This window comes from Haemophilus parainfluenzae, from assembly GCF_003252795.1.
Lineage (GTDB): Bacteria > Pseudomonadota > Gammaproteobacteria > Enterobacterales > Pasteurellaceae > Haemophilus_D > Haemophilus_D parainfluenzae_K.
Window position 1 is genome coordinate 1 of record NZ_QEPQ01000002.1, and the last position, 230686, is coordinate 230686.

227 protein-coding genes, 11 tRNA genes and 1 rRNA gene (1 of these 239 cut by a window edge) are annotated in these 230686 nt (G+C 39.8%); 124 read left to right on the forward strand and 115 right to left on the reverse strand.

The window, feature by feature from the left end; genetic code table 11:
• Positions 1 to 2 precede the first annotated feature (2 nt).
• From rrf to hemN, 4 genes are all read left to right on the forward strand, one after another.
• Positions 3 to 118 (forward strand): 5S ribosomal RNA (gene rrf / locus DPV81_RS02430).
• Positions 119 to 296: 178 nt separating this feature from the next.
• Positions 297 to 854: a Der GTPase-activating protein YihI gene (gene yihI, locus DPV81_RS02435; RefSeq protein ID WP_070775900.1), complete on the forward strand. Its 558-nt coding sequence runs from the start codon at positions 297 to 299 to the stop codon at positions 852 to 854.
• 5 nt (positions 855 to 859) lie between these two features.
• Entirely contained in the window at positions 860 to 1303 is a 444-nt protein-coding gene (locus tag DPV81_RS02440) for a DUF2489 domain-containing protein (protein WP_111386605.1), read from the forward strand.
• Positions 1303 to 2670: an oxygen-independent coproporphyrinogen III oxidase gene (hemN, locus tag DPV81_RS02445; RefSeq protein WP_111386607.1), complete on the forward strand. Its 1368-nt coding sequence runs from the start codon at positions 1303 to 1305 to the stop codon at positions 2668 to 2670. The genes DPV81_RS02440 and hemN overlap by 1 nt, the downstream gene beginning before the upstream one ends.
• A 43-nt stretch (positions 2671 to 2713) precedes the next feature.
• Here the strand turns inward: hemN and lysA are convergent, their stop codons facing one another.
• Together lysA and lptM are read right to left on the reverse strand one after the other, a co-directional pair.
• The gene (lysA, locus tag DPV81_RS02450) at positions 2714 to 3964 is read right to left on the reverse strand and encodes a diaminopimelate decarboxylase (protein ID WP_111386608.1); all 1251 of its coding nucleotides are present in this window, start codon (positions 3962 to 3964) and stop codon (positions 2714 to 2716) included.
• 27 nt (positions 3965 to 3991) lie between these two features.
• Complete coding sequence (gene lptM, locus DPV81_RS09470; protein WP_005697346.1) at positions 3992 to 4117, reverse strand: LPS translocon maturation chaperone LptM; 126 nt, start codon at positions 4115 to 4117, stop codon at positions 3992 to 3994.
• A gap of 95 nt (positions 4118 to 4212) precedes the next feature.
• Between lptM and cyaY the strand changes: the two genes are divergently transcribed.
• Together cyaY and recQ are read left to right on the forward strand one after the other, a co-directional pair.
• On the forward strand, positions 4213 to 4518 hold the full coding sequence (cyaY, locus tag DPV81_RS02460; protein ID WP_070868500.1) for an iron donor protein CyaY: 306 nt from the start codon (positions 4213 to 4215) through the stop codon (positions 4516 to 4518).
• Positions 4518 to 6383 carry a DNA helicase RecQ gene (recQ, locus tag DPV81_RS02465; protein ID WP_111386610.1) on the forward strand — a complete coding sequence of 622 codons (1866 nt, stop codon included), beginning with the start codon at positions 4518 to 4520 and terminating at the stop codon, positions 6381 to 6383. The genes cyaY and recQ overlap by 1 nt, the downstream gene beginning before the upstream one ends.
• A 41-nt stretch (positions 6384 to 6424) precedes the next feature.
• Here recQ and DPV81_RS02470 read toward each other — a convergent pair whose 3' ends face one another.
• The gene (locus DPV81_RS02470) at positions 6425 to 7966 is read right to left on the reverse strand and encodes a YjjI family glycine radical enzyme (protein ID WP_111386612.1); all 1542 of its coding nucleotides are present in this window, start codon (positions 7964 to 7966) and stop codon (positions 6425 to 6427) included.
• A 190-nt stretch (positions 7967 to 8156) separates the two neighbouring features.
• Here DPV81_RS02470 and yczE point away from each other — a divergent pair, with 190 nt between their 5' ends.
• Positions 8157 to 8822 carry a membrane protein YczE gene (gene yczE, locus DPV81_RS02475; protein ID WP_111386613.1) on the forward strand — a complete coding sequence of 222 codons (666 nt, stop codon included), beginning with the start codon at positions 8157 to 8159 and terminating at the stop codon, positions 8820 to 8822.
• On the opposite strand, the gene DPV81_RS02480 is transcribed toward yczE, so the two are convergent.
• The 5 genes from DPV81_RS02480 to DPV81_RS02500 form a co-directional block, all read right to left on the reverse strand.
• Positions 8772 to 9803 carry a glycosyltransferase family 9 protein gene (locus DPV81_RS02480; protein WP_111386615.1) on the reverse strand — a complete coding sequence of 344 codons (1032 nt, stop codon included), beginning with the start codon at positions 9801 to 9803 and terminating at the stop codon, positions 8772 to 8774. The two genes, yczE and DPV81_RS02480, sit on opposite strands and share 51 nt — an antisense overlap.
• A complete protein-coding gene (locus DPV81_RS02485; protein WP_111386616.1) occupies positions 9800 to 11044 on the reverse strand; it encodes an O-antigen ligase family protein in 1245 nt (414 codons plus the stop codon). The genes DPV81_RS02480 and DPV81_RS02485 overlap by 4 nt, the downstream gene beginning before the upstream one ends.
• Positions 11045 to 11125: 81 nt before the next feature.
• Positions 11126 to 12205: a class II fructose-bisphosphate aldolase gene (gene fbaA / locus DPV81_RS02490; protein ID WP_111386618.1), complete on the reverse strand. Its 1080-nt coding sequence runs from the start codon at positions 12203 to 12205 to the stop codon at positions 11126 to 11128.
• Between the two features lie 91 nt (positions 12206 to 12296).
• Positions 12297 to 13457: a phosphoglycerate kinase gene (gene pgk, locus DPV81_RS02495; protein WP_111386620.1), complete on the reverse strand. Its 1161-nt coding sequence runs from the start codon at positions 13455 to 13457 to the stop codon at positions 12297 to 12299.
• Between the two features lie 98 nt (positions 13458 to 13555).
• Complete coding sequence (locus tag DPV81_RS02500) at positions 13556 to 14269, reverse strand: ribonuclease T2 family protein (protein ID WP_111386621.1); 714 nt, start codon at positions 14267 to 14269, stop codon at positions 13556 to 13558.
• Positions 14270 to 14344: 75 nt separating this feature from the next.
• On the opposite strand from DPV81_RS02500, the gene DPV81_RS02505 reads away from it, so the two are divergent.
• The 7 genes from DPV81_RS02505 (at position 14345) to rpoH (ending at position 20341) form a co-directional block, all read left to right on the forward strand.
• Complete coding sequence (locus tag DPV81_RS02505) at positions 14345 to 14605, forward strand: YfhL family 4Fe-4S dicluster ferredoxin (protein ID WP_014064693.1); 261 nt, start codon at positions 14345 to 14347, stop codon at positions 14603 to 14605.
• Between the two features lie 35 nt (positions 14606 to 14640).
• A complete protein-coding gene (locus DPV81_RS02510; RefSeq protein WP_005696968.1) occupies positions 14641 to 14793 on the forward strand; it encodes a DUF1232 domain-containing protein in 153 nt (50 codons plus the stop codon).
• 142 nt (positions 14794 to 14935) lie between these two features.
• A complete protein-coding gene (locus tag DPV81_RS02515) occupies positions 14936 to 16150 on the forward strand; it encodes an MFS transporter (protein ID WP_111386623.1) in 1215 nt (404 codons plus the stop codon).
• Between the two features lie 133 nt (positions 16151 to 16283).
• Positions 16284 to 17987, forward strand: a complete 1704-nt coding sequence (gene narQ / locus DPV81_RS02520) for a nitrate/nitrite two-component system sensor histidine kinase NarQ (protein ID WP_111386624.1) — start codon at positions 16284 to 16286, stop codon at positions 17985 to 17987.
• Between the two features lie 9 nt (positions 17988 to 17996).
• Positions 17997 to 19022: a UDP-N-acetylmuramate dehydrogenase gene (murB, locus tag DPV81_RS02525; protein ID WP_111386626.1), complete on the forward strand. Its 1026-nt coding sequence runs from the start codon at positions 17997 to 17999 to the stop codon at positions 19020 to 19022.
• A 19-nt stretch (positions 19023 to 19041) separates the two neighbouring features.
• The gene (locus DPV81_RS02530; RefSeq protein ID WP_111386627.1) at positions 19042 to 19353 is read left to right on the forward strand and encodes a DUF2322 family protein; all 312 of its coding nucleotides are present in this window, start codon (positions 19042 to 19044) and stop codon (positions 19351 to 19353) included.
• A 145-nt stretch (positions 19354 to 19498) separates the two neighbouring features.
• Complete coding sequence (gene rpoH, locus DPV81_RS02535) at positions 19499 to 20341, forward strand: RNA polymerase sigma factor RpoH (RefSeq protein ID WP_111386629.1); 843 nt, start codon at positions 19499 to 19501, stop codon at positions 20339 to 20341.
• Positions 20342 to 20390: 49 nt separating this feature from the next.
• On the opposite strand, the gene plsY is transcribed toward rpoH, so the two are convergent.
• Entirely contained in the window at positions 20391 to 20990 is a 600-nt protein-coding gene (gene plsY, locus DPV81_RS02540; protein WP_014064698.1) for a glycerol-3-phosphate 1-O-acyltransferase PlsY, read from the reverse strand.
• Between the two features lie 97 nt (positions 20991 to 21087).
• On the opposite strand from plsY, the gene folB reads away from it, so the two are divergent.
• On the forward strand, positions 21088 to 21444 hold the full coding sequence (folB, locus tag DPV81_RS02545; protein ID WP_111386630.1) for a dihydroneopterin aldolase: 357 nt from the start codon (positions 21088 to 21090) through the stop codon (positions 21442 to 21444).
• A 54-nt stretch (positions 21445 to 21498) separates the two neighbouring features.
• On the opposite strand, the gene DPV81_RS02550 is transcribed toward folB, so the two are convergent.
• The gene (locus DPV81_RS02550) at positions 21499 to 22116 is read right to left on the reverse strand and encodes a cation diffusion facilitator family transporter (RefSeq protein ID WP_111386632.1); all 618 of its coding nucleotides are present in this window, start codon (positions 22114 to 22116) and stop codon (positions 21499 to 21501) included.
• Between the two features lie 85 nt (positions 22117 to 22201).
• Between DPV81_RS02550 and DPV81_RS02555 the strand changes: the two genes are divergently transcribed.
• Entirely contained in the window at positions 22202 to 22585 is a 384-nt protein-coding gene (locus DPV81_RS02555) for a MerR family transcriptional regulator (RefSeq protein WP_049356170.1), read from the forward strand.
• Positions 22586 to 22636: 51 nt separating this feature from the next.
• Here DPV81_RS02555 and DPV81_RS02560 read toward each other — a convergent pair whose 3' ends face one another.
• The 8 genes from DPV81_RS02560 to DPV81_RS02595 form a co-directional block, all read right to left on the reverse strand.
• Positions 22637 to 23734, reverse strand: coding sequence for an NnrS family protein (locus DPV81_RS02560; RefSeq protein ID WP_111386634.1), 1098 nt, complete (start codon positions 23732 to 23734; stop codon positions 22637 to 22639).
• Positions 23727 to 24419: an ATP-binding cassette domain-containing protein gene (locus DPV81_RS02565; protein WP_207930103.1), complete on the reverse strand. Its 693-nt coding sequence runs from the start codon at positions 24417 to 24419 to the stop codon at positions 23727 to 23729. Before DPV81_RS02565 ends, DPV81_RS02560 begins: the two co-directional genes overlap by 8 nt.
• The gene (locus tag DPV81_RS02570; protein WP_111386635.1) at positions 24419 to 25216 is read right to left on the reverse strand and encodes an ABC transporter permease; all 798 of its coding nucleotides are present in this window, start codon (positions 25214 to 25216) and stop codon (positions 24419 to 24421) included. The genes DPV81_RS02565 and DPV81_RS02570 overlap by 1 nt, the downstream gene beginning before the upstream one ends.
• Positions 25217 to 25237: 21 nt before the next feature.
• Positions 25238 to 26215 (reverse strand): ABC transporter substrate-binding protein, encoded by a 978-nt coding sequence (locus DPV81_RS02575; RefSeq protein WP_111386637.1) that lies wholly within the window; start codon positions 26213 to 26215, stop codon positions 25238 to 25240.
• 134 nt (positions 26216 to 26349) lie between these two features.
• Complete coding sequence (locus DPV81_RS02580; RefSeq protein WP_111386638.1) at positions 26350 to 26709, reverse strand: MmcQ/YjbR family DNA-binding protein; 360 nt, start codon at positions 26707 to 26709, stop codon at positions 26350 to 26352.
• Positions 26710 to 26856: 147 nt separating this feature from the next.
• Positions 26857 to 27342: a PM0630 family protein gene (locus DPV81_RS02585; protein WP_111386640.1), complete on the reverse strand. Its 486-nt coding sequence runs from the start codon at positions 27340 to 27342 to the stop codon at positions 26857 to 26859.
• Between the two features lie 26 nt (positions 27343 to 27368).
• Positions 27369 to 28778, reverse strand: coding sequence for a multicopper oxidase domain-containing protein (locus DPV81_RS02590; RefSeq protein WP_111386642.1), 1410 nt, complete (start codon positions 28776 to 28778; stop codon positions 27369 to 27371).
• 1 nt (position 28779) lies between these two features.
• The gene (locus tag DPV81_RS02595; RefSeq protein ID WP_049373535.1) at positions 28780 to 29502 is read right to left on the reverse strand and encodes a 1-acylglycerol-3-phosphate O-acyltransferase; all 723 of its coding nucleotides are present in this window, start codon (positions 29500 to 29502) and stop codon (positions 28780 to 28782) included.
• 87 nt (positions 29503 to 29589) lie between these two features.
• Here DPV81_RS02595 and lpxH point away from each other — a divergent pair, with 87 nt between their 5' ends.
• On the forward strand, positions 29590 to 30294 hold the full coding sequence (gene lpxH / locus DPV81_RS02600; protein WP_111386643.1) for a UDP-2,3-diacylglucosamine diphosphatase: 705 nt from the start codon (positions 29590 to 29592) through the stop codon (positions 30292 to 30294).
• 64 nt (positions 30295 to 30358) lie between these two features.
• On the opposite strand, the gene glmS is transcribed toward lpxH, so the two are convergent.
• The 6 genes from glmS to nudC form a co-directional block, all read right to left on the reverse strand.
• Positions 30359 to 32191: a glutamine--fructose-6-phosphate transaminase (isomerizing) gene (gene glmS / locus DPV81_RS02605; protein WP_014064713.1), complete on the reverse strand. Its 1833-nt coding sequence runs from the start codon at positions 32189 to 32191 to the stop codon at positions 30359 to 30361.
• Positions 32192 to 32241: 50 nt separating this feature from the next.
• The gene (locus DPV81_RS02610; protein WP_111386645.1) at positions 32242 to 33024 is read right to left on the reverse strand and encodes a DeoR/GlpR family DNA-binding transcription regulator; all 783 of its coding nucleotides are present in this window, start codon (positions 33022 to 33024) and stop codon (positions 32242 to 32244) included.
• A 126-nt stretch (positions 33025 to 33150) separates the two neighbouring features.
• A complete protein-coding gene (locus DPV81_RS02615) occupies positions 33151 to 33423 on the reverse strand; it encodes an HU family DNA-binding protein (protein ID WP_005696943.1) in 273 nt (90 codons plus the stop codon).
• Positions 33424 to 33560: 137 nt separating this feature from the next.
• The gene (locus DPV81_RS02620) at positions 33561 to 34151 is read right to left on the reverse strand and encodes a YjaG family protein (RefSeq protein WP_111386647.1); all 591 of its coding nucleotides are present in this window, start codon (positions 34149 to 34151) and stop codon (positions 33561 to 33563) included.
• An 11-nt stretch (positions 34152 to 34162) separates the two neighbouring features.
• On the reverse strand, positions 34163 to 35227 hold the full coding sequence (gene hemE / locus DPV81_RS02625) for a uroporphyrinogen decarboxylase (RefSeq protein WP_070868564.1): 1065 nt from the start codon (positions 35225 to 35227) through the stop codon (positions 34163 to 34165).
• 10 nt (positions 35228 to 35237) lie between these two features.
• Positions 35238 to 36032 (reverse strand): NAD(+) diphosphatase, encoded by a 795-nt coding sequence (gene nudC / locus DPV81_RS02630; protein ID WP_111386648.1) that lies wholly within the window; start codon positions 36030 to 36032, stop codon positions 35238 to 35240.
• A 147-nt stretch (positions 36033 to 36179) separates the two neighbouring features.
• On the opposite strand from nudC, the gene DPV81_RS02635 reads away from it, so the two are divergent.
• Positions 36180 to 36635, forward strand: a complete 456-nt coding sequence (locus tag DPV81_RS02635) for a DUF3290 family protein (protein WP_049380160.1) — start codon at positions 36180 to 36182, stop codon at positions 36633 to 36635.
• Positions 36635 to 37270, forward strand: a complete 636-nt coding sequence (locus tag DPV81_RS02640; RefSeq protein ID WP_111386650.1) for a DUF421 domain-containing protein — start codon at positions 36635 to 36637, stop codon at positions 37268 to 37270. Before DPV81_RS02635 ends, DPV81_RS02640 begins: the two co-directional genes overlap by 1 nt.
• A gap of 42 nt (positions 37271 to 37312) precedes the next feature.
• On the opposite strand, the gene DPV81_RS02645 is transcribed toward DPV81_RS02640, so the two are convergent.
• Positions 37313 to 38527, reverse strand: coding sequence for an aromatic amino acid transporter (locus tag DPV81_RS02645; protein ID WP_111386651.1), 1215 nt, complete (start codon positions 38525 to 38527; stop codon positions 37313 to 37315).
• Positions 38528 to 38703: 176 nt separating this feature from the next.
• On the opposite strand from DPV81_RS02645, the gene DPV81_RS02650 reads away from it, so the two are divergent.
• The 4 genes from DPV81_RS02650 to murQ all read left to right on the forward strand — a co-directional run bounded on the left by DPV81_RS02650 (position 38704) and on the right by murQ (position 42572).
• Positions 38704 to 39567, forward strand: coding sequence for a YicC/YloC family endoribonuclease (locus tag DPV81_RS02650; protein WP_049356105.1), 864 nt, complete (start codon positions 38704 to 38706; stop codon positions 39565 to 39567).
• Positions 39568 to 39575: 8 nt separating this feature from the next.
• Positions 39576 to 40415: a CAF17-like 4Fe-4S cluster assembly/insertion protein YgfZ gene (gene ygfZ, locus DPV81_RS02655; protein WP_111386653.1), complete on the forward strand. Its 840-nt coding sequence runs from the start codon at positions 39576 to 39578 to the stop codon at positions 40413 to 40415.
• A gap of 126 nt (positions 40416 to 40541) precedes the next feature.
• Positions 40542 to 41660, forward strand: a complete 1119-nt coding sequence (locus DPV81_RS02660; RefSeq protein ID WP_111386654.1) for an anhydro-N-acetylmuramic acid kinase — start codon at positions 40542 to 40544, stop codon at positions 41658 to 41660.
• A gap of 3 nt (positions 41661 to 41663) precedes the next feature.
• Positions 41664 to 42572 (forward strand): N-acetylmuramic acid 6-phosphate etherase, encoded by a 909-nt coding sequence (murQ, locus tag DPV81_RS02665; protein WP_111386656.1) that lies wholly within the window; start codon positions 41664 to 41666, stop codon positions 42570 to 42572.
• Between the two features lie 61 nt (positions 42573 to 42633).
• On the opposite strand, the gene DPV81_RS02670 is transcribed toward murQ, so the two are convergent.
• The gene (locus tag DPV81_RS02670; RefSeq protein ID WP_111386657.1) at positions 42634 to 44292 is read right to left on the reverse strand and encodes a phosphoglucomutase; all 1659 of its coding nucleotides are present in this window, start codon (positions 44290 to 44292) and stop codon (positions 42634 to 42636) included.
• A 188-nt stretch (positions 44293 to 44480) separates the two neighbouring features.
• Positions 44481 to 45050: a DUF5358 domain-containing protein gene (locus tag DPV81_RS02675; protein ID WP_080970247.1), complete on the reverse strand. Its 570-nt coding sequence runs from the start codon at positions 45048 to 45050 to the stop codon at positions 44481 to 44483.
• A gap of 144 nt (positions 45051 to 45194) precedes the next feature.
• Here DPV81_RS02675 and menB point away from each other — a divergent pair, with 144 nt between their 5' ends.
• The 14 genes from menB to fis all read left to right on the forward strand — a co-directional run bounded on the left by menB (position 45195) and on the right by fis (position 58392).
• Entirely contained in the window at positions 45195 to 46052 is an 858-nt protein-coding gene (gene menB, locus DPV81_RS02680; protein ID WP_111386659.1) for a 1,4-dihydroxy-2-naphthoyl-CoA synthase, read from the forward strand.
• A gap of 69 nt (positions 46053 to 46121) precedes the next feature.
• A complete protein-coding gene (gene menC, locus DPV81_RS02685; protein ID WP_111386660.1) occupies positions 46122 to 47111 on the forward strand; it encodes an o-succinylbenzoate synthase in 990 nt (329 codons plus the stop codon).
• A 60-nt stretch (positions 47112 to 47171) separates the two neighbouring features.
• Entirely contained in the window at positions 47172 to 47624 is a 453-nt protein-coding gene (gene aroQ / locus DPV81_RS02690) for a type II 3-dehydroquinate dehydratase (RefSeq protein ID WP_049380155.1), read from the forward strand.
• Between the two features lie 159 nt (positions 47625 to 47783).
• Entirely contained in the window at positions 47784 to 48248 is a 465-nt protein-coding gene (accB, locus tag DPV81_RS02695) for an acetyl-CoA carboxylase biotin carboxyl carrier protein (protein WP_005698314.1), read from the forward strand.
• A 60-nt stretch (positions 48249 to 48308) separates the two neighbouring features.
• Entirely contained in the window at positions 48309 to 49655 is a 1347-nt protein-coding gene (gene accC, locus DPV81_RS02700; RefSeq protein WP_049368242.1) for an acetyl-CoA carboxylase biotin carboxylase subunit, read from the forward strand.
• Positions 49656 to 49815: 160 nt separating this feature from the next.
• Entirely contained in the window at positions 49816 to 50658 is an 843-nt protein-coding gene (locus tag DPV81_RS02705) for a Slam-dependent surface lipoprotein (RefSeq protein ID WP_070583504.1), read from the forward strand.
• Between the two features lie 252 nt (positions 50659 to 50910).
• Positions 50911 to 51975, forward strand: a complete 1065-nt coding sequence (locus tag DPV81_RS09510; protein ID WP_111386662.1) for a transferrin-binding protein-like solute binding protein — start codon at positions 50911 to 50913, stop codon at positions 51973 to 51975.
• 64 nt (positions 51976 to 52039) lie between these two features.
• Positions 52040 to 53488: a surface lipoprotein assembly modifier gene (locus DPV81_RS02715; protein ID WP_111386663.1), complete on the forward strand. Its 1449-nt coding sequence runs from the start codon at positions 52040 to 52042 to the stop codon at positions 53486 to 53488.
• A 12-nt stretch (positions 53489 to 53500) separates the two neighbouring features.
• Complete coding sequence (locus tag DPV81_RS02720) at positions 53501 to 53755, forward strand: YhdT family protein (protein WP_111386665.1); 255 nt, start codon at positions 53501 to 53503, stop codon at positions 53753 to 53755.
• Positions 53755 to 55179: a sodium/pantothenate symporter gene (panF, locus tag DPV81_RS02725; RefSeq protein WP_111386667.1), complete on the forward strand. Its 1425-nt coding sequence runs from the start codon at positions 53755 to 53757 to the stop codon at positions 55177 to 55179. Before DPV81_RS02720 ends, panF begins: the two co-directional genes overlap by 1 nt.
• Positions 55180 to 55195: 16 nt before the next feature.
• Entirely contained in the window at positions 55196 to 56071 is an 876-nt protein-coding gene (locus tag DPV81_RS02730; RefSeq protein WP_111386668.1) for a DMT family transporter, read from the forward strand.
• A gap of 12 nt (positions 56072 to 56083) precedes the next feature.
• Positions 56084 to 56971, forward strand: coding sequence for a 50S ribosomal protein L11 methyltransferase (gene prmA / locus DPV81_RS02735; protein ID WP_111326351.1), 888 nt, complete (start codon positions 56084 to 56086; stop codon positions 56969 to 56971).
• A gap of 147 nt (positions 56972 to 57118) precedes the next feature.
• Positions 57119 to 58099, forward strand: coding sequence for a tRNA dihydrouridine synthase DusB (dusB, locus tag DPV81_RS02740; RefSeq protein ID WP_111386670.1), 981 nt, complete (start codon positions 57119 to 57121; stop codon positions 58097 to 58099).
• The gene (gene fis, locus DPV81_RS02745; RefSeq protein WP_005696908.1) at positions 58093 to 58392 is read left to right on the forward strand and encodes a DNA-binding transcriptional regulator Fis; all 300 of its coding nucleotides are present in this window, start codon (positions 58093 to 58095) and stop codon (positions 58390 to 58392) included. Before dusB ends, fis begins: the two co-directional genes overlap by 7 nt.
• A gap of 50 nt (positions 58393 to 58442) precedes the next feature.
• Here the strand turns inward: fis and DPV81_RS02750 are convergent, their stop codons facing one another.
• The 4 genes from DPV81_RS02750 to bcp form a co-directional block, all read right to left on the reverse strand.
• A complete protein-coding gene (locus tag DPV81_RS02750; protein ID WP_111386671.1) occupies positions 58443 to 59243 on the reverse strand; it encodes an energy transducer TonB in 801 nt (266 codons plus the stop codon).
• Positions 59240 to 59677 (reverse strand): TonB system transport protein ExbD, encoded by a 438-nt coding sequence (exbD, locus tag DPV81_RS02755; RefSeq protein WP_111386673.1) that lies wholly within the window; start codon positions 59675 to 59677, stop codon positions 59240 to 59242. Before exbD ends, DPV81_RS02750 begins: the two co-directional genes overlap by 4 nt.
• Before the next feature lie 2 nt (positions 59678 to 59679).
• On the reverse strand, positions 59680 to 60132 hold the full coding sequence (gene exbB / locus DPV81_RS02760; protein ID WP_049365293.1) for a TonB-system energizer ExbB: 453 nt from the start codon (positions 60130 to 60132) through the stop codon (positions 59680 to 59682).
• Between the two features lie 176 nt (positions 60133 to 60308).
• Positions 60309 to 60776, reverse strand: a complete 468-nt coding sequence (bcp, locus tag DPV81_RS02765; protein WP_111386674.1) for a thioredoxin-dependent thiol peroxidase — start codon at positions 60774 to 60776, stop codon at positions 60309 to 60311.
• A 117-nt stretch (positions 60777 to 60893) separates the two neighbouring features.
• Here bcp and dapA point away from each other — a divergent pair, with 117 nt between their 5' ends.
• Both dapA and bamC read left to right on the forward strand, forming a co-directional pair.
• Positions 60894 to 61790, forward strand: coding sequence for a 4-hydroxy-tetrahydrodipicolinate synthase (dapA, locus tag DPV81_RS02770; RefSeq protein ID WP_111386676.1), 897 nt, complete (start codon positions 60894 to 60896; stop codon positions 61788 to 61790).
• A gap of 100 nt (positions 61791 to 61890) precedes the next feature.
• Positions 61891 to 62892: an NlpB/DapX family lipoprotein gene (gene bamC, locus DPV81_RS02775; protein ID WP_049373582.1), complete on the forward strand. Its 1002-nt coding sequence runs from the start codon at positions 61891 to 61893 to the stop codon at positions 62890 to 62892.
• 62 nt (positions 62893 to 62954) lie between these two features.
• Here bamC and DPV81_RS02780 read toward each other — a convergent pair whose 3' ends face one another.
• The 3 genes from DPV81_RS02780 to arsC form a co-directional block, all read right to left on the reverse strand.
• Positions 62955 to 63251, reverse strand: a complete 297-nt coding sequence (locus tag DPV81_RS02780; protein ID WP_111386678.1) for a DUF5377 family protein — start codon at positions 63249 to 63251, stop codon at positions 62955 to 62957.
• Between the two features lie 25 nt (positions 63252 to 63276).
• The gene (locus tag DPV81_RS02785; RefSeq protein ID WP_014064744.1) at positions 63277 to 63531 is read right to left on the reverse strand and encodes an alternative ribosome-rescue factor A; all 255 of its coding nucleotides are present in this window, start codon (positions 63529 to 63531) and stop codon (positions 63277 to 63279) included.
• A gap of 65 nt (positions 63532 to 63596) precedes the next feature.
• On the reverse strand, positions 63597 to 63947 hold the full coding sequence (gene arsC, locus DPV81_RS02790; RefSeq protein ID WP_049371485.1) for an arsenate reductase (glutaredoxin): 351 nt from the start codon (positions 63945 to 63947) through the stop codon (positions 63597 to 63599).
• Between the two features lie 94 nt (positions 63948 to 64041).
• On the opposite strand from arsC, the gene DPV81_RS02795 reads away from it, so the two are divergent.
• Positions 64042 to 65088 (forward strand): AI-2E family transporter, encoded by a 1047-nt coding sequence (locus tag DPV81_RS02795; RefSeq protein ID WP_049373586.1) that lies wholly within the window; start codon positions 64042 to 64044, stop codon positions 65086 to 65088.
• A 35-nt stretch (positions 65089 to 65123) separates the two neighbouring features.
• Here the strand turns inward: DPV81_RS02795 and tsaA are convergent, their stop codons facing one another.
• Positions 65124 to 65861 carry a tRNA (N6-threonylcarbamoyladenosine(37)-N6)-methyltransferase TrmO gene (gene tsaA / locus DPV81_RS02800; RefSeq protein WP_070868607.1) on the reverse strand — a complete coding sequence of 246 codons (738 nt, stop codon included), beginning with the start codon at positions 65859 to 65861 and terminating at the stop codon, positions 65124 to 65126.
• Positions 65862 to 65922: 61 nt separating this feature from the next.
• Between tsaA and DPV81_RS02805 the strand changes: the two genes are divergently transcribed.
• The 3 genes from DPV81_RS02805 to DPV81_RS02815 all read left to right on the forward strand — a co-directional run bounded on the left by DPV81_RS02805 (position 65923) and on the right by DPV81_RS02815 (position 68929).
• Positions 65923 to 66834 (forward strand): 1,4-dihydroxy-2-naphthoate polyprenyltransferase, encoded by a 912-nt coding sequence (locus DPV81_RS02805; protein WP_049373590.1) that lies wholly within the window; start codon positions 65923 to 65925, stop codon positions 66832 to 66834.
• Between the two features lie 45 nt (positions 66835 to 66879).
• The gene (rraA, locus tag DPV81_RS02810; RefSeq protein ID WP_049368652.1) at positions 66880 to 67380 is read left to right on the forward strand and encodes a ribonuclease E activity regulator RraA; all 501 of its coding nucleotides are present in this window, start codon (positions 66880 to 66882) and stop codon (positions 67378 to 67380) included.
• A 163-nt stretch (positions 67381 to 67543) separates the two neighbouring features.
• The gene (locus DPV81_RS02815; RefSeq protein WP_049373592.1) at positions 67544 to 68929 is read left to right on the forward strand and encodes a DASS family sodium-coupled anion symporter; all 1386 of its coding nucleotides are present in this window, start codon (positions 67544 to 67546) and stop codon (positions 68927 to 68929) included.
• 60 nt (positions 68930 to 68989) lie between these two features.
• Here DPV81_RS02815 and plsB read toward each other — a convergent pair whose 3' ends face one another.
• A complete protein-coding gene (plsB, locus tag DPV81_RS02820) occupies positions 68990 to 71446 on the reverse strand; it encodes a glycerol-3-phosphate 1-O-acyltransferase PlsB (RefSeq protein WP_111386679.1) in 2457 nt (818 codons plus the stop codon).
• A gap of 216 nt (positions 71447 to 71662) precedes the next feature.
• On the opposite strand from plsB, the gene lexA reads away from it, so the two are divergent.
• Positions 71663 to 72289: a transcriptional repressor LexA gene (lexA, locus tag DPV81_RS02825; RefSeq protein WP_005698192.1), complete on the forward strand. Its 627-nt coding sequence runs from the start codon at positions 71663 to 71665 to the stop codon at positions 72287 to 72289.
• Positions 72290 to 72410: 121 nt separating this feature from the next.
• Entirely contained in the window at positions 72411 to 73235 is an 825-nt protein-coding gene (dapF, locus tag DPV81_RS02830) for a diaminopimelate epimerase (RefSeq protein WP_111386681.1), read from the forward strand.
• A 51-nt stretch (positions 73236 to 73286) separates the two neighbouring features.
• Here dapF and DPV81_RS02835 read toward each other — a convergent pair whose 3' ends face one another.
• From DPV81_RS02835 to dauA, 6 genes are all read right to left on the reverse strand, one after another.
• The gene (locus DPV81_RS02835) at positions 73287 to 74039 is read right to left on the reverse strand and encodes a carbonic anhydrase (RefSeq protein WP_111386683.1); all 753 of its coding nucleotides are present in this window, start codon (positions 74037 to 74039) and stop codon (positions 73287 to 73289) included.
• Between the two features lie 153 nt (positions 74040 to 74192).
• Positions 74193 to 75125 (reverse strand): tRNA dihydrouridine(16) synthase DusC, encoded by a 933-nt coding sequence (gene dusC / locus DPV81_RS02840; protein ID WP_111386684.1) that lies wholly within the window; start codon positions 75123 to 75125, stop codon positions 74193 to 74195.
• A complete protein-coding gene (gene djlA / locus DPV81_RS02845; protein ID WP_005698193.1) occupies positions 75125 to 75991 on the reverse strand; it encodes a co-chaperone DjlA in 867 nt (288 codons plus the stop codon). The genes dusC and djlA overlap by 1 nt, the downstream gene beginning before the upstream one ends.
• A 106-nt stretch (positions 75992 to 76097) precedes the next feature.
• Positions 76098 to 76739, reverse strand: a complete 642-nt coding sequence (pyrE, locus tag DPV81_RS02850; RefSeq protein ID WP_111386686.1) for an orotate phosphoribosyltransferase — start codon at positions 76737 to 76739, stop codon at positions 76098 to 76100.
• 9 nt (positions 76740 to 76748) lie between these two features.
• A complete protein-coding gene (gene rph, locus DPV81_RS02855; protein WP_111386687.1) occupies positions 76749 to 77465 on the reverse strand; it encodes a ribonuclease PH in 717 nt (238 codons plus the stop codon).
• Positions 77466 to 77528: 63 nt separating this feature from the next.
• On the reverse strand, positions 77529 to 79271 hold the full coding sequence (dauA, locus tag DPV81_RS02860; protein WP_111386689.1) for a C4-dicarboxylic acid transporter DauA: 1743 nt from the start codon (positions 79269 to 79271) through the stop codon (positions 77529 to 77531).
• A gap of 125 nt (positions 79272 to 79396) precedes the next feature.
• Here dauA and DPV81_RS02865 point away from each other — a divergent pair.
• Positions 79397 to 79486: transfer RNA gene (locus DPV81_RS02865), tRNA-Ser, on the forward strand.
• Positions 79487 to 79644: 158 nt separating this feature from the next.
• Here the strand turns inward: DPV81_RS02865 and DPV81_RS02870 are convergent.
• A tRNA-Arg gene (locus DPV81_RS02870) sits at positions 79645 to 79721 on the reverse strand.
• A 52-nt stretch (positions 79722 to 79773) separates the two neighbouring features.
• A tRNA-Pro gene (locus DPV81_RS02875) sits at positions 79774 to 79850 on the reverse strand.
• Between the two features lie 178 nt (positions 79851 to 80028).
• On the opposite strand from DPV81_RS02875, the gene folD reads away from it, so the two are divergent.
• Complete coding sequence (gene folD / locus DPV81_RS02880) at positions 80029 to 80886, forward strand: bifunctional methylenetetrahydrofolate dehydrogenase/methenyltetrahydrofolate cyclohydrolase FolD (protein ID WP_111386690.1); 858 nt, start codon at positions 80029 to 80031, stop codon at positions 80884 to 80886.
• A 41-nt stretch (positions 80887 to 80927) separates the two neighbouring features.
• Here folD and DPV81_RS02885 read toward each other — a convergent pair whose 3' ends face one another.
• From DPV81_RS02885 to rsmA, 4 genes are all read right to left on the reverse strand, one after another.
• Positions 80928 to 82262 (reverse strand): NAD(P)/FAD-dependent oxidoreductase, encoded by a 1335-nt coding sequence (locus DPV81_RS02885; RefSeq protein WP_005698634.1) that lies wholly within the window; start codon positions 82260 to 82262, stop codon positions 80928 to 80930.
• Between the two features lie 101 nt (positions 82263 to 82363).
• Positions 82364 to 82987 carry a glucose-6-phosphate 1-dehydrogenase family protein gene (locus DPV81_RS02890; protein WP_111386692.1) on the reverse strand — a complete coding sequence of 208 codons (624 nt, stop codon included), beginning with the start codon at positions 82985 to 82987 and terminating at the stop codon, positions 82364 to 82366.
• A gap of 9 nt (positions 82988 to 82996) precedes the next feature.
• Complete coding sequence (gene apaH / locus DPV81_RS02895; protein WP_111386694.1) at positions 82997 to 83824, reverse strand: bis(5'-nucleosyl)-tetraphosphatase (symmetrical) ApaH; 828 nt, start codon at positions 83822 to 83824, stop codon at positions 82997 to 82999.
• A gap of 13 nt (positions 83825 to 83837) precedes the next feature.
• Positions 83838 to 84701, reverse strand: coding sequence for a 16S rRNA (adenine(1518)-N(6)/adenine(1519)-N(6))-dimethyltransferase RsmA (gene rsmA, locus DPV81_RS02900; RefSeq protein WP_111386696.1), 864 nt, complete (start codon positions 84699 to 84701; stop codon positions 83838 to 83840).
• A gap of 226 nt (positions 84702 to 84927) precedes the next feature.
• Between rsmA and infA the strand changes: the two genes are divergently transcribed.
• The 5 genes from infA (at position 84928) to rplI (ending at position 86732) form a co-directional block, all read left to right on the forward strand.
• Complete coding sequence (infA, locus tag DPV81_RS02905) at positions 84928 to 85146, forward strand: translation initiation factor IF-1 (RefSeq protein WP_005627617.1); 219 nt, start codon at positions 84928 to 84930, stop codon at positions 85144 to 85146.
• A gap of 189 nt (positions 85147 to 85335) precedes the next feature.
• Positions 85336 to 85713: a 30S ribosomal protein S6 gene (gene rpsF, locus DPV81_RS02910; RefSeq protein ID WP_005627620.1), complete on the forward strand. Its 378-nt coding sequence runs from the start codon at positions 85336 to 85338 to the stop codon at positions 85711 to 85713.
• Positions 85700 to 86026: a primosomal replication protein N gene (gene priB / locus DPV81_RS02915; protein WP_005627623.1), complete on the forward strand. Its 327-nt coding sequence runs from the start codon at positions 85700 to 85702 to the stop codon at positions 86024 to 86026. Before rpsF ends, priB begins: the two co-directional genes overlap by 14 nt.
• Positions 86027 to 86037: 11 nt before the next feature.
• The gene (gene rpsR, locus DPV81_RS02920; protein WP_005696867.1) at positions 86038 to 86268 is read left to right on the forward strand and encodes a 30S ribosomal protein S18; all 231 of its coding nucleotides are present in this window, start codon (positions 86038 to 86040) and stop codon (positions 86266 to 86268) included.
• 14 nt (positions 86269 to 86282) lie between these two features.
• Positions 86283 to 86732 carry a 50S ribosomal protein L9 gene (rplI, locus tag DPV81_RS02925; protein ID WP_005698599.1) on the forward strand — a complete coding sequence of 150 codons (450 nt, stop codon included), beginning with the start codon at positions 86283 to 86285 and terminating at the stop codon, positions 86730 to 86732.
• Between the two features lie 148 nt (positions 86733 to 86880).
• Here the strand turns inward: rplI and frdD are convergent, their stop codons facing one another.
• The 4 genes from frdD to frdA are packed head-to-tail and all read right to left on the reverse strand — an operon-like array spanning position 86881 to position 90220.
• Complete coding sequence (frdD, locus tag DPV81_RS02930) at positions 86881 to 87225, reverse strand: fumarate reductase subunit FrdD (RefSeq protein WP_075916852.1); 345 nt, start codon at positions 87223 to 87225, stop codon at positions 86881 to 86883.
• An 11-nt stretch (positions 87226 to 87236) separates the two neighbouring features.
• Positions 87237 to 87647: a fumarate reductase subunit FrdC gene (gene frdC, locus DPV81_RS02935; protein ID WP_005696862.1), complete on the reverse strand. Its 411-nt coding sequence runs from the start codon at positions 87645 to 87647 to the stop codon at positions 87237 to 87239.
• Between the two features lie 10 nt (positions 87648 to 87657).
• Positions 87658 to 88428, reverse strand: a complete 771-nt coding sequence (locus DPV81_RS02940) for a succinate dehydrogenase/fumarate reductase iron-sulfur subunit (RefSeq protein WP_005696861.1) — start codon at positions 88426 to 88428, stop codon at positions 87658 to 87660.
• Entirely contained in the window at positions 88421 to 90220 is a 1800-nt protein-coding gene (frdA, locus tag DPV81_RS02945) for a fumarate reductase (quinol) flavoprotein subunit (protein ID WP_111386697.1), read from the reverse strand. Before frdA ends, DPV81_RS02940 begins: the two co-directional genes overlap by 8 nt.
• Positions 90221 to 90500: 280 nt before the next feature.
• Between frdA and epmA the strand changes: the two genes are divergently transcribed.
• Positions 90501 to 91484, forward strand: coding sequence for an elongation factor P--(R)-beta-lysine ligase (gene epmA, locus DPV81_RS02950; RefSeq protein ID WP_111386699.1), 984 nt, complete (start codon positions 90501 to 90503; stop codon positions 91482 to 91484).
• A 312-nt stretch (positions 91485 to 91796) separates the two neighbouring features.
• Positions 91797 to 92840 (forward strand): porin, encoded by a 1044-nt coding sequence (locus DPV81_RS02955; RefSeq protein WP_111386700.1) that lies wholly within the window; start codon positions 91797 to 91799, stop codon positions 92838 to 92840.
• A gap of 399 nt (positions 92841 to 93239) precedes the next feature.
• Here the strand turns inward: DPV81_RS02955 and hemH are convergent, their stop codons facing one another.
• Positions 93240 to 94211 (reverse strand): ferrochelatase, encoded by a 972-nt coding sequence (gene hemH, locus DPV81_RS02960; RefSeq protein ID WP_111386702.1) that lies wholly within the window; start codon positions 94209 to 94211, stop codon positions 93240 to 93242.
• Complete coding sequence (locus tag DPV81_RS02965) at positions 94208 to 94627, reverse strand: hotdog fold thioesterase (RefSeq protein ID WP_111386703.1); 420 nt, start codon at positions 94625 to 94627, stop codon at positions 94208 to 94210. The genes hemH and DPV81_RS02965 overlap by 4 nt, the downstream gene beginning before the upstream one ends.
• Before the next feature lie 401 nt (positions 94628 to 95028).
• Here DPV81_RS02965 and DPV81_RS02970 point away from each other — a divergent pair, with 401 nt between their 5' ends.
• The 3 genes from DPV81_RS02970 to gorA all read left to right on the forward strand — a co-directional run bounded on the left by DPV81_RS02970 (position 95029) and on the right by gorA (position 103118).
• The gene (locus DPV81_RS02970) at positions 95029 to 100599 is read left to right on the forward strand and encodes a YadA-like family protein (protein ID WP_111386705.1); all 5571 of its coding nucleotides are present in this window, start codon (positions 95029 to 95031) and stop codon (positions 100597 to 100599) included.
• 226 nt (positions 100600 to 100825) lie between these two features.
• Complete coding sequence (locus tag DPV81_RS02975; RefSeq protein ID WP_111386706.1) at positions 100826 to 101686, forward strand: glycosyltransferase family 8 protein; 861 nt, start codon at positions 100826 to 100828, stop codon at positions 101684 to 101686.
• A gap of 61 nt (positions 101687 to 101747) precedes the next feature.
• Entirely contained in the window at positions 101748 to 103118 is a 1371-nt protein-coding gene (gorA, locus tag DPV81_RS02980) for a glutathione-disulfide reductase (protein ID WP_111386708.1), read from the forward strand.
• Between the two features lie 68 nt (positions 103119 to 103186).
• Here the strand turns inward: gorA and DPV81_RS02985 are convergent, their stop codons facing one another.
• The 3 genes from DPV81_RS02985 to DPV81_RS02995 all read right to left on the reverse strand — a co-directional run bounded on the left by DPV81_RS02985 (position 103187) and on the right by DPV81_RS02995 (position 106273).
• Positions 103187 to 104014 (reverse strand): class II glutamine amidotransferase, encoded by an 828-nt coding sequence (locus tag DPV81_RS02985; RefSeq protein ID WP_049375427.1) that lies wholly within the window; start codon positions 104012 to 104014, stop codon positions 103187 to 103189.
• Between the two features lie 220 nt (positions 104015 to 104234).
• A complete protein-coding gene (locus DPV81_RS02990) occupies positions 104235 to 105551 on the reverse strand; it encodes an MFS transporter (protein WP_111386709.1) in 1317 nt (438 codons plus the stop codon).
• A gap of 14 nt (positions 105552 to 105565) precedes the next feature.
• Positions 105566 to 106273 (reverse strand): 7-cyano-7-deazaguanine/7-aminomethyl-7-deazaguanine transporter, encoded by a 708-nt coding sequence (locus tag DPV81_RS02995; RefSeq protein WP_111386711.1) that lies wholly within the window; start codon positions 106271 to 106273, stop codon positions 105566 to 105568.
• 241 nt (positions 106274 to 106514) lie between these two features.
• On the opposite strand from DPV81_RS02995, the gene DPV81_RS03000 reads away from it, so the two are divergent.
• The gene (locus tag DPV81_RS03000; protein ID WP_111386712.1) at positions 106515 to 108770 is read left to right on the forward strand and encodes a FepA family TonB-dependent siderophore receptor; all 2256 of its coding nucleotides are present in this window, start codon (positions 106515 to 106517) and stop codon (positions 108768 to 108770) included.
• 132 nt (positions 108771 to 108902) lie between these two features.
• Here DPV81_RS03000 and rpmE read toward each other — a convergent pair whose 3' ends face one another.
• Complete coding sequence (gene rpmE, locus DPV81_RS03005; protein WP_005696847.1) at positions 108903 to 109115, reverse strand: 50S ribosomal protein L31; 213 nt, start codon at positions 109113 to 109115, stop codon at positions 108903 to 108905.
• Between the two features lie 193 nt (positions 109116 to 109308).
• Between rpmE and mutY the strand changes: the two genes are divergently transcribed.
• The 7 genes from mutY (at position 109309) to DPV81_RS03040 (ending at position 115094) form a co-directional block, all read left to right on the forward strand.
• Positions 109309 to 110427 (forward strand): A/G-specific adenine glycosylase, encoded by a 1119-nt coding sequence (gene mutY / locus DPV81_RS03010; protein WP_111386714.1) that lies wholly within the window; start codon positions 109309 to 109311, stop codon positions 110425 to 110427.
• On the forward strand, positions 110420 to 110692 hold the full coding sequence (locus DPV81_RS03015; RefSeq protein WP_049365232.1) for an oxidative damage protection protein: 273 nt from the start codon (positions 110420 to 110422) through the stop codon (positions 110690 to 110692). The genes mutY and DPV81_RS03015 overlap by 8 nt, the downstream gene beginning before the upstream one ends.
• Positions 110693 to 110701: 9 nt before the next feature.
• Positions 110702 to 111781: a membrane-bound lytic murein transglycosylase MltC gene (gene mltC, locus DPV81_RS03020; protein ID WP_005696844.1), complete on the forward strand. Its 1080-nt coding sequence runs from the start codon at positions 110702 to 110704 to the stop codon at positions 111779 to 111781.
• A 228-nt stretch (positions 111782 to 112009) separates the two neighbouring features.
• Positions 112010 to 112085, forward strand: a tRNA-Phe gene (locus DPV81_RS03025).
• Between the two features lie 2 nt (positions 112086 to 112087).
• Positions 112088 to 112163 (forward strand) — tRNA-Asn (locus tag DPV81_RS03030).
• A 286-nt stretch (positions 112164 to 112449) separates the two neighbouring features.
• Entirely contained in the window at positions 112450 to 113688 is a 1239-nt protein-coding gene (locus DPV81_RS03035) for an HAAAP family serine/threonine permease (protein WP_070582983.1), read from the forward strand.
• A gap of 35 nt (positions 113689 to 113723) precedes the next feature.
• Positions 113724 to 115094: an L-serine ammonia-lyase gene (locus tag DPV81_RS03040; protein WP_049373211.1), complete on the forward strand. Its 1371-nt coding sequence runs from the start codon at positions 113724 to 113726 to the stop codon at positions 115092 to 115094.
• Between the two features lie 45 nt (positions 115095 to 115139).
• Here the strand turns inward: DPV81_RS03040 and DPV81_RS03045 are convergent, their stop codons facing one another.
• Positions 115140 to 116231 (reverse strand): metallophosphoesterase, encoded by a 1092-nt coding sequence (locus DPV81_RS03045; protein ID WP_111386715.1) that lies wholly within the window; start codon positions 116229 to 116231, stop codon positions 115140 to 115142.
• Positions 116232 to 116366: 135 nt separating this feature from the next.
• On the opposite strand from DPV81_RS03045, the gene DPV81_RS03050 reads away from it, so the two are divergent.
• The 6 genes from DPV81_RS03050 (at position 116367) to DPV81_RS03075 (ending at position 121427) form a co-directional block, all read left to right on the forward strand.
• A complete protein-coding gene (locus DPV81_RS03050) occupies positions 116367 to 116696 on the forward strand; it encodes a YbaB/EbfC family nucleoid-associated protein (RefSeq protein ID WP_005696839.1) in 330 nt (109 codons plus the stop codon).
• 61 nt (positions 116697 to 116757) lie between these two features.
• Complete coding sequence (gene recR, locus DPV81_RS03055; protein WP_005696838.1) at positions 116758 to 117360, forward strand: recombination mediator RecR; 603 nt, start codon at positions 116758 to 116760, stop codon at positions 117358 to 117360.
• Between the two features lie 4 nt (positions 117361 to 117364).
• Positions 117365 to 119308 (forward strand): DNA topoisomerase III, encoded by a 1944-nt coding sequence (locus DPV81_RS03060; RefSeq protein WP_111386717.1) that lies wholly within the window; start codon positions 117365 to 117367, stop codon positions 119306 to 119308.
• Positions 119309 to 119424: 116 nt separating this feature from the next.
• Complete coding sequence (gene secG, locus DPV81_RS03065) at positions 119425 to 119772, forward strand: preprotein translocase subunit SecG (protein ID WP_005696834.1); 348 nt, start codon at positions 119425 to 119427, stop codon at positions 119770 to 119772.
• Positions 119773 to 119792: 20 nt separating this feature from the next.
• A tRNA-Leu gene (locus tag DPV81_RS03070) sits at positions 119793 to 119878 on the forward strand.
• A 127-nt stretch (positions 119879 to 120005) separates the two neighbouring features.
• Positions 120006 to 121427 (forward strand): sucrose-specific PTS transporter subunit IIBC, encoded by a 1422-nt coding sequence (locus DPV81_RS03075; protein WP_005698676.1) that lies wholly within the window; start codon positions 120006 to 120008, stop codon positions 121425 to 121427.
• Positions 121428 to 121517: 90 nt separating this feature from the next.
• On the opposite strand, the gene DPV81_RS03080 is transcribed toward DPV81_RS03075, so the two are convergent.
• Entirely contained in the window at positions 121518 to 121985 is a 468-nt protein-coding gene (locus DPV81_RS03080; RefSeq protein ID WP_049368884.1) for a hypothetical protein, read from the reverse strand.
• Between the two features lie 212 nt (positions 121986 to 122197).
• Here DPV81_RS03080 and DPV81_RS03085 point away from each other — a divergent pair, with 212 nt between their 5' ends.
• Positions 122198 to 123868 (forward strand): ATP-dependent nuclease, encoded by a 1671-nt coding sequence (locus tag DPV81_RS03085; RefSeq protein ID WP_111386719.1) that lies wholly within the window; start codon positions 122198 to 122200, stop codon positions 123866 to 123868.
• A gap of 65 nt (positions 123869 to 123933) precedes the next feature.
• Here DPV81_RS03085 and metH read toward each other — a convergent pair whose 3' ends face one another.
• From metH to leuA, 6 genes are all read right to left on the reverse strand, one after another.
• Entirely contained in the window at positions 123934 to 127626 is a 3693-nt protein-coding gene (gene metH / locus DPV81_RS03090) for a methionine synthase (RefSeq protein ID WP_111386720.1), read from the reverse strand.
• Between the two features lie 175 nt (positions 127627 to 127801).
• Complete coding sequence (gene leuD, locus DPV81_RS03095; RefSeq protein WP_111386722.1) at positions 127802 to 128404, reverse strand: 3-isopropylmalate dehydratase small subunit; 603 nt, start codon at positions 128402 to 128404, stop codon at positions 127802 to 127804.
• 10 nt (positions 128405 to 128414) lie between these two features.
• Positions 128415 to 129824 (reverse strand): 3-isopropylmalate dehydratase large subunit, encoded by a 1410-nt coding sequence (gene leuC / locus DPV81_RS03100; protein ID WP_049365624.1) that lies wholly within the window; start codon positions 129822 to 129824, stop codon positions 128415 to 128417.
• Positions 129825 to 129867: 43 nt separating this feature from the next.
• The gene (locus DPV81_RS03105) at positions 129868 to 130161 is read right to left on the reverse strand and encodes a YciI family protein (RefSeq protein WP_049373133.1); all 294 of its coding nucleotides are present in this window, start codon (positions 130159 to 130161) and stop codon (positions 129868 to 129870) included.
• A 78-nt stretch (positions 130162 to 130239) separates the two neighbouring features.
• A complete protein-coding gene (gene leuB, locus DPV81_RS03110) occupies positions 130240 to 131316 on the reverse strand; it encodes a 3-isopropylmalate dehydrogenase (RefSeq protein ID WP_111386724.1) in 1077 nt (358 codons plus the stop codon).
• 164 nt (positions 131317 to 131480) lie between these two features.
• Complete coding sequence (gene leuA / locus DPV81_RS03115) at positions 131481 to 133028, reverse strand: 2-isopropylmalate synthase (RefSeq protein ID WP_005696823.1); 1548 nt, start codon at positions 133026 to 133028, stop codon at positions 131481 to 131483.
• A 521-nt stretch (positions 133029 to 133549) separates the two neighbouring features.
• On the opposite strand from leuA, the gene dprA reads away from it, so the two are divergent.
• From dprA to pfkA, 4 genes are all read left to right on the forward strand, one after another.
• A complete protein-coding gene (gene dprA / locus DPV81_RS03120) occupies positions 133550 to 134668 on the forward strand; it encodes a DNA-processing protein DprA (RefSeq protein WP_111386726.1) in 1119 nt (372 codons plus the stop codon).
• A 63-nt stretch (positions 134669 to 134731) separates the two neighbouring features.
• On the forward strand, positions 134732 to 135508 hold the full coding sequence (gene yaaA, locus DPV81_RS03125) for a peroxide stress protein YaaA (RefSeq protein WP_111386728.1): 777 nt from the start codon (positions 134732 to 134734) through the stop codon (positions 135506 to 135508).
• Positions 135501 to 136094, forward strand: a complete 594-nt coding sequence (locus tag DPV81_RS03130) for an HI_0983 family protein (protein ID WP_070868666.1) — start codon at positions 135501 to 135503, stop codon at positions 136092 to 136094. Before yaaA ends, DPV81_RS03130 begins: the two co-directional genes overlap by 8 nt.
• 110 nt (positions 136095 to 136204) lie before the next feature.
• Positions 136205 to 137170: a 6-phosphofructokinase gene (pfkA, locus tag DPV81_RS03135; RefSeq protein ID WP_049373141.1), complete on the forward strand. Its 966-nt coding sequence runs from the start codon at positions 136205 to 136207 to the stop codon at positions 137168 to 137170.
• A gap of 77 nt (positions 137171 to 137247) precedes the next feature.
• Here pfkA and uhpC read toward each other — a convergent pair whose 3' ends face one another.
• Positions 137248 to 138573 carry an MFS transporter family glucose-6-phosphate receptor UhpC gene (uhpC, locus tag DPV81_RS03140; RefSeq protein ID WP_070775635.1) on the reverse strand — a complete coding sequence of 442 codons (1326 nt, stop codon included), beginning with the start codon at positions 138571 to 138573 and terminating at the stop codon, positions 137248 to 137250.
• Between the two features lie 197 nt (positions 138574 to 138770).
• Complete coding sequence (gene folA / locus DPV81_RS03145) at positions 138771 to 139256, reverse strand: type 3 dihydrofolate reductase (RefSeq protein ID WP_111386729.1); 486 nt, start codon at positions 139254 to 139256, stop codon at positions 138771 to 138773.
• A gap of 140 nt (positions 139257 to 139396) precedes the next feature.
• On the opposite strand from folA, the gene proB reads away from it, so the two are divergent.
• Together proB and DPV81_RS03155 are read left to right on the forward strand one after the other, a co-directional pair.
• Complete coding sequence (gene proB, locus DPV81_RS03150; RefSeq protein WP_111386731.1) at positions 139397 to 140506, forward strand: glutamate 5-kinase; 1110 nt, start codon at positions 139397 to 139399, stop codon at positions 140504 to 140506.
• Between the two features lie 112 nt (positions 140507 to 140618).
• Positions 140619 to 140999, forward strand: coding sequence for a hypothetical protein (locus DPV81_RS03155; RefSeq protein WP_111386732.1), 381 nt, complete (start codon positions 140619 to 140621; stop codon positions 140997 to 140999).
• A gap of 35 nt (positions 141000 to 141034) precedes the next feature.
• Here DPV81_RS03155 and DPV81_RS03160 read toward each other — a convergent pair whose 3' ends face one another.
• The 3 genes from DPV81_RS03160 to pssA all read right to left on the reverse strand — a co-directional run bounded on the left by DPV81_RS03160 (position 141035) and on the right by pssA (position 144051).
• Positions 141035 to 141667 carry an FKBP-type peptidyl-prolyl cis-trans isomerase gene (locus DPV81_RS03160; protein ID WP_111386734.1) on the reverse strand — a complete coding sequence of 211 codons (633 nt, stop codon included), beginning with the start codon at positions 141665 to 141667 and terminating at the stop codon, positions 141035 to 141037.
• Positions 141668 to 141688: 21 nt separating this feature from the next.
• On the reverse strand, positions 141689 to 142558 hold the full coding sequence (gene asd / locus DPV81_RS03165; RefSeq protein WP_111386736.1) for an archaetidylserine decarboxylase: 870 nt from the start codon (positions 142556 to 142558) through the stop codon (positions 141689 to 141691).
• A 125-nt stretch (positions 142559 to 142683) separates the two neighbouring features.
• Entirely contained in the window at positions 142684 to 144051 is a 1368-nt protein-coding gene (gene pssA / locus DPV81_RS03170; RefSeq protein ID WP_111386737.1) for a CDP-diacylglycerol--serine O-phosphatidyltransferase, read from the reverse strand.
• A 149-nt stretch (positions 144052 to 144200) separates the two neighbouring features.
• Between pssA and DPV81_RS03175 the strand changes: the two genes are divergently transcribed.
• Positions 144201 to 145274, forward strand: a complete 1074-nt coding sequence (locus DPV81_RS03175) for a tRNA/rRNA methyltransferase (RefSeq protein WP_111386739.1) — start codon at positions 144201 to 144203, stop codon at positions 145272 to 145274.
• Between the two features lie 169 nt (positions 145275 to 145443).
• Positions 145444 to 147333 carry a bifunctional glutathionylspermidine amidase/synthase gene (gene gss, locus DPV81_RS03180; protein ID WP_111386740.1) on the forward strand — a complete coding sequence of 630 codons (1890 nt, stop codon included), beginning with the start codon at positions 145444 to 145446 and terminating at the stop codon, positions 147331 to 147333.
• Between the two features lie 52 nt (positions 147334 to 147385).
• Here gss and DPV81_RS03185 read toward each other — a convergent pair whose 3' ends face one another.
• The 9 genes from DPV81_RS03185 to trmB form a co-directional block, all read right to left on the reverse strand.
• The gene (locus tag DPV81_RS03185; protein WP_111386742.1) at positions 147386 to 148024 is read right to left on the reverse strand and encodes a NapC/NirT family cytochrome c; all 639 of its coding nucleotides are present in this window, start codon (positions 148022 to 148024) and stop codon (positions 147386 to 147388) included.
• A gap of 11 nt (positions 148025 to 148035) precedes the next feature.
• The gene (locus DPV81_RS03190; RefSeq protein ID WP_049373152.1) at positions 148036 to 148464 is read right to left on the reverse strand and encodes a nitrate reductase cytochrome c-type subunit; all 429 of its coding nucleotides are present in this window, start codon (positions 148462 to 148464) and stop codon (positions 148036 to 148038) included.
• Between the two features lie 21 nt (positions 148465 to 148485).
• Complete coding sequence (gene napH / locus DPV81_RS03195) at positions 148486 to 149376, reverse strand: quinol dehydrogenase ferredoxin subunit NapH (RefSeq protein WP_049365640.1); 891 nt, start codon at positions 149374 to 149376, stop codon at positions 148486 to 148488.
• Positions 149376 to 150281: a ferredoxin-type protein NapG gene (gene napG / locus DPV81_RS03200; protein WP_049365641.1), complete on the reverse strand. Its 906-nt coding sequence runs from the start codon at positions 150279 to 150281 to the stop codon at positions 149376 to 149378. The genes napH and napG overlap by 1 nt, the downstream gene beginning before the upstream one ends.
• Positions 150282 to 150397: 116 nt before the next feature.
• A complete protein-coding gene (gene napA / locus DPV81_RS03205) occupies positions 150398 to 152884 on the reverse strand; it encodes a nitrate reductase catalytic subunit NapA (RefSeq protein ID WP_049365642.1) in 2487 nt (828 codons plus the stop codon).
• Positions 152885 to 152947: 63 nt separating this feature from the next.
• On the reverse strand, positions 152948 to 153211 hold the full coding sequence (locus tag DPV81_RS03210) for a chaperone NapD (RefSeq protein ID WP_049365643.1): 264 nt from the start codon (positions 153209 to 153211) through the stop codon (positions 152948 to 152950).
• Entirely contained in the window at positions 153198 to 153740 is a 543-nt protein-coding gene (gene napF, locus DPV81_RS03215) for a ferredoxin-type protein NapF (RefSeq protein ID WP_049365644.1), read from the reverse strand. Before napF ends, DPV81_RS03210 begins: the two co-directional genes overlap by 14 nt.
• A 222-nt stretch (positions 153741 to 153962) precedes the next feature.
• Entirely contained in the window at positions 153963 to 154304 is a 342-nt protein-coding gene (locus DPV81_RS03220) for a YggL family protein (RefSeq protein WP_049365645.1), read from the reverse strand.
• Positions 154305 to 154354: 50 nt separating this feature from the next.
• Entirely contained in the window at positions 154355 to 155101 is a 747-nt protein-coding gene (gene trmB, locus DPV81_RS03225) for a tRNA (guanosine(46)-N7)-methyltransferase TrmB (RefSeq protein ID WP_049365646.1), read from the reverse strand.
• A 113-nt stretch (positions 155102 to 155214) separates the two neighbouring features.
• Between trmB and priA the strand changes: the two genes are divergently transcribed.
• From priA to acrB, 5 genes are all read left to right on the forward strand, one after another.
• The gene (gene priA, locus DPV81_RS03230) at positions 155215 to 157404 is read left to right on the forward strand and encodes a primosomal protein N' (protein ID WP_049365647.1); all 2190 of its coding nucleotides are present in this window, start codon (positions 155215 to 155217) and stop codon (positions 157402 to 157404) included.
• Positions 157405 to 157497: 93 nt separating this feature from the next.
• The gene (gene ftsN, locus DPV81_RS03235) at positions 157498 to 158364 is read left to right on the forward strand and encodes a cell division protein FtsN (RefSeq protein WP_049367900.1); all 867 of its coding nucleotides are present in this window, start codon (positions 157498 to 157500) and stop codon (positions 158362 to 158364) included.
• Between the two features lie 157 nt (positions 158365 to 158521).
• The gene (locus DPV81_RS03240) at positions 158522 to 159100 is read left to right on the forward strand and encodes a TetR/AcrR family transcriptional regulator (RefSeq protein WP_111386743.1); all 579 of its coding nucleotides are present in this window, start codon (positions 158522 to 158524) and stop codon (positions 159098 to 159100) included.
• 30 nt (positions 159101 to 159130) lie between these two features.
• Positions 159131 to 160327 (forward strand): multidrug efflux RND transporter periplasmic adaptor subunit AcrA, encoded by a 1197-nt coding sequence (gene acrA / locus DPV81_RS03245; protein ID WP_049381741.1) that lies wholly within the window; start codon positions 159131 to 159133, stop codon positions 160325 to 160327.
• A gap of 13 nt (positions 160328 to 160340) precedes the next feature.
• Positions 160341 to 163445: a multidrug efflux RND transporter permease subunit AcrB gene (gene acrB, locus DPV81_RS03250; RefSeq protein ID WP_111386745.1), complete on the forward strand. Its 3105-nt coding sequence runs from the start codon at positions 160341 to 160343 to the stop codon at positions 163443 to 163445.
• A 129-nt stretch (positions 163446 to 163574) separates the two neighbouring features.
• On the opposite strand, the gene DPV81_RS03255 is transcribed toward acrB, so the two are convergent.
• The gene (locus DPV81_RS03255) at positions 163575 to 164354 is read right to left on the reverse strand and encodes a M48 family metallopeptidase (protein ID WP_005699798.1); all 780 of its coding nucleotides are present in this window, start codon (positions 164352 to 164354) and stop codon (positions 163575 to 163577) included.
• Between the two features lie 121 nt (positions 164355 to 164475).
• Between DPV81_RS03255 and mtr the strand changes: the two genes are divergently transcribed.
• From mtr to tsf, 4 genes are all read left to right on the forward strand, one after another.
• Positions 164476 to 165732, forward strand: coding sequence for a tryptophan permease (mtr, locus tag DPV81_RS03260; protein ID WP_111386747.1), 1257 nt, complete (start codon positions 164476 to 164478; stop codon positions 165730 to 165732).
• 65 nt (positions 165733 to 165797) lie between these two features.
• Positions 165798 to 166571, forward strand: a complete 774-nt coding sequence (locus tag DPV81_RS03265) for a class I SAM-dependent methyltransferase (RefSeq protein WP_111386748.1) — start codon at positions 165798 to 165800, stop codon at positions 166569 to 166571.
• A gap of 169 nt (positions 166572 to 166740) precedes the next feature.
• Positions 166741 to 167463, forward strand: a complete 723-nt coding sequence (rpsB, locus tag DPV81_RS03270) for a 30S ribosomal protein S2 (protein ID WP_005698638.1) — start codon at positions 166741 to 166743, stop codon at positions 167461 to 167463.
• 132 nt (positions 167464 to 167595) lie between these two features.
• Positions 167596 to 168447 carry a translation elongation factor Ts gene (tsf, locus tag DPV81_RS03275; RefSeq protein WP_111386750.1) on the forward strand — a complete coding sequence of 284 codons (852 nt, stop codon included), beginning with the start codon at positions 167596 to 167598 and terminating at the stop codon, positions 168445 to 168447.
• A 72-nt stretch (positions 168448 to 168519) separates the two neighbouring features.
• Here tsf and DPV81_RS03280 read toward each other — a convergent pair whose 3' ends face one another.
• A complete protein-coding gene (locus tag DPV81_RS03280) occupies positions 168520 to 170079 on the reverse strand; it encodes a phosphoethanolamine transferase (protein ID WP_111386752.1) in 1560 nt (519 codons plus the stop codon).
• A gap of 125 nt (positions 170080 to 170204) precedes the next feature.
• On the opposite strand from DPV81_RS03280, the gene pyrH reads away from it, so the two are divergent.
• The 14 genes from pyrH to DPV81_RS03350 all read left to right on the forward strand — a co-directional run bounded on the left by pyrH (position 170205) and on the right by DPV81_RS03350 (position 183874).
• On the forward strand, positions 170205 to 170918 hold the full coding sequence (gene pyrH, locus DPV81_RS03285; RefSeq protein WP_005698626.1) for a UMP kinase: 714 nt from the start codon (positions 170205 to 170207) through the stop codon (positions 170916 to 170918).
• 124 nt (positions 170919 to 171042) lie between these two features.
• On the forward strand, positions 171043 to 171600 hold the full coding sequence (gene frr / locus DPV81_RS03290) for a ribosome recycling factor (RefSeq protein ID WP_111386753.1): 558 nt from the start codon (positions 171043 to 171045) through the stop codon (positions 171598 to 171600).
• A gap of 89 nt (positions 171601 to 171689) precedes the next feature.
• Complete coding sequence (gene ispC, locus DPV81_RS03295) at positions 171690 to 172889, forward strand: 1-deoxy-D-xylulose-5-phosphate reductoisomerase (protein WP_111386755.1); 1200 nt, start codon at positions 171690 to 171692, stop codon at positions 172887 to 172889.
• A 40-nt stretch (positions 172890 to 172929) separates the two neighbouring features.
• Entirely contained in the window at positions 172930 to 173649 is a 720-nt protein-coding gene (gene uppS / locus DPV81_RS03300; RefSeq protein WP_111386756.1) for a polyprenyl diphosphate synthase, read from the forward strand.
• Positions 173650 to 173660: 11 nt separating this feature from the next.
• Positions 173661 to 174527, forward strand: a complete 867-nt coding sequence (locus DPV81_RS03305; RefSeq protein WP_049375726.1) for a phosphatidate cytidylyltransferase — start codon at positions 173661 to 173663, stop codon at positions 174525 to 174527.
• An 8-nt stretch (positions 174528 to 174535) separates the two neighbouring features.
• Entirely contained in the window at positions 174536 to 175867 is a 1332-nt protein-coding gene (rseP, locus tag DPV81_RS03310) for a sigma E protease regulator RseP (protein ID WP_111386758.1), read from the forward strand.
• Between the two features lie 26 nt (positions 175868 to 175893).
• Positions 175894 to 178272, forward strand: a complete 2379-nt coding sequence (bamA, locus tag DPV81_RS03315; RefSeq protein ID WP_111386759.1) for an outer membrane protein assembly factor BamA — start codon at positions 175894 to 175896, stop codon at positions 178270 to 178272.
• Positions 178273 to 178375: 103 nt separating this feature from the next.
• Positions 178376 to 178984: an OmpH/Skp family outer membrane protein gene (locus tag DPV81_RS03320; RefSeq protein WP_049373177.1), complete on the forward strand. Its 609-nt coding sequence runs from the start codon at positions 178376 to 178378 to the stop codon at positions 178982 to 178984.
• 12 nt (positions 178985 to 178996) lie between these two features.
• Entirely contained in the window at positions 178997 to 180022 is a 1026-nt protein-coding gene (gene lpxD / locus DPV81_RS03325) for a UDP-3-O-(3-hydroxymyristoyl)glucosamine N-acyltransferase (protein ID WP_111386761.1), read from the forward strand.
• A 95-nt stretch (positions 180023 to 180117) separates the two neighbouring features.
• Positions 180118 to 180567, forward strand: coding sequence for a 3-hydroxyacyl-ACP dehydratase FabZ (gene fabZ, locus DPV81_RS03330; protein ID WP_075875086.1), 450 nt, complete (start codon positions 180118 to 180120; stop codon positions 180565 to 180567).
• 23 nt (positions 180568 to 180590) lie between these two features.
• Positions 180591 to 181379: an acyl-ACP--UDP-N-acetylglucosamine O-acyltransferase gene (lpxA, locus tag DPV81_RS03335; protein WP_111386762.1), complete on the forward strand. Its 789-nt coding sequence runs from the start codon at positions 180591 to 180593 to the stop codon at positions 181377 to 181379.
• 95 nt (positions 181380 to 181474) lie between these two features.
• On the forward strand, positions 181475 to 182644 hold the full coding sequence (gene lpxB, locus DPV81_RS03340; RefSeq protein WP_111386764.1) for a lipid-A-disaccharide synthase: 1170 nt from the start codon (positions 181475 to 181477) through the stop codon (positions 182642 to 182644).
• Complete coding sequence (gene rnhB, locus DPV81_RS03345) at positions 182637 to 183239, forward strand: ribonuclease HII (protein WP_111386766.1); 603 nt, start codon at positions 182637 to 182639, stop codon at positions 183237 to 183239. The genes lpxB and rnhB overlap by 8 nt, the downstream gene beginning before the upstream one ends.
• A gap of 35 nt (positions 183240 to 183274) precedes the next feature.
• Positions 183275 to 183874, forward strand: a complete 600-nt coding sequence (locus DPV81_RS03350) for a DJ-1/PfpI family protein (RefSeq protein ID WP_111386768.1) — start codon at positions 183275 to 183277, stop codon at positions 183872 to 183874.
• 67 nt (positions 183875 to 183941) lie between these two features.
• Here DPV81_RS03350 and aspA read toward each other — a convergent pair whose 3' ends face one another.
• From aspA to ureA, 8 genes are all read right to left on the reverse strand, one after another.
• Entirely contained in the window at positions 183942 to 185360 is a 1419-nt protein-coding gene (gene aspA / locus DPV81_RS03355; RefSeq protein WP_005696766.1) for an aspartate ammonia-lyase, read from the reverse strand.
• Positions 185361 to 185521: 161 nt separating this feature from the next.
• Positions 185522 to 186334 carry an urease accessory protein UreD gene (locus DPV81_RS03360; protein ID WP_111386769.1) on the reverse strand — a complete coding sequence of 271 codons (813 nt, stop codon included), beginning with the start codon at positions 186332 to 186334 and terminating at the stop codon, positions 185522 to 185524.
• A gap of 50 nt (positions 186335 to 186384) precedes the next feature.
• On the reverse strand, positions 186385 to 187020 hold the full coding sequence (gene ureG / locus DPV81_RS03365; RefSeq protein WP_005629507.1) for an urease accessory protein UreG: 636 nt from the start codon (positions 187018 to 187020) through the stop codon (positions 186385 to 186387).
• A gap of 83 nt (positions 187021 to 187103) precedes the next feature.
• Entirely contained in the window at positions 187104 to 187811 is a 708-nt protein-coding gene (locus DPV81_RS03370; RefSeq protein WP_111386771.1) for an urease accessory protein UreF, read from the reverse strand.
• Positions 187796 to 188353, reverse strand: coding sequence for an urease accessory protein UreE (gene ureE, locus DPV81_RS03375; protein WP_111387017.1), 558 nt, complete (start codon positions 188351 to 188353; stop codon positions 187796 to 187798). The genes DPV81_RS03370 and ureE overlap by 16 nt, the downstream gene beginning before the upstream one ends.
• Before the next feature lie 71 nt (positions 188354 to 188424).
• Positions 188425 to 190143 carry an urease subunit alpha gene (gene ureC, locus DPV81_RS03380; protein WP_111386772.1) on the reverse strand — a complete coding sequence of 573 codons (1719 nt, stop codon included), beginning with the start codon at positions 190141 to 190143 and terminating at the stop codon, positions 188425 to 188427.
• 11 nt (positions 190144 to 190154) lie between these two features.
• Entirely contained in the window at positions 190155 to 190460 is a 306-nt protein-coding gene (gene ureB / locus DPV81_RS03385) for an urease subunit beta (protein ID WP_005629499.1), read from the reverse strand.
• A gap of 70 nt (positions 190461 to 190530) precedes the next feature.
• Positions 190531 to 190833 carry an urease subunit gamma gene (ureA, locus tag DPV81_RS03390; RefSeq protein ID WP_049356356.1) on the reverse strand — a complete coding sequence of 101 codons (303 nt, stop codon included), beginning with the start codon at positions 190831 to 190833 and terminating at the stop codon, positions 190531 to 190533.
• Positions 190834 to 191002: 169 nt separating this feature from the next.
• Here ureA and DPV81_RS03395 point away from each other — a divergent pair, with 169 nt between their 5' ends.
• The 8 genes from DPV81_RS03395 to galU all read left to right on the forward strand — a co-directional run bounded on the left by DPV81_RS03395 (position 191003) and on the right by galU (position 199647).
• Positions 191003 to 191293, forward strand: a complete 291-nt coding sequence (locus tag DPV81_RS03395; protein ID WP_005629492.1) for a co-chaperone GroES — start codon at positions 191003 to 191005, stop codon at positions 191291 to 191293.
• Between the two features lie 22 nt (positions 191294 to 191315).
• Entirely contained in the window at positions 191316 to 192962 is a 1647-nt protein-coding gene (groL, locus tag DPV81_RS03400) for a chaperonin GroEL (protein ID WP_005696764.1), read from the forward strand.
• Between the two features lie 111 nt (positions 192963 to 193073).
• Positions 193074 to 193622 carry a YecA/YgfB family protein gene (locus tag DPV81_RS03405; protein WP_005698612.1) on the forward strand — a complete coding sequence of 183 codons (549 nt, stop codon included), beginning with the start codon at positions 193074 to 193076 and terminating at the stop codon, positions 193620 to 193622.
• A 12-nt stretch (positions 193623 to 193634) separates the two neighbouring features.
• Positions 193635 to 194927: a Xaa-Pro aminopeptidase gene (pepP, locus tag DPV81_RS03410; protein ID WP_111386774.1), complete on the forward strand. Its 1293-nt coding sequence runs from the start codon at positions 193635 to 193637 to the stop codon at positions 194925 to 194927.
• Between the two features lie 103 nt (positions 194928 to 195030).
• Complete coding sequence (gene uspA / locus DPV81_RS03415) at positions 195031 to 195456, forward strand: universal stress protein UspA (RefSeq protein WP_005698692.1); 426 nt, start codon at positions 195031 to 195033, stop codon at positions 195454 to 195456.
• Positions 195457 to 195643: 187 nt separating this feature from the next.
• Positions 195644 to 198268 (forward strand): alanine--tRNA ligase, encoded by a 2625-nt coding sequence (gene alaS, locus DPV81_RS03420; protein ID WP_111386776.1) that lies wholly within the window; start codon positions 195644 to 195646, stop codon positions 198266 to 198268.
• A 78-nt stretch (positions 198269 to 198346) separates the two neighbouring features.
• Positions 198347 to 198538, forward strand: a complete 192-nt coding sequence (gene csrA / locus DPV81_RS03425) for a carbon storage regulator CsrA (RefSeq protein ID WP_014064854.1) — start codon at positions 198347 to 198349, stop codon at positions 198536 to 198538.
• A gap of 221 nt (positions 198539 to 198759) precedes the next feature.
• Positions 198760 to 199647 (forward strand): UTP--glucose-1-phosphate uridylyltransferase GalU, encoded by an 888-nt coding sequence (gene galU, locus DPV81_RS03430; protein ID WP_111386777.1) that lies wholly within the window; start codon positions 198760 to 198762, stop codon positions 199645 to 199647.
• Positions 199648 to 199756: 109 nt separating this feature from the next.
• Here the strand turns inward: galU and aqpZ are convergent, their stop codons facing one another.
• On the reverse strand, positions 199757 to 200446 hold the full coding sequence (gene aqpZ / locus DPV81_RS03435) for an aquaporin Z (RefSeq protein WP_049373191.1): 690 nt from the start codon (positions 200444 to 200446) through the stop codon (positions 199757 to 199759).
• Positions 200447 to 200673: 227 nt separating this feature from the next.
• Between aqpZ and metJ the strand changes: the two genes are divergently transcribed.
• A complete protein-coding gene (gene metJ / locus DPV81_RS03440) occupies positions 200674 to 200991 on the forward strand; it encodes a met regulon transcriptional regulator MetJ (protein WP_005696757.1) in 318 nt (105 codons plus the stop codon).
• Between the two features lie 2 nt (positions 200992 to 200993).
• On the opposite strand, the gene cueR is transcribed toward metJ, so the two are convergent.
• Entirely contained in the window at positions 200994 to 201380 is a 387-nt protein-coding gene (cueR, locus tag DPV81_RS03445) for a Cu(I)-responsive transcriptional regulator (protein WP_005699815.1), read from the reverse strand.
• A gap of 80 nt (positions 201381 to 201460) precedes the next feature.
• On the opposite strand from cueR, the gene DPV81_RS03450 reads away from it, so the two are divergent.
• Both DPV81_RS03450 and DPV81_RS03455 read left to right on the forward strand, forming a co-directional pair.
• A complete protein-coding gene (locus DPV81_RS03450) occupies positions 201461 to 201670 on the forward strand; it encodes a heavy-metal-associated domain-containing protein (RefSeq protein WP_049356372.1) in 210 nt (69 codons plus the stop codon).
• A complete protein-coding gene (locus DPV81_RS03455) occupies positions 201657 to 203825 on the forward strand; it encodes a heavy metal translocating P-type ATPase (protein ID WP_049373194.1) in 2169 nt (722 codons plus the stop codon). Before DPV81_RS03450 ends, DPV81_RS03455 begins: the two co-directional genes overlap by 14 nt.
• Positions 203826 to 203864: 39 nt before the next feature.
• Here the strand turns inward: DPV81_RS03455 and cpxA are convergent, their stop codons facing one another.
• The 4 genes from cpxA to yejK all read right to left on the reverse strand — a co-directional run bounded on the left by cpxA (position 203865) and on the right by yejK (position 207534).
• A complete protein-coding gene (gene cpxA, locus DPV81_RS03460) occupies positions 203865 to 205268 on the reverse strand; it encodes an envelope stress sensor histidine kinase CpxA (RefSeq protein ID WP_111386779.1) in 1404 nt (467 codons plus the stop codon).
• A complete protein-coding gene (locus DPV81_RS03465) occupies positions 205268 to 205978 on the reverse strand; it encodes a response regulator (protein WP_049365682.1) in 711 nt (236 codons plus the stop codon). The genes cpxA and DPV81_RS03465 overlap by 1 nt, the downstream gene beginning before the upstream one ends.
• A gap of 63 nt (positions 205979 to 206041) precedes the next feature.
• Positions 206042 to 206455 carry an outer membrane protein assembly factor BamE gene (gene bamE, locus DPV81_RS03470; protein WP_049365683.1) on the reverse strand — a complete coding sequence of 138 codons (414 nt, stop codon included), beginning with the start codon at positions 206453 to 206455 and terminating at the stop codon, positions 206042 to 206044.
• A gap of 62 nt (positions 206456 to 206517) precedes the next feature.
• Positions 206518 to 207534 carry a nucleoid-associated protein YejK gene (gene yejK / locus DPV81_RS03475; RefSeq protein WP_111386780.1) on the reverse strand — a complete coding sequence of 339 codons (1017 nt, stop codon included), beginning with the start codon at positions 207532 to 207534 and terminating at the stop codon, positions 206518 to 206520.
• Between the two features lie 139 nt (positions 207535 to 207673).
• On the opposite strand from yejK, the gene DPV81_RS03480 reads away from it, so the two are divergent.
• The 3 genes from DPV81_RS03480 (at position 207674) to DPV81_RS03490 (ending at position 210818) form a co-directional block, all read left to right on the forward strand.
• Positions 207674 to 207892 (forward strand): YejL family protein, encoded by a 219-nt coding sequence (locus tag DPV81_RS03480; RefSeq protein ID WP_111386781.1) that lies wholly within the window; start codon positions 207674 to 207676, stop codon positions 207890 to 207892.
• A gap of 1 nt (position 207893) precedes the next feature.
• Complete coding sequence (locus DPV81_RS03485; protein ID WP_111386783.1) at positions 207894 to 209636, forward strand: DUF3413 domain-containing protein; 1743 nt, start codon at positions 207894 to 207896, stop codon at positions 209634 to 209636.
• Positions 209637 to 209825: 189 nt separating this feature from the next.
• Complete coding sequence (locus tag DPV81_RS03490) at positions 209826 to 210818, forward strand: amidohydrolase family protein (protein WP_111386784.1); 993 nt, start codon at positions 209826 to 209828, stop codon at positions 210816 to 210818.
• Between the two features lie 119 nt (positions 210819 to 210937).
• Here the strand turns inward: DPV81_RS03490 and DPV81_RS03495 are convergent.
• The 4 genes from DPV81_RS03495 to DPV81_RS03510 all read right to left on the reverse strand — a co-directional run bounded on the left by DPV81_RS03495 (position 210938) and on the right by DPV81_RS03510 (position 211391).
• Positions 210938 to 211013 (reverse strand) — tRNA-Val (locus DPV81_RS03495).
• A gap of 47 nt (positions 211014 to 211060) precedes the next feature.
• Positions 211061 to 211136: transfer RNA gene (locus DPV81_RS03500), tRNA-Val, on the reverse strand.
• Between the two features lie 59 nt (positions 211137 to 211195).
• Positions 211196 to 211271 (reverse strand) — tRNA-Val (locus tag DPV81_RS03505).
• 44 nt (positions 211272 to 211315) lie between these two features.
• Positions 211316 to 211391 (reverse strand) — tRNA-Val (locus DPV81_RS03510).
• A gap of 172 nt (positions 211392 to 211563) precedes the next feature.
• Between DPV81_RS03510 and gltX the strand changes: the two genes are divergently transcribed.
• Together gltX and DPV81_RS03520 are read left to right on the forward strand one after the other, a co-directional pair.
• Positions 211564 to 213006, forward strand: coding sequence for a glutamate--tRNA ligase (gene gltX / locus DPV81_RS03515; protein ID WP_111386786.1), 1443 nt, complete (start codon positions 211564 to 211566; stop codon positions 213004 to 213006).
• Positions 213007 to 213086: 80 nt separating this feature from the next.
• A tRNA-Ala gene (locus DPV81_RS03520) sits at positions 213087 to 213162 on the forward strand.
• Positions 213163 to 213218: 56 nt separating this feature from the next.
• Here the strand turns inward: DPV81_RS03520 and mtgA are convergent.
• The 10 genes from mtgA to DPV81_RS03570 form a co-directional block, all read right to left on the reverse strand.
• Positions 213219 to 213965, reverse strand: coding sequence for a monofunctional biosynthetic peptidoglycan transglycosylase (mtgA, locus tag DPV81_RS03525; protein WP_165818955.1), 747 nt, complete (start codon positions 213963 to 213965; stop codon positions 213219 to 213221).
• Complete coding sequence (trpR, locus tag DPV81_RS03530) at positions 213943 to 214251, reverse strand: trp operon repressor (RefSeq protein WP_111386787.1); 309 nt, start codon at positions 214249 to 214251, stop codon at positions 213943 to 213945. The genes mtgA and trpR overlap by 23 nt, the downstream gene beginning before the upstream one ends.
• Before the next feature lie 32 nt (positions 214252 to 214283).
• The gene (locus DPV81_RS03535; RefSeq protein ID WP_111386789.1) at positions 214284 to 216521 is read right to left on the reverse strand and encodes a transglycosylase SLT domain-containing protein; all 2238 of its coding nucleotides are present in this window, start codon (positions 216519 to 216521) and stop codon (positions 214284 to 214286) included.
• Positions 216522 to 216587: 66 nt separating this feature from the next.
• Positions 216588 to 216884 carry a YciI family protein gene (locus tag DPV81_RS03540; RefSeq protein WP_111386791.1) on the reverse strand — a complete coding sequence of 99 codons (297 nt, stop codon included), beginning with the start codon at positions 216882 to 216884 and terminating at the stop codon, positions 216588 to 216590.
• An 11-nt stretch (positions 216885 to 216895) separates the two neighbouring features.
• Entirely contained in the window at positions 216896 to 217360 is a 465-nt protein-coding gene (yciA, locus tag DPV81_RS03545) for an acyl-CoA thioester hydrolase YciA (RefSeq protein ID WP_049372961.1), read from the reverse strand.
• A complete protein-coding gene (locus tag DPV81_RS03550; protein WP_111386792.1) occupies positions 217360 to 217914 on the reverse strand; it encodes a septation protein A in 555 nt (184 codons plus the stop codon). The genes yciA and DPV81_RS03550 overlap by 1 nt, the downstream gene beginning before the upstream one ends.
• A gap of 1 nt (position 217915) precedes the next feature.
• Complete coding sequence (locus tag DPV81_RS03555) at positions 217916 to 218626, reverse strand: beta-methylgalactoside transporter (protein ID WP_243583367.1); 711 nt, start codon at positions 218624 to 218626, stop codon at positions 217916 to 217918.
• Between the two features lie 156 nt (positions 218627 to 218782).
• On the reverse strand, positions 218783 to 219421 hold the full coding sequence (purN, locus tag DPV81_RS03560; protein WP_111386796.1) for a phosphoribosylglycinamide formyltransferase: 639 nt from the start codon (positions 219419 to 219421) through the stop codon (positions 218783 to 218785).
• 68 nt (positions 219422 to 219489) lie between these two features.
• Positions 219490 to 220527 carry a phosphoribosylformylglycinamidine cyclo-ligase gene (gene purM / locus DPV81_RS03565; protein ID WP_111386797.1) on the reverse strand — a complete coding sequence of 346 codons (1038 nt, stop codon included), beginning with the start codon at positions 220525 to 220527 and terminating at the stop codon, positions 219490 to 219492.
• Between the two features lie 152 nt (positions 220528 to 220679).
• Positions 220680 to 220967, reverse strand: a complete 288-nt coding sequence (locus DPV81_RS03570) for a YfcZ/YiiS family protein (protein WP_111386799.1) — start codon at positions 220965 to 220967, stop codon at positions 220680 to 220682.
• A 208-nt stretch (positions 220968 to 221175) separates the two neighbouring features.
• Between DPV81_RS03570 and DPV81_RS03575 the strand changes: the two genes are divergently transcribed.
• The 3 genes from DPV81_RS03575 (at position 221176) to mutH (ending at position 223845) form a co-directional block, all read left to right on the forward strand.
• Positions 221176 to 222546, forward strand: coding sequence for an outer membrane protein transport protein (locus tag DPV81_RS03575; RefSeq protein WP_111386800.1), 1371 nt, complete (start codon positions 221176 to 221178; stop codon positions 222544 to 222546).
• A gap of 91 nt (positions 222547 to 222637) precedes the next feature.
• Positions 222638 to 223177 (forward strand): methylated-DNA--[protein]-cysteine S-methyltransferase, encoded by a 540-nt coding sequence (locus DPV81_RS03580; protein ID WP_111386802.1) that lies wholly within the window; start codon positions 222638 to 222640, stop codon positions 223175 to 223177.
• A complete protein-coding gene (mutH, locus tag DPV81_RS03585; protein WP_111386803.1) occupies positions 223174 to 223845 on the forward strand; it encodes a DNA mismatch repair endonuclease MutH in 672 nt (223 codons plus the stop codon). Before DPV81_RS03580 ends, mutH begins: the two co-directional genes overlap by 4 nt.
• A gap of 15 nt (positions 223846 to 223860) precedes the next feature.
• On the opposite strand, the gene tilS is transcribed toward mutH, so the two are convergent.
• From tilS to znuC, 5 genes are all read right to left on the reverse strand, one after another.
• The gene (gene tilS, locus DPV81_RS03590) at positions 223861 to 225153 is read right to left on the reverse strand and encodes a tRNA lysidine(34) synthetase TilS (protein WP_111386805.1); all 1293 of its coding nucleotides are present in this window, start codon (positions 225151 to 225153) and stop codon (positions 223861 to 223863) included.
• Positions 225153 to 226019 (reverse strand): pyridoxal kinase, encoded by an 867-nt coding sequence (gene pdxY, locus DPV81_RS03595; RefSeq protein ID WP_111386806.1) that lies wholly within the window; start codon positions 226017 to 226019, stop codon positions 225153 to 225155. The genes tilS and pdxY overlap by 1 nt, the downstream gene beginning before the upstream one ends.
• 118 nt (positions 226020 to 226137) lie before the next feature.
• Complete coding sequence (gene accA, locus DPV81_RS03600; RefSeq protein WP_111386808.1) at positions 226138 to 227085, reverse strand: acetyl-CoA carboxylase carboxyl transferase subunit alpha; 948 nt, start codon at positions 227083 to 227085, stop codon at positions 226138 to 226140.
• A gap of 88 nt (positions 227086 to 227173) precedes the next feature.
• Entirely contained in the window at positions 227174 to 227959 is a 786-nt protein-coding gene (znuB, locus tag DPV81_RS03605) for a zinc ABC transporter permease subunit ZnuB (RefSeq protein ID WP_005699689.1), read from the reverse strand.
• A 9-nt stretch (positions 227960 to 227968) separates the two neighbouring features.
• Entirely contained in the window at positions 227969 to 228763 is a 795-nt protein-coding gene (znuC, locus tag DPV81_RS03610; RefSeq protein WP_049356420.1) for a zinc ABC transporter ATP-binding protein ZnuC, read from the reverse strand.
• A 178-nt stretch (positions 228764 to 228941) separates the two neighbouring features.
• Here znuC and mepM point away from each other — a divergent pair, with 178 nt between their 5' ends.
• A complete protein-coding gene (mepM, locus tag DPV81_RS03615) occupies positions 228942 to 230417 on the forward strand; it encodes a murein DD-endopeptidase MepM (RefSeq protein ID WP_111386810.1) in 1476 nt (491 codons plus the stop codon).
• 133 nt (positions 230418 to 230550) lie between these two features.
• Positions 230551 to 230686, forward strand: the 5' end (the start) of a protein-coding gene (locus tag DPV81_RS03620) for an ABC transporter permease (RefSeq protein WP_111386811.1). It continues 818 nt past the right edge of the window; 136 of the gene's 954 nt are visible here — the first part of the coding sequence; it begins with the start codon at positions 230551 to 230553; its stop codon lies beyond the right edge, outside the window.

Here is a 230686-nt window from a genome sequence, read left to right on the forward strand (position 1 = left end):
ATCCTGGCGGCGATAGAGCGGTGGTCCCACCTGACCCCATACCGAACTCAGAAGTGAAACGCCGATGCGCCGATGGTAGTGTGGGGCTTCCCCATGTGAGAGTAGGACACCGCCAGGTACTGAATGTGAACCCCGAGCTGAATGGCTTGGGGTTTTTGTTTTTAGATTTGATTTAAATGAAGTAAAAGTGCGGTCAAAATCAGAATAGTTTTATTAAAGATGTTTAAATCTTTTAATGAGAAAATATAGGTGGAATGGTACAATCATCAAAATTTTTTATAGGATAAATAACAAAAATGGCTCGTAAAAAGAAAAGTCGTAAAATTAGCGATATTATGCCAATTCGTAAATCGGATAAGAAACCTGAAGCACCGAAGCTATCAGGTAAGAAATTAACACGTTATGAATTAGACGCTAAAGCAAGAGAAGATAAGAAAAAACGTAAACATAAAGGTTTAGCATCCGGTTCTCGTCATAGTAACGCTGAACAAAATAAAAATAACCAAATCATTGAACAAAAAGATCCGCGTATTGGTAGCCGTAAAAAGGTTCCACTGATTGTTGAATTTGTGAATAAGCCTGAGAAAGGGATGACAATTCCAGCTGTCAAAGAACCGAAAAAACTTGCGCCTGAAGTGGAGTTAGAACGTTTAGAAAATAATGAAATTCTAAATGAATTGTTGGATGCTTTAGATGAAGGCAAAACGATTAGTAAAGCTGATCAACAATTTGTGGATGAATGCTTAGATCGTATTGCTCAGTTAATGGAAGAATTAGGTATTCAAGATGAAGAAGAGACAGAGGATGACCTCTATCGAACCTTCGAGAAGATTGATATCAACCAATTCAGATAATTGTCATGTGGCCGATTATTTTAAGTATTATTGCTTTGGGAATTATTGCTGGCGTATCATTTTATGCCTTTAAATTACTTAGGAAGTTACGCCATCAAAACACTCTCATTAAACAGGCTAAGATAGCACGTACAAAACGCCTAAAAGAGAGTATGGTAATTATCGCTAAAGCGATGCAAAATGGAGATTGCAACCATTCAGAAGGGGTGATTCGTTTATCAATGCTTTTACTCCCTTTTGGACAATCTTTGCAGCCATATCAAGCGATGTATGCACTTTATAACATTGTGCAAGAAATGCCTACGCATGAAGCTCGGAACGCATTGTTAAAAAAAGAAAGAATGAAACTCGATCTTGAGCGAGAAAGTGCGGAAGCAAAATTTGAAAAAGAAATTATGTTGGAGTTACGTCAGTTTTTAAATGACGTAGATAAATTTGGGGAAGCTTAATGTCTGAAATTATTTGGGATCTTGCGTTAATTCAAAAATATAACCAATCAGGACCTCGTTATACATCTTATCCAACTGCATTAGAATTTAATGAAAGTTACACAAACGAAGATTTTATTGCAGCGGCTAATCGTTATCCGGAAAGACCACTTTCCCTTTACGTACACATTCCGTTTTGTCACAAACTTTGCTACTTTTGTGGCTGTAATAAGGTAATTACTCGTCATCAACATAAGGCGGATATTTATCTTGATTACCTTGAAAAAGAAATCAAAGCGCGTTCAGAATTATTCAAAAATCGTGTTGCGACTCAAGTGCATTGGGGCGGCGGTACACCGACTTATTTGACAGAAGAGCAGTCTGCTCGTTTGATGAAGATGCTTAAAGATCATTTTACGATTGCGGATAATGCAGAAGTCAGCATTGAGATGGACCCACGCGAGATTGAACTCGATATGCTTGATCATTTACGCAATATTGGTTTTAACCGAATCAGTATGGGCGTACAAGATTTTAATAAGGCTGTTCAAAAAGCGGTAAACCGTGAACAAGATGAAGAATTTGTAAATGCTTTGCTTGTTCGTGCTCGTGAGTTAGGTTTCCAATCGACGAACCTTGATTTAATTTATGGATTGCCACTTCAAAATGTGGAAAGTTTTATGTTCACATTACATAAAGTGATTGAATTAAATCCAGATCGTTTAAGTATCTTTAACTATGCTCATTTACCAAGTCGATTTGCGGGGCAGGCAAAAATTAAAGAAGATCAATTACCGCCACCGGAAACTAAGTTAGAAATCTTACAGAAAACGATCGAAACCTTAGGTAATGCGGGTTATAAGTTTATCGGTATGGATCACTTTGCTAAACCCGATGATGAATTAGCGATTGCTCAAGAGAAAGGTGTATTACACCGAAATTTCCAAGGCTATACTACTCAGGAAGAATGTGATTTGCTCGGTTTAGGTGTATCAGCCATTAGTTTATTAGGTGATACATATGCTCAAAACCAAAAAGAATTAAAACATTATTATCATGATGTGGAACATTCAGGAATCGCATTACATAAAGGTTTAGCGATGACAGAAGAGGATTGCTTACGCCGTGATGTGATTAAGCAATTGATTTGTAACTTTAAGCTTGATTTTGCACCAATTGAAAAACAATATAATATTGATTTCAAAAAGCACTTTGCCGAAGATTTACAGTTATTACAACCATTACTTGAAGATGGATTAATTTCTGAAACGGAAACAGGCTTACAAGTTTCGCCTAAAGGTCGATTATTAATTCGTAATATTTGCTTATGCTTTGATACCTATTCAAGAGCTGCAGCAAAACGACAACAATTCTCTCGAATTATTTAGTTATATAAAAAACGGTCAAGATATAAGTCTTGACCGTTTTTATTTATTTAGCGATGCTTTCTAGTGCCCATAATTCGCTGAGATTTTCTCTGCGACGAATTAAGTGAGCTTTGTTTCCATCCACTAACACTTCAGCCGTGCGTGGGCGAGAATTGTAGTTTGAGGACATGCTTGCACCATAAGCTCCTGCAGAACGTTGAGCAATATAATCCCCTTCAGCAATAGCTAGCTCACGCTGTTTACCTAGGAAGTCAGAGGTTTCGCATACCGGGCCAACAACATCATAAATGGCTTTTTTACGCCCTAAAGTGCGGTCAATTTCAATGATGTTCATATAAGCTTCATAGAGTGCTGGACGAATCATATCGTTCATCCCAGTATCGGTAATCGCGAAGTTTCGGCTTTCATTACTTTTTAAGTATTGAACTTTCGCCACTAAAATCCCCGCATTCGCCGCGATCGCTCGACCTGGTTCTAGAATAATTTCGAGATCTTCATAATTTTTTAATTTATTTAGCAACGCAGTTGCATAGTCACTAGGGTGAGGTGGCGTTTCATCAGTATAAGTTACGCCTAAACCACCACCGAGATCTAAGTGTTTTAATGTGATGCCATCTTCTTTTAATTGTTCCATTAAACGAATGAGGCGATCAGTTGCATCTAAGAAGGGCTGTAATTCAGTAAGCTGAGAGCCAATATGGCAATCCATACCCGTAATTTTTACATGAGGTAAGGTTGCAGCTAATTTATAGACTTCACGTGCTTCATCTACGCTCACACCAAATTTATTTTCCTTTAATCCTGTGGAAATGTAAGGATGTGTATGGGCATCGACATCTGGGTTTACGCGTAAAGAAATAGGGGCTACTTTGCCCATTTCACCCGCAATCTGATTGATGTGATGTAGTTCCGCAATAGACTCCACATTAAAACAACGAATACCTACTTCTAATGCTCGCATAATTTCTGCGCGAGATTTTGCCACGCCAGAAAAGACAACTTTTGATGCTTCTCCGTCTGCTGCTAATACGCGTTCTAATTCGCCTTGCGAAACGATATCAAAACCAGAGCCTAATTTTGCCATGACATTCAATATTCCAATATTAGAATTGGCTTTAACGGCATAACAAATTAAGTGTGGATGCTTTCCTAAAGCGGAATCAAAGGCATGCCAATGGCGTTCAAGTGTGGCACGAGAATAAATATAAAGTGGTGTGCCGAATTCTTCAGCGAGTTGTTTGACGGGCAAATCTTCAACATAAAGTTGCTCGTTTTTATATTGGAAAAAATCCATGACGAATCCTTTGAGTGCGGTCAGTTTTTATTGTGTTTTTTGTGTGTTTTGAGGTTGTTCTTTTTCAGGGAAATATAATGGCCCTTTTACACCGCAACCTGTCGCTAAAGTACAGAATGCACTGAGTAATAAAATAGAAAGTAATTTTTTCATTTTTCAATCTCTCTAATAAGTAAAATCTGCCTTTGCCAACGAGGCTAAAGGCTTTATAATTCACGGCATTCTATCAGATTTAATCGGAAAATTTTATGAATGTTGCAGAATTTCACCAAAATATTGAACAGGTTTGGCAAAAAATTGAAGAAACGTTAGAGAATCAAGATTGTGATGTGGATTGCGAAACGCAAGGGTCAGTATTTACAATCACATTTGATGATCGCTCACAAATCGTCATTAATAAGCAAGAACCGCTTCTTGAGCTTTGGCTTGCGAGTCGCCTGGGTGGATTTCATTTTGCCTATAAAAACAATGATTGGGTGGCAAATGATGGTAAACGCTTTTGGGATTCTTTAACTGAGGCAGTTGCTGCTCACGGAGAAACGGTAACATTCTAATGGCCGAACTCGCGGAACATGCCCCGCAAAAAACAGACTTAAAAACGACTGCACTTAATACGTTGCGGTCTGTTTTTGGTTACCAATCTTTCCGCAAAGGGCAGGAAGAAGTGATTCATGCTGCATTAAGCGGTCAAGATGCCTTAGTGGTGATGGCCACAGGAAATGGCAAATCCTTGTGTTATCAAATTCCAGCACTTTGTTTTACTGGTCTCACATTAGTGATTTCGCCTTTGATTTCTTTAATGAAAGATCAGGTGGATCAACTCCGAGCAAACGGTATTGAAGCCGATTTTCTAAACTCTAGTCAGACGCCAGAACAACAACAGCAAGTTGAAAATAAGCTGATTTCAGGACAATTAAAATTATTATATGTTTCGCCTGAAAAAGTGATGACAAACAGCTTTTTTCAGCTGATTTCTTATGCTCAAATTTCCTTTATCGCCATTGATGAAGCCCATTGTATTTCACAATGGGGACATGATTTCCGCCCTGAATATACCCAACTTGGCGGGTTAAAAGCGGCGTTTCCAAATGCGCCGATTATGGCATTAACGGCTACAGCGGATTACGCGACAAGACAGGATATTCTCACTCATCTTAAATTAGACCATCCTCACAAATACATTGGCAGTTTTGACCGCCCAAATATTTGTTATACGTTAGAAGAAAAATTTAAGCCAATGGAGCAGCTTACGCGTTTTGTCTTAGCTCAGAAAGGCAAAAGTGGCATTGTGTATTGTAATAGTCGTTCGAAAGTAGAACGTATAGCTGAAACTTTGCGAAATAAAGGGGTGTCGGCTGCGGCATATCATGCGGGAATGGGAACTGCACTGCGTGAACGCGTCCAGCAAGATTTTCAACGAGATAATGTTCAAGTTGTGGTTGCGACGATTGCGTTTGGCATGGGTATTAATAAATCCAATGTGCGTTTTGTCGCCCATTTTGATTTGCCGAGAAGTATTGAATCATATTATCAAGAAACCGGTCGTGCGGGACGAGATGATTTACCTGCGGAAGCGGTGCTTTTCTACGAGCCGGCTGATTATGCTTGGTTACAGAAAATTCTGCTAGAGAAACCAGAGACGCCACAACGTCAAATTGAGCAACATAAATTGGAAGCCATTGGTGAATTTGCCGAAAGTCAGACTTGTCGTCGTTTAGTGTTACTCAATTATTTTGGCGAACATCGTCAAACACCTTGTCAAAACTGCGATATTTGTCTTGACCCGCCAAAGAAATATGACGGTTTAATTGATGCACAAAAAGTGATGTCGACGATTTATCGTGTGGGGCAGTGTTTCGGTGTGCAATATGTGATTGCGGTATTGCGAGGGATGCATAATCAAAAAATTGTAGAACGCCAACATGATAAGTTAAGTGTTTATGGCATTGGTAAAGATAAAAGCAAAGAACATTGGCAATCCGTGATTCGCCAGCTTATCCACCTTGGTTTTATTCAACAAGTGATCGGTGAGTTTAATAGTGCAACGCTTCAGCTCACAGAAAGTGCACGCCCTGTTTTAAAAGGCGAAGTGCCGCTTGAATTAGCGATGCCGCGTATTTCATCCATTAATAAAATTGTGCATACATCTCATAAAAATACGGTGGCAAATTACGATAAAGATCTGTTTGCTCGCTTGCGTTTCCTACGGAAGCAGCTAGCGGATAAGGAAAATATTCCACCGTATATTGTCTTTAACGATGCGACGTTGCAAGAAATGGCGCAATATATGCCAACAAGTAATATTGAAATGTTACAAATTAATGGAGTCGGGGCGATCAAATTAGAACGCTTTGGGCAGCCGTTTATGGCATTGATTCGAGAACACAAAGCGATTTTAGAAAAGGCAGAAAAAGAATAAGTGCGGTCAAAAAACAAAGAATTTTTCGACCGCACTTTTTTCTAGCTGGCACTTACATCTTGTTCATCGCGTAATTGACGATCAAAGACTTGTGCGCAATCATCGGTGCCTGAGCCATACCAAGTGGTATCACGCAATGCTACTTCACCTTTACGGTATTTTTCCACTTCGCTTTTCTTCACCAAATAACCCGTTACCCGAATCAAATCGGTGTTTTTAAGATAAGTGGTGATATAACGGTAACCTTGCGCAAATGAACCATCGATAATATCAACTACGGCATCTAAATGATCCACATAGGTTTGGTCAAAGGCAAACAAATCTCCCGTACCTGATGGGAAGTATTTATGGAATGGCGCCGATTGTTTTAAATGAGCCAATAACGTTGGTTCTTCACCTACACGAATACGATGTGCTGGCGCATTACGTTTATCTTCTTCATGATTGCTTGCACCCACTTGCGCATGTAATAAATAACGGTTACCCGTGCGTTCAGCATACACGCCTTCATGGTTATCCGTGACTTCTTTTAATTTATCCATAATCAAGGTTGCAATTTTATCACCGCGTTGGCTTTTACCAAAGGTTTCGTTTAAGCCTTCTTGTTGCAATAAATGATTTGCTGCATCAGCGAGACCAACAATGGCAAACATCCCTGTAAAATTAGTACGTTTGATAAACCCTTCTTTTTCGAGGAATGAGGTATTGAAGAAGTTGCTTTCTTCCACTACAAATTTATGGCGTTTATCCATTGTGGAAAGTGCACATTTTGCTACGCGAGGTAAAAGCTCATTGACCATTTCATCCACAGTTTTACAGGCGCGAGCGATAGTCCCTAAGCGCAAGCGAGTGAGGGTATAAGCCCCGCCGCATTCGGGCAGTGCGTTATAGCAACTTGCAATACCATATTGTTCGCCTAAGTCAGAAATGTAGTAAGCATCATTGGCAAAAGACGGTTTAGAAACTAATAAGCACGCTTTTGCCGCTAATTCTGCAAATTCACGACTTGTTTTACTTTTATCGTAACGAATGGTCATATTGGGTGTTGGTGCTTCTAGCTCAATCACCGCTTTTAAAATCAAACGCCCTGCTTTGGTGTCATAAGGGCCAATATTGGCATGACAGAATGAATCTGGCACAGTTTTATCCACATGATTTAAGAAACGTTTAATTTTGATGTAGTCTTGTTCTTCATCGGTAATAAACGGATCAAGTAGCATGTCTAAACGCCCAATATAAACTGGAAATGTGGTAATTGATGGCACGTGGGAATATAAAATCAATAAGCCATCTAATACTTCATCAAGATTTTTTGGTGCTGGCAATTCAAGGAATTCACAGCCTTTTTTAATATACACATTGTAATCCGGCAAAATGTAGCGGGGGCGATAAATCGCATAGCCTTCGTTTAAATCACAGATCATTTGATTTTGAAGGAATTGCCATTCTTCATCTGTGTAGCCTAATAATTCACGAGGATCAAATAATCGCTCGGCGATATTGCCTAAACACATGAGTTTTTGTTGATAGGTGAGTGTGTTGGATTTTACGGTATCCAAAATATCTTGAAGAGATGCAAGCATAATCATGTCCTAATTTAAAAGGGTAGCCTATTTTAAGTCAGTGACTGGATGATGACAATTTTGACAATGTGATCTACATCACATTTATGATATTTATCAGTCAATTCGGTTATATCATATGACGTTAAAATGTTTTGGTTTTATGGGGTTTCCCATTATGATGTAAGCGTTAAATATAAATGGGAATAATATGAAAAAAGCACGGGTGATTCCTCACACCAGTTGGACCGCAAAATCGCTATGGTCAGTCGAAGGTAAAACGATGTCGATGCTCTTATTTGCATTGGCAATACTGGGCATTGGAGATGGCTTAATTGTGCTTGCGAATTTAGGCTCTTCACCTTGGACAGTGCTTTCTCAAGGTGTGGCATTACAAGCTGATATCAGTATTGGTTGGGCATCATTTGGGATTAGCTGTTTGGTGATGTTAGCTTGGATTCCCCTTAAGTTAAGATTTGGGCTTGGCACCATTCTGAATATTATCGTGATTGCTTTTTTCCTGGGTTTAACCGTGAAAATGATGCCTGAACCAACCGCACTTTTGAGCCGAATCTTATTCGGTGGAATTGGGCTTTTGCTTTATGGGTTAGGAACGGCATTGTATTTAACCTGTCATCAGGGGGCGGGGCCTAGAGATGGTTTAATGGTAGGACTTTGTCAACGCTTTCATTTAAAAGTAGGGATTGTAAGAACAAGCCTTGAAGTGTCGGTTTGTGTGTTGGGTTATATTCTCGGCGGCACAGTCGGAATAGGTACCGTTGTTTTTGCCGCCGCCATAGGTTGGATTGTACAGTTATGCTTAAACTCAATTGCCCGTTTGCCACATCTTCCGCACGAAGGGGATAATTTCCACTAAGGCATCATCAATCGAAATTAAGCCTAAATTCATTTCGTCTTTCCCTTTTGGCGGGCAGAAAGCAAGGTGTTTATCTGCATCATTAATCGGTTTCCAACGACGAGGCTGAGATGAGCGACTGTTTGGATAGAATCCGATCGTTGGGATATTGAATGCACTGCTTAGATGCAATGGTCCAGTAGAGCCCGCAATGAATAAATCCGCACAAGCCAGTGAGTGAGCAAAATCCACTAATCCTTTATTCTTATCGTACACAACCACATTTGGGTGATCGATTTTTGCCGCTAACTCATGGGCTTTTTCACTTTCACCTGGTCCTGCCGTTAAGATAATCTGACAGTTAAATTCGTTTAATAAACCTTGTATCAATTGAGCATACTGTGTCAGAGAAAGGCTTGTTGCTGAACCACCGGTTCCGCTATGCACAAACACCCATTTTTTATCTCCCGATAAGCCTAATTGTTCTTGAAGAAAAACACGTTGATTTTTAACCGTACTTTCAGGAAGTGAAAGGTAAGGTGGTTTGGGTTCCACAATCGGTATGTTATGTTTCTTTAAGAACGCCCGAGCGAGATCTTGATTGTATTCTGCTTCAGATTTTTCTGAGCGTGAACGGCGTTGTGTTAAACGATGGTTATAAAGGATTTGCACCCATTTTGTTGCGGGGGCAAGACGATAAGGAATCCCACTTTTCCACGCTAATTTACCGTTATGAGTATTGGAAAAGAAGCTAATCATGCTATCAAATTGTTGCTCTTTGATTTCTTTAATAAGACGATTGAAATCGGCTTTATCGTTCTTTACACTGTCAATAATGACATCATCTAAATAGGGGCAGATTTGAGCAAGAGGCGCGGTATAAGCTGGCACAAGTGCGGTCAGTTTTAGCGCAGGATTTGAGGCTTTCAACATCGCAAAAGCAGGGAATGCTTGAACAAAGTCGCCCAGTTTATCGTTACGAATGACTAAAATTTTCATTATTCCGCCTTCTGATGTGTTCGTATTGCAGCATAAAACACAATCGTTAAGAAAAAGTAAAAAATAGTTCCTGAATTATGAACTAAGAAACCTTGGCTTAAGCCATAAATCATCACAGATAAAATATGGGCAACACCTAAAGTGGCTATCAGCTTAACCTCATCGTTCGTGGTGTTTAGCTTTTTCATAAAGGCACGTAGAGGAATAAATAAAACAGCAAGCAAGGCGAGTAATCCGACAATTCCTCGTTTTGAGAGGTCATCTAAATATTGGTTATGGGCATGCGTAAATTGTCCAATGTTACCTGTAGCAATTTTTTCTTCCGTTTCTTGCTTACGTTTTTCTGTTGCACCTTGAATACCCCAACCAAATAAAGGTTTTTCTTTTGCCATTTCAAGTGCACTTTTCCACATTTCAAAACGAGCCCCAAGAGAAGTATTTCCATCATGGTTATCCAAGTAAAGTTGAATATCTTTTTGAGCAACATCAAGGCGTTCCATAATGCGGTTATTTGGCATTTGACTAATACCGATGCTCGCGACCACAATAATTCCAAAGAAAGTCAGGAGAAAACGTTTTGAAAGAGAATGGCGATAAATATAAAGGATAACAATAAGTAAGACGGGTAAGGCAACCCATCCACCTCGAGCGGTGGAAAGCAAACTTCCTACGATGCCACATAAACCACCAATAACACTCAGAGTGGTTAACTTTATGTCTTTTTTCTGATGGGCATAGAGGGCAATTATTAGGCTAAAAATACCTAATGACATAGAAATATCACCACCTTGAATATGCATAATTCGAGGGTTCTGATCCGGATTAAGATTTAAGATAAATTTATCATAAAGTGCTATACATACGGCAATAACACCACCAAGCGGGATAGAATAACTCAAAACACAGGTTTTGATTGGGCATTTTAATAATAGGAGAAAAACGGGAATTAAGAAAATAACACGACTTGCCGTGTCGAGATCACGCATTTTCCCCCCATTAATACTGAGAGAAAGTACAAATGTAAGAAAATAAAAAAGGTAGCTATAAATTAAGTATTTATCAACTTTTGATAAGTTTAAAAGCGGTTTCTTGATTAAAGCATAAATGCTATAACCTAAACCGATTAACATCAGTAGAGCTGGTGCAGCATTATATCCCCCTTTGACAATAAATATCGAAAGGAAGAAAAGCGTTACCGCGAAGTTTATTAGGGTGACGAACCAATTTTGTTTTGTTATTTGCATAGATTATGCTCGATATTTAGGTTATGTAAAATAAAAAACCGCACTAGAAAGTGCGGTCTTATTTTAGTCTATTTTTATGGATTATAAAACATCAACGCAGTTTAAGTCTTCGAAAGATTGCTCTAAGCGTTTAGACATTGATTCTTCCATTTTACGTAACCAAACACGTGGGTCGTAGTATTTTTTGTTTGGTGCATCGGGACCTTCAGGGTTACCTAATTGACCTTGAAGATAAGCTTCATTTGTTTTATAGAAGTTTAAGATACCATTCCATGCAGCCCATTGTGTATCAGTATCGATATTCATTTTGATTGCACCATAGCTAATTGCTTCACGGATTTCTTCGCGGCTAGAACCTGAACCACCGTGGAATACGAAATTGATTGGTTTAGCAGGAAGATTGCGTTCTTTTGCAACGAACTCTTGTGACGCACCTAAAATAGATGGTTTTAATTTTACGTTACCTGGTTTGTAAACACCGTGTACGTTACCGAATGCTGCTGCAACGGTAAAGTTAGGGCTTACAGGGTTTAATTGGTCGTAAACATAAAGCACATCAGATGGTTGAGTATATAAACGAGATTCATCTACATCTGAGTTATCCACGCCATCTTCTTCACCACCGGTGATACCTATTTCGATTTCAAGGGTCATGCCTAATTTATCCATACGAGCAAGGTATTCACGGCAGATTGCCATGTTTTCTTCCATCGGCTCTTCAGATAAGTCAAGCATGTGAGAAGAGAATAATGGACGACCAGTTTCTGCAAAGTGTTTTTCACCCGCTTCAAGTAAGCCATCGATCCATGGAAGTAATTTTTTCGCTGCGTGGTCAGTATGAAGAATAACTGGCACACCGTATTCTTTGGCTAAAGTATGAACGTGTTTCGCACCTGCGATCGCACCTAAAACGTCTGGACGTGCACCGCTTGTTGGTTTGATACCTTTACCTGCGTAGAAAGCTGCACCACCGTTTGAGAATTGGATAATTACTGGTGCTTTCACACGAGCAGCGGTTTCCAATACAGCGTTTACGGAGTCTGAACCCACGCAGTTCACTGCAGGGATCGCGAAGTTGTTTGCTTTGGCATAAGCAAAGATTTTTTGTACATCTTCACCTGTTACTACGCCTGGTTTTACGATATCTAATAATTTAGCCATAGTTGTGTTTCCTTTTGTTTTGGAGGGTTTATCCTCCGTTTGAAGAATCAATATTTATCCCCTCTGTGCAGAGGGGATAGAAAGCATTTAATTAACCGTTCGCACGTTTTTCAAGAATTTCTACTGCTGGTAATACTTTACCTTCAACGAATTCTAAGAATGCGCCACCACCAGTAGAGATGTAAGAGATTTTATCTGCAATACCGAATAAATCGATAGCTGCTAAAGTATCACCACCCCCTGCGATAGAGAATGCATCGCTGTTTGCAATCGCGTGAGAAATGATTTCAGTACCTTTACGGAAGTTAGGGAACTCAAACACGCCAACTGGACCATTCCATAAAACGGTTTTTGCATTTTTGATGATTTCAGCTAATTGTTCTGCAGATTTATCACCGATATCGAAGATAGATTCATCATCTTTCACTTCGGTTACTAATTTTTCTATTGCAGGAGCAGTTTCAGAGAATTCAGTACCAACACGCACATCAACTGGAACTGGAATATCCGTGCTTGCTGCTAATTCTTTTGCTACAGGGATTAAATCTGCTTCATATAATGATTTACCCACATTGTGGCCAGCTGCCGCGATAAAAGTATTTGCAATACCACCACCCACGATAATTTGGTCAGCAATTTTTGAAAGAGAGTTTAATACTTCTAATTTAGTGGAAACTTTAGAACCGCCTACGATCGCAACCATCGGACGAGCAGGTTCTTTTAATGCTTTACCTAATGCATCTAATTCTGCTGCAAGTAATGGACCTGCACAAGCAACTGGTGCAAATTCCGCTACGCCGTAAGTTGATGCTTGTGCACGGTGAGCTGTACCGAATGCATCCATCACGAATACATCGCAAAGTGCGGCATATTTTTTACCTAATTCAGGATCGTTTTTCTTCTCACCTTTGTTTACACGTACGTTTTCTAAAACAACGATTTCGCCTTCTTTAACATCCACACCGTTTAAGTAGTCTTGTACTAAACGCACATTGAAACCTGCGTCTTTTAAGTAATCAACAACCGGTTGTAAAGAGTCTTCAGGTTTGAATTCACCTTCAGTTGGACGACCTAAGTGAGAGGTAACCATCACTTTTGCACCTTTCTCTAAAGCCAGTTTTAACGTCGGGATAGTCGCACGAATACGCGCATCAGATGTCACTTTGCCATCTTTTACCGGTACGTTTAAGTCTGCGCGAATAAATACACGTTTACCTTTTAAATCTAAGTCGGTCATTTTGATTACTGACATAAGCTTTCCTCTTGGGTTAGTTAAAATTAAACGGGGATATTATACCTAGATCTTACTAGGTTGTAACGATGTAGATCAAATAAAAAAGCGAATTATGCTTATTTAGGGCAATCGATTACTTCCCACTGGCGATTGTAACAAATGAATAGTTCATTATGGCTCGCCCCTAAATAAGCGCCTTTTAATTGCGGATTATGTTGCTTCATCCATTGAAATAATTCTTTACGGCTTAATTGTTCGTTTGGCAAGGAAAGCGATTCAAATAATGCTTTTTCTTGTTTGAAATAAGCTTCTGCTGAATCAAAAGCGCAGCTACCGTGTTTTTCCCATTCACCTTGCAATAATTTTGCGCCTGGTGAGATTGAAAGGTAAGGCTCGAGCGTTTCAATTGGAAGCGGCGCTAAATCACCCTTACAAAAACGTGGATGATCCGTAACAGAACGTGCATTCGCATTTTGAGGCCATAAGCCGTGCACTACCCAGCCAAATTGATTTTTTGTACTACATTGATATTGCGCTGAATCAGGTAAATTATTGCCATATTGCGCACGTTGTTTTTCACAGAATGCAGGCGACCAAGATAAGGCCAACATATAGTAATCAACAGGGGCATTTTTATTTTGTCCAATGGCATCATCACGCATGATGACATCATAATTCCCAAAATCTTTGGTGTTTTTGACCGCACTTTGACTTTGTTGTTGTGTGGTTGTTGGGACGGGTTTTGTGTCTTTTTTGTGTTCAGTGAAATATTGCCAAATACTAAATGCGGCAAGGGCAATAAGGGAAAGAGTGGAAACCTGTTTTTTCATAAAAATCCTGTTTAAATTTTGTCAATTTTGCTTTTGTCGGCTATAATTCGCCGCTTTCTCATATAAAGGAATAGTATGGCGTTACTGATCACAAACAAATGCACAAACTGCGATATGTGTCTCCCCGAATGTCCGAATGAAGCAATTTCAATCGGCGAGGAGATCTATGTGATCGATCCTGTACTTTGTACGGAATGTGTTGGTCATTATGACACGCCAACTTGCCAAAAAGTTTGCCCGATTACAAACTGCATCAAGCCAGATCCTGAGCATCAAGAAAGCGAAGAGCAGCTTTGGGAACGTTTTGTGATGATTCACCATTCGGATAAGTTGTAGAATTTACCTGATCTTTTTCTTTTCGTCCAATGACTATGAATAAAACGAAGTTAATTAAAATCGCCATCATTCTGATTTATCTGTTCAGTCCGATTGATATTTTGCCTGAAGCGGTGCTTGGCCCATTAGGTTTGGTGGATGATGCGGCAGCCATTGCCTTATTGATTCGAATTTTATTGAAAAAATAAAAACTTGAATAAAATCAACCGCACTTTGCTTTTCTCATTCTTGCAAAATCCCGTCAATTTCTCTAAACTACGCGTCGGAAAATTTCTTTCCTCATCATTTCACTTTAAACGCTACCCGTGAGTAGCAAAAGGGACCTCAATCATGACAAACGTTAATCAATATGGCTGGAAAGCCTTGATTGGATCTACTGTCGGCTATGCGATGGATGGATTCGATCTTCTTATTCTTGGATTTATGCTTAGTGCCATTTCGGCCGATCTTAATTTAACTCCCGCACAATCTGGCTCATTAGTCACCTGGACACTTATTGGTGCCGTGGTGGGCGGTATTGTATTTGGTGCATTAAGCGATCGTTATGGGCGTGTACGCGTGCTGACTTGGACAATCGTCCTCTTCGCTGTATTTACCGGTTTATGTGCAATCGCACAAGGCTATTGGGATTTATTAATTTATCGCACCATCGCGGGTATCGGTTTGGGCGGTGAATTTGGTATCGGTATGGCATTAGCCATTGAAGCGTGGCCAGCAAAACACCGTGCAAAAGCTGCGTCTTATGTGGCGTTAGGTTGGCAAGTTGGTGTGTTAGCGGCTGCATTACTTACCCCTGTATTGCTTCCACATATCGGCTGGCGCGGCATGTTCGTTGTTGGTATCTTCCCAGCGTTTGTGGCCTGGTATTTACGTACCCGTTTACACGAACCTGAAATTTTCTCACAAAAACAGACCGAACTTTCAACCCAAAAAATATCGAAACTGGAATCTTTCCAACTCTTAGTAAAAGATAAATCAACTACAAAAGTAAGCCTTGGTATAGTGGTTTTAACGTCTGTACAAAACTTCGGTTACTACGGCATTATGATTTGGATGCCAAATTTCTTATCTAAACAACTTGGCTTTAGTTTAACGAAATCAGGTTTATGGACGGCGGTGACCGTATGCGGCATGATGGCAGGGATTTGGATTTTTGGTCGCTTAGCCGATAGAATCGGACGTAAACCAAGTTTCTTATTATTCCAACTTGGTGCTGTGATCAGTATCATCACTTACTCTCAATTAACTGACCCAACCGCGATGTTGGTGGCTGGTGCCTTCTTGGGGATGTTCGTCAACGGCATGATGGGCGGTTATGGTGCATTAATGGCTGAAGCCTATCCGACAGAAGCACGAGCAACGGCACAAAATGTGTTGTTTAACTTAGGTCGTGCTGTTGGTGGTTTTGGACCAGTTGTTGTCGGAGCGATTGTCTCTGCGTACTCATTCAGTATTGCAATTGCTTTCTTGGCGGTGATTTATGTCATCGACATGGTGGCGACGGTCTTCTTAGTGCCAGAATTAAAAGGCAAAGAATTGAGCTAAGTGCGGTCAAAAAATTCAACTTTTTGAAAACATCGGGGTTAAAACCGATGTTTTTTATTTGTGAAAAATCAGCCAATTTCAACCGCACTTTGTGCTAAACTATGGTCACTTTTTCCAATTTTGAAGAATTATCGTGTACGCTAAACGTTCAGTTTCTACTCGTATTGCTAAATATTTATTTGTGGTCATTATTTTCATGGGCATTATTAGTTCATTGAGTTTGATCGTGATGGCCAGTAATAAATCGGATGCGGAAGCCATTAATATTTCCGGTTCTTTGCGTATGCAAAGTTATCGGCTATTAACGGAAATGGAACGTTCGCTGGATACGGTCGAACAGAATTTAGTACGTTATCAACGTAGTCTCAATGCTGATGCTTTGCTGACGGTACAAAATCAGCTTTTTGCACCTTCAGGGGTGAGAGAGTCTTATCAAGAAATCCTAAAACGCTGGGCGGTGATGTCCGATTTCGCGCGTAGCCATCAAATTGAAAAATATCACGCCGAACTAAAAAGTTATGTACAAGATGTCGATGATTTCGTGTTGGAATTACAACGCTTTGCTGAACTAAAATGGATTATTGCGGTTTCGGTATTGTGTGTTTCTATGCTATTGATTCTTGCGATGGTGTCTTATGTGATTTGGTATATGAAGCGCGAAGTAGTGAAACCATTAGAGCTTATGACCAAAGCCAGCATGCAAGTACAAATGGGGCAGTTTAACCATATCCAGCTTGATACAGAAAGCAATAATGAACTGGGTATTTTAGCGAAAGTGTTTACTCAAATGTCATCAGAGTTAGGGCGACTTTATTCGCGTTTAGAAGATGCGGTAAATGAGCAAACGCAAAAGTTGCGTCAAACCAACCGCTCTTTAACAACACTTTATCAAAGCTCTCAGTTACTTACGCCAACAAAGATTAATGATAAAATCTTAAGCCAAGTGCTCAATCATATTCGTGTCAGCGAACATTTACGCTACATTGAGTTAGAAATTTTCGGATCAGAACATTGGGAAATTTCTTTTGGTCAAAAAGATCCTAAACAATCACTTCAAGTCGAAGAACTTTCCATTGAAAATGAAAACTTAGCAGTGCTCTCATGGCAAGCCGGTTTACCTTGTCCCGATCCGCGAATGATGAAAAACCTAGGACAAATGGTGGCAAAAGCGTTGTATTCACACAAAACGCAACGCCAGCAAGAGCAACTCTTATTAATGGAAGAGCGGTCAATTATTGCCAGGGAATTACATGACTCGTTGGCACAAGTACTATCTTTCTTACAAATTCAATTAACGTTGTTAAAGCATAATTTGAAGAAAGAAGATGAAGAATCAAAAGAGAAAAGCATTGCGATCATTGGCGAATTTGAACAAGCTTTATCAGATGGTTATTCTCAATTGCGAGAATTATTGGCGACTTTCCGTTTAACGGTACAAGAAGCCAATCTACAGGTTGCCTTGGAGCAAGTTATCGAAAGTTTACGTTCGCAAACGAAGATGCAAATGACTGTGGACTGCAGTTTGCCATCACAAAGTTTAAATCCACAAGAATTAGTGCATGTTCTGCAAATTGTACGTGAAGCAACGCTGAATGCGATTAAACACTCAAAAGGCACGCTAATTGAAGTGAAAGCCCATATTAATGCCGAGGGAGAATATGAAATCCTTGTGCAAGATAATGGCGTAGGGATTCCGACGTTAGACGAGCCAGAAGGGCATTATGGTTTAAATATCATGACTGAACGCAGTCGCCAATTAAATGCTCAGCTTACAATTTCAAAAGGGGAGCAAGGTGGTACGATGGTGAAAATCACGCTCCCTCACACGTTTTTTTAAGGAAAGTTAATGCAAAGTTTACAACCGTTTCACACCTTCAATATTCCGGCAAATGCACGTGAAATCATTGAAGCCACATCGATTGAACACATCCAACAAGCTTGGCAAAAAGCGCAAGCTGAAAAGTTACCTGTCTTATTTTTAGGTCAGGGCAGCAATATGCTGTTTTTAGAAGATTTCCAAGGAATAGTGATTGTTAACCGTTTATCGGGTATTCAACATACAGAAGATAGCGATTACCATTATTTACATGTCAATGGTGGCGAAAATTGGCATCAGTTGGTGGAATGGTCTCTTTCACAAGGAATTAATGGTTTAGAAAACCTTGCACTCATTCCAGGCTGCGCCGGCTCCGCACCAATTCAAAATATCGGTGCGTATGGCGTAGAGTTTAAAGATGTATGCGATTACGTGGATGTGTTGAATCTCAACTCAGGCGAACAATTCCGCTTACGGGCGAGCGAATGTGAATTTGGTTATCGCGAAAGTATTTTTAAACATCGCTATGCACAAGGCTATGTGATTACGGCGGTTGGATTGAAATTAGCCAAAAATTGGCAACCGATTTTAAAATATGGCTCATTGGTGAATTTTGATCCTCAAACGGTAACGGCAAAACAAGTGTTTGATGAAGTGTGCCATATTCGCCGCAGCAAATTGCCAGATCCAAAAGAATTTGGCAATGCAGGCAGTTTCTTCAAAAATCCTGTGGTGAGTGTAGAGCAATTTGCGAAAATCCAAAAACAGGTCGAAAATCTACCGCACTTTCCACAACCGGATGGCTCTGTGAAACTTGCAGCAGGATGGTTAATTGACCAATGCCATTTAAAAGGTTTTCAAATCGGTGGTGCGGCTGTTCATCAACAACAAGCGTTAGTACTGATTAATAAAGGTAATGCCACAGGTCAGGATGTTGTGAAGCTTGCACATCATATCCGTCAAACTGTGGCAGATAAATTTGGTGTGTATTTACAGCCTGAAGTGCGTTTTATGGGCGCAAATGGCGAAGTGAATTCAGAGCAAGCCATTAGTTAATTTATAGAGGAAAGCAATTATGAATTTTAAAGACATTTTAGAGACTTTACCCACCATTGTTCATCTAACAGGTTTAGACGTGTTAAACGGTGAAACTGTGATTCATCATATTCCGGCTGCGCCAGGTAAGCTTGGCTCGCTCCGTCTTTATAATGCCTTAGCAGAAAAATTTAACGGGAAATTAGACCACACTTCTGCACAACAAGGCATTGAATGGTTTGCTGAACACGTTGAAGATGCGAAACAAAATCCTGGAAAACACCCGAATATTGATTTATTGTTTAAAGTGGTGGCAGAGAATGTGGTTTATTCGCTTGTGCCATTAAAATAATTTGAAAATTTTCAGTGATTAATTTGAACTTTTAATCGTTAAAAACTGTCAAATAAAACAAATTGAGGTATAATGACAACAGTTGTTATACAATAACAAATAAGTAATAAGTCGGGGCGTAGCTCCGAATGCTGTGAGGAGAAGAATGAATAAAGAAACTCAAATGATGTTAGTACCTCAAGGTAGCATCGAAGGTTATATTCGAGCAGCAAACGAATATCCGATGCTGACCGCAGAGGAAGAAAAAAGCTTAGCAGAACGTTTGTATTATGAAGGTGATATTGAAGCAGCGAAAAAGTTAGTTTTATCACACTTACGTTTTGTTATTCATGTTGCGCGTGGTTATTCAGGTTATGGATTACCGCAAGCAGATTTAATTCAAGAAGGTAATATCGGATTAATGAAAGCGGTAAAACGTTTTAATCCGGAAGTGGGTGTTCGCCTTGTGTCTTTTGCGGTGCATTGGATCAAAGCTGAAATCCATGAATATGTCCTTCGCAACTGGCGTATTGTGAAAGTCGCTACCACGAAAGCACAACGTAAATTGTTCTTTAACCTACGTAAAACTAAACAACGTTTAGGTTGGTTCAATGAAAACGAAGTGGATATGGTGGCGAATGAGCTTGGTGTGTCAAAAGAAGATGTCATCGAAATGGAATCCCGTATGACAGGGGCTGATGTAGGCTTTGATTTGCCAACAGACGATGATGACGAAGCTTATGCACCTTCTTTATATTTAGAAGATAAAAGCTCAAACTTTGCGGCAGAACTTGAAAGCGAAAACTTTGAAGAACAAGCAACAGAAAAGTTAGGTACAGCCTTAGCAAATCTTGACGAACGTAGCCAAGATATTATCAAAGCGCGTTGGTTAGATGATGATAAAGTCACCCTTCATGATCTTGCAGCAAAATATAATGTGTCTGCAGAACGTATTCGTCAGCTTGAAGCAAATGCACTGAAAAAACTTAAAAGTGCGGTTGATTTCTAAGCCGTTTTGATAAAAAGAAAACCTGTCGATTATCGACAGGTTTTTTTATTTATTTCTTTTTTGATTTTCCCCACATTTTATCTTCTTGGCCTCGCCATAATCGCTGAATATTGTCGTGGTGACGATAAATCAGCAAACAGCAAACTAAGGCAACGGGGAAGGTAAATTCCGGTTTAAGCCACCACACATAAAATGGCACGAGAAGTGCTGTAATGACCGCACTTAATGAAGAATAACGGCTAATTAAGAAGACTAACAACCACGTACCTAGCGTTGAGCCAGCGACGCCCCAAGAGATGGGCGCAATGGCACCGAATGCAGTCGCGACACCTTTCCCGCCTTTAAACTGAAAGAAAATAGGGAAGATGTGCCCCAAGCAAGCCCCTAATGCAACCATGCCTAATTCAAATTGCGTGAGCCCTAAATAATACCCCGCCCAAACCGGTAACATCCCTTTCAAAATATCGCAAATTAATACCGCGAGCGCCGCCCAACGTCCGCCAATACGCAATACATTGGTCGCACCAGGATTATGAGATCCGTTTTTTCGTGGGTCAGGCAATCCAGCTACCTTACAAATCAAAATTGCACTGGAAATCGAACCCAGTAAATAAGCAAAAATCATATAAAAAAGGGCAAATAGGCTCATTTCGTGCTCCATAATCTTGATTGTATTTGAAAAACTTGTTCGTTATTTTAACCAAACTTGATAGCATAAGCCCACTATATTTTTACAGGAATGAGAGATGGATCGTATTTTTATTGAAGAATTAGTCGTCTTCGCACAAATTGGCGTGTATGACTGGGAGCAACAAATTAAACAAAAGCTCGTTTTTGATTTGGAAATGGCATGGGATTGTCAAAAAGCCGCAGAAACGGATGATGTGCAATACTGCCTTAATTATGCAGAAGTGAGCCAATTTATTTTAGATTATGTCCAAGCTAAGCCATTTTTATTGATTGAGCGAGTGGCTTATGAAGTAGCAGACCGATTACAACAACGTTTTGGAATTTCATGGTTACGTCTCAAATTAAGTAAACCAAAAGCGGTTGCCCAAGCAAATAATGTCGGAATTATTGTAGAACGTGGCGAGTTGAAATAATCGCTGAAAATTAACCGCACTTTGGAAATATCAAACCAAAGTGCGGTTAATTTTTTAAGTGTTTTTTAATGCCAAGCGAAATGCTCCAATTCCGCTTTTTAGCACAAGAATACTCAATATCATACTTGCCAATGGGTCAACCCATAACCATCCCAGAAAATAGGTACTGAGACCCGAAAGTATAGCAATAATGGAACCAAATAAATCGGTGAGTACATGTAGATACGCTGCTTTAATATTGAGATTATCATGATCGCTGTTCAACATTATCTTTGCAACGAAAAGATTCACCAATAATCCTAGAGATGCCACGCCAAGCATTGGTAATGCCATCATCTCGATGGGGTTTTGCCAGCGTTGAATTGCTTCAAACAAAATCATCAATGCCACAACAATCAATGAGCCACTATTGAGTATGGCGATATAGCGTTGTTTTTGAGCGGATAAAAAAAGTGCCAACAACGCTAAAAATAATGACAGGCTATCATTTGCCATATGCCCTGCATCAGCCATTAATGCCAAGCTGTTAAACCAATACCCCCCAAGAAATTCAATGATCATAAAGCCTGTAATGACGATAAAACTGAATGCCAAAATTTTTTTATTTTGTGGAATATGGTCGTGATGCTCATGAGCGTGCTCGTGGTGTTCATGAGAATGATGGTGAGACATATTGTTCCTTATTGTGTGTTGGATTAACTTGGGATAAAGTATAAAGTCCGTAGTAACTACAAGGTCAAGGCTTGATTTTAAAAAAATGAAGATTCACGAACTCAGCAAACAAAGTGGTATTCATTTAGAAACCATTCGTTATTATGAAAAAATGGGCTTAATGCCGGAGCCTAAACGGCTGGCAAATGGTTATCGAGATTATGATGAAGCCAGTTTAAAGCAATTAAAATTTATTAAAACCTGCCGAGCGTTAGATTTTAGCTTAGCCGAAATTAAATTTTTTAATGAGATGAAAACGCAGCAATCTCAACATTGTGAAGTGGATAGCATGTTGGCGAAGCATTTGGTTTCAGTTGAAGAAAAAATTGCCGAACTGACTGAAATTAAACATTTCCTACAGAGTTTAATTACCGAAGATGATCATCAGGCCGCAGATTGTAAAGCCATGGCACAATTAAAAGCCTATTAAGTGCGGTCTAAAAAATATCAAAAATCCGCACATTGATGTGCGGATTGGTCATTATTCCGGATCATCCGTAAACGCGTTGTTTCGGAATATCGGCACAAAGGTGGCCAAATACAGTATAAACACAATGGCAATTAAAATAGCCGGAATCGTGATAAAAAACAGTTCGTCCACATACATTAAACAAGCTCGGGAAAGTGCCGCCGTGAAAAGACAAAGCACGGCAAGGCGGCAGAGTTTTGGATAATCCAGTTTCGTAAAGCCACTATGCCATAATCCCGCAGTGAGCCAAATCATCATCATACTGCCGAGAATCCCGCCGAGTGTCACCATGTGTAACGGATCGGCAGTAGGTTCATCAATTAATTTATTTATGCCAATCCACAAATAGCCAATTGCGGCGAACAGTTGAAGAAAATAATAAGTGCGCACGTAATGTTTGCGTAGCAGTTCGTGATGATGTAATTCGCGTAACTTGGCAAGCAAAATAAAGCCAACGGCAAAGGCTGTAAAAGCGGCTGTTTGCGCAGGCAACCAAAGCTCTGCTGCGGTATGAAGTAATAAAAATGTAATTGCGATATTTTTATACACGACATTCGGGATAAATACGGGATCTTTCAATATACTTTCTTTCAGTGCCTCTGCGCCTAATAGAATGCTGACTCGAATTGATACAAACATCACAGCCGCCATATTCAAATGCACCTGTGCCCGCAATAATTTCAGACTATCAGTCATGGCGTAAGCCGTCTGACAAACCGTAAATGCAGCAAGTAACATCAGTAAAGTAAAATTGTCGGTATTGCGATCCAACCAAAATAGCCAAGCACAAAAGAGTAACAACGCGAGCCAATAAGCCGCCACTAAAAACGAGGCGGTTTGCGGGGAAAATGGCAATAACATCAATCCTGCAAGCAAGAGCACGGCTAATATTGTCGCAATAGGTTTTAAATTGCCTTTGTAATTTGTCCATTCGAGCATAGAAGCCGTCAGAAAGCCGCCGTATGCGGCTGGCAGCATAAATTCTAAGAAAATTTTGCGGTGTAGGATGAGATCATCGGGGCTGATGAAAAAGCTCAAGGCACCAACAATCGCAAGAATGGCTGCACCAACAAAGAAGGGTCGCATCGGATGGGTAAAGAAATTATTCATAGTAATGGATTCCTTGAAATTCGCGTGCGACTACGGTTTCTTCAAAGGCTGAATTACGTTCGGATAATGGCGTTGGCAAGGTAATCACATTTTGCACATCCATACCTTTTGGAGAAAGCTGCATAATCTCTCGGCTTAATCGAGCGGCTTCAAAACGATCGTGCGTCACTAAAATGCAAGCCATGCCTTGCTGCTCAATTTTTTCCACTAACATAGTGGCTAAAATATCCCGTAAATCGCGATCCAAACCGACAAAAGGTTCATCCAATAATGCTAAATCACAGCCACATAGCAATAGACGTAAAAATGCCACGCGTTTTGCCATTCCGCCCGATAATTCGGTTGGGTATTTATTCAAATCACCCGAAGAAAGCCCAATCTTTTCTGCCAGCGCAATGATTTCATTTTCATTAGGATTATCCATAAAAATGGCGATATTCTGCATAGCAGTGAGATTTTCTAATAGACGATTTTCTTGAAACAGAAAGCCTGTTTTACGAAATGTATTCTTGATTTCGCCCAATTTTGGCGTTTCCAAACCTGAAATTAAACGCAGCACAGTCGTTTTGCCACAGCCACTAGGACCGAATAAAGTTTTCACTTCGCCCGGTTGTAAATCCATGCTGAAATCGCGCACGATAGGATCGCGGAGAATTTCAAAACGCACATTTTTTAAACTCAGCATTATCTTCTCCACGGCATAAACAGGATTTCCAATGGCTTGGTAATCAAATATTCAAAGAGGGAAACAAACACAATCACCAACAACACATAAGCCATGACCGTTGACGTATCTAACATGGCTCTGGCATCGGCAATCTGTGCTCCCACACCCTCATTGGCACCTAAAAGCTCTGCCATAATTACCACTTTTACGCCCATCGCAACTGCGACGCCAATGCTGGAAATCACATAGCCAGTGAGATGGGGAACGTACAAATAGCGGATTTTCTTCCACAATCCGAGTTTGTACGCATCAAACAATTCTTCATGTTGTTTGTTTACACTTGCCATGCCCATAGCGGCACTGGCAAAGGTCAGCGGGGCGACTAATACGATAATGGTAAATAGCACACTTGGGTTGCCAAAGCCAAACCAAAATAATGCCATCACGACCCAAATGATTGGCGGCATGGCTAACAAAATCGTAATGACGGGTTTAAGCAATGCCATAGCCGTTTTAAAGCTGCCCGCAATCAACCCTGCGGCTAAGCCTGCGACTAATGCAATGGCAATACCCACTACAGAACGCCATAATGAAATACCGATTTCGTTTTGTTGGAAATGATCGAGCAAATCAAGGGCTTTTTGAAAAACATCCGCGGGAGCAGGCAGCATAAATTCACCAAATATCGCACTGCCCCAAGCCCACAAGGCAACCAACATCATCGCCACACTCAAGCCGGTAAAGCCGCTCCAGAGATAGTCGATGATGTAAAACAGGACTGGTTGTGGTTTACGGATTTTGTCAGTTTTAATCATGTTATGTGATTCAGTTTCAAATTAAGCCAAGAAGAATTTATCATCTGGTAATTTACCACCTAAGAGTTTTGGATTGAACTCCATTAAGGTTTCATAGAATTGCATGATTTCATTTTTCAGTTCACTGGCTTTGGTTACCGTTAAGCGCGCACCGTCTAAGCCCATTTCAATAGCGGCTTCTGGAGCAGGAAGATAATTAGCGCCAATTTCAGCCGCACTTTTTCGGTTAGCCATAATCCAGTTTAACGCATCACTTAAATCTTGGTGAAGTAGATCAAACTCTGCCTTGTGTGCGTGGAAGTATTCTTCGTTAGCAATAATGCCCGCCATTGGAATAAGCGGTTTGGTGTTAAACGCTTGACCCCATTCTTTCACTAAATCAAAGCCGCGTACAATCTCCGTACCAACAATTTTAGCTTTCTGCACAACGGCGCTCGCCATTGGTTCTGGCAGAATGGCAGCATGGAAATCTTTCAATAAGAACAAGCCAATTGCTTCGGTTGGGGTTGCCGCATAGGTGATCTCTACTTTATTGATATCAATATTCAGTTTTTTCAGTAGAGCTTGCAATACGATGTCAGGCATATCGTTTTTAAATGGCACAAGGATTTTTTTACCCACCAATTCTTGCGGTGAAGTAATGGCACCACCTTTACACATCAACTGCGTAATCCCTTTGGTGAGAATATTTACCATGCCAACTTGTTGCCCCTGATTACGTAAATTCACGCCCACATTACTCGGGCTCATCATGACTTTAAATTGCCCACTTGCCACGCCTGCACGCAACTGATCAGGCGAACGCCAAATTTCTAATGCTACATCCGCTTGTTTGGCTAATTTACCTTGTGCTGCCGCCACTGCAATGGTCACACTTGGCATCGCGGGTGCGCCATAAATGGTAAATTGCTCTTTTGTTGCTGCAAAGAGAGAAGGCGACATGCCTGCTGCCGTAAGTGCTGCGCTCATTCTTAAAAAATCACGTCTATTCATTGTCATGGTTATCTCCTTAATAATAAAACAGACCCAATGTCTGTATTTTGATAATGGTTTTTATTCATTATCTTACTCGCCGTGACTAAAGTAAAGAAAGACAAAAGTGCGGTCAGATTTTTTGGTGTTTTTAAATTCTTCTACTTTGTTAAGTCGTAGCTCCAATCCAATAACTTGAAGATTTCCTCGATTTCTACGCCATGATCTAACACGATCGTTAGCCAATGGGTTCTGTTCATATGGTAGGCAGGTAAGAAATTAGGTGATTGTCTCAAAATACTCACCATATCGGGTGGACATTTGAGATTGATAAAATCAGTCTCTCCTTCTTCTTGTAAACCAAGCTTCATTTTTCTGATTTTGCCAATAAGTGCATACCATTTCCCTTTGGCATTACCATGGCGCAAGATGGCATATTCGGGATATTTTTCCCAAAGATATTCTGGCTGCGTCGTATATTGATTGGCTGCATAATCAATGATTTGTTGTGCTTGGCGCATGGGTTACTCCTTGAATGATGAATGGGTTTATTATCAGCCGTAAAGCAGAGAAAAGAAAGACCGTCTGAAAATTGAATTCTAGACGGTCTTTTGCTTTAGTTTTAAAACATCGCATATATAAGTGCGGTCGTTTTTTGAGTATTTCTCTTACTCAGTCACGTAGAAAACTTGTTTTTCAAATTCGTGTTTACCAATTTTGATAGTCAGTACATATTTGCCAATTGGATCTCTGCGGTCGAATGTCCAGCAGTTCATCATGTATTTACCATTTTCTAATGTTGGTCTGGTATAAGTGATGGTATGGAGTTTTTTATTTGGTGAAGACACTACTTTCGCATTTTCAATCGAACTGGCGAATTCACTTTGGGCTTGAGCTTTAAAGGTTTCACTTACTGTTGCTTTTTTACCAAAATCACCGGTTGCGAGCCAACATACTTTCTCGGTTTTATTGGAACGAGAGGTTTCTTTTTTATTTAAATCAGGTGATGGCTCTTGAGTTCTATCAAACACAGAGAGGTAAATAGTGGGCTCATTTGCCGTATCTTTAGCTGTGTCTTTTGATTCTGGTGATGCAGCAAATGTGGCTGTTGAAAATAGGGTCGCAATTAAAGCGAATGTTGAGATTTTTTTCATGTTAGATTCCTTTTTATATCATTATTTTATTGAACGATCATTATACCAAGGCATCCCATATCTGCCAGCATTAAATTGGATGAGCCAAATAAGAATGGATGAGTATTTGACGAAGGTTGTTCAAATTTTACTAAAATTTGTACTTTCTTTTTCACCCAAACCGTGTCTTTCCAGGCTAGTTCCGACAAATCGACGTTGACGTCATCTTGGCTTTCAATCACAAATTTAGCGCCTTGAATGGTGAAACCCACAGGCAGTGAGCTGTTGATGATCCAACGTTCGACGGTGCCGACTTTAGCCGAAACATCAATACGACGCGGGTCAAAGCGTTGTTTATTGATTAAGCCATTTGTGACATCCAATTCAAAGGTACGTTCTTGGGCTATTTTACTTTCGAGCATCTCGGAAGCATCAGTATTGAATGATTCATTCATCTTTTTACTGAATGCGGAGATCTCACCTTGTGGGCGAAGTTCTAAAACGGTGTTATCGGCAAAATCATTACCTGAACTGAACACATTTTTGATTTTGTCGAAGAAGCCACGTTTGGCGCCAGAGATGAGTGATACGCCTTCTCCTTCACTTAAATTAACGAGCACTTCAGCACGCTCACCTGGTGCAAGAATAAGAGAATTGATCGCTTTACCTTGTGGTAAAAAGCCTAGATCTCTCGCAACGAGTAACATCTCTTGTTCGTTATCTAAACGTAGATCATAGGCTCTTGCCAATGAGGCATTGAGTAAGCGTAAACGTATCCAACCGCGAGGGACGTCAAGATAAGGCGCTTCTTGTCCATTCACAAGAAGACGATTACCGACAAAGTGCGGTTGATTTTGCTTAAATAATTGTAATCCGTCACCGTTAAATTCCATGTCTTGTAAGATTAATGGAATATCGTCTACGCCATATTTATGAGGAAGTTGTGATTTTAGGCTTTGCTCATCTTCAATCAACCACATTCCCACGATGCCGCGATAGGTTTGATAAGCCGAGTTCGCCAGGGTGGCAGAGCGATACCAACAAGTCGCGGCAGGTTGCTCTATCGGGATAATCGGAGCCCAAGATTCTCCTTTCTTTAAGACTTTTGCGGCACCACCAAATAATTCGCCACTGGCTTGTAATCCTTGAATGGAGAGGGCAATGCTTTGTGGCAAATTATTGTGATAATTGAGTTTTGCAAAGGAACCCGATTTGATGCGAATAGTGGGTCCAAGGTAATTGCCGTTAAAGCCCCACACACTGACACTATGGGAGCCATCTAACTTGTAGCCGGTTTCTTCCATATTAAGAATAATGGGGCGACCACGTTTTGCTTCCATCAACGGCGGAATAGTTAATTTTTCGCGGGATGCCGCTAATACTGATTGAGGAGTGGCAGCAAGTGCAGTTGAAATTGCGGTAGTTTTTAATAATTGGCGACGAGAAAGACGCAACATATTATTTTCCTTGTGCAATTTCAGCATCGAGTTCAGCGATGCGTTTTTCCATCAAATCGTGACAGTAAGTAGCAAGTTCGCGAACATTGTCTTTTGTGTATGATGACACATCAATTGGATCCATCATTTCACAAATCACCTTACCATTATCCCAACGATTTAAATCAATTTTGTTGTGAGTCGTCGAACATACTACTGGCACGATTGGTACGCCAGCCGCAATTGCAGCATGGAATGCACCGGTTTTGAATGGCAATAAACCACGACCACGGCTGCGTGTGCCTTCAGGGAACATCCAAATTGACAGGTTGTCTTTATTGATACGGCGAGCAAGTTCAGTCATGGTGCTGTGTGCTTTAGAACGATTTTCACGATCCAAGAAAATATTGCCGGTTACCCAATATAAAATACCGAAGAAAGGAATCCAAATTAGGCTTTTTTTACCCACACTCACCGTGCGAGGGAGTACCATGTAAGAGATGGTTACCATATCGAAATTATTTTGGTGGTTACCGATGTAAATACAACGCGGCATATTCTCTTTATTTTGTGGAAAACGGTGTTCTACTTTTAAGCCAAATAAAGGGTATAAACGACCAAACCAGCGAGCCATAACGCCCACATTGCTTGGGTTTTTGAAACGAATAAAGGAATAGATCGTACCGAGCACACAAATTAAAATACAACAAAGTGCAACGATGAGAATTCTGGCGATTTTTAACATAGAAAATACCTAATTAAAATTTTTGGAAAGTATAGCAAATTACACAAAAATGTGTGCTAATCTAATGAAAAAAATGACGGAATAGTTATGAAACCCATTTATTTTATTGCAGATCTTCATTTAAGCGAAACCCATCCGGAATTAACCGCACTTTTTAACGATTTTATGCAAAACCAAGCACAAGAAGCACAAGTGGTTTATATTTTGGGGGATCTTTTTGATTTTTGGATTGGTGACGATGAAACTTCACCTTTAATCTCACAAGTAAAACAGTTGATTAAAAACCTGACAGAAAAGGGCATCGCTTGTTATTTCATTCATGGTAATCGAGATTTTCTGCTAGGGAAAAAATTTGCACAAGATTGTGGTTTAACGTTATTGCCTGACTATCATTGTGTTGATCTTTATGGTGTGAAAACCTTAATTTGTCATGGTGATACCTTATGTATTGATGATGTGAAATATCAACAATTTCGCCGAAAAGTGCATCAAAAATGGCGACAAAGATTGTTTTTATGCTTGCCATTAAGAGTGCGGTTAAAAATTGCAGAGAAAATTCGCGCGAAGAGTAAACAAGATAAGCAATATAAGTCACTGGATATCATGGATGTGAATTTAGCGTTTACGGCACAAACCGTAAAAGAATTTGGCGTAAATCGATTAATTCACGGTCATACGCATCGAGAAGCCATCCATCAGGAAAAAGGGTACACTCGAATTGTGTTAGGCGATTGGCGAAAGGATTATGCCTCAATTCTGGAAGTAACAGAAAACGGTTATCGGTTTATTTAAACAAAAAGCACGGGATTAAACCTGTGCTTTTTTGAATTAAAACGTGCTGATTTTCAACCGCACTTTATTCTACGGTTACCGATTTCGCTAAGTTACGAGGTTGATCCACGTCGGTTCCTTTAATTAATGCCACATGGTATGACAATAATTGCATAGGAACAGTGTAGAAAATTGGCGCAATAATTTCATTCACTTTTGGCATAGTGATAATTTTCATGCCTTCGCTAGGTGTGAAGCCTGCTTCTTTATCAGCGAACACATAAAGCTGACCACCACGCGCACGCACTTCTTCAATGTTTGATTTCACTTTTTCAAGTAATTCATTGTTTGGTGCGACCACGATAACCGGCATATCTGCATCGATTAAGGCGAGTGGACCGTGTTTTAATTCACCTGCCGCATAAGCTTCAGCATGGATATAAGAAATTTCTTTTAATTTCAATGAAGCTTCCATTGCGATAGGGTAGAACTCACCACGACCTAAGAAAAGCGCATGATTTTTCTCTGCGAAGTCTTCTGCTAATGCTTCGATGTCTTTATCAAACGCAAGGGCTTTTTCAACTTCAGCCGGAAGTGATTGTAACGCTTTTACAATTTCCACTTCTTGTTCATTTGAGATATTGCCTTTTACTTTACCAATTGCAGTTACTAACATTAATAATGCGGCCAACTGAGTGGTAAACGCTTTGGTTGATGCCACACCGACTTCAACGCCAGCACGTGTCATGAATGCAAGATCTGATTCGCGTACTAAAGATGAACTTGATACGTTACAGATCGTTAAGGCTGCCATGTAACCTTTTTCTTTTGCAAGACGAAGTGCTGCAAGAGTATCCGCTGTTTCACCTGATTGAGAGATAGTCACTAACAAGCTATTCGGACGAGTCACGAATTTGCGATAGCGGAATTCAGATGCGATTTCAACATCACAGCTTACGCCAGCAAGTGCTTCAAACCAGTAACGAGCAGTCATCCCTGCATTATAAGAGGTACCACAAGCCACAATTTGAATATGTTCAACTTTTTCTAAGATTTCTGCTGCGCCATTACCAATAGCATCCACAATCACGTTGTTATGAAGGATACGTCCTTCCATGGTGTTGATTAATGCATTTGGTTGCTCATAGATTTCTTTTTGCATGAAATGGCGGAATTTGCCTTTTTCTGCTGCATCATTTTCAAGGTTAGACTCGTGCACTTCACGTTCTACTTTTTGACCATTCGCATCGTAAATATCTACGGTACGACGTGTGATTTCTGCGATATCGCCTTCCTCTAAATAGATGAAACGACGAGTTACGCTTAAGAGCGCAAGTTGGTCAGATGCCAGGAAGTTTTCACCAATTCCTAAACCAATCACTAATGGGCTGCCTGAACGAGCTGCCACTAAATGTTCTGGATGCTCACGATCTAGTACAACCATACCATATGCACCAGTAAGTTGTTTTACGGTTTTTTGTACTGCTTCAAGAAGATTTGAGGCTGTACGCATTTCCCAATTAACAAGGTGTGCAATTACTTCGGTATCGGTTTGAGAATTAAACACGTAGCCACGTGATTTAAGTAATTCACGTAATTCTTCGTGATTTTCGATGATACCGTTATGGACGACAGCAAAGTTACCTGAAGTATGCGGATGAGCATTAGCTTCGGACGGTTCACCATGAGTTGCCCAACGGGTGTGAGCGATCCCTGTACCACCGATTAATGGTTTTACTGCAACGGCTTCATCAAGGGCTTTTACTTTACCCAAGCAGCGTACGCGGTGTAATTCATGGTTTGGATCCACAACAGCAACACCCGCAGAGTCATAACCACGATACTCTAAGCGGTGTAAACCATTAATTAAAATTTCTGCTACATCACGTTGTGCTACCGCACCAACAATACCACACATAGTTTTTCCTTATTTAATAAAATTAAAAGTCTTGTTTTTCTGACCGCACTTTATGTCACATCCACACAAATTACTTCCACGCCTTGCACCGCTATGGCTTCTTTGTCAGCCTGAGATAATTTGTTATCGGTAATCAGTACATCAATTTGCTGCCAGGTTAATTCCACATTTGGCATTTTTCTACCAATTTTTTGTGATTCCACCATCACAATCACTTCACGAGATACTTCAGCCATCACTTGGCTTAAGCGAACCAACTCATTAAATGTTGTTGTACCACGTTCTAAATCAATGCCATCAGCACCAATAAATAATTGGTCAAAATCATAAGAACGTAGCACTTGTTCGGCAATATTGCCTTGGAAGGATTCGGAACGCGTGTCCCAAGTGCCTCCCGTCATTAAGAGCGTCGGTTCATTTTCGAGTGAACGTAATGCGGTGGCCACCGAAAGCGAATTCGTCATCACAACCAAGCCTTGCTTGCGATTAAGCTGTTTAATCAAGGCGGCGGTTGTGCTGCCACTATCTACAATAATGCGATTGTGATCACGAATACGTTCTGCAGCTGCCTTTGCTAAGACTAACTTTCGTTGCGAAAGTTCATCATCTTGTTCTTCTTCGATGATTTCTTGTGGCATTAAAATGGCTCCACCATATTTACGAAGAAGGAAACCATTACTTTCCAATGCAGTGAGATCTTTTCGAATCGTCACTTCAGATGTGTCAAATAACTGTACGAGTTGTTCTACACTGACTTCACCTTGTTCTTGCAGAAGTTGCATGATGGCATGTCTGCGTTGTTGGGTATTTCGGTGTTGAATATTTCGTTTCATTATTTATATCCCGTAATAAGTTTCGGTTCGGAATTATATCGACAAAATAATGATTGTAAAGTTAAAATTTAGGCAACAAAAAACCCTGACAAAGCAGGGTTCAATTAAAATTCGTTTTAAGACTAATTATTTGATTGCGTCTTTTAATGCTTTACCAGATACGAATGCTGGAACTTTAGATGCTGCGATTTTGATTTCTGCACCAGTTTGTGGGTTACGGCCAGTACGTGCAGCACGTTTGTTTACTTTGAATGTACCGAAACCGATTAATTGAACAGGTTCACCTTTTTTAAGGCTACCAGTGATAGCTGCTAAAGTAGCTTCTAATGCAGCTTTAGCTTGTTTTTTGTTTAATTCAGCTGCACTTGCAATTGCATCGATTAAATCTGTTTTGTTCATAAATTTGTACCTTCTGTTAAATTAAAATTGACTCTATTCAAATAAGCGTAGCTTTTAACTGCTACGGCTTGGGCAAGTCTAATCGAACTTAGGGGGAAATAAAAGCCCGATTTGCAAAAATTGTGACAAATCTCACGTTATTGCTCAATTTTTATACCAATATTGGAGATTCCCTCCTGCTTTATCTCGTTGCGAAGGGATAAAATCAAGTCTACATCGCGTTTTTCGCAGTCTTTAAGTAAGCGATAGATTTGCCATTGAAGGTCTAATTCTTCTTCAATTTCTTCACGGCTTTTCAGTTCAGTTTCAGAAAGATCACGATTTTCTTGTGTCTCTAACAAAGAACAAATTGTACCTAACGAAATTTGGCTGATTTGAATCGCTTTTTCTAATGTTTCGCCTGCAATAATAGCATGCAATAATTCACCTAGCGCTTCACAAGCATCAAGAGCAGGTACCACACCAAAGAAGTCATAATCATTCACATCAGGAATAATCTCTTCGAGCTTCTCTAATTGGTTTTCGAAATTGATTTTTGCTCCTTTGACCGTTAGAAATTCCCACACTAAATTTAAAATGTTGTGATAGATCTTTTCAGCTTGCTCCTGTTCGGTCATTTGACAAAACAGGGCAAAGTTCGGTGCCATGCGTTCGCATAAGCAAGCCATAAAGGTCAGATGTTGCCAGCTTTCAACATTTTCGAGGCGCTTGTGAATTGGATTTCGCATTTTTTTCTCGCTTATTTATGATAGGCTTTTGAGAATTCATGAATGGCATCCACGAAGATTTTTGGTGCACTTTCTGGCACATCTTGGTGGATTCCATGACCTAAGTTAAATACATGGCCGCTGCCTTGTCCAAAATCAGCTAAAATTGACTGCACTTCTTGCTCAATACGCTCTGCTGGTGCATATAACACGCTTGGATCCATATTGCCTTGTAGCGCCACTTTATGACCCACGCGTGCTTTCGCATCTGCCAAATTAACTGTCCAGTCTAATCCGAGTGCATCACAGCCTGTATTAGCCATGGCTTCTAACCATAACCCGCCGCCTTTAGTAAATAAGGTTACCGGTACTTTACGACCATCGTGTTCACGAATTAAACCATCAACGATTTTATGCATATATTGCAGAGAGAAGTCTAAATATTCACGATGACCTAACACACCGCCCCAAGTATCAAATACCATGACGGCTTGTGCACCTGCTTTGATTTGAGCGTTTAAGTATAAAATCACGGAATCCGCTACTTTATCTAATAAAAGATGCAAAGTTTGCGGTTCGGCATACATCATTTTTTTGATTTTATTGAAGGTTTTGCTGCTACCACCTTCAACCATATAAGTTGCCAGTGTCCAAGGGCTACCAGAGAAACCAATCAGTGGCACTTCGCCTTTTAGTTCGCGACGAATTGTACGCACAGCATTCATCACATATTGAAGTTCGCCTTCAGGGTCAGGAATCGGTAAATTTTCGACCGCGCTTTTATTTTCAATTGGATGAGCAAATTTGGGGCCTTCACCAGCACCGAAACTTAAGCCTAATCCCATCGCATCAGGAATAGTCAGAATATCAGAGAACAAAATAGCCGCATCTAAAGCATATCGACGAAGTGGCTGTAAGGTAACTTCACAAGCTAAATCCGCATTGCGGCAAAGAGACATAAAATCGCCCGCTTCTGCACGTGTTGCTTTATATTCAGGCAAATAGCGTCCTGCTTGGCGCATCATCCATACGGGGGTCATATCCACTGGTTCACGTAATAAGGCTTTTAAATAACGATCATTTTTTAATTCAGACATGGACTTTCCTTTATTTATTTTGTTCCGCTTTGCAAAGCTCAAGCGTAGCATTAATTAATTTGAGTGCGATAGTACCTGTTGGCGGTAATTCTGGCAAGGGGGCAGCGCTAGAAAACCATTGTGCATCATGCAGTTCTGTTTCTTGTAGTTGAATTTCTCCGCTGTCGTAATCAGCGAGAAAACCCACCATTTGTGAATTCGGGAATGCCCAAGGTTGGCTACCGAAATAGCGAATATTCTTCACGCGAATACCAGTTTCTTCAAAGACTTCGCGACGAACGGCATCTTCGAAGGTTTCACCCACTTCTACAAAACCGGCTAGCGTGGTGTAAATACCTGCTTTGCCTGGCGTGTAATGGCGTTTATGGTTGGCTAATAAAATCTCTGTGCCACGGCGAACGGCGACAATAATCGAAGGGCAAATAACTGGGTAAGTACGATAGCCACAACTTGTGCATTGAACCGCTAGCTCATCGTGAGTTTGTTCCGCTTTTTGACCGCACTTTCCGCAGAATTGGTGGGTTTTCAAAAAATGATTGATTTCCACGCCTCGGCTTAATAAATGAAAATCTTCAGTCGGTAATGACAACAAACTCCGTAAGGAAAGGTATTCTCGTTCATCTTGATCATTTTCTGCCACAAGCCATAAAGGTTGTGATTTCCATTTCCCGAGCAACATTGCTTTTTGCGTTGTGAGGCCGAGTTCCTTTGCTGTTCCGAAAGGCAGATCATTTTCCTGCCAATAAAGTGTCGATCCTTTGGTGAGCAGCCAATATCCCTGATCTTCGGGCTGAATTGCATTCATATTTTTCTCTTTTTGTTTCAAAAGTGTGGTCATTATAAAAGGGATTTTTCGGAAAAACGAATTTAATTTCTGTGATAAAAATAGCTAGTCAGTTTTCGTTGTGCTACAGTAGCAACCTGTTTTTCTCTTTAAAATTAGGAATGACAAATGACTTTTTTCTCTTTTGCTTTTTTAGAAAATGCGATGTCTTTTGAAGGTTATTTTAAATATATCACCATTTTTGTCTCGTTAGGTGCATTGCTTGTGGTGACAAGCTTATATTTACGTCATCGGTTACAAACCAAATATCGCGATCTCAGTATTATCTTTCTTTTATTAATTATTTTCTTGCTCGGTGTGCAATATAAGCAATATGAGCGAAATGAAGTCTATGCAGCTGATATCTCTAGCCTGGTGACATTTTTAAATTCGGTGAAAGATAGTCAAAATTTACAGAAAGAAGATATTCGTACCAATAGCCGTACATTAACGAACGGCATGATTTTAAATATTCGGGATCAGTATTTCGAAGTCCATTTTAATAATGATTTTTCAGCGTATACGTTATCCCCAATTAACTTAGTAAACCCTAATGTTACTGTGATTGATAAGGAGGATAAATAATGGATGGCTACACATTATTAGGCTTGAAATTGGCCATGGGTATTATTGGACTGGTACTCCAAATTAACTTAATGGGAAAAGGTAACCTTGCACCGACTTCCGCGATGGATCAGGTACAAAACTATGTGCTAGGTGGCATTATTGGTGGTGTGATTTATAGCGATAGTATTGGGGTATTCCAGTTCTCTCTCGTGCTCGTGCTTTGGACATTATTGGTTTTTACCCTCCGTTTTATCAAAAATCATAACAAATTAGTTAAATCGTTGATTGATGGTAAACCAGTTCAGGTGATTTCAAACGGCAAGGTAAAAACTGCTGAATGTATGAAAAACAGTATTACTGCTAATGACCTCATGTTTAAGTTACGTGCTGCCGGTATTTATGAAATCAAAACGGTTAAACGTGCGGTATTTGAACAAAATGGACAACTTTCGATTATTCGATACGGTGATGATGATTTACGTTATCCATTAATTATTGATGGACAATTAGATGATGATGTTTTAGAAATTATTGATCGTGATGAAGAATGGGTTAAAGCTGAGTTAGAAAAACAGAACATGACGATTGAGCAAGTGTATATTGGCGAATACTTGAATGGTCAGTTAGTGGCACATGTATATGAAAACAAATAAAAGAGACCGCACCTTAAAAGTGCGGTCTTTTTTTCGCTCATTTTAACCGACAACAAAAGGTAAATAACCCGCTCGGATGGCAAAAGGAATTGAAGTAATAATCACCCCAAGCACCAATACAAGTACTAACAATGCTTTACCGCCCCATACTCTGTATGGCAAGTTAGGATGAATCGCACGTGCTTTCCAAACTAATGCTACCGGTAAAACCACTGCGTAGAACGCGAACATTTGACCAGCATAACCCAGAGCGAGAATAAAACCTTCCGGATAGAAAAGGGAGAAAAGCACTGGGGGAATAAAGGTCATTAAACCTAATGAAATACGCCCTGCATGAATATCAAAAGATTGTTTGAGTAAGTCTTCGATACATTCTAATAAACCTAATGCCACCCCTAAGAATGAAGTGACCAATGCTAAAGTGGAGAAGGTTTTTACCGCATTCGCAATAATTGGGCTTTGGGTGATTTCTAAGGTTGCTTTCACCAAGCCATTTAACGTGGCGTCTTCACGTAAAATTTGTAAAAACTCATTTTGGCTGAGTAAGCCGTGCGTAGAAAGCTGCCATAAAAAGTAAGCAAATAACGTGATGCCAGAACCCACTAAAATTGCAATGCGTAAGGATTTCACATTACCGTCTAAGTATTTATTTAAACTTGGAATGGAACCATGGAAACCAAATGCGGTGAAAAATACAGGGCTTGCAGAAATAATTAAAGCGTTATCAATTGGCATCGCCATTAAGTTATCAAATTTGATGTTCGGTAGCATTAACGCGAGCACTAAGATAAAAGCTGCAATCATCACAAAGAATAACACGCGATTGATTTTGTCCACACTGTGTGTGCCGATGACAATAAAACTGCCGAAGAAAATCGTGAATACAAGCACCGCGATTTTATTCATGGTGTCTTTATCGCCCATGGCTGGGAGTAAATCCATTAATAAGGAACCACCACCACTCACATAAGCAGCAATTAAGGCATATAAGAAGACAATTAAAACTGCGGTGGAAATAATTCGTCCTGCTTTACCAAAATATTGTGCAGCAAGTGTGCCGATCCCTGCATCGCTGTCAGCGGTTTGATACAGTTCCACAAATAAAAGTGCGGTGAAAGTAAGCACTGCCCACAAACCAAGTAATAAGAAAACAGTCGCAGTTAAGCCAATCCCTGCAGAGGTGAGTGGCATTGCCAACATCCCCGCCCCAATCATGGTTCCTGCAACAAGTAAGGTACTTCCCACTGTCTTGTTCATTTTATCTTCCTTAGGTTGTAATAATAAATTTACGTTGATTGTATTTTAATCTTTACAGTGTGTAAAGTAGGGAAAACAAAATTCTTCTACAAAATGTACGGTAGAAATGACCGCACTTTCCCGATAAAATAGCCGGCAAATCAATTAAGACAAGAGACAATAGTAGGAGAGCGCTTATGATTTATAGTATGACAGCCTTTGCACGCCTTGAAATCAAGAAGGATTGGGGCGATGCAGTTTGGGAAATTCGTTCGGTTAACCAACGTTATTTGGAAAACTTTTTCCGCTTGCCAGAGCAATTCCGTGGCTTGGAAAATGCTTTGCGTGAGAAACTTCGTCAAAATCTTACTCGCGGTAAAATTGAATGTTCATTGCGTATTGATAGCAAGAAGCAAGCGGCGGCTGAGCTCAATTTAAATAAAGAATTAGCGAATCAAGTTATTCAATCTTTACAATGGATTAAGGCACAAGCTGGTGAGGGCGAAATCAATTTAACGGACGTATTGCGTTATCCCGGCGTGGTGGAAGCGGCTGAACAAGATTTAGATGCCATCAGTCAAGATTTGTTGACAGCTTTTGATGAATTGTTGGTGGAATTTATTGCAATGCGTGGACGTGAAGGCGAAAAATTGCAAGCCATTATTCAACAACGTCTTGATGGTATTACGGTAGAAGCTGAAAAAGTGCGGTCACAAATGCCGGCGGTTTTACAATGGCAGCGTGAGCGTTTATTGCAACGTTTTGAAGAAGCGAAGATTCAACTTGATCCACAACGAGTCGAACAAGAAATGATTTTACTGGCGCAACGTGTGGACGTGGCGGAAGAATTAGATCGTCTGCAAATGCACGTGAAAGAAACCAATAATATCTTGAAAAAAGGTGGGGCAGTAGGCCGTAAACTGGACTTTATGATGCAAGAGCTCAATCGTGAATCTAACACGTTAGCATCAAAATCCATTAATGCTGATATCACCGCTTCTGCCGTGGAATTAAAAGTATTAATCGAACAAATGCGTGAGCAAATTCAAAACCTTGAATAGGAAAAATCATGGCAACATTTATTTCATTAAACCAATATGATTTGGTGGAAGTGACGGGCGTAGATGCGGAGAAATATCTGCAAGGCCAATTAACGTGTGATGTGGTGCATTTAGCAGTTGACGCTTCAACGCTTACAGCGCATTGTGATCCTAAAGGCAAAATGAACTCGTTGTTTCGCTTAATTAAGCTTTCATCTGAGCAGTTTTTGATTTTAATGCCGAAAAATTTATTTACTCCACTTGAGCATTTAAAAAAATACGCCGTGTTTTCAAAAGTGACTTTTCAAGTGTTAGATTGGCAAATTGTCGGCTTGATTGGTGAAAAGTGCGGTCGAGTTCACGCGCAGATTGAATTAGATATTGATGAAAATCGTGCAATTTTGATCAATCCTACACCGTTAGATGTCACCTTTAATGGCGATGAAAAACAATGGCTTTGTGCGGATATTCAAGCGGGCTTACCAAGCTTGAGCGCGGAAACACAAAATGAATTTATCCCGCAGGCATTAAATCTACAAGCGATTGAACAATCGATTTCTTTTACGAAAGGCTGTTATATCGGGCAAGAAACTGTCGCACGAGCCAAATATCGTGGCGCCAATAAACGTGCGATGTATGTGCTTTCGGGGGAAACCACGGTTACACCGAAAATCGGCAGCGAAATTGAAATGCAGTTAGAAACAGCTTGGCGTAAAACCGGTACGATCGTAAGTGCGGTCAATTTTGACGGCGTTTTATGGTTACAAGTGGTGATGAATAACGATTTAGAAGAAGGGACGCATTTCCGTTTACCTGAAGATGGAACCGTTCTGAAAATTGAACCGTTACCTTATTCCATCAATAGCTAAAAAACGATTTAGTCATTGATGACTTATAAGCATCATTAATGATGAAAAGAGAGAACCGTAATGTTCTCTCTTTTTTTATTTTTTTAAAATCCGCTATAATTCTGAAAAACTCACGAATTGAACACTATGACTTATTATCTTGGTATTATGTCTGGCACCAGCCTTGACGGGGTGGATATTGCCCTTACTGACATCCAATCGAATCAAACCAAATTAATTGCAGCAGATTTTATGCCGATGCCGGCAAATTTACGCGAAAAAGTGACCGCACTTATTCAATCGGGCGAAACGTCGTTACAAGCATTGGGTGAACTCGATCATCAATTTGGTTTACTTTATGCCGATTGCGTAAATGCCTTTTTACGTAAACACCAGTTAAAACCAGAACAGATCGAAGCCATTGGCTGCCATGGCCAAACAGTGTGGCATTCCCCAAAAGGTCAATTTCCGTTTACCATGCAAATCGGTGATATGAATTTATTAGTCGCTAAAACAGGCATTACGGTTGTTGGTGATTTGCGCCGTAAAGATATGGCGTTTGGTGGACAAGGCGCACCTTTGGTACCCGCTTTTCACCAAGCGGTATTTTTTGATCCTCATTGGGCAACAGTGGTGCTTAATATTGGCGGTATTAGTAATGTATCCTTATTGATACCCGAACAGCCTGTTATTGGCTTTGATACAGGAACGGGTAATACCTTGCTCGACCAATGGATCGAAAAACATCAAGGTAAAGCTTACGACAAAAATGGTGAATGGGCGGCTTCAGGTCAAGTAAATTCAGATTTGTTAGCAGCATTATTAGATGAAGATTTCTTTCAACTACCCCCACCGAAAAGCACGGGGCGTGAATTATTTAATTTAGCTTGGTTAGAGAATAAAATTCAAAAAATAGCAGGCAAAACGACCGCACTTTTACCACAAGATGTGCAAGCCACCTTGTCTGAATTTACCGTACAAAGTATTGTTTTAGCCCTTAACAATATTCAGACGACATTACCATGCCGATTACTTGTTTGTGGCGGCGGTGCTAAAAATCAGGCGATCATGAATGGCTTAAAACAAGCATTACCGAATTGGCGTATTCAACTGACAACTGAATTAGAACTTGATATCGATTATGTGGAAGCGGCAGCTTTTGCTTGGTTGGCTTATCGTCGTATGCATAATTTGCCCGCTAATTTACCGAGTGTAACAGGTGCCACAAGTGCGGTCAGTTTAGGGGCAATTTTTCCAAAGGAATAAACCATGGCAGAGAATTTATTACAAACCCTTTCAACTTTAATTACTGAACAACGGAATCCCAATTCCATGAATGTAGATAGCTTGTCTGCATTGGAAATTGTGCAGTTAATGAATGAGGAAGATAAACAAGTGCCTTTGGCAATTGAAAAATGTTTACCTCAAATTGCCCAAGCAGTCGAATGTATTGTTACTGCATTTCAACAAGGTGGTCGATTAGTCTATATTGGTGCGGGAACCAGTGGTCGATTAGGTGTACTTGATGCCTCTGAATGCCCGCCAACATTTGGTGTGTCACCTGAAATGGTGAAAGGTATTATTGCCGGCGGCGAGCGCGCATTACGTCATCCAATTGAAGGGGCGGAAGACAGTAAAGCACAAGCCGAGGTTGATTTACAAACCATTCAATTTTCCTCAAAAGATGTCTTGGTGGGTATTGCTGCGAGTGGCCGAACACCTTATGTGATCGGTGCATTAGAATATGCGAAAAGTTTAGGTTCAGTGACGGTTTCGATTGCGAGTAACCCGAATTCAGCGATGGCAAATATTGTGGATATTGCTATTGATACGGTAGTGGGACCAGAAGTGCTAACGGGGTCAAGTCGTTTAAAATCAGGTACGGCACAAAAATTAGTACTGAATATGCTTACTACGGCTTCTATGATCTTAATGGGTAAATGTTATCAAAACTTAATGGTGGATGTGCAGGCAAGTAATAAAAAACTGAAAGCTCGTGCCATTCGTATCGTCATGCAAGCCACGGATTGCGATAAGGCACTCGCAGAAGAGACATTAAAGCAGGCTGATCAAAATGCAAAATTAGCGATTATGATGATTTTGAGTGGACTAGATCGTGCTCAAGCAGAGGCTTTATTAGAAAAACATCACGGCAAGTTACAACTTGCATTGAAATAAGTAAAAATAAAAACGCTAGGTATCAAACCTAGCGTTTTTTATCATGTAATAGTCTGCTCAATTAGCAATCTTGTTTGCCGTAAGCATCTTGACGAAGGATTTGACGAACGCCTTCATCAAATTGTGCTAAAACGTGATCCGCGTCTTTTGGATCTTTACCGCGAGCATCAAGATAGAACTTGATTTTTGGTTCAGTACCAGATGGACGAACGATTAAGCGGCTACCGTTTTCTAATACGAATACAAGGATGTCGCTTTGACGATCTGTTTTAGTGTGGTCGATAAATTGTGCCACTTTAACACCACCTACTTCAGCTGGAGGTGTGTTACGAAGTGCGGCCATTAATTTACCAATTTCAGATAAATCGCTTACACGAATAGAAATTTGACCACTTACATAAGCACCGAATTCTTGTGTGAAGTCATTGGCGTAATCCGCTAAGGTTTTGCCTTGAGCTTTCAAGTGACGCACTAAATCTAAGAATACGATAGCTGCAGAAATACCGTCTTTATCGCGTACTTTATCTGGATCAACTAAGTAACCAAGTGCTTCTTCGAAACCGAATAATAAGCCTTGAACTTTACCGATGTATTTGAAACCGGTTAAGGTTTCTTCTGATTGGAAGCCGTATTTTTTCGCAATTTCAGCAAGTGCAGGAGAAGACACTAAAGAACACGCTAATACGCCTTTCTCACCTTTTGCATGATATTGTTTTGTTAAATACCAACCTAAGAAACAACCTACTACGTTACCGTGTAAAGGTTTCCAGTTACCTTGTGCATCTGGAACAGCCACCGCTAAACGGTCTGCATCAGGGTCATTAGCAATAATGAATTCCGCATTGTGTTCTTTTGCTACTTTAATCGCTAAATCTAAGGCACCTTTTTCTTCTGGGTTAGGGAAGTTTACTGTTGGGAATGTGCCGTCTGGCCACACTTGTTCAGCCACAATATGAGGTTGTGGAAGACCGGCTTTGGTTAAGGTTTTGCTTAGTACTTCATAGCCTACACCGTGCATTGCAGTATAAACATAGTTAATGTCTGCTTCAGGTTCTTTAGCAAGAGATGCTGTTTTTTCAATATAAGCATTAACCACTTCATCATCTAACACCACATAATCTTGGCTACGTGGTAAATCTTTTATATTGCCTGCGGCCACTTTGTCGATTAATGCGGCGATATCTTTATCTGCAGGAGAAACGATTTGGCCACCGCCATTCGCTTTACCCAAATACACTTTATAACCGTTATCTTCAGGTGGGTTGTGGCTTGCTGTCACCATCACACCTGCTGTAGTATCAAAATATTGGATTGCATAAGCTAATACAGGAGTTGGTAATTTACGTGGAAGTAAATAAGCTTTCACGCCTGCGCCTGCCATGATTTCAGCGGTATCACGTGCGAAAACATCAGAGTTTTTACGACCATCGTAACCAATCACGATAGATGGTTGCTTGTCGTAATCTTTTAAATAATCCGCTAAACCGCCCGCAGCTTGTGCTACTAAAACACGGTTCATCCCCATAGGGCCAGCTTGTAATGGTCCACGAAGCCCTGCCGTACCAAATTGTAAACGGCCACTAAAGCGAGCTTGTAATTCTGATTGTGCTTTTTCATCACCATTTTTCGCCGCGGTTAAAAGTGCGGTTAATTCTGCATGAGTTTCTGCATCAGGATCTTGGTTTAACCAGTTTTGTGCAATATCAAAAAGCGTTGTCATGATGTTTTCTCCTTGTAAAAACTAATTCTTGTTAGACTAGCTGAAAATGACTTTAATTTAAATGACTATTTTGCTTTTTTACTGAAAATTTAAGCTTTTTTTGATCGCAACCGTTTTCTCAGATATAAAAACGGCGTAAAAATATTTACGCCGTGAGAGTGATATAAATTTATATAAAATAATAAAAATTAGAGAAGAAGGGCAGAACCCCATTTAATAATATCAAAGAAGAATTTGTTTTGATTGGTGGCAATACCATCACCCGTTTTCTTCAATGTACCATCGTCATTTTTTGTTTCATCTACCATGCCATTTACATATTGGCCTTTCACGACATCTAGGTCTTCTTTTGCCTGAGTACGTAAAATTTGGCAAGCTTTTGGCTCTAATGCGTCGACATCACCAAGTTCTGCGCGGAATTTCTTAAATTGATAGGTCGCATAATTCATCGATTTTTCATCTTTTTGAATCATTTTGACATAGTCTTCACCGATGATTTTTTCTAACGGATAGAAAAAGACATATTGGGAATGAATATAGCTATCTTCTTTTGCAAAATGTTGTTGCTGAATACGAGTTAAATTTGGATAGATACATTGTTCAGCTTGTTTACTTGCTACAGCCCATGTTTTTGCATTGGCATCAGACAGGAGATAGTCTGCTTGTGCGAATTCAGCAGGAATAGTTGATTGTGATGAACCAAATAAACTACAAGCATTCAATAACATGATGCTGCTTAAAAAAATAATTTTTTTCACTTAAATTTCCTTACTAAAGTTGGAATGGCGGAATTTTAACAATAACGACATAATTGTAAAGTCTTCAATAATTGATTTTCTTTCCCGAACTAAAAAACTTCCGCTATAATGACCGCACTTTTTACACTTATAAAGGAAAGAACAATGCAAAATCCAAAAGATGATGTTTTATATGCACCAGTTGAGTGGGGTGATCACAGCGAAGGTTATACTGATATCCGTTTCCACAAATCGACTGATGGTATTGCAAAAATCACCATTAACCGTCCGGAAGTGCGTAATGCATTTCGTCCGCAAACAGTCAAAGAAATGATCCATGCGTTTTCTAACGCGCGTTTCGATGAAAAAATTGGCGTGATTGTGTTAACCGGTGAAGGCGAAAAAGCATTCTGTTCCGGTGGTGACCAAAAAATTCGTGGTGACTACGGCGGTTATAAAGATGAAAGCGGTGTGCATCATTTAAATGTATTGGATTTCCAACGTGATATTCGTACTTGTCCAAAACCAGTTGTAGCAATGGTGGCTGGATATGCAATTGGTGGTGGTCACGTACTTCATATGTTATGTGATTTAACCATTGCGGCAGACAATGCAATCTTCGGTCAAACTGGTCCTAAAGTAGGTTCATTTGACGGTGGCTGGGGCGCAAGCTATATGGCACGTTTAGTGGGGCAGAAAAAAGCGCGCGAAATTTGGTTCTTATGCCGTCAATATAATGCGCAAGAAGCATTAGATATGGGCTTAGTGAATACTGTCGTGCCTTATGCTGATTTAGAAAAAGAAACCGTGCGTTGGTGTCGTGAAATGTTACGTAACAGCCCAATTGCATTACGTTGCTTGAAAGCCGCATTAAATGCAGACTGTGATGGTCAATCAGGTTTACAAGAGCTCGCAGGTAACGCAACCATGTTGTTCTATATGACTGAAGAAGGTCAAGAAGGTCGTAACGCATTTAACGAAAAACGCGCACCAGACTTCAGCAAATTCAGACGTAATCCTTAATTTGAACATAAAAGTGCGGTTAAAAATCTATGTGTTTTTAACCGCACTTTTGTCATCAAGGAGAATAAGATGGAAACCAAATCATTTAATCTTTATCGTTATTCTATTCCCGTCGATAGTCAGTTGATTTTACGTGGACGTTTTTTAAAACGTCGTGAAGGCTTGATTGTGCGTGTTGCTTGCAGCCGTGATGGCTGGGGGGAAATTGCACCTTTACCTGGGTTTAGCGAAGAAACTATCGAACAAGCGCAAGAGCAAGCCATTGAATGGCTGACGAATTGGTGTCATGCAAGCTGCGAAGCACCAAGAGTCCCCCTTGATGGTTGTTATCCTTCTGTTGCTTTCGGTATTAGCACAGCAATGGATGAGATGAAACGTTATTTAAATGAGGAAGGTAACTATCACACCGCCCCTTTGTGCTATGGTGATCCTGATGAGTTATATGCAGAACTGAATCAAATGCCAGGTGATAAAGTCGCTAAAATCAAAGTCGGTATGTATGAAGCGAATCGTGATGGTTTGATTACGGATATGTTTCTTGAAGCCATTCCTGATTTGCAATTACGTCTAGATGCGAATCGTCAATGGACATTAGAAAAAGCATTAAAATTTGCGGAGAAAGTAAAACCGCAACATCGATCTCGCATTCAATTTCTGGAGGAACCTTGTAAAACACGTAAAGAGAGCCGCCAATTCGCTACTCAAACAGGCATAAATATTGCTTGGGATGAAAGTGTGCGTGAGCCTGACTTCCTTTTAGAAAAAGAACCGCACTTAAGCGCCATTGTGATTAAACCAACACTGGTTGGTTCGCTACAAGATTGTCAAAAGTTGATTGCTCAAGCGCATAGTTTAGGCATAAAAGCGGTGATTAGTTCGAGTATTGAAAGTAGTCTTGGATTGACACAACTTGCTCGTATTGCGGCACAATATACACCCAACGTGACACCTGGGTTGGATACGTTGAATTTAATGCAACATCAGGTATTACGTGCGTGGCCAGGTTCAGATTTGCCGTTAATTGATTTAAATTCAGAATTTATTACCAAAATCGTCTAGAGATACGACCACCATTACACAAAAAATCGCTATAATTCGCACAAGTTAAAGGATGTGAAAATGTCAAAAAAATTCAATATTTTGCTGTTAAATGGCCCGAACTTGAATATGTTGGGCGCAAGGGAACCAAAACATTATGGTTCACTTTCATTATCTGCCATTGAAGAAAATGTGGGCAAACTTGCGGCGCAGCATGATGTGAATTTGGAGTGCTTTCAAGCAAATAGCGAAGAAAAGTTAATTGATAAGATTCATCAAAGTTTTCAGAAAGTGGATTTTATTTTAATTAACCCAGCAGCTTATACGCATACCAGTGTTGCATTGCGTGATGCGTTGCTAGCGGTGTCAATTCCGTTTGTTGAAATTCATTTGTCTAATGTACATAAACGCGAGCCATTCCGTCATCATTCTTACTTTAGTGATGTGGCTGAAGGCGTGATTTGTGGCTTAGGTGCAAAAGGCTATGAGTTTGCGCTTCAATTTGCGTTAGATTTTTTAAATAAAAAAGCATAAAATTTCACAAAATTTACAGATTTTCGCAGAAATTTATCGCAAAGTTCGTGATTTTGCGGTAATCTTGCCGACACAAAAACAGGTTTCAAAATGACCGCACTTTGGGAATCCATTCTGAAAGTGCGGTTAACAATTCATTATTATTTTTAGGAAGAACGTATGGACATTCGTAAAATCAAAAAACTGATTGAATTAGTAGAAGAATCGGGCATCACTGAATTAGAAGTGCAAGAAGAAGAAGGTACAGTACGTATTAGTCGTGCGGCACCAGCTGTCGCACCTGCTGCAATTCAATATGCAGCAGCGCCTGTCGCACCTGTTGCGGCTCCGGCAGCTGCGCCAGCACCTGCAGCGGCTGCACCTGCGGAAGCTCCAGCAGCTGAAGTATCAGGACACCAAGTGCGTTCACCAATGGTAGGTACATTCTATCGTAGCCCAAGCCCTGAAGCGAAAGCTTTCGTGGAAGTGGGACAAACTGTCAAAGTAGGTGATGCACTTTGTATCGTTGAAGCAATGAAAATGATGAACCGTATTGAAGCTGATAAAGCTGGTGTGGTTAAAGCAATCTTAGTAAATGATGGCGAAGCGGTTGAGTTTGACCAACCATTAATCGTTATCGAATAATCCCTATCAATCTGAAATGGCGAGCTTTCTCGCCATTTTTTCACCCAAGTGGAAATTGTTATGTTAGAAAAAGTTGTGATTGCTAACCGTGGTGAAATTGCACTGCGTATTTTGCGTGCCTGTAAAGAATTAGGCATTAAAACCGTGGCGGTTCACTCTACCGCTGATCGTGATTTAAAACACGTGTTACTTGCAGATGAAACAGTCTGTATTGGACCTGCTCCATCTGTAAAAAGTTATTTAAATATTCCTGCTATTATTGCAGCTGCAGAAGTAACTGGTGCGGATGCTATTCACCCTGGTTATGGTTTCCTTTCTGAAAATGCAGATTTTGCAGAGCAAGTTGAGCGTTCTGGTTTTATTTTTATTGGTCCAACAGCAGACGTCATTCGTTTGATGGGGGATAAAGTTTCTGCGATTAAAGCAATGAAAAAAGCTGGCGTGCCTTGTGTACCGGGTTCAGATGGCCCAGTAGGTAGCGATATCGCGAAAAATAAAGAAATTGCAAAACGTATTGGCTATCCAATTATTATCAAGGCATCTGGCGGCGGCGGTGGTCGTGGTATGCGCGTGGTACGTAGTGAGGATGCACTTGAAGAATCCATTGCGATGACCAAAGCTGAAGCAAAAGCAGCGTTTAACAATGATATGGTTTACATGGAAAAATATTTAGAAAATCCACGCCATATTGAAATCCAAGTTTTAGCGGATACACACGGTAACGCAATCTACCTTGCAGAGCGTGATTGTTCTATGCAACGTCGTCACCAAAAAGTCGTAGAAGAAGCACCCGCACCAGGTATTACCGAAGAAGTTCGTCGTGATATTGGTTCCCGCTGTGCGAAAGCTTGTGTTGAAATTGGCTATCGTGGTGCTGGTACATTTGAATTCTTATATGAAAATGGTGAGTTCTATTTCATCGAAATGAATACTCGTATTCAAGTAGAACACCCAGTAACAGAAATGATCACCGGTGTGGATTTGGTGAAAGAACAGTTGCGTATTGCGGCTGGCTTACCACTTTCTTACAAACAAGAAGATATTAAAGTGAAAGGTCATGCGATTGAATGTCGTATCAATGCAGAAGATCCAAAAACATTCTTACCGTCTCCAGGTAAAGTGGTACACTTACACTCACCAGGCGGTTTAGGTGTTCGTTGGGATTCTCATGTGTATGGTGGTTATACCGTTCCTCCACATTATGATTCTATGATCGCAAAATTAATCACATATGGTGATACTCGTGATGTAGCAATCCGTCGTATGCAAAATGCATTATCAGAGACGATCATTGATGGTATCAAAACAAATATTCCACTTCATGAACTCATTCTTGAAGATGAAAACTTCCAAAAAGGTGGGGCAAATATCCACTATTTAGAGAAGAAATTAGGGATGTATGATTAATTTATAAATTATTAAGGTAAAGACAAAATATTGTCTTTACCTTATTTTTTATATAGGTTTATATATAATCATATTAAATTTATGATAAGATAAAATTTACATAAATTTATGTTATGTCTGTCTATTAATTGTGTTTCGTTAACAACCTAAGAGGTAAATTATGAAAAATACTATTTTAAAGTTTAGTTTAACAGCTTTATCCGCATTAACTTTAGCTGCTTGTGGAAGTAGTGGCGGTGGTGATGCTGGAAGTAGTAGTCAAGCACCAACAAAAGATAAACAAGCTGCACAAACAACTCAGCCAGCTAAAAAACAGAATAATTCAAGTAATCCAGTATCAACATCTTCAAACAATAAAACAGGTGGTGCTATAGTAGTTGATTCAGATAATAAGGGACATGTTACAGCTAAAACTGTAGCACTTACTTCAGCAAATTTATATAAAATTAATGTTGATGGAAAAGATATTCCTATTGGGTTTGGTCCTGGTATTAGCGCGAGAGGCTGGACACAGGCCACAGCTAAAACAATTAATGGTATGAAATTAAATGGTAAATTAGAAGTTTGCTGTGGTTCTTATAGCAATGTTCGTTTTGGAGCAATTGAGAGCCAAGATCCTAGTCAAGATGATATCTTGTTTTATAACGGATATCCTACAACTTCAATGCCATCATCAGGCGTAGCGTCCTATAGAGGGGATAGCATTATTTCAGCTGATACGGATAAATTACCAGATGAAGATTATTTAAAAGGTTCATCTAGCTTTACTGCTGATTTCGGTAATAAGAAATTAACGGGTACCTTAAGCACGCATAACAAAGATGTAGTTAAGATTGATGCTAATATTTCTGGAAATGGTTTTTCAGGTACAGCTAAATCAGATTTGTTAAATTCTCAGGGTAAAGCTGAAGGTAAATTCTATGGTGAGAATGCAAAAGAATTAGGTGGTTCAGCAAACGCTAATGATAATTCTTGGGGCGCTGCATTTGCTGCTAAAAAGTAATTATCACCGTATTTAGGAAAATATCTAACTTTATACATCCATTTTTAGTTTAAAACTGCTAAAAGACGGCTCTAGTCTCTATTATTTAGAGAGAAATTTGGATGTATCATTAATAATAAAATGGCTAACACAATTAGGTTAGCCGTTTTTATTGTCCGTAGTTAATTTTATGTTAATGAATTATAATTTTAATTTGAAAATGTATTTTAAATCCTTTTATAATGCACCCTTATTTTTACCTAAGGAAAAATTATGAAATTTAATCTCTCTAAATTAAGTTTAACAATTCTTGCAACTGTAACGTTAGCTGCCTGTGGAAGTAGTGGTGGTAGCAATACTCAACCAGTTAACCAAATAAAACCAGCTGAGTCAGTAAAACCAGCTGAGCCAGTAAAGCCAGCTGAGTCAGTAAAACCAGCTGAGCCAGTAAAGCCAGCTGAGTCAGTAAAGCCAGCTGAGTCAGTAAAACCAACTGAATCAGTAAAGCCAGCTGAGACAGTGAAACCAGCTGAGACAGTGAAAGCAGCTGAGACAGTGAAAGCAGCTGAGACAGTGAAAGCAGCTGAGACAGTAAAACCAACTGAGCCAGTAAAACCAGCGGAACAACCAAAAAATGAAGAACAAATCGTGCTTAAACGAGTGGGGTTTGAGGTTAATAAAGAAGATAAAACAGTGACGGTCATTGAAAGACAAATACATGATGACAATAACGTTAATCTCGTTAATGTTGAAGGTCAAGAAATTGAAATTATTCCATCAGGGTATTACGAACGTCCAGTCATTGGAACGAATGAGAAAGAAATACTACAGGCGGATCCTCCCGAATTTCGTTCTATTAGTGGCAAAAATTATAAAAATATTCGTTGGGGGAAATTTACGGAGCCTACTTTAGGTTCTGATTATTATGTTGCATTTGGTGTAAATCCAACAACAGAAATGCCACAATCAGGTACTGCAAATTATACTGGAAATGGTATGCATGTAGAGAAGCGGGCTGATGACTTAAAGTCTAACTTATCATTCGTAAAACTAACGGCTAATTTTGCAGATAAAACATTAAATGGAACAATTTCTTTAGCAACAACTGGCTTTAAAGATGAGCTTGTATCAAATGAGATTGCTGGAGGCGCTCTTCCTCCTCATTTACATTTCGATGATGTTTCTTTATCTGCTAAAATTCAAGGTAATCAATTTAGTGGAACAAATAGCCAAGGTGTTCAGGTTGAAGGAGGCTTCTATGGAAAAGATGCAGACGAAGTAGCCGGAACTTATCAAGGAAATGATAAATTTGGTGTTTTTGGTGCTAGAAAAAATTAGAAAATTTTTGTAAATTTTAAAGCAAGCCTTTGGCTTGCTTTATTTTTCTTTATAGGAATAAAAAATGACTTCACAATCTAAACTTGTTTTATTTTTAAGCTCCTCATTGTTGCTTAGTTCATTCTCTTTTGCTGCAGAGAAGTCTCCACAACCTCGGGATGAGCGGTTTGATGATCAGCTTCAGCTTGCGAAACCAGACTTATCCACTCAAAAGCCACAAATTTCAGAAAAACGTGATGATCAACATACACTTTCTATGACGAAAGAAGAATTGGCAAAACATCCTGATTTGATCGTACGTGGATTGATTCCTGCAGTGTTGCAAAATAACGGTGAAGCCGTTCAACTATTACTGCCGTTGTATCAAAATTTGCCAAAACAAGATCCATTTTTACTTGAGTGGGCAAATGCAATTAATGCTCGCGAAAATGGTCGTTTTTCGGAGGCGGTAACTCGTTATCGTACGCTATTTTCTCAAGATTCGACCATTCTGCCGTTACGTTATCAGTTAGCACAAGCACTCTTTTTAAACAATGATAATGAGGCGGCCAAAGATCAATTCCAAAAACTGAGAGCTGAACAAGTTTCATCTGAGTCTATCGTCATGATCGACCAATATCTTTCGGCACTTAACCGCCGAGATCAATGGAAGTTTCAAGGTGGTTTGAGCTTCTTAAACGAAAGCAATATTAACAATGCACCAAAAGCAGGCACTCGCATTGGAAATTGGAATGCCTGGGAGCGCGAAAGTGCAACAGGTTTTTCTTATTTTGCAGAAGCAGAGAAAAAATGGTCATTACCCCATAATTATTTCACTAAATTTTCTATCGAGGGGAGTGGGAAATATTATTGGGATAATAAAAAATATAATGAGTTTAATGGTAGAGTTGGCGCTGGATTAGGTTATCAAACAGCACGTTTTGATATTTCATTGATGCCATTTACAGAAAGACGATGGTATGCAGGTGGCTCCTCAGGTAGCGAATCAATGAAGCAGTATTCGAAGAATTCAGGTGCTCGTTTAGATTTAACTTATTGGCTGAATGAAAAGTGGCAAATTTCAACCGCACTCGAGTATGGTGAACAGCGTTACAACACTCGTAAGCATTTGAATGGCAATAATTATCTTTGGTCGAATACGTTATCTTATTTTCCTAAGAGTGGTCAATTTTGGTTCGTAGGCGCTGATTATAATCGTGAAAATACTCGAGATAAGGACAATGCTTATCAACGTAAAAATCTCCGTTTAGGTTGGGGACAAGAGTGGGGCTGGGGTATTTCAACCCGAATTTCCCTTGCCTATGCACGTAGAACTTACAAAGGTGCTGATTTATTTAATATTCGCCAAAAAAATAATGAATACCAATCGGCTGTAACATTATGGCATCGAGATCTTTACTTCTGGGGAATCACGCCTAAAATTACGTGGTCTTATCAACGAGTTTCAAGTAATCACCCATTTTATAGCTACGACAAAAATCGTATTTTTCTTGAAATGGGTAAAACATTCTAACAGGAGCTAATAATGGATTTATCACAACGATATAAACAAGCCGCCAAAGAGGCGAGCTGGGCATTAGGGGGAGCCATTCTTTATGTGATTGGATGGTGTGTTTGTGCTTATTTACCCAAAAACTCGCCTGGGCCGATAGGTTTTCCTTTGTGGTTTGAATTATCCTGCATTTATTTACCTATTTTGTTTGTAGTTATTGGGTATTGGATTGTCAAAATTGTCTTTTTAGATATCCCGCTAGATGTTGAGTCAAAGGAGAATAAATAATGAATTTAGGTATTATTCTCCCATTAGCTATCTATTTAGTCTTCATCTTTGGCGCGGCATTATTTGCTTATGTAAAACGCAGTAAAGGTGATTTCCTTACGGAATATTATGTAGGAAATCGCTCCATGACGGGCTTTGTCCTTGCGATGACAACGGCTTCCACTTATGCCAGTGCCAGTTCTTTTGTTGGAGGACCAGGGGCTGCCTATAAATACGGGCTGGGTTGGGTATTACTCGCCATGATCCAAGTGCCGGCTGTGTGGTTAGCCTTAGGTGCATTGGGCAAAAAGTTTGCATTACTTTCTCGCGAAACCAATGCACTCACCATCAATGATCTATTTCTCTATCGTTATAAAAATAAATATCTCGTTTGGATTTCCAGTCTAGCATTGTTGCTTGCCTTCTTTGCTGCCATGGTTGTGCAATTTATTGGTGGGGCGAGATTGCTCGAAACTACGATAGGGATTCCTTATACTCACGCCTTGCTTATTTTTGCCTTAACGGTTGGCATTTATACGTTTATTGGTGGTTTCCGAGCGGTCGTATTAACCGATACAATTCAAGGTACGGTAATGATTTTGGGCACAATCGTGCTATTAGTGGGCGTGATTTACCATCTCGGTGGCGTAGAAAGTGCGGTCAATAAATTAACTGAAATTGATCCGAGTTTAGTAAGTCCTTACGGCCCGAATGAGATGCTAGATTTTCAATTTATGGCATCGTTTTGGATCCTAGTCTGTTTCGGTGTGGTTGGTTTACCTCATACAGCTGTGCGTTGCATGGCTTTCAAAGACAGCAAAGCCTTACATCGAGGTATGCTCATTGGTACGATTGTCCTTTCAGTCATTATGTTAGGGATGCATTTGGCGGGTGCTTTAGGACGTGCCGTTGTGCCAGATTTAACGGTGTCAGATAAAGTCATTCCAACCTTAATGTTAGAAGTGCTCCCACCTATTGTTGCAGGGATTTTCTTAGCCGCACCGATGTCAGCGATTATGTCCACAGTCGATGCGCAACTCATTCAATCATCCTCAATTTTTGTGAAAGACTTATATCTAGCAAGCAAACCTGAAGCCGCGAAGAATGAAAAACGAATTAGCCGTATTTCATCAGTCATCACACTAATTTTATCGGCGTTGTTAATTCTTGCTGCACTGAATCCACCGGATATGATTATTTGGTTGAATCTATTTGCTTTCGGGGGATTAGAAGCGGCATTCCTTTGGGTGATTGTATTAGGTATTTATTGGGATAAAGCAAATGCAGCAGGGGCAATAAGCTCAATGGTGGTGGGATTGAGTAGTTATGTGCTACTGACTCAATTTGGTATCAAACTATTTGGTTTTAATGCGATTGTACCTGCACTTGTATTTGGCTTGATTGCTTTCATCTTGGGTAACCAATTCGGCACAAAAAAACAGTAAAAATGGACTGCACTTTATGGTTTATCAAATTCTAGCATTGTTTATTTGGAGTAGTGCCTTTGTTGCCGCTAAATACACCTTTACAATGATGGACACCATTTTGATGATCCAAGCCCGTTTATTAATGGCGGCAATTATTGTGATGCCACTCTTTTTTCGTCGTTGGAAAGGCGTGTCTAAACCGATGCGAAAACAGCTTTGGTGGTTAGGTTTTTTTAATTATACAGCCACCTTTTTGCTGCAATTTATTGGCTTAAAATATACGAGCGCGGCGAGCGCAACGACCATGATTGGATTAGAACCATTATGCGTGATTTTTATTGGACATTTTTTCTTTCAAGATCGTGCGACATGGTATCATTGGTTGTGTGGGGCCTTTGCCTTTTTAGGCGTAGCCATTTTAATTTTAGGTGGGCAGGGCAATGAAGGCTCAAGTGAAATTAGCTTATTGGGTTGCTCATTAGTGGTGGCGGCAAGTATTGTGTTTGCTTATTGTTTACGTTGGACGAAAAAAGTGGTGGCAACGGTTTCAGCACAAGCCTATACATCCATTTCGATTGTGTTAGCAACCATCACCATGCTGCCCTTTACTTTATTGCTGACGGAAAACTGGGATATTCATTTTAACTGGCTTGGTTTCTTCGGTTTGATTTATCTCGGCGTAGCATGCAGTTGGTTTGCCTTTTGGTTGTGGAATAAAGGCTTAAATTCAGTGGATGCAAAAATCTCGGGAATTTTGACCGCACTTGAGCCGATTTTCGGTGTCTTTTTGGCGGTATTATTGCTTAACGAAGAGGTTTCACTTGTTTCAGCGCTTGGGATTATCATTATTGTAGTTTCAGCCCTAGGCGTAAGTTTATTACCGAAATGGTTACATAAAGAAATTAATTAAAAGGAAAAGAAGATGGCGTGGATTCAAATTCGCTTAAATAGTACAAATGAAAAAGCTGAGAAAATTAGCGATTTTTTAGAAGAAATCGGCTCTGTTTCGGTGACATTTATGGATAGCCAAGATACGCCGATTTTTGAACCACTTCCGGGCGAAACGCGTTTGTGGGGAAACACCGATGTGATTGCATTATTTGATGCAGAAACGGATATGAATGAAATTGTGAGTCTGCTTAAACAAGCACATCATTTAGATGAAAATACCGCTTACAAAATTGAGCAAATCGAGGATAAAGACTGGGAACGTGAATGGATGGATAACTTCCACCCAATGCAATTTGGTCAACGTTTATGGATTTGTCCAAGCTGGCGTGAAGTGCCGGATCAAAATGCGGTGAATGTGATGCTTGATCCTGGTTTAGCTTTCGGTACAGGTACACACCCGACAACCGCACTTTGTTTAGAGTGGTTAGATGGTTTGGATTTAACTGGCAAAACCGTCATCGATTTTGGCTGTGGTTCAGGCATTCTTGCCATTGCAGCTCTTAAATTAGGGGCAAAAAATGCAATCGGTATTGATATCGATCCACAAGCGATTCTCGCCAGCCGTAATAATGCAGAACAAAATGGTGTGGCGGATCGTCTGCAACTTTTCTTATCCGATGATAAACCTGCAGATTTAAAAGCAGATGTCGTCGTGGCGAATATTCTTGCTGGGCCATTAAAAGAACTTTACCCAATTATTTCTCAATTAGTGAAAGAGGGCGGGGATCTAGGATTATCTGGTATTTTAGAAACACAAGCACAATCGGTATGTGATGCTTATACACAATCATTTGATTTAGATCCTGTTGCAGTGAAAGAGGAATGGTGCCGTATTACAGGTAAATTAAAATCGGCTTAATTTCTTTTTGTCAATTAAAAAAAGTGCATTTTTTGAACAAATTTCCCTTTGCAAAAAAAAGAAAAATGCGTAATATAGCACCCCTTGTCGGTTGCTATTGTGGCCTGACTTGCTGGAGATAGGGCTTGTAATTGGGGATAACATAAAATGCGAATTGGTTCTTACGAATTAAAAAATCGTATTTTATTGGCACCCATGGCAGGTATTACGGATCAACCTTTTCGACGTTTATGTGCTCATTATGGCGCGGGATTAACGTTTTCAGAGATGATGTCCACTAATCCACAAGTTTGGCATACAGAGAAATCGAAACTTCGTTTAGCACATAGTGAAGAGTTAGGATTAAATGCGGTGCAAATCGCAGGTTCTGATCCTTTGGAAATGGCCCAAGCTGCAGCAATTAATGTAGCCTATGGGGCTGAAATTATCGACATCAATATGGGCTGTCCCGCAAAGAAAGTAAATCGAAAACTGGCGGGCTCTGCACTGCTTCAATTTCCGGATTTAGTGGAAAAAATTTTAAAAGAAGTCGTGAATGCCGTTGATGTGCCTGTGACGTTAAAAATTCGCACAGGTTGGGATAAAGCAAATCGAAACTGTATGCAAATCGGCAAAATTGCAGAACAATCTGGTATTCAAGCTTTAACCATTCATGGGCGGACGAAAGAATGCTTATTTGAGGGGGAAGCGGAATACGACAATATTCGAGCAGTGAAACAATCAATTTCAATTCCAGTTATTGCGAATGGGGATATTGATTCTGCCTCGAAAGCGAAAAAGGTACTTGAGTACACAGGTGCCGATGCAATAATGATCGGTCGTGCCGCACTAGGCAATCCATGGCTTTTTCAAGCCGTCGAGGCTTTAGTGGAACATGATACGATAATTCAAACACCAAGTTTGCGTGAAAAGTGCGGTCATATTTTGCATCATATTCAGGAACTCCATCAGTTCTATGGTGAGCAAAAAGGCTATCGAATAGCCCGTAAGCACGTGGCTTGGTATTTACAGGGAATTCAACCCGATTCCGTTTTTAGACAGACTTTTAACGCAATTAATGAACCGAAAGAGCAGTTAATTGTGCTGGAAGATTTTTTAAATTCAATTTTGGATAAAGAAAAATGTTAGAACAACAACGTAGTCCGTCTGAAGCGTTAACCGTTTCAGTTTTAAACTCTCAATCACAAGTAACAAACAAACCATTACGTGATTCAGTAAAACAAGCTTTACGCAATTACTTATCACAATTAGATGGTCAAGATGTGAATGATCTTTACGAATTAGTATTAGCGGAAGTTGAACACCCGATGTTAGATATGATTATGCAATACACCCGTGGTAACCAAACCCGTGCAGCTAATATGCTCGGTATCAACCGTGGTACATTGCGTAAGAAATTGAAAAAATACGGTATGGGCTAATTAAGATTAGCAAAAAGAAAGGCGAACATGATGTTCGCCTTTTTATTTATCTATTGAATGGTGAAGCTAATTGGCACACTGACTGAAGACGTAAATCCAGCGGGTTTTGGACCAACAGGTCTTGCACTTCTCACCGCTTCAAGTGCTGCGTTGTCTAAGCTTTCATCACCAGAGGAATTTGTGACACGTTCTCCTGATAAGGAACCATCTGCCCCTACGCTAAAACTCACACTCACAACACCTTGTTTACGCATCATCTTCGCACGAGCAGGATAGCGTTTGTGCCGTTCAATTTCACGTCGGATAGCCGCACGATAAGCATTTAGTTCATCCGTATTGGCACCTGAACCACCTTGAACGCCATTTGTACCAGGTTGACCAGTGGTTGTTGCTTTAGAATTTGCCGTAGCTGTTGAATTAATATTCTTATCGCCAATCGGTAAGCTCTTCGGCATTTCTACCGCTTTCTCTGCTTTTACCTCATTTTTAGGTTTTTCTTTTGGCTTCTCTTTCGGTTTTGGTTTCGGCTTTTCTATTGGTTTTTCTGGCTTTTTGTCAGGTTCTTTTTTCTTCTCAGGCTCTGGTTTCTTCGTTGGATCCGCGATGACTTCTTGCTTTTCTGGTTCCGGTTCTGCCTGTTGAGGTTCAGGTTCCGGCTCTGGAGCCGGTTCTTCTACTCGCATTCCTTGAATCATTTCCATCGAAATCGTTGTGGATATTTCACCTGCCGCATTACTTGCAGCTTCACTTGGCTTATGCCAGTTCCAAAGTAATGCGCCTACAATGGCACCATGAATTAATAGAGAAATAAGCAAGCCTAATAATGATCGTTTAGCTTGTTGGCTGTTCATTGTTTATGCCCTACTCCGACGCCTCCCACTGCTGGCGCATTTTGGTTCGAAGCGCCTTTATCTTTCATTGAAACAATCGCGACATTTTTAATTTCGTTTTTCGATAACATGTCAGTAATTGTCACAAAATCTTGGAAAGAGGCTTCTGCATCAATTTTTAAGGTAACTTTCTGATCTTTATTCCAACCCGCGATCTCTTTTTCAAGCGCTTCTTGCGAGATAGGTTTGTCATTAAAATAAAGTTGTTTATCTGCCGTTACAGTCAATAATTTGGCTAATTCATCTGATTTGAATGCGACCGTTGAACTGGCTTTTGGCACATTAACTTGAATTTTTCCTTGAGAAATAAAGGATGCGGTGATCAACACTATCGCTAATAGCACCAACATAATGTCGATGAAAGGAATAATATTGATTTCATCAAATTTTTTCACGATTATTCCTTATCTTTTTGAGCGTTTAATACTTTCCATTTCAATAAGTTAACTTCTACTTTACGACCTAAGCCGTTATAGAACATCATAGATGGAATCGCGACTAAAATACCTAGTGCGGTTGCTTTTAATGCAAGAGAAAGGTGCATCATGATTGCGCCAGCATCGACATCACCGCCAGCTTGGCCAATTTGATAGAAGGTTAATAAAATCCCAATGACTGTTCCTAACAAACCCACATAAGGTGCGTTTGCACCAACGGTTGAAATGATCGTCATATTGCGATTTAAATCAATTTCAAGCGAATGGATATTGGAATATTTAGCGACATTGATACGGCTTAAAAAAATAAAACGTTCAATCACGGTAGCAAGCATGATTACGCTCATAAGAAGTAAAAGCCCGATAATAATGTAATCACTATATTGTTCTAAAAACTCAAAAAGTTTTGGCATCTGATAGTCCTTTTATGTGTAATAAAGAATACAAAATGAATTGATAATGAATTTCAATTAGATTGGGAATTCTATCAAATGGAAAATAGAGCGTAAATATAAATTAGCAAAATGGGTATTTTTTTGACCGCACTTTGAGGTAAATCATAGAAAGTGCGGTTGTTTGAAGAGACGTTTTAAAGGGATTGCAGGTAATTTAAGACAACTTGATGATGTTCGCCTGTTTTGAATTTATCAAAAACGTGTTGAATTTTGCCTTGTTCATCAATGAGGAAGCTAATGCGGTGAATGCCGTCATAGGTGCGTCCCATAAATTTCTTTTCACCCCATACACCAAATTGCTCGGCGACCTGATGATCTTCATCAGAAAGCAAGGTGAAATTGAGCGACTTTTTCTCAACAAATTGAGCCAGTTTTTTTGGCGCATCTGTGCTGATGCCTAAAATAACCACACCTAATTTTTCTAACTCACTTTTAGCATCACGTAAACCGCAGGCTTGAGTTGTGCAGCCTGGTGTTAAGGCTTTTGGATAAAAATACACGAGTACTTTTTTTCCTTTGAAGTGACTAAGTGAAACCGGTTGATTATCTTGATTTAAAAGGGTGAATTGCGGTGCTGAGTCACCCGCTTGTAATGTTTTCATAAAAAATCCTTAAAAATGTAAAAAATGATTTGTAAATTCAAGCTATTTTAGCGATTATAACCAAATATTTTCAAATGTTATTGTTAAAACGCAAAATAGATGTAAATGGAGTGCCTTATGACTACGCAAAATCCTTTATTTTCGGGCAGTATCGTTGCCTTAGTGACCCCGATGGATAACCACGGAAACATTGATTTTGAAACATTAGAAAAACTTATCGAGTTTCATATCAATGCGGGTTCAGATTCAATTGTATCTGTGGGGACAACGGGAGAATCTGCCACATTAAGTATTGAAGAAAATGTGAAGGTGATTGAAAAGACAGTTGAGTTAGCAAAAGGACGTATTCCAATTATTGCTGGCACAGGTGCAAATGCAACGAGCGAAGCCATTGTGATGACAAAATTATTACGTGATAGCGGGGTAGCCGGTTGTTTATCTGTTGTTCCTTACTACAATAAACCAACTCAAGAAGGCATGTTCCAACATTTTAAAGCAATTGCAGAATGCACGGATTTACCACAACTTCTTTATAACGTACCAGGTCGTACCGGTAGTGATATGAAACCTGAAACCGTCGCACGTTTGTCTCAAATTGAGAATATTGTAGGGATTAAAGAAGCAACAGGCGATTTAACTCGTATTACTGCGATTAAAGAATTAGCCGGTAAAGATTTCATTGTATTAAGTGGAGATGATGCCACAGGGTTAGAAGCGATGAAATTAGGCGCAGAGGGTGTTATTTCTGTGACAAATAACCTTGCTGCAAAAGATATGGCCGCGATGTGTCGCTATGCTTTAGCGGGCGATTTTGCGAAAGCGGAAGAAATTAATGCACGTTTAATGCCTTTACATCAAGATTTATTTATTGAATCCAACCCAATTCCGGTTAAATGGGCAGCATATCGTTTAGGTTTAATTAAGACTCCACATTTACGTTTACCACTTACTGTGTTAAGCGAAAGCGCGCAAGTAAAAGTGGAAGAAGCATTAAAAATCGCTGGCTTAATTTAATGAATTAAAGGGTTGTTTTTACAGCCCTTTAAACTTTCGACTTTTTTATTTGTCAAAGAGCGGTCATTATTTTAATTATTTTTATTGAAGGATTTAAGGAATGAAAAAAATCGTACTGAGTTTAGTCGCAGCAGCATTATTATCGGCGTGTTCAAACAGCGTAGAAAAAATGCAGACGGCTAATGACACTTATCAAAATTCTGATCGTGAAATACCGAGCTTTTCTCCTTTAGCAAGTGGTGGTGTAACATTGCCGCAAGCCGATCCGACTTATGAACTTCCTCAGCTTAATGCGAAAAAAGAACGCGTGGATATTCGTCCACCTTCAACCCCATTAGCGATTATCAAAAATTCTTTGACACAATTTGATGGTGAACGTGCATTGATTGTTTATACGGATGCACAAGCAGAGCTTTATAATCTCAAACAAATTGAGCGTTTATTGAAAGAAGAAGGCACGAATTCAACTTTAAATGGTGCGGTATTAATTAGCGATTGGGCGCCAACAGGTCGTGCAGATGATAAAGCCAATACAGAGATCCGTTATAAAATTGAACAAGTTACAGCGCAAGATGCAAGTGCGTTAGCGGTTTCTGTAGAGCAAATGCGTCGTGATGGTGTGATTTACACACCAAATCAAGCAGATAAACAACGCTATGCATCGGATCGTTTAAATCGTTTTGTTGCTGCGCTTACTAACGCTTATAACAAGCAACAACAAGATTTAAATAATGCTTCTGCAGGACCTTTCCAATCAGGTTTAATTACTGATACGAACGGTAGAATGGCATTAGGTATGGATGCAAGCTTTGGTCAAGCATGGCAACGTTTAGGTTCGGTTTTACCGAAATTAGGCTTTAAAGCTACATCGGAATCTGCTGGCCGTGGCTATCGCGAGTTAAAATATAAACCATTAGATAAACAAGAGTGGTTACGTTTAGGTGTGAATCCGCCTAATTTAGAAAAAGGTGTTTATCAAATGCAAATTTCTGCAGTGGGTAAACAAAGTGCGGTCGTGATCACTGATGAAGACGGCAAGGCATTACCAAATGAAGCGGCTCAATCCTTGTATTCAGCATTAAGTGTATTACTTGCACAATAATATGAGTTGAGAAATAAAAAGTGCGGTTCAATTTGACCGCACTTTTTTTATTGGTAGAGACGTTATTCAGCTTTTACGCCTAAGTTACCAATTTTTACACCAAGATTACCGAGAGAAACCGGATCCAGATAATCCCCTAAGAATTTGAATAACTCACTTAATTCTGTAAATGAGCGTTTGATTTTTACTTGATCTTCTACTTTACGCACAAATTCATAACGCACATTTTCGCCTTTAAAATAAGCCGTGAGTGTGAGATAAATGGTTTCAAAAAAGTGGCTTTGAGCCCCTTCTTCACCCGGATCGCTGATACGGACATTCCAAGTATTGTTAAATAAAACTTCTGTTTTGATTGACATATAGACTTCCTCTGTTTGTTATTTTTTATACTGAAATTGAAACGAAAAACCCGATGATAAAATTTCTGAAATCAAAAACTTTATCATCGGGCTTTTCAAACCAATTGCTCGCATATTTTGCTTTGCGTTGGTAACTGCCTTTACCTTTACGTTTTTTCTCAACGCGTTGGCGGAATAATTTGTCGTGTAATAGTGCCATCACGGCATTATCTTTCACGACACCTTTGGTGTGTTGATAAATGGGCTGATTTTCAACCGCACTTTTTGTTTTTTTCGTCATATTTACCTCTAAAAAATTGCCGTGAAGTCGTTCACGGCAAGTCATTATAGCGAAAATGAATAGAATTACAAAATGGTGAGTACGCTTTCAGGCGGTCGTCCAATTTTAGCTTTTTCACCTTTTACCACAATCGGGCGTTCTAATAGGGCTGAATTTTCACTGATGGCTTTTAATAAATCATCATTCGTTAATGCTGGATTATCTAACCCTAATGATTGATAAAGCTCATCTTTGGTACGCATCATTTTTCTGACATCATCTAATCCTAATTTATTAGCCAGTTGCTGCAATGCTTCAACAGAGTAGTGTTGTTGTAAATAAAGTTCAATCGTCGGTTGAATGCCTTTTTCTTCTAATAAAGCTAAGGTTTCACGGCTTTTTGAGCAACGCGGATTATGATAAATCGTCACAGACATAACGTTTCCTTCTATTTTATGTTGAATGAGTGGATATAGGATTGATTTAAATTTTAACTTATAATGACAAAAAATACTTGTTTAGGAAGACTTTATGTTAGAAATGCTAAAAAATTGGTATAGCCGCCGCTTAAGCGATCCGCAGGCGATGGGGCTACTTGCCATTTTGTTGTTTGGCTTTATTGCGATTTATTTCTTTAGTGATTTAATCGCCCCATTGCTGATTGCCATTGTATTAGCATATTTATTGGAAATGCCAATTAATTTCCTGACGAAAAAATTAAAATTTCCTCGAATGCTCGCCACGCTAGTCATTTTTGGTGGATTTATAACCTTGGCGTTATTAATTTTCTTCGGACTTGTACCAACATTATGGAATCAAACGATTTCCTTATTAAGTGATTTGCCGGCCATGTTCAATAAGTTACATGAATGGTTGTTAGCCCTTCCTGAGCATTATCCTGAACTCATTGATTACACCATGATTGACACCTTTTTTAGTGCAGCTCGAGCGAAGATTTTGGGCTTCGGTGAATCTGCGGTGAAATTGTCGATTACTTCATTAATGAACCTTGTATCACTGGGTATTTATGCATTTTTAGTGCCATTAATGATGTTCTTTATGTTGAAAGACAAAACTGAACTTCTTGCTGGCGTGAGTCGCTTTTTACCTAAAAACCGTCTTTTGGCTTCTAAAGTATGGAATGAAATGCAACAACAAATTGCGAATTATATTCATGGCAAATTGTTGGAGATTTTGATAGTTGGCGTAGTGACTTACATCATCTTTTTAAGCTTTGGTTTAAATTATCCTTTGTTGCTTTCTGTTGCCGTTGGGTTGTCTGTATTAGTCCCTTATATCGGCGCGGTATTGGTGACGATTCCTGTTGCGTTAGTGGCGATGTTCCAGTTTGGCATTTCCCCAACGTTTTGGTATTTAATTGTGGCCTTTGCGGTGAGTCAACTTCTGGATGGAAACTTGTTAGTACCGTATTTATTCTCTGAAGTCGTTAATTTACACCCTTTAGTAATCATTATTTCAGTGCTGATTTTCGGTGGATTATGGGGGTTCTGGGGGGTATTCTTCGCGATTCCATTGGCAACGCTCGTCAAAGCTGTGATAAATGCATTGCCGGATTAGAGATGATTAAGGTAATAAAAGAAAGCTGACGAAAGTCAGCTTTTTTGTTCTTTTAATTTTTGGATATCCAGAATTTCGACACAATCTATTGTCCCTGCTTTAATACGCCATTTAATATTAAATTCGTACAGACTAATACCGTAAATACGATCGGTTTCTTTACCTTGTTGATAAGCGGGACGGGGATCTTGTGCGATCACTTCCGTAATGAATCTTGCTAAGTGCGGTCGATTTTTATGATATTTTTCCACCGCACTTTGGGCGATTTCTGTAAATTCAACGCTTAATTTCGCAGGTGGTTTTTCTTGTGCAAAACTTGATTTTGCCTCAGGCTCGCTATCAGCATAGGCAATATAAGGTTTAATATCAAAAATAGGTGTGCCATCGACAAGATCAACGGAACCCAAATGCAGAAAAACACGCCCATGAATGCATTCCACTTGGCGTAATTCAACTTTAGACAAGCCTAGCGGATTTGGACGATGTGTAGCGCGAGAAGCAAATACGCCGACACGTTGATTGCCGCCTAAACGAGGGGGGCGAACGGTGGATTGCCATTTCCCATGGGGTACTTTGTCGAATTGGAAAATAAGCCAAAGATGGCTAAATTGCTCTAATCCTCGCACAGCCTCTGGCGAATTATACGGAGGGAGTAGTTCCACAATACCAATGCCATCCTGTACTAAATCTGGTTGGCGTGGCACCGAGAATTTTTCTTTGTAAGGCGTGTGAATCACCGCAATTGGGTGAAGAGTCAGTGTTAAATCATTCATAAAAAGGCAATTTCCGTGTAGAATACGCCCTTTATTGTAATCAAAAGTGCGGTCAAAAAAAATGACAAATCATAAATTGAAAATGTGGTGGGAAACCGCTCGCCCAAAAACCTTGCCTTTGGCATTAGCTTCTATTTTTACGGGCTCAGCATTGGCATATTGGGCAGATAAAGAAAGTTTTAATCTCACCGTGATGTTACTTTGCTTGCTTACCACCATTTTATTGCAAGTACTTTCTAACTTTGCTAACGATTATGGTGATCATCAAAAAGGGTCAGATACCGAAGAACGCATTGGGCCTTTACGTGGTATTCAGCAAGGTGCAATTTCCGCGAATGAGCTCAAATGGGGCTTAATTTTAATGGCCGTAGGTTCATTTTTTTCAGGTGCATTCTTAATTGGTATCGCATATCAAAGTCTCACAGATTTATTGGCTTTTGCAGGTTTGGGTATTCTTGCCATTATTGCTGCCATTACTTATACCGTAGGGGCTAAACCTTATGGCTATTTAGGTTTAGGCGATCTGTCAGTGTTGCTCTTTTTTGGACTATTAGGTGTAGGTGGAACTTATTATCTACAAACTCACAGCATTGATAGCTTAATTACGTTACCAGCTCTTGGCTCAGGTTTATTAGCGACAGCGGTTTTAAATATCAATAATTTACGTGATATTGAGCAAGATGCGAAAGTAGGAAAAAATACCTTGGTGGTACGTATTGGACCGAAGAAAGGACGTATTTATCATTGTGTTTTATTAAGCGTTGCCGCTTTATGTTATGTGCTATTTGCGGTATCAACAGCATTTAGTCCTTGGCATTTCTTATTTTTGTTGGCATTTCCACTGTTATTAAAACACGCATTATTTGTTTATCGCAGCAAAGAGCCCGCAGTGTTGCGTCCTATGCTAGCTCAGATGTCAATGATTTCTTTATTTATCAATATCTTGTTTAGTTTAGGCTTGCTTATCGGCTAAATCGGCTTATACTAGAGAAAAAATTTTAACGACAAGGGGTACATTATGTATATCGATACTTCAGAACTTTGTGATATTTATGCTGATCAAGTGGATGTAGTTGAGCCAATTTTTTCTAGCTTTGGTGGCGTCAGCAATTTCTACGGCAAAGTGACGACAGTAAAATGTTTTGAAAATAATGGATTAATTGCCGAGATCCTTGAAGAAAATGGTGAAGGCAGAGTGCTTGTCGTAGATGGCGGTGGTGCAGTACGTCGTGCTTTAATTGATGCTGAGCTTGCACAACTTGCCGCAGATAATGACTGGGCGGGCATTATTGTTTATGGTGCAGTACGTCAAATTCAACAACTTGAAAATATTGATATTGGTATTCATGCGCTTGCTCCAATTCCAGTTGGCGCAGATGAAAATAATCATGGTGAAAGTGATCTTCCAGTGAATTTTGGTGGTGTAACATTCTTCCCTGAAGATTATATTTATGCCGATTTAACAGGTATCATTCTTTCACAGGAAGCATTAGATTTAGAAGACGTCGAAGAAGAATAATTTTGAAATTATTGACCTTTTTAAAGTGCGGTTAGAAATAACCGCACTTTTTTTGTTAAAATTTTTTTGAACAAGATCACATTTTAGACATTTGTTAGTTGAAAGTTTGTAACATTCATTTAACATCGAAAATAGTTCATTTGTAATCAGTTTGGAGGGACTCATGAACGAAACAAACACAACTAAAAATTATAAAAGTGGGATTATCTTTCTGCTGGCGATAGCCTGTTTTTTTATTTTGTTAAAATCTTTACCTTTCGCACCTAAGGAAAATGCAGGTTTAGCATTATTAGCCTTTGTGGCGATTCTTTGGTTAACTGAAGCATTACATGTCACAGTGACCGCTCTGTTGGTGCCATTGCTTGCGATTGCACTTGATTTGGTAACAACCAAGCAAGCTTTAGTCGCCTTTGCCGATCCAACTATTTTCTTATTCTTTGGTGGCTTTGCTTTAGCGACAGCTTTACATATACAAAAACTCGATAAAATGATTGCCAATAAAATCATGGCAATGGCTCGTGGTAATTTATTTGTCGCTGTGATGTATCTTTTCTCTATTACTGCTTTCCTTTCTATGTGGATGAGTAACACAGCAACAGCAGCCATGATGTTGCCTTTAGCGATGGGGATCTTGAGTAAACTTGATAAAGAAAAAGAACATAATACTTATGTCTTCGTCTTATTAGGGATTGCATATAGTGCGAGTATTGGTGGTATGGGTACATTAGTGGGTAGCCCACCAAATGCGATTGTTGCAAGTAACTTGCATTTAACCTTCTCTGATTGGTTATGGTATGGCTTACCAATTATGCTCATTTTGATGCCGTTGATGATTGGTACACTTTTCATTGTCTTTAAACCAAAACTTAATTTACATTTTGAACAAAACTTTGAACGTATTGAAATGAATGGCCAACGCGTTTTAACGCTTGTCATTTTTGCTGTGATTGCACTTTGTTGGGTATTTAGTAGTTATATTAATCCAATCATTTCAGGTGTATTTGGTCTTGCTAAAAATATCGGTAGTTTTGATAGTGTGGTCGCATTACTTGCTGCAGTTATCATTTGTTCAACGGGTGTGGCAAATTGGAAACAAATCCAAGAAAGCACAGACTGGGGTGTGTTGATGCTTTTCGGTGGTGGTTTAACCTTAAGTGCGGTGTTAAAAGATTCGGGTGCAAGTAAAGTGTTAGCTGACGGTATTGTATTCTTAGTTCAAGGACAACATTACTATCTCATTGGTTTATTGGTTGCAACCTTCATTATTTTCTTAACGGAATTTACTTCCAATACCGCAAGTGCAGCGTTATTAGTACCAATCTTTATTTCTATCGCGCAATCTCTCGGCATGCCGGAAATTGGTCTTGCGTTAATTATCGGTTTAGGTGCATCTTGTGCCTTCATGTTACCAGTGGCGACACCGCCAAATGCCATCGTATTTGGTACAGGTGAGGTTCGCCAAAGTGATATGGTTAAAGCCGGATTTATCTTAAATATTGTGTGTATACTCGTTATCGCGACAATAGGATATTATTTCTGGTTGAATTAATCATATAAAGAAAAGGGCGTGTTGGATATTCAACACGCCCTTTTATTATGTCAGTAAAGATTATTCATCTTTATTTGATTTATCCTCTTCTTCTACTTCAATCTCAACGTCATCTGCTTTGTCTGCAGCACCATTAATCGTTAAGCAAACTTCGCTAGAAATTAAATGCTCTAAGATTGTAGCAAGCTCGTGTAATTTTTCTTTATCATCATCGAAATAACCTTCTTCTTTTAAGTTAGCAATGAAAGCAGAGAATACCGCTTTATCAAAGAACTCTGGTGCATTAATACCATGTAATACAGAAAGACGTTGTGCCACCAATTGGCTTTCTTTTTCTAATAAGCCACGAGCAATTCCAGGATCTTTACGTAAAATACTCACTGTGATGTAGTAACGTTGTAAGATTTCACGCATACCGGCAGACCAAAGTTGTAAAATACGAACTTTAGCGCGGTGAATCGATAAGAAATTATCATTGGCTTGGATAACATCCTGACGCGCAAATTCATCAATAATCGCTTTAATTTGTGTATTTAATTCTTCTTCATTGAAATGAAGGAAGAGTTCGCCTTTTAAGAATGGATAAATTTTGCGAACCGCATCCAATAATAAATCTTTTTGAATCGCTTCATAATGTAAAACGATACTCGCAACAAGTGAAGGCAACACAAATAAGTGTTGAATATTATTGCGGTAATACGTCATAAGAACAGCAGAATTACGTTCTAAACGAATAATTTCCCCAAAGTTATCTTTTTCAACTAATACACCTACGCGATCTAAGCTTAATACGTGGTCAAGCATTGCTTTTGGTGTATCGGTTGGGATTACCACATCAGTAGAATATGGGACATTTTTCAACATCTCTTGATAACTAGAGAGTTGTTCTAATAGCTGTTCATGAGAAAGCGCACGTTGACGAGAAGAGAGAAGGGCTGTTCCCACTAAATTCATCGCATTAACGGCTGCCGCTTTATTGATATTTACCATGACTTGATTAGAAACAGATCCCACCGCCTGGTTAAACCACTGAGGTTTATCTTCATGATGTTGTTCTTTCCATTCTGGATAGTGATGGTTAAGGTAAGTTGAGAGTGTGATTGGTTCACCAAAATTCACAAAACCTTGACCTAAATTACGTAATTTTTTAATCACACGTAAAACTAAGCCTGCATTTTCTTTTTCTTTTGCGGCACCACGTAATTCTTTCGCGTAAGTATCTACTTCTAATACGTGTTCATAACCGATATACACTGGCACCACAGAAATTGGACGAGTTTGGTTATGTTGAAGCGCTTGTAGTGTCATTGACATCATACCGGTTTTCGGTGCAAGCAAGCGACCGGTACGAGAACGGCCACCTTCAATGAAGTATTCGACGGAATAACCTCGGTGGAATAATTCCCCTAAATATTCACGGAAAATCGCAGAGTAAAGGCGATTACCTTTAAAGGTACGGCGAATAAAGAATGCCCCCCAGCTACGGAATAAAGGACCCGCTGGCCAGAAGTTTAAGTTGATCCCTGCTGCAATATGTGGCGGTACAAGACCTTGGTGATAGAGCACATAAGAAAGTAATAAATAGTCGATATGACTACGGTGACAAGGCACATAAACAATCTCATGCCCTTCTAATGCTAATTTACGTACTCGGTCAGCATTTTGTACATCAATACCGGAATATAGCTTGTTCCATAACCAACGTAAGAAACGATCCGCCGCACGAAGGCTGGAATGGCTTACATTAGCCGCAATTTCATGAAGAATTTTTTCGGCTTCAGCATAGGCTTTCTCGCGGCTGATATTTTTTGATTTTGCTTCATCTTCAATCGCATTTTGAATTGCTTGAGAATTTAAGAGCTTATTAAACATCGCTTCGCGGTTTGGCAAACGAGGTCCAGTCGCGGAAATGCGTTGTTTAGCAAAGTGCATTTTAGCCACGCGAGCCAGTTTTTGTGCAATTTTTTCATCTGAACCGTGCTCATTTACCATATAACGCAAAGAAAGCGCTTGAGAAAAACGCACAAAAGTATCACGTCCAAACCAAATGGCCGCAAAGGTTTTTTGAAGACCGTTTAATAAGCGAAGATTTGGTAAGCTTGCTTTATCTTCCTTACCAGGTGAACGCCCCCAAAGCACAGAAACAGGAATTAGTTGTACATCTAAATCAGCAACATCACGGTGCAACTCTAAATATTTATTGAAGACTTTGACAGTTTCATCTTTTGCGCCTTTTGATTTAAAAAAGCGGCGACCTTCGTCTAAATAGACATAACGTGGTAATGCTACGCCATCAATCACATTCTTTTCAGCTGGATCAGGTAAACCGACGCTCAAACAGTTACGACGGAAAATCACGAAGTCAGTTTGAGAGGTATAAGGTAAAACGTAAAGAATGGGTTGATTGATATTGAGTTGAAGCTCTTCGATGGGTTGAGCGGGAATAGGATTATTTTTTACTAGAACCGAAAGCGGTAATTCTAATAATTTACGATAAGTACTTACGATGCCAGACATAATTAATATTCTCTTTTTGTTAGACATTTCCAGGTATTGTCTGGCATTTTAACACATTCGACCAGTCAAATTCTAAAAATTTACATTTGAGATTTATGATGAACACGCAAAAATATGAAAAAATTGACCGCACTTTATCGCTAGAAAATAGTTGTTGCAATCGCCATCTTTCTGTATATACTAACAGTTATTCTGTATAAAGTAACAGGAGTGTATATGAGACCATTAACAGCCAGACAACAAGAGGTTCTGGAACTCTTAAAACGCCATTTAGAAACCACGGGTATGCCGCCAACTCGTGCAGAAATTTCTCGTGAATTAGGCTTTAAATCCCCTAATGCGGCGGAAGAACATTTAAAAGCGCTTGCTCGGAAAGGTGCAATTGAAATTGTTGCGGGGGCTTCTCGCGGTATTCGAATTATTGATGACAGTGCAAATGATGAGGAAGAAGAAGGTTTACCACTCATTGGTCGCGTGGCCGCAGGGGAACCAATTTTAGCCGAGCAACATATTGAAGGTACCTACCGTGTTGATGCTAATATGTTTAAGCCACAAGCTGACTTTTTATTAAAAGTATACGGTCAATCCATGAAAGATATCGGCATTTTAGATGGCGATCTTCTTGCGGTTCATAGTACAAAAGATGTACGTAATGGACAGATTGTTGTCGCACGAATTGAAGATGAAGTGACAGTAAAACGCTTAGAACGCAAAGGTTCCGTTATTTATTTGCATGCAGAAAACGAAGAGTTCCAACCAATTGTGGTGAATCTTGAAGAACAGCCTCATTTTGAAATTGAAGGGATTGCAGTAGGGATCATTCGTAATAACGCCTGGATGTAATGATGAAAGTGCGGTGAGAAAATAAAGTGTTTTGTGACCGCACTTTGTCTCTTATGGCTATTTGCCATTCGGCTTATTGCTCTCTATAATGCCAAAAAATTTTCAAATCAAGGAAGGAAACATGCAGTTTTCCAAAATGCATGGCCTTGGCAATGACTTTGTCGTTGTTGATGCTGTGACGCAAAATGCCTATTTTACTCCTGAAACCATTAAACGCTTAGCCGATCGTCATCGTGGTATTGGTTTTGATCAGCTTTTAATTGTTGAGCCACCTTATGATCCAGATTTAGATTTCCATTATCGTATTTTCAATGCGGATGGCAGTGAAGTGTCGCAATGTGGAAACGGGGCAAGATGTTTTGCGCGTTTTGTCACCTTAAAAGGGTTGACCAATAAAAAGGATATTGCAGTAAGCACGCAAAAAGGAAAGATGGTTTTAACGGTAAAAGAAGATGGGCAAATTCGCGTCAATATGGGCGAGCCGATTTGGGAACCCAATAAAATTCCTTTTACTGCCAATAAATTTGAAAAAAACTATATTCTGCGTACCGATGTTCAAACGGTGCTTTGTGGTGCAGTATCAATGGGCAATCCACATTGTGTTGTTCAAGTGGACGATATTGAAACGGCCAATGTAGCAGAGTTAGGTCCACTCTTAGAAAGCCACGAACGTTTTCCTGAAAGGGTAAACGCTGGATTTATGCAAGTCGTCAATCGTAACCACATTAAGTTGCGTGTATATGAACGTGGTGCAGGTGAGACACAAGCTTGTGGCAGTGGGGCTTGTGCAGCAGCGGCAGTAGGAATGATGCAAGGTTTACTTGATAACAAAGTGCAAGTTGATCTACCTGGTGGTAGCTTGCTTATTGAGTGGGCAGGCGTAGGCTCACCGCTTTATATGACTGGCGATGCGACTCATATCTATGATGGCAACATTCACCTTTAATCTTTCTAATCTGAATAAAAAATGCGTGGAAACTATCCACGCATTTTTTGTTTATTGTTCAACTTCCACATCACGCTGATTTAATGGTTGCGTTGGACGGTTGTTTTTCCCTTCCATTTCTTCTATCGCGGCAATTTGTGCTTTGCTTGCTTGAATTGGTGATTTAAAAATGGTCCAAGCCACGTTTTCACTACAAGGTGGAGTCGTGAGTGATCCATTTAAGCGGAAGCGAGCCATCTCTTTTGGCATTAGCGCTTTAATATCAATCTGTTGAGCCAATTTTTCTTTTTGTCCAACGGTGAGTTTTTTCTCAACGACTGGTGCTAATGCTGGATTAGCTTCACCTTCATTGACCATTACGGCAACAACCGCTAATGCTTTATCTTCACTTTGATGAACAAAATGAATTTCTAAAGGATAATGTTGGCGTTTAAAAGTATGTTCACTTGGTGTGTGAAAGTGAAATTGTTTTAAATAGAATGGTTTATTGTTGAGCGTAATAAATGGCGCATTTTCTTGTGCAACGCTGACTTGCACGGTATGCCCATTATTCTCTACTTGATAAGCCGCAGGGAAATAATTCATCTTAAGTGGTTTATTTGCCACTTTCATGCCGTTATCTGCTTCCAGATTAACAGGCGACTGAACCTTCCCTCGCTTACAGGTTTGATATTCGGTGAGCAAATCACCCCAATGTTCAGGGCTTTCTTTACCATTATAGGACCAATGCGCTTTATGCGTTTGGGCAAATGATGTTGCGCTTAATGCGATAATTAAGCTAGAAAGCAATAGACGAGTCTTCATAAGGCACCTCTCCTTTTTTGTGGTATATGCCTCATCGATTCTACTGATTCTATATGATAGCTTTTTGATTTTGGTCAAGTTTTGTTTGACTGTAAGCACTCATCGTACGAGTGGGGATAATACTAAAAAGCCGTCTATTTTGACCGCACTTTTTTAGCACTGACAGAGTCGCTCTCTCAGATCTTCTGCCGTTTTGCTGGTTTTAATTCGCTCAAAAACGATGTCTGCTTCAGGATATTCTTTATTGAGATAGCGTAGCCATTGTTTGATTCGGGCAACATGATAAAAACCGGAATCATGGAAATTTTCCATTTCCGCATATTTTTGCAAGATTTTTTGAATATCCACCCAAGGCATTTTTTCGCAATTTTGTTTGAGTACAAGGCTTAAGTTTGGAATATTTAATGCACCACGTCCGACCATTAGATCTTCGCAACCTGTCGCTTTCAAACATGCTTGACCATCTTCCCAACGCCAAATTTCACCATTAGCAATTACAGGGATCGTCAAGCGAGATCTCACTTCACCGATTTTTTCCCAATTGATGCGATCGGCACGATAGCCATCGGCTTTGGTTCGACCGTGAATAGTGATTTCAGTGGCGCCACCTTGTTGTACGGCATCAGCAATTTCAAACGCTTGTGAAGTACAATCCCAACCTAATCTTACTTTCACACTGACAGGTAAATGACTAGGTACGGTTTTTCGCAAGGCTAGAGTCGCTTGATAAATTAATTCGGGTTGTTTGAGTAGAGCTGCGCCTCCGTTACTCCCGTTAACGGTTTTGGATGGGCAGCCACAATTTAAATCAATACCATGTGAGCCAAGCTCAATGGCGCGATTGGCATTTTCAGCAAGACAGTTCGGATGTTGACCTAAAAGTTGGACACGAACGGGCGTTTTAGAAGGTGTAAAGCCCTGATTTTTGAGTTCAGGGCAAAGACGATAAAAGACTTTTTCAGGTAAGAGTTGATCCACCACGCGGACAAATTCGGTGATGCAGAGATCGTATTCATTCACCTCTGTTAGAAGTTGGCGAACGAAAGGATCAAGCACTCCTTGCATGGGGGCGAGGATAACACGCACTATTTCCAGCCTTTCACTTTACAAATTAAATCGTAAGCGGCTTGGATTTGTTGCGCTTTTTCTTTAGCCATTTCCATCATTTCTGGCGGTAAGCCTTTCGCAACTAATTTATCTGGGTGATGTTCATTCATTAAACGACGATATGCACGTTTTACGGCATTGCGATCATCGCTTTCACTCACACCCAATACTTTATAAGCATCGCTTAATGTAGGGCCAGAAGATTGTTGATATCCGCCTTGTTGTTGGTATTGGTAGCCACCTTGCTGTTGATAACCGCCTTGTTGGTATTGGCGATAGAATCCACCTTGGGTAAATTGACGAGCTGCAATTTCCATTGCCAGCATTTGCTCAAACTGCATACGGGAAAGACCAAGCTCTTCGGCTACCACATAAAGCACTTCTTTTTCTGACTCATGTAATTGAGAATCAGCAAAGGCAGCCTGCACTTGCACGTGTAAGAACATTCTCAGTAAGTCAGCACGTTGTCCGCATCCAATGCGGAATTCACGAATCACCTGGCGTAAAGGGAAATCGGCTTCTTTACCGCGACGAAAGGCCTCTTGAGCGAGTTTGCGATGGCTCTCATCTAATTGCATCTGGTTCATCAACTGATTGGCCAGTTGAATATCTTCTTCCGTCACACGACCTTTGGATTTACTTAAATGTCCAAGTACCGCAAAGGTAGTTTGCATAAAGAGCGCTTGTCGGGTTGTTTTTTTCTTAAAAAAGCTAGAGTTAACCGAACCAAGCTCATAGAGTTTTTTATCTGCGATAGAGCCTAAAATTAGTCCAGCGATAGCGCCGAAAAAGCCCCCCCATTTAAAACCGAGAAAAACGCCAATAATCTTTCCAAAAAAATACATTCTCTTCCCCTAAAGTGCGGTCAAAAGGTCTTTTGACAATAATGGGCAGACGCAAATGTCTGCCCTTACATTAATATGGCTTTATTCTTATTTTTCAAGTGATGAATTACACACCATAACTTTCACGATAAGCCCGCATCGCAGGTAAATATTGCTGATAATCGGGTTCTTTTTCAATGAATTGCATTAAATCATCTAAATCAATAATGGAAAGCACTTGGCATTGGTAGTCTCGTTCTATTTCTTGGATGGCAGAAAGTTCCCCTTTGCCTTTTTCCTGACGATTTAATGCAATAAAGACAGCGGCTAATTTCGCGTTATTGGCTTCAAGGAGCGCCATGGATTCACGAATGGCTGTGCCAGCTGTAATGACATCATCAACTAACAACACATTACCGGTTAATGGGCTACCGATCAAATTACCGCCTTCACCGTGATCTTTGGCTTCTTTGCGGTTAAAGCAAACAGGCGTATCGCGGTTAAATTGATTGAATAATGCAATGGAAACGCTCGTCGCAATTGGAATGCCTTTGTAGGCAGGTCCAAAAATGACATCAAAATCGATCGCACTTGATTGAATTGCCTTCGCATAGAATTCACCTAAACGAGCAAGATCTGCACCCGTGCTAAATAATCCTGCGTTAAAAAAATAAGGGCTTTTTCGACCTGATTTTAGTGCAAACTCGCCAAATTTAAGCACGTTACGGCTCAAGGCAAATTTAATAAATTCGATTTTGTAGCTTTCCATTTTTTGTTCCTATAAACCTAATGCTTCACGTTGTGCAGCGAAGATTTGTTCGCAGCCTTGTTTGGCTAAGCTCAATAAGGTGAGTAATTCTTCGTGGCTGAATGGTTCGCCTTCTGCTGTACCTTGCACTTCGATCATGCGGCCATCTTCCATCATCACAACGTTCATATCTGTTTCGGCAGCTGAGTCTTCTACATATTCCAAATCACATACAGCCTCACCCTCAACAATTCCAACTGAAATTGCAGCAACGAGACCTTTGATTGGATTGGTTTTTAATGTGCCGTTAGCGATTAAACCGTTGATAGCATCACATAAAGCCACTGCTGCACCAGTGATAGACGCTGTTCTTGTACCTCCATCCGCTTGAATTACATCGCAGTCTAAGGTAATAGAACGTTCGCCAAGAGCCTCTAAATCAACCATAGCACGTAATGAACGTGCGATTAAACGTTGAATTTCCATGGTGCGTCCACCTTGTTTGCCTTTTGCTGCTTCACGTTGCATACGGCTGTGTGTAGAGCGAGGTAACATACCATATTCTGCTGTCACCCAACCTTGATTCTGTCCTTTTAAGAAACGCGGTACGTTTTCATCAACACTCGCCGTACATAAAACTTTAGTATCACCAAATTCCACTAATACTGAGCCTTCAGCATGTTTCGTGTAATTACGGGTGATTTTAATTGGACGAGGTTGATGATTTTCACGATTATTTGGACGCATTCTGAATTCCTTTATTTTTATTGATAAAAAAAGCGTGCTTATTTTAGCACGCTTTTTAGTGTTTTATGGATTTGCTTGTTCAAACTCACGAATTTTATTAAACACATCTTGTAAATCTGTACCATAGTTAATTTTTTGCAATTCAGGCACAGAGTTAGATTTTACTAACATTCTGAGTGGTTGGAATTGCATATTGCACAAGTAGATTTGTTGATGTGGCAACATATGTTGTACAAAGTGGGTGAGTGCATGAATGCCTCCAGTATCAAGCACAGTCACGGCATCGCATTGTAATACGATATGTTTTATCTCGTGATCGGTATGTACGGTTTTATCGTGTAAATCTGCAAAGAGTTTATCTGCCGCAGCAAAGAATAATGGACCACTGATACGATAAGCTAATACATCATTTAGATCTTCTGGTGCAGGTTGTTCAATCGTTTTTGTCATTTCTGCAATGGTACGGATAAATAAGAGGCTCGCTAATAATACGCCGACAGAGATGGCGATCACCATATCAAATAACACGGTGAGAATTAAGCAAGTGAACAACACAGCAATTTCATTTTTTGTGGACCGACGTGCTAAACGAATGATTTCAGGTACATTCGCCATATGCCAAGCTACCATTAATAGCAATGCAGCCATAGAAGAGAGTGGCAAATAAGACAGGGCATTCGCAAAGAATAATAGCGAGAATAAAACTAAGAGTGCATGAATTACACTGGCTATTGGTGATACAGCCCCAGATTTAACGTTGGCTGCAGAACGTGCAATTGCCGCGGTTGCAGTAATGCCGCCTAAGAATGGTGAAATAATATTACCTAAACCTTGGGCGAGTAATTCATTATTGGAATGATGTTTGGTATCCGTCATATTATCTAAGATGACCGCACAAAGTAGTGATTCAATCGCGCCTAATACCGCCATTGAAAAGGCGGCAGGCAAGATATCTTGTATGCGATCAAAATTCCAATTGATGACTTCACCTTGTGCATTAGGAATATTCCAAGGTAAGGCAAATTCAGGCAAGACATTAGGGATACCATGTCCTGTTGTACCATCAGATAAGGTGTATTGGAATGCCGTACCAATAGTTTCAACCGAGAAACCAAATTGTCCTAAGACTAATGCCATGAGTGTCCCAATAATGACCGCAGGTAAATGACCCGGCACGGGTAAACGAAGCTTATGCCATTGGGTGAGGAGAAATAAGGTGACCACTCCAACAGCGGTATCAGCCCAGCTAATCGTCGTAAGTGCGGTTAAAATGGTCTGTACTTTTTCAATATAGTGAGGTGGCATTTGGGCAATATCTAAACCTAAGAAATCTTTGATTTGCAAGGTGCCGATGGTGATCCCAATTCCGCAGGTAAAGCCCAGTGTAACGGAGAGAGGAATGTACTCAATTAGTCGTCCTAATCGAGACAACGCCATAATGACTAAAATAATCCCCGAAAGTAGCGTTGCCATAAGCAATCCGCTGAGTCCAAATTGTTGGGTGACGGGATATAAAATTACAACAAATGCCGCGGTTGGCCCTGAAATATTGAAACGCGATCCACCGGTTAACGCAATCACGATACCCGCTACGATAGCAGTATAAAGACCATGTTGTGGTGGAACACCGCTGGCGATCGCTAAGGCCATGGAGAGGGGAATCGCAATGACGCCCACGGTGAGCCCCGCAATAATATCTTTAATCAATTTTTGTTTTCCGTAACCTTCACGGAAAGATTCTTTCAATGCGCTAAATGGTTTTACAGCCAGAAACACATTTTTAGAAAAGAGTGATTTGATTTGCATAAAAATACGACGATAGAAAAGAGATAAGTTTATATTTTAGCTAAAAGGAAAAGGATTTTTTATGTTCTAGCTCAAAAAACTTGACTAATCTTGGATAAATCTTTATATTTCACGCACTTCAAAACGGTGAGATGTCCGAGTGGTTGAAGGAGCACGCCTGGAAAGCGTGTATGTGCGAAAGCGCATCGGGGGTTCGAATCCCCCTCTCACCGCCATTCAAATATTTTCTTTTCTGAATTTAAAACCATCTTTTTAACTAATCATTTCTGAGATCTAGAATTTACGCTATTTTTTATTGTACAAAATATGCGTTGAATTGATTATTTTCGCTAAAAAGCAAATTAGAAAAATAATGGTAGCTTGAGATGAGTTATGGCACGCCCTAAAGGATTCGAACCTTTGACCCACGCCTTAGAAGGGCGTTGCTCTATCCAGCTGAGCTAAGGGCGCATTTCAAGGGTTACATCTTTTGTATGGAATTTCGAGGGAAATATAAAAGAAGTGGTCGGCGAGATAGGATTTGAACCTACGACCCACTGGTCCCAAACCAGTTGCGCTACCAAGCTGCGCTACTCGCCGACGATTGAGCACAATTATAGTGAGCTTTTCTTTTCAGTCAATTAATTTTTTAGATTCCTCTTTCAACTGCTCAAAATTATTCCAGTTTTTTTAACCGCTCTTTTGTTATCTTTGTAAAATAAGGCGTAGTCAGTTAAAATAGCAAACGTTTACTTAATGCCACCTTGAGGAAAAATGCATGACCGCCCAAATTATTTCAGGTACTGAACTATCAAAAAAAATTAAATCTGATGTTGCCAGTAAAATTGAACATTATCGTGCTCAAGGTAAACGTGCGCCAGGACTTGCAGTAATTTTAGTGGGCGCAGATCCAGCTTCTCAAGTCTATGTGAGCAGTAAACGTAAAAGTTGCGAGGAAATCGGGATGATTTCAAAGTCCTATGACTTACCTGAAACAACGTCGGAAGCAGAACTACTACAACTGATAGATCAATTGAATGCTGATGAAACCATTGATGGAATTCTCGTGCAACTTCCATTGCCTGAACAAATTAATAGCACATCAGTGATTGAGCGAATTAGCCCTGAAAAAGATGTGGATGGTTTCCACCCTTATAATGTGGGGCGTTTATGTCAGCGTATCCCAACTTTACGTGCTTGTACCCCTTATGGCGTGATGAAATTATTAGAAACCACTGGTATTGATTTACACGGTAAGCATGCGGTGATCGTTGGTGCATCAAATATTGTGGGACGTCCAATGTCGCTTGAATTATTATTGGCAGGCGCTACTGTCACAGTGACGCACCGTTTCACCAAAGATTTAGAGCATCATATCCGTCAGGCAGATGTTTTAGTGGTAGCTGTGGGTAAACCTCGTTTTATTCCAGGCGATTGGATTAAAGAAGGGGCAACAGTCATTGATGTGGGGATTAACCGTATCAATGGCAAATTAGTGGGCGATGTGGAATATGATGTGGCGATACAAAAAGCGGCTTATATTACGCCAGTACCGGGTGGGGTAGGGCCAATGACGGTTGCCATGCTGATGTTTAATACACTTTATGCTTATGAGCATAACAATCAATTGGTTTAAGAAATGAAAAAAGTGCGGTTAAATTTAACCGCACTTTTGCATTAATGTAATTTCAATCTTGGTTTTAAATAGTGGTTAAGTTTATCCACTAAAATAATCAAGCCAATCTTAATACATCCATGCAAAGCATGTTGATGCATACGATATAAAGATACATACGCAAATTGCGCAAATTTACCTTGAACAGTCAGTGGGTTTTTCCCAAATTTATTTGAAATGCTACCCAATGCGGTAAAGCTTGAAAGAGAAACCAAGGTGCCTTTATCGTTGTATTTAAATGCTTTTAATGGTTTTTGCTCAAAAAGTGCAAAGATATTTTTAGCACAAGCTTTTGCCATTTGGTGTGCCGCTTGCGCTCTTGGCGGGACTAATTTACCGTTTGGTTGCATTAATGCTGCACAGTCACCAATGGCAAAAATACTATCATCCACCGTGGTTTGAAGAGTGTCTTTTACCACTAATTGATTGATGCGGTTGAGCTCTAATCCATCGAATTGCTGCGTCACCGTAGAGGTGCGAACACCTGCCGCCCATACAATCAGATCAGCTTTGATTTCTTCCCCATCTTTGGTGATAAGCGTGTTAGGTTGGGCTTCTGTGATCATCGTATTTAATTTCACGTTTGCACCCATTTCTTGCAATTCATCTAATACTGCCGCAGATAAATTTTCAGGTAGAGCAGGTAATAAGCGCGGACCTGCTTCAACTAAGGTGACTTGCAAGCAAGAATTATCAATTTTACCGTAGCCGTAAGAAGATAAGTCTTCAGTCGCATGATAAAGTTCAGCAGTTAATTCCACACCAGTTGCGCCGCCACCAACAATCGCAATATTGACTTTGTTTTCATCCACTAGTTTTTGTTTAAACTCTTCTTCACCGATATCATCTAATGCACGGTTCTCAGAGAATTTAAGGAATAATTCCAACATTCTTTGTTGAAAACGAAGCGCTTGATCAGAGCTATCTAAGAAAATACAGTTATCGGCGACGCCTTTTGTATTGAAATCATTCGATTTACTGCCGATTGCAATCACTAAGTAGTCATAAGGAATACGGCGCGCAACCACAAGCATATCGCCTTCTTGCCCATAAACAGGGGCAAGCTCAACATATTTTTGTTCACGATTAATGCGTGTGATTGAGCCTTGCTCGAAGCTAAAATGATGGTTTTTACCGTGAGCACGATAGCTCAGAGAATCCATACCATCATCCATGACACCTGTTGCAATTTCATGTAATAGAGGTTTCCACAAGTGGGTCGCATTGCGGTCAACAAGCGTTACTTTAGCTTGTTTCTTACGACCTAATTTGTCACCTAAAAATGTCGCTAATTCAATGCCGCCAGCGCCACCACCAACGATCACGACGTTTTTCATAAAGTTCTCCTAAAAGAAAAATTGTTAAAAATGTTAAACTAATGTAATGATAGCATAACAAATAAACAAGACGAAAAAATTTAATGGAAATTGACCGCACTTTATTGATGACAGCGATCGTAAAGCGATTGTAATTGTTGGATGGTTTGCGTGATAAATAAAACAGGATCAATTTGGCTTAGTTGATCTTTTTCAATACTTTTCCCAATACACCAAAAATCGTCCTCTGAACGCAAGAGAAGATCTTTTTCAGAAATAGTTTTCACTTGGCGAAAATCATCATATTCGCTTTCATCTTCTCGCCAAATATCAAAATCGGCAAATTGTTTGAAATCAAATTGATCAAGCCATTGATTATATTGTTGCACATTAATTTGTGAGCGATCTGCACGATAGCAATGCCAATCTAAACACACTCTTAGTCGGCGACGATTTAATAGCACAGAAAAAATGGCTGCAGAATTCTGATTAAACTCATATTTAAAATAAGCGAAGAAATGCGCGCGGACTTGCCAACCATTGGTCCAACTTTCAATATGCGGTTTTGCAAAAGGCATGCCGAGTTGCTTTGCAACTTCTTGGATAATCGCTTTCCAATTATCCCAATGTAATTTGTAATTAGCTTTGATCGCCGGAATATCTTCCGGACAAAATTTCTTCATCTGGGCGAATTGGTAGAACGGAATATTGAACAGTTCGCAAGATTCAGCATTAAGTGAGAGCATCGTGTTTCCTTAAAAATCACAGTAATTTTTGACCGCACTTTGTGTGAAGAGCTGTTTATCTTCCCAACGCAACAGAGTCATTCGATTATTCCACACACAACCTGTATCTAAGGCATAAATACCTTGAGGGAGATTCTCATCGACTAAACTTGCCCAGTGCCCAAATACAATCGGGATCTGTTTATAAAGAGGATTATCCAAATTAAACCAAGGTATAAGCTCCGCCGGCGCATCTTTCAAAGAGGATTTACAGGCAAAATCAAAGCGATGATCTGAATAGCAAAAACGCATTCGAGTGAACGCATTAATAATGTAACGATGACGTGCTAAGCCCTGCAAATCTGGCGACCAACGATTGGGTTGTTCTGAATACATATTTTCAATGAGATAATAAAAATCACCATGCTGTAAAATGTGTTCCACTTCAGCTGCACAAGATTTCGCGGTTTCGAAATCCCAATCTGGCGAAATGCCTGCATGTGCCATCAGGAAGTTTAATTTTTCATTATGCACAAGTAAGGGTTGATGGCGTAACCAGTCAATGAGTTCATCAAAATCGGGTGCATTAAAAATAGCATCGACACGGTCACGAGGCTTCACTTTTTTAATACCCAGTGCGGTTGCAATTAGATGCAGATCGTGATTACCAAGGACAGTCTGCGCCGCACTTCCAAGTGATTTTACAAAACGAAGACATTCAAGTGATTTATCTCCACGCGCCACAAGATCCCCCACTAGATAAAGTTTATCTTGCGTAGGATTGAAATCTACACGCGCTAATAAAAGCTGTAATTCATCATAACAGCCTTGCAAGTCACCGACGAAATAGGTTGTCATTTTTGACCGCTCTTTACTCTTCTGAATCTAAGATTTCATCTTTATTAATATCAGCTGGTGGATTATCCGCCAACCAGTTTGCTAAGCGCGCATAATCTGAGATAGACAAATTTTCTGCACGTGCATTTAAATCAATGCCAAGTGCGGTTAGATTTTCAGGTGAAAATAACGTTGAGAGTGCATTACGCAATGTTTTACGACGTTGATTAAACGCTTGGGAGCAAACACGGTTCAGCCAATATAAATCTTTTACAGGGTGCGGCAATTCTTTATGTGGAATTAAACGCACAACCGCTGAATCCACTTTTGGTGCAGGTTTAAATGCAGAAGGTGGTACTTCAAGTACAGGCATCACTTGGCAGAAATATTGCGCCATAATGGTTAAACGACCGTAAGCTTTGCTATTTGGCCCTGCGCATAAGCGTTTGACCACTTCTTTTTGTAGCATGAAGTGCATATCTTGAATCACATCATGATACTTAAACAAGTGGAACATCAATGGGGTAGAAATGTTGTAAGGCAAGTTACCAAATACACGTAATTTCTGACCTTTTTCTGCTAAATTTTCTTTTGTATAAAGCTCACCAAAATCAAATTGCATTGCATCCGTTTCAATAACGGTGAGCTTTTGATGTAAAAATGGATGATGACGTAAACGTTCTGCAAGGTCTCGGTCAAGCTCTACCACAGTCAGATGATCAACAAGCTCACCAACCGGCTCTGTTAATGCGCCAAGTCCCGGACCAATTTCCACTAAGAATTGATTGGGTTGTGGGTAAATCGCCGCCACGATACCTTGAATGACAGAAGTATCATGTAAAAAGTTTTGACCAAAGCGTTTACGCGCCGTATGACCTAAGTGTTTTTTTGAATTCATAAGTACTATTTAATAAGAAAAGTGCGGTTATTATAGAGCCTGTATTTCTTTTGTAAATCATTCCTAAGTCTTGATACAACTTACAAATTGGTAAAAAAAGTGATTTTTTTCTGTTCAATTTTATTTTAATCTTTCGTCTAACGCCAAAAACCGCTATAATCCGCCCGTTTTTCATTTATAACCCGCAAAAAGTGCGGTCAAAAAAATCATAATTTTAGAGGATAAAATGGCAAAAGAAGATTGCATTGAAATGCAAGGCACAATTTTGGAAACCTTACCAAATACCATGTTCCGCGTTGAGTTAGAAAATGGTCACGTAGTGACTGCACATATTTCTGGCAAAATGCGTAAAAACTATATTCGTATCTTAACGGGCGATAAAGTAACTGTAGAAATGACACCTTATGACTTAAGCAAAGGTCGTATCATTTTCCGTAGCCGTTAATTTAGAAATAAAAGAAAAGCCGATATGTTGATATCGGCTTTTTTTGTTTGAAAAGCGTACAAATTATTTGAAGTCTAGAAAAAAATCTGTATAATCAGCACCCTTAGCCACATTCATTTTTTCGTTCCTTGCCTTTGCAGATTGGTGGCTAATCTACGTCAAAGGCTGATTAACCCGTAAGGAGCAGTAATGCGTCACTACGAAATCGTGTTTATGGTTCATCCGGACCAAAGCGAGCAAGTACCAGGTATGATCGAACGTTACACAGGTTCTGTTAAAGAAGCTGGTGGTCAAGTTCATCGCCTAGAAGATTGGGGTCGTCGTCAATTAGCGTACCCAATTAACAAATTACACAAAGCACACTATGTGCTTATGAATGTAGAAGCGCCTCAACAAGTCATCGACGAGCTAGAAACGACTTTCCGTTATAACGATGCTGTATTACGCAGTCTTGTTATCCATACTAAGCACGCCGTAACCGAAGCGTCCCCAATGAAAGCGGCTAAAGAAGAACGTAAACCTTTAGCTGAAGTTGAAAACAACGATTTTGAGGATGCTGAAGAGTAATTCAAAACTTGATAATCGCTTCTCGTTAATCGGCACAGTGTGTCAATTACCCAAGCGAAGCAAAAGCCCTAACGGGATTGCGCATTGCCAATTTTGGCTGGAACATCGTTCCGAACAAGTCGAAAGTGGTTTATCACGCCAAGCGTGGTTAAAGATGCCTGTTCAAGTCAGTGGCAATCAGTTAATAGAAAAAACTCAAAGCATTACGGTCGGCAGTAAACTTCTTGTGGTGGGGTTTATTACTTCACATAAAACCTCAAATGGTTTAACGCAGTTAGTATTGCATGCCGAGCAAATCGAATTTATAGATTAGGAGACAGCCAAATGGCACGTTATTTCCGTCGTCGTAAGTTCTGCCGTTTCACAGCGGAAAATGTTGTTGAAATCGATTACAAAGATATCGCTACATTAAAGAACTACATTTCTGAAAGCGGCAAAATTGTACCAAGCCGCATTACCGGTACTCGTGCGAAGTACCAACGCCAATTAGCACGCGCAATCAAACGCGCTCGTTATTTAGCGTTATTACCTTACTCTGATTCTCATCACAATTAAGAAGGAGTTAGGAAATGCAAGTAATTCTTTTAGATAAAATCGTTCACCTAGGTAATGTAGGTGATCAAGTTAATGTTAAATCTGGTTTCGCTCGTAACTTCTTAATCCCACAAGGTAAAGCAGTTATGGCAACTAAAGCTAACATTGAACACTTTGAAGCACGTCGTGCAGAGTTAGAAGCAGCGGCAGCAGCAAGTCTTGCAGCAGCTCAAGCTCGTGCAGCACAAGTGACTGCATTAGGTTCTGTAACTATCGCATCTAAAGCAGGTGAGGAAGGTCGTTTATTCGGCGCAATCACTACTCGTGATGTAGCAGAAGCAGTAACTGCAGCAGGCGTTGAAATTGCGAAAAGCGAAGTTCGTTTACCAAACGGTCCAATCCGTACTCTTGGTGACCACGATGTTCGTTTCCAACTTCACGGCGAAGTATTTGCAACATTAGATGTTATCGTTGTTGCAGAATAATTATCAAAGTTTTTGATAAAAGAAAACCCGACGTTATGTCGGGTTTTTTGTTTTTCTGGATTAAGAAAATATTTTGGTTATTTGTCGAGAATAAAAAAGTGCGGTCATTTTTGACCGCACTTTTATTTATCAATTTAGTATTTTTAAATTACAAACCTAATACGGCAAATAACACCCAAACAGTGTAAATAGTTGCGAGGCCGTAGAAGATAAATCCGCCTGCTGGCACGTGAATTTTAAGATCGTGCATCGCGTGATGGATACGGTGTAAACCACACCACATTGGGAAAATGGTTAAAACTAAGATAACTAATTTTCCGATCCAAGAATAAGCGAATGTAATTAAGTTATGTGGATCAATTAATCCGAATGGTAACAATAAACCAAGGATTAAGATCACAACAGGGAAGAAAATCGCACTGACAGTCCCGCCAGCACCAAACATCAACCATACTGGTGGTTCACCAGAGCGTTTTGGATTTTGATTGACCATTTTTCCTCTCCCTACATATAAACTAAAATTAATGCGATAACACTAATCACAGCGGTAACTGCCCAAAGTGCATTTCTTAACACGTGATGTGGTAAACGTTCATTTTTAACAATGATGTTCATCACTTTTGGTGTCATCACGAAATAAGTTGCAGTGTGATATAAGGTCGCAATTAATGTAATGATATTTAAGAACACCACAATTGGATTTCTTAAGAAGCCAATGAAATCAACAATACCTAAGCCTGGTACAGGATTGCTTGCAAGGCAAAGTACACCATAAAGCAATACGATACAGAACCATACAGCAAAGATAGAGGTTGCTTCACGTACCATATACGCTTTGTAGAAATCCAATTTTTGCCACCAAGTAGCCGTCATTGGGCGAACATATTTTTTGCGTTTACTTACTGTTACTGACATATTCTTCCCCTTAGCCTTTTGGTTTTAGCATTGAGATAACATAATCTTTGGCACTTTCCACTTTGCCTTGGTTGATTGCAGAAGCTGGATCCACGTGTTTTGGACACACTTCAGAACAATAACCCACGAAAGTACAGCTCCAAACACCGTTTTTACCATTTAATAATGGCATACGTTGTGCTTTACCATGGTCACGGTTATCAAGGTTATAACGGTGTGCCATTGTAATCGCTGCAGGGCCTAAGAATTCAGGATTTAAACCAAATTGCGGACAAGCGGCATAGCATAAACCACAGTTGATACACATTGAGAATTGTCGATATTTTTCAAGCTGTGCCGGCGTTTGTTTCGTACGGCTGACTTGCAACTCTTTCGATGGATGTGGTTTACCATCTAATGCTGGTGCTTCGTTACCAATAATATAAGGTTTAATTGCCTCTAAACTTTCGATGAAGTGGCTTAAATCAACCACTAAGTCGCGTTCAATAGGGAAGTTTGCTAATGGTTCAATACGCATATGGCCGCTGTAATCACGTAAGAATGTTTTACAAGCCAATTTTGGTTTGTTATTGACCATCATCCCACAAGAACCGCAGATTGCCATACGGCAAGACCAGCGATAAGAAAGAGACGGTTCAAGTTTATCTTTAATGTAACCTAACGCATCTAAAAGAGAAGTTTGGTTATCATAAGGTACTTGATAAGAGCTTAAATGTGGCTCTTGATCATTTTCTGGGTTGTAGCGTAATACTTCTACAGTCATTACTGGTGAATTAGCCATTTGCTTGCTCCTTAGCTTTCGCAGCCGCTTCTGCCGCTTCTGCTTCAGCACCATAAACACGTTTTGCTGGTTGAGATTTAGTGATTTTCACCGGGCTGTATTCAATACGCGGTGCATCATCGCCATTGTAGTAAGCAAGGGTGTGTTTTAAATAATTCACATCATCACGTTCAGTGTAGTCTAAGCGTTGGTGTGCACCACGAGACTCTTTACGTTCAATTGCAGAGTTGGCAATTGATTGTGCCACATCAAGGATGTAACCTAATTCTACAGTGTAAAGCACATCGGTATTGAATACGCTTGAACGGTCTGCAACACGAATACGTTTATAACGTTCTTTAAGCTCAGCAATTTTATCTACTGCTTTTTGCATGCTTTCTTGGTCACGGTAGATACCACAACCTTCTTCCATGACGGTACCCATTTCATCACGGATTTCAGACCAAGATTCATTACCGTCTTGGTTATAAAGTGCTTCAAGGCGAGCCACAACATCTTGAGCTTGTGCATCAACTGCTGCACGGTTTGCCGGTTGAGCTTCCGCTGCACGTTGTGCGGCATATTCACCCGCAACACGGCCTAAAACCACTAATTCTGCAAGCGAGTTAGAACCTAAACGGTTTGCACCATGTAAACCGGAAGAAGCACATTCACCCACAGCAAATAAACCTTTAATACGAGTTTCGCTGTTGAAATCCACTTCGATACCACCCATGGTATAGTGAACAACCGGGCGAACTGGAATTGGTTCATTAACTGGGTTTACACCTTCATAAGCACTTGCTAATTCACAAATAAACGGAAGACGTTCATGTAAATATTTTTCACCTAAGTGACGTAAGTCAAGGTGAACCACATCAACACCTTTTGCTGTTTTTAAGGTGTTGCCTTTTTTCCATTCTTGCCAGAAAGCTTGTGAAACTTTATCACGTGGACCAAGTTCCATATATTTGTTTTCAGGTTTACCGATTGGGGTTTCAGGGCCTAGACCATAATCTTGTAAATAACGGTAGCCGTTTTTATTCACTAAGATACCGCCTTCACCACGGCAACCTTCAGTCATTAAGATACCGGTGTTTGGTAAGCCGGTTGGGTGATATTGGACGAATTCCATATCACGAAGAGGAACACCGTGACGATATGCCATTGATAAACCATCACCAGTTACGATACCACCGTTGGTGTTGAATTTAAATGCACGACAACCACCACCAGTTGCAATCACAACCGCGTTTGCATTGATTTGAATAAGTGAACCTTCCATCATATTCATCGCAACCATACCGCGAGCATGGCCATCATCAACTAAGATGTCTAAAACGAAGTGCTCGTCAAAACGTTGAATTTGTGGATATTGAATGGATGTTTGGAAAAGGGTATGTAATAAGTGGAAACCGGTTTTGTCTGCCGCGAACCAAGTACGCTCGATTTTCATCCCACCGAAACGACGAACGTTTACATCGCCATCAGCTTTACGGCTCCAAGGGCAGCCCCAACGTTCAAGTTGAGTCATTTCCACTGGAGAATGTTCAACGAAGTATTCCACCACATCTTGTTCACATAACCAGTCACCACCGGCAACGGTATCGTGGAAGTGTTTATCGTAGGAATCTTCCTCTTTAATTACTGCGGCCGCACCACCTTCTGCTGCAACCGTATGGCTACGCATAGGATAAACCTTAGAAACTAATGCGATCTTTAAGTTAGGGTTTGCTTCTGCTGCTGCAATTGCTGCACGTAAACCGCCGCCACCGGCACCAACAATAGCAATATCGACATTAACCGTTTGCACGATATCCTCCAATCGTATAGAAAGTAAAAAAATAAAACGCCTTAAATTAATAGGGGCATGTTGTCATTCTGCCATTTTTGTTTACAAATTAGTAACTTTTTTTCTGGAATAAACGGACAAAATACCAAAAGTGTGATCTAACTCAAAAAAGTTAGTTTTTTATATATTTATAGATGATAACCGTTTGCGTTTAAGAATGATTTAGTCGGATTATTGAGTTAAAAATCAGTCTTGTTTACAATAGCCTAATTCATTTTAAACGTGAAAAACGGAGAAAAAAATGACCGCACTTAGCGATAAAAAAACAGAATGGCAACCTTCCGCTTCAATTAAAAACTTATTGGCGCGAGCCAAAATCATTGCGGATATTCGTCAGTTCTTTACTGAACGTGGATTATTAGAAGTGGAAACGCCCGTTTTAAGTGAATTTGGCTTAACGGATCTTCACCTTTCCACCTTTAATACGGAATTTGTTGCCCCTTTTGATGAACTCTCGAAAACGCTCTGGCTTTCTACCAGTCCGGAATATCACATGAAGCGTTTATTAGCGGCAGGCAGTGGACCGATCTTTCAAATTGGCAAAGTATTTCGTAATGAAGAAGCAGGGAATCGCCATAATCCGGAATTCACCATGCTTGAATGGTATCGACCGCACTTTGACATGTATCGTCTGATGAATGAAGTGGATGATTTGCTACAACAGATCCTCGATTGTAAACCGGCAGAAACCTTAAGTTATCAGTTCGTCTTCCAAGAATATGTAGGATTAGATCCATTATCTGCGACTCGTCAAGAACTGGTGGAAGTGGCACGTAAACACAACTTTATGGCAGATGAAGATGAAGATCGTGATACCTTATTGCAATTTCTATTCAGTGAAGTGGTAGAGCCTAAAATTGGGCAAGAAGCACCTGTAGCAGTTTATCATTTCCCTTCTTCCCAAGCCGCACTTGCACAACTTAGCCCAGAAGATAGCCGTGTGGCAGAACGCTTTGAGTTCTATTATAAAGGATTAGAGTTAGCCAATGGTTTCCATGAGCTCACGGATGCACGCGAACAACAATACCGCTTTGAAAAAGACAATCGCCTGCGCGAAAAAGCAGGTTTGCCACAGCGTGAAATTGACTATCGTTTTCTAGGGGCTTTACAAGCAGGCATTCCAAATACATCCGGTGTGGCTTTAGGTGTCGATCGTTTAATTATGATTGCATTAGGCGCAGAAAGTATTAAAGAGGTGATTTCATTTTCGGTGGAATGTGCTTAGTCTGCTTAAAAAATATTCATTATTTCTTCGAAAATGAATAAAAAAGAAGAACAAATTGCTCAAAATAGAGAGATAGTTGTATAGACAAAATTCTGAAAAGTTCGATGTGAAAGGATGTTTTTGATTAAAAAATGTCCTTTTTTGTGTAAAAAATGTGATCTTGATCCGATTTTAGAAAATTGGAAGAGATCCTCCCATTGACACCATAGGTTTATTTTGTAATATTTGCGATGTCTATTTCGGAGATTGAACTTTTTATGAAAAATTGCTTCAATCAAAAATCATAGGTAACAACCAAAAGGAATAACAATTATGAAAAAGACACTAGCAGCATTGATCGTTTCTGCAGTTGCAGCTTCAGCAGCAAACGCAGCAGTAGTTTATGATAACGAAGGTACTAAAGTTGAATTAAACGGTTCTCTTCGTTTAATCTTAGAAAAAGCGGATGCTAAAAAGTATGACGCAGCAGGTAATTCAACTAAAACTGCAAATTCCGCTTTACGTAACGCAGGTTCACGTTTCGGTATCACAGTGAAACACAACTTAGATAACGATTTCTATGCATTAGGTCGTTTAGAATTCCGTTTTGATGATACAGAATCTCGTGACCAATTCGGTAGCCTTTATGCTAAACGTGCTTATGTAGGTTTAGGTAGCAAAGCAACTGGTGATATCACATTCGGTCGTCAATTAACTATCGCGGATGATTTAAGTCAAGCAAATGACTATGAATATGGCTTTATTCCAAAAGGTAAATATATTCCAACTTCAGGCACTGGTGTAGTACGTTACGACTATAAAGGTATCGAAGGTTTACAATTAAGTGCAAACTACAACTTCGGTCAACGTCATAATGATAAAGGTAGAGCGCTTACCCCAGGTCTTAAAAATGCATTTGGTTTCGGTGCATTATACACAGCAGGTGATTTAGATGCTCGTTTCGCTTATGGTCACACTAACCTTGAAACTAATGCAACATATAAACACCGTGTAGATGGTTTCTTAGCATCATTAGGCTATAAATTTGGTGATTTCAAATTAACAGGTGACTTTGGTTATGCACATGTGAAATTTGATGATGCAAAAACAAATAAATTCTATGTATCTCCAGGTTTTGCATATCAAGTAACTCCAGCATCTCAAGTATATGGTAACTACCTATATGAGCGCGTGAAAGGCGAAGCTGATAAAGACAAAACTCACGGTTTCTTACTTGGTGCAGACTACAAACTTCATAAACAAGTTGTATTATTTGTAGAAGGCAAATATGTGACTACTAAAGAGTACGTTAACGATTCTTACGATGGTAAAACTAAAGACAGAGCTATCGGTGTAGGTATGCGTGTATTCTTCTAATCTTTGATTAGAGATGAATCTTAAAAGGCGAATCGAAAGGTTCGCCTTTTTGTTTATTTTTTAAATCTCCCCAAACCCCTCTTTACAAAAGAGGGGCTTTTTTATGATGTTACTTTTAGTGGTTTTATTGGGAATGTATTTGAGATAGCTAAGAACGGAGAGCATTTATTTGCCAATAAAATACCCCCTCTTTCGTAAAGAGGGGGCAGGGGGAGATTTAACTATTGCAACTTATTTAAAATTAATCTCCCCAAATTCCTCTTTACGAAAGAGGGGCTTTTTTTATGAGTTACTTTTAATATTTTATGGGAGTATTTGAGAGGGCTAAGAGCAGGGAGCATTTATTTGCCAATAAAATACCCCCCTCTTTTGTAAAGAGGGGGGCTAGGGGGAGATTTACTATTTCAACTTATCCAAAACCAATTTCCCCATCATTTCAATATGGGCTTTTTCAGCATTCAATGCGGGGATATAGTGATAAGACACACCACCATGATTTAAGAATGTTTCTTTATTTTCAACTTCAATTTCTTCTAAGGTTTCTAAACAATCCACTGAAAAACCAGGGCAAATCACCGCGATTTTTTGAATCCCTTGAGAAGCCGCTTCTTCTAAAAAGTGATCCGTATAAGGTTGTAACCATTCTTCACGACCAAAACGAGATTGGAAGGTCATATTCCATTGGTTTTCTGTCAAACCTAATTTATCCACAATGGCAATGGTGGTTTGTTTGCAGTGCTGACGATAATAATCGCCCATATTCTCATAACGCAATGGAATGCCATGATAAGAAAAAAGCAAAAACTCATCGGGTTTTAACCGCACTTTAATCGAATCCACTAAGGCATTAATGTAGTTTTCATCAAGATGATAAGAATGAATAAACTCAAAAGGCACAATATTGCGTTCTTGTGCAATGGCACGATTGAACGCATCGATTAATGCGCCCGTTGTGGTGCTGGAATATTGTGGATAAAGCGGCAACACAATCATGCGTTCCACGCTATTTTTAAGTAAATTTTTGACCGCACTTTGTATTGAAGGATTACCATAAGTCATGGCAATTTCGACTTGTGCATTGATCCCTTGTTCAGTCAAATAAGCTTGTAAATCCGCTTGTTGTTGCTTTGTAATGGCAAGCAGGGGAGAGCCTTGTTCTGTCCAAATAGCTTGATAATTTTGTGCAATACGTTTAGAACGCATCGGTAAAATAATGGCTTTTAAAAGGGGATACCATTTCCAACGAGGTAAATCGACCACGCGGGGATCCATTAAAAAATCTGCTAAATAACGAGAGATCGCTGCGGGTTGAGGGGCATCAGGCGTACCAAGATTGGCTAAAATGATGCCAATTTTTTGAGTTGTAGTCATAAATGTTTGATAGAAAGCGTTAATCGAGAAACGCAGCAAAGTTTATCTTGTTCATCGCGAATGTCAATTTGCCAAACATGGGTATTTTGACTTAAAGCAATTGGCGTTGCCTTTGCGGTAACAAAACCTTTTTTTGCTGGGCGAAGATGATTGGCGTTGATATCTAATCCTAAGGCAACTTGCCCTTCTTCTATACAGAGAAATCCCGCTAAAGAGCCAATAGTTTCTGCCAATGCCACAGATACGCCACCATGTAATAAACCGAAAGGTTGTGTGGTGCGATGATCAACCGGCATTTTTGCCTCAATCCAGTTTTCACCATAAGCTGAAATTTCAATGCCTAAATGCCCAACCGCACAATGTTTCCCCATTTCATTAAGCTGCTCAAGCGTGAATGTTTTTTTCCAGATTGTCATGCCTTTCTTCCTTAATTAATCTTATTCGCTTGCTTTAGTTTGATATAAATCCTCCCTTTCGTAAAGGGATAGATAAATGATGAGATTTTTTATACCTAAACTTGTTTATTTTTTATCCGAAATTTACAATTATTTACATATTTTAATAAAATTCAATGGAAATCTTTACATATATTTACAAATGAGGTGTTTTGTCTTAATTGCTTGTAATTTTTAGCAAATCTTTTTTTTTGATGCTTTCTTTTTATACAAAGTTGGCTTAAAATAAGCTGTTCTGACCAGAAGGGTAAGGGAAACTATTGTCTAAAATTGTTGTCGCCGCCTTTTGGATGCTGAATTTTTTTGGTGCTGTTGTTTGAACAACAGCTTCTTAACAATCCTAATAAAAAGGAATAAAACTCATGAACAAAGTGTTTAAAGTTATTTGGAATCATGCTACACAAACGTGGACAGCAGTTTCTGAACTTGGGCATGCTAAAGGTAAAACTAAGTCAAAAAAAATTGTGAAATTGACCGCACTTGCGGGTGCAGTGATTGGCTCATTGGCTGCATCTCAATCAGCTATAGCGGCAACAGATCTTAGAGCTAATGACGCGGTGAATATCGCACCAGATAATGTGCCTAATCCAACTGCTGGTCGTCATGCGGTGGCAGTGGGGGCGGAAGCAAGTGCTTTAAAGCAAGATTCTATTGCGATTGGTACAAATTCTACTGCAGGCTGGACTAACACCATTTCTATTGGTAAAGATACTGTAGCAAACAAAGATCACGCACTTGCTATTGCAACAGAAGCAAAAGCATCAGGTGTTCAATCTATTGCTATCGGTTCATACTCTAACGCTTCGGCAGACTCTGTTGTCTCTATCGGTCAAAACTCAAAAGCAGGTGGTACAGTTGACTCTGCTACTGGTAAAGGTCCAGGTACTGCAGCAGTAGCTGTTGGTTATCTGGCAGATGCATCAGCAGCAAATACGTTTGCTGGTGGTAAGAGTGCGACTGCAACGGTTGATAACGCGGTAGCACTTGGTGTGAGTTCTAGTGCGACCGATCGTAATGCTTTAGCGCTAGGTGGATATGCTGCGGCTTCTGGTGAGCGTGCGTCAGCAGTGGGTGCAGCATCAAAAGCATCAGGTAATGCTTCATTTGCAGGTGGTACATCTGCAAATGCTACTGGTACTAACTCTGTTGCTATTGGTGGCTCAATGACTCCAGCGGATGCTGCTCAAGCAAAAGGTAATCAGACTATTGCTATTGGTACAAAATCTAACGCTATCGCTGATAATACAATCGCTCAAGGTAATGCAGCTACAGCACACAAAGAATCAGATATCGCAATCGGTACCTCATCTGTTGCAAATGGTAGCCAACAATCTCAAGGTTCTTGTGAAAGTAATAAACAGAACGACCCATCAGCATCAACTGGAAGCGCTACTAGCGGAGATTGTCCGAAGGGGCCAGCAATTGCAATCGGTAAAATGTCAAATGCAACAGGTTATGCTACGGTAGCTGTAGGTTTAGAGGCAAGCGCAACAAACGACTATGCAACAGCATTGGGCAGTGGTTCAAAAGCAAACATTGCTAACTCCGTGGCATTAGGTTCAGGTTCTGTAACGGATGCTTTTGTACCAACAAATACTGCAACAGTAGGAAAATATACGTATAGTGGTTTTGCTGGTAATAGTAGTTCACTTGGGGATGGCGCAGTAGTTTCAGTTGGTTACACTGGCCCTGATGGTGAATTTGTACGTCAAATCCAAAATGTTGCGGCTGGTCGTATTGATGCAAACTCAACTGATGCCGTAAATGGTTCACAGCTTTATGTCGTAGCGGAAAATTTATCAAATAGAATCGATAGCCATCATTGGGTGGTTGGTACTAATGATAATAAACAGGTAAGTAACGTTTATAATAAAGACCAAGTTAACTTTATTGATGGTAACGCAACAACCGCAAAAGTAGTTCAAAATCCAGACAACGCTAATGTTACAAACGTTTCTTATGATGTAAACGTGGGGCAAGGCTTAAAAATTGATGGTAATAAAGTTGTTGCTAATTTAGTTGCGGGTAATGGTGTAACTCTCACTAATAATGTGACTACAGGTGAAATCAAAATTAGTGCTAATTCAACCGGTGGCGCAGCATCTTCTGTTGTTTCTGGTAATAATAATACTTTAAATGTTACAACGGATGCATCTAATCCATCAGAGTATATTGTAACACCTGTAACAGGTTCTTTATCAGTTACAAAAGACGGTAATATTTCTAGCGATGATGCAAATGTTACAACTAACAATGGCGAAAAACTGACCACGATTAAAACAACACGAGATATGATCAATGGTTCCCATTGGAATTTGCAAATTGGGGAATCAACAGCACCAGGTGATAAAGGTTCAGCTGAGATCGAAACTGCTAATAAAGAAGCCGAAGCAATTAATCCTGGGGATCAGGTTACGTTCTTAGCGGGTAAAAATATTACATTAAAACGTAATGGTTCTCAGATTGCCATCAGTGCAAAAGATGCATCTGTAGATAAAGGTGAAATCATTCCTGCAACAGATACAACTAATACCAATAATAATGGTACTGTAATGGTTAAAGGTAATGATGGTGATAAATTCGCGAACATCACGAATGTTGTCAATGCAATTAACAGTGCATTCTGGAAAATTGGTGAAGAAAATTCAGGAAAAGCTGAAGTTAAAGGTAATGTTACTGCGGGTAGCCAAGTGAACTTCTCAAATGGTGTTGGCACGATTGCAAAAGTCACTGCAGACGAAGCGAACAAAACCTATAAAGTTCAATATGACATCAATGCAGGCCCAGGTATTGAAATTCCTACTGATAAAAATGACCCTAATAAAGGCAAAGTAACGGTTAAGGTTGATAATTCAACTGTGACAATTAACGATGATGGTCAATTAGTCGCTAACTCAGCATGGAATGCGAATGCAACCGGTAATGTTGACGGTACTTCAGCTGCAAAAGCTGTGAAAGCTAATGCAACAGTGAATTTTGATGCGGGTGAAAACTTAAAAGTGAAACAAACTGGTGATGAAGCAAACCAAGTTTATAGTTTCTCTTTAAACCAAACATTAACCAACATCACAAGTATTCAAAATAAAGCAACTGGTCCAAAACTTACCTTTGGTGATAACTCAATCAATATTACCGGCGGTAATCTTGATATGGGTAATAACCAGATTACTAACTTAAAACCAGGTACTAATGGTACTGATGCGGTTAATCTTGATCAGTTAAATGCATCTCGCATTAATGTTACTTCAAGTGATCATTCTGTTACAGTAAATCCTAAAATTGATGCTAACACGCATCAAACTACTTATGATTTAAGTGTTAATTTAAGCAATGTAGCGAAGTCATCTTGGAATGTGAAATCATCTGCTGCTGATGGCGGTGCTGTAACTGATAACCATAATGCAGCTGAAAAAAATATTGTTGATAGCAATACGGTTGAATTTAAAGCAGGTAAAAACTTAACCGTAGAACAAGTTAATGGTGGTAACGGTGCAAATGTTACTTTTGCTTTAAATGACAATATTACATTAGGCAAAGATGGCAAAGATGGCAAAGATGGCAAAGATGGCTCTATTGGTGTAGTTGGTAAAGACGGTGCAGCTGTTGTAATTAACGGAAAAGATGGTTCAATCGGCTTAACTGGACCGAAAGGTACAGATGGTAAAGACGGTGTGTCAGTTACTATCAAACCAGAAAAAGGCACAACCACAGTCGCAGAACGTGATGGTGGTGAAAAGATTAACCGTGTTACCTATACTGATAAAGATAAAGATGGTAATGACATCAAACGTGAAATCGCAACACTTGATGATGGCTTGAAATTCACAGGTGATGATGGTCAAACCGTTAACCGCACTTTAGGCTCTAACCTTAATATTACAGGTGGAGCGACAGATGCAACCACAGCGAACAACATTCGTGTGACTAAAGCTGATAATGGCGGCTTAAAAGTGAATCTTGCGAATAACGTTACGTTGGATAGCAATGGTAGCCTTAGTATTGGTGGTACAACAGTTAAAGATGGCGATATCAAAATTGGTAATACACATATTACCAAGGATGGTGTAGTAACCAACTTGACAACCCATTTAAATGACCCAGTTAAAGTGACTGATAGTGTTAAAAATGCAACCAAAACAGCTGATTTAGCATCGAATCTTACTACTCCTACTGCAGCAGATTACAGAGGTAAAGATGCAGCGACAGTTGAAGATGTGTTAAAAGCAGGCTGGAACTTACAAGCAAATGGTAAAGCTGTTGATGCTGTAACTCACGGTAACAACGTGAACTTTGCAAGTGAAGACCGTTCAGTTGAGATTAAACCAACGACTGATGGCAATACCAGCACAATTAATCTTTCTGTAAATGCAACGAATGTTGTTAAACAAGTAACAGGTAATGTTTCAGCAAACACTACAACAGGTAAAGCGGTTGTAGGTAAAGATGGTGCTGAAGATAAAACTGATGGTGCAGCTAATAAAGTTGCCACAGTAGGTGATGTCGCGAATACCATTAACAACACAGGTTGGATTACAAAAACAACTGATGGAGCAAACGTTACTGTAAATCCAGGTGATCATGTTGAATATATTAATGGTAACGGCACAACAGCTAACGTGACTGTAACCAAGACAAATGGCCAAGACGTTGTAAATGTAACCTATGATGTGAAAACTGATGGCACAACCATTACTGTAAAAAATGGTAATGTAACGGCTAATACAGGCAACATTATCGAAGCTAAGCCAGATGGTGATAATGCAGGTAAAGTTACAGTTACTACTGGAGATGATAATAAAGTTGCAACAGTTAAGAATGTAGCGGATGCAATCAACAGCGCAGGTTGGATTGTTAACACAGGTAAAGCTAAGAACCAAGACTCATTCAAAACTGAAACTGGAACACCAACTAAAGTGGGTGCCGGTGATAAAGTTAACTTCCAAGCAGGTAAAAACTTAGAAGTGAAACGTGAAGGTCAAAATATCATCTATGCAACATCTGAAGATTTAGATGCGAAAACCATTACTGTAACTACAGTTAAAGTAGGTAAAGATGGTAAAGATGGTGTTGATGGTTCTATTGGCGTAACCGGCAAAGACGGTGCAGCTGTTGTAATTAACGGAAAAGATGGTTCAATCGGCTTAACTGGACCGAAAGGTGCAGATGGTAAAGATGGTGCGTCAGTCACTATCAAACCAGAAAAAGGCACAACCACAGTCGCAGAGCGTGATGGTGGTAAAGAGATTAACCGTGTTACCTATACTGATAAAGATAAAGATGGCAATGACATCAAACGTGAAATTGCAACACTTGATGATGGCTTGAAATTCACTGGTGATGATGGTAAAACCGTTAACCGCACTTTAGGTTCTAACTTAAATGTGAAAGGTGGCGCAACAACCTCAACTACAGCGAAAAACATTCGTGTGACTAAAGCTGCAGATGGTCAAGGTTTAGATGTGAATCTTGCAAACAATATCGAGCTTGATAATAACGGTAGTATCAAAATTGGTGATACAACTGTAAATCAAGACGGTATTACCATCAATAATGGACCAAGTGTGACCAAAGGCGGTATTGACGCAGGTGGTAAAACTATCACTAACGTTGCTCGAGGTGAAAAAGATACTGATGCAGTGAACGTATCTCAATTGAAACAATCAGTTGGTGATGTACACAAACGTATCAATAAAGTAGGTAAAGAAGCACGTGGCGGTATCGCAGGTGCTAACGCAGCAGCAGGTTTACCACAAGTTTACATCCCTGGTAAATCAATGGTTGCGGCTTCTGCAGGTACTTTCAAAGGTGAAAGCGCTGTAGCAGTAGGTTACTCACGCTCAAGCGACAATGGTAAAGTTATCTTTAAACTTCAAGGTAACGCGAATACCCAAGGCGACGTAGGTGGCTCTGTGGGTGTAGGTTACCAATGGTAATTTAACTTTCCTTTAAAATAGATAAAAACCCAGCTTCGGCTGGGTTTTTTATGAATAATATTTATTAATATCATTTGATGATTTAAACTAAAACTAAAACTAAAACTAAAACTAAAACTAAAACTAAAACTAAAACTAAAACTAAAACTAAAACTAAAACTAAAACTAAAACTAAAACTAAAACTAAAACTAAAACTAAAACTAAAACTAAACCTAGGAATCGAATATGCTCAATTCAAATAATGATTATATGAATATTGCGTTTGCTGTTGATGCAAAATACACACCACACTTAGAAACCTTGATTAAATCTATTTGTTATCATAATAAACGTGTTAATTTTTATGTATTACATAATGATATTCCTAAGGAATGGTTTGAAGGCATTCAGCTGAAGCTGGGGAAAATAGGATATCAGCTTTTTCCGATACATATTTCTGATGATGTTTTTAAAAATTATAAAACCTTAGCGCATATTTCTTCATCAAGTAGCTATTATAGGCTATTGATTCCAAAACTTATTAATCAAGAGCGTGTGTTGTATTTAGATGCAGATATTATTGTAAATGGTTCGTTAGCTGACTTTTATTATAGTGATCTTGAGGATGCACCTGTTGGTGTAGTGAAAGATTATTGTGCCTGGGACAACTTTTCTTTTCCTTATCTAGATACGAATGTTTCAACTAATTATTTTAATAGCGGTGTATTGCTCATTGATACCGTGAAATGGCGAGAAAATCATTTGGTTGATATATTACTTACGCTTGCAGAGAAGTTTTCTGATAAAGTCCTTTTTGGCGACCAATGTATTTTAAATATTCTTTTGAGGGATAAAGCAAAATATTATGGTTTAAATGAGAATTGTCAGGTACATTACATTGAATCAATAAAAAGAAAGTACAGTGATAAATTTGTTAATCTAAGCGCTGAACCAATGATTATTCACTATAGCGCCCCACATAAGCCTTGGGATAATCAAAATGACAGCTTGTATTATCGTGAAAAATATTGGTTTTTTCGCTATTTAGATTGGACATATTTATTGATTAGACCGAGTATAGACAATTCCAATTACACTAATTTATAGCCTTCCTATTCACATTTAGGCACAATAGAGCAGAATTCCAATGAGTAAAAGGATGATGAAAATGACTAAACATTATGATTATATTGCGATCGGTGGCGGTTCCGGCGGGATTGCCTCAATTAACCGTGCGGCAAGCTATGGCAAAAAATGTGCAATTATTGAAGCAAAATATCTCGGTGGTACTTGCGTAAACGTAGGTTGTGTACCGAAAAAAGTGATGTTCTATGGCGCACAAGTGGCAGAAGCGATTAATAGCTATGCACCTGCTTATGGTTTTGATGTAGAAGTGAAAAAGTTTGATTACGCGAAATTAGTCGAGAGCCGTCAAGCCTACATCGGTCGTATTCATACATCTTACAATAATGTATTAGCAAAAAATAACGTGGATGTTCTAAATGGTTTTGCGCGTTTTAAAGATGCGAAAACGATTGAAGTGAGCTATGCAGATGGTTCAACAGAATTAGTGACAGCCGATCATATCTTAATTGCGACGGGTGGCCGTCCAAGTATTCCGGCGGTAAAAGGTGCTGAATACGGAATTGATTCAAATGGTGTATTTGCTTTAAATGAATTACCAAAACGTGTTGCAGTAGTTGGCGCCGGTTATATTGCCGTTGAATTAGCGGGTGTTTTAAATAGCTTAGGCAGTGAAACACATTTGTTTGTACGCCAACATGCTCCATTGCGTAATCAAGATCCATTGATTGTCGAAACCTTAGTTGAAGTGTTAGCACAAGATGGTATCCAATTACATACCAAAGCATTGCCAGAAGAAGTGGTGAAAAATGCGGATGGTTCGCTTACCTTGAAATTACAAGATGGCCGAGAAACTACAGTGGATACGTTAATTTGGGCGATTGGTCGTGAACCTGCTACTGATGTGATTAATCTTGAAGTAACAGGCGTGAAAACGAATTCACGCGGACAAATTATTGTTGATAAATACCAAAATACAAACGTGCCTGGCATTTATGCTGTAGGTGATATTATCGAAGGTGGTATTGAATTAACACCAGTTGCCGTGGCGGCAGGTCGTCGTTTGTCTGAGCGTTTATTCAATAACAAACCGAATGAACATTTGGATTACAATCTTGTGCCAACGGTTGTGTTTAGCCATCCACCAATTGGTACGGTGGGTTTAACTGAACCGCAAGCGATTGAGCAATATGGCGAAGAAAATGTGAAAGTGTATAAATCCTCTTTCACCGCAATGTACACCGCGGTTACTGAACATCGTCAACCTTGCCGAATGAAATTAGTGTGTGTCGGCAAAGAAGAAAAAATCGTAGGCTTACACGGCATTGGTTTTGGTGTGGATGAAATGATTCAAGGTTTTGCGGTGGCAATCAAAATGGGTGCAACTAAAGCAGACTTTGATAATACGGTGGCAATTCACCCAACCGGTTCTGAAGAATTTGTCACAATGCGTTAATTGCAGATAAAGAAAGTGCGGTCAAAATCTCTGATGTTTTTGACCGCACTTTTTATTGTGATTTGTTATTAGGCTGCTGCACGATTGCCTAATGTACCATCATCTTCCATTTCTTTAGCCACACCGACGACCTCAGCAATTTTGTCCCCTTCTTTGAAGAATACGAAACCACCATGTTCCATTTTAACCCAAGGTTCATCTTTGGTGAGAGGGAACGTCGTAATGATGGTGACTTTGTCACCATCTTTTGCGTAATCATTAAAATCGATGACGCCATCATCATCAATTCGATGTGCTTTACCAAAAGGGGCTTTACGTGTTAAGTAATGCAAATTGGTTGAGCAGTGGGCGATCATCCATTCCCCATTTGAAAGAATGAAGTTAAAGGTACCTTTTTGTGAGAGCTCTTTGGTAATATCTTGAATGGCTTCAAAAATTTCCATTTCAGACGGTTTACGGCGGAAACGATTTTTCAAATATTCCGCCATATAACAAAATGCGGTTTCTGAATCAGTTGAGCCAATAGGCTGACAGAAACTCTCAGACATATCCGGTAATTCTTTTAAATTACCGTTGTGAGCAAACACCCAATTTTGTCCCCAAATTTCACGAATAAAGGGATGGGTATTTTCAATGGTGACACCGCCTTGTGTTGCCTTGCGAATGTGGGCAATCACATTGAGCGATTTAATGTTGTATTGTTTTACACAATCTGCAATCGGGGATTGAGATGCAGCGTGGTTATCGCGAAAAATACGCACACCACGACCTTCAAAAAAAGCGATACCGAAGCCATCTGAATGGCAATCAGTAAGACCAGCACGACGACGGAAACCTTCAAAAGAAAAGACAATATCCGTCGGTGTATTACAGTTCATTCCGAGTAATTGGCACATAAATTCCTACAACTTATTTTTATATTTTTATAACCTTATAATGTGTACTGATTTAACACCATAATGCGTTGAAATTCAAGATGGATAACAAAGGATTTTTAGAAGAAAATGTTACATAAAATAACCTGAAAATCTTTCTGATTGGAAGGCTAGAGATGAGCACTTTATCCAGTCAATAAAAAAGGCGTGTTTATCACGCCTTTTGCTATATTTTTTTAGATTATGCTTTAATTTCGGAGCGGCTTTTTAAGAAAAAGAGTGCTATTGTTGAGATCAACATCACAAAGCCCACGCCCACATATAAACTCTGTTTGTCCCAGCCCATATCTAATAATTGACCCGCAATCGTTGGAGCAAGAATTGCACCAATACGACCGATACCAATCGACCAGCCTACACCGGTGCTACGAATATCGGCATCATAAGTAAGTGGGTTTAAGGTATAAAGACCGCTGATACAGCCATTCATGAGCGCACCAACTAAAATACCGAATACCATCGCAATCCATAAAACGGACGAGGATAAGATAAAGGTAATGATTGCTGCAGAAGATAAGACGGTGAATAAAATTAACACGCCTCGTGCTGTCCAACGGCTAGCCAGTAAGCCATAGATTAAGGCGCCACAAGTGCCCCCTAATGAGATCATCATTCCGACGCTCACACTTTGCTCTGTTGTCATGCCCGCTTCTTTTAATAAGGCTGGTGTCCATGAGCTAATAAAATAGAAACTGAACATGATCGCAAAGAAAGCCGTCCAAATTAACAGGGTCGAATGTAAGTATTTGTCGCTGAATAATTGGCTAATAGGTAATTTAGTCTTAATTTTTTCTGCTTTTTCTGGAAGTTTCCAATCACCGGCTAAACCAATTTTTTTTGCGATTAAATTTAACCGCACTTCTGCATTTTTAGGTTGTTTGGAAGTAAGGAAATCAATGGATTCCGGTAACCAAATAAATAGCACCACTAAAAGTAAACCGGTTAAGATAGCGCCCGCTAGAAACACTGAACGCCAGCCATATTCACCTTGCAACATTACCGCAAACATACCGCCTAATACCGCACCGATACCAAATCCTGCTGCATAGACACTGATCGCAAAGCTACGCCATTTACGAGAGGAATATTCACTGGTGATTACGTTTGTGCCCACTAAAATACCGCCGACACCAAGCCCGGTGATAACGCGCCAGAAACCAAGCCATTGATATTGTGAGATAAACGCCGAACCTAACATCCCAATAGCGGAGAGTGATACCGCCATTAATAACAATGGGCGACGACCAATTTTATCCGCAAGTGGTGCAAGAAAAAGTGAGCCGGCAGTCATACCAAATAAGCCGGCACTTAATAAATAACCTAACTCAATCCCCGTGAGACCAAATTCGCCACGAATGGCTGTTGCAGTGAAGGCCAGGGCTAATACATCAAAGCCATCAAGTAAATTCATGATGGCAGCCATGACCACAATCATCCATTGATAAGCCCCCATTGGGCTTTGTTCTATTTTAGCTCTAAGAGAAAGGGTTTCAGTCATTGTATTTCCTTAAGTTAAGCAAACTGGCGAGAGCTTGCGAGAGATTGAAGTTTACGCAAAATCATGCTGAGTACCACGCCATAAGCGGGAACAAACAAGACGATGCCGACAAATAATTTAAATAAGTAATCGACAAATCCAAGGCTAAACCAATGTTCGGCCATAAATGGATCACTACTTTTATAAAATGCTACACAAAAGAACATAAAGGTATCGGCAAGGGAACCAAATGTCATGGAGCTGCTCGGGGCAATCCACCATGTTTTTAATTGGCGTAAGCGGTTGAATACTAACACATCTAATAATTGTCCGAAAACATAAGCACAGAAGCTGGCGAACGCAATACGGAAAACAAACATATTGAATTCACTTAATGCACCTAAACCTTGATATTGTCCATTAGAGAAAATAACCGAAACAATATAACTCACGATAAGTGCTGGAATCATTACGATAAAGATGATCCAACGCGCTTCTTTTGCCCCAAATACACGTACCGTTAAATCAGTGGCTAAGAAAATGAATGGGAAAGTGAGTGTGCCCCATGTGCTGTGGAAGGAAAAATCATCAGAAAAACCAAGTGCGGTCAATTTTAAATTGATTTCAAATGGAATTTGAACGAAATAGTTGCTGGCTGTGATAATGAAGATGTGAAATAAGCTTAATAAAATTAAAGCAAAACGTTTTTGTTGATCATTGAAGATCGGAGTATTAATTTTCATTTTAAGACCTTTTTAGTTGGTTAATCGGGGGTAGGGAACCCGACATGAGAAATAAATCCGCCAAATTGGCGAACCGTGAATAATACTAGAATTTATTTGGATTGCAAGAAAGTGCGGTCAAAAAATCAGGTATTTTATTTAAATTCAATAAAAATGATAAGAATTGTTATTTACACTAAAATTATATTGTACTAGAATTCTCGGGCATTATTTATTCCACATATGCCAGGAGAGCATTTCAATGTATAAATCCAATCATTTAAAAACAACATCATTCTTCGCATTAAGTGCGTTAACAATTGCGCTTTTTTCAAACTATTCTCATGCAGAAGAGAAACTTGAGGAAATTAAAGTTACTGCGGAAGATCAGGTAAAACAATCGCTTGGCTCTTCTCTTGTGACAGCAAAAGATTTAGAGAAACGCCCAGCGACAAATGATATTTCTGAAGTATTACGCACTATGCCAGGTGTGAATTTAACGGGTAACTCATCTACAGGACAACGCGGAAATAAACGTCAAATTGATATTCGTGGTATGGGACCAGAAAATACATTGATTTTAGTGGATGGTAAACCAGTCACTTCTCGTAATGCAGAACGTTATGGAGTGCGTGGTGAACGTAACTCTCGTGGCGACAGCAACTGGGTACCAGTTGAAGCGATTGAAAAAATTGAAGTATTACGTGGCCCTTCAGCAGCACGCTATGGTTCAGGTGCAATGGGTGGGGTGGTTAATATTATCACTAAACCTGTTACCAATGATTTACACGGTAGCTTAAGTTATTACACCAACCAACCAGAAGATAGCAAAGAAGGCGCAACGAACCGTGTAGGTTTTAATCTAAGCGGGGCATTAATTAAAGATGTATTGCAATTCCGTTTATATGGTAACTGGAACAAAACAGAAGCAGATGAAGTCGGCATTAATGGCGATCCTGCAATTGCTGGTCGTGAAGGTGTACGTAATAAAGATATTAATGGCCGTTTAGTGTGGAATATCAATGAGAAAAATAAATTAACCTTGGATTCTGGCTTCAGTCGTCAAGGCAATATTTATAACGGTGATACACAAAATAGCTCAGCAGGGCTTTACAATAATAAAAACTATCCTGAAACCAAAACCTTGGCAGGAGGCAAAGCTGAAACCGCTCGTTTATATCGTCAAAACTATGCTTTAACCTATGAAGGTAAATTCGATCATTTCGACAATAAAACCTATATTACTTTTGATAAAACTAAAAATAGCCGTTTACCAGAATATTTAGCGGGTGGTCCAGAGGGCAGTTATTCGAGTACATCAGCTTTTAGCGATTCTATTCTTAAAAATACGCGTTTTAGTTCTGAATTCTATATCCCATTTACCTTGGGTGTGGATCATATGCTGACAGTTGGTTTTGAAGGTGCACATAGCAGTTTAGATGACGACGCTTCTATGACACAGTTACTCGGCGGACGACGAGACAAGAATACAGGGAAGGTGCTTTATGATTTGAAAGAACGCCTACCAACCGGCATCTCAAATGTACGAGGTGGTCATAGCAGTCAAACGGAATGGGCAGTATTTGTTGAAGATAATATTTCAGCAACCCAATCTACCATCCTAACGCCATCTCTGCGTTATGATTACAACAGTTATTCTGGTTCTAACGTAAGTGGTGGATTAAACTTCTTACAGAGTCTCAACGATGATTGGAGAATTAAAGGTGGGATTGCAAGAGCTTATAAAGCACCGAATCTTTATCAAACTAACCCAAATTACCTACTATTTACGTTAGGTCAAGGTTGTCCAACGAATGTACCAAATAATAAAACTTGTTATTTCCAAGGTAATAGTGACATTAAACCAGAAACCAGCTGGAATAAAGAAATCGGAATTGAATATGATAAAAATGGACTTCTTGCTTCTGTAGCTTACTTCCGTAATGATTATCGTAATAAAATCGTATCTGATGGTGAATTTATCGGTTTAACCAACTTAGGTAACTATGTGTATAAATGGGGTAATGCAAACCGCGCAGTGATTGAAGGTTTTGAAGGTAATCTGACATTACCATTAATCCAAGATAAATTAAACTGGGTGAATAACTTCACTTATATGCATAAAACCAAAAATAAAGATACAGGTAACCCGCTTTCTATCGTGCCGAAATATACCTTGAACTCAAGCTTAAGTTATCAAATTACAGATAGCTTAGATGCAATGTTGACTTATACGCAATACGGTAAACAAAAATCCCGTAAAAATCCGGAAAACCGTATGGAAAATGGTAACGGCAAAAATATTAATCAGCTAGCTAACTCAGAAGATATCGGTAGCTATGCAGTTTGGGGATTAAGTGCAGGTTATAATTGGAAAGATACAATCAGCATTCGTGTTGGCGTAAGTAACTTATTTGATAAACGCATTTATCGTTCATCAAGCAGTACAAATTACAATGCTCATACTTATAACGAACCTGGTCGTGCTTATTACGCAACAGTTAAATATTCATTTTAATTGAGCGTTTAGAACTGATAGAAAAAGTGCGGTCGATTTTGACCGCACTTTTTTATTGATTGAATTTGAAAAATGGTGAATTTCAGGTAATAAAAAACCCTGCATAGGCAGGGTTCTTCACACAGATTCAAATTATTTTGTACCTGGGATTTTGAAACGGCTGTTAAAGCGTTCAACACGACCACCAGTATCAACAACACGTTGTTTACCAGTGTAGAATGGGTGGCAGCTACCGCACACATCAAGGTTGATGTCTTTGCCTAGAGTAGAACGAGTTTTGATCACGTTGCCGCAAGAACAAGTTGCAGTGATCTCTTTATATTCTGGATGAATACCTTGTTTCATAGAAAACCTCAAATTGAAGCCACGCCGCTATAAATGCTTTCCACTTACACCGCGTGAGTTAATAATCGCCGACAATCCGGCACCAAATAGACTGCGAATTATACTGAAAAAATCAAATTGATCAAGAGGTGTGCTTTAGTGATAGAATCATCGCAAAATCTTTGCTTATTTTTGACCGCACTTTAGGAAAGTTATGTTAGCCCAATCCTCTGTTGATGCCCCTTTTGCCCATTCTGTTTTACATTGGTATGAAAAGTTTGGGCGTAAAAATTTACCTTGGCAGAAAAATAAAACCCTTTATGGTGTTTGGCTTTCCGAAGTGATGTTACAACAAACTCAAGTTTCCACAGTTATTCCTTATTTTGAGCGATTTATTAAAACCTTTCCTAATGTGACCGCACTTGCTAATGCATCACAAGATGAAGTGTTGCATCTGTGGACGGGACTAGGTTATTACGCACGTGCGAGAAATTTACATCAAGCCGCTCAAACAATTAGAGATGAATATCAAGGCGAATTTCCTACGCAATTTGAGCAAGTTTGGGCATTAACAGGTGTGGGACGATCTACAGCCGGGGCAATTTTATCTTCTGTGCAAAATCAACCTTATCCGATTTTAGACGGTAATGTGAAACGCGTCCTTTCTCGTTATTTTGCTGTTGAAGGTTGGCCTGGCGAGAAGAAAGTCGAAAATCAATTATGGCAGTTGAGCGAACAGGTTACACCAACAACGAGAGTGGCGGAATTTAATCAAGCGATGATGGATATCGGTTCGGCGATTTGTACTCGAACAAAACCTAAATGCGATTTGTGTCCTTTAAGTAACGATTGCTTAGCCAATAAACTCGAAAAGTGGACAGAGTTTCCAGGAAAGAAACCGAAAAAATTGTTGCCAGAAAAACAAAGCTATTTTTTGATTTTATCTCATCAAGGAAAAGTCTGGTTGGAACAGCGTGAAAGCAAAGGCTTATGGGGTGGATTGTATTGTTTCCCTCAGTTTGATGATAAACAAACATTATTGAATTATCTGAAAGAGCAAGGGATTACCGAGTATCAAGAGTGGGTAACTTTCCGTCATACGTTTAGCCATTTTCACTTAGACATTCATCCCATTTATGTTGAAGTTGATCGAAAATCTGAAGAGAGCGATCGTTCAGATTGGAAAAAATTGTCAGAAAAAGGAAAAGAATCTCAATCTGGTCTATTAAGTGCGGTCAAATATTGGTATGATCCAACGTCACCTGAACAGATCGGGTTAGCTCAGCCTGTGAAAAATTTATTAACGCAATTTGTAAGGAATTATTATGGCTAGAACTGTTTTTTGCGAATATTTGAAACAAGATGCGGAAGGATTGGATTTTCAACTGTATCCCGGTGAATTAGGTAAACGTATTTTTAATTCAATTAGTAAACAAGCATGGGGCGAATGGATCAAAAAACAAACCATGTTAGTGAACGAGAAAAAACTCAATATGATGAATGCCGAACATCGTAAATTATTAGAAGAAGAAATGGTGAATTTCTTATTTGAAGGCAAAGATGTGCATATTGAAGGTTACGTTCCCCCATCTAAATAACAAAAGATTATGAAAAAGTATTTATTATTGGCGCTACTTCCGCTTTTATATGCTTGTAGCGACTCGCCAACCCATCGACGTGGCATTAATTATGACGAAGTGTTTTCAAAAGACACGCAAGGTTTAGATATTTTAACTGGTCAATTCTCCCATAATATCGATCGTATTTGGGGGGTAAATGAGCTTTTAGTGGCGAGTCGTAAAGACTACGTGAAATACACGGACTCTTTCTATACGCGTAGCCACGTAAGCTTTGACGAAGGTACAATTATTGTTGAAACTCAACAAGACCTTAATCGCTTACACAATGCGATTGTCCATACTTTATTGATGGGTTCTGATGCGAAAGGGATCGACTTATTTGCATCTGGCGATGTACCGATTAGTACGCGCCCTTTCTTATTAGGTCAGGTTGTGGATAACAATGGTCAGCAAATTGCTAACCAAGTGATTGCAAGTAACTTTGCGACTTATTTAATCCAAAATAAATTACAAACTCGCCGCTTACAAAATGGCAACACTGTGCAATTTGTCGTGATCTCAATGATTGCAAACCACGTTGAAGTGCGTGCACAAAAATATATTCCATTAGTCCGTAAAGCCGCAGAACGCTATGGTATTGATGAAAGCTTGATTTTAGGTATTATGCAAACAGAATCTAGCTTCAACCCGTATGCGATTAGTTATGCGAATGCAATCGGCTTAATGCAAGTGGTACCAAGCACAGCAGGTCGCGATGTGTTTGCGATGAAAGGTAAAGGTGGACAACCATCTGCACGTTACCTTTATGATCCTGCAAATAACATTGATGCGGGTGTCTCTTACTTATGGATTCTGCAAAATCAATATTTAGATGGTATTACAAACCCTACCTCTAAACGTTTTGCAATGATTTCTGCCTACAACAGTGGTGCAGGTGCAGTATTACGCGTATTCGATGAGGATAAAGATGAGGCGATCTATAAGATCAACCAGATGTATCCAGAACAAGTGTATCGTATCTTAACGACTGCACACCCATCCTCACAAGCAAGAAACTACTTGTTGAAAGTGGATGCGGCGCAGAAGAAATTCCGCGTAAGACGATAATTTCTACGATGAAATACAATGCCCGAAAGAATTTTCGGGCATTATTTTTTGAGAAAGTGCGGTTATTTTTGATTGAGTTTTACAAAATACGTTCTTTTTATAGTCGTTTTGGTTATTAACCACTCAAACACACCAACTTTTTTACTTTTTTTGAATTTAATTGTTGACCGATACCCGAAAAAATAGTTTAATACGCTCCGTTGTCAGGCAGTAGCCAATAACGATAACGCCTCGATAGCTCAGTCGGTAGAGCAGGGGATTGAAAATCCCCGTGTCGGTGGTTCGATTCCGCCTCGAGGCACCATTTCCTCCTTAGTTCAGTCGGTAGAACGGTGGACTGTTAATCCATATGTCGCAGGTTCGAGTCCCGCAGGAGGAGCCAAATTCTAAGAAGCCGCTAAAGCAATTTAGCGGCTTTTTGCTTTTTAGAATTCCGCATTATTCTGTTGTTTTTCTCTCTTTAAAATTTGCTCAAATTTCTCACCGCATTTTTTTGATCTAGATAAATATTTATGTAAAAAAGTTACATAAAATTGTTAGCAAGATCACACTTTATTATTTTGCACTTTGCAATCAACCCCTAATCTCATCATAATGCAGCCACTAATTTAATGAATGAATACTCATTAAATAAACGATTTTATAATTTTAACTTTAGAGGGTGATGTATGGACACTACAACTAATAAAAAATGGAATAAATTTGATACAGCTTGGGTATTAAACTTATTTGGAACTGCGGTGGGCGCAGGGGTATTATTTTTACCAATCAATGCAGGGATGGGCGGTTTTTGGCCTTTGGTTGTGATGGCGATTTTAGTCGGACCGATGACATATTTTGCACATCGTGGCTTGGCTTATTTCGTCTTGTCTTCTTCTAAGCCAGGCAGTGATATTACCGAAGTAGTTGAAGAACATTTCGGCCCGACCGCAGGGAAATTAATTACATTATTATATTTCTTTGCGATCTTCCCAATTTTATTGATTTATGGAAACGGGATCACTAATACTGTCGATTCTTTTATCGTCAACCAATTAGGCATGGCTTCACCAAACCGTGTGATTCTTTCTTTTGTATTAATTGCGATATTGATTTCTGTAATGTTGTTCAGTGAAAAAGTGATGTTGAAAATCACCGAATTACTCGTTTATCCATTGGTGTTGATTCTCTTTGCGTTATCAATTTATCTCATTCCGCAATGGAATGCTTCAATGCTTTATGAGCTTCCTACTGCTGGTGGCTTCATCACGACATTGTGGTTAACCATCCCAGTATTGGTTTTCTCTTTTAACCATTCTCCGGCAATTTCCTCTTTCACGCTTTCTCAACAACGTGAATATAAAGATTTTAATACAACGGAATATCACATCGGTCGTACAGAAAAAGGCACTTCAACCGTATTACTGTTCTTCGTGATGTTCTTTGTATTTAGCTGTGTATTAACCTTAACACCAGCAGAGTTATTAGAAGCAAAAGCACAAAATATTAGTATCTTGTCTTATCTTGCTAACAAATTCGATAACCCATACATTTCTTATTTCGCACCATTAGTGGCTTTCTTCGCGATTACAAGCTCATTCTTTGGCCATTATTTAGGCGCACGTGAAGGTTTAGAAGGCTTATACCTCAAAATGAAAGGTGAAAGTGTGAATCGTAAAAAATTAAATTACGGTACTGCAGTTTTCTTTTTACTCACTTTATGGGGCGTAGCGATTATTAACCCAAGTATTTTAGGTTTAATTGAATCCCTTGGCGGCCCAATCATTGCGATGATCCTTTTCATTATGCCTATGTATGCGATTCGCAATGTTCCAGCAATGAAACGCTATCAAGGTCGTTTTAGCAATGTATTTGTTACAGTTATGGGATTAATTGCTATCTCCGCGGTCGTATATGGATTATTATAAGCGGCTTTTTAGTTTAGCTTAGGATTTAAAATAATATGATTAGTGTATTTGATATGTTTAAAGTGGGAGTTGGGCCATCCAGCTCCCATACTGTTGGTCCGATGAAAGCAGGCAAGCAGTTTATTGACGATTTAATCGAGCAAGGTAAATTTGATGCGGTTGCAACCTTGCACGTTGATGTGTATGGCTCTCTCTCAATGACGGGACATGGTCATAATACAGATATTGCGATCATTATGGGATTGGCTGGTTATCTACCGCATGATGTGGATATTGATTTAATCCCAACCTTTATCGAACAGGTTAAACAAACTAAAAAACTGTCGATTGCACAGGGCAAAAAAACGGTTAATTTCGATTGGGATGCCAATATGGTATTCCATAATTCCTTTTTATCATTGCATGAAAACGGTATGACCATTACTGCATTAGATGCTGATCGTAATGTGCTTTACCGCCAAACCTATTACTCTATCGGTGGTGGCTTTATCGTAGATGAAGCGCATTTTGGTCAAGAGGAAGAAAATCCGGTGACGGTGCCGTATCCTTATCAACATGCTGAAGATATTTTGAAACATTGTCAGGAGAGTGGCTTAATGCTCTCAACAGTGATGATGAAAAATGAATTAGCATTACGCGATAAAAAAGAAGTTGAAGCACATTTACAGAATGTTTGGAAAACCATGAAAGATTGTATTGAACATGGTATTAAAACAGAAGGTGTGTTACCAGGGCCTTTAAAAGTTGCCCGTCGTGCGCCATCACTTTATCGTCTCTTGGAGGCAAATAGCGGCCGTTTAGCCCATGACCCAATGTATGTGATCGACTGGGTGAATATGTTTGCCCTTGCAGTAAATGAAGAGAATGCGGCAGGTGGTCGCGTTGTAACCGCGCCAACAAATGGTGCATGTGGTATTGTGCCAGCAGTGCTTTCTTATTATGAAAAATTTGTTGCACCTTTAACGCCAGAAGTTATTGAGCGCTACTTATTGGCTGCCGGTATGATTGGTTCCCTTTATAAGATGAATGCATCTATTTCGGGGGCAGAGGTCGGTTGCCAAGGTGAAGTGGGGGTGGCATGTTCAATGGCTGCCGCAGGTTTAACTGAGATCTTAGGTGGTACACCAGTACAAGTGTGTATCGCAGCTGAAATTGCGATGGAACATAACTTGGGCTTAACTTGCGATCCTGTTGGTGGCCAAGTGCAAGTACCTTGTATTGAACGTAATGCCATTGCTTCGGTGAAAGCGATTAACGCTAGCCGTATGGCATTACGCCGAACCACGAATCCTCGCGTAACCTTGGATAAAGTGATCGAAACCATGTATGAAACAGGTAAAGACATGAATGCCAAATATCGTGAAACATCGAAAGGTGGCTTAGCGGTGAAAGTAGTGTGTTCTTAATAGCTAATTGATAATAAAAGAGCGGTCATTTTTGACCGCTCTTTTTTATTTCCCTTTCACGTCAATAATGATCACTTCCGACTGTGATCCTAAGCGCATTGGGATGCCCCAAAAGCCGTAACCAGAAGTGACAAAAACATGTGGATTGCCAATTTTTTCATGACCATAATCCAAGCGATACATCATTTTTGTGATTAAACTGGCGGGGAATACTTGCCCTTTATGTGCATGCCCTGAAACTTGAATATCAAGCGGGAGTGAAGCATGTTTTTCGATATCTGTTGGACGGTGATCCAATAGAATAATCGGTAAGTCAGTATTCACTTGTTTTAATAACGTCTCGGTACTTGGTCTATCGTGAGCAAGATTGTCATTTCGTCCAATCAGTACCAATTCATTATTTAATGTTAATGTTTCATCTCTTAATACCGTAATACCAGCTTTGCGAATTTCTCGATCAATTCGATCTTGATCACCGAATAAGTCATGATTGCCTAGTGTGGCATAAACGCCCATTGGGGCCTTGAGTTTCGCTAAATGGGGTTGCATTTTTTCGGCTAAATAAGCATTGACGTTATCATCCATAATATCGCCAGGCAATAAAATGATATCCACCTTTTCCTGCTGCATAAGATCAGCCAGTTTATCCAATTCTTTCCCGCCAAATAATTTACCTAAATGGAGATCGCTTGCCATGCCAATTCGCAATGGTTTAATGGGTTTATCTAGCGTAATTTCATAATGAATAACACGTGTAACATAGGCGTTATACACACTTAAGGCAGTGATACCAATAAATAAAATCGGGTAAGCAATGCGTAAAGTGCGGTCGATTTTGGTGATGGATTTGGATTTTCGGAAAAGAAAATGAATACATCCTGCGGCAATACTCGCAAAAGCTGAAAAAAGGAGCAGTGCGAGCATTAAAGCAATAAGTCGAAATACCGTAAAAAGCTTTAAAAAATGGCAAATAACCAAGACATTAGGAAGCAAAAAGCTGACAAAGGTAATTGCTCGTCTTGCCTTTTGGGAGAGTGGTTTGTTCAGCCACCAAATCAGCGTTTTATTAAAAATATAAATCAGCAGTTGTAACAAAATAATAGCTGCCGTAAATATAAAGTAATAACGAGTTTCCATCTGCAATTCCTAAATAAAAGTGCGGTCGTTTTTGACCCAGTTTTGAAGTGTGGAATAATAAATTTCTCTGTTCCCAAAGGCAAATTTTTTCGCTAAAATGCGGCTCGTTTTAGTTAATTAAAGAAGGAAAATCCAATGTTCGGAAAAGGCGGTTTAGGCGGCTTAATGAAACAAGCCCAACAAATGCAAGAAAAAATGCAAAAAATGCAGGAAGAAATTGCCCAATTAGAAGTAACTGGCGAAAGCGGTGCGGGTTTAGTAAAAATCACCATTAATGGTGCGCACAACTGCCGTCGTATTGAGATCGATCCTTCTTTAATGGAAGACGATAAAGAAATGTTGGAAGATTTAATCGCTGCCGCATTTAATGATGCAGTCCGTCGTGCAGAAGAATTACAAAAAGAAAAAATGGCTTCAGTGACCGCAGGTATGCCATTACCGCCAGGAATGAAACTTCCATTTTAATTCATCGGGTGTGTGAGTTTATCGATTTACACACCATCCATTTTCTCCCATCATAAATACTATGCAAAGCAGTCCACTTTTAGAACATCTTATTGAAAATCTTCGTTGCTTGCCGGGTGTCGGCCCGAAATCAGCGCAGCGTATGGCTTATCATCTTTTACAGCGCAACCGTAGCGGTGGGATGAACTTAGCACGCGCGTTAACGGAAGCAATGTCTAAAATTGGGCATTGTTCGCAGTGTCGTGATTTTACCGAAGAGGAAACGTGCAATATTTGTAACAATCCTCGCCGTCAAAATTCAGGTTTGCTTTGCGTGGTGGAAATGCCGGCGGATATTCAAGCCATTGAGCAAACAGGCCAATTTTCTGGACGTTATTTTGTCTTAATGGGGCATTTATCACCTTTAGATGGTATTGGTCCGAAAGAAATTGGTTTAGATTTATTGCAAAAACGTCTGGTTGAAGAATCATTCCATGAAGTGATTTTAGCGACCAATCCAACGGTGGAAGGCGATGCGACAGCCAATTATATTGCGGAAATTTGCCATCAACATAATATTAAAGTGAGCCGTATTGCTCACGGGATCCCTGTCGGTGGGGAATTAGAAACCGTGGACGGTACTACCTTAACCCATTCTTTCTTAGGTCGTCGTCAGATCGACTAATCTTATGCGCCTGTTTATTGCCGAAAAACCCAGTCTTGGGCGAGCGATTGCTGATGTATTGCCAAAGCCTCATCAACGGGGGGATGGTTTTATTAAATGCGGCAATGATGATGTTGTGACTTGGTGCGTGGGGCATTTGCTCGAACAAGCAGAACCGGATGCCTACGATCCTAAATTCAAACAATGGCGTTTAGAACATTTACCCATCATTCCTGAAAAATGGATTCTGTTGCCGCGAAAAGAAGTCAAAAAACAACTTTCCGTGGTGGAAAAACTCATTCATCAAGCCGATGTTTTAGTTAATGCGGGTGACCCGGATAGAGAGGGGCAGTTGCTGGTGGATGAAGTATTCAGCTATGCCAATTTATCCGCCGAAAAACGTGACGGTATTTTGCGTTGTTTGATTAGCGATCTTAATCCAAGTGCGGTCGAAAAAGCCGTACAAAAACTCCAACCGAATCGTCATTTTATTCCATTGGCTACCTCCGCACTGGCGCGTGCTCGTGCCGATTGGCTATACGGCATTAATATGACCCGTGCTTATACCATTCGCGGTCGCCAAGCGGGTTATGATGGCGTGCTTTCCGTTGGGCGAGTGCAAACACCTGTGTTAGGCTTGATTGTTCGCCGTGATTTGGAAATTGAAAATTTCCAACCCAAAGATTTCTATGAAGTGTTGGCGTGGGTAAAAGACGAAAAAACATCTGAAAATCCGGCCGCACTTTTTTCAGCACTTTGGCAACCGAGTAAGGCTTGTGAAGATTACCAAGATGAAGATGGTCGCGTGTTGTCTTTAGGCTTAGCCGAAAATGTGGTGAAGCGCATTACCGATCAACCTGCCGAAGTGACCGAATATGTAGATAAGCGCGAGAAAGAAACCGCTCCTTTGCCTTATTCGTTGTCAGCATTGCAGATTGATGCGGCAAAACGTTTTGGGATGTCGGCACAGAGCGTGTTGGATACCTGTCAGCGGTTATATGAAACCCATCGTTTGATTACCTATCCGCGTTCTGATTGTCGTTATTTGCCGGAAGAGCATTTTGCTGAACGACATAAAGTGATGAATGCGATTTCGCAGCATTGCCAGACTTATCAAACCTTGCCATCGGTGGTGGATAGCGAGCAGCGTAATCGTTGCTGGAATGATAAAAAAGTGGAAGCGCACCATGCAATTATTCCGACAGCTAACACACGCTCGATTAATTTAAGTATTGATGAACAGCGTATTTATGAACTGATTGCTCGTCAGTATTTATTGCAGTTTTGTCCCGATGCGGAATATCGTAAAAGTAAAATTACCTTAAGTATTGCGGGCGGTACTTTTGTGGCACAAGCACGTAACTTGCAAACTGCGGGTTGGAAAGAGTTACTTGGCAAAGAAGACGAAGATGAAAATCAAGAGCCGCTATTGCTGATCGTGAAGAAAGGGCAGATCCTATATTGCGAACGAGGCGAAGTGGTGAGCAAAAAAACGCAACCGCCGAAACCGTTTACTGATGCAACATTGCTCTCCGCTATGACAGGGATAGCACGCTTTGTGCAAGATAAAGAATTGAAAAAAATTCTGCGTGAAACGGATGGACTTGGCACAGAAGCAACGCGAGCGGGAATCATCGAATTGCTATTTAAACGTGGTTTTTTGACGAAAAAAGGACGCAATATTCACAGCACAGAAACGGGGCGGATCCTCATTTCAGCGCTACCGGATATTGCTACGCAACCTGATATGACAGCGCATTGGGAAGCGCAGTTAACGGATATCAGCCAAAAACAGGCAAGTTATCAGCAATTTATGTTTACGCTTAATCAAATGTTGCCGGATTTAGTACGTTTTGTTGATTTCACCGCATTACGTCGTCTAAGTCAGATTTCAAAAGGTTTAAATGCGTCGCCAACGAAACGAAAAAGAGCGGTCAAAAAATCGGAAGATTTAAACGCTGAAAATTGATTAAACTTAATACAATTAAGTAAAAAAAATGGGAAAGCGCTTGCGAAAAACATGAATTTTATATAACATTTGCTCCCAGTTTTCTTGCGAAATCGCAATTTAGAGAAGAAAGAATAATGTACAATATTTTATTATTTATTTATGTATTAGTTTGTATCGCCTTAATCGGCTTTATCCTTGTTCAACAAGGTAAAGGTGCGAACGCAGGTGCGTCATTTGGCGGCGGTGCATCAGGTACCATGTTTGGTTCTGCAGGTGCAGGTAACTTCTTAACCCGTACCAGCGCAATCCTGGCAACTGGCTTTTTTGTGATTGCTTTAGTGTTGGGTAATATCAACTCTCACCGTGGTAACGTACAAAAAGGTTCATTTGACGATTTATCTCAAACTGCTGAACAAGTTCAACAACAGCAACAACAAGCTGCTCCAGCAGTTGAAAACAAAAATAACGATATTCCGCAATAAGGAATAAAAACAGAATAAACGCTCTGGTGGTGGAATTGGTAGACACGCTATCTTGAGGGGGTAGTGGCCGCAGGTCGTGCGAGTTCAAGTCTCGCCCAGAGCACCAACTATAAACCGACTTAATCAAGTCGGTTTTTTTTCGCCTAAAATTTGCTTGAATAGCTAGTTATTATCCCCTGTTTTGGTTACAATCTGTCGATTTTCTTTTTCTAGAAACCCATTAGGAGAGCACTATGAACTTCCCTCAAATCGCCCAGCAAGTGATTGATAAGCTTGGCGGCAAAGAAAACATCGCCACAGCAGCACATTGTGCAACGCGTTTACGTATTGTGCTAAACGATGAAAGCAAAGTGGACAAAGAAGGCATTGATAACATTGAAGGCGTGAAAGGGCAGTTTGCTGTCGCCGGTCAATATCAAATTATCTTCGGTTCAGGCACAGTGAATAAAGTTCATGCTGAACTTACCAAATTGCTTGGTATCGGAGATGTGAGCAAAGCCGAAGTGGCAGAAGCAGCGTCAGGCAATCAGAACTTATTGCAACGTTTGGTTAAAGGCTTAGCAGATATTTTCGTGCCAATCATTCCGGCAATCGTCGCAGGCGGTTTGTTAATGGGTATTCACTCCATGCTTACAGCGAAAGGTTTCTTCGTTGATGAATTAAGCGTGATTGATATGCACCCAGGTCTTGCGGATTTGGTGGACTTCATTAATACCATCGCGAACGCACCGTTTGTGTTCTTACCAGTATTACTCGGTTTCTCAGCTACTCGTAAATTTGGCGGTAACCCATTCTTAGGGGCAGCGCTTGGGATGTTATTAGTTCACCCTGCATTAGCAGATGGTTGGAACTACGCATTAACCCTTGCGCAAGGCAAAATCCAATACTGGAATGTATTCGGTCTTGAAATTGAAAAAGTCGGCTACCAAGGCACAGTCATCCCAACATTAGTTTCTGCTTGGGTATTAGCAACCTTAGAAAAAACCTTCCGTAAGTTTGTGCCTTCTTACTTAGATAACCTCATTACCCCATTATTCTCGCTATTTATTGCGGGCTTCTTAGCATTCACCGTAATCGGTCCAATCGGTCGTGAGGCGGGTTCATTAATTGCATCAGGCTTAACTTGGTTATATGACACTTTAGGGTTCGTTGGTGGTGCAATCTTCGGGGCATTCTATGCACCAATCGTTATTACGGGTATGCACCAAACCTTCATTGCAGTTGAAACACAATTATTAGCTGAAATGGCAAATACAGGCGGTACATTCATTTTCCCAATCGCCGCAATGTCAAACATCGCACAAGGTGCGGCCTGTTTAGGTGTAGCAGTGGCATTAAAAGATCCAAAAGTACGCGGTTTAGCGGTGCCATCGGGTATCTCTGCATTATTAGGGATTACTGAACCAGCAATGTTCGGGGTGAACTTACGTTATCGTCAAGCTTTCTTTGCTGCAATGATTGGGTCAGGTCTTGCAAGTGCCTTTATCGCATTCTTCAATGTAAAAGCCATTGCATTAGGGGCAGCAGGTTTCTTAGGTATCCCATCTATCAAACCTGATAGCCTTGCGATGTACAGCATCGGTATGGTGATTTCATTTGTGGTGGCATTCACGCTTTCTGTCATTTTCGTGAAACGCGCACAAGCAAAAGCCTAATATGAGATAAAAAAGAAAAAGCACGAGTTTAAGCTCGTGCTTTTTTGTTTGGAAAAATGCGTCTAAAAATGGCCGCACTTTCATTGAAAATTAGCCTTCTCGACAGTTTAACCAAGTGCTTCTCATGCCTTGATTATTCTTGTAGTACACGGAATTATTTTCACGTGCGATTAAATCAACATAACTGCCATCAATCGGCTCATAAGAGCGATAAATCACTTCAAAGCGGTTTCCACGTGCATTTAAGGTACGATTTTCCACATGATCAAACGGCACCGCTTTTCCACCATCTAATTGGAAATAAATTCCAAAGTTATCTTTCATGCGGCTTTCTCTTGAAAGCGGGAAGTAAGTGGTTAAATAAGAATTCGAACCCGTTTCTGAATTACGGCAAGAATAGTAATAACGTTTGTAATCTTTCGGATTGTTTAATTCCGCTTGGCTAATGTTATTTTTAAGGTATCGTGTTTTTACGGTTTTCTTTGGTTGTTGTGTTGTGGTACAAGCAAACAAACCTACGAATGCCGCCGTCAGTAATGCTAATTTGAATTTATTCATCGATAAAGTTCCGAGAGTAGAGTGAATGAGAAAGGGAGTATGATAGCGGAAATTAGGGATAGTGCAAGGGATGAGATGTTCATGACTAGTTTTGATTAAACCACTTTTAATATTTTTTATAAATTAAAATAATAATGGAAAAGTAGTGGAGTTATATTTTTAACATTTATATTATATTGCTAGATAATATAATTGTTTATATGGAGTATAAAATGCTAAAAAAAATCAAACTTCAAGCTGGGGCGTATTTAGGGTCGGATGATAGTTTAGGAATAGAACTTACCCCTATAACTGTTTTTATTGGTCCTAATAATAGTGGTAAATCTCAAGCGTTAATTGAAATAGAAGGATGGATAACTAGCGGAAGAACAGAGCCATTAAATATAATTAGTGATTTAGAATTTGAAAGTTTAGCTGAGGATCAAGTTTATGAAAAAATATTAAATAAAATAAAAATTGCTCCTTCTAAGCATTTTCCTCCTTATGATAATAATTATATGGTAGTTGGGATGTACAATAATAATTGTCAAGTTTATTTGCCAAATTTAATCAATACAGCATTATCTCCAAATAAGGAAAACTTCAAAAATTCAGAGTTGCCAATGGTTTTGCAATATTTAACGACAAGGCTTGATGGATATAATAGATTGAATTTGATTACAGAACAAGTTGCAGATGATTTACAAGAAGAACCTAGAGATACTTTTTCTAAATTATTTAGGGATAAGGCCTTAATTTCTAAAGTAAGGGATATTGTTTATAATGCTTTTCAAAAATATTTAGTAATTGATCCTACTAATTTAGGTTATCTTAGATTGAGATTATCGGAAAAAGAGCCTAAAGATGAATTGGATAAAAGTCTTAGTGAAGAGGCTAGGGTTTTTCATAAAAATGCAACTTTAATAAATGATGTTAGTGATGGTGTTAAAGCATTTATAGGAATTATAATATCTTTAATTGCTGGAGAGTCTGATTTCATATTAGTTGATGAACCAGAGGCGTTCTTACATCCAACACTTTCCTATAAATTAGGTAAAGAGATTACATCAATATTAGATAATGATAAAAGACTGTTTGTTGCCACTCATAGTGCTGATTTTTTGATGGGCTGTGTACAAAGTAATGTTGGTATCAATATTGTGAGACTTACTTATGGGAATCAAGGGGCAACAGCGAGAGTTTTAACGCAAGATAAGTTAAAACCGTTAATGCAAAATCCATTATTGCGTTCAATAGGTGTTTTTAATGCGCTCTTCTATAATGCAGTTGTAGTAACTGAAGCAGATGCAGATAGAGCTTTTTATCAAGAAATCAATGAACGTTTATTAAAGGAAAAAGATCCAAGAGGGATTGAAGGGTGTTTGTTTCTAAATGCTCAAAATAAGCAAACTGTTTGGGATATTGTTAAGCCATTAAGAGAGTTGGGCATTCCTGCCGTTGGGATTGTTGATATTGATGTTATTAAAGAAGGGGGAGCTAATTGGAATAAAGTTTTAGATGGTATATATATTCCTGAGCGAAATAAGAGTTCCTTCAGAACAAATAGGGAAAATCTAGTGAACGCATTTGATGAAAAAGATTTTAAACGTAGTGGTGGAATTAATTTATTAACAGAAGAAGATCAAGAATTCTGTTCAAATTTCTTTGATAATTTAATGGAATATGGGTGCTTTGTTGTTCCAATAGGAGAAGTAGAGAATTGGTTAAGTGATCTTGATATTGATAGAAATAAAAATGGTTGGCTAAGAAATATTTTTGAAAAGATGGGAGATGATCCTAGTTCTGAGCACTATATTAGACCAACTCATAATGATGTTTGGGATTTTATAGGAAAAATATCACAATGGATTAATAATCCAAACAGAAAGGGGATTCCAAAATAGTTTTTATCAATACATATGAAAGACCACCTAATTTTAGGTGGTCTTCTTACTTTAATAAGGCATATTTACTTCATAGTCACACCCAACCATTTCATCATCTCTCTCTCATCCCAACCTTTACGTTTGGCATAATCTTGAGCTTGGTCTTCATCTATACGACCGAGTGTGAAATAGTTGCTTGCAGGGTGAGTGAAGTACCAACCGCAGACAGAAGCTGCCGGCCACATGGCGTAGCTTTCGGTGAGTTTCATGCCGATGCGTTGTTCCACTTCTAATAAATCCCAAATCAAGGCTTTTTCTGTATGCTCAGGGCAGCTTGGATAGCCAGGTGCAGGGCGGATACCGACATAGTTTTCATTGATTAAACCTTGGTTGTCGAATTCTTCTTGCGTGTAGCCCCAAATGCGGGTGCGAAGCTCAAAGTGCAGGTATTCTGCCATGGCTTCGGCGAGGCGGTCGCCCACAGCTTGTAGTAAGATAGCATTGTAGTCATCGCCTGCTGCTTTATAGCCTTCCACTAATTCCATTTCTTCAATACCCGCACAGACAGCGAACATACCCATCCAGTCTTTTTTGCCACTTTCGCGATCGGCAATAAAGTCGCTTAAGGCAAAGTTAAACGGGCTTTTGCTATTTTTGCCACGTTCGGTTTGTTGACGTAAGCCGTAGGCCGTGCCGATTGGTTGTGTGCGTTCTTCATCAGAGAAAAGCACCACATCATCGCCCACACGTTCCGCAGGGAAAATACCTAAAATACCGCTTGGGTTGAGTTTGTGGTTTTGCTCTAATTCATCTAATACCACTTGCGCATCGTTCCATACTTTGCGTGCTTCTTCGCCGCCTTCTGGATAATCAAAGGCATCGGGATAGCCACCCATTAAGCCCCAAATGCGGAAGAATGGTGACCAGTCGATAAATTTACGTAATGTGGCAATCGGTACGTTTTTAAATTCCACAATACCGGTTTGATTTGGTTTTGGTGGCACGTAATCTGCCCATTCACCACTAAAGCCATCAAATCGGTTTGCGCGAGCTTCTTCAATGCTCAGTTGCTTACGCAGTGGTTTACGGTTAGAGAAAGATTGCTGAATTTTCTCGTAATCTTTCTTGAATTGTTCCCATAATTCTGCACGGCTTTCAGGGTTCATCAATGTTGCACACACTGTCACCGCACGGGAGGCATTAGAAGTATAAAATACGCCGTGTTCTTTATATTTTGGATAAAGTTTAATTGCTGTATGTTCTTTAGAGGTGGTCGCTCCGCCAATCATCACAGGCAGATTTAAGCCCAAGCGAGTCATTTCACCCAAGAAGTATTCCATCTCATCTAAAGAAGGGGTAATCAAACCACTTAACGCGATGATGTCCGCTTTTTCATCAATAGCGGTTTGAATTATTTTGTCCGCCGGCACCATCACGCCCAAGTCAATCACTTCAAAGTTATTACATTGCATCACCACACTTACGATGTTTTTACCAATATCGTGTACGTCGCCTTTTACGGTCGCAATCACCACTTTACCGTTGCTTGAACCTTTTTGTTTGGTGGCGTTGATAAACGGCTCTAAGTACGCCACAGATTGTTTCATCACGCGTGCAGATTTCACTACTTGTGGGAGGAACATTTTACCATCACCGAATAAATCACCGACGACATCCATCCCTTCCATCAGTGGGCCTTCAATTACATCTAACGGGCTTGGTAATTGTTGGCGGGCTTCTTCGGTATCTTCCACAATGTAAGTGGTAATTCCTTTCACTAGCGCGTGTTTTAAACGTTCTGCCACTGGCCAAGTGCGCCATTCTGCGACAGAATCGACCGCACTTTCATCATTGCCTTGATTACGATATTTTTCTGCAATATCGAGCAGTTTTTCGGTGGCATCTGGGCTACGGTTTAATACCGCATCTTCCACAATTTCACGTAACTCAGGATCGAGATCGTCATAAATTGCGAGCTGCCCCGCATTCACAATCCCCATATCCATGCCTTGTTTGATGGCGTGATAAAGGAAAACAGCGTGAATGGCTTCACGCATCACATTATTACCACGGAATGAGAAAGACACATTCGACACCCCACCCGAGATTTTCGCGTGCGGTAGGGCACGTTTAATGCGACCGGTAGCATTGATGAAATCCACACCGTAGTTGTTGTGTTCTTCAATCCCCGTACCGATGGCAAAAATATTCGGGTCAAAAATAATGTCTTCTGGCGGGAAGCCGACTTGGTTCACCAAAATATCATAAGCACGGCTACAAATTTCGACTTTACGATCTTCGGTATCGGCTTGACCTACTTCGTCAAACGCCATGACCACCACAGCGGCACCGTATTTACGCACCAATTTAGCGTGCTCGATAAAGATTTCTTCGCCCTCTTTAAGCGAAATAGAGTTCACAATCGGTTTACCTTGCACTGATTGCAAGCCAGCCTCAATCACTTCCCATTTAGACGAGTCGATCATCACAGGCACTTTGGCCGCATCTGGTTCGGTCGCCATAATATTGAGGAAACGGGTCATGCATTTTTTGCTGTCTAGCAAGGCTTCATCCATATTGATGTCGATCACTTGCGCACCGTTTTCCACTTGGTCGATGGCAATTTCAATGGCTTCGGCAAATTTGTCTTCTTTAATTAAACGTTTGAATTTCGCCGAACCTGTCACGTTATTACGTTCACCCACGTTTACGAATAGGCTTTCATCATCAATATTAAGCGGTTCTAAACCCGATAAACGCATCGCAGTTTTAATTTCAGGTAATTTACGTGGTGCAATACCTTGCATTGCATTCGCAAAGGCTTTGATATGCTCTGGCGTCGTACCACAACAACCGCCAACAATGTTCACAAAGCCACTTTCAGCCCATTCTTTCAGATGTGCAGCCATCTCTTCTGCCCCTAAATCATAGCCACCAAAGGCATTTGGCAAGCCTGCATTCGGGTGAACAGAAACATAGGTTTCGCTGATTTTAGACAGTTGTTCAACATATTGGCGAAGTTCTTTCGGGCCGAGCGCACAGTTTAAACCGAACGTCAATGGTTTAGCATGACGAAGCGAGTTGTAGAACGCTTCAGTGGTTTGCCCAGAAAGGGTACGACCGGAAGCATCGGTAATGGTGCCAGAAATCATAATCGGCAATTCCACACCTAATTCTTCAAATACGGTTTCAATCGCGAAAATGGCGGCTTTTGCGTTTAACGTGTCGAAAATGGTTTCGATCATGATTAAATCTGCACCACCTTCAATTAAGCCTTTAGTCGCTTCCGCATAGGCATCGACCAGTTCCATAAAGGTAATGTTACGGAAACCAGGGTCATTTACATCAGGAGAAATAGAGGCCGTACGGTTGGTTGGCCCTAACACGCCCGCGACAAAGCGAGGTTTTTCTGGTGTGCTGTATTTGTCTGCAGCTAAACGGGCTAGTTTTGCTCCTGCAAAATTCAGTTCGTAGGCAATAGACTGTAAATCATAATCCGCTTGCGCAATGGTGGTAGAACTGAAAGTATTGGTTTCAATAATATCGGCGCCCGCTTGTAAGTATTTTTCATGAATCGCAGAAATTAACAGCGGTTGGGTCAGGGTGAGCAAGTCATTATTGCCACGTAAATCAACCGCACTTTCTTTAAAACGCTCGCCTCTAAAATCAGCCTCGGTGAGTTTATATTTTTGGATCATCGTCCCCATCGCACCATCTAAAATAAGGATGCGTTCAGCGAGGGATTTTTTCAGTAATTCGGTTTGATTATGTGACATAGACAGCTCTTTTTAAAATCAATCAATATTGGTCGGAATAATAGGGATAAGCATTGATACTGTCAAATAAAAGGGTGGAAAGTGCGGTAAAAAAATGGAATGTTTTCAAAAAGAAAGGCGGACAAATTGTCCGCCGAATGGTTAGCAATATTTGCTGTCCGAGTAAAAAAACAGATTAACGTAAAAATGCCGGAATATTTTTTTCGTATTCACTGATGGCATCTTCGTGTTGTAACGTCAAACCGATGTTATCCAAGCCGTTTAACAAACAATGACGGCGGAATTCATCCAGTTCAAAGTGATAGACTTTGTCACCTACAGTGACCGTCATCGTTTCTAAATCCACATGGATTTGTTTGCCTTCATTTGCCCACACCCATTGGAAGATTTCTTCCACTTCTTCTTCGCTTAAACGAATCGGTAACATGTGGTTGTTTAAACTGTTGTTATAGAAAATATCCGCAAAGCTTGGTGCGATCATCACTTTGAAACCGTAATCGGCTAATGCCCAAGGTGCATGTTCACGAGAAGAACCACACCCAAGATTTTTACGCGCTAATAAAATGGTCGCGCCTTGATATTGTGGATAATTCAATACGAAATCTGGATTTGGCTTGGTGCCTTCTACATCCAAATAACGCCATTCATGGAATAAGTGTTTGCCGAAACCTACGCGGGTAATTGCTTGTAAAAATTGTTTTGGAATAATTGCATCCGTGTCCACGTTTGCCGCATCCAATGGCACTACTAAGCCTGAAAGTTGTTTAAATCCTGCCATTTTCTGCTCCTTAGTTTAATGTGACGTCACGAATATCAACGAATTTACCGAACATTCCCGCTGCGGCAGCCATGGCAGGACTCACCAAGTGAGTGCGACCATTACGACCTTGGCGACCCTCAAAGTTACGGTTCGAAGTGGAAGCACAACGTTCCCATTCACCTAAACGGTCATCGTTCATCCCTAAGCACATTGAGCAGCCTGGGTTACGCCATTCAGCGCCCGCTTCGATAAAGATTTTATCCAAGCCTTCTTTTTCTGCTTGTTCTTTCACTAAACCAGAGCCTGGTACCACTAAAATACGTTTTACATTGTCGGCTTTTTTGCGCCCTTTCATGACAGCTGCTGCGGCACGTAAATCTTCGATACGAGCATTAGTACAAGAACCGATAAAGACTTGATCCACCGGAATGTCTTTTAAATCGGTGTTCGGTTCTAAACCGATATAATTCAACGCTTTTTCTGCTGAAGCACGAGTCACCGGATCGGTCATTTCTGCTGGATTTGGCACTGGCTGATCGATACCAATTACTTGGCCTGGATTTGTACCCCAAGTTACCTGTGGTGCAATGTCTTTGGCTTCTAACGTGATGACTGTGTCAAATTTCGCATCGTCATCGGATTTTAAGGTTTTCCAATAAGCAACGGCATCATCCCAATCTTTACCTTTTGGTGCATGTGGACGACCTTTTAAGTATTCGAAAGTCGTTTCATCTGGTGCGATTAAGCCGGCTTTGGCACCCATTTCAATCGCCATATTACAAACGGTCATACGGCCTTCCATAGAAAGGTCACGAATAGCTTCACCACAGAATTCCACCACATGGCCTGTACCGCCTGCCATGGTAGTTTTACCGATAATGGCAAGAATAATATCTTTTGCGGTAATGCCTGGCGCCACTTTGCCACGCACTTCAATTTTCATATTTTTCGCACGAGCTTGTTTTAAGGTTTGGGTGGCTAATACATGTTCGACTTCGGATGTACCGATACCAAATGCCAAGGCTCCGAATGCCCCGTGGGTGGCGGTATGAGAGTCACCACAAACGATAGTCATGCCTGGTAAGGTTAAACCTTGCTCAGGCCCCATGACATGCACGATACCTTGTTCTTTTGTGGTCATATCGAACAATTGAATACCGGTTGCTTTCGTGTTTTTTTCAAGTTCCAATACTTGAATTTTCGCTTGGCCTTCAAGTTTGTTCACATCACGTACTTGGGTAGAAATACTGTGATCCATGGTACCGAAAGTTTTACTGACTTGACGTACTTGGCGGCCAGCTACACGTAGACCATCAAAGGCTTGTGGACTAGTTACTTCATGGATTAAATGACGGTTAATATACAAAATCGGCGTTTCGCCTTCAGCTTCGTACACCACATGGGCATCGAATAGTTTCTCGTAGAGTGTTTTTGCCATAATTTTTCTCAATTCGTTAGGGGCTTTGTTAGAGTAGTAAGTTTTAAATTGTCTGTTGGTATTTTTCTAATCCATTCGCAACTTTAGATGGATAGAACTCTATCACTTGATAATCTGCTATTTGGTGTTGGTGAAATGGATCTTGTTCAATAATTTGATTTACTTCATCAAGATCTTTTGCATTCATAATAATGATTCCACCAGTTCTAGGTTCTTTACGCCCAGACATTAGAAACTTACCTTGTTGATAAAACTTATCTAAAAATGTTCTGTGTTCAGCTAGAAATTCTTCAATTTTCTCTAAAGGTTGAATATAGGTTAATGAAACGATAAACATATAATCTCCTTTGTTTCTAGGGCTGCTTGATCCTTTCTATTAAATTTGTTGATGGTGGACAAAATGCCCACCCTGTTATTAGATCGCTTCAGCAATCAATGTACCCATTTGTGCAGTTGAAACAGGTGTAGAGTCATCGGCTAAATCACCCGTACGGTGACCATTTGCTAAGACTTTTTGCACGGCATTTTCAATCGCATCTGCCGCATCATTTAAGTTGAAGCTGTAACGCAACATCATCGCGGCAGAAAGAATTTGTGCGATTGGGTTAGCAATGCCTTTGCCTGCAATATCCGGTGCAGAACCGCCAGCCGGTTCATATAAGCCGAAACCTTCTTCATTTAAGCTAGCAGATGGCAACATTCCCATAGAACCTGTGATCATCGCCGCTTCATCAGAAATAATATCACCGAATATGTTAGAGCAGAGGAGCACATCGAAAGACTCAGGCGCTTTGATTAATTGCATGGTCGCGTTGTCGATATAAATGTGATCTAAGGTAACTTCAGGGTAGTCTTTCGCCACTTCAGTCACGGTTTCACGCCATAAGATTGAGGCTTGTAGTACGTTAGCTTTATCCACAGAAGTCACGTGTTTACGACGTTTCATTGCCGCATCAAAAGCCGCACGCGCAATGCGTTCGATTTCATATTTGTAATAAACTTCGGTATCGAATGCTTTGGTTTGTGCGCCTTCACCTTCACGGCCTTTAGGCTGACCGAAATAAATCCCGCCCGTTAATTCACGCACAACCACCATATCAAACCCTTTCGCTGCAATATCAGCACGTAATGGACAGAATTTTTCGAGTCCTTTATAAAGGGTAGCAGGACGGAGATTACAGAATAATTTAAAATGTTTACGCAATGGTAATAATGCACCGCGTTCAGGTTGTTGATCCGGTGGTAAATTTGTCCATTTTGGACCACCTACAGAGCCAAACAAAATCGCATCAGCATCATCACAGCCTTTTAAGGTTTCAGCTGGTAATGGGCAACCACAATGATCAATTGCGGCACCGCCGACATAAAATTCATTGAAGTTAAGTTTAAAACCGAATTTTTCTTGGACTTTGTTTAATACTTTAATGGCTTCAGCCATGACTTCCGGACCGATACCGTCTCCCGGTAGAACAGCGATGTTGTATGATTGCATATTATTTTTCCTATTTCAGTCACACCAAAGTGCGGTTAATTTTCTCCCCTCTTTTGTAAAGAGGGGCTGGGGGGAGATTTTTACGATATAAAATTCACTGCAGAGGTTGATGTTGCTTCTGCCAAATCTCCCCTAACCCCTCTTTGCTAAAGAGGGGGATTGGATTAATGATGTTTGTGGCTTTTAATATCAGCGACTTTATGTGCACGATAAATGGCATTAATTGCATGAACTAAAGCAAGTGCGGAAGATTCAACGATGTCTGTCGCTAAACCAACACCGTGGAATTTACGGCCTTCGTGTTCAACCACGATATCCACCTGACCTAACGCTTCAGCACCTTCGCCTTTTGCAGTTAAGTTGTAGTGCGACATTTTGATATCTAAGCCGGTTAAATTCAAGATCGCATTGTAAACTGCATCAACCGGACCATTACCACCGATAGAAGAGGTGCTTAATTTTTTACCATCCAATTCCACTTGAACAAATGCAGTTGCTGGATACTCTTTAGTGGAGTGTGCAGAAAGTTTATCTAACACTAAACGATCTTCATCCCCTTGTTGCATATCAATAAAGGCTAAGGCTTCTAAGTCATAATCGAACACTTGGCCTTTTTTGTCTGCCAATTTTAAGAATGCTTCATACAATTTATCTAAATCGTAATCTTGTTCGGTGTAGCCCATATCTGCCATGTGGCCTTTTACTGCTGCGCGACCAGAACGTGCGGTTAAGTTCAATTTCTCTTTCTTCAAGCCGATAGTTTCTGGTGACATGATTTCGTAGGTATTTTGGTTTTTTAACATACCATCTTGGTGAATACCGGATGAATGTGCGAAAGCGTTTGAACCTACAATCGCTTTATTCGGTTGGATTGGCATATTACAAAGTTGGCTCACCATTTGGCTAACACGGTGGATTTCTTGTGTGTTGATACGTGTATCCACGCCCATAAATTCTTGACGAACTTTCATTGCCATCACCACTTCTTCAAGAGAGGTATTGCCTGCGCGTTCACCAATGCCGTTGATAGTACATTCAATTTGACGTGCACCATTTTGTACAGCGGTTAAGGAGTTAGCCGTTGCCATACCCAAGTCATTGTGGCAATGTACGGAAATTACAGCTTTATCGATATTTGGTACGCGGTTACGTACTTCAGCAATAATATTGCCGAATTGGTTAGGTAAGCAGAAACCAACAGTGTCAGGAATATTTACAGTTGTTGCACCCGCATTGATTGCGGCTTCAACAATACGACAAATATTGTCGATACCGGTACGGCCCGCATCTTCGCAAGAAAATTCTACGTCGTCTGTATAATTACGTGCATGTTTTACTGCTGCCACCGCCATTTCAACGACATCGTCAAAAGTACGTTTTAACTTGGCTTCAACGTGTAATGCTGAAACTGCAATAAATGTATGGATACGAAACGCTTCTGCCACTTTTAAGGCTTCAGCTGCCGCATCAATATCTTTAATTACTGCACGGGAAAGTGCCGCAACACGGCTATTTTTGATATGGCGTGCAATGGTTTGAACAGATTCAAAATCACCTTGAGAAGAAACCGGGAAACCGACTTCCATCACATCCACGCCGAGACGTTCAAGGGCTAAAGCAATCTGTAATTTCTCTTTAACGGTTAAGCTTGCTTTTAACGCTTGTTCGCCATCACGCAAGGTGGTATCAAAAATAATAACGCGATCTGTCATAATGTTTTCCTTCTTTTATCACTCAAAGTGCGGTCATTTTTACCGTGATTTTAAAACGAAAAAACCCGCAATCTTAAAAGTGCGGGTTGATAATAGATTTTTTACATAAAGGTGTTTTTTATCCACAACTTAGCCGCACAAAGAATGTGAGAGCAGGAGGTTGAGAGATAAAGAAACAGCTTGGTACATAAAAAGATAATCCTGTAAAAAATTCTGTAAAACGCTGACCATATTACGGATAAAAATGTTGCTGTCAAATCATTTATCAGTGATTTATATCTAAAATGAATATCTCTACATAACCTTAAAAGTGTATTTCTCTAAATATAAATCATTGTTCAGAATTAATCTCTAAAAATAGCTTTTAAGAAGCTGTTTTTGTCCTGTTTTATTCCTTGTTTCTGGTATGCCGATTTTTTCTAAAATTTTTCTCTTTTTGCGATCTGAATCGCAGAATTAATACAAACTTTTCATTTTTTGTGACAAATCTCGCCATAATTTTCTTTTTAAAGGAGAGAATTATGATCGATTTCACGTCGATTTTGTTGCGATTAGCTCAAGTGCCCAAATTGGGCAGTGTGCGGATTCAACAAATTTTGGCCCATGTGAATATAGAAGACTTGTTAAATTATGATGAAGTGGCATTTCAACAAATGGGCTGGGATGCGTTGCAGATTCGTCGTTGGTTTCAGCCGGAAATGAAATTTATTGAACCCGCTTTGAACTGGGCTGAAAAAGAAGGTCATCATTTAATTCACTGTTTTTCAGATGACTATCCTTTTTTACTCAAACAAATTAGTGGCTTTCCGCCCTTATTATTTGTGAAAGGTAATCTGACCGCACTTTCAGCACAGCAAATCGCCATGGTTGGGAGTCGTTATTGCTCCGCTTATGGGGAATATTGGGCAAAATATTTTGCGACAGAGCTTTCTCTCGCAGGATTGACGGTGACGAGCGGGCTTGCATTAGGTATCGATGGATTTAGTCATCAGGCGGTGGTGGATATTCAAGGGCAGACCATTGCCGTATTGGGCAGCGGATTAGATCACATTTACCCCGCTAAACATCGCCGATTAGCCGAGCAAATTATCGAAAATAACGGGGCATTAGTTTCCGAATTTATCCCTACACAAGCACCGATTGCCGAAAATTTTCCTCGCCGTAATCGCATTATTAGCGGGCTTTCATTGGGAACATTAGTCATTGAAGCGACAGAGAAAAGCGGTTCATTGATTACAGCGCGTTATGCCTTAGAACAAAATCGCGATATTTTTGCCTTACCAGGGAATATTCAAAGTGAATACAGTCAAGGCTGCCATAAACTGATTAAGCAAGGTGCAATGTTGGTGGAACATGTTAAAGATATTTTAGATAGTCTCAATCATAGCGTTGTTTTTCAGCCTCCAGTACATAATACGCAAATAAATAAGCCGATAGCTCAACCACTCACAGCAAAAACACTAGCCGTGGAACCAAGTCATTCTGAACTTTATCAACATATCAGTTATACACCAATAAGCCTTGATGATTTATCGGTTGCATTGAATTTGCCGGTGGATTTGCTTTTAGTGCAGTTGTTAGATTTGGAGTTACAAGATTTAATCGTCAATGAGAATGGACTCTATAAGCGGATAGCGTAAACGGGGTAGAGTAAGGAGGCTATCCTGTGCTAAGATACGGTTCAGTTTTAGAAAGGAGAACCTATGTTAGCCATTATTTCCCCGGCAAAAACCTTAGATTTTGAAAGTGCGGTCAGAAATCTTCCTGTTTCTCAACCGCACTTGACGGATTATAGTGAGCAACTGATTGAAATCTGTCGTCAATTATCTCCCCAAGATCTTTCTTCCTTAATGTCTATCAGCGATAAACTAGCGGGCTTAAATGCCGCTCGCTTTGCTGAATGGACAAAATCTCACAACGAAAAAAATTCACGTGCAGCTATTTGGGCATTCAAAGGTGATGTTTACACCGGTTTGGATGCTGATAGCTTAACTGATGAAGATGTGCAATTCGCACAACGCCATTTACGTATGCTTTCCGGTTTATATGGCTTACTTAAACCCCTTGATTTAATGCAACCTTACCGCTTGGAAATGGGCACGAAGTTAGCGAATCCAAAAGGAAAAGATCTTTATGCTTTTTGGGGGAACATCATTACTCAATCTGTGCAACAAGCGCTTGATGAGCAAGGCGATCGTCTGTTGATCAATTTAGCTTCCGATGAATACTATAAATCAGTAAAAGAAAGCCAATTAGATGCACAGATTATTAAGCCTGTTTTCTTAGATAATAAGAATGGTAAATACAAAGTGGTCAGCTTTTATGCAAAAAAAGCCCGTGGTTTAATGTGTCGTTTTATCATTCAAAATCGTTTGGAACGTGTTGAACAACTGAAAGAGTTTGACCTAGGTGGTTATTGGTTTGATGCGACATCCTCAACGGAAAAAGAATTTGTATTTAAGCGAGATATCAATGAATAAAATCCTGGTTATATTGACCGCACTTTTACTCTCAGGTTGTGCGGCAAAAGTGAGTCAACTTCAAACTCCTGAAAAAATAGAGTACAACGGCAAAACTTATAAACTTACTGCAAGCCAAGATTTGGATACGATTGCGCGTTATGTTTATCTTGCCGAGCCGGATACCTTGGAAAATTGGCAATCTCAAATTGAAGTGTTGCTTGATCGTGATTTATCCCGTTCTATTGAGCAACGCGTAGCATTACGTGAGAAGGTATACCGTAATTTAGGTGTGAAAGATTTCAAAATCCTTGCGAATTCAACGAATCCGAAAAAGCCTGCCACTGAGTTAAATGCTTATGTCATTTATGCTCCGACAGAACAAAATCCATCTTGGCAAGTGGACATAGCTAAGGGTAAAAATGTGCCACGTTGTGGTTTTGTGCAATATCAATATTCCCAAAAAGTGGAACAAGGTAAGAAATTTCAGCGTTTAAACACAGTAAAGATTGTGAAAAACTTACAAAAGTATTTGGTGGCGAAGGAAAGCAAAACATTACAAAAAGCCGATCTTTCTTGGAAATGTGAAAGTTCTTTCCATCACTAAAACTTATACTAGATCAAATTCCACGTAAATTTTAAAAATTTTTCTAGAGCAGAAATAATGGATGGTGTAATCTTGACGCCAATTATTCTTAGAGTTCAAAGTAGGTAAATATGATTAAAAAAATTGCTGTATTAACCAGTGGTGGTGATGCACCAGGTATGAATGCTGCCATCCGTGGCGTTGTTCGTGCAGCTCTTGCAGAAGGGCTTGAAGTATTTGGGATTTATGACGGTTATCAAGGCTTATATAACAATAAAATCAAACAGTTAAACCGTTATAGTGTATCCGATATTATTAACCGTGGCGGTACATTCTTAGGCTCTGCGCGTTTCCCTGAATTTAAAGATCCTGCAGTACGTGAAAAATGTGCGGAAATTTTACGTTCACATGGTATTGATGCCTTAGTTGTTATTGGTGGTGACGGTTCTTACATGGGGGCTAAATTGCTTACTGAAGAACATGGTTTCCCTTGCGTAGGTATCCCTGGCACAATTGATAACGATGTGGCTGGCACAGATTACACAATCGGTTATGAGACTGCACTACAAACAGCGGTGGATGCCATTGACCGTTTACGTGACACTTCAAGTTCTCACCAACGTATTTCTATCGTGGAAATCATGGGTCGTCACTGTAGTGATTTAACCATTTCTGCAGGTATTGCCGGTGGTTGTGAATACATTGTGGCATCTGAAATGGAATTTAATCGTGAAGAATTAATTCGCCAAATTGAACGCAGTATTATTCGTGGAAAACGCCATGCCATTATTGCGATTACTGAATTAATCACAGATGTACATTCTCTTGCGCGTGAGATTGAAGCTCGCGTAGGCCATGAAACCCGTGCAACTGTATTAGGCCATATTCAACGTGGTGGTTCGCCTTGTGCCTTCGACCGTATTTTAGCTTCACGTATGGGCGTATATGCGGTAGATATATTGCTACAAGGTAAAGGTGGCTACTGTGTGGGTATTCAAAATGAAAAATTAGTTCACCATGATATTATTGATGCAATCAACAATATGCGCCGTGAATTTAAAGCAGATTGGTTAGAAATGGCTAAACGCTTAGAATAATCTTTTAAAGGTTATTTAAAACAAAAGAAATCGGGCTAAAACAATCATTGTTTTAGCTCGATTTTTATATGCTTAGATTAGGCTTTTAGTTTATTTTTCTTACGTTGCAAGAAGTACACGAAAACGAGTAATAATGCACAAGCAAGAGACACAATAAACAAGCTACCAAAGAATCCGTTCCAGTGGAGAGATTGAATAATCCACGCTAATGGGGCCCCCGCCGCTGCCGCACCAATATAGGCGAAGAGACTAACGAAACCGGTAGAAGAACCTGAAGCATGTTTATGAGAGTTTTCTGCTGCAGCCATTGCGATAAGGAATTGCGGACCAAAGATAAAGAATCCCATCAGGAAGAATAAGCCACACATCACAAAATAGTTATCGCTTGGGATGAACCATAATGCTAAGGATGTTGAAATAATACCTAACACATAAATGATGTTCATTTGGGTACGGTTTCCGTTGAAGAACTTATCAGAGCCCCAGCCTGCAAAAAGTGCCCCTAAGAAGCCACCGATTTCAAAGAAAGAAACCGCGGAGTTCGCTTTAAGTAAGTCATAACCGTGGGTTTCTGTTAAATATAAGTTACCCCAGTCATTGATACCAGTACGGATGATATAAATAAAACACCAAGAAAATGCTAATGCCCAGATAATGCTGTTTTTGAACACATAAATTTTAAGGATTTCCCAGTTAGATAAACCTAAACCTTCACTTTCATGTTCTTTTTCAGCAATATCATTACGCCATTCACCTACTGTTGGAAGTCCCATAGATGTTGGGCGATCGCGTAATAAGAAACAAAGGGCAAAACCGATGACACAGGCAATAATCCCTGGCACGATCATACCGTAACGCCATCCCCAATAAAGGGCAACGGCACCAGATAAAATTGGAATGAGTGCGCCACCTAAGTTATGTGAGGTATTCCAGATCGCCCACCATAAACCACGTTCATTACGTGAGTACCAAGTATTCAGGATTTTTGAACATGGAGGCCAACCCCAACCTTGGAAAAAGGCGTTGATCATCCAAAGGGTGATAAACATAAAGACAGATGAACTCATGCCGAATAGAATGTTGACGATACCCGTCATCATTAAACCAATCCCCATAAAGTAACGAGGGTTAGAACGGTCACCAAGTACACCTGATAAGAACTTGGACACACCGTAGGTGAGATAAAACGCAGTACCCATGATACCGATATCGGCTTTTTGTAGCCCGAGATCCGTTAGCATGGCAGGCATAACGAAGTTAAAACTTTTACGAGTAAAATAGAAAACGGCGTAGCCGATATAACTGGTAATCATCAAATGCAATCGCCAGTAACGGTAAGTTTTGTCGATCTCCTCTTTGCTTTTAGTAACCGGTAGATCCGGTGGTACACTGAAGATACCCATAATATTTCTCCTCTAATGATAATAATTCATTCCAGTATATTACAAAGCCGGTTTTTAAAAGGGGACTCAGATCAAAAAATAGAGGATTTATAGGAAAAAATAGTTTGATGAATCGTTGATTGATGATGGAGGAAAAAAGTGCGGTTAACATTTTAGGGTTTTGACCGCACTTTGTTTTAGGATGGTTTGGGTGTGTTTTATGCTTTACGCTGCAAAATTAAAAAACGACAATCATAAGGATTATCTGCATCCGCTTGACGATATTCTTCAAACTCGATGTTCCATTCTACCCAATTAATTTCTGGAAAGAACGTATCGCCGTCAATGTCTGCTTGAATTTGTGTGAGGTATAGTTTATTTGCTTTAGGTAAATATTGTTTAAATAGCTCACCTCCGCCAATTAACATGATTTCATCAAATTCTTTGACAAAATCGACCGCACTTTCAAAACTATTTTTCCAGATGACACCTTCATGTTCGTAAGGTGTACGTGAAAGGACAATATTGGTGCGTTTCGGTAGTGGGCGACCTATGCTTTCAAAGGTTTTACGGCCCATAATTACCGGTTTGCCTATGGTGTTTTTACGAAACCAAGCTAAATCAGCAGGCAAGTGCCAAGGCATTTGATTATCTTTTCCGATGACGTTATTTTTTGTTATTGCAACGATCAAACTTAATGTCATATTTTCTATCCTATTTTCTTTTTTTGCACTATATCATAGCTATTCAGAAAATCTGAATTTGAGATGGTTTTTTTCGTGATTTTTATTAATTTTAGTGCTAATTTAACCGCACTTTTCTATTTTTTAACTGAGGATAAACTATGTCGGCAAATCGCAAAACAATCGTTGTAAAATTTGGTACCAGTACATTAACGCATGGTTCACCTAAATTAAATGCCCCTCACATGGTTGATATTGTTCGCCAGATTGCCCAACTTCATCAAGTGGGTTTTCGTGTCGTGATTGTGACATCAGGTGCGATTGCAGCAGGACGACATTATTTAAATCATCCTCAACTTCCTCCAACCATTGCGTCAAAGCAGCTTTTAGCTGCAGTAGGGCAGAGCCAGCTTATTCAAGCCTGGGAAAAATTATTTGCGATTTATGATATTCACATTGGACAAATTTTATTAACTCGTGCCGATATTGAAGACCGTGAACGTTTTTTAAATGCACGCGATACATTACATGCGCTGTTGGACAATCATATTATTCCTGTGATTAATGAGAATGATGCGGTGGCAACGGCTGAGATTAAAGTAGGGGATAACGATAACTTATCTGCATTAGTCGCGATTTTAGTGCAAGCGGAACAACTTTATTTATTAACGGATCAACAAGGTTTGTACGAAAGCGATCCTCGTAAAAATCCAGATGCGAAATTGATTCCTGTGGTTGAGCAAATTACCGACCATATTCGTTCTATTGCAGGCGGTAGTGGCACAAACCTTGGTACTGGCGGGATGAGTACAAAAATAATTGCGGCAGATGTGGCAACGCGTTCGGGCATTGAAACCATTATTGCGCCAGGTAGCCGACCTGATGTGATTGTGGATTTGGCGTACGATAAACCAATTGGCACCAAATTTATTGCGCATCATTCAGATCGTTTAGAAAGCCGCAAACAGTGGTTATTTGCTGCACCATCAGCGGGCATGCTGACCATTGATGAAGGGGCTGAAAATGCGATGTTAGTACAGAATAAATCATTGCTACCAGCAGGGATTACGGCTGTAGAAGGGCGTTTTTCACGCGGTGAAGTCGTTAAAATTAAAAATACCTCAGGTAAAGTGATTGCACTTGGTATGCCGCGTTATAACAGCGATGCATTGGAATTAATCAAAGGGAAAAAATCCCAAGAAATTGAACAAATTCTGGGTTATGAATACGGTGCAGTTGCGTTACATCGTGATGACATGATTGTGCTTTAACATACAATAGAAATCGGATCTCTCATATTTTCTGAACCTTCCTTTTATTTTGTCGGTCTATAAAACCATAAAAAGGGCAATAGCCCGATATTAAGTAGTAAAAGGAGACAACATGAGATTAATAGCGACCGTTTTAGCTGTTGGGCTATTAAGTGCTTGTACGCAGAGCTATTATGTAAAACATCGTAGCCCCATTTCAGTGAGCAAACACGTAAAGCGTTTAAATACGACAGCTTGTCATGATAAAGATGACTGGTATTTAGATGGTTATCGTGTCGGGAAAGATTTCCAAGCGCAAAGCCAATCTCAATTGAACAAACGAATTAACTTTTGTGGTCGACGTGTACCTGAAGAGCTAAGAACCGCATGGTTTAATGGTTTTGATGCAGGCTCGAATGGCGTTCAGGTTGATATAGAGGGTTATGATGAGGATGCGATTCTAACCTATGATTATGACGATGATGATCGTTATAGCGAAGACGACGAAGAATAAAAAAGTGCGGTTAGTTTTAACCGCACTTTTTTATTTTAAAGGATATCGAGTAATTCGACTTCAAACACTAAAGGTGAGAATGGAGGGATAGATGCGCCTGCACCACGCTCACCATAAGCCAATTCGTGTGGAATAGTGAGTTTCCATTTAGAACCAACAGGCATCATTTGTAATGCTTCAACCCAACCACGAATTACGCCATTTACAGGGAATTCAGCCGGTGTGCCACGTGCAACAGAGCTGTCGAATACGGTACCATCTGGTAATGTACCTGTGTAGTGAACACGTACTTTATCAGTTGCAGATGGTTTGTTACCGTTACCTTCAGTTAAAATTTCGTATTGTAAACCGCTGTCAGTGACGTTTACGCCTGCTTTTTTCGCGTTTTCTTCTAAGAATTTTTTACCTTCTTCTTCAATCGCTTTAAATTGCGCTTGTTGTGCTTCAGCCGCTTGTTGTTGAAGCGCTTGAACAGAATGCATTAAATCATTAATTTCTAATGCAGGTTGATTGCGGTTTAACGCATCAAAAATACCTTTTGCTACTGCTTCAACAGAAATATCCATTTGGCTATCTGCTAATTGTTGACCGATTTGTAAACCGATACCGTAGCTGCCTTTTTCAGAAATACTTTCTAATTTTACTTGTTCAAAAATTTGAGCTGTCATGTTTTTTCCTTTTTTGTAAAACTATTTTTTTAATGCCAAGATTTCACCCATGCGAACAGGTTCATCAACACTTAAATGATCGGCAATTTGTACTTGACCGGCTTGGAATAAATTAATCACGGTAGAACCAAGTTGGAACCAACCCATTTCTTGACCTTTGCTTAATTTAACCGCACTTTCACCTTCATAAGTCCACACTTTCACTTCGTTATAACGTGGCGGATTAATCACACCAGCCCAAACAGTGCCGATACTTGCAGTGATTGTTGCACCCACTAAGATTTGTACCATAGTACCGAATTCAGTATCAAAGACACAAATCACACGTTCATTACGTGCGAAGAGGTTCGGTACATGTTTCGCTAAAAATGGATTGACGGAGAATAAATCACCCGGCACGTAAATCATTTTGCGAAGTGTACCATCACATGGCATATGCACACGGTGATAATCACGTGGTGATAAATAAGTGGTGACGAATTCCCCATTTTTAAAGGTCTCGGTTAAATCTTTATCTTCCGCTAATAAATCGTTTAAGCTGAAGAAGTGACCTTTTGCTTGTAATAGGCGATCATCTTCAATATGCCCACATTCACTTACACGACCATCCGCAGGGCAACAAAGTGCGGTTGAATTTTGGTTAATTGGTCGTGCATTTTCTTTTAATGGACGGATAAAGAATTCGTTAAAACTGGCGTAATCACTGAATTTTTCTTTTTCAGCAATGCTCATATCAATGTTGTATTTTTTTGCAAACGCTTTAATCACAAAATGTGTCACTGCGCCCCATTTTTGTTTAGCTAACCAACCTGCTGCTTGTGTTATATAGATTTGTGGCATCACATATTGAAATGCAACTTTTAGGCGTTGCCAATAAGAAATTGGGTTCATTGATTTCTCCGATAAGATTAAAAAGTTGGGCGATTATAACAACTTATTTCACTTGCGCAATGTTAGTTGATATTTTTGCGTAAGATCAAAGCAATAAGCCGACATTTGCCGGCTTATTGTTATGTTTATAAAATCATTTTGACTAATTTGTCTGCTTGAATCCGAGCAAATTTCTTCAACAGTTTTTGCACCGGTTCAGGATATTGCGTCAATTCTTCTAATTCAGAATAATCTTGCAATACTTTGGTATGTTGGCGGATGTGCGACAATTCTTGTTCCACTTGAGGCAGAAGTTCTTGTTTTGGATCGTGGATTAATAATCCATTTTCCGCATCTAAACGCCATGCGCGCGGGTTTAAGTTGTTCCCCGTTAAAAGAATATACTGGTTGTCCACCCAAACACCTTTGAGGTGATAAGTGTTATCGCCGTCTTTCCATAAACGCACCGTTAAATGGCCATTTTTAATGTAAGCATCAAATTTCTCGCAGAAACGACGAAGATTGCTTTCATATAAATAAGGCAATGCACCTGCCATTTTAAATGGCTGCTCTGGTGGAATATAGAAATCGTTCGCGACTTTATCACCCACAATAATTTCGACACGTTTTCCTTGTTCTAATAAGCGGGCAAGTTTACTTCTTAGCGTGCGAGGGAAGTTGAAATAAGGGGTACAAATCACCAATTTTTCCTTCACTTGTAAGAATAAATCTTCAATAACTTGGTTTAATTCATTGGCCGATGCACCTAAACCAAAAAGTGGTGAAATGGTTAAAACATCTGAAAAACCAACCGCACTTTCCAACTGATATTCCGCATGGGCAGATAAGTTTTTACGATAAGCTTTTATTGCACTACGAATTTCTTTGGTGCGAGGACGATTAGCCACATCTAATGGATGTACAGCGCTGAAATCCAATAAATAATCATTGATGAAATTAACCATAGAGTCTGCCAACGCAGCATTGTGGATTTTTTGATAACGGTCGTAACGGTATTTATCTTGTTGTTGTAAATACACGTTATTAATACTTGCGCCGCTATAAAGCACGGTATCATCAAAGACAAAGCCTTTAATATGTAATACACCAAAGACTTCGCGGGTATTAATTGGCACACCGAAGAACATATTCGGTTCATCGGGAAGTTGATAGGTTTGGCGTTGTTCACAATACCAATCAGCATTAGTAGCAGATTTTTCTGCACCGAGTAAATTGCGTTGTCCGCGATGCCAATCCACTAAAATTTTCACATCCAATTCTGGATGATCTTGTTTTACGCGATAAATTTCATTGAGAATTTCTTGTCCAGCTTCATCTTTTTGCCAATAAAGTGCGGTCACGTAAATGCGTTTTTTAGCTTGGCGAATTAATTCTATAATTTGTGCTTTGAATTCAAGCGGACTAAACAGAAACTCAACCTGTTCTGCCTGTAAAGGAAGAAAAGGCAAATTTTTTAAATTTTGTTCTGCTCGTTTAGCTTTATTGATTAACATAATCCATCTCTACACTAAAAATTAATGCTCTAGTTTACAATATTTCCTTTGTGGATTGATAGAAAAAAGGTTTTTTTTCGTTATAATGCTCACAAATTTTCGCATTTTTTGGCGAATTATTATCCAATTTTTCCTTCGAGAAGCAAATTATGAGCAATTCACGCAAACTATCATTCCAAACAAATTCTACCAAATCTTTTCAAGAGCGTAGCCCAAAACGTGCATTTAATGACAAAGAACGTCGCTTTGATGATTATCGCAATAATGAAAAACGTGAGGGAAATCGACCGCACTTTGATAAAAAACGGGATGATCGTAAACCTTCTCGTGGCTTCCAACAACAAGAAGTGAGAGAACCCAAAATTGCTGAACTTTCATTAAATAAAGCCAATGGTGAAAGTGGCGCGGTAAAAGTAACCGTGAAAAGTACTGGTGTGAGTTATAAACCGAAAGAAAAGAAAACGGGCGCATTATCGCCACGCGCACCAGAAAAAATTAAAAAGAACCGTGCTGAAGAAATGAAAGTGTATGGTGAAAATGCGTGCTTAGAATTGTTTGCAGAGCGTCCGGAGAGTATCGTTCGCGTATGGGCAACGGTGCAAATGGCACATCGAATTGGTGAGATTTTCAGTTATTTAGCCGCAAATAAAAAAGTGTATCACGTGGTGGATAGCGAAGAGCTAAGTTTAGTAAGTGGTACAGAGCATCATGGCGGCATTTGTATGCTAGTGAAGAAGCAACGAACTTTCTCTTTGCAAGGTTATTTAGATGTCCCGCGTCAAGAAGACTGCTTAGTGGTGCTTGATCAAGTTAATAATGCCCAAAACCTAGGTGGCGTTGTGCGTACTTGCGCTTTCTATGGCATTAAAAATGTGGTAACAAATCAAGTTGAACAGCTTTATGCACCGGCTGCGATGCGTGTAGCTGAAGGTGGAATGGAGCATATTCGTATTTTAGAAACAGAAAGTACGGAAATTGCGTTAGAGGCTTTACGTAAGGCGGGTTATCAGATTATTCATGTATCAACCAATAAACGGGGTATTGCGTTGGAACAACTCAAATTTACAGAGAAAGTCGCGTTGGTATTGAGCGAAGGTAGTACAGATGATATTCGTGAGAAACAAGATGTAAATGTACGTCTTTCTTTAAGTAATCCATTAAAAGCCGGATTAAATATTGCGGTAAATACAGGGATTTTATTAGCACATTGGTATGTAAAATAACCTCAAGTGCGGTTATTTTTACACTTATTTTCAAGGCTGCAGATGTCAGCCTTTTTTCTTTTTTAAAATGTGTGTCACTCAATTTTTCATCTTTCTTTCATAAAGTTTTTGGGGGAAGTTAGACAAAAGATCTATACTATTCCGAGTAGTTATTTAACAGGGAGTTTTTATGCCTGAACGTTCAGCCAATATTAGTACACATGATCCTTTCGGAAGTTTATTAGGTTATGCACCGGGTGGAATTGCGATTTATTCATCAGATTATCATACAGCCGATGAGAAAGAGTATCCGGATGATGCTGCCTTTCGCAGTTATTTAGGAAGAGAGTACATGGGATACAAATGGCAGTGTGTAGAATTTGCACGCCGTTATTTATATCTCAATCATGGCATGGTGTTTACTGATGTAGGAATGGCTTACGAGATCTTTTCTCTACGATTTTTACGTCAAGTGGTAAATGATGCCTTATTGCCGTTACAAGCCTTTGCAAATGGTTGCAAACGTAAGCCTGAAGCAGGCGCCCTTTTAATTTGGCAAGAGGGTGGCGAATTTAAACATACGGGGCATGTGGCGATTATTACCGAAGTCTTAGAGGATAAAATCCGCATTGCTGAACAAAACGTGATTCACTCTCGCTTACCAAGCGGGCAGCAATGGACGCGTGAATTACCGATGACGGTTTCTGAAAGTGGTTATTTTCTGCATGATACCTTTGATGATACCGAAATTTTAGGTTGGATGATCCAAACGGAAGACACCGAATACAGTCTGCCACAACCAACACCTGAAAAAGAGAAACTTGAAATTCATGCAGAACATATTGAAAACAACGGTCAGTTTGAACATAAATGGCTGAATGAGAACAATGAATTTGAAGCTGCCTATGTGAAAGCCATGGGAGGGCATAAAGTCAGTCATTCTGATCAATATCGTTACTTTACGATGTCTGAAACAGCACAGCATGAGTTGATTCGTGCAACCAATGAATTACATTTAATGTATTTGCATGCCACAGATAAAGTTTTAAAAGACGATAAGTTATTAGAATATTTTAATATTCCAAAATTATTATGGCCTCGCTTACGTTTATCTTGGCAAAATCGCCGTTATCAAACCATTACGGGACGGTTAGATTTCTGTATGGATAGTCGTGGATTGAAAGTGTATGAATACAACGCTGATTCAGCCTCTTGTCATGCGGAAGCCGGTGAGTTTATGAATCGATGGGCGATTCAAGGCGGATTGAATATTGGTGAAAATCCTGCTGATGGTTTACGTAATGCATTAGCGGATTGTTGGAAACACAGTGAAGCTACGCCGCTTGTTCATATTATGCAAGATCATGATGATGAAGAAGATTACCACTCATTGTTTATGCGTAATGCACTGGTCCAAGCAGGATTTCAAGCCAAAATTATTCATGGTACAGAGGGGCTACATTGGGATAGTCGTGGTCGTTTAATTGATGATGAAGATAACCAGATAAAAACGGTGTGGAAAACATGGGCTTGGGAAACCATGTTAGAGCAACTTCGTGAAGATGCGACAGGCATGGAAGTGGCTCCACCAATTCGTACAGGCTACCCGGAAGATAAAGTGCGGTTAATTGACGTGTTACTTCGTCCGGAAGTCTTAGTTTACGAGCCACTTTGGACTGCCATCCCAAGTAATAAAGCGATCTTACCTGTATTATGGTCATTATTCCCGAATCATCGGTATTTACTTGAAGCAGGATTTGAACTGACACCAGAGTTGGTTAAAAATGGTTATGCACAAAAACCAATTGCAGGCCGTCGAGGTGATAATGTGAAACTCATTGGTGAGTGTAAATCTGTACTCGATAGCACGGACGGTCGTTTTGATAAGCAGGAAAGTATTTATCAACAGCTTTGGTGTTTGCCAAAAGTGGAAGATCAATATGTTCAGGTTTGTACTTTCACTGTAGGTGGGCATTATGGTGGTAGCTGTTTACGCTCAGACCCGAGTTTGGTCATTATGGGAAACAGTGATATGCAACCGTTAAGAGTATTATCTGATAAAGATTTCCTTAAGAAATAAAAACAAAATCGGCACTCAATGAGTGCCGATTTATTATCATCAATTTATTAAATTATTTCGCATCTTTGTTATCAGCAGGTTTTTCATTTGCTTTTAACATATCCGCAGGAATAAAGCTTTGTTGTACTTTTGACATATCTGGAAGATGGTGTGCAATCCCTTTGTGACAGTCGATACAGGTTTTGTTTTGTTCCTGTGCAAGTGCGTGCATTTGTTGTGCCACAGTTTTTTGTTGTGAGTAATCCATATCATTAAAGTTATGGCAGTTACGACACTCTTGTGAGTTATTCGCTTTCATACGCGCCCATTCGCGTTCAGCCATTTCTAAACGATGTTTTTCGAATTTTTCTTTAGTATCTACTTTACCTGTAAAGTATGCATAAACTTCAGTCGATGCCTGCATTTTACGAACCATTTTTGGAATGAATTCATGTGGAACGTGACAGTCAGAACAAATCGCTTTCACACCTGAACGGTTGCTAAAGTGAATTGATGCTTGGTATTCAGGTACAACATCGTTAGTATGACAATCTGAACAGAATTGTTCAGTATTAGTTGCTGACATACCGACATTAAATAGGTTAGTTCCAACAATAGTACCAATGATAGTTAATAAAATCACCCCACCAATTGCCATTTTGCTCGGCGAGCGTAACCAACGACAAACTTTTTGAATGCTTGATTTAATCATGGTTTAGCTCCTTATTTACCTTGCGTTTTACGAATGGTTTCGAATTTATTTTGAATAATTGGATTTACGTTAGTTTGCTGAACGTGGCATTGTAAACAGAAATAACGACGTGGTGAGGTACCTTCTGTTTTTTGACCATCACGTGTTAAGAAATGACTCTCAGGAACACGTGGCGCACCCGTTGTTGGGGCAACATCTGGCGCGTGGCAACCTAAACATTGATTCGCATTTTTAGTTACTTGTAAGCCACGAATGCTGTGTGGAACAAGTGGGGGTTGGTTAGGAAAAGTAACAGGAATATTGCCTACATCTTTATAAGGATTATTAAATGCAGGTGCAAGACTTTCTGCTGTTTTATCGATGCTGTTTGCAACTTGTGGTGCATCAGCAAATGCCAATCCACTACATAAAGCCAGCATGAAAATAAATGATTTTTTCATGAAATCCACTCCATTAAATAATTAAATATTTTTAATTTTTATTTGTTTCTCAAATCGAGATCCAAATGTAAATACATTTTCTGCGCACACGTCAATACAGCGTCCACAAGTAATACAATCTTTTGCCAATATAATTTGGCTATCTTCAGGTCCACCGTGTAAAGGAAGTCTTAAAACTTGCGGTTCTGGGCAAACATTATAACAGTCCATACAACGGTCACAGCGATCGCGATCGATTACATTAATTTTTATTAGGCTTTTAGCTCCAATGACACCATAGATTGCACCAATTGGACAAAGGTGACCACACCAACCATGTTCAGCAACGAGTAAGTCAAATAGGAAAATCACTGCTACTAACCAAAGCGTTGCACCTGTTCCAAAGACGAAGATGCGTCCAAGTGCTGCAACAGGGTTTATCCACTCCCATAAAAGCGTACCCGTTATTGCGCTACCAACTAAAATCACGGCTAAAATCACATAGCGAAGTTGACGTGAAATTTTTAATGATTGTCTAATACCTAATTTTCTACGTAGCCAAGCTGCTGCATCAGTCACGATGTTCATTGGACAGACCCAACTACAAAAGGCTTTGCTCGCAACGATGGCGTAGAATACGACGATAACCAAGGCTCCAATAATCGTTGTGATTTCTGGTAGGTAACCTGTCGCTAAACTTTCAGCGGTAATCAATGGATCTGTCAATGGCACAGTATCCAAAAGCATGCTTGAGCTGTAATTGCCTTTTAGAATCCAAACTTGCCAAATCGGACCACTTAAGAACATTAAAATAATACTTAATTGACTAATTCGACGTAGAATTAAAAAGCGATAAGCATGCCACCAACCGAGTTTTTGGCGAGCTTCTAAGCCTGCATCTTTAGGCTTATTCGGGGTATATTTTTCAGCCATTATTTAACCCCCTTAATGTTTAAGTCCAGATTTGGGAATTGCTCTGCTTCCGGAACTGTTGTTGGATTTGGTACATAATCCATTGTTGCACGGTTTGGTGTTGCAACTTTTTGGTTCGGTTGAACTTGCATTGGCTGATAAACCGGCTCATGTGAGCCTTCCGGCATACGAGCATCCATTGCTGGACGTAAGCCATCTGGATGTTGCTCCTCAATTAAGGATTTTCCGGCGTTTTGTTTTTCTTTCCAGCCTAAGCGATAGTGGCGACCGAGTAGCCCTTTGGCGATATCCATCGGTAAGACTTTAATTGCCGCTTCTTCTAACACACAAGCTTGTTCGCATTTACCGCATCCGGTGCAAGCATCAGAGTGAACAGTTGGAATAAGCTTTGCATGAATCCCAGTACGATCATTGTGGATACGTTCAAGTGTAATCGCTTTATCTACTAATGGACAAACGCGATAACACACATCACAACGCAACCCCTGCCAGTTAAGACAAGTTTCATGGTCTAGCAATACGGCTAACCCCATTCTCGCATCATTGATGTCTTTAAGTTCCTCACTTAATGCGCCACTTGGACAAGCATTCATACATGGAATATCCGGACACATTTCGCAAGGTTTATCCCGAGCGATAAAATAAGGTGTGCCCGCTTCCATTGGTGAAATCAGCGAAGCTAAATGCAACATATCATATGGACACGCTTGGACGCATTGTCCGCAACGGGTACAAGCTGCCAAGAAATCCTTTTCCGGTAAAGCACCAGGTGGACGCAAGGCGATCCCTTCTTTAGCTTTAGCTTGTTGTTGCTGTAAGCCAAGAATAATACCAACCCCACATACTCCGGCAGCCGTTCTTGTCACATTTTTTAAAAACTGACGACGGTTAGGATCAAGTCTCATCTGCGTTTCCTTTTATAAGCGGCCTAATTTTGTAAAAATATTGCAAAATTTGACCGCTCTTATTTTAAATTCCCTTCTCTTTAAAGAGAGGAGCGACTAGAAACAAAAGGAAAATCCTACGCTTTTTCCACTTTTACAGCACATTTTTTGAAGTCGGTTTCACCTGAAATTGGATCGGTTGCATCCAATGTTAATTTGTTAGCAAGCTGACCCGCATCAAAGAAGGTGGTGTAAATTAAGCCCTGAGGACATTTGTTACGACCACGGGTATCTAAGTAAGAAACCATTTCACCACGACGTGTAATTAATTTCACTTTATCCCCATGACGTAAGCCATATTTTTTCGCATCCGCTGGGTGCATCCAAACTAAGTTATTCGGGAACGCACGGTGTAATTCAGGTACACGACGAGTCATGGTACCGGTATGCCAGTGTTCAAGTACACGACCAGTACATAACCATAATGGATATTCTTCATCTGGTGATTCTGCAGGGTCTTCATAAGGCACACCTAAGATAATTGCTTTTTTATCCGGATAACCGTAGAACGCAACATCTTCGCCTGCTTTAACGTACGGGTCAAAGCCTTCACGGTAACGCCATAAGGTTTCTTTACCGTCAACAACCGGCCAACGTAAACCACGTACTTGGTGGTAAGTATCAAATGGTGCTAAGTCATGGCCATGACCACGACCAAAGCTTGCGTATTCTTCGAATAAGCCTTTTTGTAGGTAGTAACCAAAGTGATCTGCTTCATCATTGATGTATCCTGGAACATCCGTTGGTATTTTATATTTGTTTACTTCACCATTCTCGTAAAGTACTTCATATAAAGTCTTACCACGATATTCTGGCATTTGAGCTAATAATTCTTCGCCCCATACTTCATCTGTTTTGAAGTATTTAGAGAATTCCACAATTTGCCATAAGTCAGAACGAGACTCACCAGGACCTTTCACTTGTTGACGCCATAATTGGGTACGACGTTCTGCGTTACCATAGCCCCCTTCTTTTTCTACCCACATACAAGTAGGGAGAATTAGGTCTGCTGCAACTGCAGAAACGGATGGGTAAGGGTCTGAAACAACGATGAAGTTTTCAGGGTTACGCCAACCAGGGAAAATTTCGTCGTTAATGTTTGGACCACCTTGCATGTTGTTGGTACAAAGTTGCCATAAGAAGTTTAATTTACCATCTTTTAATGCACGGCTTTGTTGTACAGCTGCGTATCCAGGTACAGTTGGAATGGTACCTTTTGGTAATTTCCATTTTTTCTCAGCGATTTCAACGTGTTTAGGATTGGTTACTACCATGTCCGCTGGTAAACGGTGAACGAAAGTACCCACTTCACGCGCTGTACCACAAGCTGAAGGTTGACCAGTTAATGAGAACGGACCACAACCTGGTTTAGAAATTTTACCGGTTAATAAGTGTACGTTATAGATCATGTGGTTAACCCATACACCACGAGTGTGTTGGTTAAAGCCCATTGTCCAGTAAGACACTAAGTTCTGTTCTGGATCCGCGTACATTTTCGCGAGGGTTTCAAGCTGATCTTTTGGTACACCAGAAATACGGTGTGCTTCGTCTAATGTATAAGGTGCAACGATTTTCTTGAATTCTTCGAAGTCAGAGTCATACATTTTACCTGCAGTTTTACGGTTTTTCGCTGCAACTTCAAGTGGGTGTTCTGGACGTAGACCATAACCGATATCAGTTTCACCACGTTTGAATTTAGTATGTTTATTAACGAAGTCCCAGTTTACTTTATCGTTTTGGATAATGTAGTTTGCAATGTAGTTAAGGATTGCAAGGTCTGCATGTGGATTAAATACGATAGGCACATCAGCTAATTCAAACGAACGGTGTTCGAATGTTGACATAACTACAACTTTCACGTTATCAGAAGAAAGACGACGGTCAGAAATACGAGACCATAAAATTGGGTGCATTTCCGCCATGTTTGAACCCCAAAGCACAAATGCATCGGTTTTCTCGATATCGTTATAGCAACCCATTGGCTCATCCATACCGAATGTACGCATAAACGCAACCGCTGCAGACGCCATACAGTGACGAGCATTAGGATCGATAGTATTTGAACGAAGACCAGCTTTCCAAAGTTTTACTTTTGCATAGCCTTCATAGATAGTAGTTTGACCGGAAGAGAACATCCCAACAGCATTTGGTTCTTTTTTCTTCAAGATGTCTTTGATTTTTTCCGCCATGATAGTGAAAGCTTGATCCCAAGAAACTGGTGTAAAGTCACCTTCTTTATGGAATTTACCATCTTTCATACGTAATAACGGAGTTTGTACACGGTCTGCACCGTACATGATTTTAGAAAGGAAGTAACCTTTGATACAGTTTAAACCGCGGTTTACTTCTGCATCCGGGTCACCTTGAGTTGCGACAACTCGACCATCTTTGGTTCCTACCAATACGCTACATCCTGTACCACAGAAACGGCATGGGGCTTTATCCCATTTGATGCCCATATCTTCGGTCGCATTAACCTGTTTAACAGGGATGGTCATACCGGCAGCCGCTGCCGCTGCAAGTGCAGCATTGGCTTTCATAAAATCTCTACGATTAAGTTCCATAGTTTTCCCCACTCGTTGTTGAATGTTTTAGAATATACAAAAGAGTATGTATTCCTAAATTATTTATTTTTCATCTAAGTAATTCGAAATTAAAGAAATGACAATTACTCCTGGGATATCTTTAATTTCATCCATAAGATCCGCTAATGCTAATTGACGGTTACTTTCAAGGGTGACCACCAATTTGCCTTCATCAGATTTTTCGCCATGAATCTCAGCGGTTGGAATCGCTAAAATGGCTTCTTTGACTTGGTTAAGTTTTTCTGGTCTGGCTTGCACAACAATGCTGCATACATACCAGTTCTCATTTTCGCTAAATTGACTCATCGATATTTGTTTCAATATTAAAAATTTTTATTGCTTTTGTTGGGCAAACACTTAGGCAAGCACCACAACCATTACAACTTTCTAAATCCAATATGGGTTTTGCGACGCCACCAAGTTGTAATCGAAAACGGATGGCATTCATCGGACAGCTATCTTGGCAACTTCGACATTCCACTCGATTTTCTGTGAGACATTGCGTTGTAATTTCAACTTTATGTGCCCAAGGCTCTTCTTCTAATGAACGAAAAATCGGTTGTTCACAGACTAAAACACATTTTTGGCAGAACGTGCATTCGCCCTTGTCAAATTGTATTTCAGGAAAACCGCCATCGCCTTTTACGATAATTTGGGTTTCACATACTAGTATGCAATCACCGCACCGCGTACATTTATCCGTAAAGTTGCTCTCGTTTATCGACCAAGGTGGACGGATAGCATTAATACCTTGAATTTTCGCGTTTTCAGAATGTAACGATTGTAAAAATTGCCCACGTAATAATTGTCTGCGAGAAGGATTTTCAATCGCCATATTTTTCTTTAAAGTTCGGTATTTTCAAGGGATGCATTATCTAGTGCTAATAAAAAAATAGTAACTACCTAAAAGGAGTAGTTTTTAAGAAATATACACTTTTGTTGAGATAGATCAATGATATTTTGAAAATATGTTATTAGTGTAAATAAATTGTTAAAATATAAGTGAAAATGATTATTAAATAGGGCGGAAGAACCGCCCTGAAGTGAGTTTAAAATATTATGCGTTTTGGGTTGGGTAATCCCACCAAATATCGAATAATTCACTGATTTCGATTTGTTGTAATTTATTTTCTTCTAACCATTTTTTCACTAATTGACGATGGCTTTCATCACATTTACCGATTTTCTCTAAGCAAACTAAGCCTTCCCAATGTAAATAGCCGCTACCTTCATAAGCTAAGCCGTTTGGTTGAATCACTTCAGCAATAAAACGATCAACGGTTCCATCGATAGTTTCGATGCTGGTACCTTCAGCAAATTGCCAATTCACTAAAAAGCCTAATTCTTGGAATTCTGCTAAGTGAAGTTTTTTACGTTGACGTTGATTACGAGTTGTCATTTCAATGTTCTCCTATGTTAAGGTAATGGGTATAGTCATCATCTCGATGATTATTTTTTCTTAAAGTATAAATCCCACACACCGTGACCTAAGCGATGACCGCGCGCCTCAAATTTTGTGAGAGGGCGGAAATCAGGACGTGGAATATAATCTTGTTCGGCAGTATTGACTAAATTTTCATTGGCTGAAAGCACTTCGAGCATTTGTTCCGCATAGTTTTCCCAGTCCGTTGCCATATGAATAAAACCATTTGGTTGTAATTTTTGCACGACTTGCTCCACAAAGTGCGGTTGAACAATACGGCGTTTATGATGTTTCGCTTTATGCCAAGGGTCAGGGAAGAAAAGTTGTAAGCCGCCCAATTCGCCGTCTTTTACACAATCACGTAGAATTTCAGTGGCATCATGGCAAATCACGCGAAGGTTTTTCACGCCTTTTTCTACCGCATAAGCAATACAGGCACCTACACCAGGTGTGTGTACTTCAATACCGAGATAATTTTTATCAGGATTCGCTTCAGCCATATCCACTAAAGATTTCCCCATTCCGAAGCCAATTTCTAATATAACGGGATTCGTATTACCATAAATAGCGACAAAATCAAAAGGGGCATTTTGATAATCTAATCCAAGATCAGCCCAGTGATCATTCATCATATTTTTTTGAAAATCACTTAAGCGACCTGTCCGCAACACAAAGCTACGAACTTTACGTTTATAACGACCATCTTCTGTAAATTCAGCCGTTTCAACGGTTTTACGTTTTTGATCAGCAAAGGTTTTTTGCTCTTCTGTCATGGTTTTTATTCGCTCAATTAAAATTGGCGGCGATTATACACTAAAAGGCAAGGTTGTGGGATTTTTCCACCTAATTCCCGTATAATAGCGAAAATTTTTAATTGTTTTTTGTTATGAATATTGTCCGAGTTGCATTAGCCGTACCGCTTCCCCGATTTTTTGATTATCTCTATTCGCCAGACTTGACGCCAATCGTAGGTGGACGCGTGTTGGTGCCTTTTGGTTCGCAAAAACGAGTCGGGATCGTGGTGGATTTGCCCGCTTCTTCGGATGTCGCAAAAGAAAAGTTAAAACCGATTATTGATGTACTTGATGCTGAATCACTTTTTAATTCCACAACTTGGGATTGGTTAGCTTGGTCGGCTAATTATTATCGTGCAGCATTAGGCGATGTGTTGTTTCAAGCGTTGCCAGTCAAACTCCGCAATGGAGAAAGTGCGGTTAAAAATGACCGCACTTTTTGGCGTATTACGGACCTTGGAAAACAAGCGTTAGAATCAGGTGAATTAAAACGCGCTAAAAAACAAATTGAAGTCTTAAATTTATTGATAACGCAAGATCTAGAAAAAGGTAACAATGAGATTAGTTCCGCGATTTGGTCAGCCTTAAAGGGCAAAGATTATGTGGAAGAGATTATCGTGCCTACTGAACAAAAAAGTTGGCAACAAGCTTTAGGGGATGAGCCTTTAGTTAATCTTGATAACCGATTGACCTTAAACAAGCAACAAGCCCTTGCATTTAGCCAGTTGCTTTTCCAAGAAGGCTTTAATGTGTGGTTGTTAGAGGGCGTGACTGGTTCGGGTAAAACTGAAATTTACCTGCAATACATTGAAGAAGTTTTAAAGAAAGGCAAACAGGTTTTAGTGCTTGTTCCTGAAATTGGGCTTACTCCTCAGACTGTTAGACGTTTCCAAGCTCGCTTTAATGTCGAAATTGATGTATTGCATTCCAACTTGAATGATACACAGCGCTTAAATGTTTGGGAACGCGCAAGAACAGGACAAAGTGCAATCGTAATTGGCACGAGATCGGCTCTTTTCACCCAGTTTTCAGATCTCGGCTTAATCATTTTAGATGAAGAACATGACGGCTCATTTAAACAGCAAGATGGTTGGCGCTATCATGCGAGAGATTTAGGCATTGTGCTTGCTCAAAAACTCAATATTCCTATCTTATTAGGTTCTGCCACACCAAGTTTGGAAAGTGTGAATAATGTACAAAATGGCAAATATCATCATTTGGTGCTATCAAAAAGGGCTGGAAATGCGACCGCACTTCGTCAATTTGTGATTGATTTAAAACATCAACGAATTCAAAACGGCTTATCTGAACCGCTGTTGCAACGTATGCAGGAACACTTAGAAAAAGGTAATCAAGTATTGTTATTCCTTAATCGACGTGGATTTGCGCCTGTGTTGTTATGTCATGAGTGTGGCTGGATTGATGAATGTCATCATTGCGAAAAACCTTATACCTATCACCAACATCAGCGCGTTTTACGCTGCCATCATTGTGGTGCACAAAAAACAGTGCCGATGCAATGTGGTCATTGTGGTTCAACGCATTTAGTCACAACAGGTTTAGGTACAGAACAACTGGAGGAAACTCTAAAAGCACGTTTCCCTCAATATAATATTGCACGTATCGATCGTGATAGTACAGCGCGAAAAGGCAAGCTTGAAGGTTATTTAGACGATATTCAGCAAGGTAAAAGTCAGATTTTAATTGGCACCCAAATGTTAGCCAAAGGGCACCATTTCCCGAATGTCACCTTGGTTGCTTTAGTGAATGTGGATAATGCCTTATTTTCCCTTGATTTCAGAGCCGAAGAACGTTTGGCTCAGCTTTATGTGCAGGTTGCAGGACGCTCAGGCAGGGCGGAAAAACAGGGCGAAGTGGTTTTGCAGACGCATTATCCGGATCACCCGTTATTAACCACCTTACTTGAAAAGGGCTATCAAGCCTTTGCAGAAGAAACCTTGAAGTTGCGGCATAATATGGGTTTGCCTCCATTTAGTTTCCAAGCGTTGTTTAAAGCACAATGCCGTCATTCTGAAGAGGCGGAAAATGCATTATCGCAATTAGCGTCTTTCTTCTATGAACAAAAAATAGAAGGCTTGCAAGTATTGGGGCCGATTCCTGCACCGTTTAGCAAAAAAGCGGGGCAGTATCGTTGGCAGTTATTATTACAGCACGCGTCTCGGAAACAATTACAGGCAGCATTGAGTCGATATTCACCAGAGCTGATAAAGTATTCTCAAGTACGGTTAATTTTAGACGTAGATCCATTGGATTTGAGTTAGCAAAAATTCCCTAGAAAAATGCACAGTTTTTCAGTAGAATTAAGCGTTTTTTATACTCTAAGTTTAATTTATCGAATATTTTAGGATTTTATCGTGGCTCATCGAGATTTTGCCGGTCGAAGCGGCTCAAAAAATAATAAAAAGAAAGCAAAGAAACGTTTTAATCGTAATACCTTAATTGGTCTTGCGTTGGTGGCGGTATTAGGTTTTGGTTTAGGGCTTTACTTCTTAAAAAGTAAAACGCCTGAACCTGTCGTGACAACAACGGTTCAACCGGAAAAACCGCAACCGAAAAGTGTACTACCAAATCGCCCAGAAGAAGTGTGGCACTATATTAAAGAATTAGAAACTCGTACGGTGCCGGTGGATAATAATCCTTCTTCTGTTGAAAAAAATATGCGTTTGACGGAAGAACAGCGTCAAGTGCTTATTCAAATGGAAAAAGATCAAAAGGCAGCAGAAGAAGCGAAAAAATTAGAAGCTCAACGTAAAGAGCAAGAAGCAGCAAATGCAGAAAAAGCCGCGGCTCAAGCACAGCAAACTCAACCAGCACAGACAGCTCAAACTCAGCCAGCTCAGCAAACAGCAAAACCAGAAGCGAAAAAGCCTGAGCCTGTTAAAAAGCCTGAACCACCGAAAAAAGCAGAAGTGGTGAAAGCAGAACCTGTAAAAACAGAGTCGGCTAAAACCGAGCAGCCAAAAAAAGCAGAACCAAAACCAGCAGAACAACAAGTACAGGCTGGTGGTAAAAAATTTGGTTTACAATGTGGTGCATTTAAAAATCGTGCGCAAGCAGAAAGCTTACAAGGTCGTCTAGCGATGGCTGGCGTAAATGCACAAATTGCGACAAGTGAAGAATGGAATCGCGTACGTGTAGGACCATTTGGTAGTCGAGATGCCGCAACTGCAGCACAAGATAAAGCAAAATCAGTGGCGAGTTGCGTTGTGATTGGAATGTAATTCAGAATTTAAAAGTGCGGTTAAAAATGACCGCACTTTTTTTATATATTTCACTTGCCAAAAAACGAAAAATCAATAAAATGAACGTTCATTCATTTTAAGTGTTCATCTTAAATGACCTTTCTCATATATAACCCTAAGAATTTAATTTTTTATTATGCGACAAGTAAAAGCCTCTAAAACGAAGCTTGATGTCAGTGAGCAGATCTTTGATGCAACAGATCGTCTTATGGCAAAAGAAGGATTACACCATCTTTCTATGCATAAGTTAGCCAAGGAAGCAGGCATCGCAGCTGGCACGATTTATCTTTATTTTAAGAGTAAAGACGAGTTATTAGCACAATTTGCTCGTCGAGTGTTCAATAAGTTTGTTGTGGCGATTGAAGAAGGTTTTGATGAAAATCAACCTTTTTTCGAACAATACAGAAAAATGTGGTGGAATATTTGGCATTTTCTTCAAGAAAATCCAACGGTTTTGTCAAATATGAATCAGTATAAATCTTTGCCGGAGTTTCTTGAAACCTGCAAAGAAATGGAGTGTTCGTGTTGGGATCAGTTTTGTCTCAATGGACAAGCAGCAAATGTGTTAGCTGATTTAGAACCTCGAATTTTATTTTTGCTGAGTCTAGATACTGCAATAGTTTTAGCCTCAGATAACAAATTTCTCGGTATAGCGATTACCGATGCGGTGTTAGAATCTGTCATTGAACGCTCTTGGCGTGCAATTCAGAAGTAGTCATTTTATTGTCTTAATGGAGTTTTCCAAATGAGTATAACTCAAACTAATAGACCAAAGCGTTCACACGTTTTCTTTTTGAAATTAGCGTTAGGCGTATTTGTGTTAATTTTTGCAGCAATGATTTTCCTTAATCAAATGAAAGCAAAAGGCATTGCTGATTTTTTAGCAAATAAACCAGAAACAGCCTCTCCGGTGACTGCAATGACAGTTAAGGCTTCAGAATGGACGCCAATCATTGAAACGACAGGTCTTGTTCGTCCAAATCAAGGGGCGATGTTAAGCGCTCAAAGTGCAGGAACGGTGTCTAAAGTGCTCGTGCAAAATGGCCAAAGCGTGAAAAAGGGTGATTTGTTAGTTGAGTTAGATAGTTCCGTTGAGCGTGCAAGCTTACAAGCGGCTCAAGCTCAAGTGGTGTCATTACGTCAAACTTATCAACGTTATGCAAACCTTGCAGGCAGCGGTGCCGTTTCTCGTCAAGAATTAGATAACGCAAAATCAGCTTATGAAGCACAAGCGGCAAATATTGAGTCATTAAAAGCAACCATTGAGCGTCGCCAAATCGTCGCGCCATTTGATGGTAAAGCTGGTATCGTGAAAGTGAATGTTGGTCAGTATGTTTCAAACGGTACTGAAATTGTGCGTGTGGAAGATCGTTCTTCAATGAAAGTCGATTTTGCGATTGCTCAAAACCTATTAGATAAATTGCATATTGGTCAAAAAGTAACAGCTACGGCAGATGCGCGTAAAGGTGAAACATTTGCTGCTAAGGTGACTGCAATTGAGCCAGCAATTAATTCTTCAACGGGTTTAGTTGATGTTCAAGCAACATTTGAGCCAGAAGATGGCGCAAAATTATTGTCCGGTATGTTTACTCGCTTACATGTGGCTTTGCCAACAGAACATAATCAAATTGTGGTGCCACAAGTGGCGGTGAGTTACAACATGTATGGCGAATCGCTTTATATTTTGACCGCACTTTCTGATGAAGATATTGAGAAATTAGGCGGCGCAGAGAAAGCAGCGAATATGTACCGTGCAAAATCAATCACTGTATTTACGAAAGATCGTCAAGGCATTTATGCCCAATTAAAAGGCGATGAAGTCAAAGTTGGCGATAAAATTGTGACTGGTGGTCAGCAAAACTTAAGTAATGGTGCATTAGTTTCTGTTGCAGATAAAGCGGGCGTGGGTACAGAACAACCTGCAAATAAAACGAATCTTTAATTAGGAAAAGCGAATGAGATTTACCGATATATTTATTCGTCGCCCTGTTTTGGCGGTTTCGATTAGCTTGTTAATCATTATTTTAGGTTTACAAGCGATCTCGAAATTGGCTGTGCGCGAATATCCGAAAATGACCACAACGGTAATTACGGTGACCACCGCATATCCAGGTGCAGATGCAAACTTAATTCAAGCATTTGTGACCTCGAAAATTGAAGAAGCGGTAGCACAAGCAGACAATGTGGACTATATGTCTTCAAGCTCTAGCCCAAGCACTTCAACAGTCACCGTAAAAATGAAATTAAATACTGATCCGAATGCAGCCTTGGCAGACGTGTTAGCCAAAGTTAACTCGGTTCGTTCTGAATTGCCAAGTGGTATTGAAGATCCAACGGTTTCTTCCTCTACAGGTGGTTCGGGAATTATGTACATTAGTTTCCGTTCTAACAAACTTGATGCAAGCCAAGTGACTGACTATATTCAACGCGTAGTCAAACCTCAGTTCTTTACAGTAGAAGGGGTGGCAAGCGTGCAGATCTTTGGTGCATCAGAGTACGCACTTCGTGTTTGGTTAGATCCAGAAAAAATGGCAGCTCAAAACCTTTCTGCCACACAAGTGATGTCTGCATTATCAGCGAATAACGTTCAAACAGCGGCAGGTAATGATAATGGCTATTTTGTCACCTATAAAAACAAAGTAGAAACCACGACAAAATCCGTTGATGAATTAGGTAACTTAATTGTGACATCGAACGGTGATAAATTGGTGCGTTTACGCGATATCGCCGATATTGAGTTAAATAAATCAAGTGATAGCTCTCGTGCGGTAGCGAATGGCGCAGATTCCGTTGTATTAGCGATTAATCCAACTTCGTCAGCAAACCCATTAACGGTAGCTGCGAAAGTGCGTCCGCTATATGACAGTATTAAAAATAATCTGCCGGATGCTATTGAATCTGACATCTTATATGACCGTACAATTGCGATTAATAACTCCATTAATGAAGTAATCAAAACGATTGTTGAGGCAACGCTGATCGTGTTGGTGGTGATTACCATGTTTATTGGTTCATTCCGTGCGATTTTAATCCCGGTTATCACCATTCCGATTTCATTAATCGGGGTAATTATGTTGCTTCAATCATTTGATTTCTCTATTAACTTGATGACTTTGCTGGCATTGGTTCTAGCCATTGGTTTGGTGGTGGATGATGCGATTGTGGTATTGGAAAACGTAGACCGCCACATTAAGTTAGGTGAAACCCCATTCCGTGCGGCGATTATTGGTACGCGTGAAATTGCCGTTCCGGTTATTTCCATGACTATAGCCTTGATTGCGGTATATTCTCCAATGGCGTTAATGGGCGGTATTACGGGTACGTTGTTTAAAGAGTTTGCTTTAACCCTTGCTGGAGCAGTATTTATTTCCGGTATCGTAGCATTAACGCTTTCACCAATGATGACCAGTAAATTGCTAAAATCCAATGAGGCTCCAAGTAAATTGGAACAACGAGTAGAGCATACCCTTAGTAAAGTGAATGCAGCTTATGCGTATGTACTTGATTTGGTGATGGTAAACCGTAAATGTATGTTGATGTTTGCGGCGATTATCTTTGCCACCTTACCCGTGTTGTTTAAATCGCTTTCGAGTGAATTAACACCAGCAGAAGATAAAGGGGCATTTTTAGCGATTGGTTCAGCACCGTCTAACGTAAACGTGGATTATGTGCAAAATGCGATGGCACCTTATCAAGAGATTTTAAAAAATACGCCAGAAGTGCAGTTTGCTATGACAATTTCAGGCGCACCAACTTCTAACCAATCTTTAAACGTTGTAACTTTAAAAGATTGGAAAGAACGCTCAAAAAGCCAAACAGCTATCATGAATGAGCTGAATGAAAAAGCGAAATCTATTCCTGAAGTGTCTGTACAAGGCTTTGCGTTCCCAGAAATTAATACAGGGGAGCAAGGTCCTCCAATTGGTTTTGTGATCAGCACATCACAAGACTACGGTGATTTAGCAAATGTGGCGGGTAAATTCTTAGAGGATATGCAAAAATCCAGCAAGTTCGTTTATACCAATCTCGATCTTAAATTTGATACTGCTCAAATGCGTATTAAGATCGATCGTGAAAAAGCAGGAACTTATGGCATTACAATGCAACAAATCAGCCGTACGTTAGGCAGCTTCTTATCTGCCGCAACCATTGAACGTGTGGATATTGATGGTCGAGCTTACAAAATTATTTCCCAAGTAAAACGTGACAATCGTTTATCTCCGGAAAGTTTTAATAAGTATTACATCACCGCAGCAAATGGTACCTCTGTTCCATTAAGCAGCTTGGTGACGGCTACATTGGAACCACAACCAAGTACATTGCCTCGTTTCAGCCAGTTAAACTCTGCGGTGATTAGTGCTGTACCGATGCCAGGTACTTCAATTGGTGATGCGATCCAATGGTTACAGGACAATGCGAAAAATACTTTACCACAGGGTTATAACTATGACTTTAAAAGTGAAGCGCGTCAGTTAGTACAAGAAGGTAATGCGCTTGCTGTAACGTTCTTACTTGCGGTAGTGATTATTTTCTTAGTCTTGGCAATTCAGTTTGAATCAATTCGCGATCCAATCGTGATTATGATTTCTGTGCCGTTAGCTGTAAGTGGTGCGTTATTAGCCTTAAATGCCTTTGGATTTGTAGGGATTGCTGGAACGACACTCAATATCTACTCACAAGTGGGTTTGATTACCCTGGTTGGTCTTATTACGAAACACGGTATTTTGATGTGTGAAGTAGCGAAAGAAGAGCAGTTAAACCACGGTAAAACGCGTATTGAAGCGATTACCGAAGCGGCTAAAGTACGTTTACGTCCAATTCTGATGACAACCGCAGCGATGATTGCAGGTCTTGTACCGTTGCTTTATGCAACAGGTGCAGGTGCGGTATCTCGTTTCAGTATTGGTATCGTTATCGTGGCAGGTTTGGCAATCGGTACATTGTTTACCTTGTTCGTGTTGCCAGTGATTTATTCTTACATTGCAAGCGAACACAAACCGTTACCAGTGTTTGATGAAAATGTAAAACCAATTGAAGGTCACATTAACGAACAACATTAATTGAAAATACTATAAAAACAAACCGCACTTTGATTTTTCAAGTGCGGTTTTCTTTGAGAGATTAAAAAAGCGAACATAATGTTCGCTTTTTATTTATGAAAGTGCGGTCAAATTTTTAACCGTTTTTATTTAACCATTTTTATTTTTTGCCGCTTTATAAAGTTCCATCGCTTCAGGTAATAAGCGTTGTAAGTTTTCTTGGCGGGATTCATCACTTGGGTGAGTAGAAGCTAACACATCAAGTGCCCCTTTAGAACCACCTGAGGCTTTAGCCATTTTTTGCCATAAACCTGGTGCGACTTGAGGATTGTAACCTGAGCGAGCCATTAGCATTAATCCAACTTCATCCGCTTCAGTTTCTGCGCTACGAGAGTAAGGTTTATCTAAAGCAAAGTCTTTGGTCAGTGTGACTAAATCAGTCACGTCGGCTCCAACGACAACAGACAGAGCTGTTCCACCAATAGCGCCCGCAATCGCACTCATGGTGCCGAAGTTGGCTTTGGCTTTACCGTGTTCTTTTAAGGCATGTGCCATTTCATGTCCCATAACGACGGCAATTTCGTTATCGTTCAGTTGTAAGGTATCTACTAAACCTGTGTAGAAAGCCATTTTCCCGCCTGGCATTGCCCAAGCATTGAGCTCTTTAGATTTAATGACATTGATTTGCCAATTAAACTTTAAGCCAGTTTCATTCGCTTGGTTTGCATAAGGCACCATTTTGTTAAAGACATGATGAATACGTCTTGCGGTATTTGATGTGGTATCAATCGCACCTTGTGAGCGAATTTTCCCCATTTCTTGTGTGTAGCTGCTTGCTGCTTCTTGATTGATTGAGGCAGAATCCGCACAAGACGTGATAACCGCCCCTGCTAATACAGCAAAAGCAAAACTTTTGAGTTGTTTTTTCATAAATTATCCTTTTGTTGAGATGGCTGATTATATGAATTTATTGCGTTTTGTCGATACAAAAAGATTGTCTTTTAAATTTGTACTACTATAATAGTGCAAATTTTTATTTTAGGACTTAACGATGACAATAAAAAAATCTCCTTCTTTATTAGGTGGCGCCATGATTATTGCGGGTACCGCAATTGGTGCCGGTATGCTTGCTAACCCAACCTCGACGGCGGGTGTATGGTTTATCGGCTCTATTCTGGCTTTGGTTTACACCTGGTTTTGTATGACCACATCAGGTTTGATGATCTTAGAAGCCAACTTACATTATCCTACCGGCTCAAGCTTTGACACCATCGTGAAAGATTTGTTAGGAAAAGGTTGGAATATTATCAATGGTCTTTCCGTCGCATTTGTGTTGTATATTTTAACTTATGCCTATATCACCTCTGGTGGCGGTATTACACAAAACTTGCTCAATCAAGCCTTGGGTTCCGCTGAAAGTGCGGTCGATATTGGACGTACTTCTGGTTCCTTGATTTTCTGTTTTATTCTTGCAGCTTTCGTCTGGCTTTCTACTAAAGCGGTGGACCGTTTCACAACCATTTTGATCGTTGGAATGGTGGTGGCTTTCTTCCTTTCTACCGCAGGCTTATTGAGCTCTGTAAAAACAGAGGTGTTATTCAATACTATTGCGGAAGGTGAACAAAGCTATTTGCCTTATTTATTGACCGCACTTCCAGTTTGCTTAGTGTCTTTTGGTTTCCACGGAAATGTTCCGAGCCTCGTCAAATATTACGATCGTGATGGTCGTCGCGTGATGAAATCGATCTTTATTGGTACAGGTTTAGCCTTAGTGATTTACATTTTATGGCAGCTTGCGGTGCAAGGTAATTTACCGCGTACCGAGTTTGCTCCGGTGATTGCAAAAGGTGGCGATGTATCAGCATTATTGGAAGCGTTACATAAATACATTGAAGTGGAATACATTGCCGTTGTGTTGAATTTCTTTGCTTATATGGCTATTGCGACTTCATTCTTAGGAGTGACTTTAGGGTTATTCGACTACATTGCCGATTTATTTAAATTTGATGACAGCGTATTAGGCAGAACCAAAACCACACTGGTGACGTTCTTACCGCCGCTATTATTAAGTTTACAATTCCCTTATGGCTTCGTGATTGCCATTGGTTATGCTGGATTAGCCGCAACCATTTGGGCAGCAATCGTGCCGGCACTGCTTGCTAAAGCCAGTCGTCAAAAATTCCCAAATGCGACTTATAAAGTCTATGGTGGTAATTTTATGATTGGCTTTGTGATCTTATTCGGTGTGTTAAATATTGTGGCACAAGTAGGTGCAAACTTAGGATGGTTTGCAAGTTTCGCAGGATAAGTTTTCACGTTAATATAGTAGGGGCGTATCAAATACGCCCTTTTTAATTTTACATAGGAAACGAGATGAGTAACAAAACGAGTGTTTACGATAAAGAAAACTTCTTTGCGCTTTATCAAAAACTTCGATCTAACCCAATCAGTCTCAATGAAATCGTAGAAAAGCCGACGATGCTTTCCCTCTTACCCGATTTACAAGGGAAAAAATTGCTCGATCTAGGTTGTGGAACGGGTGGACATTTGCAGCTTTATTTAGAACGCAATGTGGCGAGCGTAGTGGGAACCGATCTTTCTGCTAAGATGCTTGAGCAAGCCAAAAAAGAGCTACAAAAGTGCGGTCAGTTTTCAGGGCGTTTTTCGTTATATCAGTTACCGATGGAAAAATTGTCAGAATTACCAGAAAGTGATTTTGATGTCATTACCAGCTCTTTTGCTTTTCACTATATTGAAGATTTTCCTGCTTTATTAGCTTCTATTGCCAACAAACTTAAGCCTAATGGTACATTAGTTTTTTCCCAGGAGCATCCGATTACCACTTGCCATAAAGAAGGGGAGCGCTGGGAAAAAAATGAGAAAAAACAGCAAGTCGCTTATCGTTTAAATCATTACCGTGATGAAGGATTGAGAGAGCGGAATTGGTTTCAACAATCTTTTAAAACCTATCACCGCACGACGGCAACGATTATTAATGATTTAATTGCTGCAGGTTTTCAAATTGAACAAATGGCTGAACCCATGTTAGCCGACCAGCCACAATGGCATGATGAATTTAAAGATTTGCGGCATCGTCCCCCTTTATTGTTTATTAAAGCAAGAAAAGTAATAAATTTGACAAAATAAACTGGTTTTTGACCGCACTTTATGGTATAAATCGCACCGCTGTTTTTGGGTTTCAAAAGCAGCGTTTTTAATTATTAACAACACACACATATCATTAAGGCTTAATCGGGGTGCCAAACGGTCGATTAGCTGATATGTGGAGGCTCAACCCCAACAAAAGGAAAATATTATGGCACAAGTTTCAATGCGCGACATGATCAACGCGGGCGTACACTTCGGACACCAAACTCGTTACTGGAATCCACAAATGAAACCTTTCATTTTTGGTGCTCGTAACGGTGTTCATATCATCAACTTAGAAAAAACTTTACCTTTATTCAACGAAGCTTTAGCGGAATTAACCCGTATTGCTAGCAACAACGGTAAAGTATTATTCGTTGGTACTAAACGCGCGGCTCAAGAAGCAGTACAAGCTGCAGCATTAGACTGTCAACAATATTATGTAAACCACCGTTGGTTAGGTGGTATGTTGACTAACTGGAAAACCGTTCGTCAATCAATTAAACGTTTAAAAGATTTAGAAACTCAATCTCAAGACGGTACTTTTGACAAATTAACCAAAAAAGAAGCGTTAATGCGTACCCGTGAGATGGAAAAACTTGAATTAAGCCTTGGCGGTATCAAAGATATGGGCGGCTTACCAGATGCGTTATTCGTTATCGGTGCAGACCACGAACATATCGCTGTTAAAGAAGCAAACAACCTAGGTATTCCTGTGTTTGCTATTGTTGATACTAACTCAACTCCAGCTGGCGTAGATTTCGTTATCCCAGGTAACGATGATGCGACTCGTGCTATCCAACTTTACGTTTCTGCAGCTGCAGCAGCGGTTAAAGAAGGTCGTGGTAACGAAGCTCAAGTTGCTGAAGAATTAGCAGCTGACGCAGAATAATTTAAGTTTTGCAGTAAGGCGAAGCCCTTAATAATCAAACGATTAATTGGCATAGGGGCTAAATTTAGCCCCTATATTTTTATCTAAAAGTGCGGTCAAAATAAATCGTACTTTCGACAGAGGATTTTTAAAATGGCTGAAATCACAGCATCATTAGTAAAAGAACTTCGTGAACGTACCGGTGCCGGTATGATGGAATGTAAAAAAGCATTAGTTGAAGCAAACGGTGATATCGAGTTAGCAATCGACAACATGCGTAAATCTGGTCAAGCTAAAGCAGCTAAAAAAGCAGGCCGTGTTGCAGCTGAAGGTGTTATCCTTGCTCGTGTAGAAAATGGTTTCGGTGTATTAGTTGAAATGAACTGTGAAACTGACTTCGTAGCAAAAGATGCTGGCTTCTTAGGTTTAGCAAACGAAGTAGCTGATTTCGCAGCAGCGCACAAAGGTACCACTATCGAAGCGTTACAAGCACAATTTGAAGAAAAACGTGCTGCATTAGTGGCTAAAATCGGTGAGAACATGAACATCCGTCGTGTTGCTTACTTAGAGGGTCAAGTTATTGCTCAATACTTACACGGTGCTAAAATCGGTGTGTTAGTTGCGGGTCAAGGTTCAGCTGATGAACTTAAAAAAGTGGCAATGCACGTAGCGGCATCTAAACCAGAATTCGTGAACCCAGAAGATGTACCTGCAGAAGTAGTTGAACACGAGCGTCAAATCCAAATTGATATCGCAGTTAACTCTGGCAAACCAAAAGAAATCGCAGAAAAAATGGTTGAAGGCCGTATGAAGAAATTCACTGGTGAAGTTTCATTAACAGGTCAACCATTCGTCATGGATCCTTCTGTATCTGTAGGTGACTTCTTAAAATCAGTAAACACTTCAGTGTCTAGCTTCATCCGTTTAGAAGTAGGTGAAGGTATCGAGAAAAAAGAAGAAGATTTCGCAGCTGAAGTTGCAAAAATCACTGGCGGTAACGCTTAATTTTCTCCATTGAGATATAAAAAAAGCCGATATTGAATATCGGCTTTTTTGTTGTCTGAAATTTGAGATTTTCTATTTCTTTGGACGAATATCGATGGCAGGGTCTGCATCTTGACGATATTTTTCTTCAATCAGTTTTTTCAGTCCATAATCATCTTTGTCAGCTTGCTCAGAGAATAAATCTTCTTCTAATGTGAGCTTCGGATTTTTGATCCCTATCCAATTAGCAATACCTTCTAAGAAATTCAGACCAGATTTAAAGGCTTTGTATTCTTTACGTGCTGTATCATCAGATGAAATTTTAAAGAGCGGAATATTATGATGTAATTGGCTATGACAGTTTTGGTTAAACAAGGTGACGCCATGTTTATCATCTTCCTGATGACATAAACCATGATCTGAAAAATAAATCATCGAGAAAGTGCGGTGTGTTTTTTGCTCGTTTTCTTTGAGCGTTTCATACACTTTCTTAATAAAATCATCGGTTTTCTTAATGGATGTAATATAGCAATTTAAGTATTCGTTCTTTTTCTCAATATCATTGTCATTGAAAATTTTCGGGTAATCTTCAACGCGATCGCAAGCAAGCGGATGTGAGCCATAAATGTGTAATACAATAAAGCGTTTACCTTGCGTTGGATCTTCTAAAACTTGGGCAAATTTAGGGATTAAATCAAAATCGCTGTAGTTTGTAGAATTAAAGCTCCCGCCTTTTTTCAAGAAAATGGTTTCATCAGATTTTGAGGCAAGCGAGGCGACAGGCGTGTCATATTCACCTAAGAAACCTTGATTAGACAGCCAGTAGGTTTTCAGACCTGCAGACTTAATGAGATCCACTAAGCTTAAATCATAGTTTGGTTCCCATTTTTCTTTATCAGGTAACGTTAACATTAAGCGCAATGAGGCGACAGTGTTGGTTCCGGCGGATGTCATGCCATCAATCAGTGTACCATTTGCAGATGACATAAATGGTGTGTCATTGACGGGGTATCCATACGCATGCAAGTAATCTTTTCTCGCACTTTCACCCAAAATAATCACATAATCTTGGTATTTAGAATTTTCTAATGTGGATTGTCCCCAGCTGCTTTCCTGTGACATTTTTTTCAATTTTTGCCATTCATTAACAATTTGTACACTCGAATCTATCGTTTCTTTTAATGGCGCAGCAATCGGTAAGTTGTAACCAATCAACAGAGTAGCGAGGGCAATGAATGTTTTATTACGATAAAATTTCACCCCAAATTTGACCGCACTTTTGTAATGTAAAAAGACTAAAACTGGAATAGCCAATGCGGCTAAATAGCTGCTCACAGGGATTTGCATGAGAAACTCTTTGGTCTCTAACATATCTGTCGCGAGAACCGATGCAATATATTGGTAGCTTGGCGCACCAAAATTTAAGCCTGTCGGCGTATAAATCGCGTGTAAGCAAACTAAGGGTAATAAAATAAAATAGAAAGATTTTCGGCTACTACTTAATAAAATAATGAAAATAGCCGCGAGTAAAATCAGACTAATAGATGGCTCAGGAAACATCCCTGAACCTCGTAAAATTAAATAACCCGCAGCAATGGCGCAAGCCAAAGAAAAAAGTGCGGTTAAAATTTGTGAGGTTTTTGAAATCTTCATAAAGTTTACCTATAAAATCAAAACGGCGATATTTTATCGCACTTTTCTGACCAATTTCCATTTTTAACTTTTTCGCTCTTTTGCTAGAATAAGCCAAATTTTGTAACCGACAAAGGAAAAGACAAATGAGCCAACCAATTTACAAACGTATTTTATTGAAATTAAGTGGTGAAGCATTACAAGGAGACGAGGGCTTCGGTATCGATCCTTCAATCCTTGATCGTATGGCGTTAGAGATTAAAGAATTAATTGAAATGGGCGTGGAAGTTGGTGTTGTGCTCGGCGGTGGTAACTTATTCCGTGGCGCAAAATTAGCTAAAGCCGGTATGAATCGCGTGGTGGGCGACCATATGGGGATGCTTGCAACCGTGATGAATGGCTTGGCAATGCGTGATGCGCTTCACCGTGCAGATGTGAATGCAAAATTAATGTCTGCATTCCAATTAAATGGTATTTGCGATACCTATAACTGGTCTGAAGCCATCAAAATGTTGCGTGAAAAACGTGTAGTCATTTTCTCAGCCGGTACAGGTAGCCCGTTCTTTACTACAGATTCTGCTGCATGCTTACGTGGTATTGAAATTGAAGCGGATATCGTGTTAAAAGCGACCAAAGTTGATGGCGTGTATGATTGCGACCCTGCAAAAAATCCTAATGCTAAGCTATACCATAAATTATCTTATGCAGAAGTGATTGATAAAGAATTACAAGTAATGGATTTAGCAGCGTTCACACTTGCGCGTGACCATGGTATGCCAATTCGTGTATTTAATATGTGTAAACCAGGTGCGTTACGTAAAGTGGTACTTGGTACAGAAGAAGGCACAACGATTAGTTAATTTTTTAAAGAATAAAATGGCGAGAGACTATCTCGCTTTTTTTATGAATAAATTTATTCAAAACTCCCTAAAAATCCAGTAAAATCACTGCGTTTTATCTTTATTTATTAAAAAGGACAGATGAATGATTAATGAAATCAAACAAGATGCTGAAGCTCGCATGGAAAAAAGCCTCGAAGCGTTGCGTGGGCATATTGCAAAAATCCGTACAGGCCGTGCACAACCAAGCTTATTAGATGCGATCCAAGTGGAATACTATGGTGCAGCGACACCACTTCGTCAATTAGCTAACGTTGTTGCAGAAGATGCACGTACTTTAGCGGTAACAGTATTTGACCGTTCTTTAATCAGTGCAGTAGAAAAAGCAATTTTAACGTCTGATTTAGGTTTAAACCCATCTTCAGCAGGTACAACAATTCGCGTGCCTCTTCCTCCATTAACTGAAGAACGCCGTCGTGATTTAATCAAAATCGTAAAAAGCGAGGGTGAACAAGGTAAAGTTGCGATTCGTAACGTACGTCGTGATGCAAATGATAAAATCAAAGCATTATTAAAAGACAAAGAAATCAGCGAAAACGATCAACATAAAGCGGAAGAAATCATTCAAAGAGTGACTGATAGCTATATCAAAAAAGTGGATGAGATCTTAGCAGATAAAGAAAAAGAATTAATGGATTTCTAATTGTCGAACCATGTTTTGGGGCAGACCAAGTGTCTGCCCTTGTTCTATTCTGATAAAAAAATAAAAGCACAAAGTGCGGTCGAAATTTTATGCAAAAACAAAATCTTGTTATTTTAGGATCAACCGGTTCTATTGGTCATAGCACCCTTTCTGTTATCGAACATAATCCTGACAAATACCATGCCTTTGCGTTAGTAGGGGGCAAAAATGTTGAGACAATGTTTGAACAATGCGTGAAATTTCAACCGCACTTTGCTGCATTAGATGATGAAAATGCAGCAAAGGTATTGCGAGAAAAATTAGCCTCACACCATATTAAAACGGAAGTCTTAGCTGGGCAGAAAGCTATTTGTGAGTTGGCAGCACATCCAGATGCCGATCAAGTTATGGCAGCCATTGTTGGGGCCGCTGGATTACTACCGACTCTTTCGGCAGTAAAAGCAAGTAAAAAAGTCTTGCTTGCGAATAAAGAATCGTTGGTGACTTGTGGTCAGATCTTTATTGATGCTGTGAAGCAGTCAAAAGCAAAATTATTGCCTGTTGATAGTGAGCATAACGCGATTTTTCAATCCTTACCACCTGAAGCACAAGAAAAGGTTGGATTTTGTCCTTTGAAAGAATTGGGTGTCAGTAAAATTGTCTTAACTGGCTCTGGTGGGCCTTTCCGTTATACGCCATTAAGCGAGTTTGAGCATATTACGCCAGAACAAGCCGTTGCTCATCCAAACTGGTCAATGGGCAAAAAAATCTCTGTGGATTCTGCCACAATGATGAATAAAGGTTTAGAGTACATTGAGGCACGTTGGCTTTTTAATGCATCGGCTGATGAAATGGAAGTGATTATTCATCCTCAATCTATTATTCATTCAATGGTGCGTTATGTAGATGGTTCGGTCATCGCTCAAATGGGGAACCCGGATATGCGTACGCCTATTGCGGAAACCATGGCTTATCCAAATCGTACAGTCAGTGGTGTGGAACCATTAGACTTCTTTAAAATCAAAGAATTGACATTTATCGAACCTGATTTTAATCGTTATCCAAATTTAAAATTAGCGATCGATGCGTTTTCAGAAGGGCAGTATGCGACAACCGCAATGAATGCAGCAAACGAAATTGCAGTACAAGCCTTTTTAGATGGATATATTAAATTTACGGATATTGCGAAAATTAACCAAGCATCGGTTGAACAAATGCCATCTTCTATTATTTCAAGCATTGATGATGTATTGGCCGTAGATAAGCAAGCCCGAGAATTAGCCGATTCGCTGATTAAAAAGTTGATGTAGAATACGCAAAAGTGCGGTCATAAAATCCGAATATTTTAGAATGAAAGAACTTGATAACAATAACATTCCCAAACATGTTGCTATTATTATGGATGGCAATGGACGTTGGGCGAAACAACAAAATAAGCTGCGTATTTTTGGACATACAAACGGTGTGGCAGCCGTGCGTCGTGCGGTGAGTTATGCACGACAAACTGGCATTAAATTTTTGACATTATATGCGTTTAGCAGTGAAAACTGGAATCGTCCCGAGCAAGAAGTAAGCGCTTTAATGACGCTCTTTATGCAAGCGCTTGATCGAGAAGTCAAAAAATTACATAAAAATAATATTCGTTTAAAGATTATCGGTGATGTTTCTCGTTTTAGTGAAAAATTGCAAGAGAAGATCGCAAAAGCAGAAAATTTAACGGAAAATAATACCGCACTGACTTTAAATATTGCGGCTAATTACGGTGGTTGTTGGGATATTGTTCAAGCGACTCAACAATTAGCTGAAAAAGTAAAAAATAATGAGATTTCGGTGAGTGATATTAATGAATCACTTTTTCAGCAACATTTAGTGACACAAGATGAACCGCCTGTCGATTTACTAATTCGCACAAGCGGTGAGCAACGCATTAGTAATTTCTTGCTCTGGCAAATTGCATATGCGGAATTGTGTTTTTTAGATGTGCTTTGGCCGGATTTTAGTGAAAAAGATTTTAATCAGGCAATTGCCTGCTATCAACAACGTCATCGCCGTTTTGGCGGGACAGAATAAGCGGAGAACCTATGCTTAAAGAACGTGTATTATCAGCCATTGTGCTGATTGCTTTGGTATTATGTGCCTTGTTCTTATTTACCCCATTTTATTTTGCCCTAACCCTAGGCTTTGTGGCGACCCTTGGTATTTGGGAGTGGGCTCAATTTGCTCGTTTTAAAAATCCTTTAGCACGCCTTTGCATCGCGGCATTTTTAGGCGCATTTATCTTCCTTTGGCTTTATAACGAAGGTAATTATTTAGATGCTGGCCGAGTGTTTGAAAACTACTTACCGTTGTTATTGCTAAACTCTGTCGGTTGGTGGGCACTTGCATTAGTATTAGTGGTGACTTATCCAAGCTCAGCGAAGTTTTGGGGGAAAAATATTCCTTTACAACTCCTGTTTGCTTTTTCTACGTTGATTCCTTTTGTGGCAGCAGTCTTACGTTTACGCTTAGATAATTATACAGCAGATCCACATCATGGTTTATTCTTATTGCTTTATGTGTTTGTATTGGTATGGGCCGCTGATTCTGGTGCATATTTTGCCGGACGAGCCTTTGGTAAGCACAAACTTGCACCGAAAGTATCACCTGGGAAAACATGGCAAGGCGTATTTGGAGGCATGATTACCGCGGCGGTATTGGCATTTGTATTTATCCATTTCTCAGGTGAAACCTTATTAGGTAGCCGTGCAATGAGTGGTTTTGTTGTGCTTTCTGTAGCAACAGTGGCTATTTCTGTATTAGGTGACTTAGCAGAAAGTATGTTTAAACGTGAATCAGGCATTAAAGACAGTAGTCAATTAATTCCAGGTCATGGCGGTATTTTAGATCGTATTGATAGCTTAACGGCAGCAGTACCATTCTTCACATACTTCTATTTCTTTGTGTTATAGGATAGAACATGTCGTTTTTGTGGTCGCTTGGCTCATTTATTGTTGCAATTGCTGTGCTAGTTGCCGTACACGAATACGGCCACTTTTGGGCAGCAAGAAAGTGCGGTATTAAAGTTCATCGTTTTTCGATTGGCTTTGGTAAAGTGATTTGGCGACGCACAGATAAATTGGGCACTGAATTTGCTATTTCGGCCATCCCACTTGGCGGTTATGTCAAAATGCTTGATGGGCGAAATGAAGAAGTTCCAGCAGAATTAAAATTGCAGGCATTTGAAAGTAAATCTGTCGCTCAACGTGCTTTTGTCATTGCTGCAGGCCCGCTTGCTAATTTTATTTTTGCGATTTTAGCATATTGGGTGATTTATTCTGTAGGGATTCCGAGTGTTAAACCGGTTATTGAAAACGTCACGTCAAATTCACCGGCTGCGATAGCTCAAATTGAACCGAATACCCAGATTTTGGCAATTGATGGGAAGAATACCTCCGATTGGGAAACCATTAATTTATTGCTCACTGATAAGTTAGGTTCTGATTCTGTTGAACTCACATTAACACCTTTTGGTGAAGACCAACCTTATCAACGAACCATTAATCTGCAAAATTGGACATTTGAACCAGATAAAGAAACAGCATTTGAAACATTAGGGATCAATCCCGTTTCAAGTAAAGTGGAGATGACATTATCAAAAGTGGTGGAAAACTCACCAGCTGAAAAAGCAGGCTTATTGATTGGGGATAAAATTTTAGCAGAAAATTCGACCGCACTTGATTGGAAAGCTTTTGTTGCATTGGTACAACAAGGTCAACCTTTTACAATCAAGGTCGAACGTAATCACGAGATTTTTGACAAAACCTTGCAACCAGAGAAGAATCGAGATGGTAAATGGTTTGTTGGGTTAAGTCCGACGTTCTTAAAAGTTGGCGAACAGTATCGAACTGAATTAAAATATGGTATTCTTGATGCTCTACAAAAAGGTGTGGAAAAGACAGGCCAAATTTCTTGGTTTATTGTGAAGGCAATCGGGAAATTGTTTAGTGGTGAGCTTTCATTTTCCAGTTTAGCTGGGCCAATTTCAATTGCTCAAGGTGCAGGTGCATCTTCTAACGCTGGCGTGATTTATTTCTTAAGTTTTCTCGCGTTAATTAGTGTTAATTTAGGCATAATGAATTTATTTCCGTTGCCAGTTTTAGATGGTGGACATCTCGTATTTTTGGCGGCGGAAGCTATCAAAGGAAAACCTGTTTCAGAACGGGTACAAAATTTAAGTTATCGTATAGGGCTTACAATCTTGTTAATTCAAACAATTTTTGTGCTTTTTAATGATTTCTTACGTTTATAACTATTGTTTTTTATAGGATAAAGTCGATGAAAAAACTTCTAATCGCAAGTTTATTATTCGGTACTACAACGAGTGTATTTGCGGCACCATTTGTAGCAAAAGACATTCGTGTTGACGGTGCTCAAGGAGACTTAGAACAACAAATTCTAGCCAGTCTTCCTGTTCGTAGCGGTCAGCGTGTAACGGATAAAGATGTAGCCAATATTGTACGTTCATTATTCGTAAGTGGACAGTTTGATGATGTTAAAGCTTTCCAGGATGGCGATGCATTAGTTGTGAGCGTTATTGCGAAACCAATCATTTCTGAAGTGAATATTAAAGGTAATTCAGTTATTCCAACAGAAGCATTAAAACAAAACCTTGATGCAAATGGTTTCAAAAGTGGTGATGTCTTAAATCGTGCGAAATTAGAAGAGTTTGCGAAAACCTTAAGAGAACATTATAAGAGTGTAGGTCGTTATAATGCGAAAGTTGATCCGATCGTGACAACTTTACCAAATAACCGTGCAGAAATTACGCTTCAAATTGATGAAGATGATACAGCAAAACTTCGTTCAGTAACTTTTAATGGAAATGAAGCGATTTCTAGCAGTAAGTTACAAGAACAAATGGAGCTTCAACCAGATTCTTGGTGGAAACTTTGGGGTAATAAGTTTGATGGTTCCCAGTTTGACAAAGATATTCAAGCTATCCAAGACTACTACCAAAATAATGGTTATGCTAAAGCAAGAGTGACCAAAACAGATGTTCAGTTAAATGAAGAGCATACAAAGGCTGATGTCACTATTGATGTAAGTGAAGGTGAAAAATATAACTTAAGTTCTGCGCGTATTGTTGGTAACTTAGGTGGTATGGCTGATGAATTACAACCATTATTAGGTGAACTTCACTTAAACGATACATTCAGTCGTGCGGATGTGCAAAATGTTGAAAGCTTAATTAAAGATAAATTAGGTGAACGTGGTTACGGTAGTGCAACAGTGAATACCGTGCCAACTTTTGATGATGCGAATAAAACATTAGCATTAACCTTTGTTGTTGATGCGGGACGTCGTTTATCTGTACGTCAAGTTCGTTTTGAAGGTAATACGGTTTCTGCTGATAGTACATTACGTCAAGAAATGCGTCAGCAAGAAGGGACTTGGTATAATTCTCAATTAGTTGAATTAGGTAAGGTGCGTTTAGATAGAACGGGTTTCTTTGAGAGTGTAGAGAATCGTGTTGAACCAATTCAAGGTTCTAATGATGAAGTCGATGTTGTATATAAAGTAAGAGAACGTAATACCGGTAGTATTAACTTTGGTATCGGTTATGGTACAGAGAGTGGTATCAGCTATCAAGCAAGCGTGAAACAAGACAACTTCTTGGGAACAGGTGCAGCGGTAAGTTTAGCCGGTACACGTAATGACTATGGTACAAGTGTAAACTTGGGTTATACAGAACCATACTTTACTAAAGATGGGGTAAGTTTAGGTGGAAACGTATTCTATGAAACTTACGATAACTCGAAAAGTGATACTTCATCAACCTATAAACGTACAACTTACGGTGGTAATGTCACATTAGGATTCCCTGTTAATGAGAACAACTCATATTATGTGGGATTAGGTTATACTTATAATAAAATTAGTAACTTCGCGTATGAATACAATCGTGATTTATATATGAAGTCAATGAATTTAACTGGAAACTCAATCAAAACTAATGATTTTGATTTCTCATTTGGTTGGAACTACAACAGTCTAAACCGTGGCTATTTCCCAACTAAAGGGGTAAAAGCAAGTTTAGGTGGTCGTGTCACCATTCCAGGATCTGATAATAAATATTATAAATTAAGCGCTGAGCTTCAAGGTTTCTACCCATTAGATCGTGATCATCGTTGGGTATTATCTGGAAAAGCAACCGCTTCTTATGCAAATGGCTTAGGTGGCAAACGTGTACCGTTCTATCAACTTTATACGGCTGGTGGTATCGGTTCATTACGTGGCTTTGCTTACGGTGCGGTAGGCCCTAATGCGATTTATCAAGACAAATATGGCCAATGGTATCAAAGTACTGATGTCGTTGGTGGTAACGCGATGGCTACAGCAAGTGTCGAACTTATTGTTCCAACCCCATTTGTGGGAGATAAAAGCCAAAATAGCGTAAGAACCTCACTTTTCGTTGATGCAGCGAGCGTTTGGAATACAAAATGGAAATCAGATAAAGAAGGCTTAAAATCATCTCCGATTTATGCAACATTACCTGATTACAGTAAAGCCGGTCGAGTCCGAGCTTCAACTGGTGTTGCTTTCCAATGGCAATCACCAATTGGACCATTGGTATTCTCTTATGCGAAACCAATCAAAAAATATGAAAATGATGATGTAGAACAATTCCAATTCAGTATTGGTGGTTCTTTCTAATAAATTGAACTTTTACGTTCTATTTAAGTCAAAATCTTCGTTCTGTGTCAGTGAGTTAGCTGGCACAGGAATATTTACTAAACTAATTTAAGGAAATTCAAACATGAAAAACGTAGTAAAAGTTACCGCACTTTCTTTAGGTCTTGCACTTGCATCAGGTTTTGCTGCTGCAGATGAAAATATCGCATTCATCAACGCGGGTTACTTATTCCAAAACCACCCAGATCGTCAAGCTGTAGCAGATAAGTTAGATGCAGAATTCAAACCAATGGCGGACAAACTTGCTGCAAGTAAGAAAGAAATTGATGACAAAATCGTAGCATCTCGTAAAAAAGTAGAAGCAAAAGTTGCAGCTTTACAAAAAGATGCACCTCGTTTACGTCAAGCTGAAATTCAAAAACGCCAAGAAGAAATCACTAAATTTGGTTCAGATGAAGAAGCTGCATTAAATAAATTAATGCAAGAGCAAGATAAAAAAGTAGCAGAGTTCCAAGAGTTAAACGAAAAACGTCAAACTGAAGAGCGTGGTAAATTATTAGAAAGCATTCAAGTTGCAACGAATAACTTAGCAAAAGCAAAAGGTTATACTTATGTTTTAGATGCTAATTCTGTAGTATTTGCAGTAGATGGTAAAGACATTACTGAAGAAGTATTAAAATCTATTCCAGCAACTGAAAAAGCAGCTCCAGCAAAAACTGAAGAGAAAAAATAATAGGTTCTCATAATGCAAAAATCCTATTCTTTACAGGAATTAGCAGCAAAAGTCGGCGGTACCCTTCGTGGTAACGCCGACGTTGTCGTTAATAATATCGCCGCACTGTCAAAAGCAGAACCTAACCAGCTTACCTTCATTTCTAATGCAAAATTCCGTCCTTTATTAGCGGAATCTAAAGCAGGTATTCTTGTCGTGTCAGAAGCGGATGTGGAATTTTGCTCACCTGAAAGTAATTTACTTATCGTTAAAGATCCTTATGTTGCTTACGCAGTATTAGCTCAATATATGGATACCACTCCGAAAGCTGCTCAAAATATCCACCCAAGTGCGGTTATTTCTGAAAAAGCTTCAATTGGTGAAAATGTATCAATTGGTGCAAATGCCGTTATTGAAGAAGGTGTTGTATTAGGCGATAACGTGATTATTGGCGCGGGTTGTTTTGTCGGTAAATTCACAAAAATTGGCGCGGGTACACAGCTTTGGGCAAACGTAAGTGTTTATCATGAAGTAGAAATTGGGCAAAATTGCTTAATTCAATCAGGTGCAGTTATTGGTAGTGATGGCTTTGGCTATGCGAATGATCGTGGTCGCTGGGTGAAAATCCCACAAGTTGGGCAAGTGATTATTGGTAGTAATGTCGAAATCGGTGCTTGTACTTGTATTGACCGTGGTGCCTTAGACGCGACAGTCATTGAAGATAACGTCATTATTGATAATCTTTGCCAAATTGCCCATAACGTTCATATTGGCACAGGTACAGCGGTGGCTGGTGGTGTGATTATGGCGGGTAGCTTAAAAGTGGGTCGTTATTGCTTAATTGGCGGAGCAAGTGTGATTAATGGTCACATGGAAATCTGCGATAAAGTCACTGTGACAGGCATGGGCATGGTGATGCGCCCAATTACTGAGCCTGGCGTATACTCATCGGGCATTCCACTACAAACCAATAAAGAGTGGCGAAAAACAGCCGCACTTACCTTGGGAATTGATGGTATGAATAAACGATTGAAAGCCCTAGAGAAAAAACTTGGCTAAGATTTTAAAACGTACCTTAGGGTGCGTTTTATTTTTATACAGAAATATCGTATAATCTCAATGTTTTATTATTATTTATTTTAAAGGTATTAGACGTGTCAGAGAATCAAGTAAGTAAAGTGATTGAAGCAAAAGAAATTATGACCTTATTGCCACATCGTTATCCATTTTTATTAGTGGATCGCGTGTTGGATTACAAAGAAGGTGAGTGGTTAAAAGCAATTAAAAATATCAGTGTAAACGAACCTTGCTTTACAGGCCATTTCCCGAGTGAACCGATTTTACCAGGTGTGTTAATTCTTGAAGCTTTGGCACAAGCAATGGGATTACTTGCATTTAAAACGCATGAATTAAAAGGTGGCGAATTATTCTATTTCGCAGGTATTGATGAAGCGCGTTTCAAACGCCCTGTATTACCTGGAGATCAAATGGAATTGAACGTTCAAGTGATTAAAGAACGTCGTGGTATTACAGCATTCACGGGTATTGCAACCGTAAACGGTGAAGTAGCTTGTGAAGCCAAATTAATGTGTGCTCGTCGATAATTCAAGAAAATTAAGGGGTAAGTATGATCCACCCAAGTGCAAAAATTCACCCGACCGCGCTTGTTGCTGATGGCGCAGTTATTGGCGAAGATGTTGTTATCGGTCCTTTCTGTATTATTGAAGGGAGCGTTGAGATTAAAGCACGTACTGTTTTAAATTCTCACATTGTCGTGAAAGGCGATACCGTGATTGGTGAAGATAACCAGATTTATCAATTCGCCAGCATTGGTGAAGTAAACCAAGATTTAAAATATAAGGGCGAAGCAACAAAAACCATTATTGGTAATGGAAACTGTATTCGCGAGCATGTGACGATTCACCGCGGCACTATCCAAGGTGGTGGTGTAACACGTATTGGTAATAACAATTTACTCATGGTAAACGTACATGTTGCCCATGATTGCCAAATCAAGAATAACTGTATCTTAGCAAATAACGCAACACTTGCTGGTCATGTTGAATTAGACGATTTTGTGATTGTTGGTGGTATGTCTGCGATTCACCAATTTGTGATTGTAGGGGCACACGTTATGCTAGGTGGTGGTTCTATGGTTAGTCAAGATGTACCGCCTTATGTGATGGCTCAAGGTAACCATGCGCAACCTTTCGGTGTTAACCTTGAAGGATTAAAACGTCGTGGCTTTGATAAACCAACCATGCACGCGATTCGTAACGTCTATAAAATGATTTACCGCAGTGGTAAAACCCTTGAAGAAGTATTGCCTGAAATTGAACAAATTGCACAAACTGAATCTGCAATTAGTTTCTTTGTGGAGTTCTTCAAACGTTCTACTCGTGGCATTATTCGTTAATTGACGTTTCTTTTCTCATTAAGAGAAAATGATGAATAACAAAGAGACCGCACTATGATTTGTTCAAAGTGCGGTCGTTTTTTAGGATAGATTTAATGATTAAAGAAAATCCGACTATTGCGATTATTGCCGGCGAGGTCTCTGGCGATATTCTTGGTGCAGGTCTCATTCAAGCGCTAAAACGCCACTATCCGCAAGCTAAATTTGTCGGGATTGGTGGCGAGCGAATGATTGCTCAAGGCTTTGAAAGCTTTTTTGATATGGAAGAGCTCTCTGTCATGGGGCTAGTAGAAGTTCTCAAACATTTGCCGCGATTGCTAAAAATTCGTCGCAGTATCATCGACCAACTCTCTGACATTAAACCTGATGTATTTATTGGTATTGATGCACCAGATTTCAATCTTACCGTTGAACTGAAATTAAAAGAAAAAGGGATTAAGACCATTCATTACGTGAGTCCATCTGTATGGGCTTGGCGTCAAAATCGTATTTACAAAATTGCCAAAGCAACTCATCAAGTATTGGCTTTTCTTCCTTTTGAAAAAGCCTTTTACGATCGTTTTAATGTACCTTGCCGTTTTATTGGCCATACTATGGCGGATGCGATTCCATTAAAACCAAATAGAACGGAAGCTTGCCAGACCTTAGGTATTGATGAAAAAGGACGTTATCTTGCTATTTTAGTGGGGAGTCGAGGGAGCGAAGTTGGGTTTCTGACAGAGCCATTTCTAAAAACCGCTTTGTTATTAAAAGAAAAATATTCAGATTTGCAGTTTTTAGTTCCTTTGGTGAATGAAAAACGTCGTCAACAATTTGAGGAAATAAAGGCTCAGATTGCTCCTGATCTTGATATGCATTTAATTGATGGTAAAGCACGTCAAGTGATGATCGCAGCTGAGGCAACTTTACTTGCTTCGGGTACCGCAGCGCTTGAGGCGATGTTGTGTAAATCGCCAATGGTAGTGGGATATCGAATGAAACCGTTAACCTATTTCTTGGCAAAACGATTAGTCAAAACAAAATATATTTCCTTGCCTAATTTATTAGCAGATGAAATGCTTGTGCCAGAAATGATTCAAGAAGATTGCGAACCGCAGAAATTAGCAGAACAACTTTCTCAATATTTGGGCGATGATGAAAGTGCGGTCAAATCTCGCAGTGTTTTAATTCAACGTTTTACTGAATTACACAAATTAATTCAATGTGATGCGGACACTCAAGCCGCTCAAGCTGTGATTGATTTATTGGAGCAAAAACATGACTGATTTTGTTTATCCTGAAGGTTATCAATTAGTTGCAGGAGTGGATGAAGTCGGCCGAGGCCCTTTAGTGGGGGCAGTTGTCACGGCTGCAGTGATCTTAGATCCGAATAACCCGATAGCGGGGTTGGCAGATTCTAAAAAACTCAGCGAGAAAAAACGTCTTGCACTCGCAGCAGAAATTAAAGAGAAGGCCTTAGCTTGGGCAATGGGACGAGCAGAGCCAGCCGAGATTGATGAATTGAATATTCTTCATGCCTCTATGTTAGCCATGGAACGAGCCGTAAAAGCCTTAGAAATTCAACCGCACTTTGTATTGGTAGATGGCAATCGTATTCCGTCTAACCTTGGTTTACCAGCTCAAGCGGTAGTGAAAGGGGATTCACTTGTGGCTGAAATTAGCGCCGCCTCTATTTTGGCAAAAGTCACACGCGATCAGGAAATGGAAGTATTAGATAAAAAGTATCCAGAATATGCTTTTGCTCAACATAAAGGGTATCCGACCAAATTACACTTAGAAAAATTAGCAGAACTGGGGCCTTTACCAGAGTATCGTCGAAGTTTTTCACCTGTGAAGAAAGCGCTAGGCATAGAAGAGTAGTGAACTTGAAAGATTTTAAGATTGAATAATATAAAATGGATATTTATTGCCTTATCTTTGATGATTATGAAACGTTAGATCTAATGGGGCCTGTTGAGTTTTTAGCAAGAGTCCCTAATGTTAAGCTTCACTATGTATCCCAAGTTGGTGGATTAATTCGTAGTAAGCAAGGATTTTATATTGAAACAGAAAAGCTAGAACATTTATTACCTCATAGTGTGTTATTGGTTGTTGGTGGACAGGGAACTCGTCAGTTAGTAAACGATGAACAATTTATTAATCAGCTTGGTAAATGGATTGATGAGTCAGAGGTTTGTCTCAGTGTTTGTACAGGTTCAGCATTATTGGCTTGTACGGGGCGATTAGATAGTTTAAAAGCGACTTCTAATAAAAAATCTTTTGAGTGGGTAAAACAATGTCGCCCAGCTGTAAAATGGGAAAACGTTGCAAGATGGGTGAAAGAGGATAAGTTTTACACTTCATCAGGCGTATCTGCTGGTATGGATATGGCGCTTGGGTTTATTGCTGATTATTATGACAATGACTTAGCTCAAGACATTGCTAACCACACCGAATATCATTGGCAAAAAGATCCTAGTGTAGATAATTTTGCTCAAATCTATGGATATAAATAATAGATTTAGTTTTAGATTAAACAAAAGAGCGGTCAAAATTGACCGCTCTTTTTATCTCTCCGTGAGATTATTTATTTAATTTCGCTTTGTAGGTTGGGTTCATTAAGTTTTCTACAGAAAGGATGTCATCCAATTGTTCTGCTGTTAATAAACCTTTTTCTAATACAACTTCACGTACGCCTTTACCGGTTTGAGCACAGATTTTACCCACTAAGTCGCCATTATGGTGACCGATAAATGGATTCAAGTAAGTCACGATACCGATTGAGTTGAATACATAGTTTTCACAAATTTCTTTGTTTACAGTAATACCGTCTACACATTTATCGCGTAAGTTCACGCAAGCATTGGTTAAGATGTCGATAGATTCAAACATCGCTTGACCAATCACTGGTTCCATTACGTTTAATTGTAATTGACCCGCTTCAGATGCGAAAGTAACGGTAGTATCGTTACCAATTACTTTAAAGCATACTTGGTTCACCACTTCTGGAATAACTGGGTTTACTTTTGCAGGCATGATAGAAGAACCTGCTTGTAATTCAGGTAAGTTAATTTCTTTAATACCTGCACGTGGACCAGAAGAGAGTAAACGTAAGTCGTTACATACTTTAGAGAGTTTTACTGCGGTACGTTTTAATGCACCATGAACCATGACATAAGCACCACAGTCAGATGTTGCTTCGATTAAGTTTTCAGCAGGTACGCAAGGTAATCCAGTTACCTCAGCAAGGTGTTTTACTACTAATTCTGTATAACCTTTTGGTGTATTTAAACCAGTACCGATTGCTGTTGCACCAAGGTTGACTTCAAGGAGTAACTCAGCGGTGCGTTTTAAGTTACGTACTTCTTCTTCAAGTAATACAGCAAAGGCTTTAAACTCTTGACCAACCGTCATAGGTACAGCATCTTGTAATTGGGTACGACCCATTTTTAAAATTTTAGCAAATTCTTTTGCTTTATTATCGAAACCATCATGTAAGTATTGGATTTTGTCGATAAGTTTTAAAATGCTGTTATATACCGCAATACGGAAACCGGTAGGATATGCATCGTTGGTTGATTGGCTAGCGTTCACGTGGTCCATTGGGTTAATAACATCATATTCACCTTTTTTATGACCAATTTTTTCAAGCGCGAGGTTAGCAACTACTTCGTTGGTATTCATATTGACAGAAGTACCCGCACCACCTTGATATACATCAGATGGGAATTGATCTAAGCATTTCCCCGTGGTAAGAATTTCATCACAAGCCGCCACAATCGCTTTTGCAATATCACTTGGAATAGCACCTAATTCACCATTCGCTAGGGCAGTTGCTTTTTTAACCATTACCATGCCGCGAACAAATTCCGGTACATCAGAAATGGTTACATTAGAAATATTGAAGTTTTCAACTGCTCTTAAGGTATGGATACCCCAGTATGCATCAGCTGGCACATCACGTTCACCTAATAAATCCACTTCTTTTCTGTATTGAGTCATTTTAATCACCTTTTTTTGGTTGTTAATTAATTTGAGGTAATTATAGGAATTTACATAGAAAATAAATTTGACATGGATCACATTTCCAATAAGACGTATAAGAGATATTTTCATTTCTCGCATAAATTTTTTTAGGGGAAAATCACCTGGCAATATTAATTTTATGCCGATTTTAGTTGCTCACCGATCTTCTCAAAGAGCTTTTGAATGAGTTCAGCACGATGCCCAAGCACTCTAACAATAAGTCCACCTTCATTTAATTGGGAAACACCAATCAGTAGCGATTTTTCTCTTTCTTGCTGTTGAAGTGTTTGAACGATTTGCTTAACGTCAGTTGGTGTTTTCTGCAAATTGAGATAAACCAATGATCCTTGATGCGAAAAATCTTCCATTTGGCTTAATGCGGTCAATTTCATTTGCGCAGGCAGCCATTGAATACAATCCAAAACAAGCGGTTTAGCTTGCCCATTATTTTGCAAAAGCTGAATTTTCAGATGAGACGAAAATTGACGAAATTCAAAACGTTCATTATTAGCTACTCGACCAATAGCTACAATCTCGCCGTAAATCAGGGTGCTATTAGGTTGCATATTGATGAATGTTTTTTGCTTAAATGCAGAATCTTTATGTAATACCAAAGGATGGGGCAAATAAAATAAATGGCTATTCTCTTCAAGCTGAATGAACGTGTTTTGTTCAGCAAAATCGCCTTCATTCATCGCCTGAACACGAGTAAACGCCTGTGTATTTAAAGAAAGTGCGGTCGATTCTGCGAGCGTTATTTGAATATCAATACGATCCCCAGATAAGAGTCCTGGCGAAGAAGACATCTGAATGGCATTAAGTCCATTCGTCCAAGCATCCGCATAAGCAGGTAATGTCATGACTTTAAAAGGTGGGGTAGCAAAATATTCCGCAAGCTGAGTTTTACCGCTTGAAGAAAGTTTAGTTGAGAGTTTGAGCGTACTATTCATAATTGATTAAATTTGTAAAAGTCCCCCTCCTAAAGAAGAGGGGGATTGCTTTATCTCACTAAGGCTTTCGGCTCTTCTATATTTTTCAATAAAGCATATTTTTCAATCCAGCCAATTACACCATCTAAATTTTCTTTCTTCATTAAGTTGGTAAAGATAAACGGCTGACCGTTACGCATACGGCGCGCATCGCGTTCCATAACACTTAAATCAGCACCAACGAATGGCGCGAGATCAGTTTTGTTAATCACTAATAAATCTGAACGGGTAATGCCTGGCCCACCTTTACGCGGAATTTTTTCGCCTTGCGCCACGTCAATCACGAAAATAGTCACATCCGCTAAATCGGGGCTAAAAGTTGCAGATAAGTTATCACCACCAGATTCAATAAAGACGATTTCTACATCGGGGAAACGAGCGACCATTTCATCGACTGCTTCTAAGTTCATAGACGCATCTTCACGAATTGCCGTATGTGGACAGCCACCTGTTTCTACACCCATAATTCGCTCTGGCGGAAGTAGGCTATTTTTCGTTAAAAATTCCGCATCTTCTTGGGTATAAATATCGTTAGTAATTACTGCCACGCTGTAGCGGCTTGCGATTTCACGAGTTAGTTTTTCAATTAATGCGGTTTTGCCTGCACCAACAGGGCCAGCAACGCCAATTTTAATGTAGTTACGCATAATGTTCCTTTTGTGTTGATATCGTAGAGGCTTATTCTTATCACCTCTGCGATATGTAAAAATTCAATAAAAAATGACCGCTCTTACGACATATAAAGTCGCGTATAAAGCACTTCGTGCTGCATGGAGCGGATGTCATTTGCGAGAGTTGCTGCACCTAGGCATTCTTCATCGGGTTCTAGGCTTAATTCGACAGCTTGTAAGAGCGCACTACGCAAATCAAACAGAATATCTTGCCCATCCATTTGGCTGAGCGGAATGAGTTTTACGCCATTGGTAATGGTTCCAACTGCTGCATTGTAGTAAAACGCATAAAGAGTATCTGCTTTGCTGAGTCCCATAGCCTGCGCCACCATAGCAAACACAATCGGGAAATAGCCTTGCACGGTTTTATTTTGAATCGCTTGCTGAAATTGGCTCAACATTGGGTGTTGTTCATAGCGGATAAAAATTTTTAATAACCGAACGCCGAGTTTAAAACTGCCTTCGCGGCTTTCTCGCGCAATTTTGGTCGCAGATAACGAATGGTCTAATTCACACAAGCGCTCAAAATCATTGGTAGCCATGGCTTCAAATGCGAGCGAAAGATAAGCGCCATCGTTATACACCCAGTTTTGCAAAAGCTGGGTTTGCACATATTCTTCTAAGCTTGGTTTCGTTGAAACAACACCTTGTTGAACAAAGGTTTCTAAACCATTTGAATGGTTAAAGCCCCCGATTGGCAAAGTGGGGTCAACCAAGTGCAACAAGGCGCCTAAATCTGCCAGGCTTCGGTTTAATGTTGGTGCCAATTGCCGTCTCCATGATGGTGATAGCCATGATGATCGTGAGAATGACTATGCGAATGTCCGTGCCCTTGTGCAGAATTTGCTCTTAACGCTTGGCTTAAACGGCGTTCAGCTTTTTGCGGATGAAATCCCGCCGCTTGTAACCACTCGAACATCGGCTTATCGTAAGGTAATGTCACTTCATTGCCATCTAAAAAGAGTGGCGAATGTTTATTGCCGATCTCATAACAAGCCCGAGCCATTTCAGGCAAGGTTTTCGGCGATAGCACAATCACTTCACTTGGTAAAATTTCAATCGCAATCACTAATTTATCGCTGATAAACACCACATCATCGTGTTTTAAACGTTGCCCTTCTTTGAGTAGGCGAAAAGCGACTTCGCGCCCCGTATTTGTGGTTTTGCGTAAAATATTGCGCTCACTCTCATACCACTGCAATGCCACGCGTTCAATGGTTTGATGGGTAATTTTGCCTTCATCTTGAAGGCTAGTTAAATCGCCTAAAATGGTATCCATAATCGGAAAAATAGGGTTAATGATTTTCATATTTATAAATTTAAAAGTAGTGCGTGTAATAACACGCACTTTCTTTGATTATTGAATAGCGTGAATTTTTATTAGAACAAGAAATATCGTTGTCCTAATGGCACTGTATCTACGGGTTCGCAGGTAATTAACTCACCATCTACACGCACTTCATAGCGTTCTGGATCTACCGTGATTTCAGGTGTTGCATTGTTGTGAACGAGATCTTTTTTACCCACGCAGCGGCAGCCTTTCACGGCAATGGTTTCTTTGTTTAAACCGAATTTCGCACGAATATCGGCTTTTTCAGCGGCTTGCGAAACAAAAAATACTGCGGTTTGTGCTGTCGCTAAGCCTTGTGCACCGTACATTGGACGGTAGAATACGGGTTGAGGTGTTGGAATAGAAGCATTTGGGTCACCCATTTTCGCGTAGCTAATAAAGCCTTTTTTAATTACCACTTCAGGTTTTACGCCAAAGAACATCGGTTTCCATAACACGATATCTGCAATTTTGCCCACTTCTAACGAACCAATATGATCCGCAATACCATGTGCAATTGCTGGATTGATAGTGTATTTCGCAATGTAGCGTTTAATGCGGAAGTTATCGTTTCCCTCACTGCCTAGCTCACCACGTTGCATTTTCATTTTATTTGCCGTTTGCCATGTACGAATAACAACTTCGCCAATACGTCCCATCGCTTGAGAGTCTGAACTCATAATCGAGAAAACGCCCATATCATGCAAAATATCTTCTGCTGCAATAGTTTCAGGACGAATACGGCTATCGGCAAAAGCTACGTCTTCCGGCACGCGTTTATCTAAGTGATGGCAAACCATCAACATATCCAAATGTTCATCAATGGTATTTTTTGTAAACGGACGAGTCGGGTTGGTTGAAGCAGGTAATACGTTTGGATACATTGCTGCTTTAATGATGTCAGGCGCATGACCGCCACCAGCTCCTTCCGTATGGAAGGTGTGAATCACACGTCCATCAATCGCTTTCATGGTATCTTCTAAAAAGCCACTTTCATTTAGCGTGTCTGTGTGAATGGCCACTTGAATATCCATTTCATCTGCCACTTTTAATGCAGAATCAATTACTGCAGGGGTTGCGCCCCAGTCCTCATGGATTTTTAAACCTAATGCACCCGCTTCAATTTGTTCACGTAGCGGATCTAAGGTTGAACAGTTTCCTTTGCCAAAAAATCCGACGTTAACCGGTAAGGCTTCTGCCGCTTGGAACATACGTTCCATATACCATGCACCCGGTGTACAAGTCGTTGCGTGTGTGCCATCAGCAGGGCCTGTTCCGCCACCAATTAGCGTGGTGACGCCGCTTTCAATCGCATGCTGTGCTTGTTGAGGGCAAATAAAGTGAATGTGGGTATCGATACCGCCAGCTGTCGCAATTAAATGAGCACCGTTATGTACTTCTGTGCTTGCCCCGATAATCATATTTGGCGTGATATTATCCATGGTGTCAGGGTTACCTGCTTGTCCGATGCCGACAATACGCCCATCGCGAATACCAATATCTGCTTTGATAATGCCTAATTTAGCATCAATGAGCATCACGTTGGTAATCACAAAATCCAATACATTCGGATTGTCGCGAGTTGCGGTGCCACTTTGCGCCATGCCATCACGCACACTTTTACCGCCACCAAATTTACACTCATCACCTTTGGTTAATAAATCTTGTTCAATGGTTGCCCATAAATTGGTATCGCCTAAACGGACTTTATCGCCAACGGTTGGGCCATAAGTTGCTACATATTGTGCTCTTGAAATTGTTAATGCCATTTTGCCCTACCTTATAATTTGCCATCAATTTGATTATGGAAGCCGTAAATGGTTTGCGAGCCTCCAAAAGCGACTAATTCTACCGATTTTACTTCACCGGGTTCAAAACGCACTGCATTGCCAGAGGGAACATTTAAGCGCATTCCGCGCGCTAAAGTGCGGTCAAATTTAAGGGCATTATTGGTTTCAAAGAAATGGTAATGGGAACCGACTTGGATTGGACGGTCGCCTGAATTGGTTACTTCGATTGTGACGGTTTTTCTGCCGACATTGGCAATAATATCGCCTTCAGCTAATTGGTATTCACCTGGGATCATTTTATTTAAATCCTTCTATTTTAAAATTTTTATGAAAGCCCCCTCTTTGCTAAAGAGGGGGAATTTTCTTTTATCTAATCGGATTGTGCACAGTAACAAGCTTCGTGCCATCAGGGAACGTTGCTTCAATTTGAACTTCGTGTACCATCTCGGCGACGCCTTCCATCACATCTTCAACAGTGAGTAGCGTTGCACCATATTGCATCACTTCTGCCACACTCATGCCATCTCTCGCCGCTTCTTGTAAATGACTTGCAATGTACGCAATTGCCTCAGGATAGTTTAATTTTACGCCTCGTGCTTTGCGTTTTGCGGCTAGCTCACCGGCTAAAAAGAGCATCAATTTCTCTTGTTCTCTTGATGTTAAATGCATATCGTTATTCCTTTTTTTGTTTATTATGCAAGACGGGCTGAATTTTACGTAAAAAACGACAGAATAGGAAAAATATTTTATTCGATTTTTTTAATAATACCCCTTGAAATCATAAAAAACCTCCTTATATAGGGAGTGAATTAACTAATTTTTAAGAAGGAAATTAATCATGAATATTCGTCCTTTACACGATCGTGTAATCATTAAACGTGAAGAAGTAGAAACTCGTTCAGCTGGCGGTATCGTATTAACCGGTTCAGCGGCGACTAAATCAACCCGTGCGAAAGTATTGGCAGTGGGTAAAGGTCGTATTTTAGAAAATGGTACCGTTCAACCTTTAGATGTAAAAGTTGGCGATACAGTCATTTTCAATGATGGTTATGGCGTGAAAAGTGAAAAAATAGATGGTGAAGAAGTGTTAATCATTTCTGAAAACGACATTTTGGCGATTGTGGAATAATTTAAATTAAGGAAAAAAGAAAATGGCAGCAAAAGACGTAAAATTTGGCAACGATGCACGCGTAAAAATGCTTAAAGGCGTGAATGTATTAGCAGATGCAGTAAAAGTGACCCTAGGCCCTAAAGGTCGTAATGTCATTTTAGATAAATCATTTGGTGCACCAACCATCACTAAAGATGGTGTATCTGTCGCACGTGAAATTGAATTAGAAGATAAATTTGAAAATATGGGTGCGCAAATGGTGAAAGAGGTTGCCTCTAAAGCCAATGATGCAGCCGGTGACGGTACAACTACCGCGACAGTTCTTGCTCAAGCTATCGTAAATGAAGGCTTAAAAGCTGTGGCTGCGGGTATGAATCCAATGGATTTAAAACGTGGTATCGATAAAGCGGTAAGTGCGGTTGTTTCTGAGCTTAAAAATTTATCTAAACCTTGCGAAACCTCTAAAGAGATTGAACAAGTTGGTACAATTTCTGCTAACTCAGACAGCATCGTGGGTCAATTAATTGCTCAAGCAATGGAAAAAGTGGGTAAAGAAGGCGTGATTACTGTAGAAGACGGTACAGGCCTTGACGATGAATTAGCGGTTGTGGAAGGGATGCAATTTGATCGTGGTTACTTATCACCTTATTTCATCAACAAACCAGAAACAGCAACGGTTGAATTAGATAACCCATACATTCTTTTAGTGGATAAAAAAGTATCAAACATTCGCGAATTACTTCCAGTATTGGAAGGTGTGGCAAAAGCGGGTAAACCATTATTAATTATCGCTGAAGATATCGAAGGTGAAGCACTTGCAACCTTAGTGGTTAACACTATGCGCGGTATCGTGAAAGTAGCAGCAGTGAAAGCGCCAGGCTTTGGTGATCGCCGTAAAGCAATGTTACAAGATATTGCGATCTTAACTGCAGGTACTGTGATTTCTGAAGAAATCGGTATGGAACTTGAAAAAGCGACATTAGAAGATTTAGGTCAAGCAAAACGTGTTGTCATCAACAAAGACAACACCACGATCATTGATGGTGTGGGTGATGAGGCCCAAATTAAAGGTCGTGTGGCTCAAATTCGTCAGCAAATCGAAGAATCTACTTCTGATTATGACAAAGAAAAACTTCAAGAACGCGTAGCTAAACTTGCTGGCGGTGTGGCTGTAATCAAAGTTGGTGCAGCAACAGAAGTTGAAATGAAAGAGAAAAAAGATCGTGTGGATGATGCATTACACGCAACACGTGCTGCGGTTGAAGAAGGTATCGTTGCAGGTGGTGGTGTTGCATTAGTTCGTGCTGCAACCAAAGTCGCGGCAACCTTAAAAGGTGATAATGAAGAACAAGATGTAGGTATCAAACTTGCATTACGTGCAATGGAAGCGCCACTTCGTCAAATCGTTACTAACGCAGGTGAAGAAGCATCTGTTGTAGCAAGTGCGGTTAAAAATGGTGAAGGAAACTTTGGTTATAACGCAGGTACCGAACAGTACGGCGATATGATCGAAATGGGTATTCTAGATCCAACTAAAGTCACTCGTTCTGCGTTACAATTCGCAGCTTCTGTAGCGGGCTTAATGATCACCACAGAATGTATGGTTACTGATCTTCCAAAAGATGATAAAGCCGATTTAGGTGCTGCCGGAATGGGCGGTATGGGAGGCATGGGCGGAATGATGTAATTCCCCTTTGCAAAAGAAAGTGCGATCGTTTTTCTTTATAGAAATGCGATCGCATTTTTATTTGTGTGGTGCTACACTTTAACAGCTTTCGATGATTTTATAGGTATAACAATGACAATTTCCCAAACTGAACTCAATCAACAACTCAAATCTGCCGGTATTGGTATTAATGCAACTGAATTACATGGTTTTTTGAGCGGCTTAATTTGTGGTGGACTGAAAGATCAAAGCTGGTTACCGCTTTTATATCAATTCAGTAACGATAACCACGCTTATCCAACAGCATTAATTCAACCAATTACCGAAATTTATGAGCAGATTGGTAAAACCTTATCGGATGTGGAAGGGTTTGATTTTGAATTGGGCTTAACAGAAGATGAGAGCGTGTTTGCACGTGCTGACAGCTTATCAGACTGGGCAAACCAATTTTTACTGGGTTTAGGTCTTGTTCAAACAGAATTGGATAAAGAAAAAGGCGAAATTGGCGAAGCGGTAGATGATTTACAAGATATTTGTCAGCTTGGTTATGAAGAAGATGATGACGAAGAAGAGCTTGCCGAAGCCTTAGAAGAAATTATTGAATATGTTCGCACCATTGCTATGCTTTTTTATACCCATTTCAACGATGATGCACAAGAAATAAAACCGATATTACATTAAAAGGAGCGAAACATGGATCTCGCATATATGGCGGCATTACCGCAAGAGGAATTTACAGAACGTCGTCAAAAAGTATTCGCACAAATGCAGCCAAATTCTGCTTTATTGCTATTTTCCGAAATTGAAAAACGTCGTAATAACGACTGTGATTTTCCTTTCCGTCAAGACAGTTACTTCTGGTATTTAACGGGTTTTAATGAGCCAAATGCAGCGTTGTTATTGATTAAAACGGAAGATGCGGAAAAGACGGTTGTATTTCTTCGTCCGCGAGATCCTTTGCTTGAAACCTGGAATGGTCGCCGATTAGGCGTTGAGCGCGCACCGCAAAAACTCAATGTTGATGAAGCCTATTCTATCGATGATTTTAAATCTGAATTTCCAAAATTAACGGAAAAATTGACCGCACTTTATCATGTGGCCGATCGTCATCCTTGGGGAGATAAATTATTAGCTGAAAGTGCGGTGAAATTTTACGCTGTTTTTGATTGGCAGCCGATGTTAAGTGAAATGCGCTTAATCAAATCTCCAAACGAAATTCGTTTAATGCAACAAGCGGGACAAATTACAGCGTTCGGACATATTAAAGCGATGCAAGTGACTCGTCCAAATCGTTTTGAATATGAAATTGAAAGCGAGATTTTACATGAATTTAATCGTCACGGCGCAAGATTTCCTTCTTATAATTCCATTGTTGCTGGCGGTGATAATGCCTGCATTTTGCATTACACCGAAAATGATCAACCATTAAAAGATGGTGATCTTGTGTTAATTGATGCAGGCTGTGAATTTGCTATGTATGCAGGGGATATCACACGTACATTCCCGGTGAATGGTAAATTTACTCAGCCTCAACGTGAGATTTATGAATTAGTCTTAAAAGCACAAAAACGTGCGATTGAGCTATTAGTGCCAGGAAATTCGATTAAACTGGCGAATGACGAAGTGATTCGTATTAAAACTCAAGGCTTGGTAGATTTAGGCATCCTGAAAGGGGATGTGGATAAGCTGATTGAAGAAAAAGCCTATCGCCAATTTTATATGCATGGTTTAGGCCATTGGCTTGGTTTAGATGTGCACGATGTTGGTCGCTATGATGATGAGCGTAGTCGCACGCTTGAAGTGGGGATGATCATCACCGTTGAGCCGGGCATTTATATTTCTGAAGAAGCAGATGTGCCTGCTCAATATAAAGGCATTGGCGTGCGTATTGAAGATAATTTGCTAATGACTGAATATGGCAATAAAAATCTGACTGCGGCGGCACCAAAAGAAATCGAGGATATTGAAAATTTAATGAAAAATTGAGAAGAATTCTCAAAATTGTGATCTAGTGCAAGTTTTTTGTGCAGTTAAGGTGCTAATATACTGTTAGATAAAAAAGACCAATCAAATCAGTAAGGAGTCGATTATGTACAAACACGTTTTAGTTGCGGTAGATCTTTCTGACGAAAGTGAATTTCTACTCAAAAAAGCCGTGGGAATTGCAAAACGTAATGATGCGCAACTTTCCATTATTCATGTAGATGTAAACTTCTCGGATCTCTATACTGGTTTAATTGATGTCAATATGTCATCAATGCAAGATAGAATCTCGAGCGAAACCCAAAAAGCGCTAATTAATTTAGCCGAACATGCTGGTTATCCAATAAAAGAAAAATTGAGCGGTAGCGGTGATTTAGGTCAAGTTTTGACAGACGCTATTGATCAGTATGATGTAGATCTACTAGTGACAGGTCATCACCAAGATTTCTGGAGTAAATTGATGTCTTCAACACGTCAAGTGATGAATACCATTAAAATTGATATGTTGGTTGTGCCACTTCGCGACGAATAGTGATCAAAAATTATTTTTAGCCCTATTAAAATAACGTAAATTTTAACCGCACTTCTCAATTAATGCAGTAGAGTGCGGTTTTCTTTTTTAAGATCAGTGAAAAAGCCTTTTTCTCTAGGTCAAAATATGCAAGAATAGTGAGCTTTTTTATAAATCGTGATCGAGATAGAGACACAAGGTTTTATCAATGAAAACAACAGCAGAAATTAGACAGTCATTCCTTGATTTTTTCCATAGCAAGGGACATCAGGTCGTCGCAAGTAGTTCGCTTGTGCCTGAAAATGATCCGACATTGCTTTTTACTAATGCCGGTATGAACCAATTTAAAGACGTGTTCCTTGGTATGGATAAACGTCCTTACTCACGTGCGACAACTGCACAACGTTGCGTGCGCGCAGGTGGTAAGCATAATGACTTAGAAAACGTCGGTTATACGGCGCGTCACCATACTTTCTTTGAAATGCTCGGCAACTTCAGCTTTGGCGACTATTTCAAACATGATGCGATTAATTTTGCGTGGGAGTTTTTAACCTCTCCACAATGGCTTGGGTTACCAAAAGAAAAATTATGGGTAACCGTGTACGAAACCGATAATGAAGCTTATGATATTTGGCATAAAGAAGTCGGTGTGCCAGCAGAGCGTATTATTCGTATTGGTGATAACAAAGGCGCGCCTTATGCATCAGATAACTTCTGGGCAATGGGGGACACAGGTCCTTGCGGTCCATGTACTGAAATTTTCTACGATCACGGTGATCACATTTGGGGTGGGCCTCCAGGTTCACCTGAAGAAGATGGTGACCGCTATATCGAAATTTGGAACGTGGTATTCATGCAATTTAACCGTCAAGCCGACGGCACAATGGAAAAACTACCACGTCCATCTGTTGATACCGGAATGGGTTTAGAGCGTATTTCTGCCGTATTACAGCATGTAAACTCTAACTATGAGATCGATATTTTCCAAAAATTAATTGCGAAAACGGCAGAAATCGTAGGAACAACAGATTTAACCAATAAATCATTACGCGTAATTGCAGACCACATTCGTTCTTGTGCATATTTAATTGCAGATGGAGTAATTCCATCAAACGAAGGTCGCGGTTATGTATTACGTCGAATTATCCGTCGTGCAGTACGTCATGGTCACTTGTTAGGGGCAAAAGAAGCCTTCTTCTACAAACTTGTGCCAACCTTAATTGAAGTCATGGCTGAAGCCGGCAAAGAAGTTAAGGAAAAACAAGCGAATGTCGAAAAATTACTTCGTTTAGAAGAAGAACAGTTTGCTCGTACATTAGAACGCGGATTAAGCTTATTAGACGATGCGCTTACTCAAGTGAAAGATGGTGTGTTGTCAGGTGAAGTTGCCTTTAAACTTTATGATACTTATGGCTTCCCACTTGATTTAACAGCAGATGTATGTCGTGAGCGTGATATTGCAATTGATGAAGCAGGTTTTGAGCGTGAAATGGAAGCACAACGCTTACGCGCACAATCTGCAAGCCAATTCGGCATGGATTACAACAATGTTATTCGTGTAGAAGGCGAAACAAAATTTGAAGGTTATACTGAATCAGAATCTTTAGCCAAAGTGACCGCACTTTTCCATGATGGAAAATCAGTAGAGAGTATTACTGCAGGCCAAAGTGCCGTGGTGATTTTAGATAATACTCCATTCTATGCGGAATCAGGTGGTCAAATTGGTGACAGCGGTTATTTAACTTCTCAAGATGTTCAGTTTAATGTAAAAGATACTCAAAAATATGGTCAAGTATTTGGTCATATTGGTGAGTTAGAGCAAGGTACTTTAAAAGTCGGACAAACAGTCAATGCGGTTGTAGATACAGCAAGACGTCATCAAACGTCACTTAACCATTCTGCAACACACTTATTACACGCCGCATTGCGTCAAGTTTTAGGTCACCATGTAGTGCAAAAAGGATCGTTAGTATCTGATACGGCATTACGTTTTGACTTTGCTCATCCGGAAGCGATTACCAAAGCACAGCTTAACGAAATTGAAACGTTGGTAAACCAAAAAGTACGTGAGAATTTTGTGGTTCAAACGGACGTAATGGATATCGAAGCAGCAAAAGCAAAAGGTGCAATGGCGTTATTCGGTGAAAAATATGCTGATGTGGTACGTGTTTTAACAATGGGTGATTTCTCCGTTGAACTTTGTGGTGGCATTCATGCTAAACGTACCGGTGATATCGGTTTATTTAAAATTGTGGCGGAAACTGCAGTTGCAGCAGGTGTTCGTCGTATTGAAGCGGTAACGGGTGAAAATGCAATTAATTGGTTACATAATCAACAACGCATTCTTACTCAAAGTGCAGATTTATTTAAATCTGACGTTAATACCCTTGTTGAGAAAATTCAGCAACTTCAAGATAAAGCGAAGAAAGCAGAAAAAGAATTACAAGGATTAAAAGAAAAAGCCGCAATGCAAGCGGGGTCCGATTTAGTGAAAAGTGCGGTTAAAATTAATGATGTTTCTGTAATCGTACATCAACTAGACGGAATTGAAACTAAATCGTTACGTGTGATGGTTGATGATTTAAAAAATCAACTTGGTTCAGGCGTAATTGTATTTGCATCTATTTTAGATGATAAAGTCAACCTCGTCGTTGGCGTAACAAGCGATTTAACTACTAAAGTGAAGGCTGGTGAGCTAGTGAATTTAATGGCTCAGCAAGTTGGTGGGAAAGGCGGTGGTCGCCCTGATATGGCAATGGCAGGAGGCTCCCAACCAGAAAATGTGAATCTAGCATTAACTGTCGCACAAAACTGGTTAAGCAATAATCTGTAGTACAAGCAGGTCGGTGGGATGCCGATCTTTACTTGATTGATAGGGATATCTAATAAATGCAAACTAAGGAGATAAAAGATGTTAATCTTAACTCGAAAAGTTGGCGAAAGTGTTCTCATTGGAGACGATATTTCTATCACGGTTTTGAGTGTACGTGGAAACCAAGTCAAACTCGGTGTGCAAGCGCCTAAAGAAGTATCCGTTCACCGAGAGGAAATTTACCAACGAATTCTGCAGTCAAAAGATGAACATATAGATGAGGCATCTTAGACCTAGAGTTTTATGAATGTTTTACATTCTATTTATAATTTAATTAACGTTTTTTCAAAAATTAAACCCATTGGTTTGCAAGATTTTAAATAACGGAAATTTGAGTTATAAAGGTAGAGAAGGAACTTTTCCAACTTAAATCTATCAAAATTTAATAAATAATGACCGCACTTTTAGTATAGAAGTGTGGTCATTCCATATTAAAACAAAAAGGAAAATCAATGAAAGTTATTATTCCCGTAGCTGGTTTAGGTACCCGTATGTTGCCAGCAACAAAAGCGATTCCAAAAGAAATGTTAACGCTTGTGGATAAGCCTCTGATTCAATATGTTGTGAATGAGTGTGTGGCTGCTGGTATCAAAGAAATCGTGTTAGTTACACATTCTTCTAAAAATGCGATTGAAAACCACTTTGATACGTCTTTTGAGTTGGAAACCATGCTTGAAAAGCGTGTTAAACGTCAGCTTCTAGAAGAGGTGCGTTCTATTTGCCCTAAAGATGTAACAATTATGCATGTTCGTCAAGGCAATGCGAAAGGTTTAGGTCATGCGGTGTTATGTGGTCGTCCAGTTGTTGGAAATGAGCCATTTGCAGTGGTGTTACCTGATGTGCTTTTAGCAGATTTTACGGCAAATCAAAAGAAAGAAAATCTTTCAGCAATGATTAAACGTTTTAAAGAAACACAAGCAAGCCAAATTATGGTAGCGCCTGTTGCTGCTGATGAAGTGAGTAGCTATGGTATCGCGGATTGTGGTGGTGTAGAGTTAAAAGGCGGTGATAGCGTTAAAATTGATAGCATTGTTGAAAAACCATCTGTTGATGAGGCGCCATCAAATCTTGCCGTTGTAGGTCGTTATGTATTCTCTGCGGCGATTTGGGATTTATTAGAAAAAACACCAGTTGGTGTGGGTGATGAAATCCAATTAACGGATGCAATTGATATGCTTATTGAGAAAGAGATCGTTGAAGCGTTCCATATGACAGGCAGAAGCTTTGACTGTGGTGACAAGATTGGCTATATGGAAGCCTTTGTAGAATATGGTCTTCGTCATGATAAATTAGGCAAAGAGTTTAAAGCTTTCCTAAAAGATCTTGCAAAAACTTTATAATTGACTGAAACCACCGAAAGGTGGTTTTTATTTATATATTTGGATTACAAATATATAAATAAAAAAGAAGGCATCACACGATACCTTCTTTTTTCTATGAAACGAAATCTTAATTATTTTTCGCTAATAAAGTGCGGTAGATAATACCACCTAAAATACCACCGATAATCGGTGCCACCCAGAATAACCATAATTGGTCGATTGCCCAAGTACCTTGGAATACCGCAACTGCAGTACTACGAGCAGGGTTTACAGAGGTATTTGATACAGGAATGCTGATTAAGTGGATTAGGGTTAAACCTAAACCGATTGCGATTGGCGCAAAACCTGCAGCTGCATTTTTATGAGTTGAACCCATGATGATTAATAAGAAGAATGCGGTCAATAATACTTCTGCTACAAATACCGCTTCTAAAGAATAACCTTCAGGAGAATGCTCACCGTAACCGTTAGATGCGAAACCTGCAGTCACATCAAAGCCCGCTTTACCTGATGCGATAAGGTAAAGTGCAGCACCCGCTAGTAAGCCACCAACAACTTGAGAAATGATGTATGGAAGAGCATCTTTCGCAGAGAAACGACCGCCAGCCACTAAACCAAGTGTTACAGCAGGGTTAAAGTGACCACCAGAAATGTGACCTACAGCGTAAGCCATGGTTAATACGGTTAAACCGAAGGCAAATGCAACGCCCACATAACCGATACCTAGGTTGACAGAAGCAGCAAAGATTGCACTACCACAACCACCGAAAACTAACCAAAATGTACCGAAAAATTCAGCAAAAAGTTTTTTTGACATAATAGACCTCAATATTAAATATGTCGTTATCTTCAAATAACAATAATGTATTGCGTATGCAACAGGCATTTAGTCAAAAGTAATGGTTTTTAGTTCTGCAAATTATTGTAAATGTTTGTAAGTAAATGTAAGGGAAATAGCATGCTATACTTTTAGACGTCTAGATTGTCATTTTGTTTATTTTTCATTAAAATACGGATAAATTATCAGGTTATTTAAGGTGCATTATGGCAAACTGGGATGGCAAATATATTAGCCCTTATGCAGAACATGGCAAAAAGAGCGAACAAGTCAAAAAAATTACCGTTTCGATTCCGATTAAAGTATTGGAAATTTTGACGAATGAGCGTACTCGTCGTCAGCTGAAAAGTTTGCGCCATGCAACAAACAGTGAATTGCTTTGTGAGGCGTTCTTACATGCTTTTACAGGTCAGCCATTACCGACTGATGCGGATTTAATGAAAGAACGCCATGATGAGATTCCTGAAAATGCCAAAGAAATCATGCGTGATTTAGGCATTGATCCTGAAAGCTGGGAATATTAATTTTATCCTTTTAATCCTTCCAAAATACTGCATTCAGGGCAATCATTGCCCTGACAAGCGTTATGCCATCGCTCCAATTCCTCTACCATTTTTTGCAAGTGATGAATTTGCTCATTCAATGTTTTAATATGCTGCGTCGTAAGTGCTTTAACTTCTCGGCTACTACGATTGGGATTATCTTGTAATTGCAAAAGTTGGTGAATTTGTTGGAGGGAAAAACCAACATCTCGAGAGTGACGAATAAAACGTAGTCGTTCTAAATCCTTTTCTTCATAATGGCGATAACCGGAAAGGCTTCGCTGTGCTGGTTTTAATAAGCCGGACTTTTCATAATCCCGAATTTGTTTACTTGATAAACCGACTAATTTTGCCACTTCACTGATGTTCATAAAAAATCCTTGACCTTAACCTTATGTTAAGGTTTATAGTAAACTCAATTTTAATCTATATCAATAATTAAGGAGTAAATATGAAATCAATTACATTACATGTAACAGGGATGACTTGTGGTGGTTGTGTGAAAAGCGTTACAAGAGTGTTGGAAGAGCTTAATGGCGTAGAAAAAGCTGTTGTAACACTTGATGACGGTAAAGCGGTGATTACCTTTGATGAAAGTGCGGTTAGTATTGCACAATTAATTGAAACAATTGAAGAGGCAGGTTTTGATGCAACAGAATAAAAAAATAGTCATTCAAATCGAGGGGATGACCTGCCAATCCTGTGCTAATCGGATTGAGAAAGTATTGAATCGAAATGATTTTGTCTCTGACGCGGGCGTGAATTTTGCGGCAGAGGAAGCGCACGTAGTATTTGATTCATCTCAGGCTTCAGAACAAGATATTTTGACAATTATTCAAAAAGCGGGATATAAGGGCATTCTAAAGCAAAATGTGCTGCCTAGCGCACCTAATGAAACGAAGATTAGTCCGCGTTTATGGTTGCTTTTGTTCATTAACATTCCTTTTTTAATCGGAATGAGCGGGATGATGTTTAATCATCATTCTTGGATGATACCACCAATGTGGCAATTTGTTCTTGCGAGCATTGTGCAACTTTGGTTAGCCATTCCTTTTTATAAAGGTGCGATTGGTAGTATTCGAGGTGGTTTGGCCAATATGGATGTACTCGTGAGTACTGGTACGTTGGTGATTTATCTCTATTCGGTCTTTATGCTGTTTTATTATCAGTCAATGGGGCATGATAGCGCATCTCATGTCTATTTTGAAGTATCGGTGATGGTCATCGGTTTCGTCAGCCTTGGGAAATTTCTTGAGGAAAGAACGAAGAAACAAAGCTTAAACAGTTTAGGGCTATTATTACAACTCACCCCAAAACAAGTCAGTGTTCAACGTGAAAATCATTGGGAGACGATTTCTCTCGATCAAGTAAAAATAGGCGATATTTTACGGGCTAATCAAGGTGAACGTATTGCCGCGGATGGTGTTGTTGAACAAGGGAGTGGTTGGTGCGATGAGAGTCATTTAACCGGTGAATCTCACCCATTAGAAAAAATGTCTCAAAGCCCTGTGCTTGCAGGGGCAATGGTGACACAAGGTAGTCTTATTTATCGAGCTAATCAACTCGGACAGCAAACGCTATTGGGCGATATGATGAAAGCGCTTTCCGAGGCGCAAGGTACAAAAGCTCCTATTGCTCGTTTTGCTGACAAAGTTTCAGCTGTATTTGTGCCTACCGTGTTATTGATTTCCGTAATGACATTTGGATTAACCTGGTGGATAAAAGGAGATTTGGTAACCGCTTTAATTCATGCGGTTGCTGTGTTAGTCATTGCCTGTCCTTGTGCATTAGGGCTTGCCACACCTGCTGCCATAATGGTGGGAATGGGAAAAGCAGTCAATGCAGGGATTTGGTTTAAAGATGCGGCATCTATGGAAGAGGCGGCGCATGTGGATACGGTGGTATTAGACAAAACAGGAACGATAACTCAAGGAAAGCTCAAAATTGCCGCTGTTTGGCAACCACAAAGTGCGGTCTATTCTGAGGAAGATTTATATCGCATTGCGGCTTCCGTTGAGCAAAATGCCAATCATCCTTTAGCTAAAGCGATAGTCCTGGCTGCACAGGAAAAATCACTTGAAATTCCGACCGCACTTTCGGTTCATTCAGAAGTGGGGCAGGGTATATCTGCTCACATTGAAGGAGTTGGTTTGGTTAAAGTAGGTAAACTGACTTATTGTGAATTAACCTTACCAGATAATATGCCTCAAATTTGGCAAATCGCGAGTGTTGTTGCGGTATCTGTAGATAACAGTCCAATCGGTGCATTTGCGCTAGCAGACAGTCTAAAAGAGGATAGTTTGCAAGCGATTCAACGCTTACACCAACATAATATTGATGTGGTGATAATGAGTGGCGATCAGCAATCTGTCGTTGATTATGTTGCCCAGCAAGTAGGTGTGAAAACTGCACGAGGCAATTGTAGTCCACGTGATAAAGCGGCTTATATTGAGAGATTACGTCAGCAAGGCAAAGTGGTCGCAATGGTTGGTGATGGTGTGAATGATGCACCCGCATTAGCAATGGCTAACGTAAGCTTTGCGATGAAATCAGGTTCTGATGTTGCAGAACAAACTGCATCGGCGACACTCATGCAGCATTCGGTGGATCAGTTAGTTGATGGATTAATGATTTCCAGAGCAACATTAACGAATATAAAACAAAATTTATTCTTTGCCTTGATTTATAATGTACTAGGTATTCCACTTGCGGCATTAGGCTACTTAAGTCCTGTTTTAGCAGGGGCAGCGATGGCAATGAGTTCGCTTTCGGTGCTATTCAATGCATTGCGGTTAAAACGAGTGAAAATTAAATAAGAAAAAGGCGATATGAAAATATCGCCTTTTATTTTTGGATTAATGTTGTTTCCATAATGGAAGTTGAATCGTGACGGCAAGCCCGCCTAAATTGCTGGATTCAGCCCATACTTTTCCATTGTGTTCATTCACTACATTATAGACAATTGTTAAACCTAATCCCGTTCCGCCAGTGGCTCGAGTTCTAGTTTCATCGACTCGATAGAATGGCTTAAAGATTTTATCAAACTCTTCTGGTGGTAGGCCTAAGCCATTATCATCTACTCGAATTTGTAGGCAATTATCATCCTGCTCATTTTTATGTAAATCAATGGTTAAGAAAATACGATCTTTCGTATATTTTAGTGCATTTCGAATAATGTTTTCAATCGCACTGGTAAGCAAGCTTAGGTTGCCGTAAATCATATGTTTTTCAGGATGTAAAATAGAAATATTGACATCGCTGGTAATATGGCGCTGCTCAGCTTCAAATAAGGCATCTTTGATCACATCATCCCAAAGCTGATTGATAGGAAATAAATTATGCTCCATTTGAGAATGCATTTGTTGGCGAGAAATGAGTAACAACTCGCTGATCATTTTATCCATTCGTTGTATTTCTTTCTCAATGCGTTTAACTGGTTCAATATCCCCTGTTTGATGACGAACCAGAGCAGTGGAAAGTTGCAAACGCGTCAACGGTGTTTTTAATTCATGAGAAATAGATGAAAGCAGATTGTGTTGGTTTGAAATCAGATTATCAATCGCAATCGACATCTTGTTAAAGCTTTGTCCTACTTCTCGTAATTCTGTTGGACCATGATTCACTAATTCATTATCAACCTTAAAGTTTCCTAACGCCACGCTATTAGCCGCCTTTTGTAAATTGGTAATAGGTTTGACGATGGTATGCGTAAACCACCAAAGTAAAGGAGTTGTAATAATTAAGGTTAAGAGCAATAAGACCCAAGGGTGGTCAAGCATATATCGTAAAATTTCTTGTTGACCATTTGCTCGAGACACAAAAAATAATTCGGAGGATTGTTCTGCATCCCCAATATAGACTTTGAAGGGGCCTGCAATTTGAATATCTTTAAAGGTCTTACGTTGTGGTTGAGCAAAGTTACTGGACTCTTGGGCGAACTGAGCAATATGCATTCTTTCTTCGCCTAAAGCACCAAAAATTTCTTTTTCCGGTGTCATGATGACAGGACGAGCAGAGTCAAATTTATCGGTTGGAAGCACTGGTACTCCAGCGAGGATACCGGTGATTCTATTGTTACGAATGGATTCAACGAGTTTCTTTTGATAGCTCGATATTTCGTTTTGATTCAAGTCAGAATATAAGCGGCTATCAAAATAAGGGAGTGCGACCAAAAGTGCGGTCATGGCAAAGAATGCCAACCAAAAAACGGTAAATGTGCGTATCGTGAGCTGATTTAAACTGAATTTCTTGATACGCATTATTCACAAACCAACAAGTAACCACGACCACGTAGCGTTTTCAGCCATGGTAAGCCATTGTCTCTTTCTGGGAGTTTTTTGCGCAAGTTTGACATATGCATATCAATCGAGCGATCAAAAGGAGAAAGGTGTTTGCCAAGTACATTCATGCTTAATTCTTCGCGAGAGACAATTTGTCCAGGGCGAAGTACCAGTTTATGAAGTAGAGCAAATTCAGAGCCGGTTAGACCAAGATCTTGACCATTATAAGAAGCTTGTTGAAGACCAGAATGAAGCACTAAACCACAGAATTCTAATGTATTTTCTTCTGATGAAAGTGCGGTCGAATTTTGAGTATTTTCTTTTTCTGCTGGTGTGGCACGACGTAAAATGGCTTTAATACGAGCAACCAGTTCACGATCGTTAAATGGTTTTGGTAAATAGTCATCGGCGCCGAGTTCTAACCCAAGAACACGATCGATCTCTTCACCGCGTGCGGTAAGCATCATCACAGGGACATTTGATGTTTGGCGAATTTTCTTGAGTGTTTCAATGCCGTTTAATACAGGCATCATAATATCTAATAAAACTAACTGGTGGCTTGCATTCAGCTTATCTAACGCTTCTTGACCATTATTGGCAACTTCAACTTCAAAACCAGTCAGTCGTAAAACTTCAGCAAGTAAATCTGTTAGTTCAATATCATCATCAACTAATAGAATCTTTGACATTTTAATTCCCTTGTAATACAACGAACCTGCTTGATATGACAAGCAGGTGTTATTTTTTAATGATTACCAGAATTTCCACCAGCTTTTCTTACCTGCATTTTCAGGTGTGCTGATAATAGTATTATTTTCGTCTTGTTTTGCCACTTCAGGTAATGGCTTATCTAATTCTGCACTGCTTACTAGACCATTTTGATCGAATTTCACCGTAAATGTGTGCTGTTCAGGTTTTTGGTAAGAGTGTTGTTGTAAGAACACGTAATACCAAGTTAGGTTACTATAAGGATCGATTAAAACCGGTGTGCCAAGCAAATATTGTACTTGTTGTGCGGTCATGCCTGGTTTAACTTGCGCCACAGTCGCTGCTTCTAAATAGTTACCTTGTGGAACATCAATACGATAAACGACTTTTTGCACTGTTGAACAAGAAGTTAAACTTAATGCTAAAACAACTGCACCTAAAAATGTTCTTAATTGCATATTTTTTACCTTTTACTGCAAAATTATGTCGAATGATACCGAAACTTTACGATCTTGCCAAATTAATTATCGCACTTTAATGCTTTTTGAAGTTGATCTTTCAGATTTGGTGGTATCCCTTTGATTGTTAAAGTATCTGTAAGTGGATCCCATTCAATACGGTTATTCAATAAATCCGCATCAAAACTTAATGTCACACCTTTACCTGAGCCCGAAAATTTCGTTAATGTTTTTAAGGTTGAGCGTACTGGCGGAATGGTTTCTTCCAAGCCGTAATCTTGCTCTTCTGTAAAGGTGACAAAAGGACGCTCGTTTAGAGTCGGTAAATTCGCTGAAAGTTCAGTTAAGGCAATTTCATCGCCGCTTGCTAATTGACCTTTACAGTATTCAAATACCTGTTTTTTCACTGCTTGAGTTTGTTCTTTATTCAATTCACCTTGTTCACAGTAGTCACTGACTGCTTGTAATAGGCATTGGTTTTGAACTTGCGGATTTAAACCTTCTTCTGCACCTAAGAAATCCATAAAGAAGTCACTAATTTTACGACCAACACGACCTTTAATGAAGGTGAGATAGCGGTTTGAGTTTGCGTTTACTTGTAAATCCGTTAAGTTGATACGTGCCGCAATATCAAATTGTGTAATATCTAAGTATTCCGTACGGCGAATTTCAAGATTTTCGTCAACTAACATGCTGATACGACTATCTAATAGTGCGATAAATAGGTAATCCGTTGCTAAAAAGTTATATTGGCATAGGATAAGCGTACCGCTGTCTGCAAAATTATATTTGCCCAATTCTTGCGCTAATAATTTTGTGGATTGTTGGCTGAAATTTAAAAAGTTGATTTCATTTTCTAATAAACGATTCAGATCTTGTGCAAAAATGGAATTCTCTTGGAAGACACCAAATACTTTGCCTTTATTTTGATAACCTTGATGTAATTGCAACATCATTTGTTCGACTTCCGGCGTAATGGTGAGAAGTTCATCACGCAACACGCTTTCCATCGTAGTGGTTTCATTTTCAGCGTGCTTAACTAATTGATGTAGCACGATTTGATTAACCGTAATGCTCATAATTTTTTCCTTCGTAAAATTTGCCTTAAATTATAACCGCACTTTTTAAGCAAGAAAAAAGAAATTATTTAGATTGGACAAATTATCGGGTATGATATGAGAAGTTTTTTTGTATTTAGAACAGGCTTAAACATTCCAAATGGCTCAACATTCAAAGTATTCCGATGGGCAAGTTAATGCCATCATTCACGACATGATTAGCGTACTTGAAACTCACAAAGCACCCGTTGATCTTTCTCTTATCGCTTTAGGCAATATGGCCAGTAATTTATTGACCACTAGCGTGCCAGCCGCACAGCGTGAAGCATTAGCACAAGCCTTTGCCAACTCTCTAATGAATTCGGTAAAAATAAAATAAAATGTTTTGGTTTAAAAAGAGCAAATTCAACGGACGTGAATACCGTGAAGAAACCTCACGAAAAATTTCGTGGGGACATTGGTTTGCTTTTTTTAACATTATCATCGCAATTCTTATTGGCAGTCGTTATGCCTTTCTCATTGACTGGCCCGACACATTACTCGGCAAAATTTATTTCTTCATCAGCTTATTAGGCCATTTCAGCTTTTGTGTTTTTGCCTTGTATTTGCTGGTTATTTTTCCACTGAGTTTTATCATCAAAAATCACCGCACTTTCCGTGGCCTAACGGTGATTATTGCGACAATTTGCACCACATTACTGCTGTTTGATACAGAAGTATTTAACCGCTTTAATATCCACCTTTCTTCTATTATTTGGAATTTGTTAGTGAACCCTGAAAAGGGCGATCTCTCACGGGATTGGCAAATTTTCTTTGCGCCAATGCCGATTATTTTGCTAATCCAAATGCTTTTCTCCCGTTGGAGTTGGGAAAAATTACGTAGCTTAGAACGTCAGAAATGGCTGAAAAAAGTGGGATTAGTGCTGACTTCCATGTTTGTCGCGACACACTTAATTTACGCTTGGGCGGATGCATTTTTATATCGTCCGATTACTATGCAGCGTTCAAACTTCCCACTTTCTTATCCAATGACCGCAAGAACCTTTTTGGAAAAACAAGGGTTTATTAATGCGGAAACATACTCACAGCGTTTAGAGCAAGAAGGGCGTTTGGATGCATTAAAAATTGATTATCCGAAAAAAGATCTTCAGTTTGAGCAAGTTGAAAACAAACCAAACATTCTCGTGATTACCGTTTCAGGCTTACGTTATGATGCGCTAACGAGCGAGAAAATGCCTAAATTATTCGAGTTTGCCACAAGCTCTACTCAATTTACAAATCATTACAGCAGCGGCAATACGAATAATGCCGGCTTAGTAGGTTTATTCTATGGACTGAATGCGAATTATACGGACAGTATTTTGAGTAATCACACACCGTCGGTATTAATTAAAAAGCTACAAGACGAGAAATATCAATTTGTTGCTTATTCGTCTACGGCATTTAAAGACAGCTTATTTAAACAAGCCTTGTTCCGTAATGTGAAATTACCTAAAGTGAAAGCCTCTTCGCCAAAAGAAGCGATAAATAGCGTTTTATCTCTCTTAAAAGAGGATAAACCTTGGTTTGCTTATGTGGATTTAGATGTTGCGGATCAAGCGGAAGAAAATTACACCAAATCGCTTGCGGAGATTGATCAACAAATTGATGACACTTTAGCATCAGTTTCCTTAGATAATACGATTGTTATTATTACGGCAGAGCATGGTAAAACGTTTAATAAACTGGATGAAAAAGCACAAGAAAACTATTTCGGTCGTGATGAAATCCAAGTGCCGTTTATTGTTTACTGGAAAGATTTGCCGGTACAAGAAGTGACAAATTTAACAAGCCATACCGATTTATTGCCAGCATTGATGTCATCGATCTTTAAAGTGAAAAATCCAATTTCGGATTATGCACAAGGTCGCAATTTATTTGAGCTTAATGGCGATCCTTGGGTGTTGGCGTCGAATTTCCGTTGGAATGTCATTATTCAGCCAGATGGCACACAGTATCATATTGATCGCAAAGGAAACTATAAGAAATTTGACCGCACTTATACTGAGCAATCTTCAAGCCGCCCACCGCTCGGCTTGTTCTTAGATGTCTTTAAACAAGAGCGTTCTTTTGTCAATAAATAGATAGCTTTTTTGTGCTTAAAATCTTATACTTTGCACTCAGTTGAAAGACTGAAAAGATGTTATTAATTAAAATCTGCGAATTTTCATAACATTGTAAACAATTCACAATAGACCCGATCCTTATTGGGTTTGCTTTTCAATTAATACACTTCTCGTCTCTCTTTTCCTTTCTTTTTTGGCGGAGTTATTATGAGAAATCACGTTCGTAGCTTTAAAACGTTTATTCGAGACGAAATCATTAAAAAAGGTGGCTGGGTTAACGCCCATGCTCATGCAGATCGTGCTTTTACAATGACACCTGAAAAAATTGGTATTTATCACAATAGTAATCTTCAACAAAAATGGGATTTAGTGGACGAAGTTAAACGTACATCAAGTGTTGATGATTATTACGCCCGTTTCTGTCAATCGATTGAGTTGATGATTTCCCAAGGGGTAACGGCATTTGGGACTTTTGTGGATATCGACCCGATTTGTGAAGACCGAGCCATCATTGCTGCGCATAAAGCTCGGGAAGTCTATAAGCATGACATTATTTTAAAATTTGCGAATCAGACCTTAAAAGGGGTGATTGAGCCAGAAGCACGCAAATGGTTTGATATTGGCTCTGATATGGTGGATATGATTGGTGGTTTACCTTATCGCGATGAGCTTGATTATGGTCGTGGTCTTGAAGCGATGGATATTTTACTTGATGCGGCTAAATCTCGCGGCATTATGTGTCATGTACACGTGGACCAATTCAACTCTCCGAAAGAAAAAGAAACAGAGCAGCTTTGTGACAAGACCATAGAACATGGAATGGAAGGTCGAGTAGTGGCGATCCATGGTATTTCTATCGGTGCGCATAGCAGAGAATATCGTTATAAACTTTATGAAAAAATGCGTCAGGCAAAAATGATGATGATTGCTTGTCCAATGGCGTGGATTGATAGTAATCGAAAAGAAGATTTAATGCCTTTCCATAACGCATTGACACCGGCAGATGAAATGATTCCAGAAGGAATTATAGTCGCGTTAGGTACGGATAATATTTGTGATTACATGGTGCCACTTTGCGAAGGGGATTTATGGCAAGAACTAAGCTTGCTGGCTGCGGGCTGCCGTTTCCCACATCTTGATGCAATGGTTGATATTGCGAGTATCAATGGACGCAAAGTGTTAGGTTTAGAGCCAGTTTAATCCAAAAAATTAGATAGAAGTGCGGTCATAAAATGAAACGTTTTGTGGCCGTTTTTATTTATAAGATAAAACAGAAATAATGTTAATTTAACTGATTTAAAAAAGGACTTTAGGAAAAGTGGTGGGCGATACCGGTCTCGAACCAGTGACCCCCTCCTTGTAAGGGAGGTGCTCTCCCAACTGAGCTAATCGCCCGATGCACCTGAAAAGGTATTCGGATTTATTTAAACACTAAAATTAAGTGGTGGGCGATACCGGTCTCGAACCAGTGACCCCCTCCTTGTAAGGGAGGTGCTCTCCCAACTGAGCTAATCGCCCACATAAGAAAAGCGTTTAAATAATGGGAAAGTTTGAGCGGAAAGAACACTTTAGAAAAGTGGTGGGCGATACCGGTCTCGAACCAGTGACCCCCTCCTTGTAAGGGAGGTGCTCTCCCAACTGAGCTAATCGCCCGCTTGGTCAAACTTTTACAACATTAAAGCCAACTTTGGAAAAAGTGGTGGGCGATACCGGTCTCGAACCAGTGACCCCCTCCTTGTAAGGGAGGTGCTCTCCCAACTGAGCTAATCGCCCTTAATGTTGTGGATTGGCATTATAAGTATAATGAGATTTCAGTCAATATATTTTTATGAAAAAGCGTCTAGTTGTTGCAAAAATAGGCATAAAATCAGATTTTTTATTTAGAACTCACGCAAGTCGTAGTAAAATAAAGGTAATTTTTGTAAATGAATAGGTTATTAAGAAAATGAAAATTGATCCTCCTTTTGAATTAGATCCGAATGTCAAAGTACGTACACGTTTTGCTCCAAGTCCAACAGGTTATTTGCACGTAGGCGGCGCACGTACAGCCCTTTATTCTTGGTTATTTGCAAAACATAATAACGGTGAGTTTGTATTACGTATTGAAGATACCGATTTAGAGCGTTCTACACCGGAAGCAACAGCGGCAATCATTGAAGGGATGGAGTGGTTAAACCTTGCTTGGGAACACGGTCCCTATTATCAAACCAAACGCTTTGAGCGTTATAATCAAGTGATTGATGAAATGATTGAACAAGGCTTGGCTTATCGTTGCTATTGCTCTAAAGAGCGTTTAGAAGAACTACGCCATACACAAGAGCAAAACAAAGAAAAACCACGTTATGACCGTCATTGTTTACATGATCACAATCATGCAGCCGATGAGCCACACGTAGTACGTTTTAAAAACCCAACAGAAGGTTCAGTCGTGTTTGATGATGCGGTGCGTGGTCGTATTGAAATCAGCAACAGTGAATTAGATGATTTAATTATTCGTCGTACCGACGGTTCACCAACCTACAACTTCTGTGTGGTGGTAGATGACTGGGATATGGGTATTACTCACGTTGTACGTGGTGAAGACCATATTAACAATACCCCACGTCAAATTAATATCTTAAAAGCCTTAGGTGCACCAATCCCAGTATATGCGCACGTTTCCATGATTAATGGTGATGATGGCCAAAAACTCTCAAAACGTCATGGTGCGGTAAGTGTGATGCAATATCGTGATGACGGTTATTTACCGGAAGCCTTAATTAACTATCTTGTTCGTTTAGGTTGGGGTCATGGTGACCAAGAGATCTTTACGCGTGAAGAAATGATTAAATACTTCGAATTAGATCATGTGAGTAAATCAGCAAGTGCATTTAACACGGAAAAATTATTGTGGTTAAATCACCATTACATTCGTGAATTACCGCCTGAATATGTGGCAAAACACCTTGCATGGCACTATAAAGATCAAGGTATTGATACTTCAAATGGCCCAGCGTTAACTGAAATCGTGACGATGCTTGCAGAACGTTGCAAAACCTTAAAAGAAATGGCATCAGCAAGTCGTTATTTCTTCGAAGAGTTTGAAAGTTTTGATGAAGCTGCGGTGAAAAAACACTTTAAAGCGGCGGCGATTGAACCACTTGAAAAAGTAAAAGAAAAATTGACCGCACTTTCTAGCTGGGATTTACATTCTACCCATGAAGCGATTGAACAAACGGCTGCTGAATTAGAAGTAGGGATGGGTAAAGTTGGGATGCCGTTACGCGTGGCGGTAACAGGCTCAGGTCAATCACCTTCTATGGACGTGACATTAGTGGGTATTGGTCGTGAACGCGTGTTAGCACGAATCCAACGTGCCATTGATTTTATTAAATCTCAAAACGCTTAATATTTAGGCTGATAAGCGGGATTTGATTATTTCAATATTGACAGTTTATCAGCCAAAATTTATCATAACTTGCGTTATTTGGGGATATAGCTCAGTTGGGAGAGCGCTTGAATGGCATTCAAGAGGTCGTCGGTTCGATCCCGATTATCTCCACCAAATTTAAAACCTTGAAACTGAAAGCCGGTTTCAAGGTTTTTTTCTTTATGAGGAATCTACATTTCTTTTAGATAATTCAAGCCTAATCCATTCATTTGTCCCATAATCCAGCTTTGTTTTTTACGAACTAACGCACTAGGCTTATTCACTTTATAGATGATAGGATTCGGTAAAACCGCAGCGAGTAATGCCGCTTCTGATTGCGTTAAATTCTTCGCTGATTTTTTGAAGTAATAACGGCTGGCAGCTTCCACACCAAAGATGCCATTACCGAATTCAGCAATGTTCAAATAGACTTCTAAAATCCGTTCTTTGGACCAAAAGATTTCCATTAATGCCGTTGTGGGAACTTCTAATCCTTTACGAAACCAACTTTGTCCATGCCAGAGAACGAGGTTTTTCGCGGTTTGTTGAGAAATCGTTGAAGCCCCTCGGGTTCGGTGAGATTTTTCATTAAATTTAAAGGCCTTTTGAATTGCCTCAAAATCAAAGCCCCAATGGTGGGGGAATTTTTGATCTTCAGCAGCAATCACCGCAAGTTGCATATTCGGTGAGATTTCATCAAGACTCACCCAATCATATTTGATTGAATAGCTGAAATCCAACTGTAATAAGTGCCCAATTTTTTGCTGTACCATGTAGGCAGAGAAAGGAACAGGGATAAAGCGAAAACAAATGAAAAACGCGAGGATTGCGAGAGAAAAACACCACGCAACCCGTTGCCAATTTTTTTTCCACCAAGAGGGGCGAAAAAGATGTAAAAGTGCGGTCAGAATTTGCTTAGTTTTTTGCAGCTTGCTCATCGAGTTTGCTTTTCACCCAGTTTATAAAATCCGGATCCATTGTTTTGAGCATATTAGAACCACGCGTAATGGTTGCCGCACTGGTATTGAGATTCTGTTGAATCTCTCGTTGGGAGAGATTTTTATCCAATAACTGAGCCACGATTTGTAAACGCAAACCCACTGCATCGCGCTCATCTGGCGTGAGCAGAAGCGTTAAGAAATCTTGTGCTTTCCCTTGTTCAAACGCGGTTTGCAAGGTCGCGAGGAAAGCATTCCATTGTTCTAAATTGCGACTAATATACATATCAACAACCCTATACTATTAAACTAGTGCGACTAGTATAGCCGATCGTATTCCTCTTTGCTAAAGGTTTGTAATTTTTCTTTGTCTTGTAGGTGTTGATAGTAAAAATCATAAGTTAATACGTTTTGAACATAACCTCGTGTTTCAAAGAACGGAATGGAGGCAATAAATTCATCCATGGCCAATTTGCCATTGGCTCTCGCAAGCCATTTTTCTACACGGCTTGCTCCCGCATTATAGGCAGAGGCGATCAAAATGCGATTGTTTGGATATTTAGCATTCAGCTCATTTAAGTGCGCCGTACCGAGTAAAATATTATTAAGCGGTTTGAATAGATCTGATTCGCCGTTATAAGGAAGTTGCTGATTCTCTGCCGTTTTTTGCGCGGTACTTGGCAATAGCTGCATTAATCCACGCGCATTCGCAGAAGATTGCGCCATTGGATTCCAAGCACTTTCTTGGCGAGCAATGGCCATCGCAAAAGTTTTGGTGACACGATTATCCACAATGGCTTGTGGTTCAGTTTCACTGAGATTCACATTACTGAGGGCAATATCAAAATATTGACTATAAGCATTTGGTAAACGTAATCCGATATAATCCCATGCTTTCGCAATAATCGACCCATCCACACCTAATTCAAACCAATTTTGTTCATTCGCATATTGGCTTAAAGCAATCTGTAGTTGTTCTTCTTGCGATAATTTTTCTAACAGAAAACGCCAACGTTGTTTGGCAGCGCCTAATCGATCTAATTGACGTAATTCAGCAATTTCTGCGAGCTCTGGTTGAAATTTTTTATATTCATGTGCCCAGTAGGGATCGGAAATACTCCGCGCGACATATAATTCTGCTTGACCGAAATCATATCCTGCGCCACGATTTTCAGGATATAATTTTGCTGTCGCTAACATTGGGTAGAATCCGCGTTCGTTGCTTAATTCAGAGAATATTTCTTTGGCTTTTGTGACATTCTCTTTTTCGAGTGCTTTCCCCATCCAATAACGCCATTCTTGTTTTTGCTTCGCTTCATTGGAAAGGGCATTCAACCAACCTAATAAATCCGTTTTTTGCCAAATAGCCGTACGCAAACGACGTTCAACGAGGTTATCGGCATTCAGTTTTAGGATTTCTTGATCGCGCCATTGCACAAAGTTGGGGCTTTCGTTATCAAAGAAACGGCTAATAAAGGCTATTTTCCAATCACGTAATTCAGTTTCGTTTAATTGCCAAGTCTTCGCCCATTGCTCGTAAGGGGTGAATGTTGGCTCATTCATATTTTCTGGAATAGTACGCAGATAACGAGCAAAACCTAGCACTACGACAAATTTATTGGTGATTTTATTCGTATTACCATCGATTAATGGCAATTTCTCAGCGAGTGTTTTCAAATTGGCTGGATTTTTTAAGAGATCCTGATAGAGCGCTAAATGAGCGGCTACTTGCTCATCTTCTTTAGCGTTCTCAATTTTTTCTAACTCTTTAGCGAGTATTTCTAATCCTTTCGCATCATTTTTACTGAAGAGCATTTCAGCTTTTTGATAGATTTTTTCTGGAGTACGGCCACCCTGTGAATACCAAGCTGTCCAGAGTTGAGCATCATTAGGAAGCTCTGCATTGTTGAGCCAAAGTTTTTCATACTCAGACAAAATAGCCGATTTATCCTTATCATTTGAAGCGTTTTCTATCGCCTGGGTGCTATTAGTCGCTTCTAGTTGATATTTTGCTGTAAGCACGGCAATTTGTGTTTCCAAATTATTTGGTGTGAGTTTGGCGAGTGCTTGAGTATCTTCAGCATTGGTGAATAATGTAAAAATGCTTTGTTCTAATTTTCCGCGTAGAAAATGAGAGGCATGTTGCTGAATAAATTGTTCAATGTCTGTTCGCAATGCATTCACTTCTTCACGAGGCGTATCGCGATTAACGGTTTTTACACGTGCATCTAAATAAGCCGCCATAGCATCAGTTTGCAATGGATAGCCTTTTAAGGAATCAATCAAACTCAGGAATAACTTCGCATTATTAGAAACATTATTACTTTTGACCGCACTTTTTAGGAGCGATTCTAATTGTAGAAAAGTAGCACGTTGTTCAATCAGCTTTAATTCATGCGCGTGCTGTTGTTGTGTCCATTTGGCTTGTTCTTCTGCAAGGTTAATTTGTGGTGCAGTTTCATTTTTGCTTTTATGAGCATGCTGATTAGCTAAAGCTGAGCCTGAAAGTGCGGTTAAAATTAATAACGAAATTGTCGTGTGTTTAAGTGCTCGCATAGGAGATTCCATATAAAGAGAAAGACGGATATTTAGATCCGTCTTTGAGTGTAGAGTTCGTTTTATTTAGAAAACTTTTTTGAAAGGCTTCACAATGACATCACCGTAAACGCCAGCTTCAACATAAGGATCTTGTGCTGCCCAGTCTTTTGCTGCAGACAGGCTTTCGAATTGAGCAATCACAGTCGAGCCGGTAAAGCCAGATTCGCCTGGATTTTCATCATCAATGGCTGGATTGGGGCCCGCAGTTAATAAGCGACCTTCTGCTTGTAATTGTTTTAAACGAGCAAGATGTTGCTCACGTACAGCAAGGCGTTTTTCTAAAGTACCAGGAATATCTTGGGCAAAAATCACGTAATACATCATTTATCCTTTTAACAATTTAATTCTTCGATAGAGGCTAATGCTCGTTCTAGTTCAAGATTACCTTCACGTGGAATAGAGCGGGATTTGCCGTCTTTTCCTACAGCTACAAAGGTAAATACAGCATCTGTCACGCAGTAACGTTCCCCAATTGGTTCACTGGCAACTTTTTTCACCCATACTTCTACCTTGATTTTAATAGAAGAACGACCCACACTGAGACATTGGCCGTAACAACACACCACGTCACCGACGGCGATAGGCTTAATGAAATTCATACTTTCTACGGCAACGGTGACAACGCGACCATGAGCAATTTCTTTTGCTAGAATTGCTCCGCCCATATCCATTTGTGACATAATCCAGCCACCGAAAATATCACCGTTCGCATTGGTATCTGAAGGCATCGCTAAGGTGCGTAATAATAATACGCCTTTAGATTGACGACCGTCTTTATCGATAAGATTTGAAACCATTATTTGTCCCCGTCATTTTTTTGATCATCTTTAGGTAAGTAACGGTAAATATAAGCACCGCTGACAATTGTTGCAACAAAGGTCATACCAAGTAAACCAAAAGATTTGAAATCAACCCAAGCATCTTCAGACATATTTTGGCTGATATAAATATTTACCAGCATACACAGAATAAAAAATCCTGCCCAGCCTACATTTAATTTGTTCCACACATTATCCGGTAACTGGATTTCTTTGCCTAATAACTTTTTCACTAATGGCGTATTGAATTGGAATTGTGCAACCAATAAAACAATGGCAAATAAGGCATTAATAATCGTGACTTTCCATTGTAGATATTTGATTTCATTGAAATAGGCAGTGAGTAAACCAAAAAAGACGACAGCAATCGCCATGATTTTTTGTTGTTTCTCAATTACGCCATATTTCAGTTTTAGCACAATCATTTGAACAATGGTTGCAATCACTAATACGATGGCAGCATCACGCACACCAAACATTTTGTAGGTGACGAAAAAGAGAACAAGCGGAATAAATTCAAGAAGTTGTTTCATATTAAGCCTTCATAAATAAGCTGTAAAAACGGTAAGTAAATACCAAAATAAACATTTGAAATAATGCAGCCAAGATACCAACAATAGCACTTAAAAATGATGAACCCAAGATTGCACCAATGGTGTTCACCACTAAAGGAAGAAGTAAATAAGTGAGTAAAGCATAAATAATTAATACGCCATTACGCTTAATACCTGCACGCCATACTTGTAAAGCACTTTGCCCGATAGATTGATTGGACGCAATGTAATGCACAGGCGATAAGCATAGGCGAACAAAGAAAAATAAACCAAATACCATTGAAACAAAGGCTAGAGGGGAGAGGGCATTTTTGTTTAAAAATGAGCTCATGACATCAGCAAGGCCAAATAAAAGCGGCAAACTCATAAAAATATCTAAAACGACCACACCTAAAAAACGACGTAATGTAAGCATGAGCCCTTGATTAATCGGATTTTGATTTTGCTGGCTAATATGATGAATAGTTGCAATACCGAAGGTCGCAATAAAAGACATCAATAATTGTTGGAATAAAAAAGATCCAATCAGTGCAGTTGGCTCTACTTTGCTTAATGCATCAATAATATCCTGTTGTGACGGATTAGGATTATCACCCAAGCTCGGCATTGGAACACTGACTAATGCATTAATTAATTGTGAAACGACAAAAATCCCAACGAAAATCAGCACGGTTTTTCGCTGATTACGCATAAAATTGAGGCTATCTTGAAAAATCTGAGTAAAGTTAATTGGCATACTATATCCCACAATAATAAAACCCCGATTATACAGGGTTTATTGTTTTTTTCATAAAATCAGGTTGTTTAATGGTGATTTATGTCACCCTTTTCAAGAGTGCATATCGCTTTACTCATTAGCGTAACCATTAGGTGGTAACGGCTTGCCGTCTAAATAGGCTTGATTTTCAATGAGTTTTAATCGATCTTCAATAAACCATTTAATCACTAAAGGATAAATATTATATTCCTGTTCACGAGTACGAAGCTCTATCTCCTCGACTGTATCACCAGGGAAAATCGGCACTTTAGCTTGTAACACAATGGCACCGCCATCGATCTCTTCATTGACAAAATGCACGGTCGTACCGTGTTCACTCTCGCCATTCTCAAGTGCTCTTTGATAAGTGTGTATCCCTGGATATTTTGGCAGAAGAGAAGGGTGAATATTTAAAATTTTCCCCGCAAAACGTTGTGTGAATGGTTTGGTTAAGATTTTCATGTAACCGGCTAATACAATGAGATCAACATTGAGATCGTCTAAATAATCCCCGATAGCCTTATCCATAGCGAGATTGGACGTAAAATCTTGACGTAAAAAAAAGCGGTTAGGAATGCCCGCACTTTCAGCACGTTCTAAGCCAAATGAGTCGATTTTATTACTGATGACAGTCACAATCTTTCCTGGAATAAATCCAGTTTGGCAAGCCTCAATTATTGCTTGAAGATTCGATCCTTGCCCTGAAATCAGGACGGCAATTTTTTTCATATTATTCTACATAAAAGAAGGGCGAACCTTTCATTCTGAAATTTTCGCCCTGAAATGGAAAAGAGAAATTATTTAATAATGACTTGTGGTTCGTTATCTGTCGCACTTTCGATATGACCGATTAACCATGCATTTTCACCAGATTGTTTTAAAATTGCTAAAGCGGTTTCCACTTGCGATTGTGGTAATGCAATCACCATACCCACGCCACAGTTAAATGTGCGGTACATTTCATAGGTTTCAATGTTGCCTTTTTCTTGCAACCATTTGAACACCGGTTGCCATTCCCAGCTACTTTCATCAATAACAGCTTTTGTATTTTTCGGTAATACACGCGGGATATTTTCCCAGAAACCACCACCGGTTAAGTGCGCAATAGCATGGACTTCGGTTTGTTTGATTAACGCGAGAATAGATTTTACATAGATTTTTGTCGGTGCAAGCACTTGTTCACTTAATGGACGACCATCTAATTGCTCAGTGGCTGGGTTGACGCCAGCAACATCAATGACTTTACGAATTAAAGAATAACCATTTGAATGTGGACCACTTGAGCCAAGTGCAATTAAGGCATCACCTACTTTAACTTGACTACCATCAATGATTTCTGATTTTTCGACGACACCCACACAGAAACCTGCTAAGTCATAATCACCAGCGTGGTACATACCCGGCATTTCAGCGGTTTCGCCACCCACTAATGCACAACCCGATTGTACACAGCCTTCTGCAATGCCTTTTACCACATCAGAGGCAACATCCACATCAAGTTTTCCTGTCGCATAGTAGTCTAAGAAGAATAATGGTTCGGCGCCTTGAACCACTAAATCGTTAACACACATCGCAACCAAATCAATACCAATGGTATCGTGTTTTTTTAAGTCAATGGCTAAACGTAGTTTTGTTCCTACACCGTCTGTACCTGAAACGAGGATCGGTTCTTTATATTTGCCCGGAATAGCACATAATGCGCCAAACCCACCTAATCCCCCGATGACTTCAGGACGAGTAGTTCGTTTCACGTGTGGTTTAATACGTTCAACTAATTCATTACCGGCATTAATATCCACGCCTGCATCTTTATAACTTAATGATGGTTTGCTCACAATGTTATCCTATATTTTTAGGTTAAATGATAAAACGGCGTGATTGTATCAGATTAAGCAAACGTTTGCGATAGTGATTTAATTAGGATTTAAGCAAAAAAATAACCGCACTTTATTTTGAATGATAAAGTGCGGTCATTTCTAAAATGTTTTTAGCGATTCGCTAATTCGAAAATCATCGCTTCAGCTTGGCAGCTAAATGTAAACCGAGCCGTTAAATTGGTGCCATTTTCAGTTTCTGTGATTTCACTTTTAATGTCACAAGGATCGCTTTCTGTTTTGCGTGCTTTTTCAACGAAACGATTAAGTGCCGCTTCAGCTTCAGCTTTATTTGCATAGGTTTGATGAATATCAACAGAGCAATCTGAACCGTCAATAATCGTACCCACATCAACACAACTACAAGTGAGAGATTCTTCTGCTTTGCATGTTACTGTCATAGGATTTCCTTATTTAAAATTAGATTGGTTCTATTCTAGCATTTTTAAAACGCTCTGCCAAAGTAGCCGCATTTTTTTAATTTAAATATCATTTATTTATCACTGGTCGGAACACTTAAAAATTAATCTAAAATAATTTGCACTCCATTTATTGGAGTTTTAGAATCTCGCGACTTTTTTCATTATTATTAATAACAAAAGGTTCCAAATGACAAAATTTAATAAAACGCTATTAGCAATGACCACATTGTTAGCAGCAAGCGGTGCGAATGCAGCCGCATTCCAATTAGCAGAAGTTTCTACATCAGGTCTTGGTCGTGCTTATGCAGGTGAAGCAGCAATTGCTGATAATGCTTCAGTGGTTGCAACTAACCCAGCATTAATGAGCTTATTCAAAACCAATCAATTCTCTGTGGGTGGCGTTTATGTAGATTCTAAAATTCACATGAGTGGCCCTGTTACAGTTAATGCGCTAGGTCGTACTGTCGCGGTAGGTTCTGCAGATCATAACAGTGTTGTTCCAGGTTCATTGATTCCGAATATGTATTTTGTGGCACCAATTAATGACAAATTTGCCATTGGTGGTGGTATGAATGTGAATTTTGGATTAAAAAGTGAATATGAATCAGATTACAACGCGGGGGTATTCGGCGGTAAAACTGATTTAAGTGCGATTAACTTAAATTTAAGCGGTTCATATCGTGTCTCTCAAGGTTTAACTGCTGGTGTGGGTTTAAATGCAGTTTATGCAAAAGCAGAAATTGAGCGTCGTGCAGGTATTTTAAGTGATGCAGTGAAAAATGCTGCGCCATTAGTTCCAGGGCTCGTTAAAGCTGGAAAAATTCCTCAAAGTGCGGCCGCTTCTTTAGCAAAATTACAAGGTGTGAATAAAGACACAGTATTAACTCACTTACAAGATAAAAACGCATGGGGTTTTGGTTGGAATGCCGGTTTAGTGTACGAGTTTAACGAAAATAACCGTGTTGGTTTAGCCTATCACTCAAAAGTTGATATTGACTTTGAAGATGATAATGCCGTGAGTGCAAGCCGTACTATTCGTGGTCAAGGCCCTGCTGCAGGTGGATTAACATTACACTTACCAGATTATTTAGAATTATCAGGTTTCCACCAAATCACAGATAATTTAGCATTACACTACAGCTACAAATTTACACACTGGAGTCGTTTCAAAGAGTTACACGCGACATTTGATGATGGAGAGTTAGCTTTCCATAAAGATGAAAAATACCGTAGCAACTCTCGTTATGCATTAGGTGCAACCTATAATGTAAATGATAAATTAACGCTCCGTGCCGGTATTGCTTATGATGAAGCAGCAGCGCCAACAGAGCATGCAAGTGCATCTATTCCAGATACTGATCGTATGTGGTATAGCGTAGGGGCAACTTATAAATTTACCCCGAATCTTTCTATTGATGCGGGCTTTGCGCACTTACGTGGTAAAAAAATTCACTTTACCGAAAACCAATCAGTTGGTGGTTTAGCAACAGTAACAGCGAATTATACCTCTAAAGCAAGTGCTAACCTTTACGGTTTAAACTTAAACTACAGTTTCTAATTTGTAAAAAATTTAGCATAATACGCAGCACACCGAATGCATGTTCGGTGTGCTTTTTTCTTATATCACTCCATAAAAAAACGAGAGAAAAATGACCGCACTTTTTTATGCTTATATGGACTCACCAATTGGTCGATTATTAATGCTTTCTGATGGTGAAAATCTTACAAATTTAGATTGTGAGTTAGAACAAACCACGCCAAATCCAAATTGGATTTTACGAGAAGATTTACCGCTTTTTAAAAAAGTACGCTCTGCTTTAATGCGTTATTTTAATGGCGAGCCAGAAAGTTTCTCTAATATTCCTTTATCACCTAAAGGTACCGCATTTCAACAAGCAATTTGGACAGCATTGCGTCAAATTCCTTATGGTAAAACGGCGAGTTATGGTGGTTTAGCAGAAAGCATTAATAATCCTAAGGCGGTGCGAGCCGTTGGCGGTGCTGTTGGGATCAATCCAATTAGTATTATCATTCCATGTCATCGTGTATTAGGGAAAAAATGTGAAATCACCGGTTTTGGTGGTGGATTGCCGGCAAAACGTTTTTTATTGAAATTAGAGAATATTCCTTACATCGACAAAGGCGTAGAATACGTTAAACCAAAATTATTGAAGAAATACCACGCATGATCCCACAAACCGAACAAGCCTTATTAGAAAAAGCGCAATCTATTGCGGGGTTAACCTTTGGAGAACTTGCAGATGAATTAAATATTCCCGTTCCGCCTGATTTAAAACGCGATAAAGGTTGGGTTGGAATGTTGCTTGAAACCGCATTGGGGGCGACTGCCGGCAGTAAAGCAGAGCAGGACTTTTCCCATTTAGGCATTGAATTAAAAACCTTACCCATTAATGCCGAAGGTTTTCCGTTGGAAACCACGTTTGTGAGTCTTGCCCCATTGGTTCAAAACTCAGGGGTAAATTGGGAAAATTCACACGTTCGTCATAAATTATCGAAAGTCTTGTGGATTCCTATTGAAGGTAGTCGTGATATTCCGTTGCGTGAGCGACATATTGGCCAACCTATCTTATGGCAACCTTCGACTGAACAAGAACATCAATTACGCCAAGATTGGGAAGAGTTGATGGATTATATTGTGCTCGGAAAGTTAGATCAGATTACGGCGCGTATTGGTGAAGTTATGCAACTGCGTCCAAAAGGTGCAAACAGTAAAGCCATTACGAAAGGCATTGGTAAAAATGGGGAAGTGATTGATACCTTGCCGCTGGGGTTTTATTTACGGAAAGAATTTACGGCAGGCATTTTAAACGCTTTTCTTAATCATAAAAATGGGTGAATCATCACCCCTTTTTTATTTCTCTAAGTTTTGAAAAACACGGAAAAAACCCACCGCACTTTGTAAAGTCTCACCATAAAAAATGAGGGGGATACGATTTCGTTGCCAAGGCGGAACACCGAACTCTTGCCAAATTTTTTTCATGGTTTCGGCTGGGCGATTATGTTGTCGTTTTACTTTGCCAGTATAAGCAAATCGTATTTGAATAGGTTCTTGTGTATCAGCAAGTTGAACCTGTTTTTCGTTCCAATTGACTATAATGCCTATTGCATTGTGGATTGCATAAATTCTTCCGAGATTATCAGGCAAAAGAATCTGTTGATTTAATGGCATATCAAGGCAAGTTTGCGACAAATCAACGAATTTTCCTGTTAAATAGAGACATTGTTGATAGCGGCGAATAATATGCTCCCCAAGTTGAAATTGTGGGGATGCATCCGCTTTGGCCTGAATAACATCATCAATAATATGCATTAATTGAATCTGCGTTGGCATGGCAATTTGATTTTTAGCTAGCCACATTCGCAAAAGTGCGGTTTGTTTTTGCAATGAATATTCTAGAAAGTTTACGAGTGAAAACTGTTTTTGATCCTCAAGAAGATGCTGTTCAAAGCAAGTTTGTAATAATTCATTAATCAGTTGTTGTTGCTCAAAACAATGTTGTGCGGCACGCTGAACTGCATGATCAAAATGTCCCCAGCGTTGGCGTATTTCAGGCAAAATTTGGTTACGTAAGAAATTGCGATCGTAATGATTATCTTGATTGCTTTCGTCTTCGACCCAAGATAGATTTTCTTGCTGAACGTAATCTTCTAATTCATTACGGCTAAAAGAAAGGAGTGGGCGTAGAATAGGCATCCCAAATAATTGGCTTTCTTTTTGCATGGCACCTAAACCTTGCAATCCTGCTCCGCGTTTTAGCGCCAGGAAAAAGGTCTCAGTTTGATCATTTAAATGATGTGCAGTGACTAGATATTCATTTGGTTGAATATGTGTTGAAATAGCTTGATAGCGTGCTTCTCTTGCGCCCGCTTCAATGCCATCGTGCATTTCCACTTTGACTTTTTCAATAATAAGTGGAATGGCAAATTGTTCACAGAGTTGTTGGCAATGAGTCGTCCAAGTATCCGCATTCGGGCTTAATCCGTGATGGATATGAATAGCTCTCAGGCTTAAGTGCGGTCGTTTTTCGCTGAGTTTTTTAACTAAAGAAAGCAGTGCAGTTGAATCCAAACCACCGCTAAATGCAATGAGAAGCTTATTGGCGGTGGTTGGGATTTGTGCTTGGAATAATGAAAAAAGATCCATTAGGCAACTTTAACGGCTTTGTAGTTTGTGCTTGGATTTAAGATCTCAAAACGCGCAGCAATAGGTTGGAGTTCGTAAGATTTCAAATCAAAGGTAGTTTTCATTACGCCTGCAACAGCATTATTCATTTTTTCAAAAGCTTCAACATCGTTGCCACAGTTTAAGTAATGTGCCAAGAAAGTACCTGCAATTAAATCACCCACGCCAACTGGTTCAAAGTCAAATTTATAAAGCGGACGACTTAAATGCCATACACCTTCAGGTGTCGCCATAATGATTTCAAAGGTATCCGGATCATTTAATTTACCCGCTTTTCCTAAGTGTTTGACCAACACTTTTTTCACACCTTTAGCCACTAATGCATTGGCGGCTTTGAGTACGTCGTCAAAGGTGTTGATAGGGAAGTCCGAAAGCGTACGAAGTTCGGAAAGATTTGGGGTCATGATGTCCGCACGTGGAATGGCTTTTTCAATTAAGCGTTCACGTACACCATCTGCTACCACGCAGACTTTTTCGGCATTTGGCATCACTGGATCGCACAAGTAAAGTGCATTTGGGTTACGAGCTTTAATTTTCTCTAAAGCATAGATAATTTGGTTAACTTGTTCAGCTGAACCTAAATAGCCAGAAAGTAACGCATCACATTCTTGAAGTTTTCCGATGGCATCTAAACCGTTGGCAATTTCACCAATTTGCTCTTGTGGAATCACCATGCCGGTCCATTTACCATATTGGGTATGGTTAGAGAATTGTACGGTATTGAGTGCCCACACATCTACGCCTAATAGCTGCATTGGAAAGGTGGCAGATTTATTACCGGCAAATCCATAAACCACGTGAGATTGAATTGCTAATACACTTTTCATTTTGAACTCCTTTTACGTTATTTTTATTTTAGCATTGATGCATTTTTTGACATCCATGCATTATTTCTCAAAACACAAAAAAAGAGCGGGTAAATTAACCGCTCTTTTTTATACATTATTAACAATAACCGTAAGACATTAAACGTTCGTAACGTCTTTCTAATAAGCCATCTTTGTCGAAGGTATCTAATTCGTTTAGTTCTTCAACAAGACATTGTTTTAAATTGCGTGCCATTTCAGGATAATTACGATGTGCACCACCTAATGGCTCTGGAACGATATTATCAATTAAACCTAACTCTTTTAAACGAGTTGCGGTTAAGCCCATGACTTCTGCTGCGGTAGAGGCTTTTTCTGCACTCTTCCATAAGATTGACGCACAACCTTCTGGTGAAATAACGGAATAAGTTGAATATTGCAACATATTCACTTTGTCACCCACACCAATGGCTAATGCACCGCCAGAACCGCCTTCACCGATTACCGTACAGATAACAGGTACTTTTAAGGTAGACATTTCACGTAGGTTGCGAGCAATGGCTTCAGATTGACCACGCTCTTCTGCTCCGATCCCTGGATAAGCTCCTGGGGTATCGATGAACGTAATAATAGGTAAGTTGAAACGCTCGGCCATTTGCATTAAACGTAATGCTTTACGATAACCTTCTGGTGCTGGCATACCAAAGTTACGTGCCACTTTGTCTTTTACTGTACGGCCTTTTTGATGACCGATAACCATCACAGAACGACCATCTAAACGCGCAAGACCACCTACGATCGCTTTATCATCTGCAAAAGCACGATCGCCTGCAAGTTCTTGGAAATCAGTAAAAATATGTTCGATATAATCAAGGGTGTATGGACGATTTGGATGACGCGCCATACGAGAAACCTGCCATGCATCAAGATTTGCAAAGGTTTTTTTGGTTAATTCATCGCTTTTCTTTTGTAAGCGTTTAATTTCATCGTGTAAATCAATTTTGTCATCAGATGCTGAACGTAGCGCTTCAATTTTGGCTTCAAGTTCAGCAATAGGTAATTCAAAATCTAAATATTCTTGGCTCATTTCTTATCCTAAAAATATCGTCAAAAGTTGCCCGCACTTTATCAAGATTTAAGGTACGGTGCAAATGGTTTTCACTGGTTGGAGCGGATTATAAATATTCCTTTTTTAGTAATGATAACAAAAACAAAAATGCGGAACAAATCACGACAGAAGGCCCCGCAGCGGTATCATAAAAGGCGGAAAGGAATAACCCGCCAACGACGGAAAGCATACTGATTAAAATGGCAATAAATACCATTTGTTCAGGTGTCTTTGCAAAACGTCTTGCTGTTGCAGCTGGAATAATTAATAGCGATGTAATAATCAGGGCTCCAACAAACTTCATACTTAATGCGATTGTAAGTGCGGTCAAAATCATCAAGATAAATCGCATTTTTTTGATGTTAATGCCTTCCACTTGAGCCAGTTCAGGTGAGACAGTGGTGGAGAGTAAGGCTTGCCAGAAGTAAAGCAGTGTGCCTAATACAATGAGGACACCCGTGCCAATATAAGGTAAGTCGTTAAAATTAATGGCGAGCAAATCCCCAAAAAGATAACTCATTAAGTCTACGCGGACATTTTTTAGTAAGCCAACCGTAACCACACCAAGGGAAAGACAACTGTGTGCGATAATGCCTAAAAGGGTATCCACTGAAAATTGCGTGTTACTTTCGAGCCAAACCATTAATACGGCGAGAATAATCGTCAAAATTACAATGGCAACATAAGGGTTAATTTGTAAGAAAATCCCTAACGCCACACCAAGCAAGGCTGAGTGGGAAAGGGTATCACCAAAATAAGCCATTTTACGCCACACCACAAAAGCACCCAGTGGTGCGGTAATTAAGGAAAGTAGTAAGCCTGTAAGCAAGGCGGGAAATAAAATCTCAAACATGATTTTTCCTTATTGTTGGCATTCAGATGGATTGGCACTGCAACTACAAACATCACCGTGCATATTATGATGATGATTATGATGGTGCGTATAAAAGCCCACATTTTGTGAGATTTGGTTGCCCCAAAGGCGTATAAATGTTGGATCATTCGATAAACTTTCGGGTGTGCCGGCACAGCGAATATGTTGATTGATGCACAACACTTCTTTACTGTCCGCCATCACGATATGCAAATCATGGGAAACCATTAAAACCGCACAATTTAAGGCTTGTTGAGTACGGTGAATCAGCTGATAAAGTTCAGCTTGACCATTAATATCCACCCCTTGAGTTGGTTCATCTAACACCAGTAAATTGGGTTTATTCAAAATCGCACGGGCCAATAATACGCGTTGCATTTCCCCACCTGAGAGTTTTTGCATATTATTTTTTCTCAGATGCGTAATAGAAAGTTGCTCAAGTGCGGTCGATATTTCTTGTGTTTTAACGCCTTTTTTGAGCGCAAGAAAACGCTCAACCGTCATTGGTAAGCTGTGGTCTAAGTGAATTTTTTGTGGGACATAGCCAATTCTGACATTAGTGCTATAAATTACCTCACCAGATGTCGGCGTTTGCAATTTTAATAAAGTTTTTAAGAGGGTTGATTTTCCTCCACCATTCGGCCCGACAATGGTGATAATTGAATTCGGATAAATACTGAGGTTAATATCCCGCAATGCCGTCTTTTGTTCGAAGACCACATTGATATTTTTCAGCGTAATTAATGGTGTTGGTTGGGCTGGTTGAATGGCGTGAATCTGCATAATCCCCCCTTTAAAAATGGCTCACTAAAATAGCTCATTTCCTTGTTTTTCTCAAGAAATTCCGACTATGCCTAATATTTAGGCATAAGATTTGACATTTTTAGGGTAAAATGAATTTTTTTTAGAGTTTGTAGTCTGAAGAGCGAAAAGCTTTTTATTCATTTTAAAGGTATCTATTTTGCAACACGTTAAATTAGCTAGAGATCGACGGAAAAGAAAGTCCCGCATAAAAGCGGCGATTTTTTTTGCCGCACTTTTGCTTATTTTAACGGGCATTTTCCTCGCCTTTAAAGATACCGCGGATTACGATCCTTCTCTGCAAAGTAATCTTGAGCCAGAGATGGTGGATAACGTTCAATATCAATCCCTTACACCTGAAAAAACAGAATCTGATAAGTCTCAACCTCAAGCAGGCGAACATCCGGAAGCGAAGCAGAATGCGAATACGGAAGATGCAACTTCTTACGATGATGATCTTCAAGCCAAAGATGATGAAGTGGATGAAATTAAACCGCAGTTTGATGAGCTAACTGATTTGCCAAAAGATGCACAAGATGCGCTCAGTGGCATTTTAGATGTCGCCGATCAGGCATTACGTATTACCGATCAATTTAGTCATACTGTGGTGCGTGGCGATTCCTTAAAAGACGTGTTAGAGCTTTCAGGTTTAGAAGATGATACGGCGAAGAATTTAATTGCCGAGTATCCTGAATTAAAAAACTTGCGCGCAGGTCAGCAGTTCTATTGGATTTTAGATAAAGAAGATCAACTAGAATATTTAAACTGGTTGGTGTCTGAAAAAGAAGAACGCATTTATGAACGTACGGAAGACGGTAAGTTTAAACGCCAAATTCTAGAGAAGAAAAGTATCTGGAAGAAAGAGGTGCTAAAAGGTACGATTAACGGATCTTTTGCATCAAGTTTGCGTGATTTAGGTTTGGATGGTCGTCAAATCAGCCAATTAAGCTCAGCATTACAATGGCAGGTAAGTCTTCAAAAACTCAGTAACGGAACCAAATTTGCGATTTTAGTATCACGTGAATATTTAGGCGATAAATTAACGGGGCAAGGTAATGTTGAAGCGATTCACATCATGGCAGATGGTAAGAGCTATTATGGTATTCAAGCCGCGAATGGTCGTTACTACGATAAGCAAGGGGAAACTCTTGGCAAAGGTTTCGCGCGTTATCCATTGCAACGTCAAGCGCGTATTTCGTCACCATTTAACCCAAATCGCCGACATCCGGTAACAGGGCGCGTTCGTCCGCATAAAGGGGTGGACTTTGCTGTTTCACCAGGTACGCCAGTTATTGCGCCAGCAGAAGGTGTGGTAGAAAAAGTGGCTTATCAAGCAGGTGGTGCAGGACGTTATGTGGTGATACGACATGGTCGTGAATATCAAACGGTGTATATGCATTTAAGTCGAGCTTTAGTTAGTGCGGGTCAAACTGTGAAGAAAGGGGAGCGCATTGCATTAACCGGTAATACGGGGATTTCAACCGGTCCACACTTGCACTACGAGTTTCATATTAATGAGCGTGCGGTGAACCCGCTTACGGTGAAATTGCCGGGTACCAGCAGCGGAATGGCAACAGCAGAACGTAAGCAATTCTTAGTTCGAGCGAAAGAAGTTGAAAGAACATTAAAATTATAGCGAATAAAGTGCGGTCTAATTTGACCGCATTTTTTATACGCCCCAAAATTAGCCGAAAACTGACTACACTTCATCTTTTCTCTTTCCCTTCAATATGCTATTCTTTTTGCATTTTAGAATTATTCTCATTTTTATGATTAAGCGACGTTATCTGATTTTTCTTTTGATCGTGCTTTCCTTTGTTTCACTTTTTCTCGGGGTAAGTACTGTTAATCTGCAAGGGTTACTGAATTTTGAAGGTAATCAATGGCAGATATTTTTCATCAGTC

Coding starts and splice junctions, on each gene's coding strand:
- DPV81_RS03555 (WP_243583367.1), bottom strand. CDS start 218,626: ATGCGTAATCAGCGAAAAACCGTGCTGATTTTCGTTGGGATTTTTGTC.
- dprA (WP_111386726.1), top strand. CDS start 133,550: ATGATCGATTTCACGTCGATTTTGTTGCGATTAGCTCAAGTGCCCAAA.
- lptM (WP_005697346.1), bottom strand. CDS start 4,117: ATGAAAAAATTACTTTCTATTTTATTACTCAGTGCATTCTGTACTTTA.
- DPV81_RS02500 (WP_111386621.1), bottom strand. CDS start 14,269: ATGAAAAAACAGGTTTCCACTCTTTCCCTTATTGCCCTTGCCGCATTT.
- DPV81_RS02440 (WP_111386605.1), top strand. CDS start 860: ATGTGGCCGATTATTTTAAGTATTATTGCTTTGGGAATTATTGCTGGC.
- DPV81_RS02815 (WP_049373592.1), top strand. CDS start 67,544: ATGAACGAAACAAACACAACTAAAAATTATAAAAGTGGGATTATCTTT.
- DPV81_RS02940 (WP_005696861.1), bottom strand. CDS start 88,428: ATGGCTAATTCACCAGTAATGACTGTAGAAGTATTACGCTACAACCCA.
- pgk (WP_111386620.1), bottom strand. CDS start 13,457: ATGTCAGTAATCAAAATGACCGACTTAGATTTAAAAGGTAAACGTGTA.
- frdC (WP_005696862.1), bottom strand. CDS start 87,647: ATGTCAGTAACAGTAAGTAAACGCAAAAAATATGTTCGCCCAATGACG.
- priB (WP_005627623.1), top strand. CDS start 85,700: ATGCTGAAGAGTAATTCAAAACTTGATAATCGCTTCTCGTTAATCGGC.
- DPV81_RS02985 (WP_049375427.1), bottom strand. CDS start 104,014: ATGTGCCAATTACTCGGAATGAACTGTAATACACCGACGGATATTGTC.
- DPV81_RS02890 (WP_111386692.1), bottom strand. CDS start 82,987: ATGCTCTCACTTAATGCTGAATCTTGCGAACTGTTCAATATTCCGTTC.
- DPV81_RS02560 (WP_111386634.1), bottom strand. CDS start 23,734: ATGAATAATTTCTTTACCCATCCGATGCGACCCTTCTTTGTTGGTGCA.
- DPV81_RS03280 (WP_111386752.1), bottom strand. CDS start 170,079: ATGAAGATTTCAAAAACCTCACAAATTTTAACCGCACTTTTTTCTTTG.
- accC (WP_049368242.1), top strand. CDS start 48,309: ATGTTAGAAAAAGTTGTGATTGCTAACCGTGGTGAAATTGCACTGCGT.
- DPV81_RS03085 (WP_111386719.1), top strand. CDS start 122,198: ATGCTAAAAAAAATCAAACTTCAAGCTGGGGCGTATTTAGGGTCGGAT.
- DPV81_RS02595 (WP_049373535.1), bottom strand. CDS start 29,502: ATGTTAAAAATCGCCAGAATTCTCATCGTTGCACTTTGTTGTATTTTA.
- DPV81_RS03105 (WP_049373133.1), bottom strand. CDS start 130,161: ATGTTTATCGTTTCATTAACCTATATTCAACCTTTAGAGAAAATTGAA.
- leuD (WP_111386722.1), bottom strand. CDS start 128,404: ATGGCAGGATTTAAACAACTTTCAGGCTTAGTAGTGCCATTGGATGCG.
- DPV81_RS02780 (WP_111386678.1), bottom strand. CDS start 63,251: ATGTCAATCAAAACAGAAGTTTTATTTAACAATACTTGGAATGTCCGT.
- bamC (WP_049373582.1), top strand. CDS start 61,891: ATGAAAAAAATCGTACTGAGTTTAGTCGCAGCAGCATTATTATCGGCG.
- lpxD (WP_111386761.1), top strand. CDS start 178,997: ATGCAAAAATCCTATTCTTTACAGGAATTAGCAGCAAAAGTCGGCGGT.
- DPV81_RS02590 (WP_111386642.1), bottom strand. CDS start 28,778: ATGTTGCGTCTTTCTCGTCGCCAATTATTAAAAACTACCGCAATTTCA.
- DPV81_RS03045 (WP_111386715.1), bottom strand. CDS start 116,231: ATGGAAACTCGTTATTACTTTATATTTACGGCAGCTATTATTTTGTTA.
- DPV81_RS02990 (WP_111386709.1), bottom strand. CDS start 105,551: ATGACTGAAACCCTTTCTCTTAGAGCTAAAATAGAACAAAGCCCAATG.
- DPV81_RS02580 (WP_111386638.1), bottom strand. CDS start 26,709: ATGCGCCAAGCACAACAAATCATTGATTATGCAGCCAATCAATATACG.
- tilS (WP_111386805.1), bottom strand. CDS start 225,153: ATGGATCTTTTTTCATTATTCCAAGCACAAATCCCAACCACCGCCAAT.
- metH (WP_111386720.1), bottom strand. CDS start 127,626: ATGTCACATAATCAAACCGAATTACTGAAAAAATCCCTCGCTGAACGC.
- DPV81_RS02620 (WP_111386647.1), bottom strand. CDS start 34,151: ATGCGAAATCCAATTCACAAGCGCCTCGAAAATGTTGAAAGCTGGCAA.
- bamE (WP_049365683.1), bottom strand. CDS start 206,455: ATGCAATTAAGAACATTTTTAGGTGCAGTTGTTTTAGCATTAAGTTTA.
- DPV81_RS03480 (WP_111386781.1), top strand. CDS start 207,674: ATGGCTCAACATTCAAAGTATTCCGATGGGCAAGTTAATGCCATCATT.
- acrB (WP_111386745.1), top strand. CDS start 160,341: ATGAGATTTACCGATATATTTATTCGTCGCCCTGTTTTGGCGGTTTCG.
- folA (WP_111386729.1), bottom strand. CDS start 139,256: ATGACATTAAGTTTGATCGTTGCAATAACAAAAAATAACGTCATCGGA.
- dapF (WP_111386681.1), top strand. CDS start 72,411: ATGCAGTTTTCCAAAATGCATGGCCTTGGCAATGACTTTGTCGTTGTT.
- DPV81_RS03580 (WP_111386802.1), top strand. CDS start 222,638: ATGACCGCACTTTTTTATGCTTATATGGACTCACCAATTGGTCGATTA.
- pdxY (WP_111386806.1), bottom strand. CDS start 226,019: ATGAAAAGTGTATTAGCAATTCAATCTCACGTGGTTTATGGATTTGCC.
- DPV81_RS03130 (WP_070868666.1), top strand. CDS start 135,501: ATGAATAAAATCCTGGTTATATTGACCGCACTTTTACTCTCAGGTTGT.
- DPV81_RS03550 (WP_111386792.1), bottom strand. CDS start 217,914: ATGAAACAACTTCTTGAATTTATTCCGCTTGTTCTCTTTTTCGTCACC.
- napA (WP_049365642.1), bottom strand. CDS start 152,884: ATGGAACTTAATCGTAGAGATTTTATGAAAGCCAATGCTGCACTTGCA.
- cpxA (WP_111386779.1), bottom strand. CDS start 205,268: ATGCGTATCAAGAAATTCAGTTTAAATCAGCTCACGATACGCACATTT.
- znuB (WP_005699689.1), bottom strand. CDS start 227,959: ATGTTTGAGATTTTATTTCCCGCCTTGCTTACAGGCTTACTACTTTCC.
- DPV81_RS03350 (WP_111386768.1), top strand. CDS start 183,275: ATGGATATTTATTGCCTTATCTTTGATGATTATGAAACGTTAGATCTA.
- DPV81_RS02530 (WP_111386627.1), top strand. CDS start 19,042: ATGAATTTTAAAGACATTTTAGAGACTTTACCCACCATTGTTCATCTA.
- pfkA (WP_049373141.1), top strand. CDS start 136,205: ATGATTAAAAAAATTGCTGTATTAACCAGTGGTGGTGATGCACCAGGT.
- DPV81_RS03575 (WP_111386800.1), top strand. CDS start 221,176: ATGACAAAATTTAATAAAACGCTATTAGCAATGACCACATTGTTAGCA.
- DPV81_RS03080 (WP_049368884.1), bottom strand. CDS start 121,985: ATGAATAAATTCAAATTAGCATTACTGACGGCGGCATTCGTAGGTTTG.
- DPV81_RS02720 (WP_111386665.1), top strand. CDS start 53,501: ATGGATTTATCACAACGATATAAACAAGCCGCCAAAGAGGCGAGCTGG.
- DPV81_RS02955 (WP_111386700.1), top strand. CDS start 91,797: ATGAAAAAGACACTAGCAGCATTGATCGTTTCTGCAGTTGCAGCTTCA.
- DPV81_RS03000 (WP_111386712.1), top strand. CDS start 106,515: ATGTATAAATCCAATCATTTAAAAACAACATCATTCTTCGCATTAAGT.
- DPV81_RS02705 (WP_070583504.1), top strand. CDS start 49,816: ATGAAAAATACTATTTTAAAGTTTAGTTTAACAGCTTTATCCGCATTA.
- DPV81_RS03535 (WP_111386789.1), bottom strand. CDS start 216,521: ATGCGAGCACTTAAACACACGACAATTTCGTTATTAATTTTAACCGCA.
- yejK (WP_111386780.1), bottom strand. CDS start 207,534: ATGAGCATTACGGTTAATCAAATCGTGCTACATCAATTAGTTAAGCAC.
- DPV81_RS02570 (WP_111386635.1), bottom strand. CDS start 25,216: ATGATTAAAACTGACAAAATCCGTAAACCACAACCAGTCCTGTTTTAC.
- DPV81_RS02785 (WP_014064744.1), bottom strand. CDS start 63,531: ATGACGAAAAAAACAAAAAGTGCGGTTGAAAATCAGCCCATTTATCAA.
- DPV81_RS02650 (WP_049356105.1), top strand. CDS start 38,704: ATGATTTATAGTATGACAGCCTTTGCACGCCTTGAAATCAAGAAGGAT.
- yciA (WP_049372961.1), bottom strand. CDS start 217,360: ATGGTTTCAAATCTTATCGATAAAGACGGTCGTCAATCTAAAGGCGTA.
- acrA (WP_049381741.1), top strand. CDS start 159,131: ATGAGTATAACTCAAACTAATAGACCAAAGCGTTCACACGTTTTCTTT.
- lpxH (WP_111386643.1), top strand. CDS start 29,590: ATGAAACCCATTTATTTTATTGCAGATCTTCATTTAAGCGAAACCCAT.
- rpoH (WP_111386629.1), top strand. CDS start 19,499: ATGAATAAAGAAACTCAAATGATGTTAGTACCTCAAGGTAGCATCGAA.
- tsaA (WP_070868607.1), bottom strand. CDS start 65,861: ATGAATGATTTAACACTGACTCTTCACCCAATTGCGGTGATTCACACG.
- DPV81_RS03160 (WP_111386734.1), bottom strand. CDS start 141,667: ATGACAGCTCAAATTTTTGAACAAGTAAAATTAGAAAGTATTTCTGAA.
- DPV81_RS02645 (WP_111386651.1), bottom strand. CDS start 38,527: ATGAACAAGACAGTGGGAAGTACCTTACTTGTTGCAGGAACCATGATT.
- aqpZ (WP_049373191.1), bottom strand. CDS start 200,446: ATGTCAAAAAAACTTTTTGCTGAATTTTTCGGTACATTTTGGTTAGTT.
- DPV81_RS03060 (WP_111386717.1), top strand. CDS start 117,365: ATGCGCCTGTTTATTGCCGAAAAACCCAGTCTTGGGCGAGCGATTGCT.
- rpsF (WP_005627620.1), top strand. CDS start 85,336: ATGCGTCACTACGAAATCGTGTTTATGGTTCATCCGGACCAAAGCGAG.
- DPV81_RS02610 (WP_111386645.1), bottom strand. CDS start 33,024: ATGAAACGAAATATTCAACACCGAAATACCCAACAACGCAGACATGCC.
- bamA (WP_111386759.1), top strand. CDS start 175,894: ATGAAAAAACTTCTAATCGCAAGTTTATTATTCGGTACTACAACGAGT.
- infA (WP_005627617.1), top strand. CDS start 84,928: ATGGCAAAAGAAGATTGCATTGAAATGCAAGGCACAATTTTGGAAACC.
- DPV81_RS03360 (WP_111386769.1), bottom strand. CDS start 186,334: ATGAATAGTACGCTCAAACTCTCAACTAAACTTTCTTCAAGCGGTAAA.
- murB (WP_111386626.1), top strand. CDS start 17,997: ATGCAAAGTTTACAACCGTTTCACACCTTCAATATTCCGGCAAATGCA.
- rseP (WP_111386758.1), top strand. CDS start 174,536: ATGTCGTTTTTGTGGTCGCTTGGCTCATTTATTGTTGCAATTGCTGTG.
- yaaA (WP_111386728.1), top strand. CDS start 134,732: ATGTTAGCCATTATTTCCCCGGCAAAAACCTTAGATTTTGAAAGTGCG.
- DPV81_RS02510 (WP_005696968.1), top strand. CDS start 14,641: ATGAATAAAACGAAGTTAATTAAAATCGCCATCATTCTGATTTATCTG.
- DPV81_RS02470 (WP_111386612.1), bottom strand. CDS start 7,966: ATGCTTGCATCTCTTCAAGATATTTTGGATACCGTAAAATCCAACACA.
- metJ (WP_005696757.1), top strand. CDS start 200,674: ATGGCAAACTGGGATGGCAAATATATTAGCCCTTATGCAGAACATGGC.
- rpsR (WP_005696867.1), top strand. CDS start 86,038: ATGGCACGTTATTTCCGTCGTCGTAAGTTCTGCCGTTTCACAGCGGAA.
- lexA (WP_005698192.1), top strand. CDS start 71,663: ATGAGACCATTAACAGCCAGACAACAAGAGGTTCTGGAACTCTTAAAA.
- tsf (WP_111386750.1), top strand. CDS start 167,596: ATGGCTGAAATCACAGCATCATTAGTAAAAGAACTTCGTGAACGTACC.
- DPV81_RS03490 (WP_111386784.1), top strand. CDS start 209,826: ATGAGAAATCACGTTCGTAGCTTTAAAACGTTTATTCGAGACGAAATC.
- napG (WP_049365641.1), bottom strand. CDS start 150,281: ATGAGACTTGATCCTAACCGTCGTCAGTTTTTAAAAAATGTGACAAGA.
- DPV81_RS03190 (WP_049373152.1), bottom strand. CDS start 148,464: ATGAAAAAATCATTTATTTTCATGCTGGCTTTATGTAGTGGATTGGCA.
- exbB (WP_049365293.1), bottom strand. CDS start 60,132: ATGCCAAAACTTTTTGAGTTTTTAGAACAATATAGTGATTACATTATT.
- DPV81_RS02995 (WP_111386711.1), bottom strand. CDS start 106,273: ATGAAAATTAATACTCCGATCTTCAATGATCAACAAAAACGTTTTGCT.
- recR (WP_005696838.1), top strand. CDS start 116,758: ATGCAAAGCAGTCCACTTTTAGAACATCTTATTGAAAATCTTCGTTGC.
- mltC (WP_005696844.1), top strand. CDS start 110,702: ATGAAAAAGTATTTATTATTGGCGCTACTTCCGCTTTTATATGCTTGT.
- rsmA (WP_111386696.1), bottom strand. CDS start 84,701: ATGAATTCAAAAAAACACTTAGGTCATACGGCGCGTAAACGCTTTGGT.
- cueR (WP_005699815.1), bottom strand. CDS start 201,380: ATGAACATCAGTGAAGTGGCAAAATTAGTCGGTTTATCAAGTAAACAA.
- ureB (WP_005629499.1), bottom strand. CDS start 190,460: ATGATCCCAGGTGAATACCAATTAGCTGAAGGCGATATTATTGCCAAT.
- DPV81_RS02635 (WP_049380160.1), top strand. CDS start 36,180: ATGACTTTTTTCTCTTTTGCTTTTTTAGAAAATGCGATGTCTTTTGAA.
- DPV81_RS03185 (WP_111386742.1), bottom strand. CDS start 148,024: ATGATTAAATCAAGCATTCAAAAAGTTTGTCGTTGGTTACGCTCGCCG.
- ureG (WP_005629507.1), bottom strand. CDS start 187,020: ATGCGTAACTACATTAAAATTGGCGTTGCTGGCCCTGTTGGTGCAGGC.
- ygfZ (WP_111386653.1), top strand. CDS start 39,576: ATGGCAACATTTATTTCATTAAACCAATATGATTTGGTGGAAGTGACG.
- arsC (WP_049371485.1), bottom strand. CDS start 63,947: ATGTCTGTGACGATTTATCATAATCCGCGTTGCTCAAAAAGCCGTGAA.
- groL (WP_005696764.1), top strand. CDS start 191,316: ATGGCAGCAAAAGACGTAAAATTTGGCAACGATGCACGCGTAAAAATG.
- fbaA (WP_111386618.1), bottom strand. CDS start 12,205: ATGGCTAAATTATTAGATATCGTAAAACCAGGCGTAGTAACAGGTGAA.
- epmA (WP_111386699.1), top strand. CDS start 90,501: ATGACCGCACTTAGCGATAAAAAAACAGAATGGCAACCTTCCGCTTCA.
- DPV81_RS02835 (WP_111386683.1), bottom strand. CDS start 74,039: ATGAAGACTCGTCTATTGCTTTCTAGCTTAATTATCGCATTAAGCGCA.
- DPV81_RS03395 (WP_005629492.1), top strand. CDS start 191,003: ATGAATATTCGTCCTTTACACGATCGTGTAATCATTAAACGTGAAGAA.
- csrA (WP_014064854.1), top strand. CDS start 198,347: ATGTTAATCTTAACTCGAAAAGTTGGCGAAAGTGTTCTCATTGGAGAC.
- menC (WP_111386660.1), top strand. CDS start 46,122: ATGGAAACCAAATCATTTAATCTTTATCGTTATTCTATTCCCGTCGAT.
- DPV81_RS03240 (WP_111386743.1), top strand. CDS start 158,522: ATGCGACAAGTAAAAGCCTCTAAAACGAAGCTTGATGTCAGTGAGCAG.
- pepP (WP_111386774.1), top strand. CDS start 193,635: ATGGATCTCGCATATATGGCGGCATTACCGCAAGAGGAATTTACAGAA.
- plsB (WP_111386679.1), bottom strand. CDS start 71,446: ATGTCTGGCATCGTAAGTACTTATCGTAAATTATTAGAATTACCGCTT.
- DPV81_RS02505 (WP_014064693.1), top strand. CDS start 14,345: ATGGCGTTACTGATCACAAACAAATGCACAAACTGCGATATGTGTCTC.
- DPV81_RS03320 (WP_049373177.1), top strand. CDS start 178,376: ATGAAAAACGTAGTAAAAGTTACCGCACTTTCTTTAGGTCTTGCACTT.
- DPV81_RS03035 (WP_070582983.1), top strand. CDS start 112,450: ATGGACACTACAACTAATAAAAAATGGAATAAATTTGATACAGCTTGG.
- ureC (WP_111386772.1), bottom strand. CDS start 190,143: ATGGCATTAACAATTTCAAGAGCACAATATGTAGCAACTTATGGCCCA.
- pyrH (WP_005698626.1), top strand. CDS start 170,205: ATGAGCCAACCAATTTACAAACGTATTTTATTGAAATTAAGTGGTGAA.
- DPV81_RS02575 (WP_111386637.1), bottom strand. CDS start 26,215: ATGACAATGAATAGACGTGATTTTTTAAGAATGAGCGCAGCACTTACG.
- DPV81_RS02965 (WP_111386703.1), bottom strand. CDS start 94,627: ATGACAATCTGGAAAAAAACATTCACGCTTGAGCAGCTTAATGAAATG.
- DPV81_RS03485 (WP_111386783.1), top strand. CDS start 207,894: ATGTTTTGGTTTAAAAAGAGCAAATTCAACGGACGTGAATACCGTGAA.
- alaS (WP_111386776.1), top strand. CDS start 195,644: ATGAAAACAACAGCAGAAATTAGACAGTCATTCCTTGATTTTTTCCAT.
- pyrE (WP_111386686.1), bottom strand. CDS start 76,739: ATGGAAAGCTACAAAATCGAATTTATTAAATTTGCCTTGAGCCGTAAC.
- DPV81_RS02730 (WP_111386668.1), top strand. CDS start 55,196: ATGGTTTATCAAATTCTAGCATTGTTTATTTGGAGTAGTGCCTTTGTT.
- rplI (WP_005698599.1), top strand. CDS start 86,283: ATGCAAGTAATTCTTTTAGATAAAATCGTTCACCTAGGTAATGTAGGT.
- aroQ (WP_049380155.1), top strand. CDS start 47,172: ATGTCAAAAAAATTCAATATTTTGCTGTTAAATGGCCCGAACTTGAAT.
- leuA (WP_005696823.1), bottom strand. CDS start 133,028: ATGACAGATCGCGTTATTATTTTTGATACCACCTTGCGTGATGGCGAA.
- priA (WP_049365647.1), top strand. CDS start 155,215: ATGAATATTGTCCGAGTTGCATTAGCCGTACCGCTTCCCCGATTTTTT.
- DPV81_RS03015 (WP_049365232.1), top strand. CDS start 110,420: ATGGCTAGAACTGTTTTTTGCGAATATTTGAAACAAGATGCGGAAGGA.
- trpR (WP_111386787.1), bottom strand. CDS start 214,251: ATGTATATTAGTCGCAATTTAGAACAATGGAATGCTTTCCTCGCGACC.
- DPV81_RS02585 (WP_111386640.1), bottom strand. CDS start 27,342: ATGAAAAAAATCTCAACATTCGCTTTAATTGCGACCCTATTTTCAACA.
- recQ (WP_111386610.1), top strand. CDS start 4,518: ATGGCCGAACTCGCGGAACATGCCCCGCAAAAAACAGACTTAAAAACG.
- DPV81_RS02555 (WP_049356170.1), top strand. CDS start 22,202: ATGAAGATTCACGAACTCAGCAAACAAAGTGGTATTCATTTAGAAACC.
- yczE (WP_111386613.1), top strand. CDS start 8,157: ATGAAAAAAGCACGGGTGATTCCTCACACCAGTTGGACCGCAAAATCG.
- lpxA (WP_111386762.1), top strand. CDS start 180,591: ATGATCCACCCAAGTGCAAAAATTCACCCGACCGCGCTTGTTGCTGAT.
- rph (WP_111386687.1), bottom strand. CDS start 77,465: ATGCGTCCAAATAATCGTGAAAATCATCAACCTCGTCCAATTAAAATC.
- ispC (WP_111386755.1), top strand. CDS start 171,690: ATGCAAAAACAAAATCTTGTTATTTTAGGATCAACCGGTTCTATTGGT.
- DPV81_RS03050 (WP_005696839.1), top strand. CDS start 116,367: ATGTTCGGAAAAGGCGGTTTAGGCGGCTTAATGAAACAAGCCCAACAA.
- purN (WP_111386796.1), bottom strand. CDS start 219,421: ATGAAAAAAATTGCCGTCCTGATTTCAGGGCAAGGATCGAATCTTCAA.
- accB (WP_005698314.1), top strand. CDS start 47,784: ATGGACATTCGTAAAATCAAAAAACTGATTGAATTAGTAGAAGAATCG.
- mtgA (WP_165818955.1), bottom strand. CDS start 213,965: ATGAGCAAGCTGCAAAAAACTAAGCAAATTCTGACCGCACTTTTACAT.
- hemN (WP_111386607.1), top strand. CDS start 1,303: ATGTCTGAAATTATTTGGGATCTTGCGTTAATTCAAAAATATAACCAA.
- DPV81_RS02885 (WP_005698634.1), bottom strand. CDS start 82,262: ATGAAAAACGTCGTGATCGTTGGTGGTGGCGCTGGCGGCATTGAATTA.
- uhpC (WP_070775635.1), bottom strand. CDS start 138,573: ATGGGTATCTTCAGTGTACCACCGGATCTACCGGTTACTAAAAGCAAA.
- folB (WP_111386630.1), top strand. CDS start 21,088: ATGGATCGTATTTTTATTGAAGAATTAGTCGTCTTCGCACAAATTGGC.
- yihI (WP_070775900.1), top strand. CDS start 297: ATGGCTCGTAAAAAGAAAAGTCGTAAAATTAGCGATATTATGCCAATT.
- aspA (WP_005696766.1), bottom strand. CDS start 185,360: ATGACTCAATACAGAAAAGAAGTGGATTTATTAGGTGAACGTGATGTG.
- gltX (WP_111386786.1), top strand. CDS start 211,564: ATGAAAATTGATCCTCCTTTTGAATTAGATCCGAATGTCAAAGTACGT.
- DPV81_RS03075 (WP_005698676.1), top strand. CDS start 120,006: ATGAACTTCCCTCAAATCGCCCAGCAAGTGATTGATAAGCTTGGCGGC.
- DPV81_RS02805 (WP_049373590.1), top strand. CDS start 65,923: ATGACAAATCATAAATTGAAAATGTGGTGGGAAACCGCTCGCCCAAAA.
- ureE (WP_111387017.1), bottom strand. CDS start 188,353: ATGAAAATCATTAACCCTATTTTTCCGATTATGGATACCATTTTAGGC.
- dusB (WP_111386670.1), top strand. CDS start 57,119: ATGCGAATTGGTTCTTACGAATTAAAAAATCGTATTTTATTGGCACCC.
- DPV81_RS02795 (WP_049373586.1), top strand. CDS start 64,042: ATGTTAGAAATGCTAAAAAATTGGTATAGCCGCCGCTTAAGCGATCCG.
- uppS (WP_111386756.1), top strand. CDS start 172,930: ATGAAAGAACTTGATAACAATAACATTCCCAAACATGTTGCTATTATT.
- gss (WP_111386740.1), top strand. CDS start 145,444: ATGCCTGAACGTTCAGCCAATATTAGTACACATGATCCTTTCGGAAGT.
- hemE (WP_070868564.1), bottom strand. CDS start 35,227: ATGTCTGAATTAAAAAATGATCGTTATTTAAAAGCCTTATTACGTGAA.
- DPV81_RS02975 (WP_111386706.1), top strand. CDS start 100,826: ATGCTCAATTCAAATAATGATTATATGAATATTGCGTTTGCTGTTGAT.
- dapA (WP_111386676.1), top strand. CDS start 60,894: ATGACTACGCAAAATCCTTTATTTTCGGGCAGTATCGTTGCCTTAGTG.
- apaH (WP_111386694.1), bottom strand. CDS start 83,824: ATGACAACCTATTTCGTCGGTGACTTGCAAGGCTGTTATGATGAATTA.
- mtr (WP_111386747.1), top strand. CDS start 164,476: ATGACAATAAAAAAATCTCCTTCTTTATTAGGTGGCGCCATGATTATT.
- DPV81_RS02565 (WP_207930103.1), bottom strand. CDS start 24,419: ATGCTGAGTTTAAAAAATGTGCGTTTTGAAATTCTCCGCGATCCTATC.
- mutY (WP_111386714.1), top strand. CDS start 109,309: ATGTTAGCCCAATCCTCTGTTGATGCCCCTTTTGCCCATTCTGTTTTA.
- DPV81_RS03220 (WP_049365645.1), bottom strand. CDS start 154,304: ATGACAACTCGTAATCAACGTCAACGTAAAAAACTTCACTTAGCAGAA.
- napF (WP_049365644.1), bottom strand. CDS start 153,740: ATGGCGATTGAAAATCCTTCTCGCAGACAATTATTACGTGGGCAATTT.
- rpsB (WP_005698638.1), top strand. CDS start 166,741: ATGGCACAAGTTTCAATGCGCGACATGATCAACGCGGGCGTACACTTC.
- DPV81_RS03450 (WP_049356372.1), top strand. CDS start 201,461: ATGAAATCAATTACATTACATGTAACAGGGATGACTTGTGGTGGTTGT.
- fis (WP_005696908.1), top strand. CDS start 58,093: ATGTTAGAACAACAACGTAGTCCGTCTGAAGCGTTAACCGTTTCAGTT.
- DPV81_RS02485 (WP_111386616.1), bottom strand. CDS start 11,044: ATGCAAATAACAAAACAAAATTGGTTCGTCACCCTAATAAACTTCGCG.
- asd (WP_111386736.1), bottom strand. CDS start 142,558: ATGAACCCAATTTCTTATTGGCAACGCCTAAAAGTTGCATTTCAATAT.
- DPV81_RS03175 (WP_111386739.1), top strand. CDS start 144,201: ATGAGCAATTCACGCAAACTATCATTCCAAACAAATTCTACCAAATCT.
- DPV81_RS03465 (WP_049365682.1), bottom strand. CDS start 205,978: ATGTCAAAGATTCTATTAGTTGATGATGATATTGAACTAACAGATTTA.
- DPV81_RS03210 (WP_049365643.1), bottom strand. CDS start 153,211: ATGAGTCAATTTAGCGAAAATGAGAACTGGTATGTATGCAGCATTGTT.
- DPV81_RS03405 (WP_005698612.1), top strand. CDS start 193,074: ATGACAATTTCCCAAACTGAACTCAATCAACAACTCAAATCTGCCGGT.
- proB (WP_111386731.1), top strand. CDS start 139,397: ATGTCGGCAAATCGCAAAACAATCGTTGTAAAATTTGGTACCAGTACA.
- cyaY (WP_070868500.1), top strand. CDS start 4,213: ATGAATGTTGCAGAATTTCACCAAAATATTGAACAGGTTTGGCAAAAA.
- DPV81_RS03040 (WP_049373211.1), top strand. CDS start 113,724: ATGATTAGTGTATTTGATATGTTTAAAGTGGGAGTTGGGCCATCCAGC.
- glmS (WP_014064713.1), bottom strand. CDS start 32,191: ATGTGTGGTATTGTTGGTGCGGTAGCACAACGTGATGTAGCAGAAATT.
- galU (WP_111386777.1), top strand. CDS start 198,760: ATGAAAGTTATTATTCCCGTAGCTGGTTTAGGTACCCGTATGTTGCCA.
- pssA (WP_111386737.1), bottom strand. CDS start 144,051: ATGTTAATCAATAAAGCTAAACGAGCAGAACAAAATTTAAAAAATTTG.
- DPV81_RS09510 (WP_111386662.1), top strand. CDS start 50,911: ATGAAATTTAATCTCTCTAAATTAAGTTTAACAATTCTTGCAACTGTA.
- frdD (WP_075916852.1), bottom strand. CDS start 87,225: ATGGTCAATCAAAATCCAAAACGCTCTGGTGAACCACCAGTATGGTTG.
- dauA (WP_111386689.1), bottom strand. CDS start 79,271: ATGCAAATCAAATCACTCTTTTCTAAAAATGTGTTTCTGGCTGTAAAA.
- uspA (WP_005698692.1), top strand. CDS start 195,031: ATGTACAAACACGTTTTAGTTGCGGTAGATCTTTCTGACGAAAGTGAA.
- DPV81_RS03540 (WP_111386791.1), bottom strand. CDS start 216,884: ATGTATTACGTGATTTTTGCCCAAGATATTCCTGGTACTTTAGAAAAA.
- rraA (WP_049368652.1), top strand. CDS start 66,880: ATGTATATCGATACTTCAGAACTTTGTGATATTTATGCTGATCAAGTG.
- DPV81_RS02660 (WP_111386654.1), top strand. CDS start 40,542: ATGACTTATTATCTTGGTATTATGTCTGGCACCAGCCTTGACGGGGTG.
- lpxB (WP_111386764.1), top strand. CDS start 181,475: ATGATTAAAGAAAATCCGACTATTGCGATTATTGCCGGCGAGGTCTCT.
- trmB (WP_049365646.1), bottom strand. CDS start 155,101: ATGACAGAAGAGCAAAAAACCTTTGCTGATCAAAAACGTAAAACCGTT.
- bcp (WP_111386674.1), bottom strand. CDS start 60,776: ATGAAAACATTACAAGCGGGTGACTCAGCACCGCAATTCACCCTTTTA.
- DPV81_RS03155 (WP_111386732.1), top strand. CDS start 140,619: ATGAGATTAATAGCGACCGTTTTAGCTGTTGGGCTATTAAGTGCTTGT.
- DPV81_RS03265 (WP_111386748.1), top strand. CDS start 165,798: ATGAGTAACAAAACGAGTGTTTACGATAAAGAAAACTTCTTTGCGCTT.
- prmA (WP_111326351.1), top strand. CDS start 56,084: ATGGCGTGGATTCAAATTCGCTTAAATAGTACAAATGAAAAAGCTGAG.
- rnhB (WP_111386766.1), top strand. CDS start 182,637: ATGACTGATTTTGTTTATCCTGAAGGTTATCAATTAGTTGCAGGAGTG.
- znuC (WP_049356420.1), bottom strand. CDS start 228,763: ATGCAGATTCACGCCATTCAACCAGCCCAACCAACACCATTAATTACG.
- folD (WP_111386690.1), top strand. CDS start 80,029: ATGACCGCCCAAATTATTTCAGGTACTGAACTATCAAAAAAAATTAAA.
- leuC (WP_049365624.1), bottom strand. CDS start 129,824: ATGGCAAAAACACTCTACGAGAAACTATTCGATGCCCATGTGGTGTAC.
- DPV81_RS02750 (WP_111386671.1), bottom strand. CDS start 59,243: ATGAACAGCCAACAAGCTAAACGATCATTATTAGGCTTGCTTATTTCT.
- DPV81_RS02615 (WP_005696943.1), bottom strand. CDS start 33,423: ATGAACAAAACAGATTTAATCGATGCAATTGCAAGTGCAGCTGAATTA.
- rpmE (WP_005696847.1), bottom strand. CDS start 109,115: ATGAAACAAGGTATTCATCCAGAATATAAAGAGATCACTGCAACTTGT.
- mutH (WP_111386803.1), top strand. CDS start 223,174: ATGATCCCACAAACCGAACAAGCCTTATTAGAAAAAGCGCAATCTATT.
- frr (WP_111386753.1), top strand. CDS start 171,043: ATGATTAATGAAATCAAACAAGATGCTGAAGCTCGCATGGAAAAAAGC.
- nudC (WP_111386648.1), bottom strand. CDS start 36,032: ATGAATGCAATTCAGCCCGAAGATCAGGGATATTGGCTGCTCACCAAA.
- DPV81_RS03455 (WP_049373194.1), top strand. CDS start 201,657: ATGCAACAGAATAAAAAAATAGTCATTCAAATCGAGGGGATGACCTGC.
- menB (WP_111386659.1), top strand. CDS start 45,195: ATGCAAAATCCAAAAGATGATGTTTTATATGCACCAGTTGAGTGGGGT.
- gorA (WP_111386708.1), top strand. CDS start 101,748: ATGACTAAACATTATGATTATATTGCGATCGGTGGCGGTTCCGGCGGG.
- DPV81_RS02715 (WP_111386663.1), top strand. CDS start 52,040: ATGACTTCACAATCTAAACTTGTTTTATTTTTAAGCTCCTCATTGTTG.
- hemH (WP_111386702.1), bottom strand. CDS start 94,211: ATGACTACAACTCAAAAAATTGGCATCATTTTAGCCAATCTTGGTACG.
- plsY (WP_014064698.1), bottom strand. CDS start 20,990: ATGAGCCTATTTGCCCTTTTTTATATGATTTTTGCTTATTTACTGGGT.
- lysA (WP_111386608.1), bottom strand. CDS start 3,964: ATGGATTTTTTCCAATATAAAAACGAGCAACTTTATGTTGAAGATTTG.
- DPV81_RS03255 (WP_005699798.1), bottom strand. CDS start 164,354: ATGAAAAAACAACTCAAAAGTTTTGCTTTTGCTGTATTAGCAGGGGCG.
- leuB (WP_111386724.1), bottom strand. CDS start 131,316: ATGCAATCATACAACATCGCTGTTCTACCGGGAGACGGTATCGGTCCG.
- accA (WP_111386808.1), bottom strand. CDS start 227,085: ATGAGCCAAGAATATTTAGATTTTGAATTACCTATTGCTGAACTTGAA.
- secG (WP_005696834.1), top strand. CDS start 119,425: ATGTACAATATTTTATTATTTATTTATGTATTAGTTTGTATCGCCTTA.
- DPV81_RS02640 (WP_111386650.1), top strand. CDS start 36,635: ATGGATGGCTACACATTATTAGGCTTGAAATTGGCCATGGGTATTATT.
- djlA (WP_005698193.1), bottom strand. CDS start 75,991: ATGTATTTTTTTGGAAAGATTATTGGCGTTTTTCTCGGTTTTAAATGG.
- DPV81_RS02970 (WP_111386705.1), top strand. CDS start 95,029: ATGAACAAAGTGTTTAAAGTTATTTGGAATCATGCTACACAAACGTGG.
- DPV81_RS03570 (WP_111386799.1), bottom strand. CDS start 220,967: ATGACAGTAACATGCAAAGCAGAAGAATCTCTCACTTGTAGTTGTGTT.
- ureA (WP_049356356.1), bottom strand. CDS start 190,833: ATGCATTTAACATCAAGAGAACAAGAGAAATTGATGCTCTTTTTAGCC.
- panF (WP_111386667.1), top strand. CDS start 53,755: ATGAATTTAGGTATTATTCTCCCATTAGCTATCTATTTAGTCTTCATC.
- napH (WP_049365640.1), bottom strand. CDS start 149,376: ATGGCTGAAAAATATACCCCGAATAAGCCTAAAGATGCAGGCTTAGAA.
- murQ (WP_111386656.1), top strand. CDS start 41,664: ATGGCAGAGAATTTATTACAAACCCTTTCAACTTTAATTACTGAACAA.
- DPV81_RS02670 (WP_111386657.1), bottom strand. CDS start 44,292: ATGACAACGCTTTTTGATATTGCACAAAACTGGTTAAACCAAGATCCT.
- DPV81_RS03305 (WP_049375726.1), top strand. CDS start 173,661: ATGCTTAAAGAACGTGTATTATCAGCCATTGTGCTGATTGCTTTGGTA.
- DPV81_RS02515 (WP_111386623.1), top strand. CDS start 14,936: ATGACAAACGTTAATCAATATGGCTGGAAAGCCTTGATTGGATCTACT.
- DPV81_RS02550 (WP_111386632.1), bottom strand. CDS start 22,116: ATGTCTCACCATCATTCTCATGAACACCACGAGCACGCTCATGAGCAT.